Annotated in this window: 222 protein-coding genes, 3 tRNA genes and 2 pseudogenes (1 of these 227 running past the window's edge); 140 read left to right on the plus strand and 87 right to left on the minus strand. The window is 68.1% G+C overall.

What is annotated here, in order from left to right; all coding sequences use genetic code 11:
- The 3 genes from AB0M45_RS10600 to AB0M45_RS10610 form a co-directional block, all read left to right on the plus strand.
- On the plus strand, positions 1-312 hold a 312-nt coding region (locus AB0M45_RS10600), incomplete at its 5' end, for a flavodoxin-dependent (E)-4-hydroxy-3-methylbut-2-enyl-diphosphate synthase (RefSeq protein WP_364325603.1).
- Between the two features lie 70 nt (positions 313-382).
- Complete coding sequence (locus AB0M45_RS10605) at positions 383-1,243, plus strand: GNAT family N-acetyltransferase (RefSeq protein ID WP_364325606.1); 861 nt, start codon at positions 383-385, stop codon at positions 1,241-1,243.
- Positions 1,244-1,314: 71 nt separating this feature from the next.
- Entirely contained in the window at positions 1,315-3,102 is a 1,788-nt protein-coding gene (locus AB0M45_RS10610; RefSeq protein ID WP_364325609.1) for a penicillin-binding transpeptidase domain-containing protein, read from the plus strand.
- A 123-nt stretch (positions 3,103-3,225) separates the two neighbouring features.
- On the opposite strand, the gene AB0M45_RS10615 is transcribed toward AB0M45_RS10610, so the two are convergent.
- The 6 genes from AB0M45_RS10615 to AB0M45_RS10640 all read right to left on the minus strand — a co-directional run bounded on the left by AB0M45_RS10615 (position 3,226) and on the right by AB0M45_RS10640 (position 11,768).
- A complete protein-coding gene (locus AB0M45_RS10615; protein ID WP_364325612.1) occupies positions 3,226-4,194 on the minus strand; it encodes a hypothetical protein in 969 nt (322 codons plus the stop codon).
- Positions 4,195-4,316: 122 nt separating this feature from the next.
- Positions 4,317-8,987, minus strand: coding sequence for an IPT/TIG domain-containing protein (locus tag AB0M45_RS10620; protein ID WP_364325615.1), 4,671 nt, complete (start codon positions 8,985-8,987; stop codon positions 4,317-4,319).
- Positions 8,988-9,311: 324 nt separating this feature from the next.
- Positions 9,312-9,617 (minus strand): hypothetical protein, encoded by a 306-nt coding sequence (locus tag AB0M45_RS10625; protein WP_364325618.1) that lies wholly within the window; start codon positions 9,615-9,617, stop codon positions 9,312-9,314.
- Positions 9,614-10,051, minus strand: coding sequence for a hypothetical protein (locus AB0M45_RS10630; RefSeq protein WP_364325621.1), 438 nt, complete (start codon positions 10,049-10,051; stop codon positions 9,614-9,616). Before AB0M45_RS10630 ends, AB0M45_RS10625 begins: the two co-directional genes overlap by 4 nt.
- The gene (locus AB0M45_RS10635) at positions 10,048-10,269 is read right to left on the minus strand and encodes a hypothetical protein (RefSeq protein ID WP_364325624.1); all 222 of its coding nucleotides are present in this window, start codon (positions 10,267-10,269) and stop codon (positions 10,048-10,050) included. The genes AB0M45_RS10630 and AB0M45_RS10635 overlap by 4 nt, the downstream gene beginning before the upstream one ends.
- 1,145 nt (positions 10,270-11,414) lie before the next feature.
- Positions 11,415-11,768 carry a hypothetical protein gene (locus AB0M45_RS10640; protein WP_364325627.1) on the minus strand — a complete coding sequence of 118 codons (354 nt, stop codon included), beginning with the start codon at positions 11,766-11,768 and terminating at the stop codon, positions 11,415-11,417.
- A gap of 403 nt (positions 11,769-12,171) precedes the next feature.
- On the opposite strand from AB0M45_RS10640, the gene AB0M45_RS10645 reads away from it, so the two are divergent.
- From AB0M45_RS10645 to AB0M45_RS10665, 5 genes are all read left to right on the plus strand, one after another.
- Entirely contained in the window at positions 12,172-12,495 is a 324-nt protein-coding gene (locus AB0M45_RS10645) for a hypothetical protein (protein ID WP_364325630.1), read from the plus strand.
- A 634-nt stretch (positions 12,496-13,129) separates the two neighbouring features.
- Positions 13,130-13,921 (plus strand): hypothetical protein, encoded by a 792-nt coding sequence (locus AB0M45_RS10650; RefSeq protein ID WP_364325633.1) that lies wholly within the window; start codon positions 13,130-13,132, stop codon positions 13,919-13,921.
- Positions 13,921-14,250, plus strand: a complete 330-nt coding sequence (locus tag AB0M45_RS10655; RefSeq protein WP_364325636.1) for a hypothetical protein — start codon at positions 13,921-13,923, stop codon at positions 14,248-14,250. The genes AB0M45_RS10650 and AB0M45_RS10655 overlap by 1 nt, the downstream gene beginning before the upstream one ends.
- On the plus strand, positions 14,251-15,057 hold the full coding sequence (locus tag AB0M45_RS10660) for a hypothetical protein (protein ID WP_364325639.1): 807 nt from the start codon (positions 14,251-14,253) through the stop codon (positions 15,055-15,057).
- Positions 15,058-15,333: 276 nt separating this feature from the next.
- Positions 15,334-15,771 carry a hypothetical protein gene (locus AB0M45_RS10665; RefSeq protein WP_364325642.1) on the plus strand — a complete coding sequence of 146 codons (438 nt, stop codon included), beginning with the start codon at positions 15,334-15,336 and terminating at the stop codon, positions 15,769-15,771.
- A gap of 78 nt (positions 15,772-15,849) precedes the next feature.
- Here the strand turns inward: AB0M45_RS10665 and AB0M45_RS10670 are convergent, their stop codons facing one another.
- From AB0M45_RS10670 to AB0M45_RS10695, 6 genes are all read right to left on the minus strand, one after another.
- Positions 15,850-16,626, minus strand: coding sequence for an ESX secretion-associated protein EspG (locus AB0M45_RS10670; RefSeq protein WP_364325645.1), 777 nt, complete (start codon positions 16,624-16,626; stop codon positions 15,850-15,852).
- 262 nt (positions 16,627-16,888) lie between these two features.
- Positions 16,889-18,043, minus strand: a complete 1,155-nt coding sequence (locus tag AB0M45_RS10675) for a hypothetical protein (protein ID WP_364325648.1) — start codon at positions 18,041-18,043, stop codon at positions 16,889-16,891.
- Positions 18,040-18,519 carry a hypothetical protein gene (locus tag AB0M45_RS10680; RefSeq protein ID WP_364325651.1) on the minus strand — a complete coding sequence of 160 codons (480 nt, stop codon included), beginning with the start codon at positions 18,517-18,519 and terminating at the stop codon, positions 18,040-18,042. Before AB0M45_RS10680 ends, AB0M45_RS10675 begins: the two co-directional genes overlap by 4 nt.
- A 42-nt stretch (positions 18,520-18,561) precedes the next feature.
- The gene (locus AB0M45_RS10685; protein WP_364325654.1) at positions 18,562-19,128 is read right to left on the minus strand and encodes a DUF3558 domain-containing protein; all 567 of its coding nucleotides are present in this window, start codon (positions 19,126-19,128) and stop codon (positions 18,562-18,564) included.
- Between the two features lie 205 nt (positions 19,129-19,333).
- Positions 19,334-19,546 carry a DUF397 domain-containing protein gene (locus AB0M45_RS10690; RefSeq protein WP_364325657.1) on the minus strand — a complete coding sequence of 71 codons (213 nt, stop codon included), beginning with the start codon at positions 19,544-19,546 and terminating at the stop codon, positions 19,334-19,336.
- Entirely contained in the window at positions 19,543-20,424 is an 882-nt protein-coding gene (locus AB0M45_RS10695; protein WP_364325659.1) for a helix-turn-helix transcriptional regulator, read from the minus strand. The genes AB0M45_RS10690 and AB0M45_RS10695 overlap by 4 nt, the downstream gene beginning before the upstream one ends.
- A 250-nt stretch (positions 20,425-20,674) precedes the next feature.
- On the opposite strand from AB0M45_RS10695, the gene AB0M45_RS10700 reads away from it, so the two are divergent.
- Together AB0M45_RS10700 and AB0M45_RS10705 are read left to right on the plus strand one after the other, a co-directional pair.
- Positions 20,675-21,208: a DNA-directed RNA polymerase subunit beta gene (locus AB0M45_RS10700; protein ID WP_364325662.1), complete on the plus strand. Its 534-nt coding sequence runs from the start codon at positions 20,675-20,677 to the stop codon at positions 21,206-21,208.
- Between the two features lie 76 nt (positions 21,209-21,284).
- A complete protein-coding gene (locus AB0M45_RS10705) occupies positions 21,285-21,713 on the plus strand; it encodes a DUF4254 domain-containing protein (RefSeq protein WP_364325665.1) in 429 nt (142 codons plus the stop codon).
- Positions 21,714-21,851: 138 nt separating this feature from the next.
- Here AB0M45_RS10705 and AB0M45_RS10710 read toward each other — a convergent pair whose 3' ends face one another.
- Positions 21,852-22,349 (minus strand): peroxynitrite isomerase, encoded by a 498-nt coding sequence (locus AB0M45_RS10710; RefSeq protein WP_364325668.1) that lies wholly within the window; start codon positions 22,347-22,349, stop codon positions 21,852-21,854.
- Positions 22,350-22,545: 196 nt separating this feature from the next.
- On the opposite strand from AB0M45_RS10710, the gene AB0M45_RS10715 reads away from it, so the two are divergent.
- Positions 22,546-23,820, plus strand: a complete 1,275-nt coding sequence (locus AB0M45_RS10715) for a TIGR03118 family protein (protein ID WP_364326186.1) — start codon at positions 22,546-22,548, stop codon at positions 23,818-23,820.
- A 47-nt stretch (positions 23,821-23,867) separates the two neighbouring features.
- Here the strand turns inward: AB0M45_RS10715 and AB0M45_RS10720 are convergent, their stop codons facing one another.
- The 3 genes from AB0M45_RS10720 to AB0M45_RS10730 form a co-directional block, all read right to left on the minus strand.
- A complete protein-coding gene (locus AB0M45_RS10720) occupies positions 23,868-24,365 on the minus strand; it encodes a hypothetical protein (RefSeq protein WP_364325671.1) in 498 nt (165 codons plus the stop codon).
- A 31-nt stretch (positions 24,366-24,396) separates the two neighbouring features.
- On the minus strand, positions 24,397-25,464 hold the full coding sequence (locus AB0M45_RS10725; RefSeq protein WP_364325674.1) for a MerR family transcriptional regulator: 1,068 nt from the start codon (positions 25,462-25,464) through the stop codon (positions 24,397-24,399).
- Positions 25,465-25,532: 68 nt separating this feature from the next.
- Positions 25,533-25,883 carry a helix-turn-helix domain-containing protein gene (locus tag AB0M45_RS10730; RefSeq protein WP_364325676.1) on the minus strand — a complete coding sequence of 117 codons (351 nt, stop codon included), beginning with the start codon at positions 25,881-25,883 and terminating at the stop codon, positions 25,533-25,535.
- 33 nt (positions 25,884-25,916) lie between these two features.
- On the opposite strand from AB0M45_RS10730, the gene AB0M45_RS10735 reads away from it, so the two are divergent.
- Together AB0M45_RS10735 and AB0M45_RS10740 are read left to right on the plus strand one after the other, a co-directional pair.
- Positions 25,917-26,699, plus strand: coding sequence for an SDR family oxidoreductase (locus tag AB0M45_RS10735; RefSeq protein WP_364325679.1), 783 nt, complete (start codon positions 25,917-25,919; stop codon positions 26,697-26,699).
- 298 nt (positions 26,700-26,997) lie between these two features.
- Positions 26,998-28,143, plus strand: coding sequence for a CHAP domain-containing protein (locus tag AB0M45_RS10740; protein WP_364325682.1), 1,146 nt, complete (start codon positions 26,998-27,000; stop codon positions 28,141-28,143).
- Positions 28,144-28,242: 99 nt separating this feature from the next.
- Here AB0M45_RS10740 and AB0M45_RS10745 read toward each other — a convergent pair whose 3' ends face one another.
- Positions 28,243-29,694, minus strand: coding sequence for a GH25 family lysozyme (locus tag AB0M45_RS10745; RefSeq protein WP_364325685.1), 1,452 nt, complete (start codon positions 29,692-29,694; stop codon positions 28,243-28,245).
- A gap of 1,173 nt (positions 29,695-30,867) precedes the next feature.
- Here AB0M45_RS10745 and AB0M45_RS10750 point away from each other — a divergent pair.
- Complete coding sequence (locus tag AB0M45_RS10750; protein WP_364325688.1) at positions 30,868-31,317, plus strand: DUF4254 domain-containing protein; 450 nt, start codon at positions 30,868-30,870, stop codon at positions 31,315-31,317.
- Here AB0M45_RS10750 and AB0M45_RS10755 read toward each other — a convergent pair whose 3' ends face one another.
- From AB0M45_RS10755 to AB0M45_RS10765, 3 genes are all read right to left on the minus strand, one after another.
- Positions 31,318-31,815 (minus strand): hypothetical protein, encoded by a 498-nt coding sequence (locus AB0M45_RS10755; RefSeq protein WP_364325691.1) that lies wholly within the window; start codon positions 31,813-31,815, stop codon positions 31,318-31,320. It lies immediately after the preceding gene.
- Positions 31,816-31,907: 92 nt separating this feature from the next.
- Positions 31,908-33,296: an APC family permease gene (locus AB0M45_RS10760; RefSeq protein WP_364325694.1), complete on the minus strand. Its 1,389-nt coding sequence runs from the start codon at positions 33,294-33,296 to the stop codon at positions 31,908-31,910.
- A gap of 117 nt (positions 33,297-33,413) precedes the next feature.
- Complete coding sequence (locus AB0M45_RS10765) at positions 33,414-34,274, minus strand: helix-turn-helix transcriptional regulator (RefSeq protein WP_364325697.1); 861 nt, start codon at positions 34,272-34,274, stop codon at positions 33,414-33,416.
- Between the two features lie 753 nt (positions 34,275-35,027).
- Between AB0M45_RS10765 and AB0M45_RS10770 the strand changes: the two genes are divergently transcribed.
- From AB0M45_RS10770 to AB0M45_RS10780, 3 genes are all read left to right on the plus strand, one after another.
- Positions 35,028-35,699: a PAS and ANTAR domain-containing protein gene (locus tag AB0M45_RS10770; RefSeq protein ID WP_364326188.1), complete on the plus strand. Its 672-nt coding sequence runs from the start codon at positions 35,028-35,030 to the stop codon at positions 35,697-35,699.
- Between the two features lie 301 nt (positions 35,700-36,000).
- Entirely contained in the window at positions 36,001-37,113 is a 1,113-nt protein-coding gene (locus AB0M45_RS10775; RefSeq protein WP_364325700.1) for a terpene synthase family protein, read from the plus strand.
- A gap of 119 nt (positions 37,114-37,232) precedes the next feature.
- Complete coding sequence (locus AB0M45_RS10780; RefSeq protein ID WP_364325703.1) at positions 37,233-38,534, plus strand: diguanylate cyclase; 1,302 nt, start codon at positions 37,233-37,235, stop codon at positions 38,532-38,534.
- A gap of 33 nt (positions 38,535-38,567) precedes the next feature.
- Here AB0M45_RS10780 and AB0M45_RS10785 read toward each other — a convergent pair whose 3' ends face one another.
- Positions 38,568-41,996, minus strand: coding sequence for a protein kinase (locus AB0M45_RS10785; RefSeq protein WP_364325706.1), 3,429 nt, complete (start codon positions 41,994-41,996; stop codon positions 38,568-38,570).
- A gap of 136 nt (positions 41,997-42,132) precedes the next feature.
- On the opposite strand from AB0M45_RS10785, the pseudogene AB0M45_RS10790 reads away from it, so the two are divergent.
- The 3 genes and pseudogenes from AB0M45_RS10790 to AB0M45_RS10800 all read left to right on the plus strand — a co-directional run.
- A pseudogene (locus AB0M45_RS10790) lies at positions 42,133-42,744 on the plus strand (amidohydrolase family protein); the annotation flags it as partial.
- 190 nt (positions 42,745-42,934) lie between these two features.
- Positions 42,935-43,315: a DUF1304 domain-containing protein gene (locus AB0M45_RS10795; RefSeq protein ID WP_364325709.1), complete on the plus strand. Its 381-nt coding sequence runs from the start codon at positions 42,935-42,937 to the stop codon at positions 43,313-43,315.
- A 322-nt stretch (positions 43,316-43,637) separates the two neighbouring features.
- Positions 43,638-43,997, plus strand: a complete 360-nt coding sequence (locus AB0M45_RS10800) for a DUF4254 domain-containing protein (RefSeq protein WP_364326190.1) — start codon at positions 43,638-43,640, stop codon at positions 43,995-43,997.
- A gap of 102 nt (positions 43,998-44,099) precedes the next feature.
- Here AB0M45_RS10800 and AB0M45_RS10805 read toward each other — a convergent pair whose 3' ends face one another.
- Positions 44,100-45,122: an LLM class flavin-dependent oxidoreductase gene (locus tag AB0M45_RS10805; RefSeq protein WP_364325712.1), complete on the minus strand. Its 1,023-nt coding sequence runs from the start codon at positions 45,120-45,122 to the stop codon at positions 44,100-44,102.
- A gap of 118 nt (positions 45,123-45,240) precedes the next feature.
- Between AB0M45_RS10805 and map the strand changes: the two genes are divergently transcribed.
- The 5 genes from map to AB0M45_RS10830 all read left to right on the plus strand — a co-directional run bounded on the left by map (position 45,241) and on the right by AB0M45_RS10830 (position 49,132).
- A complete protein-coding gene (gene map / locus AB0M45_RS10810) occupies positions 45,241-46,104 on the plus strand; it encodes a type I methionyl aminopeptidase (protein ID WP_364325715.1) in 864 nt (287 codons plus the stop codon).
- Positions 46,105-46,204: 100 nt separating this feature from the next.
- On the plus strand, positions 46,205-47,743 hold the full coding sequence (locus AB0M45_RS10815) for a cobyric acid synthase (protein ID WP_364326193.1): 1,539 nt from the start codon (positions 46,205-46,207) through the stop codon (positions 47,741-47,743).
- 94 nt (positions 47,744-47,837) lie between these two features.
- Positions 47,838-48,122: an AbrB/MazE/SpoVT family DNA-binding domain-containing protein gene (locus tag AB0M45_RS10820; RefSeq protein ID WP_364326196.1), complete on the plus strand. Its 285-nt coding sequence runs from the start codon at positions 47,838-47,840 to the stop codon at positions 48,120-48,122.
- Positions 48,122-48,514 (plus strand): type II toxin-antitoxin system VapC family toxin, encoded by a 393-nt coding sequence (locus tag AB0M45_RS10825; RefSeq protein ID WP_364326198.1) that lies wholly within the window; start codon positions 48,122-48,124, stop codon positions 48,512-48,514. Before AB0M45_RS10820 ends, AB0M45_RS10825 begins: the two co-directional genes overlap by 1 nt.
- Positions 48,515-48,568: 54 nt before the next feature.
- Entirely contained in the window at positions 48,569-49,132 is a 564-nt protein-coding gene (locus AB0M45_RS10830) for an alpha/beta hydrolase (RefSeq protein ID WP_364325719.1), read from the plus strand.
- On the opposite strand, the gene AB0M45_RS10835 is transcribed toward AB0M45_RS10830, so the two are convergent.
- A complete protein-coding gene (locus AB0M45_RS10835) occupies positions 49,112-50,182 on the minus strand; it encodes an alpha/beta hydrolase (protein WP_364325721.1) in 1,071 nt (356 codons plus the stop codon). The two genes, AB0M45_RS10830 and AB0M45_RS10835, sit on opposite strands and share 21 nt — an antisense overlap.
- A 285-nt stretch (positions 50,183-50,467) precedes the next feature.
- Between AB0M45_RS10835 and mqo the strand changes: the two genes are divergently transcribed.
- From mqo to AB0M45_RS10865, 6 genes are all read left to right on the plus strand, one after another.
- Positions 50,468-51,997, plus strand: a complete 1,530-nt coding sequence (gene mqo / locus AB0M45_RS10840) for a malate dehydrogenase (quinone) (RefSeq protein WP_364326201.1) — start codon at positions 50,468-50,470, stop codon at positions 51,995-51,997.
- 19 nt (positions 51,998-52,016) lie between these two features.
- Positions 52,017-52,472 (plus strand): GNAT family N-acetyltransferase, encoded by a 456-nt coding sequence (locus tag AB0M45_RS10845; protein WP_364325724.1) that lies wholly within the window; start codon positions 52,017-52,019, stop codon positions 52,470-52,472.
- Positions 52,473-52,715: 243 nt separating this feature from the next.
- The gene (locus tag AB0M45_RS10850; protein ID WP_364326204.1) at positions 52,716-54,683 is read left to right on the plus strand and encodes a magnesium chelatase subunit D family protein; all 1,968 of its coding nucleotides are present in this window, start codon (positions 52,716-52,718) and stop codon (positions 54,681-54,683) included.
- A 374-nt stretch (positions 54,684-55,057) separates the two neighbouring features.
- Entirely contained in the window at positions 55,058-55,672 is a 615-nt protein-coding gene (gene cobO, locus AB0M45_RS10855; RefSeq protein ID WP_364325727.1) for a cob(I)yrinic acid a,c-diamide adenosyltransferase, read from the plus strand.
- 88 nt (positions 55,673-55,760) lie between these two features.
- On the plus strand, positions 55,761-57,371 hold the full coding sequence (locus tag AB0M45_RS10860; RefSeq protein ID WP_364325730.1) for a cobyrinate a,c-diamide synthase: 1,611 nt from the start codon (positions 55,761-55,763) through the stop codon (positions 57,369-57,371).
- Complete coding sequence (locus tag AB0M45_RS10865) at positions 57,358-57,720, plus strand: cobalamin biosynthesis protein (protein ID WP_364325732.1); 363 nt, start codon at positions 57,358-57,360, stop codon at positions 57,718-57,720. The genes AB0M45_RS10860 and AB0M45_RS10865 overlap by 14 nt, the downstream gene beginning before the upstream one ends.
- Before the next feature lie 235 nt (positions 57,721-57,955).
- Here AB0M45_RS10865 and AB0M45_RS10870 read toward each other — a convergent pair whose 3' ends face one another.
- Together AB0M45_RS10870 and AB0M45_RS10875 are read right to left on the minus strand one after the other, a co-directional pair.
- A complete protein-coding gene (locus AB0M45_RS10870) occupies positions 57,956-59,053 on the minus strand; it encodes a hypothetical protein (RefSeq protein ID WP_364325735.1) in 1,098 nt (365 codons plus the stop codon).
- 1 nt (position 59,054) lies between these two features.
- Entirely contained in the window at positions 59,055-60,185 is a 1,131-nt protein-coding gene (locus tag AB0M45_RS10875) for a phosphotransferase family protein (protein WP_364325738.1), read from the minus strand.
- Positions 60,186-60,435: 250 nt separating this feature from the next.
- Here AB0M45_RS10875 and AB0M45_RS10880 point away from each other — a divergent pair, with 250 nt between their 5' ends.
- Both AB0M45_RS10880 and AB0M45_RS10885 read left to right on the plus strand, forming a co-directional pair.
- Complete coding sequence (locus AB0M45_RS10880; RefSeq protein ID WP_364325741.1) at positions 60,436-61,797, plus strand: DoxX family protein; 1,362 nt, start codon at positions 60,436-60,438, stop codon at positions 61,795-61,797.
- 100 nt (positions 61,798-61,897) lie between these two features.
- The gene (locus AB0M45_RS10885) at positions 61,898-63,259 is read left to right on the plus strand and encodes a DoxX family protein (protein ID WP_364325744.1); all 1,362 of its coding nucleotides are present in this window, start codon (positions 61,898-61,900) and stop codon (positions 63,257-63,259) included.
- Between the two features lie 19 nt (positions 63,260-63,278).
- Here the strand turns inward: AB0M45_RS10885 and AB0M45_RS10890 are convergent, their stop codons facing one another.
- Positions 63,279-63,749: a nucleoside deaminase gene (locus AB0M45_RS10890; RefSeq protein ID WP_364325747.1), complete on the minus strand. Its 471-nt coding sequence runs from the start codon at positions 63,747-63,749 to the stop codon at positions 63,279-63,281.
- 282 nt (positions 63,750-64,031) lie between these two features.
- On the opposite strand from AB0M45_RS10890, the gene AB0M45_RS10895 reads away from it, so the two are divergent.
- From AB0M45_RS10895 to AB0M45_RS10905, 3 genes are all read left to right on the plus strand, one after another.
- On the plus strand, positions 64,032-64,325 hold the full coding sequence (locus AB0M45_RS10895) for a hypothetical protein (RefSeq protein WP_364325750.1): 294 nt from the start codon (positions 64,032-64,034) through the stop codon (positions 64,323-64,325).
- A 106-nt stretch (positions 64,326-64,431) separates the two neighbouring features.
- A complete protein-coding gene (gene cobA / locus AB0M45_RS10900) occupies positions 64,432-65,706 on the plus strand; it encodes a uroporphyrinogen-III C-methyltransferase (RefSeq protein ID WP_364325753.1) in 1,275 nt (424 codons plus the stop codon).
- A 469-nt stretch (positions 65,707-66,175) separates the two neighbouring features.
- Positions 66,176-67,636, plus strand: a complete 1,461-nt coding sequence (locus AB0M45_RS10905; RefSeq protein ID WP_364325756.1) for an MFS transporter — start codon at positions 66,176-66,178, stop codon at positions 67,634-67,636.
- A gap of 322 nt (positions 67,637-67,958) precedes the next feature.
- Here AB0M45_RS10905 and AB0M45_RS10910 read toward each other — a convergent pair whose 3' ends face one another.
- Together AB0M45_RS10910 and AB0M45_RS10915 are read right to left on the minus strand one after the other, a co-directional pair.
- Positions 67,959-68,372 carry a PPOX class F420-dependent oxidoreductase gene (locus AB0M45_RS10910; RefSeq protein WP_364325759.1) on the minus strand — a complete coding sequence of 138 codons (414 nt, stop codon included), beginning with the start codon at positions 68,370-68,372 and terminating at the stop codon, positions 67,959-67,961.
- 42 nt (positions 68,373-68,414) lie between these two features.
- Complete coding sequence (locus tag AB0M45_RS10915; protein ID WP_364325762.1) at positions 68,415-69,779, minus strand: aspartate aminotransferase family protein; 1,365 nt, start codon at positions 69,777-69,779, stop codon at positions 68,415-68,417.
- 219 nt (positions 69,780-69,998) lie between these two features.
- On the opposite strand from AB0M45_RS10915, the gene AB0M45_RS10920 reads away from it, so the two are divergent.
- Together AB0M45_RS10920 and AB0M45_RS10925 are read left to right on the plus strand one after the other, a co-directional pair.
- The gene (locus AB0M45_RS10920) at positions 69,999-71,594 is read left to right on the plus strand and encodes a PucR family transcriptional regulator (RefSeq protein WP_364325765.1); all 1,596 of its coding nucleotides are present in this window, start codon (positions 69,999-70,001) and stop codon (positions 71,592-71,594) included.
- Positions 71,591-71,737 (plus strand): hypothetical protein, encoded by a 147-nt coding sequence (locus tag AB0M45_RS10925; protein WP_364325768.1) that lies wholly within the window; start codon positions 71,591-71,593, stop codon positions 71,735-71,737. Before AB0M45_RS10920 ends, AB0M45_RS10925 begins: the two co-directional genes overlap by 4 nt.
- 10 nt (positions 71,738-71,747) lie before the next feature.
- Here the strand turns inward: AB0M45_RS10925 and yaaA are convergent, their stop codons facing one another.
- Positions 71,748-72,491 (minus strand): peroxide stress protein YaaA, encoded by a 744-nt coding sequence (gene yaaA / locus AB0M45_RS10930; protein WP_364326207.1) that lies wholly within the window; start codon positions 72,489-72,491, stop codon positions 71,748-71,750.
- A 58-nt stretch (positions 72,492-72,549) separates the two neighbouring features.
- On the opposite strand from yaaA, the gene AB0M45_RS10935 reads away from it, so the two are divergent.
- Both AB0M45_RS10935 and AB0M45_RS10940 read left to right on the plus strand, forming a co-directional pair.
- Positions 72,550-74,307 (plus strand): proline--tRNA ligase, encoded by a 1,758-nt coding sequence (locus AB0M45_RS10935; RefSeq protein WP_364325771.1) that lies wholly within the window; start codon positions 72,550-72,552, stop codon positions 74,305-74,307.
- A 216-nt stretch (positions 74,308-74,523) separates the two neighbouring features.
- Positions 74,524-76,275 carry an acyl-CoA dehydrogenase family protein gene (locus AB0M45_RS10940; protein WP_364325773.1) on the plus strand — a complete coding sequence of 584 codons (1,752 nt, stop codon included), beginning with the start codon at positions 74,524-74,526 and terminating at the stop codon, positions 76,273-76,275.
- A 68-nt stretch (positions 76,276-76,343) separates the two neighbouring features.
- Here the strand turns inward: AB0M45_RS10940 and AB0M45_RS10945 are convergent, their stop codons facing one another.
- The gene (locus AB0M45_RS10945; RefSeq protein ID WP_364325776.1) at positions 76,344-76,778 is read right to left on the minus strand and encodes a ferritin-like domain-containing protein; all 435 of its coding nucleotides are present in this window, start codon (positions 76,776-76,778) and stop codon (positions 76,344-76,346) included.
- Positions 76,775-77,287: a hypothetical protein gene (locus tag AB0M45_RS10950; RefSeq protein WP_364326210.1), complete on the minus strand. Its 513-nt coding sequence runs from the start codon at positions 77,285-77,287 to the stop codon at positions 76,775-76,777. The genes AB0M45_RS10945 and AB0M45_RS10950 overlap by 4 nt, the downstream gene beginning before the upstream one ends.
- Positions 77,288-77,532: 245 nt before the next feature.
- On the opposite strand from AB0M45_RS10950, the gene rimP reads away from it, so the two are divergent.
- The 12 genes from rimP to AB0M45_RS11010 all read left to right on the plus strand — a co-directional run bounded on the left by rimP (position 77,533) and on the right by AB0M45_RS11010 (position 89,425).
- Positions 77,533-78,198, plus strand: coding sequence for a ribosome maturation factor RimP (rimP, locus tag AB0M45_RS10955; protein ID WP_364325779.1), 666 nt, complete (start codon positions 77,533-77,535; stop codon positions 78,196-78,198).
- Positions 78,195-79,223 carry a transcription termination factor NusA gene (gene nusA / locus AB0M45_RS10960; protein WP_364325782.1) on the plus strand — a complete coding sequence of 343 codons (1,029 nt, stop codon included), beginning with the start codon at positions 78,195-78,197 and terminating at the stop codon, positions 79,221-79,223. Before rimP ends, nusA begins: the two co-directional genes overlap by 4 nt.
- A gap of 122 nt (positions 79,224-79,345) precedes the next feature.
- Complete coding sequence (locus tag AB0M45_RS10965; RefSeq protein ID WP_364325785.1) at positions 79,346-79,678, plus strand: YlxR family protein; 333 nt, start codon at positions 79,346-79,348, stop codon at positions 79,676-79,678.
- 108 nt (positions 79,679-79,786) lie between these two features.
- Entirely contained in the window at positions 79,787-82,792 is a 3,006-nt protein-coding gene (infB, locus tag AB0M45_RS10970; RefSeq protein ID WP_364325788.1) for a translation initiation factor IF-2, read from the plus strand.
- A 77-nt stretch (positions 82,793-82,869) separates the two neighbouring features.
- Positions 82,870-83,160 carry a DUF503 domain-containing protein gene (locus AB0M45_RS10975; protein ID WP_040780537.1) on the plus strand — a complete coding sequence of 97 codons (291 nt, stop codon included), beginning with the start codon at positions 82,870-82,872 and terminating at the stop codon, positions 83,158-83,160.
- Positions 83,161-83,199: 39 nt separating this feature from the next.
- Positions 83,200-83,643, plus strand: a complete 444-nt coding sequence (gene rbfA / locus AB0M45_RS10980; RefSeq protein WP_364325791.1) for a 30S ribosome-binding factor RbfA — start codon at positions 83,200-83,202, stop codon at positions 83,641-83,643.
- Positions 83,644-83,656: 13 nt separating this feature from the next.
- On the plus strand, positions 83,657-84,658 hold the full coding sequence (locus AB0M45_RS10985) for a bifunctional oligoribonuclease/PAP phosphatase NrnA (RefSeq protein WP_364325794.1): 1,002 nt from the start codon (positions 83,657-83,659) through the stop codon (positions 84,656-84,658).
- 289 nt (positions 84,659-84,947) lie between these two features.
- Positions 84,948-86,282, plus strand: coding sequence for an MATE family efflux transporter (locus tag AB0M45_RS10990; RefSeq protein WP_364326214.1), 1,335 nt, complete (start codon positions 84,948-84,950; stop codon positions 86,280-86,282).
- A gap of 69 nt (positions 86,283-86,351) precedes the next feature.
- The gene (locus tag AB0M45_RS10995) at positions 86,352-87,311 is read left to right on the plus strand and encodes a metallophosphoesterase (protein WP_364325797.1); all 960 of its coding nucleotides are present in this window, start codon (positions 86,352-86,354) and stop codon (positions 87,309-87,311) included.
- A gap of 335 nt (positions 87,312-87,646) precedes the next feature.
- Positions 87,647-88,315 carry a 4'-phosphopantetheinyl transferase Npt gene (gene npt, locus AB0M45_RS11000; protein WP_364325800.1) on the plus strand — a complete coding sequence of 223 codons (669 nt, stop codon included), beginning with the start codon at positions 87,647-87,649 and terminating at the stop codon, positions 88,313-88,315.
- The gene (truB, locus tag AB0M45_RS11005; RefSeq protein ID WP_364325803.1) at positions 88,315-89,214 is read left to right on the plus strand and encodes a tRNA pseudouridine(55) synthase TruB; all 900 of its coding nucleotides are present in this window, start codon (positions 88,315-88,317) and stop codon (positions 89,212-89,214) included. The genes npt and truB overlap by 1 nt, the downstream gene beginning before the upstream one ends.
- Before the next feature lie 64 nt (positions 89,215-89,278).
- Positions 89,279-89,425 carry a hypothetical protein gene (locus AB0M45_RS11010; RefSeq protein WP_364325805.1) on the plus strand — a complete coding sequence of 49 codons (147 nt, stop codon included), beginning with the start codon at positions 89,279-89,281 and terminating at the stop codon, positions 89,423-89,425.
- Between the two features lie 92 nt (positions 89,426-89,517).
- Here AB0M45_RS11010 and AB0M45_RS11015 read toward each other — a convergent pair whose 3' ends face one another.
- Positions 89,518-89,892 (minus strand): hypothetical protein, encoded by a 375-nt coding sequence (locus AB0M45_RS11015; RefSeq protein WP_364325808.1) that lies wholly within the window; start codon positions 89,890-89,892, stop codon positions 89,518-89,520.
- An 81-nt stretch (positions 89,893-89,973) separates the two neighbouring features.
- Positions 89,974-90,348 carry a hypothetical protein gene (locus AB0M45_RS11020; protein WP_364325811.1) on the minus strand — a complete coding sequence of 125 codons (375 nt, stop codon included), beginning with the start codon at positions 90,346-90,348 and terminating at the stop codon, positions 89,974-89,976.
- 481 nt (positions 90,349-90,829) lie between these two features.
- Between AB0M45_RS11020 and AB0M45_RS11025 the strand changes: the two genes are divergently transcribed.
- The 3 genes from AB0M45_RS11025 to AB0M45_RS11035 all read left to right on the plus strand — a co-directional run bounded on the left by AB0M45_RS11025 (position 90,830) and on the right by AB0M45_RS11035 (position 92,517).
- Positions 90,830-91,054, plus strand: a complete 225-nt coding sequence (locus AB0M45_RS11025; RefSeq protein WP_364325814.1) for a hypothetical protein — start codon at positions 90,830-90,832, stop codon at positions 91,052-91,054.
- Positions 91,055-91,658: 604 nt separating this feature from the next.
- Positions 91,659-92,102 carry a hypothetical protein gene (locus tag AB0M45_RS11030; RefSeq protein WP_364325817.1) on the plus strand — a complete coding sequence of 148 codons (444 nt, stop codon included), beginning with the start codon at positions 91,659-91,661 and terminating at the stop codon, positions 92,100-92,102.
- A 202-nt stretch (positions 92,103-92,304) separates the two neighbouring features.
- The gene (locus tag AB0M45_RS11035) at positions 92,305-92,517 is read left to right on the plus strand and encodes an EF-hand domain-containing protein (RefSeq protein ID WP_364325820.1); all 213 of its coding nucleotides are present in this window, start codon (positions 92,305-92,307) and stop codon (positions 92,515-92,517) included.
- 541 nt (positions 92,518-93,058) lie between these two features.
- Here the strand turns inward: AB0M45_RS11035 and AB0M45_RS11040 are convergent.
- The 3 genes from AB0M45_RS11040 to AB0M45_RS11050 are packed head-to-tail and all read right to left on the minus strand — an operon-like array spanning position 93,059 to position 95,200.
- Positions 93,059-93,727 carry a GntR family transcriptional regulator gene (locus AB0M45_RS11040; protein WP_364325823.1) on the minus strand — a complete coding sequence of 223 codons (669 nt, stop codon included), beginning with the start codon at positions 93,725-93,727 and terminating at the stop codon, positions 93,059-93,061.
- Positions 93,714-94,445, minus strand: a complete 732-nt coding sequence (locus AB0M45_RS11045) for a maleate cis-trans isomerase (RefSeq protein ID WP_364325826.1) — start codon at positions 94,443-94,445, stop codon at positions 93,714-93,716. Before AB0M45_RS11045 ends, AB0M45_RS11040 begins: the two co-directional genes overlap by 14 nt.
- A gap of 14 nt (positions 94,446-94,459) precedes the next feature.
- Positions 94,460-95,200, minus strand: a complete 741-nt coding sequence (locus AB0M45_RS11050) for an Asp/Glu/hydantoin racemase (protein WP_364325829.1) — start codon at positions 95,198-95,200, stop codon at positions 94,460-94,462.
- Positions 95,201-95,286: 86 nt separating this feature from the next.
- On the opposite strand from AB0M45_RS11050, the gene AB0M45_RS11055 reads away from it, so the two are divergent.
- Positions 95,287-96,249, plus strand: coding sequence for a D-2-hydroxyacid dehydrogenase (locus AB0M45_RS11055; protein ID WP_364325832.1), 963 nt, complete (start codon positions 95,287-95,289; stop codon positions 96,247-96,249).
- A gap of 27 nt (positions 96,250-96,276) precedes the next feature.
- Positions 96,277-97,662: an amidase gene (locus tag AB0M45_RS11060; RefSeq protein ID WP_364326217.1), complete on the plus strand. Its 1,386-nt coding sequence runs from the start codon at positions 96,277-96,279 to the stop codon at positions 97,660-97,662.
- Positions 97,663-97,707: 45 nt separating this feature from the next.
- Here the strand turns inward: AB0M45_RS11060 and AB0M45_RS11065 are convergent, their stop codons facing one another.
- Both AB0M45_RS11065 and AB0M45_RS11070 read right to left on the minus strand, forming a co-directional pair.
- Complete coding sequence (locus tag AB0M45_RS11065) at positions 97,708-98,202, minus strand: DUF3830 family protein (protein ID WP_364325835.1); 495 nt, start codon at positions 98,200-98,202, stop codon at positions 97,708-97,710.
- Between the two features lie 144 nt (positions 98,203-98,346).
- A complete protein-coding gene (locus AB0M45_RS11070) occupies positions 98,347-99,588 on the minus strand; it encodes an aminotransferase class III-fold pyridoxal phosphate-dependent enzyme (RefSeq protein ID WP_364325838.1) in 1,242 nt (413 codons plus the stop codon).
- A gap of 132 nt (positions 99,589-99,720) precedes the next feature.
- On the opposite strand from AB0M45_RS11070, the gene AB0M45_RS11075 reads away from it, so the two are divergent.
- Positions 99,721-101,193 carry an NAD-dependent succinate-semialdehyde dehydrogenase gene (locus tag AB0M45_RS11075; protein ID WP_364325841.1) on the plus strand — a complete coding sequence of 491 codons (1,473 nt, stop codon included), beginning with the start codon at positions 99,721-99,723 and terminating at the stop codon, positions 101,191-101,193.
- Positions 101,194-101,305: 112 nt separating this feature from the next.
- Complete coding sequence (locus AB0M45_RS11080; protein ID WP_364325844.1) at positions 101,306-102,388, plus strand: tartrate dehydrogenase; 1,083 nt, start codon at positions 101,306-101,308, stop codon at positions 102,386-102,388.
- Between the two features lie 109 nt (positions 102,389-102,497).
- Here the strand turns inward: AB0M45_RS11080 and AB0M45_RS11085 are convergent, their stop codons facing one another.
- The gene (locus AB0M45_RS11085) at positions 102,498-104,084 is read right to left on the minus strand and encodes a DHA2 family efflux MFS transporter permease subunit (RefSeq protein ID WP_364325847.1); all 1,587 of its coding nucleotides are present in this window, start codon (positions 104,082-104,084) and stop codon (positions 102,498-102,500) included.
- Between the two features lie 94 nt (positions 104,085-104,178).
- On the opposite strand from AB0M45_RS11085, the gene AB0M45_RS11090 reads away from it, so the two are divergent.
- A complete protein-coding gene (locus AB0M45_RS11090; RefSeq protein ID WP_364325850.1) occupies positions 104,179-104,718 on the plus strand; it encodes a MarR family transcriptional regulator in 540 nt (179 codons plus the stop codon).
- Here AB0M45_RS11090 and AB0M45_RS11095 read toward each other — a convergent pair.
- From AB0M45_RS11095 to AB0M45_RS11105, 3 genes are all read right to left on the minus strand, one after another.
- The gene (locus AB0M45_RS11095; protein WP_364326220.1) at positions 104,665-105,333 is read right to left on the minus strand and encodes a metal-dependent transcriptional regulator; all 669 of its coding nucleotides are present in this window, start codon (positions 105,331-105,333) and stop codon (positions 104,665-104,667) included. The genes AB0M45_RS11090 and AB0M45_RS11095 overlap by 54 nt on opposite strands.
- 122 nt (positions 105,334-105,455) lie before the next feature.
- The gene (locus AB0M45_RS11100; RefSeq protein WP_364325853.1) at positions 105,456-105,875 is read right to left on the minus strand and encodes a hypothetical protein; all 420 of its coding nucleotides are present in this window, start codon (positions 105,873-105,875) and stop codon (positions 105,456-105,458) included.
- Positions 105,872-107,056: a PLP-dependent aminotransferase family protein gene (locus AB0M45_RS11105; protein WP_364325856.1), complete on the minus strand. Its 1,185-nt coding sequence runs from the start codon at positions 107,054-107,056 to the stop codon at positions 105,872-105,874. The genes AB0M45_RS11100 and AB0M45_RS11105 overlap by 4 nt, the downstream gene beginning before the upstream one ends.
- Before the next feature lie 710 nt (positions 107,057-107,766).
- Here AB0M45_RS11105 and AB0M45_RS11110 point away from each other — a divergent pair.
- The 5 genes from AB0M45_RS11110 (at position 107,767) to AB0M45_RS11130 (ending at position 114,044) form a co-directional block, all read left to right on the plus strand.
- A complete protein-coding gene (locus AB0M45_RS11110; protein WP_364325859.1) occupies positions 107,767-108,738 on the plus strand; it encodes a bifunctional riboflavin kinase/FAD synthetase in 972 nt (323 codons plus the stop codon).
- Between the two features lie 155 nt (positions 108,739-108,893).
- The gene (gene rpsO / locus AB0M45_RS11115) at positions 108,894-109,163 is read left to right on the plus strand and encodes a 30S ribosomal protein S15 (protein WP_159839097.1); all 270 of its coding nucleotides are present in this window, start codon (positions 108,894-108,896) and stop codon (positions 109,161-109,163) included.
- 647 nt (positions 109,164-109,810) lie between these two features.
- Positions 109,811-112,087, plus strand: coding sequence for a polyribonucleotide nucleotidyltransferase (locus tag AB0M45_RS11120; protein ID WP_364325862.1), 2,277 nt, complete (start codon positions 109,811-109,813; stop codon positions 112,085-112,087).
- A gap of 38 nt (positions 112,088-112,125) precedes the next feature.
- Positions 112,126-113,466, plus strand: coding sequence for a pitrilysin family protein (locus tag AB0M45_RS11125; protein WP_364326222.1), 1,341 nt, complete (start codon positions 112,126-112,128; stop codon positions 113,464-113,466).
- Positions 113,467-113,618: 152 nt separating this feature from the next.
- Positions 113,619-114,044 (plus strand): hypothetical protein, encoded by a 426-nt coding sequence (locus AB0M45_RS11130; RefSeq protein ID WP_364325865.1) that lies wholly within the window; start codon positions 113,619-113,621, stop codon positions 114,042-114,044.
- Between the two features lie 21 nt (positions 114,045-114,065).
- Here the strand turns inward: AB0M45_RS11130 and AB0M45_RS11135 are convergent.
- Positions 114,066-114,236, minus strand: a pseudogene (locus tag AB0M45_RS11135) (ArsR family transcriptional regulator); the annotation flags it as partial.
- A gap of 111 nt (positions 114,237-114,347) precedes the next feature.
- On the opposite strand from AB0M45_RS11135, the gene AB0M45_RS11140 reads away from it, so the two are divergent.
- From AB0M45_RS11140 to AB0M45_RS11150, 3 genes are all read left to right on the plus strand, one after another.
- Complete coding sequence (locus AB0M45_RS11140) at positions 114,348-114,755, plus strand: helix-turn-helix domain-containing protein (protein WP_364325868.1); 408 nt, start codon at positions 114,348-114,350, stop codon at positions 114,753-114,755.
- A gap of 14 nt (positions 114,756-114,769) precedes the next feature.
- On the plus strand, positions 114,770-115,513 hold the full coding sequence (locus tag AB0M45_RS11145; protein WP_364326225.1) for a transposase: 744 nt from the start codon (positions 114,770-114,772) through the stop codon (positions 115,511-115,513).
- A gap of 247 nt (positions 115,514-115,760) precedes the next feature.
- Positions 115,761-115,836 (plus strand) — tRNA-Gly (locus tag AB0M45_RS11150).
- Between the two features lie 347 nt (positions 115,837-116,183).
- Here AB0M45_RS11150 and AB0M45_RS11155 read toward each other — a convergent pair.
- Positions 116,184-116,417: a hypothetical protein gene (locus AB0M45_RS11155; protein WP_364325871.1), complete on the minus strand. Its 234-nt coding sequence runs from the start codon at positions 116,415-116,417 to the stop codon at positions 116,184-116,186.
- A gap of 187 nt (positions 116,418-116,604) precedes the next feature.
- On the opposite strand from AB0M45_RS11155, the gene AB0M45_RS11160 reads away from it, so the two are divergent.
- The 5 genes from AB0M45_RS11160 (at position 116,605) to AB0M45_RS11180 (ending at position 119,363) form a co-directional block, all read left to right on the plus strand.
- A complete protein-coding gene (locus AB0M45_RS11160; RefSeq protein WP_364325874.1) occupies positions 116,605-117,018 on the plus strand; it encodes a hypothetical protein in 414 nt (137 codons plus the stop codon).
- Positions 117,015-117,215, plus strand: a complete 201-nt coding sequence (locus tag AB0M45_RS11165; RefSeq protein ID WP_364325877.1) for a DUF6186 family protein — start codon at positions 117,015-117,017, stop codon at positions 117,213-117,215. Before AB0M45_RS11160 ends, AB0M45_RS11165 begins: the two co-directional genes overlap by 4 nt.
- A gap of 69 nt (positions 117,216-117,284) precedes the next feature.
- Entirely contained in the window at positions 117,285-118,223 is a 939-nt protein-coding gene (locus tag AB0M45_RS11170; RefSeq protein ID WP_364325880.1) for an oxidoreductase, read from the plus strand.
- Positions 118,220-118,783 carry a helix-turn-helix domain-containing protein gene (locus tag AB0M45_RS11175; protein WP_364325883.1) on the plus strand — a complete coding sequence of 188 codons (564 nt, stop codon included), beginning with the start codon at positions 118,220-118,222 and terminating at the stop codon, positions 118,781-118,783. Before AB0M45_RS11170 ends, AB0M45_RS11175 begins: the two co-directional genes overlap by 4 nt.
- 91 nt (positions 118,784-118,874) lie before the next feature.
- Positions 118,875-119,363: an FBP domain-containing protein gene (locus tag AB0M45_RS11180; protein WP_364325886.1), complete on the plus strand. Its 489-nt coding sequence runs from the start codon at positions 118,875-118,877 to the stop codon at positions 119,361-119,363.
- A gap of 249 nt (positions 119,364-119,612) precedes the next feature.
- Here the strand turns inward: AB0M45_RS11180 and AB0M45_RS11185 are convergent, their stop codons facing one another.
- The 3 genes from AB0M45_RS11185 to AB0M45_RS11195 all read right to left on the minus strand — a co-directional run bounded on the left by AB0M45_RS11185 (position 119,613) and on the right by AB0M45_RS11195 (position 121,035).
- Complete coding sequence (locus tag AB0M45_RS11185; protein WP_364325889.1) at positions 119,613-120,038, minus strand: YbaB/EbfC family nucleoid-associated protein; 426 nt, start codon at positions 120,036-120,038, stop codon at positions 119,613-119,615.
- Positions 120,039-120,227: 189 nt separating this feature from the next.
- Positions 120,228-120,620, minus strand: coding sequence for a hypothetical protein (locus AB0M45_RS11190; protein WP_364325891.1), 393 nt, complete (start codon positions 120,618-120,620; stop codon positions 120,228-120,230).
- A 25-nt stretch (positions 120,621-120,645) separates the two neighbouring features.
- Positions 120,646-121,035 (minus strand): VOC family protein, encoded by a 390-nt coding sequence (locus AB0M45_RS11195; protein WP_364326228.1) that lies wholly within the window; start codon positions 121,033-121,035, stop codon positions 120,646-120,648.
- Between the two features lie 198 nt (positions 121,036-121,233).
- On the opposite strand from AB0M45_RS11195, the gene AB0M45_RS11200 reads away from it, so the two are divergent.
- Positions 121,234-122,346, plus strand: a complete 1,113-nt coding sequence (locus AB0M45_RS11200) for a zinc-binding dehydrogenase (protein ID WP_364325894.1) — start codon at positions 121,234-121,236, stop codon at positions 122,344-122,346.
- 34 nt (positions 122,347-122,380) lie between these two features.
- Here AB0M45_RS11200 and AB0M45_RS11205 read toward each other — a convergent pair whose 3' ends face one another.
- A complete protein-coding gene (locus AB0M45_RS11205; RefSeq protein ID WP_364325897.1) occupies positions 122,381-122,815 on the minus strand; it encodes a MarR family winged helix-turn-helix transcriptional regulator in 435 nt (144 codons plus the stop codon).
- A 75-nt stretch (positions 122,816-122,890) separates the two neighbouring features.
- Here AB0M45_RS11205 and AB0M45_RS11210 point away from each other — a divergent pair, with 75 nt between their 5' ends.
- From AB0M45_RS11210 to AB0M45_RS11225, 4 genes are all read left to right on the plus strand, one after another.
- Positions 122,891-123,343, plus strand: coding sequence for a hypothetical protein (locus tag AB0M45_RS11210; RefSeq protein WP_364325900.1), 453 nt, complete (start codon positions 122,891-122,893; stop codon positions 123,341-123,343).
- 229 nt (positions 123,344-123,572) lie between these two features.
- The gene (gene dapB / locus AB0M45_RS11215) at positions 123,573-124,319 is read left to right on the plus strand and encodes a 4-hydroxy-tetrahydrodipicolinate reductase (protein WP_364325903.1); all 747 of its coding nucleotides are present in this window, start codon (positions 123,573-123,575) and stop codon (positions 124,317-124,319) included.
- Between the two features lie 130 nt (positions 124,320-124,449).
- Complete coding sequence (locus AB0M45_RS11220) at positions 124,450-124,950, plus strand: hypothetical protein (protein WP_364325906.1); 501 nt, start codon at positions 124,450-124,452, stop codon at positions 124,948-124,950.
- A 28-nt stretch (positions 124,951-124,978) separates the two neighbouring features.
- Positions 124,979-125,431 (plus strand): flavodoxin family protein, encoded by a 453-nt coding sequence (locus tag AB0M45_RS11225; protein WP_364325909.1) that lies wholly within the window; start codon positions 124,979-124,981, stop codon positions 125,429-125,431.
- 207 nt (positions 125,432-125,638) lie between these two features.
- On the opposite strand, the gene AB0M45_RS11230 is transcribed toward AB0M45_RS11225, so the two are convergent.
- Positions 125,639-126,415 carry a helix-turn-helix domain-containing protein gene (locus AB0M45_RS11230; RefSeq protein ID WP_364325912.1) on the minus strand — a complete coding sequence of 259 codons (777 nt, stop codon included), beginning with the start codon at positions 126,413-126,415 and terminating at the stop codon, positions 125,639-125,641.
- A 517-nt stretch (positions 126,416-126,932) separates the two neighbouring features.
- On the opposite strand from AB0M45_RS11230, the gene AB0M45_RS11235 reads away from it, so the two are divergent.
- The 5 genes from AB0M45_RS11235 (at position 126,933) to AB0M45_RS11255 (ending at position 131,971) form a co-directional block, all read left to right on the plus strand.
- Entirely contained in the window at positions 126,933-127,310 is a 378-nt protein-coding gene (locus AB0M45_RS11235) for a hypothetical protein (protein ID WP_364325915.1), read from the plus strand.
- A 203-nt stretch (positions 127,311-127,513) separates the two neighbouring features.
- Positions 127,514-128,200, plus strand: coding sequence for a response regulator transcription factor (locus AB0M45_RS11240; protein ID WP_364325918.1), 687 nt, complete (start codon positions 127,514-127,516; stop codon positions 128,198-128,200).
- The gene (locus AB0M45_RS11245; RefSeq protein ID WP_364325921.1) at positions 128,164-129,489 is read left to right on the plus strand and encodes an ATP-binding protein; all 1,326 of its coding nucleotides are present in this window, start codon (positions 128,164-128,166) and stop codon (positions 129,487-129,489) included. Before AB0M45_RS11240 ends, AB0M45_RS11245 begins: the two co-directional genes overlap by 37 nt.
- Positions 129,482-130,501, plus strand: coding sequence for a hypothetical protein (locus AB0M45_RS11250; protein ID WP_364325924.1), 1,020 nt, complete (start codon positions 129,482-129,484; stop codon positions 130,499-130,501). Before AB0M45_RS11245 ends, AB0M45_RS11250 begins: the two co-directional genes overlap by 8 nt.
- Positions 130,502-130,771: 270 nt before the next feature.
- A complete protein-coding gene (locus tag AB0M45_RS11255; protein WP_364325927.1) occupies positions 130,772-131,971 on the plus strand; it encodes a crosslink repair DNA glycosylase YcaQ family protein in 1,200 nt (399 codons plus the stop codon).
- A gap of 24 nt (positions 131,972-131,995) precedes the next feature.
- On the opposite strand, the gene AB0M45_RS11260 is transcribed toward AB0M45_RS11255, so the two are convergent.
- Positions 131,996-132,439: a hypothetical protein gene (locus AB0M45_RS11260; RefSeq protein WP_364325930.1), complete on the minus strand. Its 444-nt coding sequence runs from the start codon at positions 132,437-132,439 to the stop codon at positions 131,996-131,998.
- A gap of 148 nt (positions 132,440-132,587) precedes the next feature.
- Between AB0M45_RS11260 and dapA the strand changes: the two genes are divergently transcribed.
- Complete coding sequence (dapA, locus tag AB0M45_RS11265; RefSeq protein WP_364325933.1) at positions 132,588-133,496, plus strand: 4-hydroxy-tetrahydrodipicolinate synthase; 909 nt, start codon at positions 132,588-132,590, stop codon at positions 133,494-133,496.
- A complete protein-coding gene (locus tag AB0M45_RS11270) occupies positions 133,493-135,448 on the plus strand; it encodes a ribonuclease J (protein WP_364325936.1) in 1,956 nt (651 codons plus the stop codon). The genes dapA and AB0M45_RS11270 overlap by 4 nt, the downstream gene beginning before the upstream one ends.
- A 67-nt stretch (positions 135,449-135,515) precedes the next feature.
- Here the strand turns inward: AB0M45_RS11270 and AB0M45_RS11275 are convergent, their stop codons facing one another.
- Together AB0M45_RS11275 and AB0M45_RS11280 are read right to left on the minus strand one after the other, a co-directional pair.
- Complete coding sequence (locus AB0M45_RS11275) at positions 135,516-136,073, minus strand: hypothetical protein (protein WP_364325939.1); 558 nt, start codon at positions 136,071-136,073, stop codon at positions 135,516-135,518.
- Between the two features lie 29 nt (positions 136,074-136,102).
- A complete protein-coding gene (locus tag AB0M45_RS11280) occupies positions 136,103-136,483 on the minus strand; it encodes a DUF4189 domain-containing protein (RefSeq protein ID WP_364325942.1) in 381 nt (126 codons plus the stop codon).
- A 224-nt stretch (positions 136,484-136,707) separates the two neighbouring features.
- On the opposite strand from AB0M45_RS11280, the gene AB0M45_RS11285 reads away from it, so the two are divergent.
- Both AB0M45_RS11285 and AB0M45_RS11290 read left to right on the plus strand, forming a co-directional pair.
- A complete protein-coding gene (locus AB0M45_RS11285; protein WP_364325945.1) occupies positions 136,708-137,331 on the plus strand; it encodes a TIGR03085 family metal-binding protein in 624 nt (207 codons plus the stop codon).
- Positions 137,332-137,429: 98 nt separating this feature from the next.
- Complete coding sequence (locus AB0M45_RS11290) at positions 137,430-140,015, plus strand: DNA translocase FtsK (RefSeq protein WP_364325948.1); 2,586 nt, start codon at positions 137,430-137,432, stop codon at positions 140,013-140,015.
- A 6-nt stretch (positions 140,016-140,021) separates the two neighbouring features.
- Here AB0M45_RS11290 and AB0M45_RS11295 read toward each other — a convergent pair.
- Together AB0M45_RS11295 and AB0M45_RS11300 are read right to left on the minus strand one after the other, a co-directional pair.
- Positions 140,022-140,098 (minus strand) — tRNA-Leu (locus AB0M45_RS11295).
- 31 nt (positions 140,099-140,129) lie between these two features.
- A tRNA-Trp gene (locus AB0M45_RS11300) sits at positions 140,130-140,202 on the minus strand.
- A 486-nt stretch (positions 140,203-140,688) separates the two neighbouring features.
- On the opposite strand from AB0M45_RS11300, the gene AB0M45_RS11305 reads away from it, so the two are divergent.
- Positions 140,689-141,669, plus strand: coding sequence for a TerC family protein (locus AB0M45_RS11305; RefSeq protein WP_364325951.1), 981 nt, complete (start codon positions 140,689-140,691; stop codon positions 141,667-141,669).
- Positions 141,670-141,673: 4 nt separating this feature from the next.
- Here AB0M45_RS11305 and AB0M45_RS11310 read toward each other — a convergent pair whose 3' ends face one another.
- Entirely contained in the window at positions 141,674-141,958 is a 285-nt protein-coding gene (locus AB0M45_RS11310; RefSeq protein WP_364325954.1) for a YciI family protein, read from the minus strand.
- Positions 141,959-141,984: 26 nt separating this feature from the next.
- Positions 141,985-142,551, minus strand: coding sequence for an amino-acid N-acetyltransferase (locus AB0M45_RS11315; protein ID WP_364325957.1), 567 nt, complete (start codon positions 142,549-142,551; stop codon positions 141,985-141,987).
- A 241-nt stretch (positions 142,552-142,792) separates the two neighbouring features.
- Between AB0M45_RS11315 and pgsA the strand changes: the two genes are divergently transcribed.
- The 5 genes from pgsA to AB0M45_RS11340 all read left to right on the plus strand — a co-directional run bounded on the left by pgsA (position 142,793) and on the right by AB0M45_RS11340 (position 146,589).
- On the plus strand, positions 142,793-143,452 hold the full coding sequence (gene pgsA / locus AB0M45_RS11320) for a CDP-diacylglycerol--glycerol-3-phosphate 3-phosphatidyltransferase (protein ID WP_364325960.1): 660 nt from the start codon (positions 142,793-142,795) through the stop codon (positions 143,450-143,452).
- Positions 143,449-143,970 carry a nicotinamide-nucleotide amidohydrolase family protein gene (locus AB0M45_RS11325; RefSeq protein ID WP_364325963.1) on the plus strand — a complete coding sequence of 174 codons (522 nt, stop codon included), beginning with the start codon at positions 143,449-143,451 and terminating at the stop codon, positions 143,968-143,970. Before pgsA ends, AB0M45_RS11325 begins: the two co-directional genes overlap by 4 nt.
- 111 nt (positions 143,971-144,081) lie before the next feature.
- On the plus strand, positions 144,082-144,537 hold the full coding sequence (locus AB0M45_RS11330) for a helix-turn-helix transcriptional regulator (RefSeq protein WP_364325966.1): 456 nt from the start codon (positions 144,082-144,084) through the stop codon (positions 144,535-144,537).
- Between the two features lie 200 nt (positions 144,538-144,737).
- Entirely contained in the window at positions 144,738-145,559 is an 822-nt protein-coding gene (gene pspA / locus AB0M45_RS11335; protein ID WP_364325969.1) for a phage shock protein PspA, read from the plus strand.
- Positions 145,560-145,698: 139 nt separating this feature from the next.
- Complete coding sequence (locus AB0M45_RS11340; protein WP_364325972.1) at positions 145,699-146,589, plus strand: hypothetical protein; 891 nt, start codon at positions 145,699-145,701, stop codon at positions 146,587-146,589.
- Between the two features lie 10 nt (positions 146,590-146,599).
- Here AB0M45_RS11340 and AB0M45_RS11345 read toward each other — a convergent pair whose 3' ends face one another.
- Positions 146,600-146,800 (minus strand): hypothetical protein, encoded by a 201-nt coding sequence (locus AB0M45_RS11345; RefSeq protein ID WP_364325975.1) that lies wholly within the window; start codon positions 146,798-146,800, stop codon positions 146,600-146,602.
- A 253-nt stretch (positions 146,801-147,053) separates the two neighbouring features.
- On the opposite strand from AB0M45_RS11345, the gene AB0M45_RS11350 reads away from it, so the two are divergent.
- The 3 genes from AB0M45_RS11350 to AB0M45_RS11360 all read left to right on the plus strand — a co-directional run bounded on the left by AB0M45_RS11350 (position 147,054) and on the right by AB0M45_RS11360 (position 149,617).
- Positions 147,054-148,598 (plus strand): phosphatase PAP2 family protein, encoded by a 1,545-nt coding sequence (locus AB0M45_RS11350; RefSeq protein ID WP_364325978.1) that lies wholly within the window; start codon positions 147,054-147,056, stop codon positions 148,596-148,598.
- A gap of 136 nt (positions 148,599-148,734) precedes the next feature.
- On the plus strand, positions 148,735-148,899 hold the full coding sequence (locus AB0M45_RS11355) for a hypothetical protein (RefSeq protein WP_364325981.1): 165 nt from the start codon (positions 148,735-148,737) through the stop codon (positions 148,897-148,899).
- A gap of 79 nt (positions 148,900-148,978) precedes the next feature.
- Positions 148,979-149,617: a PRC-barrel domain-containing protein gene (locus AB0M45_RS11360; RefSeq protein WP_364325984.1), complete on the plus strand. Its 639-nt coding sequence runs from the start codon at positions 148,979-148,981 to the stop codon at positions 149,615-149,617.
- Positions 149,618-149,696: 79 nt separating this feature from the next.
- On the opposite strand, the gene AB0M45_RS11365 is transcribed toward AB0M45_RS11360, so the two are convergent.
- Positions 149,697-151,376: a helix-turn-helix domain-containing protein gene (locus tag AB0M45_RS11365; RefSeq protein ID WP_364325987.1), complete on the minus strand. Its 1,680-nt coding sequence runs from the start codon at positions 151,374-151,376 to the stop codon at positions 149,697-149,699.
- A 146-nt stretch (positions 151,377-151,522) separates the two neighbouring features.
- On the minus strand, positions 151,523-151,789 hold the full coding sequence (locus AB0M45_RS11370; RefSeq protein ID WP_364325990.1) for a UBP-type zinc finger domain-containing protein: 267 nt from the start codon (positions 151,787-151,789) through the stop codon (positions 151,523-151,525).
- A gap of 395 nt (positions 151,790-152,184) precedes the next feature.
- Here AB0M45_RS11370 and AB0M45_RS11375 point away from each other — a divergent pair, with 395 nt between their 5' ends.
- From AB0M45_RS11375 to AB0M45_RS11395, 5 genes are all read left to right on the plus strand, one after another.
- Positions 152,185-152,358: a hypothetical protein gene (locus AB0M45_RS11375; RefSeq protein WP_364325993.1), complete on the plus strand. Its 174-nt coding sequence runs from the start codon at positions 152,185-152,187 to the stop codon at positions 152,356-152,358.
- A gap of 78 nt (positions 152,359-152,436) precedes the next feature.
- Positions 152,437-153,147 (plus strand): PIG-L family deacetylase, encoded by a 711-nt coding sequence (locus AB0M45_RS11380; RefSeq protein WP_364325996.1) that lies wholly within the window; start codon positions 152,437-152,439, stop codon positions 153,145-153,147.
- Positions 153,148-153,276: 129 nt separating this feature from the next.
- The gene (locus AB0M45_RS11385; RefSeq protein WP_364325999.1) at positions 153,277-154,434 is read left to right on the plus strand and encodes a nucleotide disphospho-sugar-binding domain-containing protein; all 1,158 of its coding nucleotides are present in this window, start codon (positions 153,277-153,279) and stop codon (positions 154,432-154,434) included.
- A gap of 57 nt (positions 154,435-154,491) precedes the next feature.
- A complete protein-coding gene (locus AB0M45_RS11390; protein WP_364326002.1) occupies positions 154,492-154,686 on the plus strand; it encodes a DUF3046 domain-containing protein in 195 nt (64 codons plus the stop codon).
- On the plus strand, positions 154,683-155,924 hold the full coding sequence (locus tag AB0M45_RS11395) for a phosphotransferase (RefSeq protein ID WP_364326006.1): 1,242 nt from the start codon (positions 154,683-154,685) through the stop codon (positions 155,922-155,924). The genes AB0M45_RS11390 and AB0M45_RS11395 overlap by 4 nt, the downstream gene beginning before the upstream one ends.
- A gap of 19 nt (positions 155,925-155,943) precedes the next feature.
- Here AB0M45_RS11395 and AB0M45_RS11400 read toward each other — a convergent pair whose 3' ends face one another.
- On the minus strand, positions 155,944-156,459 hold the full coding sequence (locus tag AB0M45_RS11400; protein WP_364326231.1) for a CGNR zinc finger domain-containing protein: 516 nt from the start codon (positions 156,457-156,459) through the stop codon (positions 155,944-155,946).
- 155 nt (positions 156,460-156,614) lie between these two features.
- Here AB0M45_RS11400 and AB0M45_RS11405 point away from each other — a divergent pair, with 155 nt between their 5' ends.
- From AB0M45_RS11405 to AB0M45_RS11415, 3 genes are read left to right on the plus strand one after another with little or no spacing between them, the layout of a single operon-like run.
- Positions 156,615-157,076 carry a VOC family protein gene (locus AB0M45_RS11405; RefSeq protein ID WP_364326009.1) on the plus strand — a complete coding sequence of 154 codons (462 nt, stop codon included), beginning with the start codon at positions 156,615-156,617 and terminating at the stop codon, positions 157,074-157,076.
- Positions 157,077-157,108: 32 nt separating this feature from the next.
- Entirely contained in the window at positions 157,109-157,993 is an 885-nt protein-coding gene (locus AB0M45_RS11410; protein WP_364326234.1) for a pyridoxamine 5'-phosphate oxidase family protein, read from the plus strand.
- 28 nt (positions 157,994-158,021) lie between these two features.
- Positions 158,022-158,471, plus strand: a complete 450-nt coding sequence (locus AB0M45_RS11415) for a nuclear transport factor 2 family protein (protein ID WP_364326012.1) — start codon at positions 158,022-158,024, stop codon at positions 158,469-158,471.
- A gap of 82 nt (positions 158,472-158,553) precedes the next feature.
- On the opposite strand, the gene AB0M45_RS11420 is transcribed toward AB0M45_RS11415, so the two are convergent.
- The gene (locus AB0M45_RS11420) at positions 158,554-159,963 is read right to left on the minus strand and encodes an MFS transporter (protein WP_364326015.1); all 1,410 of its coding nucleotides are present in this window, start codon (positions 159,961-159,963) and stop codon (positions 158,554-158,556) included.
- 98 nt (positions 159,964-160,061) lie between these two features.
- Between AB0M45_RS11420 and AB0M45_RS11425 the strand changes: the two genes are divergently transcribed.
- From AB0M45_RS11425 to AB0M45_RS11445, 5 genes are all read left to right on the plus strand, one after another.
- Positions 160,062-161,084 (plus strand): Lrp/AsnC family transcriptional regulator, encoded by a 1,023-nt coding sequence (locus tag AB0M45_RS11425; RefSeq protein WP_364326017.1) that lies wholly within the window; start codon positions 160,062-160,064, stop codon positions 161,082-161,084.
- 170 nt (positions 161,085-161,254) lie between these two features.
- Positions 161,255-162,298, plus strand: a complete 1,044-nt coding sequence (gene recA / locus AB0M45_RS11430; protein WP_364326020.1) for a recombinase RecA — start codon at positions 161,255-161,257, stop codon at positions 162,296-162,298.
- Positions 162,299-162,632: 334 nt separating this feature from the next.
- Positions 162,633-163,151, plus strand: coding sequence for a recombination regulator RecX (gene recX / locus AB0M45_RS11435; RefSeq protein ID WP_364326023.1), 519 nt, complete (start codon positions 162,633-162,635; stop codon positions 163,149-163,151).
- A 615-nt stretch (positions 163,152-163,766) separates the two neighbouring features.
- Positions 163,767-164,018 carry a hypothetical protein gene (locus AB0M45_RS11440; protein ID WP_364326026.1) on the plus strand — a complete coding sequence of 84 codons (252 nt, stop codon included), beginning with the start codon at positions 163,767-163,769 and terminating at the stop codon, positions 164,016-164,018.
- 8 nt (positions 164,019-164,026) lie between these two features.
- Positions 164,027-164,284, plus strand: a complete 258-nt coding sequence (locus tag AB0M45_RS11445) for a hypothetical protein (RefSeq protein WP_364326029.1) — start codon at positions 164,027-164,029, stop codon at positions 164,282-164,284.
- Positions 164,285-164,457: 173 nt separating this feature from the next.
- Here AB0M45_RS11445 and AB0M45_RS11450 read toward each other — a convergent pair whose 3' ends face one another.
- The 4 genes from AB0M45_RS11450 to AB0M45_RS11465 all read right to left on the minus strand — a co-directional run bounded on the left by AB0M45_RS11450 (position 164,458) and on the right by AB0M45_RS11465 (position 167,754).
- Positions 164,458-165,360 (minus strand): amino acid ABC transporter permease, encoded by a 903-nt coding sequence (locus AB0M45_RS11450; RefSeq protein ID WP_364326032.1) that lies wholly within the window; start codon positions 165,358-165,360, stop codon positions 164,458-164,460.
- Positions 165,357-166,037 (minus strand): amino acid ABC transporter permease, encoded by a 681-nt coding sequence (locus AB0M45_RS11455; protein ID WP_364326035.1) that lies wholly within the window; start codon positions 166,035-166,037, stop codon positions 165,357-165,359. Before AB0M45_RS11455 ends, AB0M45_RS11450 begins: the two co-directional genes overlap by 4 nt.
- A gap of 104 nt (positions 166,038-166,141) precedes the next feature.
- A complete protein-coding gene (locus AB0M45_RS11460; RefSeq protein ID WP_364326038.1) occupies positions 166,142-166,978 on the minus strand; it encodes a glutamate ABC transporter substrate-binding protein in 837 nt (278 codons plus the stop codon).
- A 47-nt stretch (positions 166,979-167,025) separates the two neighbouring features.
- Complete coding sequence (locus tag AB0M45_RS11465; RefSeq protein ID WP_364326236.1) at positions 167,026-167,754, minus strand: amino acid ABC transporter ATP-binding protein; 729 nt, start codon at positions 167,752-167,754, stop codon at positions 167,026-167,028.
- A 262-nt stretch (positions 167,755-168,016) separates the two neighbouring features.
- Here AB0M45_RS11465 and miaB point away from each other — a divergent pair, with 262 nt between their 5' ends.
- Both miaB and AB0M45_RS11475 read left to right on the plus strand, forming a co-directional pair.
- Complete coding sequence (miaB, locus tag AB0M45_RS11470) at positions 168,017-169,570, plus strand: tRNA (N6-isopentenyl adenosine(37)-C2)-methylthiotransferase MiaB (protein ID WP_364326041.1); 1,554 nt, start codon at positions 168,017-168,019, stop codon at positions 169,568-169,570.
- Complete coding sequence (locus AB0M45_RS11475; RefSeq protein ID WP_364326044.1) at positions 169,567-170,307, plus strand: hypothetical protein; 741 nt, start codon at positions 169,567-169,569, stop codon at positions 170,305-170,307. The genes miaB and AB0M45_RS11475 overlap by 4 nt, the downstream gene beginning before the upstream one ends.
- A 42-nt stretch (positions 170,308-170,349) precedes the next feature.
- On the opposite strand, the gene AB0M45_RS11480 is transcribed toward AB0M45_RS11475, so the two are convergent.
- Positions 170,350-171,684, minus strand: coding sequence for a DUF349 domain-containing protein (locus tag AB0M45_RS11480; RefSeq protein WP_364326239.1), 1,335 nt, complete (start codon positions 171,682-171,684; stop codon positions 170,350-170,352).
- 283 nt (positions 171,685-171,967) lie between these two features.
- Here AB0M45_RS11480 and AB0M45_RS11485 point away from each other — a divergent pair, with 283 nt between their 5' ends.
- The 6 genes from AB0M45_RS11485 to AB0M45_RS11510 all read left to right on the plus strand — a co-directional run bounded on the left by AB0M45_RS11485 (position 171,968) and on the right by AB0M45_RS11510 (position 178,343).
- Positions 171,968-172,732, plus strand: coding sequence for a hypothetical protein (locus tag AB0M45_RS11485; protein ID WP_364326047.1), 765 nt, complete (start codon positions 171,968-171,970; stop codon positions 172,730-172,732).
- Complete coding sequence (gene miaA, locus AB0M45_RS11490) at positions 172,729-173,667, plus strand: tRNA (adenosine(37)-N6)-dimethylallyltransferase MiaA (RefSeq protein WP_364326050.1); 939 nt, start codon at positions 172,729-172,731, stop codon at positions 173,665-173,667. The genes AB0M45_RS11485 and miaA overlap by 4 nt, the downstream gene beginning before the upstream one ends.
- Positions 173,664-174,500, plus strand: coding sequence for a TrmH family RNA methyltransferase (locus tag AB0M45_RS11495; RefSeq protein WP_364326053.1), 837 nt, complete (start codon positions 173,664-173,666; stop codon positions 174,498-174,500). Before miaA ends, AB0M45_RS11495 begins: the two co-directional genes overlap by 4 nt.
- Before the next feature lie 33 nt (positions 174,501-174,533).
- Positions 174,534-175,415, plus strand: a complete 882-nt coding sequence (gene dapF, locus AB0M45_RS11500) for a diaminopimelate epimerase (RefSeq protein ID WP_364326242.1) — start codon at positions 174,534-174,536, stop codon at positions 175,413-175,415.
- A gap of 322 nt (positions 175,416-175,737) precedes the next feature.
- Complete coding sequence (gene hflX, locus AB0M45_RS11505) at positions 175,738-177,186, plus strand: GTPase HflX (RefSeq protein WP_364326245.1); 1,449 nt, start codon at positions 175,738-175,740, stop codon at positions 177,184-177,186.
- A gap of 263 nt (positions 177,187-177,449) precedes the next feature.
- The gene (locus AB0M45_RS11510) at positions 177,450-178,343 is read left to right on the plus strand and encodes a lysophospholipid acyltransferase family protein (protein ID WP_364326056.1); all 894 of its coding nucleotides are present in this window, start codon (positions 177,450-177,452) and stop codon (positions 178,341-178,343) included.
- Between the two features lie 84 nt (positions 178,344-178,427).
- On the opposite strand, the gene AB0M45_RS11515 is transcribed toward AB0M45_RS11510, so the two are convergent.
- On the minus strand, positions 178,428-179,387 hold the full coding sequence (locus AB0M45_RS11515; protein WP_364326059.1) for an endonuclease/exonuclease/phosphatase family protein: 960 nt from the start codon (positions 179,385-179,387) through the stop codon (positions 178,428-178,430).
- 368 nt (positions 179,388-179,755) lie between these two features.
- On the opposite strand from AB0M45_RS11515, the gene AB0M45_RS11520 reads away from it, so the two are divergent.
- Entirely contained in the window at positions 179,756-180,901 is a 1,146-nt protein-coding gene (locus tag AB0M45_RS11520; RefSeq protein ID WP_364326063.1) for an acyl-CoA dehydrogenase family protein, read from the plus strand.
- Between the two features lie 110 nt (positions 180,902-181,011).
- Here the strand turns inward: AB0M45_RS11520 and AB0M45_RS11525 are convergent, their stop codons facing one another.
- Entirely contained in the window at positions 181,012-181,215 is a 204-nt protein-coding gene (locus tag AB0M45_RS11525; protein ID WP_364326066.1) for a DUF397 domain-containing protein, read from the minus strand.
- Positions 181,212-182,099: a helix-turn-helix transcriptional regulator gene (locus AB0M45_RS11530; protein ID WP_364326069.1), complete on the minus strand. Its 888-nt coding sequence runs from the start codon at positions 182,097-182,099 to the stop codon at positions 181,212-181,214. The genes AB0M45_RS11525 and AB0M45_RS11530 overlap by 4 nt, the downstream gene beginning before the upstream one ends.
- 281 nt (positions 182,100-182,380) lie before the next feature.
- Here AB0M45_RS11530 and AB0M45_RS11535 point away from each other — a divergent pair, with 281 nt between their 5' ends.
- Positions 182,381-182,719, plus strand: coding sequence for a hypothetical protein (locus AB0M45_RS11535; protein WP_364326073.1), 339 nt, complete (start codon positions 182,381-182,383; stop codon positions 182,717-182,719).
- A gap of 52 nt (positions 182,720-182,771) precedes the next feature.
- Here the strand turns inward: AB0M45_RS11535 and AB0M45_RS11540 are convergent, their stop codons facing one another.
- Positions 182,772-183,416 carry a TetR family transcriptional regulator gene (locus tag AB0M45_RS11540; RefSeq protein ID WP_364326076.1) on the minus strand — a complete coding sequence of 215 codons (645 nt, stop codon included), beginning with the start codon at positions 183,414-183,416 and terminating at the stop codon, positions 182,772-182,774.
- A gap of 6 nt (positions 183,417-183,422) precedes the next feature.
- Between AB0M45_RS11540 and AB0M45_RS11545 the strand changes: the two genes are divergently transcribed.
- Positions 183,423-184,352 carry a zinc-binding dehydrogenase gene (locus AB0M45_RS11545; RefSeq protein ID WP_364326079.1) on the plus strand — a complete coding sequence of 310 codons (930 nt, stop codon included), beginning with the start codon at positions 183,423-183,425 and terminating at the stop codon, positions 184,350-184,352.
- A gap of 60 nt (positions 184,353-184,412) precedes the next feature.
- Here the strand turns inward: AB0M45_RS11545 and AB0M45_RS11550 are convergent, their stop codons facing one another.
- Complete coding sequence (locus AB0M45_RS11550) at positions 184,413-185,912, minus strand: HAMP domain-containing sensor histidine kinase (protein WP_364326082.1); 1,500 nt, start codon at positions 185,910-185,912, stop codon at positions 184,413-184,415.
- Complete coding sequence (locus AB0M45_RS11555; protein WP_364326085.1) at positions 185,909-186,583, minus strand: response regulator transcription factor; 675 nt, start codon at positions 186,581-186,583, stop codon at positions 185,909-185,911. Before AB0M45_RS11555 ends, AB0M45_RS11550 begins: the two co-directional genes overlap by 4 nt.
- A 121-nt stretch (positions 186,584-186,704) precedes the next feature.
- Between AB0M45_RS11555 and AB0M45_RS11560 the strand changes: the two genes are divergently transcribed.
- Positions 186,705-187,076, plus strand: coding sequence for a PepSY domain-containing protein (locus AB0M45_RS11560; protein ID WP_364326088.1), 372 nt, complete (start codon positions 186,705-186,707; stop codon positions 187,074-187,076).
- A gap of 193 nt (positions 187,077-187,269) precedes the next feature.
- Here AB0M45_RS11560 and lexA read toward each other — a convergent pair whose 3' ends face one another.
- Positions 187,270-187,923, minus strand: a complete 654-nt coding sequence (lexA, locus tag AB0M45_RS11565) for a transcriptional repressor LexA (RefSeq protein ID WP_364326248.1) — start codon at positions 187,921-187,923, stop codon at positions 187,270-187,272.
- A 351-nt stretch (positions 187,924-188,274) separates the two neighbouring features.
- Here lexA and AB0M45_RS11570 point away from each other — a divergent pair, with 351 nt between their 5' ends.
- The 3 genes from AB0M45_RS11570 to nrdR all read left to right on the plus strand — a co-directional run bounded on the left by AB0M45_RS11570 (position 188,275) and on the right by nrdR (position 190,796).
- The gene (locus tag AB0M45_RS11570; RefSeq protein WP_364326091.1) at positions 188,275-188,742 is read left to right on the plus strand and encodes a hypothetical protein; all 468 of its coding nucleotides are present in this window, start codon (positions 188,275-188,277) and stop codon (positions 188,740-188,742) included.
- A gap of 122 nt (positions 188,743-188,864) precedes the next feature.
- A complete protein-coding gene (locus tag AB0M45_RS11575) occupies positions 188,865-190,118 on the plus strand; it encodes a hypothetical protein (protein WP_364326094.1) in 1,254 nt (417 codons plus the stop codon).
- Positions 190,119-190,325: 207 nt separating this feature from the next.
- Entirely contained in the window at positions 190,326-190,796 is a 471-nt protein-coding gene (gene nrdR / locus AB0M45_RS11580) for a transcriptional regulator NrdR (protein WP_364326097.1), read from the plus strand.
- Position 190,797: 1 nt separating this feature from the next.
- Here nrdR and hrpA read toward each other — a convergent pair whose 3' ends face one another.
- Complete coding sequence (gene hrpA / locus AB0M45_RS11585; protein WP_364326100.1) at positions 190,798-194,967, minus strand: ATP-dependent RNA helicase HrpA; 4,170 nt, start codon at positions 194,965-194,967, stop codon at positions 190,798-190,800.
- A 296-nt stretch (positions 194,968-195,263) separates the two neighbouring features.
- Between hrpA and AB0M45_RS11590 the strand changes: the two genes are divergently transcribed.
- From AB0M45_RS11590 to AB0M45_RS11605, 4 genes are all read left to right on the plus strand, one after another.
- Positions 195,264-196,493, plus strand: coding sequence for an aminotransferase class III-fold pyridoxal phosphate-dependent enzyme (locus AB0M45_RS11590; RefSeq protein WP_364326251.1), 1,230 nt, complete (start codon positions 195,264-195,266; stop codon positions 196,491-196,493).
- A gap of 458 nt (positions 196,494-196,951) precedes the next feature.
- Positions 196,952-197,647 (plus strand): DUF5134 domain-containing protein, encoded by a 696-nt coding sequence (locus AB0M45_RS11595; protein ID WP_364326103.1) that lies wholly within the window; start codon positions 196,952-196,954, stop codon positions 197,645-197,647.
- Positions 197,648-197,713: 66 nt separating this feature from the next.
- Positions 197,714-198,400, plus strand: coding sequence for an ECF RNA polymerase sigma factor SigK (gene sigK / locus AB0M45_RS11600; RefSeq protein WP_364326106.1), 687 nt, complete (start codon positions 197,714-197,716; stop codon positions 198,398-198,400).
- The gene (locus AB0M45_RS11605) at positions 198,393-199,124 is read left to right on the plus strand and encodes an anti-sigma factor (RefSeq protein WP_364326109.1); all 732 of its coding nucleotides are present in this window, start codon (positions 198,393-198,395) and stop codon (positions 199,122-199,124) included. Before sigK ends, AB0M45_RS11605 begins: the two co-directional genes overlap by 8 nt.
- 88 nt (positions 199,125-199,212) lie before the next feature.
- Here AB0M45_RS11605 and AB0M45_RS11610 read toward each other — a convergent pair whose 3' ends face one another.
- The 3 genes from AB0M45_RS11610 to AB0M45_RS11620 form a co-directional block, all read right to left on the minus strand.
- Complete coding sequence (locus tag AB0M45_RS11610; RefSeq protein WP_364326112.1) at positions 199,213-199,887, minus strand: PhzF family phenazine biosynthesis protein; 675 nt, start codon at positions 199,885-199,887, stop codon at positions 199,213-199,215.
- A 104-nt stretch (positions 199,888-199,991) separates the two neighbouring features.
- Complete coding sequence (locus tag AB0M45_RS11615) at positions 199,992-200,531, minus strand: carboxymuconolactone decarboxylase family protein (protein WP_364326115.1); 540 nt, start codon at positions 200,529-200,531, stop codon at positions 199,992-199,994.
- Between the two features lie 95 nt (positions 200,532-200,626).
- Complete coding sequence (locus tag AB0M45_RS11620; protein WP_364326118.1) at positions 200,627-201,214, minus strand: peroxiredoxin; 588 nt, start codon at positions 201,212-201,214, stop codon at positions 200,627-200,629.
- A 182-nt stretch (positions 201,215-201,396) separates the two neighbouring features.
- Here AB0M45_RS11620 and AB0M45_RS11625 point away from each other — a divergent pair, with 182 nt between their 5' ends.
- The 6 genes from AB0M45_RS11625 (at position 201,397) to AB0M45_RS11650 (ending at position 206,025) form a co-directional block, all read left to right on the plus strand.
- Positions 201,397-202,305, plus strand: coding sequence for a hydrogen peroxide-inducible genes activator (locus tag AB0M45_RS11625; RefSeq protein WP_364326121.1), 909 nt, complete (start codon positions 201,397-201,399; stop codon positions 202,303-202,305).
- 65 nt (positions 202,306-202,370) lie between these two features.
- Positions 202,371-202,847: a gamma-glutamylcyclotransferase family protein gene (locus tag AB0M45_RS11630; protein ID WP_364326124.1), complete on the plus strand. Its 477-nt coding sequence runs from the start codon at positions 202,371-202,373 to the stop codon at positions 202,845-202,847.
- 59 nt (positions 202,848-202,906) lie between these two features.
- On the plus strand, positions 202,907-203,497 hold the full coding sequence (locus AB0M45_RS11635; protein WP_364326128.1) for a TetR family transcriptional regulator C-terminal domain-containing protein: 591 nt from the start codon (positions 202,907-202,909) through the stop codon (positions 203,495-203,497).
- Positions 203,498-203,569: 72 nt separating this feature from the next.
- Positions 203,570-204,304 (plus strand): SDR family oxidoreductase, encoded by a 735-nt coding sequence (locus AB0M45_RS11640; RefSeq protein WP_364326131.1) that lies wholly within the window; start codon positions 203,570-203,572, stop codon positions 204,302-204,304.
- Complete coding sequence (locus AB0M45_RS11645; protein ID WP_364326134.1) at positions 204,304-204,507, plus strand: 4-oxalocrotonate tautomerase family protein; 204 nt, start codon at positions 204,304-204,306, stop codon at positions 204,505-204,507. The genes AB0M45_RS11640 and AB0M45_RS11645 overlap by 1 nt, the downstream gene beginning before the upstream one ends.
- Before the next feature lie 138 nt (positions 204,508-204,645).
- On the plus strand, positions 204,646-206,025 hold the full coding sequence (locus AB0M45_RS11650) for a cation:proton antiporter (protein ID WP_364326136.1): 1,380 nt from the start codon (positions 204,646-204,648) through the stop codon (positions 206,023-206,025).
- Between the two features lie 63 nt (positions 206,026-206,088).
- On the opposite strand, the gene speD is transcribed toward AB0M45_RS11650, so the two are convergent.
- From speD to AB0M45_RS11670, 4 genes are all read right to left on the minus strand, one after another.
- Positions 206,089-207,291 (minus strand): adenosylmethionine decarboxylase, encoded by a 1,203-nt coding sequence (speD, locus tag AB0M45_RS11655; protein ID WP_364326139.1) that lies wholly within the window; start codon positions 207,289-207,291, stop codon positions 206,089-206,091.
- Positions 207,292-207,299: 8 nt separating this feature from the next.
- Positions 207,300-208,415: a type III PLP-dependent enzyme gene (locus AB0M45_RS11660; RefSeq protein ID WP_364326141.1), complete on the minus strand. Its 1,116-nt coding sequence runs from the start codon at positions 208,413-208,415 to the stop codon at positions 207,300-207,302.
- A gap of 163 nt (positions 208,416-208,578) precedes the next feature.
- Entirely contained in the window at positions 208,579-211,077 is a 2,499-nt protein-coding gene (locus tag AB0M45_RS11665) for a DUF3516 domain-containing protein (protein WP_364326143.1), read from the minus strand.
- Positions 211,078-211,147: 70 nt separating this feature from the next.
- Complete coding sequence (locus AB0M45_RS11670; protein WP_364326146.1) at positions 211,148-212,092, minus strand: PAC2 family protein; 945 nt, start codon at positions 212,090-212,092, stop codon at positions 211,148-211,150.
- Between the two features lie 279 nt (positions 212,093-212,371).
- On the opposite strand from AB0M45_RS11670, the gene AB0M45_RS11675 reads away from it, so the two are divergent.
- Together AB0M45_RS11675 and AB0M45_RS11680 are read left to right on the plus strand one after the other, a co-directional pair.
- Positions 212,372-213,076: a DUF5642 family protein gene (locus AB0M45_RS11675; RefSeq protein WP_364326149.1), complete on the plus strand. Its 705-nt coding sequence runs from the start codon at positions 212,372-212,374 to the stop codon at positions 213,074-213,076.
- Positions 213,077-213,551: 475 nt separating this feature from the next.
- On the plus strand, positions 213,552-214,628 hold the full coding sequence (locus AB0M45_RS11680; protein WP_364326152.1) for a DUF4192 domain-containing protein: 1,077 nt from the start codon (positions 213,552-213,554) through the stop codon (positions 214,626-214,628).
- A gap of 188 nt (positions 214,629-214,816) precedes the next feature.
- Here AB0M45_RS11680 and galE read toward each other — a convergent pair whose 3' ends face one another.
- On the minus strand, positions 214,817-215,797 hold the full coding sequence (gene galE / locus AB0M45_RS11685) for a UDP-glucose 4-epimerase GalE (protein ID WP_364326155.1): 981 nt from the start codon (positions 215,795-215,797) through the stop codon (positions 214,817-214,819).
- A 3-nt stretch (positions 215,798-215,800) separates the two neighbouring features.
- Positions 215,801-216,487, minus strand: coding sequence for an iron dependent repressor, metal binding and dimerization domain protein (locus AB0M45_RS11690; protein ID WP_364326157.1), 687 nt, complete (start codon positions 216,485-216,487; stop codon positions 215,801-215,803).
- A 326-nt stretch (positions 216,488-216,813) separates the two neighbouring features.
- Here AB0M45_RS11690 and AB0M45_RS11695 point away from each other — a divergent pair, with 326 nt between their 5' ends.
- From AB0M45_RS11695 to AB0M45_RS11705, 3 genes are all read left to right on the plus strand, one after another.
- Complete coding sequence (locus AB0M45_RS11695; protein ID WP_364326254.1) at positions 216,814-217,968, plus strand: acetoin utilization protein AcuC; 1,155 nt, start codon at positions 216,814-216,816, stop codon at positions 217,966-217,968.
- A complete protein-coding gene (locus tag AB0M45_RS11700; RefSeq protein ID WP_364326160.1) occupies positions 217,961-220,630 on the plus strand; it encodes a GNAT family N-acetyltransferase in 2,670 nt (889 codons plus the stop codon). The genes AB0M45_RS11695 and AB0M45_RS11700 overlap by 8 nt, the downstream gene beginning before the upstream one ends.
- A gap of 162 nt (positions 220,631-220,792) precedes the next feature.
- Positions 220,793-221,095: a DUF4333 domain-containing protein gene (locus AB0M45_RS11705; RefSeq protein ID WP_364326162.1), complete on the plus strand. Its 303-nt coding sequence runs from the start codon at positions 220,793-220,795 to the stop codon at positions 221,093-221,095.
- Between the two features lie 168 nt (positions 221,096-221,263).
- On the opposite strand, the gene AB0M45_RS11710 is transcribed toward AB0M45_RS11705, so the two are convergent.
- From AB0M45_RS11710 to AB0M45_RS11720, 3 genes are all read right to left on the minus strand, one after another.
- Positions 221,264-222,232, minus strand: a complete 969-nt coding sequence (locus AB0M45_RS11710) for a sigma-70 family RNA polymerase sigma factor (protein ID WP_364326165.1) — start codon at positions 222,230-222,232, stop codon at positions 221,264-221,266.
- Positions 222,233-222,427: 195 nt separating this feature from the next.
- Entirely contained in the window at positions 222,428-223,945 is a 1,518-nt protein-coding gene (locus AB0M45_RS11715; protein WP_364326168.1) for a methyltransferase, read from the minus strand.
- A 446-nt stretch (positions 223,946-224,391) separates the two neighbouring features.
- Positions 224,392-225,132, minus strand: a complete 741-nt coding sequence (locus tag AB0M45_RS11720) for a VOC family protein (protein WP_364326171.1) — start codon at positions 225,130-225,132, stop codon at positions 224,392-224,394.
- Between the two features lie 188 nt (positions 225,133-225,320).
- On the opposite strand from AB0M45_RS11720, the gene AB0M45_RS11725 reads away from it, so the two are divergent.
- A complete protein-coding gene (locus AB0M45_RS11725; RefSeq protein ID WP_364326174.1) occupies positions 225,321-226,613 on the plus strand; it encodes an MFS transporter in 1,293 nt (430 codons plus the stop codon).
- A 100-nt stretch (positions 226,614-226,713) separates the two neighbouring features.
- Here the strand turns inward: AB0M45_RS11725 and AB0M45_RS11730 are convergent, their stop codons facing one another.
- Positions 226,714-226,820, minus strand: partial view of a DUF3099 domain-containing protein gene (locus AB0M45_RS11730; RefSeq protein WP_364326176.1) — the final stretch only. It continues 313 nt past the right edge of the window; 107 of the gene's 420 nt are visible here — the last part of the coding sequence; the start codon falls outside the window, past its right edge; it ends in the stop codon at positions 226,714-226,716.

Genomic DNA, 226,820 nt, shown 5'->3' on the forward strand with positions numbered 1-226,820 from the left:
CCGTCTTGCGGGCGCGCGCAGGTCGATGTGTACACCCTGGCCAACGAGGTGACCGCCGGTCTGGAGGGCATGGAGGTGCCGCTGCGGGTGGCCGTCATGGGCTGCGTGGTGAACGGGCCCGGCGAGGCGCGCGAAGCCGATCTGGGCGTGGCCTCCGGTAACGGCAAGGGCCAGATCTTCGTCAAGGGTGAAGTCGTCAAGACCGTCCCGGAGGCGCAGATCGTCGAAACGCTCATCGAAGAGGCGATGCGCATCGCCGAGGAGATGGGCGAGGGCGCGGGCACCGGCGAACCGGTCGTCACGGTCAGCTGAGCGCAACGCGCCGACCTGGGCTTTCGGCATAGCCATACCGTATGGCGCCGGTTCGTGGCAGGCTGTCACCGTGCGGAGTCTGCTGGAGCCGGCGCGACGGGCCAAATACGCCCCTGCGCGGCAGCTCGCGAACCGGGATTTGGCGCAGGTGCTGCGGGTGCTGGATGCCGATCCGGTGGCCGCGTGCATGGTCGCCGCCCGACTACAGGAATTCGGTCTGGACACATGTGGCCAGGGCGAGCTGTGGAGCAGGGGTGGTCCGGCGGAGTCGCTGTGCTTCTCCGGTGCGAACCTGGTGCCGCTGCTGGGTGACCGAGACGCACTGCGCGCGTTCGCCGACCGAGCGGTCCGTTGGCCGCGGATCTGTTCCTCGGTGGTAGGCCGCAGGGAGCTGGCGTTGCCGCTGTGGGAGATGCTGGCCGTGCACTGGGGCCCGGAACGGGAACTGCGCGGCGAACAACCGCTGCTCGCGCTTTCCCAGCCGCCGCTGGCCACGCCCGACCCGGCGGTCCGCAGGGTGCGTCCCGGCGAGCTCGATTGCTACCTCTCGGCCGCGATCGCGATGTTCATCGAGGAGGTCGGTGTCGATCCCCGCGCGGGCGACGGCGGGCGCGGCTACCGCCGCCGCATCCAGAGCCTCATCGAATCCGGTCGCGCCTGGGCCCGTTTCGAGGACGGGGAAGTCGTCTTCAAGGCCGAGGTCGGCTCGCTGTCCCGGCGCACCGGCCAGATCCAAGGGGTCTGGGTGCATCCCGACCATCGGGGAAACGGCCGCGGCACCGCGGGCACCGCGGCGATCGCGAGCGCGGTGGTCGCCTCCGGCCGCATCGCCAGCCTGTATGTGAACGACTACAACCGGATCGCTCGCCGCGCCTACAGCCGGGTCGGGTTCCGGCAGATCGCGACCTTCGCCACCGTCCTCGTCGACTGACGGCACGAGCCGTGGCGAATTCCGGAGTGCCGCAGGCGTTTGCCTGCCGGTGGCCACTACCATCGGTGCCGATGCCGACTCGGATGCTCCTCTCCCTCGCCGTCGCGGTGACCGCGGTGGCCGCCGCGGGTTGCGCGAGCCAGGCGCAGGGTCCGGTGCCCGCCGCGGACGCGTTCGTCAAGGCATTCGCCGAACACCGGGTGGACGCGGCCGCCGAACTGACCAATCTGCCCGAGAAGGCAAGCGGCGCATTGCGTTCGGCATGGCACCAGCTGCAGGCCGAACAGCTCACCGCACGCACCGGCGCGGCACGGGTCACCGGCGACACGGCGACCGTCGACTACACCTACGAGTGGCGGTTGCCCAAGAACCGGACTTGGAACTACTCGGGCCAGTTGCAGATGGGCCGCAGCAACGGGCGCTGGATGGTCCGCTGGACCTCCACCAACATTCATCCCCGGCTCGGCGACACCCAGACCATGGCGTTGCGGTCCAATCCGCCGGCGCGGGCGCGGGTCAACGAGCAGTCCGGTAGTGACGTACTGGTGCCCGGCAAAGTGTCCCGGGTCGCTTTCGCCGCGGCGCAAGCACCCGATGCCGCGGCGGTGGCTACCACCTTGGCCGCGGCGCTGAACCGTTTCGACAAATCGCTGACTCCGCACTCGATCCTCGGCGCGGCGAAGGCCGCTTCCGGCGCCTATACCGTCGCGCTGCTCAACGAGAACGAATCCGGCCAAGTGACTACCGATCTCATCGGACTGCCCGGCGTCACGCTGACCCAGCAGTGGGACCTGGTCGCCACCGACCGCGATTTCGCGCCGGATCTGCTCGCCCAGGTGCGCAAGACGGTGATCGCGGAGGTGGACGGCAAGGCGGGCTGGAGCGTGGTCACCATGAACGCCAACGGTGCCGACACCGACTTGCTCATCGACGTGCCGTCACAACCCGCGCCGTCGTTCTCGCTCAGCGTCGACCGCAATGTGCAGAACGCCGCGCAGCACGCCGTGGACGCGCGGACCGAGCAGACCATGATGGTGGTGCTGCGCCCGTCTACCGGCGCGATCCTGGCGGTGGCGCAGAACAAGGCCGCCGACCGGGACGGCCCGATCGCGACGATCGGGCAGTATCCGCCCGGTTCGGTGTTCAAGACGGTCACCGCGGCCGCGGCGATGTCGAACGGCCTCGCGACCCCCGACACGATGCTGCCCTGCCCGAGCCGGATAATCATCGGCGAGCGGACCATCCCCAACTACAACCTGTTCACGGTCGGCAACGTGCCGATGGCCACCGCTTACGAGCGTTCCTGCAATACGTCGTTCGCCAAACTCGCCAGTGAGCTGCCCGGTCCCGCACTGCACGACGCCGCCGCGAAACTGGGGATCGGGCCCGGCTATTCGGTGGTCGGGCTGCCGACGACATCCGGTTCGGTGCCGTCCTCCGACGATCTGGTCCAGCGCACCGAAGACGGCCTCGGCCAGGGCAGAGTGGTGGTCAGCCCGTTCGGTATGGCGCTCATGGCGGCGACCATCGCGCACGGCTCGGCGCCCGTGCCCTACCTGATCGCGGGGCGGCCCACCCGGGTCGACGGCGACCGTCCCGCGCTGGCCCGTGACGTGATCGAAGGGCTGCGCCTGATGATGCGCAAAGTGGTCACCGGCGGCACCGCCGAGCGGGTCGCCGACCAGGGCGAGGTGTCCGGCAAGACGGGCGAGGCCGAAGTCGACGGCGGGTCGCACTCCTGGTTCGTCGGGTTCCGCGGTGACATGGCGTTCGCCACGCTGCTGGTCAAAGGCGGTAGTTCCGACAATGCCGTCGCCGTGACACGAGATATGTTCGCCGCGTTGCCCGCCGGGTACTGAAGCGCCGTTCCCACACCGGAACAACCCAGAACAGAAGCTCATGGTGCCGTGGGCGGTCCAGCGGGAACCGCGCCACGGCAACCATCGTCGACCGATACTTCACGGGTGTGTCCTTCGTCGTGCCTATGCGATCAGCAGATGCTCCAAGCTGGTCGTCCGGTCGGAATACTCGTCGACACCGATGACCGCGACGAACTCCCGATCACCGGCACGCTGCTGGAGCGGGCTCCACGAGGTGGCGAGATACCAACCCGCGCCGACGGTGCCGTGCGGACCAATACCCCCGCAATAGATCCAATATCGGTCCGGATGCACATCCGGGCTCGGCCGCACCCGCGCGATGACGCCGATGTTGCGGTCGTCGTTCGAGTCGTATTCGCTTCCGTCGCTCAACCGCAGGTGCACCGAACGAGAGCCGTCATTGGCGGCGCTGTTACGGATGGTGAACAGCGGACGCTCGACGGCCTCGACGTACAGACGAGTGCAGCCATTGCCGCTCAGCCCGAAACTGATGTACGGCCGGTCGGAGCGGGCGACCATGTCGCGGTCGCTGCGCACGTCGGCTCGGATGCTGGTGTGGCGCTGGAGCAAGGAGAACACATACAGCAGTCCGCGGACATCGCTCTCCGTCACCATGGACGGGATGCCGACACCGGTCTCCTTTCCGAAGGGCCAGGAAATCCCGGCCGCTTGCAGTGTGTCGACCGATGGCCTGGTCAGCTCGTGTCTCGGGTACACCAGAGTCGTTCCCCTGGTGGTCATCTCCGCCCCGAGAAACGCCTCGAGCCGAATGTCGGTGCCGGAAGGACCAGCCCCCTGCGATCGGGGGTTGGCCGGTGTGGAGTTGGCCATCTGAAACAATCCTTCAACCGTCCAGCCCGGGAACATTCTCTCCAGCACCCGGCAGTGATAGTCGCGCGGAAGCCCGACCATACGACCCGACAACCACTGGTAGTACTGCGCCTTCGCCGGCCCGTGACCCGGCGGAATGGGCGGGTCGAGCTGCGCCGCGCACCTGTCGTACGCGGCCAGGAAATCCGGATGACTTTTGAGATGCCGCTCCGCCAGCAGCATCTTTAATACGGTCGCCAACGAAAACCCCCTTACCCCTGCAGCCCCCGTCCACGATGACGAAGGCTCTGTTGTATTCGCTCAACCGCAACGAAACTGGGCCGTCGGCAAATAGCCTGCCGACGGCCCAGCCGGATCAGCCGTTAAACATAGATGAAGCTGAGTCCATTACTCGTTCCTCCAGAGGTCGTGACGGTGAGTTGCACGGTTCCCGTCCCTGCGGGCGAGACGGCCGTGATCTGGGTGGCGGAGTCGACGGTGAACGACGCTGCCGGTGTGGCACCGAAGTCCACCGCGGTGGCCCCGGTCAGGTCCGTGCCGGTGATGACGACTGTCGTTCCACCTGCTTGCGGGCCTGTGTTGGGTACCGCCAGGGTGAGGGCGGGAACCGCGATGTAGGTGTAGGCGACGCCGGTGCTGGTTCCGCCCGGGGTCGTAGCGGTTATTTGCACAGTTCCGGTTCCCGCGGGGGCGACGGCCGTGATCTGGGTGGCGGAGTCGACGGTGAACGAGGTTGCCGGTGTGGCACCGAAGTTCACCGCGGTGGCTCCTGTCAGGGCCGTGCCGGTGAGGACGACCGTCGTACCGCCTGCTTCAGGACCTGTACTCGGTACCGCTACCGCGAGGGTGGGAACCGCGACGTAGGTGTAGCTGACGCCGTTGGTGGTTCCGCCCGGGGTGGTGGCGGTGACTTGCACAGTTCCGGTTCCCGCCGGGGCGACGGCCGTGATCTGAGTGGCGGAGTCGACGGTGAACGAGGTTGCCGGTGTGGCACCGAAGTTCACCGCGGTGGCTCCTGTCAGACCCGTGCCCGTGAGGACGACCGTCGTACCGCCTGCCTCGACTCCCACGATCGGGGCCAGCGTGCCCAAGGTGGGCACCGGGACGTAGGTGTAGGCGAGGCCGTTGCTGGTTCCGCCTGCTGTGGTGACGGCGATGTTCACCGTGCCTGTCCCGGCCGGGGCGACGGCGGTGACCTGTGTCGCGGAGTCGACGGTGAACGAGGTTGCCGGTGTGGCGCCGAAGTTCACCGCGGTGACCCCGGTCAGTCCCGTGCCCGTGAGGACGACCGTCGTACCACCCGCTTCCGAACCCACATTCGGAACGTCCGCGGTCAGGGTGGGCACCGCGACGTAGGTGTAGGCGACGCCGTTGGTGGTTCCACCCGCAGTGGTCGCGGTGACCAGCACGGTTCCGGTCCCGGCTGGGGCGACGGCCGTGATCTGGGTTGCGGAGTCGACGGTGAACGAGGTTGCCGGTGTGGCACCGAAGTTGACCGCTGTGGCTCCGGTCAGTCCCGATCCGGTCAGGACGACTGTCGTACCACCTGTGACCGAGCCCAGATTCGGAGCCAGCGTGGCGAGAGTGGGCACCGCGACGTAGGTGTAGGCGACGCCGTTGGTGGTTCCACCCGCCGTGGTGGCGGTGACTTGCACAGTTCCGGTCCCCGCCGGGGCGACAGCCGTGATCTGCGTGTCGGAGTCGACGATGAACGAGGTCGCCGGTGTGGCACCGAAGTTCACCGCAGACGTCGTGGACAGCGCCGTCCCGGTCAGGACGACAATCGTCGCGCCTGTTACCGGGCCCACATTCGGAACCACCGTGGTGAGGGTGGGTATCGGAATGTAGGTGAAGGCCACGCCGCTACTGGTTCCGCCCGCGGTGGTGACGGTGGCTTGCACGGTTCCCGTCCCGGCTGGTGTGACGGCCGTGATCTGAGTGGCGGAGTCGACGGTGAACGACGTTGCCGGTGTGGCACCGAAGTTGACCGCTGTGGCTCCGGTCAGACCCGCGCCGGTGAGAACGACCGTCGTGCCGCCTGCCGCTGGGCCTACATTCGGAACGATGGTGGTGACGGTGGGTACCGGAATGTAGGTGTAGGCGACGCCGCTACTGGTTCCGCCCGGGGTGGTGACGGTGAGTTGCACCGTCCCGGTCCCGGCCGGGGCTGTAGCGGTGATCTGAGTGGCGGAGTCGACGGTGAACGACGTTGCCGGTGTGGCACCGAAGTTGACCGCTGTGGCTCCGGTCAGACCCGTTCCGGTGATGATTACTGTCGTGCCACCGGTCGCCGGACCCACATTCGGGACCACCGTCGTGACAGCGGGTACCGGAATGTAGGTGAAGGAGAGGCCGTTGGTGGTACCGCCCGCCGTGGTGGCGGTGACCTGCACCGTCCCGGTCCCGGCCGGGGAGACCGCCGTGACCTGCGTATCGGAGTTGACGGTGAACGAGGTGGCCGGTGTGGCACCGAAGTTGACCGCCGTAGCCCCCGTCAGACCCGTACCGGTGAGGACCACCGTGGTTCCGCCCGCGGCCACGCCGGAATTCGGTACCAGCGTGGTGAGAGTCGGCACCGCGATGTAGGTATAGGCGACGCCGTTGCTGGTTCCGCCTACGGTGGTAGCGGTGACCTGCACGGTTCCCGTCCCGGCCGGTGCGACGGCGGTGATCTGGGTAGCCGAGTCGACGGTGAACGAGGTTGCCGGTGTGGCACCGAAGTTCACCGCGGTAGTTCCCGTCAGACCTGTACCGGTGAGGACGACCGTCGTCCCGCCGGTCACCGGTCCGACACTCGGAACCACTGTGGTGAGGGTGGGCACCGCGATGTAGGTGTAGGCGACGCCGTTGCTGGTTCCGCCTACGGTGGTGACGGTGACCTGCACCGTTCCCGTGCCTGCTGGGCTGACCGCGGTGATCTGGGTGGCGGAGTCGACGGTGAACGAGGCTGCCGGTGTGCCACCGAAGTTGACCGCTGTGGCTCCGGTCAGACCTGTGCCGGTGATGACGACCGTCGTTCCGCCGGTTACCGAGCCCACATTCGGTACCACTGTGGTGATGGTGGGCACCGCGATGTAGGTGAAGGCGACGCCGTTACTGGTTCCGCCGACGGTGGTGACCGTGACTTGCACGGTTCCCGTGCCCGCCGGTGCGACAGCGGTGATCTGCGTGTCGGAGTTGACGGTGAACGAGGTTGCCGGTGTGGCACCGAAGTTGACCGCGGTGGCTCCGGTCAGACCTGTGCCGGTAATGACGACCGTCGTTCCGCCGGTTACCGAGCCCACATTCGGTACCACTGTGGTGATGGTGGGCAAAGCGACATAGGTGTAGGCGACGCCGTTGGTAGTTCCACCCGGAGTGGTGGCGGTGACCTGCACGGTCCCGGTTCCCGCCGGTGCGACGGCGGTGATCTGGGTAGCCGAGTCGACGGTGAACGAGGTTGCCGGTGTGGCACCGAAGTTCACCGCGGTAGTTCCCGTCAGACCTGTACCGGTGAGGACGACCGTCGTCCCGCCGGTCACCGGCCCGACACTCGGAACCACTGTGGTGAGGGTGGGCACCGCGACGTAGGTGTAGGCGACGCCGTTGCTGGTCCCGCCCGTGGTAGTGACGGTGACCTGCACGGTTCCCGTCCCGGCCGGTGCCACGGCGGTGATCTGGGTAGCCGAGTCGACGGTGAACGAGGCTGCCGGTGTGGCACCGAAGTTGACCGCGGTGGCTCCGGTCAGACCCGTGCCCGTGAGGACGACCGTTGTCCCGCCGGTTACCGGCCCGGCATTCGGCACCACCGTGGTGAGAGTGGGCGCCGCGACGTAGCTGTAAGCGACGCCATTGCTGGTTCCACCTGGGGTGGTGGCGGTGATCTGCACGGTCCCGGTTCCCGCCGGTGCGACGGCGGTGATCTGGGTGGCGGAGTTGACGATGAACGAGGTAGCCGGTGTGGCACCGAAGTTGACCGCCGTGGTTCCCGTCAGACCTGTACCGGTGAGGACGACTGTTGTCCCGCCGGTCGCCGGCCCGGTATTCGGCACCGCTGTGGTCAGTGTGGGCGCGCCGACGTAGGTGAAGCCGACGCCGTTGGTGGTTCCTCCGGCTGTCGTGACGGTGACCTGCACGGCTCCCGACCCGGCTGGTGTGACGGCCGTGATCTGGGTGTCGGAGTTGACGGTGAACGAAGCCGCCGGTGTGGCACCGAAATTGACCGCGGTGGCCGTGGACAGACCCGTTCCGGTGAGGATGACCGTCGTGCCGCCGGTCGCGGGACCGGTATTGGGGGCGACGCTGGTCAGGCTGGGAACTCCGGCGTAGGTGTAGGAGACGCCGTTGCTGGTTCCACCCGAGCCGGTGACCGTGACTTGTACCGTGCCGGACCCGGCTGGCGCGATGGCCGTGATCTGGGTCGGCGAATTGACGGTGAAAATGGTTGCGTTGTTACCGAACCGTACCGTCAGGGGGCCGGTGAAGCCGGTGCCGGTGATGACGACACTGTTGCCGCCCGCCGCGGGGCCCGCGGTCGGCGAGATGGAAGTGATGGTCGGGACCACCACGTAGACGTAAGTGACCGGGTTACTGGTGCCGCCCGGACCGGTGACAGTGATCGACACGATCCCGCTCCCGGGCGGGGATACGGCGGTGATCTGGGTGTCGGAGTCGACCGTGAACGAAGTGGCGGGCGTGCTACCGAAATTGACCGCGGTGACTCCGGTCAGGCCCGAGCCGGTGAGCGTGACTGTCGTGCCGCCCGCGGTGGACCCTTGGCTGGGGGAGACGCTGTTCAACGCGGGAACCGGGACATAGGTGAAGGGAACCCCGTTGCTGGTGCCAGTTGTCGAGGTGGTAACGGTGACCAACACCGTCCCGGACAAGTTGGCAGGAGCGATCGCCGTGATCTGCGTGGGCGAGTCCACCGTGAAAGTGGTCGCCACATTGCCGAACTTCACGCTTGTGACAATCGGGACGAACCCGGTACCGGTGATCGTCACAGTCGTATTGGCGGGCCCCGATGTTGGGGAGATGGAAGTGATGGTAGGCATGCTGCTGCCTCCTCGTTGCTGGGGTGATCGTTCTTCTGCACCGGGGGGTGCCCGACTCGCTCAATGGCCCGGCTACTTTCCATTAACACTCCTGAACCAGCACCTGGGCAACGAGTCTCGAATCCGTTTTGGTCCGTTTTCGGATTGGCCGTGTGTCGCCCGTGACCAGCGCCGCAGGCCTTGCGGCAGCGGCGTTTTCGCCAGGCCACCGGTCGCCGCCCGGCAAGGGCCGCCGGTATCGGACGCGGAAACCGGGGGCTGCCATGAGCGTTCGGCAATCCCGCGGAAACCGCCTCGGCAGTGGCCCGTCCAGGAGTATGGTCGTCACAGGAACAGTTCGGGCGGGTCGTCGAATTCGAGGCCCGCCTGCCGCGCCCGCGTCACCATCTTCCGATCCCATTCCCGGTGCACTCGCAGCGCCATACGGAACTCGCCCATTTGCTCGGACATCAGTTGCGTCTGCGAAATGGCTAGGTCGCTCAGCACCTTCGCGGCGTCGGCCTTCGTCTTGGTCATGGTGGCGTCGACGTCGCCGCGCTTGAACCAGGCCGTCACGATCGCCGACAGCACCGAGGAGCTGGCGATCAGCACGAGCGCCGCGAACACCGGCGACTGCTGGACCATAGTCATGGCTCCTCCTTCATCTTCACCGCGTGCAGGATCTGCACGTCCTGCAACACCTGCCGGCGCTTCCACAGGAACGCGAGACCCAGCGCGATGGGTAGCGGCCCGCCGAGAATCGTGGCGGGACCGAGAGTTCGATGCTGGAACTGCATCACCAGTAGCTGACCGCCGAATGCCATCAGCGACCAGCCGAGCGCCCCCAATCCGATCTGCTCGATCAGGTAGCCCCACACGCGCCGGGCGAACACGCCGACCAGCGTCGCCAGGCAGCCGATCAACATGAGGACCAGCCACAGCACCCGGAATCCCGGTGGCATGCTCGAGGTAGCGGAACCCGGTGGCGGACCGTAAACGGCCTGCAATAGGGCGGAGGCCCCGAAGACAGCGCACAGGACCACTTCGAAGGGATCGTGGCGTGTGGTCGTCTTCGGGGTCCTCATGCGGGTTCACCACTGCGCGGCGGCGCTGGGCTCACCCGGTGGCGCGCCGACTCGACGGCTGGAAGTCCCAGCGCCGCCGCGACAACGGCGAGGATGAATCCGGACGCGTCGGCCGAGACGACCCCCTTGGTGACCCCGTACCCGATGAGCGCTACCAGCAGCGGGTACAGCAGGGCGCGAACGGGCTCGCTACGCAGGGCGGTGAGTATTGTGTTCATTGGTTTCCCTTTCTCTTTTGTGTGGGTCGTGTGGGTTGTGCGGAAGCTCATCGGTGTTCGACGGCTGGGTCGTGTCCCGATACACGAGCCCGTTTTGCCGGAGTTCTGGATGGCCCGTATCCCAGCGGATTTCGCCGGAGTAGGGCAGCCGAGGCTGCCACTCTCGTGCCCGCTGGGTTTCAGCGGTTTGCGGATCACTGCGTATACAGCAGGGGTTCCTGCCCTCGCGCCGGTACAACGCGTCCGGTCGGTAGTCCCTGCGCCTCGCCCCGCTGCTTCCGGCTGGGGTTGTTCAGCACGGTGCGTCGGTGACGTCGGATCCGCGACGAACAGGGGACCTTAGTCGAACCCGTATGTGGAATAGGGGGGTTCATGGCGCCGTTCGTCTGCGTGCACCGGGGAGTAGTGGCGAGTTACCGTGACACGGGGACCCCGCGACTGCTGCCCCGAGGACGGGGAGAGGAAAGTAGGCATGCGCTGCCTCCTAGTTTGCTGATTCCTCTATACCGGGGGGTGCCCGACTCTGGTAGTGGCCCGGTTACATACCTCCATTAACCCCCTGGGACCTGCACTTAGGCAACGCATCCCAGCATCCGTTTTTGTCCGTTTTCCGGATTGTTGCCAGGTGTTGACGGTACGGGCGGGTATCCGAGTTTCGGGATGGTCCTGTAGAACGTTGCTACAGCAGGGTTCTCGCGAGTACGACTTCGGCTTGCGCGTCGCGGCAAGACTCCGGGCGTGCCGGATGGCAGGCGCACGAGTCGCCGCCCCAAGATGCCTCACCCCATGAGAAGCGCCTCATGGACAGCGCCGAACGAACACTGCGTATGGACCGGCATGAGTTGGGGAAGCAGCTAGGAGGAAGGCGCTTCTAGCGCTTGGTGCGCTGTTCGCGGCCACGTCTCCGGCTGTGCGGGTGCTGCCGCGCCGTGCTACACGAGGTACTGCGTAAGCATTGGGCCGATCATGGTGAACCAACGGCCGAACCCCTCGAAGCCGACGACCTCTGCGCTCGGCACCGACAGCTCCTCTGCGGCCTCATCTTTCGCGGCCCAACCGAAGACCCGAGTTTGCCCCGAACGCGCGCGACAGCGTCAGGGGTCCGTCGATGAGTCGTCAGCAGCAGTTCATCGTGCGGCCTCCGGTCAGTAGCGGCGCGGCTCGGCGGCGATCCAGCGGCCGGTCGACTTCAAGGCAGCAAGAACCAGAATGGGCAGCACGGGGACCGCCATCGTTAGCAAAATCGGGTCTTCCGAGCGTATGACGGCGGCGAGGACATAGGTAAGTCCGAGCACGGAATCAATGATCACCAGTACCCGACCGGCTGTGGTGCGACAGAACAACAGGATCGCGCCGAGTGACCAGAGGATCGCCGCGGCCCCGACCAAACCGATCGACCGGATCGCACCGCCCGACAGATACTCTCGGTTGTCAAACGCGTATATGGCCCCGGAAAAGGTTCCGAGTACACAGATCAGTCCGATACCCAGCGATAGCACAGCCGCGCCGATTGCGGTGGCTCCGCTCGGTTCGGGTACTGGGCGGCCCAACCCCGTCGGTGACACCTCGCCGCCAACGCCACCATATGGATACCCCATTGAAATCCCCCTTCTTCGATCGGGAACCTTACCTCACCACAACCGGTTCGGCTGTTCGTCGGCAGTCTTCCGCTGGCACGTTGGATCATTCTGTATCGGGACCGGATTCGCTGAACGCCTCCGGATCGGAGGCAGGGTCACAAGTGGCTGGCGTCCGCGGCCATACTTCGTGATGATGTGAGATAGCGGCTGATTCGCTGAGTCTGGCTGGTGCGCGGCCACAGCGTGGGACACGAGACCGGGATTCTCATACCGATCTGCGCGAGAGTTGTACCCAGTGGCCTGCTCGGGTAGTAGTCGGAGGGTGAAGGGTCAGCCTCAACTGCTCCCGGCCGGTGCGGGCCCGGTTTTCGACGTCAAGGTCATTTTGGATGGCACTGTCGACATGCGCACCTACCAGCGCAAGTACCTCGTCATCTACTCGCAGCAGCAGGGGCAGATCGGCTGGAGCCCGGCGCCCCTGCTCCAGGCCGACTATCAGGGCACCGTGTCGGCTCTGACAGCGTGTATCGAGTATTTGGACGAGCATTTCGGCTGGGAACTGGTGACCATCTTCAACCGTCAGGTCGAGGCGTGGTGCGTTCACTACGCAATGCTTCGCCGTCGAACCCCACCTCAGCAGGCATGAACGTGAACTACCCCGAAGGCTTGCAGGATCTCCGGCGGAGTACTGCAACAGCACTCGCCAGACCAGGTTGCGGTAGGTGGGATGCGTCGGTGTGGGGGACGTCGACGGAACGATGACGTGCATCGCGGCGGGGTTCACGCGCGCGGAGCCTTGGCCGTGGACATACGATTACGCCTCCTAGGACGGAACGCGGGTTCGCACACCAGCCCACGTTGTGCCACTCCCCACGTGGTTGTAGCCTGTCCCGCAGGCCGGGCAAGGGAGTTACCCGGCGAACGTGTAGCCCGCATCCGCGGCATACACATGGGGGGAGGCGACCACGGCACACAAATTCCGCGTACGGGCATTGGATTAGCCACGGCTGTTCACCACAGTCGCTATGAAGAGGTCGGCACTAGTCGTTCGATCCATCGCGATTCATAACCTTCGATGCCGCATTGGCCAGCGTATCAAACATATCGGAAAGAAGTATGGTATTGGAGCTTGATTCATTGACGACGCGAAAGCGACATCTGGCGAGAAGGGGTACTACCGCCGCGGCGGCGTTACTTTACGTGAGTAGGGTTTCGATGCTGATTTCAATCCAGAGAATGCAGTCCGCATCATCGGCCAGCGGTCTCTATGAGGTGCAGTAATGGCAGTCCAAGGGTACTACAACCACTATGACGATCCAGACGACGAGTTTGGGGTTGATGAGCCGCTCGACAGGAGACGCGATACCTTTCCTGCAGGCTCTACTCGTGATCCTGCTGTCCCTCCGCCGGGTCCTGAGATGACCCCCGGTCCGTCGAAATCTGCACGACGCTCCACGGATGACTACCCGGATAGAAGTGAACACACCCACGAAGTCGCCTCGAACCCGTACCAAAAATCATCGCTTGTGGAAGTCGAGTTGAGGCTCGACCGGCTACCTACGGCTATCAAGCTGAGTCGTACGTGGAAAGATGCGTTCGACCCATCACAGTATGGGAAGTCGATCATGGATGCCTATCGATATTCGGTTTTCGAAACGGCGATCCGCATCGCCGAGTCGGGTAGCATACCACCTGCAACATTGCCGACTCTGCGGGATGTCGCACCGCTCCTCCTGCGGACTCGCACTTATGACGAGTTTCGAGATCTATACCACCAGCTATTTCATCTGGAAACGTACACCGTCTACGGCCCGGGGTATAACGAGTACGACGAGCCGGGGATAGTTGTCACTGCGACACGGTCGAAACTCGTTTCGCTCACGATCGACCCGAGCTGGGCTATGACCATAGATTCGAATTATATCGCACAGGATATTGTTGAATGCTGCAATCGGGTTCGCGCAAAGAAAACTGAGGTCGTGCGGGATATCTATCTTGATCAAGAGTCGAATCGGGAACTGGCGGCTCGCCTGAATCGCCACGAAAAAATACTATTGGGGAATGTGTTCTGATGGCGCGCGACTTGAAAGTAGAACTCGGAGAGCTCGAAAATGTATCCAGGGCTTGGCTCACAGAGGTGGCCCCGAAGCTGAGGCAATCAGCGCAGTCGATCGAAGAGCTCAAGTATACGGCAGTTCAGTTCGGGCCTCTTTTTATTGGGGCATGGAATGCATATAACAAGGCCGCTATTTACATTCAAGAACGCCTCAATGAAGCGGTGCCTGCGACTGAGCAGATCGGAAATGCTCTGCACGCCGCCGTCGTCAGCTTCGATGCGCAGCAAACTGAGCAGGAGCAGGGCATGCACAAGCTCGCGGGAGAGATGGACTTTTCGATTTAAATGAGCGACTTTCCGGAGTTGACGCAAGAGAACCTGGCCACCCTCCGCGACGAATTCTCGCAGAAAGTGGAGGAGCTAAAAGGGCTTCCTTCCAAAGTAAATGAAGGATACGACAAACTAAAGATTATATCTCTGGCGTCCTATCTTGCGCTCTCCCACGTAAGGGACGAGATACAAGACAATCTGAAGGAAGTTACTTCGAAGATCGGGGAGGCTGTGGAAGGGATGTTCGCCCCGTGGTTGTTCGTAGATTACGCGTCCAAATGGCAGCAGGTGGGCGCCCTCGTCGGCAATGCCTACGGTATTCAAAATAGGGAAGAGTATAACTTGGAGGGCAATTGGGACGGAAGTGCCTATAAGTCCTACAAGGAATCGAAGACCTACCAGGCGACGGCCATGACCACAGTCAAGGATCTGTGTGACAAGGTCCACGAGAAACTTCTGACAATAGCGGAGGAAGGACGGATATTTTATAAGGCAATTATTGATAAGCTGGCGACGATAATTGGCGAAGTCGGCGTCTTCTTGGCGGAGTCGATCGGGACCGGGGGCGCTGCTGTGGTCTGGACCGTGAACGACCTCAATGCCGCGATTGTCGCCTCTGTCGAACTTATTTTCGAGGCAATAACCAATTTTGCCGAAGTTCAGACGAAGGTGTGGATCGCATCGAACGAACTCCAGAATATGATCAAAAGCCCGGTGGGATTGGCTGTCAACGCGCAGGGTAAAGATGCGTGGCCAAGCCCCAACACCAACGAGTACGACAGTAAGGACGACGATTGGCACCTGGATGGTGAGGATAAATGATTGTCACGGGATGTTGGGGGTGTCAAGATGTCCAACTTCAGTTCTCCGGCGAACGAGGCAACTGTTGTTTGTCGATCTCAACGCAAGGAAGGAGGCGCTGAAGTGCCCCTAGAAGATCTCGCGACACCGGCTGTGCCATCGGCAACCCGGTCTTATTCTGGATCCACCAGATTCCGTTCGCTGAGAACATGCGCTCTTGCTGCGATTGTAGCCGCTTCCTCCGCGCTGATAGGTTGCAGTTCGGAAAGTTCGCCCGATTCCGTCGGGAAACCAAGTTTGCCAACCACGATCACGGCGGCGCCCGAAAACTGCGTCAAAGTTCCTTCCTCGCCGTCTGCTAATTCGGAGGAAAAGCAGTTGGCGGCGGAAATTGAAATGAAGCTTCCGCCTGGCACCTGTTTTTTTGCCGTTGACACTATAGATGTGACCGGCCAGTCAGGGAAGATAACGGTCTATGTAGACCTCGCCGTGCCGGCCTCAAAGGGGCCCGATGATCTACGATCCGTGGCGACCGACATTGCTCATATGCTTAAAACTAGTCAAATCGCGCAGCGGATCTCGTCTGTGCGAGTCACCAACTGGGGTGCTTGGGAGGGGTCTGAGCTGAAGTACGAGTCCTTTCTGAGCGATGACAACTTCCAAAACCATCCCTGGGATGGAACTCCGTCCCGTGAAGCCGAGATGGCTATCTGGACAATCCGCGCCAAGAAGTAGGTCCAGTGAATGAATCCGAATAGTCTCGGGTCATCACTGATTGCACGTGGCGCGGCGGATTTGGTTCCGTTGGGCTGGTTACCAGGTTTCGGGGCGGGTGGACTCGAGGTGGTGGAGGGCTTGGTCGATCCAGGTTGTGAAGTGGGTGGTGAGGTCGCTGGGGGTGGTGGGGCGGACGGTGATGTGGTGGGTGCGGTGTTCGGTGTAGCGGCCGTCGTTGGAGATGTCGTGCCACTGGAGGACTTTGGCGGGCTTCGCGTGGGTGTGCAGGGGTGCGGTGAGGAGGACGGCGGTGGCGCCGCCGTCGACTGGGCGGCCGAGGAGGCGCCGGTATTGCTCGCGCGGGGTGTTGCGGGCGTTGTCCTGGAGGTAGGTGTCACGGCGCGGGGTCAGGTCGTCGGGGTGGAAGGTGGCGGGGCGCTCGGTGCCGGGCTTGCAGGCGGGGATCGCGTTCACCAGGCGAGTGGGGAGTTGGTCGGCGGGGAACATGCGCACGCGAATGGGGCTGTGCTCGTGCCGGTTGCCTGCCTGGCTGAGGACGACGGCGTGGTAATCGGTGCGGGCGCCGAGGATCCGGTACTCGCGCAGGTCGTCGCGGCCGGTGCTGTTCTTGTGCTTGCACGTGCCGCCGAGGATTTCGATGCGGAGCTCAGACGTGCCCAGGGTGTGCAGGGCGGCGTTGACCTCGTCGAGTTCGTCGGCGGAGTAGCGCTCCCGGACGGCGGTGCGGTGGGCGTCGAACTCGTCGCGAAACGCGAAGCGGCTGGTGTAGCGCAATGGGCTGGGGATGCGGTCGTGGGCGTCGCCGTACCAGAGAGCGGCGAAATCGTCCGGTTCCCAAGTCCATTCAGCCATGTGATGGTCCAATCCGGCCGCACCGGGGCGACCCGCTGTCATGCGCACACGCCCCGTTCCCGCATGCGGGGCGTGTGCCGTGTCGAAAGGTGGGATGCGGTCACTCCGGACTGCCTCGTACACACTGCCGGTGAAAGCGCAGGCCCGAGTCCCGACGCGATCGGGTCCGAGCCACCCCTAACGCCCGCGAGCACCACCGAGGGTAACGCGTACCCGGATTATCGAGGCGGTCGAAGGCTTTCGTCCGGCAGAGGCGGCACGCTCAGTCCGGGATCTGGCCGATGACGCCGCCGGGCAGCGTCTTCGCGGCCTCGCCGAGCAATTCGTCGGTGTTGTCCTGATTGATCAGGTAGTCCGGTGTCTTGTGCTCGGACTCGTCGTCCTTGCCGCCGCCGCGCGCGCCGGGAGCCATCATGCCGGGGAGCCCCGCCGTTCCGCGTGTACCTGCGGCCGCCGCGGCGACCGCGGGCTTCGCTGAGGGGGCCGGCGTTCCCGGCGTGCCCGGGATGCTGCGGCCGGGTTGCGGCTGGTTCGGCGTGCCAGGGGTTCCCGGCATGCCGGGTGTGCCTGGGCCGTGCGGAGTTCCGATACCGGTCGGCACGGTTTTGGTGGGGTCCGTCGTCGTCGGGTTCGTCGCCGTGGGATCCACGCCAGCGGGTGTGGTCGACGTGTTGGCCGGTGTCGTGTCGGACGACTGCTCCTGCGACGACTGGTCGGCAGGCTTCTGCTCCTGGGCGCCCGGTTCATCGGGCTTGCCGTCGCCGTCCTTGTCACCGGGGACACCGGAGTCGGTGGTGCCGGGATCATTGCCCGGGCTGGCCGAGCTGGGACCGCCGTTGTCGCTGCTCTGGTATCCGCCAGGCGGGGGAGCCGGAATGTCCACCGGCGCGGTCGGGCCGACCGGCGTGGGCAGCACCGGGATCTTGCCGTCCATATCGCTGAACGGCTGCACGTAGAACTGCTTCATCGCCGCCCGCGCGGCCTGCTCGGCCTCGGATTGTTCGCCCGACAGACTCCAGCGGCTCGGGTGGAAGATCCGCTCGGTCCAGGGGTAGTGGACGGTGTCCGGAAGCGCCTTCTTCGTATTCTCGATCGCGGTCGCGGCGTCGCGCACGCGGCAGTACAGCTCCTCCAGTGAGTTGGTGAGGTTCTGCGCTTCGCTGGTGTACTTGGCGATCGCGTTCTTCGACTGCTCCGCGGCCGGACCCGACCAGGCTTGGGCGATCGAGGTCTGGATGGAGCGAGCGAAGGTTTCCACGCCCTGCTCCCATTCGTTGCGAACCTGCCAGTACTTCTCAGCTTGCCTGATCGCATCGCCGCTATCGAGCGGTTTGAACGCCTCGTTGATCCGGGGATGCTCCCAGCTGTCGGGGTGCTCGCCGCCGTTCGGGATGCGTGGGTTCTCGTAGCCGCTCATCTGCCTGTTCCGTCCGGGAGCAGAGCCGGTCCGGCCGAGCGTTGGACGGGTGGGCGTTCCGGAAGCGTGGTGTTCAATCGGTTGAACTCGGCAGCGAAGTTGCTGTCGGCCTGCATGATTCGATCGCGGACAATCCGGTGCACCTCTTGGATGTCTTCTACGATTCGGAAGTGGTTCTCCATGATCTCGTAGACGCTGTTGCCGTCATCGGCCCCTCGGGCCTTCCTTTTGAATCTGTCGACCAGGGTCCGTGCCGAAACCATTTTGTCATCGCCTTCGCCCAGGCCCCAGTGCGTCTGCTGTGACACCCGGTCCATCGACGCCTGGATCGTTTGGATGGCGTCCTTGAAATATTCGCAGTCTCGGTCGACATATATGAAGTCCTCTGGCGACATCTGGATACCCAACTGTCCCTCCCGTGCCGCATTCAGGACGTTCGCCATCGGCCGAGGCGCTTGCGCCTGGTCATCACCCATGTGCTACTCCCTCCCTGTGAGTCCGATCGCTATCAGCGTATTTCAAACATTGGCAGGCATTGTCGGGACGACCTTCTCGGCCAAAGTTCGTGCGAGTTCGCACGTATCCAGGCTTCCGGTGTTCTTGCGCGACGGTGGATTGCTCAGGAAGAACTCGAGGCTGCCGCCCTTCATCTCTACGTTGATCGTGCAAACAGCATCCGGATGCTCATCGACCTGCCGGGTAGAGATCGCTCGGCGACCGTTGACGATGTACTCGCGGGTGTCTGCGAACTTCTTGTCTCGCACCATGTCGACGGTGAGGTTCGTCGTGCGGATGGCTGGCGAGTATCCATCGGGTTGGTTCCATACGCAGCCGCGCCACTTTACCCCCGATGCATCGGAATCGTCTTTGTCCTTGCTGCGCAGTCTCTCCGCATCGAGCAAGCTCTGTGGAATGTCGGTGCACGGGTCGTAGCCGGTGGGTACGTCGGGTGCCGAGCTCGGTGTTGTGGAGGGACCTCCGGTAGGCGCGGCATCGCCGTTGGTCGGGGAGTCGCAGCCTGCCAGCACGAGTGCGGCACCGACGGCGAGGATGGTCAGTCGCCGCGAATTCCGCCCTGATGTCATGGGTTCCCCTCGTACACCGGTGTGTTGTTCCTGGCCTCTTCGGGGCCGGACCGGCTCCTCCGCCCCCTCACCGAATGTTGACGCTACCGGGGGGTTTCCGTGGGTGCAAGCGACCGCATATGCATCGGCCGTCCTGGAGCCGCAAGTTCAAGTGAGTGCCCCGGCACCTCCGGCGAGGGAGGGGCCGGGACTGTCGGCGAGGGCTTTAGGGCTGTGGCCGGTCGAGTTCGCCGCTGGCTATGTGGGCAGTGAACGAGTCCCACTCGCCCGGCGTGAACACAAGGGCTGGTCCGGTGCGGTTCTTCGAGTCGCGGACACCCACGAAGCCTTCGCGCAGGAACGCGACTTCCACGCAGTCCATCTGTGCGCTGCTGTAGCTGCTCTTGAACCAGATGGCATTGGATAGGCTGGGGTTCACTTGCCGTACTCCTTCGCGATCTCGAGGATGAGGGATCGGCTTCGCTCCTGGTCCAGTGTCGATCGCTGGAGGTCGGCGTACGCCTGGCGGTACAGCCGGATTTCCTCAGGCTTCTCAAGATACAGGTTTCCGGTGAAGCCCTGTATGTAGACGACCGGGGGTTCGGTCAGATGGGCGATCGGGTGCTTCGGGAAGTCGAACATGACGAATGGACCGACGCTCAGTCCCGCGTAGGCCTGCGCCGAGAGCGGAACCACGCGCACCGAAACATTCGGTTGTTCACTGACTCTCGCCAGGTGTGCGAGCTGCTGTTCCATGACCGCGGGGCCGCCGATCGCACGGCGCAGCGCGGATTCATCAATGACGGCCTCCAGCAGTACGGGGTCCTCATCGTTGTCCAAGCGAGCCTTTCGCCGCCTGAAGATCTCGATCATTCGTTCGACTTCCGGTCCGGGCATCGCCGGGAAGCTGGTCCAGATCAAGGCACGCCGGTACTGGTCGGTTTGCAGGAGTCCGGGAAGGAGAGTCGTCTGGTAGGAGACGAGCCGCTTCGCCACCGTCTCCAACTCGACATAGAGGCTGAACTCTTTGTGAATGGCGTCGCCGAACGCATGCCACCATCCGGTGCGCGTGGTCTCCTCGGTCAGCTCGAGCAGGATGGCGGTCCGTGTCGCAGATGCGCCGTAGATTTTGCACAACCGCTCGATGAACAGCGGATTCAGCCGGACCTGCTGCCCGGTCTCCATCCGCCACAGGGTTTGTTTGCTCACGTTGATCGCGTCGCGGGCGTACTCCGCGCTGACGCCCGAGTTGATCCGCAGCGCCCGCAGCTGTCGGCCCAGCATACGACGAGCGAGGCTGGATCCGGTTGAAGTCATAACGAATTCCTTTCGTAGCCAAACTACTGGCCAGGTTGCTAACTGGAACCTTTTGGCGGGGGACCGTGGAACCTGGGCGGTCTCCGCCCGATTCCACAACTGATTACGTTCCCGCCCTGCAATATCCGGTGCTCTACTGAACGCGCCCGGTCCGAATCGAAGAAGTGCTGAAACCTTAACCGCGACAACGGTTCCAGGTCCAGCGATCGGGCATTTGCTCTTATCGGACCAATTGAATCGAGGCTGGCGAATGAACCATGCGGCATTCGCGGATACACCAGCGTCCCGCTGCGCGTTTTACCGCCGTACCTGCGGCCTGCCCGCAGGGATACACCCGGAGATCGGGCGGATCGTCGTGAAGGCGGGTGTGGTCGGCGGAATCACGATGCCCGACCGGCTGGGGCAGTGGGTGCGAGAGGACATGCTTTTCCGAGGTCACTCGCTGGGTCCGGTTATCGCGCATATCCGTTCGCGTCGCTGGACATTCCTGTGCCGTCCCGACCTTCCCGACGACACGCGACTGTTCGCGGCTCTCTTCCGGCTCGACGTCTCGGTCGTGCCATTCGGCGGCGAAATAGCGCTACCGTCCCCCGCCGACGCAAACGGCGGATTTCGCCGCTGGGTGGTTGCACCCCGCGACACTTTCCGCCCCTCCGCTGCGGTGATCGTGGACCGCGTGCTGAGCTGCGCGGGCCGGAGCATCATCAGCGAGCGTCAACGAGTGATCCGAGAAGACAGCGCGCGACCACGCACGGCGGACCCGAGTGGGGAGGTGCGGCCGTGAGCACGCGTCAACGAGTGAACCCGGAACACCGTGCGCCGTCGCGCCCACCGCAGCCGAGCCGGAGCGAGGCTCGGTGGTGAACGATGTCCTGCCGACGAGAAGTCAACTGCTGCAAGCCTGCCGGGCGGGTGAGCCGCCGCCGGATCACCCGGTGCTGCTGCGCGCCCGCGCACTGGCCGACCTGCACGTCCGCCGACTCGACGCGAACCAGGGTGCCGTCTCCGATATCGATGAGTCCCGCGCCCGCCTGGTCCGTGACATCGACCGCTGGGCCGAGCGGCGCTTGCCCTCCGCCCGGGGCGGCGCCTACCTCCACACCGAATCCCTGGGTGCGGTGATCGACCGCCTGGCCCACCTCAGCGCCACCGCATACGCGGCCCTGGCCGCCGACGCGGAATGGGACCTCTGGTTCGCCTGGGAGCGCCTAGCCGAATTGGCCCTCGCCTACGAGGACCTCGCCACCGAACTCAGCATCGGCCGCCGCCGCTTGCCCAATGCCTTCTGATCGAGGCCGCAGGTCTCCTTCGATTGCCTCTCGGAAGAGTGCCTGCGGCTTCCCGGCCTGCGCGCACCAGCCGCTGAGCGTGTCGTCGCGGTTGTGGTCATAAGCTGGCGCATCGACTGGCGCGCCAGCCCTTGGCGCTCATTCCCGGCGCAAGGTGGCGGCGAGGTGGTGCTGTAGTGGCTCGCCGACCGCCGCCATGCGCACGGTGTAGTCGATGGTGTCGCCGGAGAGGCGGATGGAGCGGCCGAGGGCGGTCACCAGTTTGGCGGTGCTGCTGCGGCCGATGCCGGTGGAGTCCAATTCGAGGCGCAGGGTGCCGTCCTCGATGGTGAGTGCGCCCTCGCAGATTTCGGTGATCCCGGTGGGATGGGCGAGGATCAGTTCGACGCGGTCGGGACGCGGGCAGCGCAGATAGCCGGTTTCGGCGTGCAGCGGCCTGCCGTCGTCGGTGGCGCGGGTCTTCTGCCGGTAGGTGAGGAAGGGGCGGCCGAGGTGGCCGAACCGGATTTCCTCGACGTAGCCGAAGGGCTGGATGGTCGGGTATTCGCCCTGGCCATCGCCGCGCCAAGTGCCGAGCAGTGGAGCGAGTGGGGCGATATCGGGATGCGGAGCAATGGAGGGCTGGGGTTCGACCACGGCCGACAGCCTAAACCCGTGCTTCGCGCGCCGTTCCGCTACTCCTGAAATTGGCCCGCGTTAAGGTTAGGTTCACCTTAGCGCCAGGTGGCGTGTTGCCGGAAAGGAAATAAGAAAGTTGAAACGTTGGAATGAGGCGCGGTGCGGCGGTGCGCCCCGGTTGCGGGGCAGAAGCGGTCTGCTGCGCGCGTCGGCGCTGGGCGCCGTGCTGCTCGTCGCGGCCGCCTGCTCGGACTCGAAGTCCGACGAGGTGCCGGCTCTCGACGGCAACATGTACGTCCAGACCAATCTCGCCGCCAACGACGCGGAGTACAAGGCGCAGTTCACCTTCCCCGAGCTGGTGAACGCGTGGGGTCTGGCCGACCGGCCCAAGGGTGCGGGCGGGCACTTCTGGGTCGGCGCGGGCGGCAAGTCGTTCCAGTTCGTCGGTGACGTCACCGAGTCGTCGGACGAGAAGGTGCAGAAGCTCTTCCAGGACGGGCTGAAGATCGTCACCATTCCCGGCGCCGATGCCGACACCTCGGACAACAGCGTGGGCAAAACCACCGGCGTCGTGTTCAACCCGGCGCCGATCACCTCCGATCTGTTCGTCGTGCGCGACCAGCCGGTCGAGGCGGAAGGCGGTCCGCTGAACGGCTCGGCGCGGTTCATCTTCGCCACCGACTCGGGCAAGATCTCGGCGTGGACCGAGCAGGGCTTCGAGGGCCTGATCGTGCGGCACGACGGCCCGGCCAACCTGGTCTTCGACGGCCAGCCGCAGGGCATGCAGTTCTTCGGGATCGCGCTGACGCCAGCGGGGGACAAGCTGCTCGCCGCCGATTTCGGCGCCGACCCGCAAGTCCGGACGTTCGACAAGAACTGGCAGCTGATTCCCACCACCGGCTTCGCCAACCCGTTCGCCACCGGTGACGCGATCGACCCGGCCGCGCCGGAGCAGGGGAGGAAGGCCAAGCCGGGCGACCCCGCGCCGTTCAACGTTTCGACGATCGGCAACCGCGTTTTCGTCGCCTACGCCACCACAAAGCCGAACCACGCGGAGGCGACCGAGTTCGATGCCGGCGAAGAGGACTCGCTGGACAAGGATCAGGAGCAGGCGGCGGGCGGCAAACCGGACAAGGGCAAGCTCGCCGAGTTCGACGCCGACGGCAAGCTGGTGCGCATCCTCGACGACGGCAAGCGCCTGAACGCGCCGTGGGCGGTGACCGTCGCGCCGGAGGGTTTCGGCCCGCTCAGCGGCAAGCTGCTGGTCGGCAACTTCGGGGGCGCCGGACACGTGCTCGCCTACGACGACGCCACCGGCGAGTTCGCCGATTACCTGCGCGACGCCGACGGCAAGCCGGTGGCGATCGAAGGTCTGTGGGCGCTGATGTTCGGTAACGGCGAGAGCCTCGGCGACGCCGACTCGCTGTACTTCACCGCTGGACCCGACGATGAGAAGGACGGTCTGTTCGGCAAGCTCCGCTTGAAGTAGATCCCCGTAGCAGCGGCCCGCGTCATCCGGCGCGGGCCGCTGCTGCGTTATCGGCCTCCGGTCGGTGCCGACGCCCGGCGTTCGGTGCGCCGCTCCCGAATGGCCGCTTCGACCTCCCGCACCGCAGTGCGAATGGTGGCGCCGTAGCCGTCGTCGGCGAGGGTGTGCAGATGGGCGCGGGCGGCGTCGATCTCGCGCTGCGCGGCCGCGAACGAGCCGAGCCTGCGGTAATCGTCGGCGAGGTTGAGATGCAGCGACGGGTAGAAGCCCGCCACCCGCAGTGATGCGTCATAGCTCTGGGCGCGATCGTCCGAGAGACGGTCGGCGGCGTCCAGTGCCCGGATGTCCCAAGTGAGCGCCTCGGCGGCATCGTCGTACAGGTCGGCCAGATAGTGCGCGAGCGTACAGCGATGCAGCGCGTCGCCCTGCGGCCCGAGCGAGGACCAGAGGGCGAGCAGAGCGTCGCGCGCGTCATCCGGACGGCCGTGGCGACCGAGCGCGACCGCGTCGGTGATGGTGGTCATGGTCTGGTCCGGGGTGGTCATAAATGGCTCCTTCGGATGGACTCGACTGGTCTCAGGGGCGTCGGCACGCGTCGTCCTGGTCGGCGGGCCGGGTGGGCATGGCCAGCGTGGTGAGGTCGCCGTCCGTGGCGGATCGCAGAACCACCGGCTGATCGGGACCGGTGATATCGAGCATGAGGTCGGGGCCGAGCGCGGTGTGCACGGCGGGCAGCAGGGTCGCGGGGTCGAACGACAGGGTGATCGCCGAACCTGTGACGGTGGCGGGAAGACGGTGCGCCGCGTCGCCGCGTGACACCTGGACACCGGTGGAGTCGATGACGAATCGCACTGTGGTAGTGGCCGTTTCGAGTAGGGAAAGCAGGCGGCCGCGGGCGGTGATCACCCTGGTGCGGGCCGGTCCCAGCCCGGACAGTACGACGCGGTGATCCGGGAAGGGCTCATCGATGACGGCGGACCGATGCTCGGCGCCGTCCCCGGCCAGGACCAAGCCGTCCCCGGTCGGTGTGGCGACGACCTGTTCCACGGTGCGCAACCAGGCGGTGATCGCGCCGAGCCCGTCCGGGTCGAGCACTCGGGACCAGTCGCCGCCGTGCTGCCTGTTCACCACTACGGTTCGGGTGGAGAGGCGGTAGCGATCGGTTGCCGTGAGAGTCAGCGCGTTTCCGCTCGCTTCCAGCAGAAGACCCGCCAGCACCGGGATCTCGCGAGTGCCTGCAGCGGCTGCGCGAACCTGCTCGAGCGCCTGGGCCAAGGCCGCCGCGGAGACCGCCACGTGCGGCCCGAGCGACCGCTTGACCATCATGGCGACGCGGGAGGCCTCGCTCGCCCGCCGCGCGAGTTCGTCCACGTGACGGTCGAGCAGGTCCCGCGCCCGTCCGGCATCGCCGGAGAGGACCTTCGCGATCATCTCGAGCGGCAGGTCGATCGCGCGAAGCTGCCGGATGAGCGTCGCCCGCCGGCACTGCGCGTCGGTGTAATAGCGGTATCCGGTCAGCGGGTCGACCCGGGCCGGGACGAGCAGCCCGCAGTCGTCGTAGAACCGCAGCGCGCTCGCGGTGAGCCCGCTTGCCCGCGCCAGCACGCCGATCGTGATCAACCCTGCCGATTCCGAACTCGCCACCCGGCCATCATGGAGTCTCAACCAACTCGAAGGTCAAACGGAAGCTTCGGCCTGTCGGCGCGGGTTGTTCAGTCCGCCTCCGGAGCGGTCGGGGTTATGCGCCAGCGGCGGGACCAATCCCAGACCGAGTGCAGTGCCGCGCCGAGTTCGATGCCCGCGGTGGTCAGTTCGTACGACTTATCTGGGTTCTTCGCGATCAAGCCTGCGGATTGCAGGTGTTGCAGCCGCACCGAGAGCATGCTCGACGAGCAGTTGCCCATGCGGCGGCGCAGTTCGAGGAAGCCGAGGCGGTCGGGCTCCAGTTCCCACAGGATGCGCAGCATCCAGCGTTGGCCAAGGAGGTCCATCGTGGCCAGCAGCGGCGCGTTCGCCGGGTCGTCCCGGCCGCGCGGCGGCTTGGGGTCATTTGCGCTTCTCATTTAGAATCAGCATAGTGGTTCTGAAATAGAAGCATGAGCCTCGGCTTCTCCTGCGCGATCGAAAGGGTGACGGTGGACGACACGACCGGACGGCGAATCGTCCTGATCACGGGCGCGTCCCGCGGTATCGGCGCGGAGACCGCGCAAGTGCTCGCGGCGCGCGGCGACCATGTGGTGATCAACTACCGGGAGAAGGCCCGGCGGGCCGAGCGTCTGGCCGACTCGATCCGGCAGGTGGGCGGCAGTGCGTCGACGGCGGGCGCCGACATCGCCGACGCGGATTCCGCCGGTGCGCTGATCGCCGGAATCGCCGAGGAGTTCGGTCGTTTGGATGTGCTCGTGCTCAACGCTTCCGGCGGTCTGGAACTGCACGCCGGGCCGGGCTACGCGATGGCGCTCAACCGCGACGCGCAGGAACGTCTCGTGCGACTCGCCGGGCCGCACATGCCATCCGGCTCCCGGATCGTCTTCGTCACCAGCCATCAAGCACACTTCCACGGCCGCAAGCCGGTCCCCGCCGATTACGAGCCCATCGCCGCGAGCAAACGCGCGGGCGAGGACGCCCTGCGCGCCATGATTCCCGAGCTCACCGCCCGCGGCATCACCTTGCACGTCGTCTCCGGCGACATGATCGACGGGACGATCATCGTCCAGCTTCTGGAGCGCCGAAACCCTGACGCCGTCACCGCGCGCCGCGACCAGGGCACGCTTCCCACGGTCACTGAGTTCGCCACCGCCGTCGCCCTGGCCACCACCAGCCCGGCCGATCCGGGGCACACCACGTACATCGGCGGTCGGGATTATCTCGACGAGTGAGAACCTGCCTCCTGAACGGCTCGGCACGCGGTACGTGAACCCCCGATCAGAACATGCCGTGGCGGCGTTTCGATCAACCTGACGGCTGTGCCGTTCGCTGCTGTAGTTATGTGCCGTGGGCCGCTCGAACGGCAGGCTGAGCGCTACGAGTTACTAACGTTGGGAATATTCGATACTCAGTGGTGCATAGCGAGTATGCCGCCACGGCGTCCGGCGGTCATGGGCGAGTGAGGTTACGGATGCTGTTTGTCGGCGTGCGGAGACCGGCCGTGTGGGCCGCATCGGGTGGAGGGCGTGCATGACGACAACCTTCCAAGACATAGAGATCAATCTCGACCCTCCCGATTACGCCAGTGCCGGTCTCGCAGCGGTCGTCGAGGCGGCGGAAGAATATATGCAGCGTTCGATCATCCTGTTCGCGTCCGGCTGGAACGGCGGACAACAGGACATGATCGCTTGGCTGGCGGAACACGATCTGCTCAGCGCGGAAGGCCGCGAACTCACCAAGGACGGTGCCCAGCAGCTCGAGCCGAAATCGTCGGCGATGACCGGCAATTACGGCGACAAACACGGCCTGATCCTGGACAAGGCAACGCAACTGCGATCGCAGAACAACGGTGTCCAGGCAAGCGCCATCGCGAGTTTCGACACATCGAACAAGGCGTTCCAGGACGTGATGGGGATCGTGGACGGGCTCAAAGCCGAGCTGAGCGGGGGGCATCCACTGACCCAGTTGCCCGATGGCAGCCTGCACCTGGCCGCCGCCGAGGAAGTCCGGTTGCTGAACCTGATCCTGGAGGCCGTGGACCGTGTGCACGACACGATCGAGGATGCGGACAGCGGCATGCAAAGGGACGCCAAGAATATCTACGAAATGATGCCGGAACTCCCTCGCAATCCCTACGGTAACGCGCCGGATGCCAGGAACCTGGCTCCGTGGGCGCCGACCGCGAGTAGTGCCAGCTGGGCGCCCGGTAACGGAAGCCGGGACGATATTATCGCCAAGGCGCGTGAGCAGCTGGCGCTCGGTGTTTCCGAAACCGGCGGCAACAATGTCCCGATGTTCCGCGGCGCGGACGGCAAACTCTACAAGGCCCCGTACAACATCAACGACGCATGGTGCGCGGCCTTCTCCACCTGGGTGTGGGATCAAGCCGGTTACAACGTCGACTGGACCAACCCGAACTACGTGCCCACCATCTGGAACGACGCCCAGCACATGGGGTTGGCGGCGAATATAGCGAATGCCCAAAGAGGGGACATGATCATCTTCGACTGGGAGGGCGATGGAACCCCGGACCATGTGGGAATCGTGGAATCCGTGGACCCCAGAACCGGCCGGATCAACACCATCGAAGGCAATTCCAGCGATCGTCTGCAGACCCAGAGTTATGCCATGAACGCAGGATCCCTCGTCGGCGTCGTCAAGCCGCCACAGTCCTAGGCCACGAAGGCATCCTGCGTCACACCAGAAAACCGTGCATCCCTGGGTTCGGTGCGCACCGAACCCAGGGATCACACGCTTACGCCCATGGCATGCTGCCTATTTCTGCCCACTGGTCGTACCGCTCTGCCCGGCCAGCTGACGCGTCAGGTCGAGCAGTTCACGCTGTTCGGCAGCGGTGAGCGGCTCCGGGAAGTGTCCCGATGGTGCCCCCTCGACCTGTTGCCGTCCTTCGCGAGCAGACATCGTGCCGTTGCCGAGGCCCGGCTGCCCGGCGGCGCTTGCGAGGGCATACTCCTCGACCGGCCGCATGCGGCGGATCTCCGCAGGGTCGATGAGGGTTCGGACCTGCTCGGGTTCGCGTCCACACTTCCGGATGAGTTGGTGGAGATCGCCGTCGAATTTATCGACACAGCAGGTGTGCTGAGTGCCGACCACGGCGTCCGACGCGAACTGCAAGATCGTTGGCTTCCGGCCTGACATCGGTTTCCAGCCGGCCTGGAAGTCGGTCACCCCTTGGTATTGGTCCTTGAAGGGACGAGGTGCGCCCGATCCGGTGTAGTTGCTGTTCCAGATGTCGTAATTTCCGGTGAGTTCATTGTCGTAGAGCCACTTCGGCGCGTAAGCGATCACGTACCCGGTGGCGTTCTGCTGCGTCGTGCGCTCCTTCAGCAACTCGACGACCTGGCGGATCTCCTCCGGGTTCGGCGGGCGAGGCATCGGTGCGGACTTTTCGGCATCGATCTGCCAGATCCATGGCACCTCTTTCCACCATGGTGTCTTCTCATCGACGTAGTCCATCCAGAAGTCGACCTGCTGCTCGATGTTGTTGGGCCACAAGAAGTGATACGCGCCGAGCACCGGTATCTCCGCGCCTCGTGCCCTTTCCAGCGCTTCCTGGAAGTGCGCCGCGCGCCAGGTCTTGCCTTCGGTCGATTTGTGGACGAAAAACGAGATGCCATCGCGTTTGGCAGCGACGAGATTCATGGGGCCGCGGTCCCAATCGTAGTCCGAGGCATCCCATCCCCAGACCGGAGTCGTATTGGCCACGCCGGTCCCCAGCGGCGCTGGTTGGGTCGTGGTGGGATGGACTCGATCGGGGGCGGTTTGGCCCACCCGCTGCTCCATGGTGGTCATCAAGGCCGCTGACGTCGCCCAATGAATATGATCGAAGTGTCCGATCGCCCCCGGGCCGCCGTACACGCCTCCGCCCGGATCCTTTCTTTGGTTCTTGACGTAGAACCCGTCATCGTCGCTGAACGGCGTCGAATGAATGAGCTCCACGGTGAAGTCCGCGTAGTTGTCGTAGAGCCACCTGGCGAAATTACGCATCTTGACCGAACCCGCCGGGTATCCTCCGGCACCGATGTCCAGGGCGGCCGTCCGCGAATCCTGGTACGTCAGGCCGTAATGGTGCGAAACGGCGCCATGGTCACCGTCCATTGCGCTGGTGATGTAGATCTCATCGGCGTTCGGGTAGGACTCCAGGAACTTCGCCATCCGGTCTCCGAGTGGTCCGGTAACGACGTTCCTCCATCGCGTAATAGCCATGCTGAGCCTCCTTGCTGCGAGAGTTCGGGGGTTGAGTTCAGCCGGTATCGGAACGTTCGACAGCGGCAGCAGTTGGTGGCCACGGGCTCGGGTACCAGAGTCGTCAGACCTCTTCCGGAGAGGTGCCGGGCGGCCGCAATCTCATTACTGCGCCGTGCGGCCCCCCGGCCCGCCGTTCTCGGCTCAGACGCGAAGTGATGCGGGGATCGACAGACCACGTGAACCAGTTCGTCCCCTGCCGAGGGCATGTCTGACTTGTGATGTCACAGGCTCGGCGTCTCCTGGACTACCTCGTCCAGCATTTGCGACCCCTCGGGAATGCATTCCGCTCACGATCTTCGTATCGTGACCGCGGTTGAGGGGTGACTCTGGGTCGTACCGGCCGGATTGCTGATCGCGCGCTCTCTATTGTAGGTCACCCGCACGATCGCCGCGCTTTGTTGAGTCAAGACGTGGAACTGCCTCAGAAGTACCCGTTCATCTTCCGCCGCCACCACACTTTTTGCGGAGGCGGCTCTGGTCTGTCACGTGACAGGGACGAATAGAAAACTCCCTCCACGCTTTGAGAGAGCGATCCCAGGGGAATTCGGACGTGAAGGCGATCGAGGCGCAGGATGGGCTGGCGCCCGTGTATCGGGCGGAGGCCGGGGTCGCCGGGCGGCTGCCCGCGACGGCACCCGCGCCGCGGTGCCGGTTCGCCGAGGAGATCGAGGGCTGGTTCGTCGCCGGGTTCGATGATGTGGCGGAGTTGACGCCGAGTCCACTGCCGGATGTGCCGACCATGGCCGAGGCCTATGGGCGGCCGCCTGCCGCAAGCCTGGGCCGCCGCGTTCGCCGCACCTGCGCGCCCATCAAGCGGCATTTGCCCGACTCGCCGGAGATTGGCTGGCGTGTCGACTCGGCTGGGAATAGTCGCCGGAAAATCGGATATGTCTTCGAGAAAGGCGAGGTCACTGGATGTTTGCCACAGCTTGCGGCTAGCGATCGGGTGCCGCAAGTCCGGTCGATGGGCGTGTCGTGTGGGCCGAACCGCGTGAAATGGACGCCCAGGAGGCAGGTCTGGGTCACGCTGGGCACATGTGGATGTTCGGGCAGTGCCGGAACACCGGCGTGACAAGGCATCGAGGACGCGATCGCAACACGTCCGCCCTGGTCGGAATGGGGGTGCTGAGGGTGAATCAGACGTCCGAGGATCGGGCGATTCCCGGAAAAGAGCTGCTGCTGGCAGCATTTCGCGGCCTGCCGCACATAGACCACCCGATGCTGGAGGCGGCCGGAGAATTGGCTCAGCTGCACCAGACTCGCGAACGCACTCCGCACAGCCGGTGCGACAAACTCGATCGGCGACGGGCGCAGTTGGTGCGCGGCATCGACCGCTGGGTCACCTTGGCGGCGCCGATACCGCGTCCCGCCGCGCCCGAACACACCGAGACCGTGGGCAGGATGGTGGACCGGCTGGCCATGCTCGCCGCGCAGGCGTTCGCCCTCGCCCACGCGCCCGACGCCGTCTTCTACGACGCCTGGGTCCGGATCGACGAATTGGCCGACGGATACCAGGATCTCATCGATGACCTGCGCGCCGGGGCCAAGCGACTACCCGAGGCGCGCTACGACCGGTGGTAGCTACTTACCCCGGCCGAAAAGCCGGAACGACCGGGAGCGCCGTCGCGGCAACGTCGCGTAGACCATGGTCATGTCGGCGAACACTTCCGCTTCCCGCTCGCGGTCGGTGCCGAATTCGGCACGGCCGAGCACATGTTCGATGGAGTGTGGCGAGATCGAGGGCAGGATGACGGCCAGCGAGGGCGGCAGCGAATCGCCGCGCTCCGCGTCTTTGTGATGCCCGAGTAGCATGTGACCGATTTCGTGCAGGATGATGTGATCGGCGTTGCGGCCGGTCGCCGCGGCGTCGTACACGATGATGTCGTCGTGCTTGCGCGCTACCCATAGACCGCCGCCGCCACAGCCCGTGTCGGCCAGCATCGCCTTCGGAACGGGGTGCAGGCTGATCGAGCGGCCGCGGTGCGCGGCCACCGCGGCCAAATAGACGGTCAGGTTCCACGGGTTGGGGAGCGGCACGCTTCGGGTCGCGTCACCTAAGCGCGCTTCCATGCTGGTCATCGGCGCCAACCTTACCTACATCGCAGCCCTTAGTCATCCGCGGAACCGGACATACCGGCGGTAGGTAATCCGCTGCCGGAGCATGCGATCGGTCACTCCGCGGGCGGCTCGGTGGCCAGGGGCTGCGCCCGCATGGCGCGGATGGCCAGGTAGTTCAGGCCCCACAGTGCGACGCCGATGGCCAGCAGCACGCCCGCGATGGCGTACTGCGCCGGATTGCGGTCGGTGAAAGGTGTGACGAGGAAGCCACAGCTCAGCGCACCCAGGATCGGCAGTGGCGTCGGCGTGTGGAAATGCTTGTGTGCCACTTTGTCTCGCCGCAGCACCAGCACGGCCACGTTCACCACGGTGAACACCGCCAGCAGCAGCAGTGCCGTAGTGCCGCCGAGCTCGGGCACCTCGCCGACGAACAGGATGAGCCCGAGCGCAAGCAGCGTGGTGAAAATGATGGCGTTGTACGGTGTCCGGCGCCGCTCGCCCACGTGGCCGAACGGTCGCGGCAGCACATTCTGCCTGGCCATGCCGTAGATCAGGCGGCTGGCCATCAGCATGTTGATCAGCGCCGAGTTGGCGACCGCGAACATGGTGATGTAGGCGAAGACGTGCGTCGGGAAGGCGGGCGCGCCGATCTCGACCACCTTCAGCAGTGGCGTATCGCCTTGGCCGAGCTCGTTGGCGGGGACGAGCGCGATCGCGCTGATGGAGACCAGCACGTAGATGAGACCCGTGATGAGCAGCCCTGCGAGCAGAACCTTCGGGAAGATCCGGCTCGGCTCCTTGCACTCCTCGGCCATGTTCACCGAGTCCTCGAATCCGACCATGGCGAAGAACGCGAGCGTGGTGGCCACGATGACGCCGCCGACCGCGGTGCGCTCGCTGGTGTCGAACTCCACGATGCGAGAGAAGTCGCCGTCGCCGAAGCCCAGCGCCCAGCAGCCGATGGCGATGACGATCAGCAGGCCGGTCAGCTCCACGCACGTGAGCACCACGTTGAGCTTCACGCCCTCGCTCACCCCGCGCAGGTTCACCGCCGCCACCACCGCCATGAACGCCAGCGCGATCACCGTCACCGCGATGCCGTTGCCGATATCCAGGTCGAAGGCTTCAGCGAAGTTGGCCGCGAAGGCTCGCGAGGCGGTGGAGGCGGAGGTGATCCCGGAGCTCATCACCGCGAAGGCGACCATGAAGGTGAGGAAATGGATGCCGAAAGCCTTGTGCGTGTACAGCGCGGCCCCCGCGGCGTGCGGGTATTTGGTGACCAGCTCGAGATAGCTGAAACCGGTGATGAGCGCGACCAGGAACGCGACGAGGAACGGCACCCACACGGCGCCGCCCACTTCGTTGGCCACCTTGCCGGTGAGCGCATAGATACCGGTGCCCAGGATGTCACCGACGACGAACAGCAGTAGCAACCCCGGCCCCATCACCCGTTTCAGTTCGGGCTCGGAGTGGGCCGGCGGATTCATGGTGACGTCGGACATGCGTCCTCCCCTCGGCAGTAAGGCCGAGAGTACCCATTCACCGGGGAAATAGTCGCCAACCAGGGCCGTTCACCCAGGGACGAACACGGCGGGACACCGGGTCGGCCGGCGGGTGGCTCAGTCCATCCGGCGCGCGGCCTCCACGATCATGGCCGCGGAGTCGCGCGGGCTCAACGCCATGGCGCGCAGCTGGTCGAAGATGACGCCGAAACGCCGGATCTCGTTGTGACCCTCGATGAGCTCGTCACCCGCGATGCCCTCGACATAGACCAGTTCGGGGTCGGCGGGGTCGGGGAAATCCAGCAGCGTGAACGGGCCGGCCATGCCCGGATGTGCGCCCGCGTCGAACGGCAGGATCTGCAGGATCACGTTCTTTCGCTTGGTCTCCTGCAGCAGCCGCTCGAGCTGGCCGCGCATCACCGAGGGGCCGCCGACCGTGCGCCGGATCGCGGCCTCGTCCATCACCACCCACAGCTCGAGCGGGTCCTCCTTGGAGAGGTTGGCGGCGCGATCCATCCTGGCCTTCGCCCTGCTCTCCATCACCGACGCCTCCAGCTTCGGCATCGAGGTGTCGATCACCGCCGTCGCGTACTCGTAGGTCTGCAAAAGCCCTGGGATGATCGAGGTTTCGAAGTGCCGGGCGGACAGCGCCTCGGACTCGAAGTTGATGTAGGCGGCGTACACCTCCGACACGCTGCCCTCGTAGGCGCGCGACATGCCGGGCTTCAATGCGTCCGACAGCAATTCCAGGGCGTCTTCGCGCTGTTCGTCGCCGATCTGGTAGAGGTCGAGCATCGCCATGAGGGTGCGGCGCTGCGGGCGGGCCTGCGCGGTCTCGATCCGGTACAGCGTGGTGACGTTGATCCCGGTCTTCGCGCTGACCTCTTCCTTGCTGAGCTGGGCGTTTTCGCGCATCTCGTGCAGCATCGCCGCCAGACGTCGCAACCGGACGGTCAGTACGGTGCGCTTGCCTGCCATCAGAACAACCCTTTCGGTCTTGCGCACTTGCTGGAACGCGTTACGGCGTCCTCACGTGAATACGGCTCTCATGCAGCGGATCTGCGACGAAAGCGGGACACAGCAACAGAGACTACCTCCAGTGATCCGCATTATGGTCAGTGTTTTTCGGGACGCGGACGATTGCGGGGAAGCCCGGGGACAAACCAGGCCCGAGGGTAGGCCGCACCGCGGTACCAATACTCGCGGGATGGTCGGCGCCGCTCTTCCCGTGACCGGGAATGCCCCGCCATCTGGGGACGCGGAGTGGGGTATCGGCCGGTTGCTCAGTTCGGGGGATCAGGGGCAGGGGTACGTAGCCGGCGAATAGGGCGCTGTCGTGACGGGAGTGGCGTGTGACGGTGGTCCGCGTCGGTCGGCGGGTTCTCCCGTGGATGCCCAGTCCTCCACCTGCCGACATCGAGACCGCATTCGCGACCGCGCAGGAAGCGCAGCGCCGGTGGGCGTGGGCCGGTTCGGGGACGCCGTCACGGTGCTGCGCCGGTCGCATGACATCGTGCCGGCCCGGCGTCGAAGAGAGTCGTATCGATTGCTGTGCAGCCGGTCCGTTGCGGATAGGTTGCCAGCTGGGTTGCAGTGTGTCAAGCGACCTCGCTTTTCGTCGAACTACGCGCACAAATGATGGATGCCAATGGTTTGCTACAGTTCGATTTCGGATTGTGTTCCGCACTGATACGGGGCCGGGACGGTTGGATAATGACCCGCGTGACGAGGATGGATGACCTCGCGCTGACAAGCGCCTCCGCGGTCGAGAGCGTCGTCGCTGGCACGCCGCAGAGCGTGGGTAGCTTCCGTTTCTGGTTCGAGGATGAGCGATGGGAATGGTCGGATGGCGTCGCGGCTCTGTACGGCTACGCCGGGAGCGCGCAGCCGAGCACGGAACTGCTGCTGGCGCACAAGCACCCCGACGACCGCGCGCTGGTCGCCCGGTCCATCGACGTCGCCATGCGTACCGGGGAGCCGTTCTGCGGCCGTCATCGCGTCATCGATACCTCCGGGCGGATCCATCACGTGCTCGTCGTCGCCGACCGGATGCTCGACGACCGGGGCCTGGTGATCGGCACGAGCGGCTATTTCATCGACGTGTCCGACGCCCTCGAGGAGAACCGGCAGGAGGTCCTCGACGACACTCTGCCCGAGCTCGTCGAATCACGGGCGGTGATCGAACAGGCCAAAGGGGTGCTCATGGTGGTCTACGGCATCAACGCCGAACAGGCGTTCCGGGTGCTGCAATGGCGTTCCCAGGAGACCAACGTCAAGCTGCGCACGCTGGCGCAGCGGCTGGTCACCGAGATTCCCGCCATCGGTGGCGGTCCGGCATCGCAACGAGCCCGCTTCGACCACCTGCTGCTGACCATGCACGGCGACGTCATGGCGGCGGAGTGAGACCAGCTCCGCTCGGCGGACTCGGTGATCGGCAACGGTGCGAGCCGGCTTTTGCTCCGCCGTGGGCGAATCCGGCACATCCACCCGATGGTGCCGCGTCGGTGACGATCGGCAGGATCGCCCGTAACCGCCACGGCGCTACCCGGCCTTCGACGGAGTGCGGTCGCCGTCGTCGCGCAGCGGGCCGGTGTGTCAACGCGACTGACCGGCCACTTCGGTGACTTTTGGTCATTCGACCAGTCCCACGGATGGTAAGCCGAGAGAATTCAGGCGAAGCAACCATTGTGGAGACGGGGTCGTTGTGGTCGGCGAGTACACATCGGCGCTCGAGCGGGACATCGTGAACATGCGCGTGCAGCACGAGGCATTGCTGCGGGCGGGGCGGCAGTGGTCGTTGCGCGCGAGGTTCAGCACGCCCGACTGGGACATAGCCGACTACTGCCGCGACTTCCGGCCGAGCCGGTTCGGGGCGCAGGCCTGTGCGGAGGTCGAACGATTCTGCCGGGCCCATGGGATCTGGCTCGAGCCCGGCGGCAAGCACTACAACAGCATGACGCCCTATCTGCACCCCGGCGCCATCAGCGTCGAACGAATGACTATCATCGGCCTCTATAACGCAATCCTCTTCTGGCTCAACGACACTGTGGGCCGGGAGAAGTTCGGGCATCTGGACCACGACGAGCAGCGACGGGCGCGCGCCGCGGTCGATCGGTTGTGCTCGCTCCTGCGCACATGCTCGGTGCCGGGCGATTCGACCCCGCTGGAGGCCGCGACGTCGGCCTTCCTTGCCATGCTGTCCGCCCTCGCCGATCCGGCCTGGCTCGATCGGTTCATCGACGCCACCATCGATCACCTGCGGCCCGCGATCCAGGACCAGAATGCCCGCGCCCGCGGCGGACTGCTCAGCGTCGCGGAGTACATCGACCTGCGGGCCCGGGTATCGGGCATGTATCCGGCCATCGCCCTGTGCGAATTCGGTCGCGACGACTACCTGCCCTGGGACCGGATCCGGCGCGCAGGGCTCGACGGAGACCTGCGCCGGTTAAGGGTGCTGACCGTCGAGATCGGGGCGTTGATGAACGACGTGTTCTCTTTCGAAAAGGAGTGCATCGTCGATCTCGCGGACTTCAACCTGATCCCGGTGGTCCTGCTGAACCACCCCGGGTCGTCGTTGGCGGACGCCGTGCACGGCGCCACCGGGATCGTTCGGGCGCGGCTCACGGAATTCCGGCAGGTCGGTGCGGCCACTGCCGAGCGATGCGATCTCGTGGGAGCGGATGATGCCGCTCTGGCGGCCACCGTCTCGACCCACATCGCCGATCTGATCGCCTGTGTCCAGGCGACCTGGACCTGGCAGATCACGACGTTGCGCTATAAAGGCGCCTCGATATTCACCGAGAACGGCTCGGGTTAGTACCACGCATCATCACCAGCAGTGGGAATATGCTCCAGCGGGAGTACTCGACGGTATCGAACATATGTGGATACGATGCGTCGGGGGCTATCTCCGGCCTGAATGGTGAGGGGGTTGCGGTGGAACAGATCGAATTCGCCAGGCTGGCGAACTCGTGGTGGCGGGCATTGCGGACCGTCACCGGTGAGTCCGTGTCCGTGCCCGCCCCCGAAGTCCTCTTACTCGGCCTGGTCGAGGAGCTGGTTTCCGGCCTCGACGCCGAACCTTTCGACGCCGGTGTTGGTGCCCGCGTAGGCGCCGAGCTGGCCGCCGCCGGGGTGATCGCGCCCGCCGTACCCAGCGTGTCCGCCGAGGTGTTGTTCGAATTGGCCGAACGCGCCGCGCACCCGAGCAGCGGCCGACGACTCGCGGCGCTGCTCGCCGCGGTGGGCCAGGGCTACGAAGCGCACCTGCGCCCGCACGACCAGGGACTCCCGGACCCGCTGGGTGACGCGACTCGAGCAGCCGACGAGCGGTTCCGCGTCGTCTTCGACAACGCCGCGATCGCCATCGCCATCGGAGACACCGACGGGACGCTGCTGGACGTCAACCGCGGCCTGGCCGACATGATCGGAGTCCCGATCGAAGCCCTGCGCGGCGTGTCGGTCTACGACTTCGCGCACCCCAGTGACCGCGACGGCATCCGCACGCTGGTCTATGAGCAGCTGGTACCGGCCGGGCACGGCACCGTGAAACTGGAACAGCGGATTCGTCGCGCCGACGACAGTTACGGGTGGGCGGCGTTCGCCATCACGTTCGTCAAGGGCGTGGATGGGCAGAGCGACTATCTGCTCGCGGTCGGTGAAGACGTGACCGAGCAGCACCGGATGCGCGAAGAGCTGCATCGGCAGGCCCGCCACGACCCGCTCACCGGGCTGCCCAACCGGCGGCATCTCATCGAACGGATCGACGAGATGATCGCGGGCGCCAGCAATGGCGACCGCGCGGGGTTGTGTTTCGTCGACATCGATCGCTTCAAACACGTCAACGATCGCTACGGCCACGGAACGGGCGATCAGATCCTCACCGCAGTCGCCGCGCGTTTGCAGGACAGCGTCCGTGGCTCGGGCTGCCTGATCGCCCGCATCGGCGGTGACGAATTCGTCGCGCTGATCCCGCCGCCGGCCAGCGACCACCGGGTGGCCGCCGTGGCGAACAGCTTGCTCGAGGCGTTGGTCGATCCGATCACCGCGGGCGACCGGCGGCTACGCATGTCCATCAGCATCGGCGCGGTCGTCACCGCGGTCGCGGGCGCGGACGCCGAATCGCTGCTCGATGCCGCCGATACCGGTCTCTACCGCGCCAAAGCCGACGGCAAAGGCCGGTGGGTGCTGCACATCCTCGACACGGATACCTCTCGCGGACCGCAGCCTGTGCTGTGAACCGTGCGGAAAACTATCCTGCCGCAAGGTCTTTCAGCGTTCCAGCAACCTGTGCAGGAAGGCCGGCGGGACGATCGGCCATTCGTCTTTCCAGAGTCCTTCGCGCAGATCGTAATTGAGGGTGTGCAGCAGTGACGTGATCCACGTGCCTTCGTCGAGCAGCGGCCGGATGAGGCCGACGTCGGCGTGCTTGGCCACCACCGGCACCAGGGCATCCTTCGCGGCGTCGGTCTTCCCCGCCGCCGCGAGGCAGGAGGCGAGCAATAGCTGCGCCTGCGCCGCGGCCCGTGGGCGTCGCGCGGTGTCGATGGCATCGCGCAACTGCTGGGCGCGTGCGACCGCGGCGGCCGCACGTTTCGCGGCACCGGACCGCAGCAGCATCCGGATCGCGGAATCCTCGCGCATTTCCGCGGTGATCGTCGCGATCCCGTCGACGCCGGACGGCGGTTCGGTGACGTAACTTGCGGTGAGTCCGAGCCGGACCTGCTCGTTGGCGATCCGGGTGGCCAGCCGCGGCAGCTTCAGGGCGCGCGCGGCCTCGGCGCCTTCGTCCAGGCGGCGCGCGGCGGCCGCGAGGTCACCGCGCAGAGCCTTGATGCGGGCGCCCGTGGCGTAGGCGGCCATCATGAATTCGACCGGCCCGCCCTCGGTGCCCAGCCGCCCCGCCTCGTCCAGCAGCCGTTCCGCGGCGGCGAGCTGGTCGCGTTCGTAGAGCAATTCGCCGAGCAGAGCGCCGGCCAACCGTGCGGCGTAGGACTGCGGGCCCGACGAGGTGGTGGCGATGTGCAGTGCGGTCCGGAAACTGCGTTCCGCCGCGGCGATATCGAGCTGCTCCCGCGCCGCGATGCCGACCAGGCTGTTGCTGTACATCAGGCTGAACGTGTTGCGGGTTTCCCGGTAGTACGGCGCTGCCCAGTCGTGCCATTCGCGCGCTCGGTCGTAGTCGAACCGGCAGCTCGCGGAGAACGCGGCGAGGTTCGCGGCGGCGCCGAGCGCCCACGGCCCCAGCGTGTCGGCCCGGTCCAGGCACGCGGCGACCACGGCGTCCACGCCTTCCGGGCGGTCGGCGAACACGTGCTCCACGCACTCGACGAGGTCGGCCTCGACCGCGACATCGGGGTCGGGCTCCGGAGACTTCTCCAGTGACGCCCGGACCAGTCGCAACGCGGCGTGCAGGTCGGTGGTCCGACGCAGCAGGGCATTCGTCCACGCCACACCGATCTGCAGTTGCGGGCGTGCGCAGGCTTCCGCCGTGGGAAGTTTGGCGACCAGGCCAAGGAATGTCGCGAGCTGGCCGTCTTGTACCAGGGCGCGGGCCTTCGCCTCGACGAAGTCGACGGCCTTCTTCTCGTCGCCGCAGGCCAGCGCGTGCTCGATGGCTTCGCTGAGCATTTCGTGCTCGGCGAACCAGGCGGCGGCCGCACGATGCAGTTCGGGCACCTGCTCGGGAAAGTCGCGTTCGAGCCGCTGCCGGATGAACTCCGCGAACAGGTGGTGGTAGCGGAACCATTCACCGCCTTCGTCGATCCGGCGCAGGAACAGATTGCGGCGTTCGAGGTTCTCCAGCACGGCCTGCCCGTGCGGCCGGCCGGTGAGCGCGGTGACCAGGCTGCCGCAGATGCGTTCTGGCAGAGAAGTTTTGAGCAGAATATCGAGCAGATCCGGCTCGACGGTGTCGAGCACGTTCTCGGCCAGGTATTCGCCGATGGTGTGATGGCGCCCGGACAGGTGAGCGATCAGCGTCCCGGGGTCCGGGTGCTCGCGCAGCGACAGCGAAGCCAGCTGCAATGCGGCCGCCCAGCCTTCGGTGCAGTCGCGCAGCTCGGCGCTCTCCTTGTCGGCCAGCGCGACACCGCTCTGCTCGGCGAGCAACGCGCGTGCTTCCTCGGCGTCGAAACGCAATGCCGCGGCATCGATTTCGACCATCTCATGGCGAACGCGCATGGTGCCGAGCGGTAGACTCTCGATCGACCGGCTGGTCAGAATGATCTGCAGATGGTGCGAGCCCTGCTCGATCAGGAAATGCAAGGCGTCGACGGCGGCCGGGTCGGTGACCCGATCCCAGTCGTCGATGACCAGCGCGAACCGATCGCCGCGTTCGTGGATGGTGTCGATCAGCGTGGTGAGCACATAACGGGCCGCGCTGTCGTCGCCCTCTTCGAGTATCCGCGCCAACTGGGGCACCAATTCCGGGCTGGCCCGGTTGAACGCCTCGATCAGGTGGGTGAGCAACCACACGACGTTGTTGTCGTCCCGGTCGGCGTTCAACCACGCCACTGTCACACCGTCGGTTTCGGCCAGACGCTTGGCCCATTGGGCCGCCAGCGTGCTCTTGCCGAAGCCGGCGGGGGCATGGATGACGGCAAGCCGCGGTCGCGGCTCGGTTTGCAACGCGTCCATCAGCCGGTCGCGGCGGACCAGCGGCCGGGAGGACATCGCCGGGCGGAACCTCGTCTCCGGAGTGGGTGGCGTCTTGGGATGGGCCGAGGGGTGTCTTGCCGTAGCCGCCATCGGCCGAGTGCTGAGATCTTCCTGTACCGAGATCGCCTGGTCGACAGTAGGCAGCGTCATGTTCTGCATCGGCAGGCCGTTCGCGCGCTGGATATCGCGCAGCGATTCGCCGAACGCGGCGGCGGAGCGCGGACGGTTCGCCGGATCGTGTGACATGCTGGCCTCGATGGCGGCGCACACGTCGTCGGGGATGCCGTCGGGGCGCAGATCCGGGAGCGGATCGGCGGCGATCCGCAGGAACTGGGCGACGATCTGCTCGCCGGAGCGACGTTCGTACGCCGCGTGGCCGGTGATCATGGCGAACAGCGTCGCGCCGAGCCCGTAGACGTCGGAAGCCACCGACGGGACCCCCGAGCGCAGGACCTCCGGCGCGGTGAATGCCGGAGAACCGGTCACCACCCCGGCCGCGGTCTCGAAACCCCCTTCGACACGGGCGATCCCGAAGTCGGTGAGCTGCGGCTCGCCGTAGTCGGTGAGCAGCACGTTGTCCGGTTTGATGTCGCGATGCAGGATCCCCGCGCGATGCGCGGTCTCCAGGGCCCCGGCCAGCTTGATGATGATCCCGATGGCCTCTTGCCACGGCAGGAAATTCTCGCGGCGGATGCGGTTGGCCAAGGAACCCTGCGAGTGATACGGCATCACCAGATAGGGGCGTCCGCTGGCGGTGGTGCCCACGTGCAGGATCGGCACGATGTTCGGGTGCCCGGACAGCGCGCCCATTGCCTGCTGCTCGCGCAGGAACCGCTCGACATTCTCCGGCTCCAGATCCGGCCGTCCGGTGAGGACCTTGACCGCGACGCTGCGATTCAGCGACCGCTGCCGGCAGCGGTAGACCACGCCGAAGCCGCCCTTGCCGATCACGTGAGGGTCGTCGAGGCCCGCGCCCTCCAGTTCCTGCTCGATACCTGGAGGCCGATCGCGCTGTGTGGCGAACGGGTCCGAACCAGCCATTGCCCTGCTCTGCCTCGGGTGTCTACGGTCCTGCGATAGATACCCAGTTTATGCCTGGCGAACCTTTCGGTTTGGTTATTGCGACTGCTATAGCCGGGAGGCGGTCCGTCCCGATGCGACGAACAGGATCACGCACATGACCATCGACGTCTGGGCGCAACACCCCACCCAGAGGTTCCTCGCCCACGACATGTTCGCCTCGCTCCGGCGCTGGACCGGCGCCACGATTCCGACCGGCGACATCCCACTGACAGTCACCTTGGACGCGATGGATGCCGCGGGCGTCGACCAGGCGCTGATCTCGGCCTGGCACGCGCCGGAGGGTGTTCTCATCTCCAACGACGAAGTCGCGGCATGGGCCGTGGAGGCGCCGCAGCGCCTGTTCCCTCTCGCGTCGGTGGATCTGCGCAGGCCGATGGACGCGGTGCGGGAACTGCGCCGCCGCGCCGGACAAGGATTCAAGGGCTTGCGGGTGCTGCCGTGGCTGTGGGAACTTCCGCCGACCGATCGGCGCTTCTATCCGCTGTTCGCCGCCTGTGTCGACCTGGGCCTCCCGTTCTGTACGCAGGTGGGGCACACCGGTCCGCTGCGGCCGTCGGAGACCGGCCGTCCCATCCCGTATATCGATCAGGTCGCGCTCGACTTCCCGGAACTGACCATCGTGTGCGGACATATCGGCTATCCGTGGACGGAGGAAATGATCGCCGTCGCGCGCAAGCACGAGAACGTGGTCATCGACACCTCGGCGTCGCGTGTTCGGGCTCTCGAGATGACCTCCAGCCGCGGCGTGTCGACGGTGCGTTGCGGAGAGCGACGCGGGCCGGGCCATAGGATGCGCGTCGGCATACCGGAGTCGCCAAGGCCGTCCGCATCGGCTCGCCCATGATCCGCGATCGCCGCCGACGTCCTCCGGTCGGTTCACTTCGTGAGGAGGTCACATGCTCTGGGTTGTCCAGGCGCTGGCGGTCGCGGCCGCCCTGCTCCACATCGGCATCTTCGTCATGGAGTCCGTGCGGTTCACCGATCCCAAGGTGTACAAGGGGATCTTCCAGATGTCCGAGGGCGAGATGCCCGCGGCACGGCCGTGGGCGTTCAACCAAGGCTTCTACAACCTGTTTCTCGCGGTGACCACGCTGGTGGGCGTGGCGCTCCTACGGTCGGTGCCGGAGGCGGGCTGGGCGCTGGTGCTGACGGGGTGCGGATCGATGCTGGCCGCCGCGATCGTCCTGGTGGCCCACGATCGCCGGTTCGCCAGGGGCGCCGTAATACAGGGCACGCTACCCATACTGACGTTGCTGGCCGCGCTGACCCAGCTCTGAGCTTCGCCGCCCCTGCGGGCGCCGAAATCGTTTGTGCTCGATGGTATCTGGGCGTACCGCGCTATCAGGAGCCCTTGACCGCAGAAGGGCGGACGCAATCTTGCGTTCATGCATCTGTACGTGCATGATCCAGCTATCCTTGTTGTGACAACCGAATCCGATGACCGGGATAACCGAATCGAGAGCCAATCATGTTGGTACAAAGAGCGTTGGTGTCGGGTGAACTCGGAGTAGGGCGGTGAGCGCGCCGACGGTTGGCGCATTGCCGACCGCGCCGCAATTATTGTGTGCTTTCCAAGGACGCCGTTTCCAAGATCGGGAACTGCTACGGTCCGCACACGCGCTCGCCGAGCTACATCAGCGCCGCGCCCAGGTGAAAGACGTCGCCCTCATCGCCGAAATCGACTGCCGGCGTAGCGAACTCGTCGACGACATCAATGACTGGGTGGCGCAGGAGATGCCGCAGCACCGCAACGGGGCCTCGTTGCACACCGAAAGCCTCGGCGCGGTGGTGGACCGGATGGCGCGTAGCTGGGTGGACGCGAATCAGGTCATCGATTCCGAGGGCGCGCGCAGCGACAATACCCATAAACATTGGTACCACCTGGCCGAACTCGTCGATGGGTACACTGATCTGGTAACCGACGTGGCCGGTGGCCGCCGCCGTCTGCCCGAGCAGTGATCAGCTCACCGGCACAGTGACGGCGGGCGCAACGGGGCGCCGTGCCCGGCGTGCCGCGTAGTCGACTGGCGCGGCACGCCCGCTATTCCCGCTGCGCGGCAATCACTCCGCGATGGCGGCAAGGCGCGGGGCGACCTTCGCGCCGAGCAGTTCGATGGTGTGCAAGACCTTTTCGTGCGGCAGTGTGCCCACACTGGTGTGCAACATGAATCGGTCGAGTCCGAGCGTTTCACCGACCGCTGTGACCTTGTCGGCGACGTAGTCGGGAGTACCGACGAACAGCGAACCTTCCGGTGCACGCAAGGCGTCGAACTGGGCGCGTGTCATGGGTCCCCACCCGCGTTCGCGCCCGATGGTGCTCATCGCCAGTGCGTAGGGCTCGTAGAAGTCGGCAACGGCTTGCTCGTCGTTGTCCGCGACGTACCCGTGCGCGTGCACCGCGACCGCCTGTTTCGGGTGGCCTCCCTCTGCCAGAGCACGATGGTAGAGGTCCACCAGCGGCTTGAACCGGGCGGGCTGTCCGCCGATGATCGCGATGGCCAGCGGAAGGCCGAGCAGTCCGGCGCGGATCACCGATTCGGGGCTGCCACCCACTGCGATCCAGACCGGCAGTGGCCGATGGTCGGTGCGCGGGTAGACGATGGTGTCGCGCAGCGGCGGACGGAACTTGCCGCTCCAGGTGACCGGCTCGTCCTGGCGAATGCGCAACAGCAGCGCCAGCTTCTCGTCGAACAGTTCGTCGTAGTCGGCCAGGTCGTAACCGAACAGCGGGAACGATTCGGTGAACGAGCCGCGCCCCGCCATCAGCTCCGCGCGGCCCGCGGAAAGGCCGTCCAGCGTCGCGAAGTCCTGGTACACCCGGACCGGGTCGTCCGAGCTCAACACGCTGACCGCGCTGGTGAGCCGGATCCGCTCGGTGCGGGCCGCGATCGCCGCGAGCACGACCGCGGGCGCGGAGGCGGCGAAGTCCTTGCGGTGGTGTTCACCGACGCCGTACACGTCGAGTCCCGCCTGCTCGGTGGCCACCGCCTCCTCGACCACTTCGCGCAGCCGCTCGGCCGCGGTCGGTGCCGACCGGTCGCCGACGGGATAGAGCTCGGCGAACGTCGTGAGTCCCAGTTCCACGGTTCAAGCCTCTTTCCGGGTAGTTTCGATGTCAACCAACACTGTAAGCGGACCATGGTCCGAAACTATTCCGACTGGTCTTCGTCGTCGGTCCGACCCTCCGATTACGCTGTTCGCTATGTCTGTCCGCACCCGCAAGCCGCTCATCCCCGGCACGCTGTCGCCCATCCGTGAAGTCCCGCGCGCCATCGAGCGCCCGGAGTACGCGTGGAAGAAGACCGCCAACGAGGGGCATGAGCCCTGGGTGCAGACGGCGGAGACGATCGAGAAGATGCGGATCGCGGGCAAGATCGCCGCGCAAGCCCTGGAGGAGGCGGGCAAGGCGGTTGCGCCGGGCGTCACCACCGATGAACTGGACCGCATCGCGCACGAGTACCTGTGCGACCACGGCGCGTATCCGTCGACCCTGGGCTACAAGGGATTTCCGAAGTCCTGCTGCACCTCGCTGAACGAGGTGATCTGCCATGGCATTCCGGACTCCACCGTGGTCGAGGACGGCGACATCGTCAATATCGACGTCACGGCCTATATCCACGGCGTGCACGGCGACACCAACAAGACCTTCCTGGCCGGTGATGTCGACGAGGAGGTGCGCCTGCTCGTCGAACGGACCGAGGAGGCCACCCTGCGGGCCATCAAGGCGGTCCGGCCGGGCCGCGCGCTCAACGTGATCGGGCGGGTCATCGAGTCCTACGCCAACCGATTCGGCTACGGCGTGGTGCGCGACTTCACCGGCCACGGCGTCGGCCCCACATTCCACAGTGGCTTGGTGGTCCTGCACTACGACCAGCCGGCGGTGGAGACCGTCATCGAACCGGGCATGACGTTCACCATCGAGCCGATGATCAACCTGGGCGGCATCGATTACGAGATCTGGGACGACGGCTGGACCGTCGTCACCAAGGACCGCAAGTGGACCGCGCAGTTCGAGCACACCCTGGTCGTGACCGAGTCGGGGGCCGAGATCCTGACCCTGCCGTGACCCGCGGCCTGGTCGGGGTCCGTTTCGGGCGATTGTTCGCGAGTTCCGTGGTCGTGCTGAGGAATCCGGCGGCTTGTGCGAACGGGCCCGGTGGGGTGCGGTGAAAGGCGCGCTGCTGGTCGCGGGCACTACCTCCGACGCGGGTAAGAGCGTCGTGGTGGCCGGGATCTGCCGGATGCTGGCCCGGCGCGGTGTGCGTGTCGCGCCGTTCAAGGCGCAGAACATGTCCAACAATTCCGTGGTCACGCTCGATGGCGGGGAGATCGGCCGGGCGCAGGCGTTGCAGGCGCAGGCATGCGGGCTGGAACCGAGCGTCCGATTCAATCCGGTCCTGCTCAAGCCCGGCAGTGATCGGCGTTCGCAGCTCGTGGTGCGGGGTACGGCGGTCGGCACGGTCGGGGCCGAGGACTACTTCCGACACCGGCGGGAACTGCGCGCCGTCGTGGCCGCCGAACTCGCCGCGCTGCGCGCCGAATTCGACGTGGTGATCTGCGAGGGCGCCGGATCGCCCGCCGAGATCAACCTGCGCGCGACGGATCTGGCGAACATGGGTCTCGCGCGCGCCGCACGGCTGCCGGTGCTGCTCGTCGGCGACATCGATCGCGGCGGCGTGCTGGCCCACCTGTTCGGCACCCTCGCGATCCTGGAACCCGAAGACCAGCAGTTGATCTCGGGCTTCGTCGTCAATAAGTTCCGCGGCGCGCAGGAGCTGCTGCGGCCCGGTCTCGAGCGCCTCGCCGAGCTCACCGGTCGCCCCACCCTCGGTGTGCTCCCGTACGCCGAGGACCTCTGGATCGACGCCGAGGACTCGCTCGGCACGCTCGCCGACGCGCCGGTCGGCCGTCCGCGACCGCCGGTGGGCGCGGAATGGCTGACCGTCGCCGCGATCCGGCTGCCGCGCATCTCCAACTCCACCGACATCGAGGCGCTGGCCTGCGAACCGGGCGTCGCGGTGCGCTGGGTGAGCGAACCGTCCCGGCTCTCGGGCGCGGACCTGGTGGTCGTGCCGGGCAGCAAGGCAACGGTGTCGGATCTGGGGTGGTTGCGGCGCACCGGTATCGCCGAGGCGCTGCGCGCACGCGCCGCCGCGGGCGGTCCGATCCTGGGGATCTGCGGCGGGTACCAGATGCTCGGTACCCGCATCCTCGACCGGGTGGAGTCCGGCGAGGGCGAGGTGGACGGACTCGGGTTGCTCGACCTCACCATCGAATTCGCCGAGCCGAAGGTCTTGCGCCGCAGCGAAGGACATGCCGGGGGAATCCCCGTGCGAGGCTACGAGATCCACCACGGGCGTGTGACGCGCCGCGGTGACCCGCCGTGGCTCACGGTCGACGGCGAGCCGGAGGGCAGCGTGCGCGGGGCGGTGTGGGGCACCCATCTGCACGGGCTGCTGGAGTCGGACGAATTGCGGCGCAACTGGCTGCGCACGGTTGCCGCAGCCGCGCGTCGTTCGGGTTTCGTTGTGGCCGACGATGTTTCGGTGGCCGCCGTGCGGGCAGCGCAGCTCGATCTGGTGGCCGGGTTGGTCGAAGACCATCTCGACGTCGCGGCGATCGAGCGCCTCCTCGCCGATGGCGCGCCCGCTGATCTGCCGATCTTGTCCACTGGCGCTGTTCTCGCTGGTGACCGTATCGGTTGACGCCGCGGACCCAGCGCCTTACCTTGCAGTAAGGAATCCGGCCCCAGGTAAGGCGGGGCCGATCGCAGCGAAGGATCACGGTCGGGTGAGGGATATGGCGACGGACAAGAAGCCCAACAGCCGAGGGGGAAGCGTGGTGTCGGCGACCGTGACCAGCAAGGGGCAGATCACCATCCCGATCGACGTGCGCGTCGCGATGGGGCTGCGTGCCGGTGTGCGGGTCGCCTTCGTGCCCACCCCGACCGGTACCTACGAGCTGGTGCCCGAGACGCGCACGATCAAGGCGCTGAAGGGCATCGTCGGCTGGTCCGGCTCACCCATCGGCCTCGCCGAGATGAACGAGGCGATCGCGGGCAACGTCGTGGAGGGCAAGCGGTGATGATCGGTCTGGACGCGAACGTGCTCATCCGGTACCTCACCCAGGACGACCCAGAGCAGTCCGCCCGGGCCAACCAGGTGATCGACGGGCTCAGTGAGAGCAGGCCCGGCTACGTCACGATGATCGTGCTCGCCGAGATCCACTGGGTGCTGCGCCGCGGCTACAAACAGGACCCCGAAGCCGTCACCGACGTGCTGCTGGGTCTGCTCGATTCCAGCGAGATCGTGGTCGAGCGCGCCGACACGGTGCGGCAGGCGCTGCGCCGGGCCGCCGACGGCGCGGACTTCGCCGACGCGCTGATCCAGCAGCTCGGCCAGGAGGCGGGGTGTGAGCTGACCGTCACCTTCGACCACAACGCAGGTGAGCAGGCCGGAATGCGCCTGCTCGCCTGACTGCCGCCGCACACTCGCCCCTGCGCCCCGGCCATCCGTGTAGCGTGATTCGGCATGGAATCACGGCAGATCACGGTCGATGAGCGGGCGTGGACCGTGCGGATCGATGGGCCGCAGTCCCGGCACAGCGTACTGCTGCTGCCCGACGCGGGTGATCCGGCGGATGTCTACGACCAGGTATGCGCCCGCTTGCACACCTCGGACCTGCGCACCTTCGCGGTGGAGTCGATCGATGGCCTGAACGCGGCCGGTGTGACCGCGATCCTGGACGAACTCGGGCTGCCGTGGGTGAACGTCGCCGGACGCGGTGCGGGCGCCGTGCTGGCCTGGCAGGCGTGCGCTCGCGGCTTCGGCCGGTTCCAGAGCCTGGTCGTCGCCGACCGGGGCCATCCGGCCGCTCCCGGCGCCGACGGCGCGGTGCTGGACGCGACCACCGGTCCGGTGGAGGTGCCGGCCACGCTGCTGGTCACCAAGAACCTGCCGCGCTCGGTGGCCGACGCGTCCGGGCGGTTCGTCTACGGCGAGTTCCGGGTGATCGAGGTGGACGTCACCAACGTGGCCACCGAAGCCGACCACGAGCTGGCCACCGAGATCGTGCTACGCACCAGCCTCTGGTGACTGCTCCCGGGCCGCGGCCTGGTAGCCCGCCAGCCAGTCCAGCCAGCTGTCCAGCTCGGCGAACGCCTGAGCCAGCGCCTTGGGGCCGGACAGGAACACGTCGTGCTTGGCGCCGTCGATCGGCACCATGTTGGTGCGGTCGCCCAGGCAGCCCGACCAGCGCTGGATCTGCTCGACGTCGAGCACCGCGTCGGCCACGTCCACCGCGGGACCGTACCGCCGGGCGAACTTGGTGATCCTGGAGCGCAGGATCAGCGACGGCACGCCGATATCGAGGCCTTCGTGCAGCCGCGCGTGTCCGTTGCGGATCGCGCGCAACCATCCGAGCCGAACCGGGAAACCCTCCAATGGCTTCCAGTCCAGGTTGTAGTCCCACTCGCCGGACACCGACCGGTGCAGGCTGTCGCCGTAGGTGCTGATCTTGCCTCCGGGCAACTCGACCATCTTCCGGAACCGCCCCACGGCCTTGATGACCCGCGTTCCGATGGTCCGGTAGTACGCAGGCCCTTGCAGGTCGAACCACGGGCTGTTGAGCACCAGGCCGGTGATCCCCGCGGCGGCCGTTCCCCGGGTGCGGTTGAGCCGGTCCAGCCACAGCGACGCGACCAGGCCGCCGGTGGAGTGCGCGTTGACGACCACCGGCGCACCGGTCTCGGCCTGCACGATCCGCAGCGACTCGTCCAGTTCCCGGTCGTAGAAAGCGAGATCGGTCACATAGTGCGGCGTGTGCCCTTCCTGCAGCGAGCGGCCGCATTTGCGCAGATCGAGCGCGTAGAACTGGAACCCGCGCGCGGCGAAGTGCTCGGCGAGGTGCTCCTGAAAGAAGTAATCGGTGAAGCCATGGACGTAGAGCACCGCGCCCGCGGTCTGCTCGACGGCGCCGGAGGGCACGTAGCGCACCAGCGTGGCGACCACGTCGCCTTCGCCGTCGGGATCGGGGCCCAGCGGCAGCGTGCGCTGCTGGTAATGCGGACCCAGGATGTCGGGGCGCCAGCCCTCGCCATCCGGAGAGGTGCTGACCGGCTCGGCAAGCGACTGTTCGTTCGTCACGCGACCAATGTATTGGACCGCGCCGCGAGCCGACAGACCGTTGCGGTCTCCCTGCCGCCGAAGTGACGACGATCTCTGTTTCATTCCGCACATTCGACCGGCTGGTCGCGTGGCGCGGGGGTGGTGAGGTGCACAATTGGGCCTAGGTGAACGGCGGGTAACCTGACTCCCGCCATGCTGTTCGGGAACGGCGGAGCCGGACCCGAATGACAACCACACACCGTGCCCAGGCAGGTCCACCCGCCCGGTGGGCCCGCGCAGAAGGACAAGGAAGTCGATCTACCCGTGCCGAACGCTGCCCTGACTGAAAAGACCGATGTAGTACTCATCGGTGCCGGCATCATGAGTGCCACTCTCGGCGCGCTGCTGCGGCAGCTGCAGCCGGACTGGTCGATCTCCCTGTTCGAGCGGCTCGACGCCGCCGCGGCGGAGAGCAGCGACCCGTGGAACAACGCGGGCACCGGACACTCCGCCCTGTGTGAGCTGAACTACAGCCCACAGAACGCGGACGGTTCCGTCGACATCACCAAGGCCGTCGACATCAACGAGCGCTTCCAGGTGTCGCGCCAGTTCTGGTCCTACGGCGTGGAGAACGGCATCCTCGGTGATCCGTCCGCCTTCATCAATCCGATCCCGCACGTGAGCTTCGTGCACGGCGCCGACAACGCGCAGTACCTGCGCAAGCGGTACGAGGCGCTGGCGCCGCACCCGCTGTTCGAGGGCATGGAGTACATCGACAGCCCCGACGAGTTCGCCCGGCGGCTGCCGCTGATGACGCGCGGCCGGGACTTCTCCGAGCCGGTCGCGCTGAACTGGACCGACGGCGGCACCGACATCGACTTCGGCGCGCTCACCCAGGAGCTGCTCGCCTACCTCGGCGCCACCGGCGCCGACCTGGCCTTCGGCCACGAGGTGCGCGACCTGTCCAAGCGGTCCGACGGATCCTGGCTGGTCACGGTCCGCAACGTCCGCACCCGCGAAACCCGCACCTTGATCAGCAAATTCGTGTTCGTCGGCGCGGGCGGCGGCGCGCTGCCGCTGCTGCAGAAGGCGAACATCAAGGAGGCCAAGGGATTCGGCGGATTCCCGGTCAGTGGCCAGTTCTTCCGCTGCGTCAACCCGGCGCTGATCCACCAGCACGAGGCCAAGGTCTACGGCAAGGCGGCGGTCGGCGCGCCGCCGATGTCGGTGCCGCACTTGGACACTCGCGTGATCAAGGGCAGGCCGGGCCTGCTGTTCGGCCCCTACGCGGGCTGGACACCGAAGTTCCTCAAGGACGGCAAGAACACCGACCTGTTCAAGTCGGTGCGGCCCAACAACATCTTCTCCCTGCTCGGCGTCGGCGTCACCGAGCTGGGGCTGACCAAGTACCTGGTCAGCGAGCTGCTGAAGTCCGAGGCGGGCAAGGTGATCACGCTGTCGGAGTTCATCCCGCGCGCCGAGGCCAGGGACTGGGAGCTGATCACCGCGGGTCAGCGCGTGCAGGTGATCCGGCGCAAGGGCGTCGGCGGCGTGCTCGAATTCGGCACCGCCGTGATCGCCGCGCAGGACGGCACTATCGCCGGTCTGCTCGGTGCTTCGCCGGGCGCATCGACCTGCGTCACCGCCATGCTCGACGTCCTGCAGCGCTGCTTCCCGCAGGAGTACGCCGAGTGGACGCCGAAGCTGAAGGAAATGGTGCCGTCGCTGGGCGTGAAGCTTTCGGACAACCCGGCGCTGTTCCACGAAGTGTGGGATTGGACCTCCAAGGCGCTCAATCTCGTCGGCGGTGGCGACAACACGCCGAGGCACGCGGGGGTCGCGGCGAACGCCTAGGTTGTGATAGCAAGGCGCGATGATGTCAACGGTTGCTCTCAAACGGTCATGGGCGCAGGATCTGGATACCGCGACGCTCTACCAGCTGTTGAAACTGCGCGTCGAAGTCTTCGTCGTCGAACAGAAATGCGCCTACCCGGAACTGGACGGGCAGGATCTGCTGCCCGAGACCAGGCATTTCTGGCTCGATGACGAGGGCGAGGTGATCGCGACGCTGCGCCTGTGCGAGGAGCACCAGGACGGGGTGAAGAGCTTCCGCATCGGCAGGCTCTGCACCGCGGCGCCCGCGCGCGGGCACGGCTACACCACCCGGCTGCTGCAGGCGGCGCTGGCCGAGGTCGGTTCGGCGACGGTGCGCTTGTCCGCGCAGAGCTACCTGGTCGACCTGTACACCAAGCACGGTTTCAAGGTCGACGGCGAGGAATTCGACGAGGACGGCATCGCGCACGTGCCGATGCGCAGGGGTGGGGAGTAAGTAGGGCACCTACCGCCATTCGCAGCCGCTCCGGGCGTTCCGGGGCGGGTGCGGGCGTTTACGGTCCTCGCTCGGCGCGGCGGAGGGGAACTGATCCGGGCCGCGAACGTTGTTCGGAACACTCGTCTCCACCGTGTTCGGGCGAGGAGTGCGGGTTCGGTGCGGATGGAGGGCGACGATCGGCAACTGGCGCGGCGTGCCTAGAGTTGGGGCGTGTCCGTGTCCCATGCCGAAACCGCGCCCATGTCCGACCAGCACGCCCGAACGCGTCCGGGTTCGGACGGTGAGGCCGGTTTTCCCTTCACGGCCGTCGTCGGACAGGGACGCCTGCAACTGGCGCTGATCCTGTGCGCGGTGCATCCCGGCATCGGCGGCGTGCTGGTTCGCGGCGAGAAGGGCACCGCCAAGTCGACCGTGGTGCGTGCGCTGGCCCAGTTGCTGCCGCCGGTCGTGGACGAGACCGGGGCGCGGCCCGCCCGGCTGGTAGAGCTGCCTGTGGGCGCGACCGAGGACCGCGTGGTCGGTTCCCTCGACTTGGAGCGTGTTCTGCGCGACGGGGAGCAGGCGTTCCGTCCCGGCCTGCTGGCCGCCGCGCACCACGGTGTGCTCTACGTGGATGAGGTCAACCTGCTGCACGACCATCTGGTGGACGTGCTGCTCGACGCGGCGGCGATGGGCCGGGTGCACATCGAACGTGACGGCGTCTCGCATTCGCATCCGGCGCGTTTCGTGCTGGTCGGGACGATGAACCCGGAAGAAGGCGAGCTGCGCCCGCAGCTGCTGGACCGGTTCGGGCTAACCGTGGACGTGGCCGCTTCCCGAGATGTGGACGTGCGGATGGCGGTGGTGCGCCGGAGGCTGGACTACGAGGCCGATCCGGCGGGGTTCGCGGCGCGGTACGCCGAGGCGGATCACGCGGTGGCCGAACGGATCCTCGCCGCCCGGGACCGGGTCGGCTCGGTGGTGCTCGACGATGTGGAGTTGCGCCGGATCGCCGCGCTGTGCGCCGCGTTCGACGTCGACGGGATGCGCGCCGATCTGGTCGTCGCGCGGACCGCGACCGCGCATGCCGCCTGGCGCGGCGACGACGCGGTGACCGAGGACGACGTGCGCGTCGCCGCCGAATTGGCGCTGCCGCACCGGCGCAGGCGTGATCCGTTCGACGAGCCCGGCATCAGCGAACAGCAGCTCGACGACGCCATGCGCGACGCGGCGACCGAGGCGCGGCGCGAGGAGCAGTCGCCTACGCAGACCGGAGAATTTGCCCCGCAGGGTGCAGAACAGGACGGTGTTTCCGGCGACGACCCCGACGGCGGGCCCGAAGACCCTGTGCCGCCGGACGGGCCGGGCGGCGGATCGGGAGAAGGACGCAGTGGTGCACCGGTTTCCGCGCCCGCGCGGCCGCCGCGCTGGGAGGTGCCCGGCGTCGGCGAGGGTGCGCCGGGTAGGCGGTCGCGCGCCGAGTCGCGGCATGGGCGCGTCGTACGTTCCAGCATCGAGCCCTCCTCGGGGCTGCATCTGCTCGGCACGGTGTTCGCCGCCGCACCACATCAGCGGTCCCGCGGACGTGACGGGGGCCCGTTGCGGTTGGCCGCCGACGACCTACGCGGCGCGTATCGCGAGGGGCGAGAAGGCAATCTGATCGTCTTCGTGGTCGACGCGTCCGGCTCCATGGCCGCACGGGACCGGCTGTCGGCGGTCACCGGCGCGGTGGTCACGCTGCTACGGGACGCCTACCAGCGCCGCGACAAGGTCGCCGTCGTCACCGTGCGCGGCGCGGACGCCGAACTCGTGTTGCCGCCGACCTCGTCGGTCGACATCGCGGTGCGGCGGTTGTCGGGGATGCGCACCGGCGGGAAGACGCCGCTCGCGGCGGGCCTGCTGAAGGCGCGCGAGGTGGTGCGGCGCGAGCGCGTGCGCGACCCGCGGCGCAGGCCGATGCTGGTGCTGCTGACCGACGGCCGCGCGACCGGCGGCGCCGATCCCGTTCCGCGCGCCCGCGCCGCCGCGTCGTTGCTCGCGAAGGACTCGGTCACGTCCATCGTCGTCGACTGCGAACGCGGCATGATCCGCCTCGGTCTCGCCGCGGACCTGGCCCGCGACCTGCGCGGCGGATATCTGAGACTGGCCGAGCTGACCGGAGACTCGGTGGCCGATATCGTCCGCGCGAGCTCGGGCAGCGTGCGCGGTGTCTCGGTGCGGGCCGCTTGAGCAGCGGAAATCGCTGTAGCACGCAGGTCATCGGCCGATATGGTGCGGCGACTGTGCCGGGCGGGTTGGTGCCGGGCTGGCTTGCCGGTGGTGTCGGACGGGTTTGTCGTGGCACAACCGGGACCAACTGGTCGGCAGCGGTGCCGGACGCCTTGGCGGACGGCCGTGCCGGTCAGCCATCGACGGTCACACCGGGCGGGTTGGTCGACGGCGGAATAAGCAGCGTGCGAACGTGTTCGCGATCTGCTAGTCGGTCGATCGCAGTCGTGTGTGGTCGCGACTGCCTTGCACCGCCCGGGCGAGCGCGCGAGAGGTCGGTGGAGAGCGCGGACCGAACGGTTTCGGAGTGAACCGCCAACAGCAAGGAGATTTCGATGCCGAAAGGTGTTCCGGAGACAGTTCCCGACGACGGGCTGACCACGCGGCAGCGGCGTAATCAGCCGGTGCTCGCGGTGCATACCGGGGCGGGCAAGGGTAAGTCGACGGCCGCGTTCGGGATGGCGCTGCGGGCCTGGAACCAGGGCTTCGACGTGGCGGTGTTCCAATTCGTGAAGAGCGCCAAATGGAAGGTGGGCGAGGAGGCGGCTTTCCGCGCCCTCGGCACGCTGCACGAACAGACCGGCGCGGGCGCCCCGGTCGAGTGGCACAAGATGGGCGAAGGCTGGTCCTGGACCCGCAAGCAGGGCACCGAGGACGACCACGCCGCTGCCGCGCTGGCCGGCTGGCAGGAGATCGCCCGGCGCCTGAAGGCCGAGCAGCACCGTTGCTACGTCCTCGACGAATTCACCTACCCCCTGAAGTGGGGCTGGGTGGACCTGACCGAAGTAATCGACACCCTCGTCAACCGCCCCGGCAACCAACATGTCGTCATCACCGGCCGTGACGCCCCAGCCCCCTTGATCGAAGCCGCCGACCTGGTCACCGAGATGACCAAACTCAAACACCCCATGGACGCAGGCCGCAAAGGCCAACGAGGCATCGAATGGTGACCCGGTTCTGGCTCGCGAGTGGCACATCGCTGCGGCGTATCGCGAGAAGCCCACACGATGGTGTGCCACTCGACGTGCGGGGTGCGAGGTGAGGGCTGTGGTGGTGGCGGCACCGGCGTCGGGGAGTGGGAAGACGACGGTCGCGACCGGGTTGGTGGGGGCGTTGCGGGGGGTTGGTCATCGGGTTGCGCCGTTCAAGGTCGGGCCTGATTACATCGATCCGGGGTATCACGGGCTGGCGGCTGGGCGGCCGGGGAGAAATCTGGACCCGGTGCTGGTGGGGGTGGAACGTGTTGTGCCGTTGTATCGGCATGGTGCGCAGGGGTGCGACCTGGCGGTTGTCGAGGGTGTGATGGGGCTGTTCGACGGGCGGATCGACGAGCGGCATTCGGGCCCGGTGGCGGAGGGGTCGACGGCGCAGGTCGCGAACCTGCTCGGCGCGCCGGTGGTGCTGGTGGTGGACGCTCGCGGGCACAGCCAGAGCCTGGCGGCCCTGCTGCACGGGTTCGCCACCTTCGACAGCGGTGTCCGGCTCGGCGGGGTGATCCTGAACCGGGTCGGTAGCGAACGGCACGACCAGGTATTGCGCGCGGCCTGCGACCGGGTCGGGTTGCCGGTGCTCGGATCGCTGCCGCGGATGGCCGCTTTGGAAGTTCCGTCCCGGCATCTCGGCCTGATTCCCGCCGTGGAACACGGCGCCGCCGCGACGGCGGCCGTGGCGGCGATGACGGACCTCGTGGCCGCGCATGTGGACCTGCACGCGGTCGCTGCGCTGGCCCGCTCGTCGGTCACCGGGCCGTCCTGGGACCCCGCCGCTGCCGTGCGCGATTCCGGCGGTGATGCCCTGTCATCCGCGGATGCGACGTTCCGTGGTGGTGACGCGCGGGGGCATGCCGAGGCGGTGTTCGAGAGCGGTGACATGCGGGCATGTGCCGAGGCGGTGTTCGACGGCGCTGGCGTTCGGGGGCATGCCGAGGGTGTGCTCGGTGGTGGTGACGCGCGGGGGCATGCCGGGATGCCTCTCGATCGTGGGAGCGCTCTCGACGCGGCCGGTGGCATCGCCGATCGGGAGGGACCGCTGATCGCCGTCGCGGGTGGGGCGGCATTCACGTTCGGGTATGCCGAGCATCGGGAGTTGCTGACGGCGGCGGGGGCGCGGGTGGCCGTATTCGATCCGCTGCATCATGAATTGCCCACCGCGACAGCGGGTTTAGTGCTGCCTGGTGGTTTCCCCGAGGAACATGCGGCGGAGTTGGCGGCGAATGTCCCGCTGTTGCGGGCAGTGGCCGAGGCCGCGCGGCGCGGGATGCCGGTGCACGCGGAATGTGCCGGGCTGCTGTACCTGGCCCGCTCACTCGACGGCCATCCGATGGCGGGGGTGATCGACGCCGACGCCGAGTTCGGCCCGCGCCTGACGCTCGGCTACCGAGATGCCGTGGCGCTCGGTGACTCGCCGCTGTGGCGGGCAGGTGAACGCGTCCGCGGGCACGAGTTCCATCGAACCCGTCTGGTGGCGCCCCCTTCGGCGATGCCCGCGTGGGGCTGGCACGGCGGCAAGGGGGAACGGGTTCGCGAGGGCGCGCTCGTCGGCAGTGTGCACGCGTCCTATCTGCACACCCATCCAGCCGGAAACTCGGAAGCGGTACGCCGTTTCGTCGCGGCGGCAGCGGCCTACGCCAGAACTCGTGTCACGACCTGACCTGGCCGTCGGCGTCGGTATGCGGCCGGGCATCGACGAGGGCAGAATTGGCGCGGCATTGCGAGAAGCGCTGGGCGACCACGTCGTCGCTTGCTTGGCGACCATCGATCGGCGCGCCGCCGAACCCGGCTTGCAAGCCGCTGCCGCCGCCTTGGGCGTGCCTGTTCGTTTCTACACCGCTGCCGAACTCGCCGGTGTCCGTGTGCCGAATCCATCCGCGCGCACCGCGAGCGCGCTCGGCACCGCAAGTGTCGCGGAAGCAGCCGCTCTGCTGGCTGGATGCGGTCCGCTGCTGATCTCGAAGACAACGATCAACGGAGTCGTGATCGCGGCGGCCGCCGCGCGCTGAGCGTCGGTTCGTCCGGCACCGCAGCCCTGTCGACGAGCCGAGCCGTCCATGGTGAGACGCACGCTTCGCCCGCACCCACCGCGAGCTCGACGAGCTGCCCAGCGAATCGGACGCCGACCGTGCGGGTCTGTGCGTCGTCATCGGAGCCGCAGCCGCCCGTCGCCAGCAGCGGGGCGGCCGGCAGCCACGCGGCGTGCTGTCGCGAGTTCGGCCCGGTGCGTGACCGGTGCGGCGGCTACGGTGCCACGGACCCCCAGTCGGCGAAGCCGGTGGGGTCGTGGCGGCCGATGCTGGCGTGCTCGAACAGGCCCCAGCCCTCGGCGTCGCCGCAGCGGGCGCGGGCGACGTGGTCGATGACGCCGTAGGGGGTGCGGGCGACGATGGCCGGGTCGGTCAGGTCGTAGCGGCTGGAGGAGGACCAGTCGCGGCCCTTCCATTGACCGTGCTGCCAGTCGGGGTCGCCGCCGTAGCCGCAGCCGACGTGCAGCGGGACGCTGGTGCCCGGCGTGATCTCGATCTCCAGCGGCTTGCCGTCCGGCGTGGTCAGCTCCAGCCGGGCCGCGACGGGAAGCCTGGTGCCGGAACGGTACTCGATCGCGATGCGCGGCCAGCCGAGTTGCTCGGTGCGCCCGTCCGGCCAGACCCGGGTCGCGTCGTTGAGTGTGCGCCTGCCGTCCGGCTCTTCCTGCACGATCACCACCACGGCGAAATCCTCGAACCGCAGCGGCACGTACAGCCACCAGAACCCGCCCGAGGGCTCGGCGGCCGCGCGTCCGGGCGGCTCGGTCTCGCCGACCGGGCGGATGCCCCACGAGCGGTCCCTGGTTCCGGTCCACACCGCCGGGTCGATCGCGATGTCGTCGCCGTCCACATGTAGCGTCCCCGCCCACGAGCCGACCTGCGCGAACCGGGACGCGTCGATGATCGGCCGGTTGCCCGCCAGAATCAGGTGCGGTTGTTCCTGCACGGCGGGAAAGGCGCCGGTCCAGGTGAGGTCGAAGCCCAGATCGTCGTGGTCGCAGACCACCCGGATGCGGCGCAACGGCTCCAGCACCTCGACGCGGTAGCCGCCGACGCGCTGGTCGAGGCCGCGGTCGCCGAGCGCGTCGGAGAAGCGCACCGCCCGCAGCGTGTCGCCGCGGCGGACGGCGGCGTAGGCGTCGGTCACCCCGAGGTTGGGGTACACGCCGAACCCGGTGATCAGCAGGGTGCCGCCGTCGCGGTCGTGGGCGTTGAAGTAGCTGCGGTCGTAGAAGTTCCGGTCACTGCCGGCCACTCGGGCCATCGACAACGGGGTCTGATGGATCGGGTATTCGTCCAGAGGCACAGGCATGTCAGTCCCATTCGTAGGTTCCGTCGAGCAGCGCTTCCAGGGCCGCCCGGTGCATGACGTAGTCATCGCGATCCGGCGTGTCGGTGTCCTCGCCGAAGTGGATCATCCGGCGCTTCACCCTGGCCATCACGATGGCGTGCCGCAACGCGGCGTAGACGAGATAGAAATCGAGATCGCGCACCGTATGTCCGGTCAGCGCTTGATATTTCGCCACCACGTCGTCGCGGCGGAGGAAGTCGGGCAGGCCGGGTTGGCCGAAATGGGTGGCCAGATCCTGGAAGAACCGGTGGATGAAGATCACCCAGCCCAGGTCGAGTTCGCGCGGCCCGAGCGCGGCCATCTCCCAGTCCAGCACCGCCACCGGATCGAAACCGCGGTAGATGATGTTGCCCGGGCGGGCGTCGCCCCAGCTGAGCACGTCCGGGCCGGGGTCGGCGGGCCAGTGCTCGTCGAGCCACGCGAAACTCCGCTCGATGAGCGGGACCGCGAAACCGTCGTCCGCGAGCGCCCACCGGTACCACGCGTGCTGCGCGGCGACGTGCCTGCGCAGGGACCGGCCGGGTCCGGTCAGCATCGGGAACCGCGTCGCGGGCTCGGGGATGTCGTGGATCTTCGCGATCACCTCGACCGTGTTGTGGGTGAGCTGGAGCCGCTCGGCGGGGCCGGCGTCGAACAGCCAGCCGACGAAGACGTACGGCGGGTTGTCCGCGGGCACCCGGCCGTCGACGCGGCGCATCACGAAGAACGGTGTTCCGAGCGGTTTCTCGTCGTTCTCCAGCCAGCACAGCTCGGGCACCGGCACATCGGTGGCCGCGGCGACGCCCGCCATCACCTGGTACTGCGTGGCCAGATCGTAGGTCCGGAAGACCGGGAACGATCCGGCCTCCGGCGCCATCCGCGCGACGAACGACCCGCGCTCCGAGCGCCCTCCGGCGCTCCATTCGGCGTCGAACAGGATCGACGTGCTGGACATGCCGCCGGACTGCGGACGCGACAATCCGGAGACCCGTGGCAGGTGGTCGGCGCCGGCCTTCGCATGCAGCCAGTGGGCCAGGTTCCCGGCGAGCGTGTCCAGGTTGCGTTCGCTGACGGTCAGCTGCTGTCGCTGTGCCGGGTCCGGATCGTCGGTCATCTTGTCCTCCTGACACGTGCCGCCCGGGTGCACCACCCGCCCGGGATACGCGACTGTAACGCGTTCTAGTTGGGTCATGGGTGAAAAACCGGACGTGAGTCCCGCTGAGCGGACAGTCGGAGATCGGCCGGTGGGGTCAGCACGTAGGCCGGAAGATGTAGGCGGAATTCGGGGGTTTCCCTGAGGCCATCCCACCATCCGCTCGGATACCTTCGGCTCGCGGAAATCTGTCGGCGAGCGAGGGGTCGGTGTGCGCACGATCGAAACGAATGTCCTGGATCCCCGCCGTGACGAGGAGCGGCTCGGCGTCGAGCGACGGCCCTGGCGCTTGCCGACCCGGATCGGGTTCCGGTTCGTCTTCGCGTATCTGCTCCTGTTCTGTGTGCTGTTCGCGCAGATCCTCTTCGCGTTCACAGGGATCGTGGGGAAATGGCTGCCGGAGAGCGCGATCCTGTGGCAGATGCGCGCGACGAGCCCGCTGACCGGATGGGTCGGCGAGCACGTCTTCGGAGTCGACGCCGTTTTGCACGAGGATTCCGGCAGCGGCGACCAAGCCGCCATCTGGGTGCTGATCTGCTGTGAACTCGTCGCGGCCGCGGTGATCACCGTCGTCTGGTCGATCATCGATCGACGCCGTCGCGAGTACACCACCCTCGGAGCGTGGTTCGTGCTGTTCATCCGGCTGTGCCTGGGCGGCCAGATGCTCTTCTACGGCATGGCCAAGGCCATCCCGACACAGATGCCCGCACCGGCGCTCACCACGCTGTTGCAGCCGTACGGGACCATGAGCCCGGCTTCCGTGCTGTGGAACCAGGTCGGCGCCGCGCCCGCGTACGAGATCATGCTCGGCACCGCCGAAGTGCTCGGCGGAGTGCTGCTGTTCGTGCCGCGCACCGCGACGATCGGTGCGATGCTCGGCCTGGTGAGCATGGCGCAGGTCTTCGTGCTGAACATGACCTACGACGTGCCGGTGAAGATCCTGTCGTTCCACTTGCTGCTGCTGTGCCTGGTGGTCCTGGCGCCGCAGGCCAGGCGATTGGCGAACGTGCTCGTGCTGCAACGCCCGTCCGAGCCGGCCACCCAGCCCGCCCTGTTCGGATCCCGGCGCGCGAACCGGATCGTGGCGGCGCTCCAAGTGGCTCTGGGGCTGTGGATCCTGATCGGCACCGCGCAGACCAGCTGGGAAATGTGGCGCGAGACGAACGGGGCGCCGAAGCCTCCGCTGTACGGCATCTGGACGGTCGGGGAGCGGGACAGCGCAGGGCATCCGGTGCCACCGTTGGTCACCGAAGAGAACCGCTGGCGCCGAGTGATTTTCGATCGGTCGAACGCGAGCGTGCAGAAAATGGACGACTCGCTCGTGCCGGTCGTGGCGCAGGTCGACGATGCCGCCCACACGCTCGTGCTGTCGCAGCCGCCGCGCTCCCCGGACGCGTCGCCCACCCGTCTGGCGAGTTTCACCTTCACCCAGCCCACCACGGACACACTGCTGCTGACCGGCGAGCTGAACGGGACGCCGGTCACGCTGTCGCTGGATCGGGTGGACCTGAACTCCTTCCCGCTGCGCAGCCGCGGATTCCACTGGGTGCAGGAGTACCCGTACTTTCGCTGACCGCGATCCCGCGACGATTGGTCGGATCCGACCAATCCGCGAACGGGTACCGGACTTTTCGATACCTTCGGTCTGCGCACTCGGACTGGAAGGGACCGCCGTGACCGCGGAAGCGATCCTCGATCGGGCAGACGGCGCGGCGAGCGCCGCGGATCCCGGTACCCGGCCCTGGAGCGGCGCCACCCGCGTGGCGTTCCGCTTCGGGTTTCTGTATTTCGGGCTGTTCTGCCTGGTGTATCCGTCGATCGTGCCGGAGTTCCTCGGCCTGTCCCGGCAATGGTTGCCCGACTGGGTGAACTACGGGGTCGCCCGCGCGCTCCGCCCGCTCGTCGAGTGGACCGGAACGCAGGTGTTCGGCGCGTCCGTCGCGGCGAACGCGGCGTCCATCAGTGGAGATCAGGCCTACTTCTGGGTGCTGGTGTTCGTCGTCGGCATTGTCGCGGTGCTCGGGACCGTGATCTGGAGCGTGCTGGATCGGAAACGGCCGGACTACCGGGCGGTGCAGCCGTGGTTGCTGCTGTTTCTGCGGTTGTGCCTGGCCGGGCAGATGGTCTCGTATGGGATGGCCAAGGTCATCCCGACGCAGATGCCGCCCACGCCGCTGAGCCGGCTGATCCAGCCGTACGGGGACTTCAGCCCCATGGCGGTGCTCTGGAACCAGATCGGGGTGTCGCAACCGTACGAAATCCTGCTGGGCTGCGCGGAACTGCTGGGCGGAGTGCTGCTGTTCGTGCCGCGCACCGCGCTGGTTGGTGCGATGCTGAGCCTGGTGTGCACGACCCAGGTGTTCGTGCTGGACATGACCTACGACGTGCCCGCGAAGATCTTGTCGTTCCATCTCATGCTGCTGTGCCTGGTGCTGCTCGCGCCCGAGGCCCGGCGCCTGGTGAACGTGCTGGTGCTGGACCGGCCCACCGGCTCGTCGGCGACGCCCCCGCTGTTCCGGACGCCGCGACCCGACCGGATCGCGGCCGCGGCGCAGATCGCGCTCGGGCTGTGGTTGCTGTTCTCGAACGCCTACACCGGCTGGGACCGGTGGACCGAACAGGGCGCGGGACGGTCGGAACCTCCGCTGTACGGCATCTGGGCGGTCACCGAATTCAGTGTGGACGGAAAGCCGCTTGCGCCGCTGACCACCGACGAATTGCGTTGGCAGCGGGTGGTTTTCGACCGTGATGGCGCTGCGGTGCAGCGGATGGACGGTCGGCTGGTCCCGGTGCTCGCGATGGTCGATTCCGACGCAGGCAGCCTCGCCCTGCTAGCGCCACCGAGCGCGATGACCGAGCGACCGGCGATGATCGGCAGCTTCGGCTTCGACCGGCCCGCACCCGAGCGTTTGACGCTGACCGGAATGATCGCCGGACAGCCGGTGTCGATCGCGCTGACCTCGGTGAACCTGGACGATTTCCCGTTGCGCAGCCGCGGCTTCCACTGGGTTCAGGAATATCCGTACTTCCGCTGAGCCGCGCGGAAGGTGGAATTCACGCGTCGAGTTCGTCGGCGACGCCGATGTCCTCGTACCACAGGGCGGGATGCTCGGTGATGAACTGGGCCATCAGGTCGACGCAGCGCCGGTCCTGCAGGACGGTCACCGTGACACCGTGGTCGGCGAGCCACTCGTGCCCGCCGGAGAAGGTCTGCGATTCCCCGACGATCACCGAGCCGATACCGAACTGGCGGATCAGGCCGCTGCAGTACCAGCACGGCGAGAGAGTGGTGACCATGATCGTGCTGCGGTAGTCGCGCCGCCGTCCGGCCGCGCGGAAAGCGTCGGTCTCGGCGTGGACGCTGGGATCCCCGGACTGCACCCGGCGGTTGCGGCCGCGTCCGAGCAGCGTGCCGTCCGCGTCGAAGAGGGCAGCGCCGATCGGGATCCCGCCCTCGGCGAGCCCGTGGAGCGCTTCCTCGTAGGCCACCTCGAGTAGCTCCTGCGCCGGTGTCACCCGTGTCATGCGTCCACCTTCCAAGCCGGTCGGTCCCGGCCACGACATCGAGTCCGTCGGTGGAGCCGGGCGGAGTGAATGACAAACCGACCGTATGCCACCTGGTGTCCGTAAGCGACTCGCCGCCCCGCTCGCTGCGGTGTGTCGTCGCAGGTCACAGTGGATCGGCCGGAACATCCGCCCCCTGATTTCCGTGCCTGCGATCCCTGGGGCACCGTTTTTCCCGGATACCGGCCGATCCCGGCTCGCCTCAGCGTTGCTGCCGCACAGGATCAGCGGAGAGGGCCGGGCGTGGTGTTCGACAACCCCGTCTCGGTGACCGTGCAGCGCATGGACGACTCGTTGGTCACCTTGCCGGGGACGGTCGACGCCGGCGCACGCACGGCCACCCTCACCCAGGATGCCGCCAGCCGGTGGAAGCTTGGCACGTTCACCTATCAGCAGCCCGACCCGGCCACCCTGATCCTCGACGGTCAACTCGGCGGACGACCGGTCCGCCTGCGTGTGGAGCTGGTCGAGCAGAACACCTTCCCACTGATCGCGCGGGGCTTCCACTGGGTTCAGGAGGCGCCCTATCGCCGGTAGACGGCGACCTGTCGCTCGGTCGTGGTCGCGGCGATCGCGAACCGGCGCCGCAGGGGTGGCCGGTCGATTGCCGGTGGCAGGCGGTCAGGCCGTAGGCTCGAAACTTGTGCCGAACACGTCAGACGCAACGCAAGACCAGCCCACCGGCGACCCGAACTACCTGGTCGGGCTCGATCTGCGCGGGCGGCGCGTCGTCGTGGTCGGCGGGGGCACGGTGGCGCAGCGCAGGCTGGGCCTGCTGATCGCCTCCGGTGCGGACGTGCATGTGGTGAGTCGCGCGGTCACGCCCGCGGTCGAGGGGATGGCGACGTCGGGTCAGATCACCATCGCGCTGCGCGCGTACGCCGACGGCGACCTCGACGGCGCCTGGTACGCGATCGCGTGCACCGACGAACCGGAGACCAACGCGGCGGTGGTCGCCGAGGCGACGCGGCGGCGGATCTTCTGCGTGCGGGCCGACACGGCGCGGCTCGGCACGGCGGTCACCCCGGCTACCGCGCGTTATGACGGACTGACCCTCGGTGTGCTGGCCAGCGGACAGCACCGGCGCTCGGCGGCGGTGCGCACCGCGCTGCTCGAGGCCCTGCAATCGGGTGTGGTGAGCGACGACTCGACGCCGATCACGCCCGGTGTGGCCCTGGTCGGCGGCGGACCGGGCGATCCCGATCTGATCACCGTGCGCGGGCGGCGGCTGCTGGCCAGGGCGGATCTGGTGGTCGCCGACCGGCTGGCTCCGCCGGAACTGCTCGCCGAACTCGGACCCGAGGTCGAGGTGGTCGACGCCGCGAAGATCCCGTACGGGCGGGCGATGGCGCAGGATGCGATCAACAGCGCGCTCATCGAAGGCGCGAAGGCGGGCAAGTTCGTGGTGCGGCTCAAGGGCGGCGACCCCTACGTGTTCGGGCGCGGCTACGAGGAGCTGGAAGCCTGCGTCGCGGCCGGGGTCCCGGTCACGGTGGTGCCCGGTGTCACCAGCCCCATCGCGGTGCCCGCCGCCGCGGGGATTCCGGTGACGCACCGCGGTGTCACCCACGAGTTCGTGGTGGTGAGCGGGCATGTCGCGCCGGACCATCCGGACTCGCTGGTCGACTGGCCCGCGCTGGCCCGCCTGCGCGGCACCTTGGTGCTGATGATGGCGGTGGAGCGGATCGAACAGTTCGCCACGGCGCTGCTCGATGGCGGGCGGCCCGCCGGCACACCCGCCACGGTCATCCAGGAGGGCACGCTGCGCACCCAGCGCGTGTTGCGCGCCGATCTCGGCACGGTCGCCACCCGGGTCCGCGAGGAAGGCATCCGGCCACCCGCCATCGTGGTGATCGGCCCCACCGCCGGATTCTCCGCCGCCTCCGCCCCATCGCACGCCGACTCCGCGACCGGTTAGCGCCGTAGCCGGATGGATCGATAACCGGCGTCGGAAGCCGCGATGTGACGGCCCCAGCCACCGATACGCACCGAGGGCGCGACGAACCGGTCATGCGAGACCGGCGTCGCGCTGTCCGCCTTTCGCGGTCCGGCGGGATGGAGGCGATCGATGCGGTGGCGATCGAAAACCGCCACGCATGGCCGGGGCCCAGTGCGGCGAGGTCGGCCGCAGGGTTTTCGGTGGCTGGGGTGCTGAACCCGGTGGGTAATCGGTGGCTCGGGTGCATCGACCTGGTGAGGCCAGTTGGTGGTGACGCAGTCGGCGTGCGGCACGGCAGACCCGGTGCGACGGCGACGTGGCGGCTGTTGGAGGCGAGTCGGCCGTGCCGTTTGCCATGCATGGCCGTTCGCGCCGGGTCGGTGGGCGGGGAGATGATGCGGAGCATCAATTACAGTGGCTCACTGTGCTTCGGAATCCCGCTGCGACGATGCAGTATCCAGTGACGCAGCGGGCCTTCGGGCTCGCGATCCTAGTCCTGAGCGGGTTGCAGCTCATGGTCGTGCTCGACGGCACGGTCGTGATCTTCGCGCTGCCGCGGTTGCAAGAGGAGATGGGGCTGTCCAGCGCGGGAAGCGCGTGGACGGTGACGTCCTACGGGCTCACCTTCGCTGGCCTGATGCTGCTCGGCGGCAGGCTCGGCGATGCCTTCGGCCGCAAACGCATGCTGGTCGTCGGCGTTGCGGTGTTCACTTTCGCCTCGCTGCTGTGCGGGCTCGCGCAGAACCAAGGCATGCTGATCGCGGCGCGCGCCCTCCAGGGCGCGGGCGCGGCGGTCGCGGCTCCGACCGCCTTCGCTCTCGTGGCCACCACGTTCGCGCCGGGCAAGGCGCGCAATCAGGCGATCGCGATCGTCGGCTCGATGGTCGGTATCGGCTCGGTGGGCGGCCTGGTGGTCGGCGGCGCGCTGACCCAGCTGTCATGGCGGTGGATCTTCCTGATCAACGTCCCGATCGGTGTGCTGATCATCCTCGGCGCGGCCTACAAACTCGCCGACACCGAACACCACCGCTCGGCGCTGGACGTGCCCGGCGCGGTGCTGGGAACCATCGCCTGCGCCGCCATCGTGTTCGGCGCCACCGAGGGACCGGAGCTCGGATGGGGGCACCCCGCCATCATCGGTTCGCTGATCGCGGGCGTCGTGCTGCTCATCGTCTTCGTGGCGCTGGAACGGCGCATGGACGACCCGCTGCTGCCCTGGTCGCTGTTCGACAGCCGGGACCGCGTCGCCACCTTCCTGCTGATCTTCCTCGCGGGCGGCGTGCTGGGCGCGATGACCTTCTTCGTCGCCCAGTTCATGCAGAACGTGATCGGTTACGGTCCGCTCAAGGCGGGTGTGGCGGCCATTCCGTTCACCGTCGGCATCGGCATCGGCGGCGCGGTGGCGTCCAAGGCGGCGCTGTACATCGCGCCCCGCTGGCTGCTCGCGGGTGCGGCCGTGGTGCTGGGCGTCGGGCTGCTGTTCGGTTCCACCCTCGATGGCGAAGTGCTCTACTTCGCGACGTTGCTGCCGCTGCTGACGGTGATCGGTTTCGGCGTCGGCATCGCGATGGTGCTCTCGCCGCTGTGCGTGCTCGTCGGCGTGCCACCGGCGAACATCGGTCCGCTGGCCGCGGTCGGCCAGATGTTCATGAACCTGGCGACGCCGGTCTTCATCGGCCTGCTCACCCCGATCGCCGCCTCGCGCACGCTCTCGCTCGGCGGCAGCACCGGCAAGGTCGCCGGGATGACGCCCGAGGAGATCGCCGCGCTGGGCAACGGCTACACGCTGGTGCTGTTCGTCTGCGCGCTCATCGCCTTCGCGGCCGGACTCGTCGCGCTGACGTTGCGGTTCACACCGCAGCAGCTGGCGAAGGCGCAGCACGCCCAGGAAGAGGCCCAGCAGGCTTGAGCTGTGTTCGATTTGCAGCGCCTACGGCGCTGCCTGTTCGCGGCCCCCTATGGCTCGCGTCCGAGCGACCGCCGCTGGCGACTTCGTCGCGGACGCGGCGGCCATTCGGACGTGAGCCGGGCCGCGACCAGGCAACGCTCGATCTCGCTTCGCTCGAAAGCAGGCGTGGGGCCCATGCGGTTGCGTGGGGTGGTAATCGCGGGATCCAGGTGTCCGCCTGCTTGGCTGAAGCCTGGCTCGGGCAAGCGGGGCGAGTATGGCCGAGCAAGCAGCGCTGGGCGTCGGGCCAGAGGAATCAGCCGGGCGGGCTAGTGGCAGCCGGTCAGAATCGGCCCGCCACGCGGCGCGGGGTCACCCGCACGATGATGCGCGGGCCGTCGTTCACCGACGCCGGGTTGAAATCCGCGTACTTCCGGCCGGTGTACTTCAGCGAGAGCTCGTCGGGCAGCGTCTTCTCCGGATCCGGGGTGATCGTCGCGGTGCCCCGGATCTCCGCGTAGACATACGGGTTGTCCGGCGGGTTGATCAGCACCGTGATCTTCGGGTCGCGCGCGAGGTTCTTGCCCTGCTGGCGATCGGCGGTGGTGGAGAAGAGCAGATCATCGCCGTCGCGCTTCAGCCAGATCACGGTGAGGTGCGGTTGCCCGTTCGCCCCGACCGTGGCGGCGGTGGCGAACACCCGCTCCTCGTCCAGGTACTTCTTCAGGTCATCGGAAAGTACAGCGGTACTGGTCACGCTTTGAGCGAACAACCCGGCGCGGCAGGGCATTCCCACGGTTCAGACGGTGTGCCGGTCCGCCGCTTCCAACGCCTGGTCGAGGATCGCCAGACCCTCCTTCGCCTCGGCCTCGCTGATCAGACACGGCGGGACGACGTGCAGCCGATTGAAATTCACGAACAGCAGCAACCCGGCCGCACGGCACGCCGCGACCACCTCGCCCATCGCCGGGCTCGTCCCGCCGTACGGGGCCAGCGGCTCGCGGCTGACCCGGTCCCGGACCAGCTCGAGCGCCCAGAACACGCCTGTACCGCGCGCCTCACCGATGCTGGGATGCCGCTGCGCGAGTTCGCGCAAGCCGGGACCGAGCACGCGGTCGCCGATGTCGGCGGCGTTCTCCACCATCCGCTCGTCGCGCATCGCGGTGATGGTGGCCACCCCCGCGGCCGTGGCCAGCGGATGCCCGGAGTAGGTGAGTCCGCCGGGATAGGGCCGATCCTCGAAGGTCGCGGCGATGGCCGGACCGATCGCCACTCCGCCCAGTGGCACATATCCGGAATTCACGCCCTTGGCGAAGGTGAGCAGATCCGGCACGACGTCGAAATGCTCGATGGCGAACCACTTTCCGGTGCGCCCGAAGCCGCACATCACCTCGTCGGCGATGAACACGATCCCGTACTCGTCGCACAGGGCCCGCACCCCGGCCAGGTAGCCGGGCGGCGGAACCATGATGCCCGCGGTGCCGGGGACGGGTTCGAGCACGATCGCCGCGATCGTCTCCGGACCCTCGAACGCGATGGTATGCCGGAGATGGGCGAGCGCGCGGTCGGTCTCCTCGGCCTCGGTGGTCGCGTGGAATTCGGTGCGATACAGGAACGGTCCGAAGAAGTGCACCACGCCGCTGTTGCCGCGGTCGTTCGGCCAGCGCCGCGGATCGCCGGTGAGATTGATCGCGGTCTCGGTGCCGCCGTGGTAGGAGCGGTAGCGCGCGAGCACCTTGTAGCGCCCGGTGTGCAGTCGTGCCATCCGCACGGCGTGCTCGACGGCATCGGCGCCGCCGTTGGTGAAGAAGATCCGGTCGAGGTCACCGGGGGTGCGCTCGGCGATCAAGCGCGCGGCCTCCGAGCGAGCGTCGTTGACGTGCTGCGGCGCTATGGTGCACAGCTTGGCGGCCTGCTCCTGCACCGCCGCGACGACTTTCGGATGCTGATGTCCGATATTGGTGTTCACCATCTGCGAAGAGAAGTCGAGCAGCCGGTTGCCGTCCCCGTCCCACACATAGCAACCCGAGGCCGCGGTGATCGTCATCGGATCCCGGTGCGCCTGCGCGGACCAGCAGTGGAAGACATGGCTGCGGTCGAGTTCGGAAGCTCGGGCGGCCGCGGCACGGGCCTCGTCGAGGGACAGTCCGTTCGGAAGGGTCATCGGCGAGTTCTCCTGCGTCACTTGGCAATACCTATGGCCGAGCCAGTGCCCGATGTGTGCATGTTCCTCATTTTCGGTCGTGCGCATCGGCGCCGCGAGCCTTCGATGCCCGGGGCGACCGGGGCCGGAACACGGCCTGACTCTCACTCTCCGGCATGCACCCATCCTGATCTGCCGACGATCTGTACGAAATTTTGCGTCCAGTATTACGATTCGTCGATGATCCCTTCCGTGGCCGACGTGTTGGCGATGCCTGTGGTGCGCGCGGGCGAACCCGAGGTGGTCGGCGGCGGATCGCTGGCGCGGCCGGTGCGCTGGGTGCATGTCAGCGAGGTGGCCGACACGGCGCACCTGCTGGTCGGCGGCGAGCTGATCCTGACCACCGGACAGGCCATGAGTCACGGTGACGCGGCGACGGCGGAGTACCTGACCACCTTGGCCGCCGCCGGGGTATCCGGGCTGGTGGTCGAACTCGGCGGGTATGTACGCGCGCTGTCGCCCGCCGTCGCGGCAACGGCCGACGCGCTGGAGCTTCCGTTGATCGCGCTGCACCGGGTTACCCGGTTCGTGGAGATCACCGAAGCCGTGCACCGGGTGATCGTCGCCGACCAATTCGCGGAGCTGGAGTTCGCGCGCACCGTGCACGAGACGTTCACCGAGCTCAGTGTGCGCCGCGCCGCGCTGGCCGAGATCGTCCAGACCGCGGCGGCCATGCTGGACGCGCCGGTGGTGCTGGAAGACCTGGCGCACCGCGTGCTGGCGCTGTCCGCGCGCCACGCGTCCACCTCGGCGCTGCTGGAGAACTGGGAGACCACCTCGCGCCTGCTGCCGGACAACTGGAACGCGGTGGCGGTGGGCCCGCACACGCAGCGGTGGGGACGGTTGCTCCTGCGCGCCGAGGGCGTGCCGAGCGAGCGGGCGCGCATGGTGCTCGAGCGCGCCGCCCAGACGCTGACCTTGCACCGCATGATCGAGAAAGACCGCTTCGGTCTGCACCGGCAGGCCCAGACCGGACTGATCGACGACCTGGTCAACGGCAGGCTGGACGAGCGCGACGCACTCGCTCGCGCCGCCGCGCTCGGCTTGGCTCGCAGGGCCGCCTACGTCCCACTCGCCGTCGACGTCGCCGCCGCGACCGAAACCGATCCGGTGGCGGGACAGCGCCGTGCCGTGGGCATCGTGGACGCGGTGACGCACGGGCTCGGCCTGGCGAAGACGACCGCGCTGGTCGCGGCCGAGCAGGGGGACCGGGTTTCGCTGATCCTCGCGCTGCCGCGCGCCGCTGACCCGGACGAGGCGCTCGCCGCCGCCTGCGCCACGATCCTCGGCGAGGTACGCCGGGTCGACGGGGTGCGGCGGGCGGTGATCGGCGCGGGCGCGGTGTCGGATTCGCTGTCGGACACCGCGCACGGGCTCCCGCATGCCGCGCATGTCGCGGAAGTCGCTCTCTCGCTGGGAAGTTCGGCGGCGCGGTCGTTCTATCGCAGTGGCGATGTGCGCCTGCGTGGTCTGCTGTCGCTGATCCGCGGCGAGCCGGGCGTGCAGCGGTTCGCCGAGACCGAGCTGAGCGCGCTGCTGCGCTACGACATCCGCCACGACACCGATCTGACCCGTACCCTGCGGCAGTTCCTCGATCTGGCGGGCAACAAGACCGAACTCGCCCGCAGGCTCGAGATCAGCCGACCGACTCTCTACGACCGGCTCGCCCGCATTGCACGCATCCTCGACGTCGACCTCGACGACGGCGAATCCCGCACCTCGTTGCACACCGCCCTGTTGATTCGCGACCTGACGGCGGGCACCGGGAGAGGGTGACAGTTGCACGGGCGGCGGTACTGCGCAAACTCGCCGAGCAGCGCTATCTGTTCCGCACGCCGACCGCTCGCCATCGGTACGAGTCGGCGGCACGGGCCGATCTCGCCGCCGAGCTCTCCGCGCTTACCGCTGCGACCGGATAGCGATCCGCACTCAGGTGAGGATCAAAAGCTCAGTGGGCGAGGCGATTTCGGTTCGCAGTCCGGCTTTGGCCGCTACCCGCGCCACTGCGCGGACGTCGGACGGTTCGGCCCGGGTGAGCACGAGGGCGCGAGCGAGCAGGCCCTTGTGGTGCTTGTTGAAGTGACTCACCACCGTGCGCGAGCCGTCCGGATGCTCGGTGAGCACGTTCGCGGTGACCGCGTCGGGAACCCGGCCCAGCTGCTGATAGGTGCCCGAGCGCAGATCGACGACGAGTTCGCCCGCGGCCTCGGCGTGCAGCGCCGCGGCCAGCTCGTCGCGCCACAGAGCCGAAAGGGTGGGCAGCCCGGGCAGTTTGGAGCCGCCGGAGAGCCGGTAGGCGGGAATCGGGTCACCCGCGCGGACCGCGCCGAACAGGGCCGAGCCGATGCCGAGCCGGGCATACGCCTTGGACCGTTGGATTTTGGTGAAGGAGCGGGCGTCGAGCGCGTCATAGAGGACCCCGGTGTAGCGCTCCAGCGCGGGCCGGGTCGGCGAAGTACGCAGCGCCGCGTTCCTGGCGATCTCGCCGTCGGCGCCTTTGCCGAGCCCGAGCGCCACACGGGAGCGATCCGGGTCGGCCGCCAACCGCACGACTTCCTCGACCAGCTGGGCGCGCACCGCCGTGAGCTGCGGCATCGCCAGCTCGTCCAGCGCGAGCGGCGCTCCGGCGCCGCCGTCGGACTTGGTTTCGGAAGGAGGCAGCAGCACCAGCACGAACGAATACGGTAATGCGCTGTGACCAGCGTCCGGCCAGCGACTACCCTGTGCTTCCGTGATCACCCGCCTCTCCCGCCTGTTCCTGCGAACCCTGCGCGACGATCCCGCCGACGCGGAGGTGCCCAGCCACAAACTCTTGGTGCGTGCCGGCTACGTGCGCCGCGTCGCCCCGGGCGTCTACTCGTGGCTGCCGCTCGGCCTGCGCGTGCTGCGCAAGATCGAGGACGTGGTGCGCGAGGAGATGGACGCGATCGGCGCCCAGGAGATCTCGCTCCCCGCGCTGCTGCCGCGCGACCCGTACGAGACCACCAACCGGTGGACCGAATACGGCGACGCCCTGTTCCGGCTGCAGGACCGCAAGGGCGCGGACTACCTGCTCGGCCCCACCCACGAGGAGCTCTTCGCGCTCACCGTGAAGGGCGAGTACAGCTCCTACAAGGACCTTCCGGTCACGCTGTACCAGATCCAGGCCAAGTACCGCGACGAGGAGCGTCCCCGCGCGGGCATCCTGCGCGGACGCGAGTTCGTTATGAAGGACTCCTACTCCTTCGACCTGGACGAGGACGGCCTCGAGGCCAGCTACGACGCGCACCGGCAGGCCTACCAGCGCATCTTCGACCGGCTGCGGGTCAAGTACGTCATCGTGGCGGCCACCTCGGGCGCGATGGGCGGCAGTGCGTCGGAGGAGTTCCTGGCCGACAGCCCCGTCGGGGAGGACACCTACGTGCGCTGCCCGGAATCCGGCTACGCGGCCAACGTCGAGGCGGTGGTCACGCCCGCTCCCGACCCGCTGCCGGTCGAGGACCGGCCCGCCGCCGTCGTGCACGACACCCCCGGCACCCCCACCATCGCGACGCTGGTCGACTGGGCGAACAGCGCGGGCCTCGCCGAGCGCTACGGCCGTCCGGTCACCGCGGCCGACACGCTGAAGAACGTCATGGTCAAGCTGCGGCACCCGGACGGGAAGACCGAGATCATCGGCATCGGCGTCCCCGGTGACCGCGAAGTGGACGACAAGCGTCTCGGCGCCTCGGTCGAACCGGCCGAGGTGGAGCTGCTCACCGACGCCGATTTCGCCGAGAACCCGTTCCTGGTGAAGGGCTACATCGGCCCGAAGAGCCTGCAGGCCAATGGTGTCCGCTACCTCGTCGATCCCCGTGTGGTCACCGGGACGAGCTGGATCACCGGCGCCGACGAACCGGGCAAGCACGTCGCCGGCCTGGTCGCCGGACGGGATTTCACGCCCGACGGCACCATCGAGGCGGCCGAGGTCCGCGACGGCGATCCCTCGCCGGACGGGCGCGGAACCTTGGTGTCGGCGCGCGGCATCGAGATCGGCCATATCTTCCAGCTCGGCAACAAGTACACCGACGCGTTCGAGGTGGACGTGCTCGGCGAGAACGGCAAGCCGGTCCGGCTGACCATGGGCTCCTACGGCATCGGTGTCTCGCGCATGGTCGCGGTGATCGCCGAACAGCAGCACGACGAGAAGGGGCTGCGCTGGCCCGCCGCGGTCGCGCCGTACGACGTGCACGTGGTCATCGCGAACAAGGACGACGCGGCTCGCGCCGGCGCCGAAGAGGTGGTGGCCGGACTGCACGCCCAAGGCCTGGACGTGCTCTTCGACGACCGCACCGCCTCGCCCGGGGTGAAGTTCAAGGACGCCGAACTGCTCGGCATGCCGCTGGTCCTGGTGATCGGCCGTGGCTGGGCGGAGGGCAAGGTCGAACTGCGCGATCGCTTCACCGGCGAGACCGAAGAACTCCCCGCCACCGCGGCGGTGGACGCGGTGGCGGCTAAAATCCGCCGCTGACTGGCTCACCTGGTGGTCGACGACCCCTGACGCAGTGTGTCAGGGGTCGTTCGCTTTCGCGGACGGACGGAAAGCAGCTCGGGAGACCACTCGAAGCGGGGAGCGCGATACCACCAATCGGGCTGCGGCTACCTACGTGACCGTAGCCTGAATTTGCTGGTCATAAACCCGCATACCTGGTCCACGCTGCAATTACCCGCTGGTAAGTTAACCGCCATGACGAACACAGACGCGCGGTTGTTCAACCCCGCCACCTATGATCCGCAGCAGTTCGACGCCGAGACGCGGCGACTGTTGCGCGCCACCATCGAGTGGTTCGAGGGCCGGGGCAAGCAGCGTCTGCTCGCCGACGACGCGAACGCGGTGTGGACCGCCGACTTCCTCGACTTCGTGAAGAAGGAGAAGCTGTTCGCCACCTTCCTGACCCCCGCGGCCTACGCCGACGGCGACCCGAACCGCCGGTGGGACGCGGCGCGCAACGCGGCGCTGTCGGAGATCTTCGGCTTCTACGGTCTGGCGTACTGGTACGCCGAGCAGGTCACCATCCTCGGCCTCGGCCCGATCTGGCAGAGCGACAACGAGGACGCCAAGAAGCGTGCGGCCGCCGATTTGTCCGCGGGCGAGGTGATGGCGTTCGGTCTGTCCGAACAGACCCACGGGGCCGACATCTACAACACCGACCTGGTGCTCACCCCCACCGAGCCAGGCAGCGCCGACGCCGAAGCCGGAATCCTCTTCCGCGCCAACGGCGAGAAGTACTACATCGGCAACGGCAACGTGGCGAGCATGGTGTCGGTGTTCTCCCGTCGCGCCGATCTGGAGGGCGCCGACGCCTACGTCTGGTTCGCCGCCGACTCCCGCCACGAAAACTATCGCCTGCTCGGCAATGTCGTGCACCAGCAGATGTACGTCAGCACCTTCCGCCTGGAGAACTACCCGGTGCGCGCCGAGGACATCCTGCACACCGGCCCCGAGGCGTTCTCCGCGGCGCTGAACACCGTCAACGTGGGCAAGTTCAACCTCTGCCACGGCGGCATAGGCATGGTCGAGCACTCCTTCTACGAGGCGATCACGCATGCCGACAACCGCATCCTCTACGGCAACCCGGTCACCGACTTCCCGCATGTGCGAACGAACTTCGTCGACGCCTACGCGCGCATCCTCGCGATGAAGCTGTTCAGCGACCGCGCCGTCGACTACTTCCGCAGCGCGAGCCTGGAGGACCGCCGCTATCTGCTGTTCAACCCGATGACGAAGTCCAAGGTGACCTCCGAGGGCGAGACCGTCATGACGCTGCTGCTGGACGTGCTGGCCGCCAAGGGGTTCGAGAAGAACACCTACTTCGCCGAGGTGCAGCGGCTGATCAACACCCTGCCCCGGTTGGAAGGCACGGTGCACGTGAATGTCGGGCAGATCCTGAAGTTCATGCCCAACTACCTGTTCAACCCGCAGGACTACCCGGAGATCGGGACCAGGCAGGACGCCGCCGACGACGCGTTCTTCTGGCGGCAGGGCCCGGCGCGGGGCGCGGGCAAGGTGCGGTTCGCGGACTGGACTCCGATCTACGACAAGCACGCCGACATTCCCAACGTCGGCCGGTTCTACGAGCAGGCGCAGGCGCTGCGCACGCTGTTGACCACGGCGGCGCCGGATGCCGGGCAGCAGAAGGACCTGGACTTCATGCTGACCATCGGCCACCTGTTCTCGCTGGTGGTCTACGGCCAGCTGATCCTGGAGCAGGCCGCGATCACCGGACTGGACCGTGATCTGATCGACCAGATCTTCGACTTCCAGATCCGCGATTTCAACGCCTACGCCACCGCGCTGTACGGCAAGTCGTCGGCCACCCCGGACCAGCAGGGCTGGGCCGCGGCCGCGCTGCGGCCGCCGGTCGCCGACCGTCCGCGTTTCGACCGGGTATGGGCCGAGGTGGCGTCCTACGACGGCGCCTACGAAATGCGGCCGTAGGCACGGCGTCTCGAGCCGAATGGTGGTCCGGGTCGGTGCCCGGACCACCGTTCTGCCGCGCAGCGCGGTCAGGCTTTGCCGGGGAACGCGACGGTCGGCGGGTTGGCGCCGAGGATCGACTGCCAAGTGGCCAGCCGGACGGCCGCGCCGGTGAGCGCGTCGACACCAGTGCGGCGGACGGTCGCGGACGCACCGCGCTCCACCACCGCTCGCCAGGCGATCGCGGTGTCGGACTCGACCGTCGCGGCCAGCCGGGCCGCCGAGATCGGGTCGGTGACCGGGAATGGCACGGTATAGGCGGCGCCTGGCGGCGGCACCGTCACACCGTCCGCGGCGAGCGCGTCGGCGGTGGTGTCGCGCCGTGCGCGGTGGGCGGCGGTGTGCTCGGCGATCAGTCTGGTGCGCTCGGGCGAGGCGTGCGCAGCGATGACGCCGTAGGCGTATACCGCGCCGTATTCGGCGTTCAACGCGTCCACCAGCGCCTGGCGTTCGGCTTCGGTCATGCCAGCAACACCCCCGCCTGAGCCGCGCAGGCGGCGCTGATCGAGGCGAGCAGCCCGGCCCGGTATCCGGACAGGGCGCGGGCCAGGTCGGCGGCCGATTTCTGGGACGCGGTCAGCTGGGCGCGCAGCGCATCGATACTCGGCGGGGCGGTAGGTGGAACGGCGCTGCCGGCGGCCACGGCGGACGGCCCTGATCCATTGGCGCGGGTGCGGTGCACCGGTGTGGTTCCGTCGGCGTAGACACCGATCACGCGGGCGATCTCGGTGCGCAGCGCATCGGCGTGCGCGGTGCGCTCGGCAGCGATGACACTGAGCGCCGCGTGCCGTTCCGGTGCCATGGCGATGGCCGCGGAGGCGGCGGCCGCATCGGCGCGAGCCAGAATCTCCTGTGCGGCAAGTGGATCCGGTTCGTGGATCACATCCTTTTCAGCACAGCCCGCCAGGGCGCCGAGGGTGAGGATGCCGACCGTTCCTCCGCCCGCGAGGCGTAGTGCGCTGCGACGATCCAGGGCGGCGAGGCGGGGCTCGTGCCGGTCGGTGGGAATGCCGGAAGTGCACCCGGCACGCGGCGGGGCGGGAAGGCGGATGGGCACGGGACCATCGTGCCAGATTCGTGGCACGCCACCGGACGAGGCGTCGGCCGTGGCGCGCGAACTCCCCGACCACTGGTCCTTTACACTCTCGTGGCGCGTTACGCTAGACCTTCGGTAGAGAAATTTCCCGCCGCGTCACAACTGAACCAGGAGCCGCCCACATGCCGATGCCGACCGAGGAAAGGGTGAGCCAGCTCGTCGCTGGTCTCGTCGAACGCCGAGGATTCGACCTCGAGGGCGTCGAGATCTCGACGGCGGGCAAGCGCGCGGACGCGCAGGCTCGGGTGCAAGTGATCGTGGACAGCGACGCGTCCGATCTGGACTCGATCGCCACGCTCAGCGCGGAGCTGTCGGCGCTGCTGGACGACGCGGGAGATTTCGGCGAGACGCCCTACCTCCTGGAAGTGACGACGCCGGGCATCGATCGCCCGCTGACCGCCGACCGGCATTGGCACCGGGCCCGGGGGCGGAAGGTGCGTGTCGCACTACGTGACGGCGTGCAGCCGCCGGAAGGGGCGGCGACCTTCGATGCCAGAGTCGGCGCGCTCACCGGCGATTCGGTAGCGCTGGTGCTCGGCGGCAAGCGTGACCCGCACCGGGTGACGGTCCCACTCGCCGACATCGGCAGCGCCGTCGTCCAAGTCGAGTTCTCCCCGCCCGGCCCGCGCGAGCTGGAGCTCGCCGGCGGAGTCGTTCCGGGACGACCCGTTCCGGGCGAGGAAGACGCGGTGGCGGTCGCCGACGCGGCACCTGCTCGAGGAACACCGAATGCACAACACCAATCCGTAACAGCGTCCGATTCGCCGACCGAAGGGATCGTGGAATGAACATCGAAATCGAAGCCCTGCGCGCGATCGTCGCAGACAAGGGGATCTCGATCGAGACCGTGATCTCCGCGATCGAGTCGGCGCTGCTGACCGCGTACCGCCACACCGAGGGGCATCAGCCCAACGCGCGCATCGACATCAACCAGAAGACCGGCGTGGTCCGGGTGATGGCGCGCGAACTGGACGCCGACGGCAACGTGATCTCCGAATGGGACGACACCCCCGAGGGATTCGGCCGGATCGCGGCGACCACGGCCAGGCAGGTCGTGCTGCAGCGGCTGCGGGACGCGGAGAACGAGAAGTCCTTCGGCGAGTTCTCCACCCACGAGGGCGACATCGTCGGCGGCGTGGTGCAGCGCGACGCACGCGCCAACGCCCGCGGCACGGTCGTCGTGCGCATCGGCAGCGAGTTGCACGGCACAGAGGGACTGATCCCGCCCGCCGAACAGGTGCCCGGCGAGACCTACGAGCACGGCGACCGGATCAAGTGCTACGTCGTCGGCGTCTCGCGCGGTCCGCGTGGCCCCCAGATCACGTTGTCGCGCACCCACCCGAACCTGGTGCGGCGACTGTTCGCGCTGGAGGTGCCCGAGATCGCCGACGGCTCGGTGGAGATCGTCGCCGTTGCGCGGGAGGCGGGGCACCGCTCCAAGATCGCCGTGCGCAGCACCGTGCCCGGCGTCAACGCGAAGGGCGCCTGCATCGGCCCGATGGGCCAACGGGTGCGCAATGTGATGAGCGAGCTGGCCGGCGAGAAGATCGACATCATCGACTACGCCGACGACCCGGCGACGTTCGTCGGCAACGCGCTCTCGCCGTCGAAAGTGGTTTCGGTCACGATCGTCGACCCCGAGGCGCGCGCGGCCCGCGTCGTGGTGCCCGATTTCCAGCTTTCGCTGGCCATCGGCAAGGAGGGACAGAACGCCCGCTTGGCCGCGCGGCTGACCGGTTGGCGCATCGATATCCGCAGCGATGCCGCCCCTGACATGGGCGGATCCGTCCGGACGGAGGCGCACCGGAGTTGACCGGAACCCGCCAGCGGAGTGCTCGGGATGACAGGTTCGTAACTTCCGCGGGGGAGGGGTTCGGCGTTCCGAGCAAGGCAGCGGTAGAGTGGTCCAAGGTTCAGTCCGAACCTTCGGCACTTATGCCCGATCGCACCACCGAGCAGCACGCGGCGCCCCAGCGCCGGTCGGCTCCCGTGCGGACGTGTATCGGGTGCCGGAAGCGCGAACTGGCCGTCGATCTGTTGCGGATCGTGGCTCGGGATCGTGAGACCGGTGACGGCTCCCACGTCATCGAGATCGTTCCCGATCCGCGGCGCAGACTTCCCGGACGGGGTGCCTGGCTGCACCCCTTTTCGGCTTGTCTGAGCACGGCAGAGCGGCGCCGAGCCATCGGCAGAGCACTACGAGTGTCCGGACATCTGGATATCTCAGCCCTGGAGCATTACCTCGAGAACAGGCACGAGCACTCATGAGCACACCGTGAAGTACCAACGATGAACGTCCATCGGAGATAACCCGAGGTCGTGCGGGCCCCCGTCAGCAAGACGGTGGCGCTGCTCGGCCTCTCAGTGAGGAGAGCAGTGGCAGGCAAGGCCCGCGTGCACGAGTTGGCCAAAGAACTCGGTGTCACGAGCAAGGAACTACTCGCAACGCTCAAGGAGCAGGGCGAGTTCGTGAAGTCCGCGTCGTCGACGGTGGAAGCTCCCGTCGCGCGCAGGCTGCGTGAGTCGTTCGCGGCGAAATCCGCCCCGTCGAACGGCGCCAAGTCGGGTGCGCGCCCCGGTCCGTCGTCGGCCCGTCCGGCCGCGAAGCCCGCGGGCGGAGGCCCGCGTCCCGGTCCGCGTCCGGCCCCGGCGCCCGCTCCGGCGGCCCCCGCCGCCCAGGAGAGCGCCCGTCCCGCCGCGCGCACCGGCGAGTCCCCGGCGGTGAAGCCGGGCCCCGCCGCGCGTCCGGGACCAGCCCCAGCGCCCAAGCCCGCGGCACGGGAGTCCATCACTCCGGCGGCCGCCGCGGCCTCCGGCGCGACCGCGAGTTCCGCACCGGCCCCCGCGGGCCCGCGCCCGACGCCGGGTGGTCCGCGACCCGGTCAGCAGCAGCGTCCCGGCGCACCCACGCCGGGTGCCCCGCGTCCGGGTGGCGGCTCGTCCGGTCCGCGTCCGGGGCCGAAGACCCCGCGCGTCGGTAACAACCCCTATTCGTCGGCTCCGGAGCGTCCCGCGCCGCGACCGGCTCCCCGTCCGGGTGGTCCGCGTCCCGGCCCCGCCCAGGATGGCCCGCGTCCCGGTCCCGCGGGTGGTCCGCGTCCCGGTCCTGCGCAGGGTGGACGCCCCGCACCCGGCCAGGGTGGTCCGCGTCCCGGTGGTCCGCGGCCGAGCCCCGGCTCGATGCCGCCGCGCCCGAACCCGGGTGCGATGCCCTCGCGTGCGGCACGTCCGGGCGGAGCCGGTGGTCCCGGCGCGGGTCGTCCCGGTCGTCCCGGCGGAGGCGCCGGTGCCGGTCGCCCCGGTGGCGGTGGCGGTGGCGGCGGTTACCGCGGTGGCGGCGGCGGAGCTCCCGGTGCGGGCGCGGGTGCGCCCGGTGCCGGTGGCGGTGCGGCCGGTGGGTTCCGCGGTCGTCCCGGCGGTGGTGGCGGCGGCGGTCGTCCCGGTGGTCCCGGCGGCCGCGGTGGTGCGGCCGGCGCGTTCGGCCGTCCCGGTGGCGCGCCCCGCCGTGGCCGTAAGTCGAAGCGGCAGAAGCGGCAAGAGTACGACTCGATGCAGGCGCCCGCCGTCGGTGGCGTGCGGCTGCCGCGCGGCAACGGCGAGATCATCCGGCTCGCCCGCGGCGCGTCGCTGTCGGACTTCGCGGAGAAGATCGACGCGAACCCGGCCGCGCTGGTGCAGGCCCTGTTCAACCTGGGCGAGATGGTCACCGCGACCCAGTCGGTGAACGACGAGACGCTCGAGCTGCTCGGCAGCGAGATGAACTATGTCGTGCACGTGGTCAGCCCCGAGGACGAGGACCGCGAGCTGCTGGAGTCGTTCGACCTCACCTACGGCGAGGACGAGGGCGGCGAGGAAGACCTCGAGCAGCGTCCGCCGGTGGTGACCGTCATGGGTCACGTCGACCACGGTAAGACCCGGCTGCTGGACACCATCCGCAAGGCCAACGTCCGCGAGGGCGAGGCCGGTGGCATCACCCAGCACATCGGCGCCTACCAGGTGCTCACTCACCTGGGCGACGACAACCGGCTGATCACCTTCATCGACACCCCGGGTCACGAGGCGTTCACCGCCATGCGTGCCCGTGGTGCGAAGGCCACCGACATCGCGATCCTGGTGGTCGCCGCCGACGACGGCGTCATGCCGCAGACGGTGGAGGCGATCAACCACGCGCAGGCGGCCGACGTGCCGATCGTGGTGGCGGTCAACAAGATCGACAAGGAAGGCGCGAACCCGGAGAAGATCCGGCAGCAGCTGACCGAGTACAACCTGGTGGCCGAGGAGTACGGCGGCGACACGATGTTCGTCGACATCTCCGCCAAGCAGGGCACCAACATCGAGGCACTGCTCGAGGCGGTCCTGCTCACCGCGGACGCCGCCCTCGACCTGCGGGCGAACCCGGACATGGACGCCCAAGGTGTGGCCATCGAGGCGCACCTCGACCGCGGCCGCGGCCCGGTCGCCACGGTGCTGGTGCAGCGCGGCACGCTGCGCGTCGGCGACTCGATCGTCGCGGGCGACGCCTACGGTCGCGTGCGGCGCATGGTGGACGAGCATGGCGAGGACGTCGACGCGGCGCTGCCGTCGCGGCCGGTCCAGGTCATCGGCTTCACGTCGGTGCCGGGCGCCGGTGACAACCTGCTCGTGGTCGACGAGGACCGGATCGCACGGCAGATCGCCGACCGGCGCAACGCGCGCAAGCGCAACGCGCTGGCCGCACGCAGCCGCAAGCGGATCAGCCTGGAAGATCTGGATGCCGCGCTGAAGGAAACCAGCGAGCTGAACCTGATCCTCAAGGGCGACAACTCCGGTACCGTCGAGGCCCTCGAAGAGGCGCTGCTCGGGATCCAGGTGGACGACGAGGTGCGACTGCGGGTCATCGACCGCGGTGTCGGTGGCGTCACCGAGACCAATGTCAACCTGGCGTCGGCGTCGAACGCGATCATCATCGGGTTCAACGTCCGCGCCGAGGGCAAGGCGACCGAGCTGGCCAACCGCGAGGGCGTCGACATCCGGTACTACTCGGTGATCTACCAGGCCATCGACGAGATCGAGAAGGCCCTGAAGGGCATGCTCAAGCCGATCTACGAAGAGGTCGAGCTGGGTCGCGCCGAGATCAGGGCGATCTTCCGCTCGTCGAAGGTCGGCAACATCGCCGGTTGCATGGTCACCTCGGGTTCGGTCAAGCGCAACGCCAAGGCGCGCCTGCTCCGCGACAACGTGGTGATCGCCGAGACGATGACGATTTCCTCGCTGAAACGGGAGAAGGACGATGCCGTCGAGGTCCGCGAGGGCTACGAGTGCGGTATGACGGTCACCTACTCCGACATCAAGGAAGGCGACATCATCGAGGCCTACGAGCTGCGCGAGAAGCCGCGCGACTGATAGACCGAGACGAGCCGGGACGCCGCGCGGTATGTCGCGGCGTCCCGGCCGGTCGTACAACAATTAGAGGGGTGTCGGTGTACCTGGGTGCACTGGAATTCGACCTGCTACTCGGCGATGTGCATTCACTGAAGCAGAAGCGTTCGGTAATCCGGCCGATCCTGGCCGAATTGCAGCGCTTCGGTGTGAGTGCCGCCGAAGGCGGGGACCATGATCTCTACCGGCGCTCGCTGCTGGGCGTCGCCATGGTCAGCGCGGGAATGGACCACCTGACCGAGGTGCTGGACAGATGTGAACGGCACGTCGCGGCCCGTCCGGAGTTACAGTTGCTGGCGGTGCGCCGCCGGATCTTCGGACCCGAAGACTGACCGTGGTGGGAGAACAGAAGTAGTGAGGAGGAAACGGCCATGGTGGATCAAGCCAGGGCACGCCGACTCGCCAAGCGGATCGCTTCGATCGTGGCCACCGCGATCGAATACGAGGTGAAGGATCCGCGGCTGCGTTTCGTGACCGTCACCGACGCCAAGGTGACCGGCGATCTCCGCGAGGCGACGGTGTACTACACCGTGATGGGCGAAACCCTCGATGCCGAACCGGATTACGAGGGTGCGGCCGCCGGTCTGGAGAAGGCCAAGGGTGTGTTGCGCTCCAAAGTGGGCGCGGGAACCGGGGTGAAGTTCACCCCGTCGCTGGCGTTCGTGCTGGACACCGTGCCCGACGCGGCGCGGCAGATGGAGGAACTGCTCGCCAAGGCGCGGGCCGCGGACGACGCGGTCGCCAAGGTGGCCGCCACCGCCAGGCCCGCGGGCGACGCCGACCCCTACAAGGTCGAACGCGACGCCGACGAGTGACATGCGGTAGTCGATGACGACAATGCGGGAAACGGCCGACCTGGACGCGGCCGTGGCGGCGCTGGACGCGGCGCGCTCGGTGACCATCATCTGCCATGTGCAGCCCGATGCGGACACCATTGGAAGCGGTCTCGCGCTGGCGCTGGTCCTGCATCAGCGGGGGACTCCGGTGCAGGTGTCGTTCGCCGAGCCGGCCGAATTGCCCGTCTCGATGCGGTCGCTGCCGGGTGTGTGGCATCTGGTGGCGCCCGCCGAGGTGCGCGCCGAGGTGGACCTTCTCGTCACGGTCGACTGCGGTAGCGCGGCTCGGCTCGGCTCGCTCGCCGACCGATTGCCCGGCGCCGCAACGACAATGGTGATCGATCACCACCGGTCGAATACCCGGTTCGGTGCGATCAACGTGGTCGATTCCGGCGCCGAGTCCACCACGAGCGTGATCGCGCGGCTGCTCGACGCCTGGGGCGTGCCGATCGATCCGGACGTGGCGCATTGCCTCTACGCCGGTCTGGTCACCGATACCGGCTCGTTCCGGTGGGTGCGCCCGGGTACCCACGAACTGGCCGAGCGCCTGCTGTCGACCGGGATCGATGGCGCGGAGATCGCCCGCACCTTGCTGGACACGCACCCGTTCGGGTGGCTGCCGATGCTGTCGCGAGTGCTGGGGACCGCGCGGCTGATGCCGGACGTGCGCGGTGGCATCGGGCTGGTGTACGCGTTCGTGCACCGCGACGATGTCGACGGGGTGCGGTCGGAGGAGGTCGAGAGCGTCATCGATATCGTGCGCACGACCGCGGAAGCGGGAATCGCCGCGGTGTTCAAGCAATCCCACGGCGTGCCCGATCGGTGGACGGTGTCGCTGCGCTCGCGCGACAGCGAGGTCTCGGTGGGCGACGGCGTGGACGTGGCGGAGGTGGCCACGGCGCTGGGCGGCGGCGGTCACCGCTTCGCCGCTGGGTACACGGCCTACGGCTCGCCCGAGGAGTTGGTCGCCGCGCTGTTGGCCGCGCTCGGGTGACGGTGATCTTCGGTATCGATCGGGTGAAGTCCGTCGCCGCGAAATCGATTCGGCCTGCCGCGTTGTCGTCTCCTGCCGCAGGCCCGGTGTGTGCCCGCGGCAGTTCCCCGGTCGCCTGTCCTACGTCACGTCGGCGTGCCGGTCGGCCGGTGCGCGGTCGGTGTCCGGTCGGAGCTGGGCTCGTCTCGTGCGTGTGTGCGCTGTCGGAGCAGGAGAGGTGTTCGTGAACGTGAGGGGTTCCAGCGGCGCGGAGGCTACCGATCCGGCATTGCCGGATGCCGCGGCGCGGCTGATCGAGGTCGATCGTGCCGCCGCGGCGGGGCCGAAGCGCATCCTCGGGCTGGCGTTGCCGACGCTCGGCGTACTGGTCGCCGAGCCGCTCTACCTGTTGTTCGATCTCGCCGTCGTCGGTCGGCTCGGCGCGCTCGCGCTGGCCGGCCTCGCGGTCGGCGGATTGATTCTGGCGCAGACGAGTTCACAGCTCACTTTCCTGTCCTACGGCACCACCGCGCGCTCGGCACGTCGCCACGGCGCGGGCGATCATCGCGGTGCGGTCGCCGAAGGCGTGCAGGCGACGTGGATCGCGATCGCGGTCGGCGCCGCGATCCTGCTGGTGGCCGAGTCCTTCGCCGTTCCGCTGACGAACGCGATCGCTGGTGGCGGCGACATCGCGGCGGCGGCGCTGGGTTGGCTGCGGATCGCGCTGTTCGGCGTGCCGCTGATCCTGATCTCCATGGCGGGTAACGGCTGGCTGCGCGGCGTCCAAGAGACGCGCAGGCCGCTGGCCTATGTTGTTGCCGGACTCGCGGTTTCGGCCCTCTTGTGCCCGGTGCTGGTGCACGGACTGTTCGGCGCGCCGCGTATGGAGCTGCCCGGTTCCGCGGTGGCGAACGTCGCCGGGCAGGTGGTGATGGCGGCGCTGTTTCTGAACGCGCTGGTCCGCGAACGGGTTTCGTTGACGCCGCAGTGGGCGGTCATGCGCGCGCAACTCGTGCTCGGTCGCGACCTGATCGTTCGCAGCTTCGCCTTCCAAGCCTGTTTCGTCTCGGCCGCCGCGGTCGCGGCCCGGTTCGGCGCCGCCTCGGTGGCCGCCCACCAGTTGGTCCTGCAGCTGTGGAACTTCCTGGCCCTCGCCTTGGACGCGCTGGCCATCGCGGCGCAGACGCTCACCGGCGCCGCGCTCGGCGCGGGTGACACCGCGGGCGCTCGCGGCATAGCCCGGCGCGTCACCCGGTGGTCGGAGATCTTCAGCCTCGCTCTTGCCGCCTTTTTCGCGGCGGGCGCGACGGTTATCCCGGCGCTGTTCACCGGCGACCCGCAGGTCCTCGATCGCACCCACCTGGTGTGGTGGTTCTTCGTCGCCCTGATTCCGGTGGCAGGCGTCGTCTTCGCCCTCGACGGCGTTCTGCTCGGCGCGGGTGACGCCGCCTACCTGCGCACCACCACGCTCACCGCGGCGCTGGCCGGGTTCCTGCCCGCTATCTGGCTGTCGCTGGCCTTCGACTGGGGCGTGGCCGGAATCTGGTCCGGCCTGGCCGCGTTCATGGTGTTGCGGCTGATCGCCGTCGCGTGGCGGGCGCTGTCGGGCCGGTGGGCCCGCGTCGGCGCCGAGGTGCCGGCGTAACGGGAGCGTCGGCGACACCCGGCTCGGCCGGTGCGTGCGAATCGGAACGGATGTGCCAAGGTAGGTGTGGTGATACCCAAGTTGATGGCGGTGAGCGACATTCACGTCGGGCACCAGGGGAATCGGCCGGTCGTCGAGCAGATCACGGCGGACTCGCCGGAGGACTGGCTCATCGTGGCCGGCGACGTGGGGGAGAAGACCGAGGATATCCGGTGGGCGCTGGAGCTGCTGCGCGGCCGGTTCGCCAAGGTGATCTGGGTGCCGGGCAACCACGAGCTGTGGACCACGGCGAAGGATCCGGTGCAGATGTCCGGGGTGGCGCGCTACGACTATTTGGTCGCCATGTGCCGCGACTTGGACGTGCTGACGCCGGAGGACCCATTCCCGGTGTGGGAGGGCGCGGGCGCCGAGGAATACGGCGGACCGGTGACCTTGGCGCCGATGTTCCTGCTGTACGACTACTCGTTCCTGCCGGAGGGCGCCACCACGAAGGCGGAGGGTCTCGCCATCGCCAGGGAGCGCAACGTGGTGGCGACCGACGAGTTCCTGCTCTCGCCGGAGCCGTACCTGACCAGGGACGCGTGGTGCCATGCCCGGGTGCAGGTGACCAAACGCAAGCTCGACGCGCTCGCGCCGGGCACGCCGGTCGTCCTGATCAACCACTTTCCGCTGGTACGGCAGCCGACCGATGTGCTGTTCTATCCGGAGTTCGCGCTGTGGTGCGGCACCGAACTGACCGCGGACTGGCACACCCGCTACAACGTGGTCTGCTCGGTCTACGGCCACCTGCACATCCCGCGTACCTCGCACTACGACGGCGTCCGGTTCGAGGAGGTCTCGCTCGGCTACCCCCGCGAATGGCAGCGTCGCGGCCTGCCTGATCGACTGCTGCGCCAGATCCTGCCCACCCCGCAGTATCCACCGGGCACGCTGAACAAATGGGGCGGCCACTTCCAGGTGACCCCGGAAATGGAGGCCGCCGCCGCGGAAATGCGCAGCAAGGCGCAGCAGCGGCGCGGACTGGCGTAGTCCTCCGGGACCCTGACGGAGCGATTCGCTGCGGACCGTCACCATCGCGGGCGGAACAGCCCGCGCTCTGGGGTCGAGATAGCTGTTCCTCGCGGGGCATCGTCGCGATTCAGCGTGCGCCGCCGTAGTGCTTTGCGCTACCGACTTCACGCAGTGGGCGAATGTCAGGCGAGCTCGATGATCCAGCCCGACCCGGCGTGTGGGCCTGTCGACGGGAGGGCGGCCGCGGCGGCCCCAACGGGCGGCGTCGGTAGTCACATGCGGAGAGTCGGCGGGATGAGTGCGCACATGGCGCTGCGCTACCGGCTGTTGCGACTCGGCTAGGCTCGGCGGTGATGATCGAGAACATTCTGCCCGCGGGTGTGGCCTCGGCCGAGTTGGTGGCGTACCCGGAGGATCTGAAGCCGCATCCGGCGGAAGAGCATCTCATCGCCAAGTCGGTGGAGAAGCGGCGCCGGGATTTCATCGGCGCACGGCACTGCGCCCGCCTGGCGCTGGCGCAGCTCGGCGAGCCGCCGGTCGCGATCGGCAAGGGGGAGCGAGGCGCTCCGGTATGGCCGCGCGGGATCGTCGGCAGCCTGACCCACTGTGACGGCTACCAGGCCGCCGCCCTCGGCCACAAGCTGCGGTTCCGTTCCATCGGCATCGATGCCGAGCCGCATGCCACGCTGCCCGACGGCGTGCTGGACTCGGTCAGCCTGCCGCAGGAGCGGGAATGGCTGAAGACCACCGACTCCGAGCTGCATCTCGACCGCCTGCTGTTCTGCGCCAAAGAAGCCACCTACAAGGCATGGTTCCCGCTGACGGTGCGCTGGCTGGGCTTCGAGGACGCGCACATCACCTTCGAGATCGAAGACAGTACAGCCGATTCCGGGTACGGCAGCTTCCACACCGAACTGCTGGTGCCGGGGCAGACCACCGACGGCGGCGTGCCGCTACGCTCGTTCGATGGCCGTTGGCTGATCGTCGACGGCTACATCCTGACCGCGATCGTGCACGTCTGATGGACGCTCTCGGCGGGCTGCTCATCATCGACAAGGACGGTGGCTGGACCAGCCACGACGTCGTCGCGAAATGCCGGAAGCTGCTGCACACCAAGAAGATCGGGCACGCGGGCACGCTGGACCCGATGGCCACCGGCGTGCTTGTGCTCGGCGTGGAACGCGCGACCAAGCTGCTCGGCCTGCTCACCCTGACGACCAAGGCGTACACCGCGACCATCCGTCTCGGGCAGGCCACCACCACCGACGACGCGGAGGGCGAGGTGCTCGCCACCACCCCGGCCGCCCACCTCATCGACGCCGACATCGTGGCGCGCACCGCCGAGCTGACCGGTGACATCGACCAAATCCCCGCGACGGTGAGCGCGATCAAGGTGGGCGGTGAACGCGCCTATGCTCGCCACCGTGCGGGTGAGGACGTGCAGCTGGCCGCCCGCCCCGTCACGGTGTCGCGCTTCGACGTGCTGGCCCGCCGCGACGTCGGCGAATCCGTCGACTTGGACGTGGTGGTCGAGTGCTCCTCGGGCACCTACGTGCGAGCGCTGGCCCGCGACCTGGGCGCCGCCCTCGGCGTCGGCGGCCACCTGACCGCCTTGCGGCGCACCAGAGTCGGTCCGTTCACCCTCGAGCACGCCCGCACCTTGGACGAGCTTGCCGCCGCCGCGGAATCGGGCACGCCGGCGCTGAGCCTCGATATCGACGCTGCGGTCGGAACCGCTTTCCCGCACCGGGACATCGACGAGAAGCAGTCCGACGACCTGCGCAACGGACGCTGGCTCGCCCCGGTCGGAATCCCCGGCGTCTACGCCGCCATCGACCCCGCAGGCCGAGCCATCGCCCTGCTGCGGGAATCCGGCAACCGCGCGTCATCGGTGATGGTCGTCCGCCCGGCCAACCTCTGATCCACCCATAGACGACACCGCATCTGGTTGGACTCGTGCTGTGTCTACTCGGTCGGGCGCTGTCATGGGTCAGCAGCCCCTGATTCCGGTCTACCACCATCGGCGCCGTCCTGCTGCTCTCGGCGATGCCATGGCGATCTCCATCGCTCGTATCACCGGCCAGGATTACACCAACTCGGCCTCCATCACGGCGATCATCGAGTCGAAGTAGCCCATAGGCGAAAGCCCGTGATCAATATTCGGATTATCTGGTGAAGCTTCTGGTTTTCGCGGGCAACATCCAGCACGTTTCAGGTTTGGTGATCAGTTCAGTAGGCGTTTGCAGCTACCTGCGTCTGCTCCATGGCCGTATGCACGTTCAAAATCGGAATAATCCGGATAGATCTTGTCCAGATAATACGGGATAACGGCCGCGTCGACGTCACCGCACACCCATTTCTCGCCCGATTCGCTGTTTTCCATTTGGAAAGTTATAATGTGCCAGCCCGTTAAAGGGGCGCCCGACGAGGCGGTGCATTCCCGCCCCTTCACGGATCCGAAGTGGGGTTGATCGAGCGTATATTTGCAGGTGTAGGTCGGCAGGACTTGCGCGGCAGCGGTGGGGGCGGCCATCAGGCCGGCGGTAGCGGTCAGCATGAGTGTAGGCAGCCCGAGGCGGAGCAGGCGGGTTGTGATCATCGCGGTTCCTATTCGAATCAAAAATCGGCAATATTAAGGGATGCAGGCATTCGCAAACGGCGTATCGCTCGCGCCGTGCGATCAGACCGAGCGGCAGTTGCTCGCGTTCACCCCGGCGTTGAGCACCTCCTCCGCTTCGAGTGATCCCATTCCCGGATGGATCGGTTTCCCGAGGGACGGGAACGCGCCACCGCACTCCCATTTTTCACCGGTGAGGCTGTTTTCCATCCTGACGGGGTGGAAATAAGTACCATCCAACGGGGCGCCCGGTGACGCCGTGCACCCGCGTGCTTTCATCAGGTTGAATATCACGAAATAGTTTTCGATAGGTGTGTACTTGCAGGTGTAAGTCGGCACCGGGGGTTGCGCCGCGGCAGTGGGAGCCGTCGCCAGACCGGCAGTAGCGGCCAGCACGAGCGCGGGAAGCCCAAGGAGGATGGGATGGGTTTTGATCATCAAGGCTCCTGTTCCACATCGAAATCACTGTCGCAGTAAGCGACTGTTCGGCATCGGAGTCCGAATCCGTGTGAAAAGCATGAGTAGACAGCTGATTTCGCACTCACCCTCGCCGGTCGGCCTTAAGGAATCCTTAACAACAGGTAATAACGTCGACCGGTCGCGACTCGCGTATGGGCGGACCCGGCTGTCTCTAGCGGGTGCGCTTGCCGTGCTGGTCCGGGCTCGCGGTCTTCCCGGCAACCCCACTGAACCGGATCCGCATCTTCCCAAGGCGTGGGAGCCTCACCGACGTGCTACGGATAGGATCCGGTTCGACTCGGATAGCGAGGAGCGCAATGACTTTCGGCAGAAGGATCGTTGAGTCCACAGTTGCTGCGACAGCAGCGTTGATCATGGGCGCGCCATCGGCCGTCGCCGAGGTCCAAAGCTTCGCCGTGTCCCCAGGTCTCGGGAACGGCTTCGGTTACGAATGAAAGCCGTGAGCGACAACGCCTTGCGCATCAGCTTCCTGGACAACGGATGGGAGATTCGCAGCGGCAACAAGCAGGTCTCCGGCGGCACCGGCACCGCGACGTGGACCGCGAGCACGACCGGCACGCATGTCCGCACCGCGAAGGAAGCCACCGGCGACCTCGCCGAGACGAGTATCACCGTGGAAGTCGGCACCGGTACAAACCTCGGCAGCGCCTGCGTGGCGCGATAACAGCGGATCAGGTTTGGGCGGGTCGCCGCCATGCAGTACGCACACAACCTTCGCCGAATTCGAGGTCGACCTGCTGCGGACAAACGAGCTCGGCTCGGCTGCATACCGGGCCGGCGGTCGGGGATCGCATCGCCACACAGATACCTGCGACGGTGCTACGCGCAGCTGAGGCGGCTGTGGCGATCACGCCGAGGGTGGCGGTGTATTGCTGATTCGATCCGACCTGCTGGCGCGGAAATGGGTTCAGTTCACCCAGCACTTGAGCAGCGAGATCAGCAGGGCAGCAAGGGCGGCTGCCGAACACGGCGTCAGGCCCATCGCTCGTGGAGCCGACGATGGAGCCGAGGTACTTCGGAACGCTGACCGAGGGTTTCGCCATGATTTCGACAGCGGCGACCCGCCATCCCCGCCTTCGCTGTCTGGATCCGGGTCCGCACCACTGGATACCTTCTACAACGGAGCACGCCTGTGGCAAGTCGAGCAAGTATTTCCCAGGGCTTTTCGCGGAGAAGAAGCCGCAGGTGAGGACGGCTATATCCGCACAGCGTCGCACAGTACCGCCGGAGACGTCGTATACCTGACGGACGGCACCGACATCGCCGGCGTGTACGGAACGATCACGAGCTGGGTCGATGTCCGTGACGGCACAATGCGGTTCCATCCCGCGGGCATGGTGCTCGGTATCGACGCCAACCGTATCCGTGCGCATCCGATGGCCGCGGACGGGCACTCGGCAGCCAACTTTGTCGAAGGTGTCAGCGACCGAGTCTTCACCACCCCGGGCCGGGTGGACACATCCAAGATCGTCAGCGTGAAATTTCAAACCTACGACAACATCATCGACAACCCCGACGTAACACTGGTAGCCGACGGATTCCCCGGCTTCGAGGGCCTGAGCCAAGAGTCGTTGCGCGACCCCGCAATAGTCACCGATCGGCTCTCCGGCATCGCCGACGCCGTGCGCAGAAACTACCCGACGATCGACGTCACCGTCGGCGCCAACCATCTCACCAGCGACGAAGCAATCAGGACCTTTCTGGCAACATGAACGACGCCTCCGCGGTTCGAGCGCCGAGGCCGAACAGCTCGATCCCGGCCACGCTTGCCTGCTCGGACAACATCGGTGAAGTAGCCGAGCTGCGACGTCGGAGCACCACCGGCCCAACCGAATCCGTACAGTGTGCGGTGGCCGTCGTACGCGGAGTCCAGTGGCGGCCACGGGTAGGCAGTGGCGGCGAAGGTAATGGGCGATGAGTGAACGACCGGTCGATACGTTCGGGTTGTGGGACCGGGACGGCGACGGCCTCGTCTCGGTAGCGGACATCACGATGGGGATCCGGGCGCTCGGCTTGGAGGTCGATGAGGAGGCGGTCGAGCGGATGGTTGCCGCCGCGGACACCAATGGCGACTTCCTGGTCTCCCGTGCGGAATTCGACGCCGCGCTGGTCGGTGGCCTGCTGTGACGCACAGGCCGACGCTCGATGTTGATTTTGATGTCGCCGTTATTCAGGTACTGGGCGGCAACCTCGAGTGTGTCCGGTATGCCGGCCCCGGCCCCGGCCTCGAGCTCGCGTCTCACCTCGCCGGCTACCCCGTCGGTAAACTTCTCCAAGGGGACGGTGAAGTAAACCGGCACGCCGGCGCAGTCGGGCCGGTTCCCTGGCACGACGCTGGCGAACATGGATCCTTCGCCGACGACGCGCCCACTGGCTGTCTCGACCGCCTGGACCTCAACGAGCCGGAGCACGAGGTCAGCCCTCGGATCGGCGACTAACGGCCGACTCACCCCACTGTGGCGCAAACGCGTCAGCCGCCACATCGAGAGCTGCCCGAGCTGTGACGCCGAGAAGCGGCGGCGGGTCCAGGCATCGAGATCCTCGGCGTGATCGCGGCCATCCAGCGCCTCGAGCTCGTCGAAGGCAATGCCGACACCCGCACCGTGCGGTGGTCCGTCTGACCTGAGCGGGCAGCGGCACGGCTCGGATGGCGCAGTGTTGCGGGGCCCTAGTAGCCGCCGATCTGCTGGCGGAGCCGCTGCACCGCGTCGTCCATGTGCTCGACGAGCAGGGCGCGCGCTCGGGCGGGCGCGGCGGTGGCGATGGCCTCGCGCAGGTCGACGTGTTCGCGAGCCTGTTCGCGGAGGTCGGGGTAGGTGGTTTGCAAGGCGCCCAGGCACATTCGGGTCTCGATCAGCAAGGTGCGGGCGGCGCGCACGAGCCGAGGGCTGGCCGCGCTCTCCACCAGGGCCTCGTGGAAGGCCTGGTCGGTGTCGGACACCCCGACCGCGTCACCGCGTTCGGCGCACGCGACCATCTCCTCGACGCTGGGTCCGAGCGCCTCGTAAGCGATCGGGCGGCGGCCGTCCAGGATCAGCTCCAGCGCGCCGCCTTCCAGTGCCGTTCTGGCCCGGTAGATGTCGATGACGTCGTCGAGGCTCAGTTCGATGACGAAGATCCCGCGGTGGCGGATGCTGTGCAGCAGGCCCTCGGACACCAAGCGCTGCATGGCCTCGCGCACCGGCCCGCGCGAGACGGCGAACTGCGCGGCCAGATCCGCTTCGCCGAGCTGCGATCCCGGCGCGAGGTTGCCGCGCATGATCGCCTCGCGGAGCCGATCGGCGATCATCTCCGCGGTCGACTGCCGGTTCACCGGCTCGAAATCAACGACGGACATCGATCTGCCTTTCCTCGAACAAGGTGCCGAACCCGGGAACGACCGGCTCGGCGCCGGCCAGCCGCAGGCCTGCCCAGATCGTGACCTGGTTGGCCGTCAGCAGCGGTTTGCCCAGCGTAGCTTCCAGGTCCGGCAGCACCGCCATGGTGTGCATAGCGGTATCGGGAATGAGCAGCGCTTGCGCGTCCGGGTGGTCGTTGTCGGCCGCCAGCCGCAACACCTGGGCCGGGGTGAGCGTGCCCACTTCGGCGGCGGTGTCGATACCCGCGCTGGACATCGAGACGACGTCGATGCCCGCGTCGGCGAGGAAAGCCACGAAAAGCCGGGCGACGTCGTCGGGATAGCTGGCCGCGACCGCGACGGACCGCAACCCGAGTGTTTGCGCGGCATCGACGAAGGCGAGACTGGTGCTGGTCGCGGGGACGCCCGCCACCTCGGCGAGTGCGCGCACCTGCTCGCGGGCGCCCGCGGGTCCGTAGACGAAACTGCCGGAGGTGCAGGCCCAGACGACCGCGTCGGGCCGGTGCCGGGCGAGCAGTGCCGCGCCCACGCGCAACTTCTCCGGGCTGCCCAGTTCGAGCAGTTCGGGGACGGCGTGCAGATCGGTGCCGTAGATGTGGGCTACCGGCAGGTGTGCGCCGAGGGCCGCCGCCGCGAGCGGGTAGTCGTCCTCGGCCGCGTGGTCGGGGTAGATGAAGCCGGCGGTGGGTGCGTGCATGCGATGTTCTTCCTTCAGAAAACGTTGAGTAGCCACTTGCCCGGGCCCATCATCGGCAGCTTCATCCGGCCGAGGCAGGCCCACATGGTCAGCTGGTTGGCGGTGAGCACGGGTTTGCCGAGCGCCTGTTCGAGCGGCTCGATGACGTCGTAGGTCGGCAGGTTGGTACAGCTGACGAAGACGGCCTGCGCGGTGGGGTCATCGGCGCCGGCGATGCGTTCGGCGATGGTGCGGTAGCTGACCTTCCAGATGCCACCACCGAGTCCGAGGTGATCGGAGCGCGCCACGGCGCACCCGGCCTCGGCGAGGAATTCGTGCAGCTTGTGCGTGAGGATCTCGTCGTAGGGGGTGAGTACCGAGATGCGGGTGAGCCGCAAATGGCGGATCGCCTCCAGCAATGCGCCAGACGTGGTGACCGCGTCCTGGGCTCCGGCCCGGCAGATGGTCTCGCGCAGCGACTTCTCGTAGGCCAAGCCCTTGATGAAGCTTCCCGACGTGCACAGGTAGGCCACCACCTCGGGCTCCACGTGCAAGACGTTGCGAGTGGCCGCGGTCAGGTGGGCCGCGTCGGACACGAGCTCGGCCATCTCCAGCGACACCGGAACCGGTTCATAGGGAGTGCGAGCCAGGTGCAGGCTGACCTCCAAGGGTGCCCAGCGCCACAGCTCCCGTTCCAGTGCGAGGTCGAACGGAGCGATGATCCCGATGCCCCGTTGCGCGACGGGACCCTCCAGGTCGGGAAAGCTCAAATCCACTGCGGCCCCTCTCGCGCTCAGCCGGGACGACCTCCGAACACGATCGGATTGTTGACAATCATACGATGTGATCTTAGTGTGTCAATGTGGATCAGGGCCCGATTGTCACCGTCCTGCACAGTGACAGTGTGCCCGACGTCGATGGCATGGCACCGGTGGCCGACCGCGCCACCGTCCGGTACACGGAGGCCGCCGGTCTCGCGGAGGCCGTGCGCGGGGCGGAAGTGTTGTTCGTCTATGACTTTCGCACTCGCGCGTTGCCCGGCGCGTGGCACGCGGCCGACCGGCTGCGCTGGGTGCACATGGGGTCGACCGGCGTCGACCCGGCGATGTTTCCCGAACTGCGGGCCAGTGAGGTGGTGCTGACCAATGCCCGCGGTCTGTTCGACTCGGCGATCGCGGAATACGTCCTCGGACAGATTCTCGGATTCGCCAAGGACCTGTCCGGGTCGCTGTTGTTGCAGCAGCGGCATGTGTGGCGTCATCGGGAATCCGAACGCGTCGCGGGCGCTACCGCGCTGATCGTCGGCACCGGCTCGATCGGACGCCACATCGCCCGCTTGCTGCGCGCGGTCGGGATGACGGTGCGGGCGGTGGGCAGGCGCGAACGTTCCGACCCGGATTTCGGCGTCGTCGCCACCGATCTGCACGCCGAACTGGGCCGGGCCGACTACGTCATCGCGATCGCCCCGCTGACCGAGCAGACCAGGAATATGTTCGACGCCACGGCTTTCGCCGCGATGCCGCCGCACGCCAGGTTTGTCAACGTGGGCCGCGGGGAACTCGTTGTGACCGACGATCTCGTCGCCGCGTTGCGCACCGGATCGATCGCCGCGGCGGCGCTCGATGTGGTGAACCCCGAGCCGCTACCGGTCGATCACCCCCTGTGGGAACTGCCGAATGTCCGGATCACCCCGCACAACTCCGGTGACGTCGTCGGATGGCGCACCGAGATCGTCAACACGTTTGCCGAGAACTTCGACAAATGGATCACCGGACGCCCGCTGGACAACGTGGTCGACAAAAGGCTGGGGTACGTGCCCAGCTGAAGGAGCCCATCCATGAGCTACCCCGACATGAACACTCCCACCGACCCGACCGCGATGACGGCGGTCGAACTGGTCTCCGCCTACGCGACGGGCGCCCTGTCGCCCGTCGAGGCCACCGAGGCGATCCTGCGGGCGATCACCGACCGGGACGACGCGCTCAATGCGTTCTGCCTCGTCGATCCAGATCGTGCCCTGGTGCAGGCGAAGGACTCCGAGGCGCGCTGGCAGTCCGGCCACGCCCGCGGACTGCTGGACGGCGTGCCGATCTCGATCAAAGACGTCTTCCTGACCGAGGGCTGGCCCACCCGGCGCGGATCCACCTCGATCGACCCGGCCGGGCCGTGGTCGGTGGACAGCCCGGTGGCGGCGCGGCTGCGCGAGGACGGCATGGTCTTCCTGGGCAAGACCACCACCCCGGAGATCGCGTGGAAGGCGGTCACCGACAGCCCGTTGACCGGCATCACCCGCAACCCGGCCGACCCGTCCACCACGGCGGGCGGATCCTCCGGCGGCAGCGCCGCGGCCGTCGCGGCGGGGATGGGGCCGGTCTCGGTGGGCACCGATGGCGGTGGCAGCGTGCGCATTCCGGCCGCCTTCTGCGGCATCGTCGGGTTCAAGCCCACCTATGGCCGGATTCCGCTGTACCCGGCCAGCCCCTTCGGTCCGCTGGCACACGCGGGCCCGATGACCCGCACCGTCGAGGACGCGGCGCTGCTGTTGGACATCCTGTCGCTCCCCGATCCGCGCGACCCGACCGCGCTTGCCCCCACGCTCACCGCGTTCCGCGCCGAAATGCAACGCGACGTGCGCGGATTGCGCGTGGCGTACTCGCCAACGCTGGGCTATGCCGAGGTCGACACCGACGTCGGCGCGGTCGTCGACGCGGCGGCGGCCCGCCTCGCCGAGGCCGAATTGCTGGTCAGCGCCGCCGATCCCGGTTTCGGCGATCCGCGTGAGGCGTTCGAACTGCTCTGGGCGGCGGGGGCGGCCACCATGCTGTCCGGCTTCCCGGCGGGGACGCGTGAGCGGGTCGACCCAGGACTGCGCACGGTGTGGGAGCGCGGCGAAACCGTCAGCGCCGTCGATTATCTCGCCGCCCGCAACGTGGCGGCGCAGCTCGGCATCGCCATGGGCGCTTTCCATACCGACTACGACATCCTGATCACACCGACCGTGCCGATTCCCGCGTTCGCGGCGGGCTACGACGTGCCGCCCGGCAGCGGGCTGCACAGCTGGCCGCAGTGGACGCCGTTCACCTACCCGTTCAACCTCACCCAGCAGCCTGCGATCAGCATCCCGGTGGGCACCACACCCGCGGGTCTACCGGTCGGGCTGCAGATCGTCGGTCCGCGTCACTCCGACGACTTGGTGCTGGCAGTGGCCCGCTACGCCGAATTCGTGCTGGCCTCCTGAACCCCAGTGGCCCCGCGGGTGCCGCGGGGCCACTGGTTCGTCGTGTCAGGCGCGGGCGAATGCGAGTGTTTCGCCTTGGACTCCATGCAGCCACAGGGTGTTGCACGCCGCGGCCATCTCGGCCAGGCCCTCCTCGATCGTGGCGAAGACGTTGCCGGGCACCCAGCCGAGGTCGCCGTTGATCAGCAAATTGTTGCGGCCGTAGAACAGCGCGAGGTCGGTGGCGCCGCGCTCGTGCTCGGCCGCGGAGCCGGGTTCGTAGCCGTAGGCCGGATTGCCGATCTCCCACGGTTCGAAATCGAACAGGCACACGTCGCCGGGGATCGGCGTGACGGTCGGGTTCTCCCGGTGCGGGGCCGCGCCGATCCGCGGGAGCAGGGTGTACACCTCGTTGCGGGCGTACTTGGCGTGGAACGCGTCGCCTTCCTGCGGCAGCGCGTTCCACACCGCCGCACAGGTGCGCGGCGCCTGCTCGTCGAGCAGACGGGCGCGGCAGGTTACCGCGGCCTTGGTGAGGGTGATGGTGATGTAGCGGGCCATGCGGTCCTGCTTCCTGATATGAACCCGCCGGGCGGGCACGGGTGGACTCGGGGACAATGGCGGAGTTGCCGTGCAGGCATAGCGGGGCGAGGACACCTGCCGGGTCGCCGTACAGGCGCGCCGTCGGCGGCGGTGGTCGCCGGGCTACAGCTCGGCGAGGACCTCCGACCAGATGACGAGCGCGTCCTCGATCTGAGTATCGGTCACGATCAGCGGCGGAATCATCCGCACCACGTTCATCTGCGCGCCGCAGGTCAGCAGCAGCAGTCCCTTGGAACCCGCGGCGCGCTGCGCGGCCGCGGCGGTGACCGGATCGGGTTCGCCGGTGGCCGTGGTGAACTCGGCGCCCGCCATCAGTCCGAGACCGCGCACGTCGCCGATCGCCTTGGTGGCGCTGTCGCGCAGGCCGTGCAGCAGTTGCGCGCCCCGAGCGGCCGCGTTCTGCACCAGCCCTTCGGATTCGATGACCTCCAGCGTGGCGATCGCCGCGGCGCAGGCCACCGCGTTGCCGCCGTAGGTGCCGCCCTGCGAGCCGGGCCATGCCCGCGCCATCAGCTCGCGCGGCGCCGCGATACCCGACAGCGGGAACCCGCTGGCCAGCCCCTTCGCGATGGTGATCACGTCCGGCCGCACGCCGAAGTGCTGATGACCGAAGAACTTCCCGGTACGCCCGAAGCCGGTCTGGATCTCGTCGAAGACCAGCAGAATGCCATGCCGGTCCGCGCGTTCGCGCAGTCCGCGGAAGAACTCGGTGTTGCCGGGGATGTAGCCGCCCTCGCCGAGCACGGGCTCCACGAGGAACGCGGCGGTCTCGGCGGGGGAGGTGAGCGTGGTGAACAGGTAGTCGAGTTCGCGCAGCGCGAACGTGGTGGCCTCCTGCTCGCTCCAGCCGTAGCGGAACGCGGTGGGGAAGGGCGCGACGTGCACGCCCGACATGAGCGGGCTGAATCCGGCGGAGAACCGAGTGCCGGAGGTCGTCATCGTGGCGGCCGCGACGGTACGGCCGTGGAAACCGCCGTGGAAGACGATGACGTTCGGCCGTCCGGTCGCCTGGCGCACCAGCCGCAGCGCCGCCTCGACCGCCTCGCTACCGGAATTGGCGAAGAACAGCGCGTCCAATCCCTCCGGCAGCACCGCGCCGAGGCGGTCGATGAGGTCCAGCAGCGGCCGGTGCAGGACGGTCGTGTACTGGCCGTGGATCAGCGAGGCGACCTGCGCCTGCGCCGCCGCGACCACGTGCGGGTGGCAGTGGCCGGTACTGGTCACGCCGATACCGGCGGTGAAGTCCAGGTATCGGCGTCCGTCGGTGCCGTAGAGATAGCACCCCGACCCGTGGTCGACGGTCACCGGAGTGGCCTGTTTCAGGACGGGCGATAGCTCGGTCATGGTGATTCGCCTCCCGGAGCGGGTGGGTGAGTGCGTGATTGTCTATTGTCGGATTGTCGACAATATGCATAACATGGCCGCACGGGTCGCAGCAATGGCCGAACGCTGCGCGGTCGAGAGGAGCCACCGACGATGCTCACCGAAAGCCCCCTGAGCACAGCCGAACGAGCCGCGATCGACACGGTGCCGCGCGGCCTGTTCATCGACGGCGAGTGGCGTGCGACCGCCCGATCGCTCCCTGTCGTCGATCCCGCGACCGGCGAACTGCTCTGCTCGGTCGCCGACGCGGACCCCGCCGACGGCCTCGCGGCCTTGGACTCGGCGTGCACGGCGCAACCGAACTGGGCGCGCACCCCACCGCGAGAGCGCAGCGACCTGCTCATGCGCGTCCACCGCGCGTTGCTGGCCGAGACCGAGCGGCTCGGGCTGATCGCGACGCTGGAGATGGGCAAACCGCTGGCCGAGGCGCGCGGCGAGATCGCCTATGCCGCGGAGTTCTTCCGCTGGTTCGCCGAGGAGGCCGTGCGCTTGGACGGCGGGTACCTGCCCGCGCCGACCGGCGGCTCCCGCTTCCTGGTGACCAGGCAGCCGGTCGGCCCCAGCCTGCTCATCACGCCGTGGAACTTCCCGATGGCGATGGGTGCGCGCAAGATCGCTCCCGCCCTCGCCGCAGGCTGCACCTGCGTGGTGAAACCCGCTGAGCAGACGCCGCTTTCGATGCTGGCGCTGGCCGAGACCATGGCCGCGGCCGGGCTGCCCGCCGGGGTGGTCAACGTGATCACCACCGCCGACCCCGCCGCGGTGATGACGCCACTGATCCGCGACCAGCGTTCGCGCAAGCTGTCCTTCACGGGTTCGACGGCGGTCGGCAAACAATTGCTCGCCCACTGCGCGCAGACGGTGATGCGTACCTCGATGGAACTCGGCGGCAACGCCCCGCTACTGGTATTCGACGACGCCGATCTGGACGAGGCGGTCGAGGGCGCGCTCGCGGCGAAGATGCGCAATATCGGCCAGGCATGCACCGCCGCCAACCGCATTCTGGTCCAGCGCGGCGTCGCCGACGTCTTCGCACGCAGGCTCGCCGATCGGATGGCGGCGCTGCCGATGGGTCGCGGGACCGAGCCGAACGTGGTGGTCGGCCCGTTGATCGATGCCGACGCCGTCGCCAAGGTGCAGCGCCTGGTCGATGACGCCCGCGCACGCGGAGCCACGGTGCTCATCGGCGGGACCGCACTGGATGGTCCCGGCACCTTCTACCCGGCGACAGTGCTGGTCGACGTCCCCGACGACGCCGACATGTGCCACACCGAGATCTTCGGCCCGGTCGCCGCGATCGGCGTCTTCGACACCGAGGACGAAGCGGTCGGCCGGGCAAACGACACACCGTACGGGCTGGTGAGCTACGTGTTCACCGAGAACCTGCGGCGCGGGCTGCGGGTATGCGAGGCGCTGGAGACCGGCATGGTGGGACTCAACCAGGGTGTGGTGTCGAATCCGGCCGCGCCGTTCGGCGGCGTCAAAGAGTCCGGGCTCGGACGCGAGGGCGGGCTGACCGGAATCGATGAATTCCTGGAGACCAAGTACATCGGAGTGAAGTTGTGAGCCGGTGTGCCGAGCCGCGCGTTTCCCAGCCGACGACAACGGATAGTCGCAGCCATGACCACAGCCCGGCTGGAGATGCCGGTGCGGGAGCGCGAGCGGAGAGGAACCACGGGTGAGCGGATATCGGATCGCCACCATCCCAGGCGATGGCATCGGCGTCGACGTGACCGCGGAGGCAGTGCGAGTGCTCGACGCGGTGCTGCCGGGTATCGAGTGGACCGAATTCGACTGGTCCTGCGAGCAATACCTGCGCACAGGCGCGATGATGCCCGTCGACGGTCCGGACCGGCTCGCCCGATTCGACGCGATCCTGCTCGGCGCGGTCGGCTTCCCCGGTGTGCCCGATCATGTTTCGCTGTGGGGCCTGCTGATCCCGCTACGCCGCGCCTTCGGTCAGTACGTCAATCTGCGGCCGGTGCGGTTGCTGCCCGGCACCCGATCGGCGCTGCGCGACCGGACGGCCGCCGACCTGGACATCCTTATCGTGCGGGAGAATTCGGAGGGCGAGTACTCCGAGATCGGCGGCATACACAATCCAGGCCGTCCCGACGAGTTCGTGCTGCAGGAATCGGTGTTCACCCGCGTCGGCTGCGAACGGATCATTCGCTACGCCTTCGACCGAGCCGCGGAACGTCGCGGGCGCCTCTGCTCGGCGACCAAATCGAACGGGCTGATCCACTCGATGCCGTACTGGGACAGTGTCTTCGATCGAGTCGCCGCCGAGTACCCGCAGGTGACCACGCGCCAGATGCACGTCGACGCGCTGGCCGCCGAAATCGTGCTGCGCCCGGACCGGCTCGACGTCATCGTCGGTTCGAATTTGTTCGGCGACATCCTCTCCGACTTGGCCGCCGCGGTCACCGGCGGGCTGGGTCTGGCGCCGTCGGGCAACATCAATCCGGAGCGCAGTGCCCCGTCGATGTTCGAGGCCGTGCACGGCAGCGCTCCCGACATCGCCGGTCAGGGGATCGCGAATCCGGTCGCGCAGATCCTGGCGGGCGCCATGCTGCTCGATCATCTCGGCGAGTCCGCCGCGGCTGCCGCGATCGACCGAGCGGTCGGCGACGTGCTCGCCGAGGGCCTGGTCCTGACCCCCGACCTCGGCGGCACCGCCGCCACCACCGACCTCGGCAGCGCCATCGCCACCCGCGCCGCCGAGCTGATCCGCCGACCCACCACCACCGCCCGCACCTGACCGGTCTGCGGCACCCAGCACCACCGCGAAATACCGGTCGAGCGATACCCGGCCGTAGCAGAACGCGAGAACGCGTACAGCCGGGTACCGCTCGACAGCGGCGGGCACATCAGCTGGCAGGGGTCGTGGAGGCAGGAGCGGGCGAGGCGGTGTCGGCGGAGATGAACGCGGTCGCTGCCAGCGCCGAGAACAGGAGTGCGGCACACGCGTAGCTGGAGATCTCCAGGCCGCTGCTCATCGCGTCGCGCGCGGCGTCGGCGGCCGGGGCGGTCGACGGGTCGGTCGCGAGCGCCGGAATCTGCGAACCCGCACTGGCGGTCACGCTTTCGCTGAGCTGACCCGCGTCCGGTGATCCCGCGAGCCGATCGCGCAGGCCGGTGCCGAGCACGCTGAAGAACAGCGTCGTGAGCACCGCGATACCGAGCGCGGAACCCAACTCACGCGCCGTGCTCTGAATGCCCGACCCCTGACCCGCGCGTTCGATCGGAACGTCGGCCAGCACCACATTGGTCACCTGCGCGGTGGCGAACCCCACGCCGATCCCGTAGACGAACAAGGCGGCCGCGATCGCCCACCAGCGGGTGTCGGTCGCCGCGATCAGGCCGAGCAGCACAAGTCCGCCCAGCTCGAGCAGCAGCCCGATCCGTACCTGCGCGAGCGCGCAGACGCGCAGCGAGAAGCTGGCTCCGCTGGCGCAGAAGCTGCCGACCGCGAGAGCCACGAGTGCGAGCCCGGCCTGGAAGGCGCTGTAGCCCAGCGTGAATTGCAGCCACAGCGGCAGCACCGCGATGATGCCGAACTCGCCGAGTCCGACGATGAGCGTGACCACGTTGCCGGTGCGGAACGAGGAGATGCCGAACAGGTCGACGTCCATCAGGGGCTCCCCGCCGCTGCGCCGCAGCGCCACCTGCCTGCGCCAGAAAGCTGCCATCGCGAGTGCCGAGGCCAGGAGGGCGATCAGTACTGGCGAGGGGCCGCTGGGCCAGGTGAATTCACCGATAGTGAGCGGTTCGACAGTCCGCACCCAGCCGTGCGACCTGCCTTCGATCAGCGCGAATGCCAGCAGGCCGAGCCCGGCCACGGACAGGGCGGCACCGACCCGGTCGACGCGGCCCGGAATACGCGGCGCGGCGGGCAGAGACCGCAGAACGCCGAGTGCGACCACCGCGACAAGCGGGATGTTGATTCCGAACGCCCAGCGCCAAGAGAAGTCCGCGAGCCACCCGCCCAGCAACGGCCCCACCGCCGCGGCGGCGCCGATCGTCGACCCCCAGATCGCGAAGGCCTGTCCGCGCGTCTTGCCTGTGAAGGCGGTGTTCACCAGTGCCAGCGAGGTCGGCAGGATCATCGCCCCGCCGATGCCTTGGGCGAACCGGGCCGCGATGAGCAGCGTGCCGTTCGGCGCGATCATCGCCAGCAGGCTGGTAAGTCCGAATACCGACAGGCCGATCAGAAAGATCCTGCGGGCGCCGTGCAGGTCGGCGAGGCGGCCGCTGAGCAAGAGCAGCGCGGCGAAAACGATTGCATACGACTCCTGGATCCATTGGGCTTCGATCGAGGTTATCGACAGGTCCTCGATGATCGGCGCGAGGATCACGTTGACGATCGTGATGTCCACGACGATCAAGGCGACGCCGAGTGAGACGGCGATCAGGCCCAGCCAGACGCGTGCGGACGGGCGATCCGTGGTGTCCAATTTACCTCCATGGTGAAGTAACTTCATGATGAAGGTAATTTTCGGCGGGGTAGGTTGTCAATCCGGGACCAAGCGGACGAGGAGGAGGCACCGAATGGCGAAGCAGGGGCGCGACGGCATCGCCGAACAGCGGGAGCGGCTCGTCGTGGGGCTGCGTGCCTACGGTGCGAGCTTCACCGAGCTGGGCCGCCGCTTCGCCGTCGAACTCGGGGTGCACACTACCGACGCCTTTGCGCTGCTGGAGATCTCGTCGGCGGAGGCGATGGGCACGCCGCTGTCACCCGCGCTGCTCGGCAAACGTATCCGGCTGACCTCGGGCGCCATGACCGCGTTGCTGAACCGCCTCGAGCGCGCGGGCTATGTGACCCGGACTCGGGAGCACGCCGACCGGAGGGTGGTCACCCTGCGCAGCAGCGAATCCGTCAAACAGATCGGGGACGAGTACTTCGGGCCGCTCAACGCGCGCCAAGACGCCGTCCTCGCCGAGCATTCGCCGGAAGTGCTGCGGCAGTTCGAGGACTTCCTGAGCCGGATGCGGGCCACACTTGACGACCGGCTGGCCGCGGACCCACCCGAACGGTCAGCTGGTGAGCCAGATCGCCTCGGCGGCGGGGCGGCCCAAGTCGGTCGGTGACTCCGTCGCGCCGATGCGGATGGCGATGGTACCGGCGAAGTCGCGGCGTTCGACGACCGCGATGGTGGTGTCCAGGGCGATGCCGACGGAGTCGAAGTAGCGCAGCATGTCCGGGTCCGAGTCGGAGATCCGGGCGACGCGGCCGGATTCGCCCGCGGCGAAGTCACTGAGCCGGCGCGCGGGCGGGGTGGGCACCGCGCCGTCCACCGAGGGGATCGGATCGCCGTGCGGATCGCGGTCGGGATAGCCGAGTTTGGCGTCGATGCGCGCCATCAGCAGTTCGGAGACCGCGTGCTCGAGCACCTCGGCCTCGTCGTGCACCTCGTCCCAGCCGTAACCGAGCTCGTTGACCAGGAACGTCTCGATCAACCGGTGCCTGCGCACCATCGCGACGGCGGCGCGGCGCCCTTCGGGGGTCAGGGCGATCGCACCGTAGCGGGCATGCTCGACCAGCCCTTGGTCGGCCAGCTTGCGCACCGCTTCGGAGACGGTCGAGGCGGACACGCCGATTCGCTCCGCGAGCAACTTGGTGGATACCTTCTCCGGCGACCACTCCTGCGCCGTCCAGATCACCTTCAGATAGTCCTGGGCAACCGAGGAGAGCACCGGCGCGATAGTCGTGGTACCACCTGCGGCTTCGCCTGGCGCAGAGGTGTCGGCCAGCTCGCGTCGCGTGGCGATATCTCGTTTACCGGGCACACACCCGAGCTTAGGCGGGGTGGTGCCGATATACACATTCAGACATCCCGAGCGCGTGCATCCCCGTGGCCGGTGAACGCCGTGCCATCGAATCTCCGGCCGGTCAGCAGCGCGGTCGCGGGCGGCCGCAGCGGCGCACCCATGAGGTCATAAAACGTTGCTATGGCTGATCCGGAGAACCGGTCGCCGGTCACGTCGAGTTCGAACGCGACGATCCCCTTGCCGACCACGGCGGGGTCGGCTCGATCGACGACGAACTCCAGGAACGCGCCGGTGACGCGGTCTCCCTCGGAGCGCCACGTGCCCATGCCGTTGCTGTCGCTGGTGGCGCGATTGCCCCGGTCCGGATTCGATTGCAGCATTGTCCCGCCGGGATGGAACTGCATCACGTGGTAGGCGAACGGGGCCCCGTCGGCGATCACCTCCCAGGTGCCGAGGATCGGATGCTGATCACTCATATGGCGTCCGCACAGAGGGCGGCCAGCTTCGCGATGCCACCGTCGATATCGGCCCGTGGCACGTTCGCGAAGCTCAGCCGCATCGTGTTGCGGTGGTCGGCGTCGTCGGCGTAGAAGACGCTTCCCGGGAGGAAGGCGACGCCCTCCCGCAGCGCCGTGCCCAGCAGCGCGTCGGCGTCGAACCCCTGCGGGCCCTCGACCCACAGAAACATCCCGCCCTCGGGCTCGACCCACTGGAAGCCGGGCGGAAAGTGCCGCTCCACGGCATCGGCCAGGGTGGCCAGCTTGGCAGAGTAGACCTCGACGATGTGAGCGAGGTGCGCCGCCCCCGCCGCGCTGCCCAGGAACTCGGCGGCAATCGCCTGGCAGTAGGCCGACGTCTGCATATCGATGCCCTGTTTCAGGGCGAGCACACTGTGCAAGAGATCCGGAGGCATGACGGTGATGCCGACACGGAGTGCCGGGGCGAGCGTTTTCGACAGCGAGGTGATGTAGATCGAATTCTCCGGTGCGAAGGACGCGAGCGGAGGCGGTGATACGCCGCGGTAGCGCAGGTCGGTATAGACGTCGTCCTCGACCACCAGCGTGTCGTGACGGATGACAATCCGGGCGATCTGTTCGCGCCGTGGAGTCGGCATCGTTCGCCCGGTCGGATTCTGGAAAGTCGGCAAGAGGTACACGAAGGCGACGTCATATCGGGCCAGTGCTTCCTCCAGCGCTTCCGGCACGATTCCGGAAGCGTCCGACGGAACCCCCACAACAGTGGCGCCATGGCTCCGGAATTCTTTGACCGCGGGCCCGTAGGTCGGGGCTTCCACCAGTACCACGTCATGGGGGTCGAGCAGCGCCGAACAGACGCTGTGCAATGCGCCGGATCCACCCGTGGAGATATGCAAGCTGTCGGGTGCGCATCGAATATGACGGTTGCGCAAAAGGTTTCGGGCTTCATCCAGGAGCGGGCCGAATCCCTGGGTCATGCCGTACTGGAGGACGGCGCTTCCGTACTTGGCGATGACGTCCTGGGACAGCGTCGAGACGAGTTCGCCGGGCAGCAGTGCCGGATCCGGCGCCCCGACGGCGAAGGAGACGACGTCAGGGCGCCCTGCGAGCGCCGCGAAGATGTCGTCGATCGGCCCGCTGGCCACCGCGTCCGCGCCGCGGCTGCGTCTGACGAGCGCCATCTCACGACCCGGCCCGGTCCCGGCGCAGGCGGCGTCAGGTCCGGACCGATCAGCGTGACCGCGCTGCCGCGTAGGCAGACGACGACGATCTCGCTGTGCGCGTGGTAATGCGCTTTCGATACCCCGGCGGGAGCCATGTTGACCATGCCCGCCGAGATGCCGGTCGCGCCACAGGTTTCGGTGGTGACGCAGGGAACGAGGCGTTGTCGCTGCCGCCCGATCGTCTCTGCCGAATCGGACGGGTTGATCACACGAACCTGCTTGACTGCGCTTTTCATGGCTACTCCGGGGGCACTTCCGTCGCCGACGAAATCGGACGCTAGACCATTCCCGCTACTGGGGCGAGACGAGCTTCTCGAGCACGGAAAACAGTGGATGTACCGGCTCTTTCGCGAATCCGTCCGGTGCGTTTCGGGTGGGCGAAGTTTTCCCTCGGAGATGTCGCGAACCGCGACGTTGCGGCGCAACATCCACACCGTGCGAGCGGGCGCGGTCACCGCTCGGCTATCTCCCGGATGCGGGCGGGCACCCCCTGGAGGGCGGATCCGTTGTGATCGCGCGATCTGCGTGCTCCGCGCGGAGCGGACGGTGCAGACGTACCGGGGCCCGTGTACCCCGGGATAGCTCGTCGGTTTCCGGCATCGGAACCGTTGTGTGACGTCAGCACGCCGGAATACTGTTCGCTACCTGATATGCGTAGGCTGCGCACTGTGCAGAGATGGCGAAGTCTCGACGATGTGCCCGCGGATTGGGGGCGCTGTGTCCTCACGATCGGTGTGTTCGACGGTGTGCACCGCGGCCACGCGCAGCTGATCAGCCGGGCCGTGAAGTCCGCCGCCGCACGCGGCGTGCCCGCGGTATTGATGACCTTCGACCCGCACCCGATGGAGGTCGTCCGCCCCGGCTCGCATCCGGCGCAGCTGACCACCCTGACCCGCCGCGCCGAATTGGCCGAGGAACTGGGCGTCGACGTGTTCTGCGTCATGCCGTTCACCCAGGAATTCATGAAGCTGGCTCCCGCCCGTTACGTCCACGATCTGCTGGTCGAGCGTCTGCACGTGGTCGAGGTGGTGGTCGGTGACAACTTCACCTTCGGCAAGAAGGCCGCCGGGACGGTCGAGACCATGCGCGAACTCGGTCACCGCTTCGGTTTCGAGGTCGACGCGGTCAAACTGCTCGGCGAACACGCGGTGACCTTCTCCTCGACCTACATCCGCGCCTGCGTCGACGCGGGCGACATGGCTGCCGCGGCGGAGGCGCTGGGCCGCCCGCATCGGGTCGAGGGTGTGGTGGTGCACGGCGACGGCCGCGGCAAGCAGCTCGGCTTCCCGACCGCGAACGTCGCGCCGCCGATGCACGCCGCGATCCCGGCCGACGGCGTGTACGCGGGGTGGTTCACCGTGCTCGGCCCCGGCCCCACGATCGGCACCGTCACACCGGGCGAGCGGGCCATGGCCGCCATCTCGGTGGGCACCAACCCGACCTTCTCCGGCCGTGCCCGCACGGTCGAGGCGTACGTGCTCGATCGCGAGGCCGACCTCTACGGCCAGCACGTCGCGGTCGATTTCGTCGAGCACGTCCGCGGGCAGCGCAAGTTCGACTCGGTGGACGAGCTCATCGAGACCATGGGCCGCGATGTGGAGACCACGCGCAAGATCCTGACCGCCGTCGACGATCAGTGAGCATCGGCCCGCCTGCGGGGAACCGGCCCGCGATTTCGGCGGGGACGTCCTGGTCGGGTAGGGTGGATCCTCGGGTTTGCTGCGGTTCGCGGCGGCGCCCGCACCGGGTAACCGGGTCTTCGAGCGCGGAACTGAGAAACAGGAGTGGATGCCCCATGGCACTGACCACCGAGCAGAAGTCGGCGATTCTCGCCGAGTACGGCCTGCACGAGAAGGACACCGGTTCGCCGGAGGCGCAGATCGCGCTGCTGTCCAAGCGGATCGCCGACATCACCGAGCATCTGAAGAAGCACAAGCACGACCACCACACCCGCCACGGTCTGATGGCGCTGATCGGTCGTCGCAAGCGGCTGTCGAAGTACCTGCAGGACAACGACATCAACCGCTACCGTGCGCTGATCGAGCGCCTCGGGCTGCGGCGGTAATTTTTTTTGCTGGCTCGCGTCCGAGTGACCACCGCTGGCGACTTCATCGCGAACGCGGCGGACGCTCGGACGCGAGTCGGGCAGCGAACGGGGAATGCTCGGTCTCGCCGACGCTCGAAAGCCGGAGCCGGGCCGACGCGTCGCGGTGGGAGATAACCGCGCTACTCGATGTTCGCGCTATCTGTTGGCTGCGTGCCGGTGAGTCGGGTGGCCGAGAAGGTCTGAAACCGGGTGCTCGATGGATACTCTGGGGCCTGGTTCCCGCGGCGGTTCGAGGGCGCGAGCGATAGCTCGATCCGTGCCGAGGCCGAGGCGGTCGATAGCTCGGCGAACGGGGAGACGTACAATCTTTTCGTTGGCTATTTGTGGATCAGGGGCGGATCTGTCCCGTCGCACGACAACATTGCACAGCCGTATGCACCCGCCCGCGTGGCGTCGGTCTTCGGTAGTGGCCTTTCGGCCGCGGATTCGCGCCGTCGGGCTTCGATCGATGACCGCCTCCGCGTCGCCGTCTCCAAGGGGATTCGGCCGGGTGTGCGTGTCGCAGCCGGAGGCTGCCGCGCGCCCGTACCCGGTACGGCTGACGACAGCCGGATCGCGCCCACCGGGCGCTCGAGCCGGCGAAGACGAGAGGTTGAGAGAGAAGAATGACCGAAACAACTGAACGCAAGAACTCTGCCGTCGAGGTCGAGCCGGGCGTTTTCGAATCCGTCGCGCTGATCGACAACGGCGCCTACGGCACCCGCACCATCCGGTTCGAGACCGGACGCCTGGCCCGGCAGGCCGCCGGTTCGGTCGTCGCCTACCTGGACGACGAGACCATGCTGCTGTCGGCCACGACCGCGGGCAGGCAGCCCAAGGACCAGTTCGACTTCTTCCCGCTGACGGTCGACGTCGAGGAGCGGATGTACGCCGCGGGCCGCATCCCCGGATCGTTCTTCCGTCGCGAGGGCCGTCCCACCACCGACGCGATCCTGACCTGCCGCCTGATCGACCGTCCGCTGCGTCCGTCGTTCGTCGACGGCCTGCGCAACGAGATCCAGGTCGTGGTCACCGTGCTGAGCCTGGACCCGAAGGATCTCTACGACGTGGTGGCGATCAACGCCGCGTCCGCGTCCACCCAGCTTGCCGGCCTGCCGTTCTCCGGCCCGGTCGGCGGCGCGCGCGTCGCGCTGATCGAAGGGCAGTGGGTGGCGTTCCCGACCACCGAGCAGCTCGAGAACGCCGTGTTCGACATGGTCGTCGCGGGCCGTGTGGTCGAATCCGGCGACGTCGCCATCATGATGGTCGAGGCCGAGGCGACCGAGAACGTCATCGCGCTGCTCGACGGCGGCGCGCAGGCCCCGACCGAGGCCGTCGTGGCCGAGGGGCTCGAGGCCGCCAAGCCGTTCATCGCCCGCCTCTGCCGCGCCCAGCAGGACCTGGCCGAACTGGCCGCCAAGCCCACCGAGGAGTTCCCGCTCTTCCCGCCGTACGGCCAGGACGTGTACGAGGCCGTCGAGGGCACCGCCAAGCGCGAGCTGGGCGAGGCGCTGAGCATCGCGGGCAAGCAGGAGCGCGAGGAGAAGATCGACGAGATCAAGCTCGCCGTGCTCGATCGCCTCGGCGACGACTTCGCCGGGCGCGAGAAGGAGCTGGGCGCGGCGTTCCGCTCGGTCACCAAGAAACTGGTGCGCCAGCGCATCCTGTCCGACGGCTTCCGCATCGACGGCCGCGGTCTCGCGGACATCCGCGCGCTGTCGGCCGAGGTCGCCGTCGTGCCGCGGGCGCACGGCTCGGCGCTGTTCGAGCGCGGTGAGACCCAGATTCTCGGCGTCACCACGCTGGACATGGTGAAGATGGCCCAGCAGGTCGATTCGCTCGGCCCGGAGACCAGCAAGCGCTACATGCACCACTACAACTTCCCGCCGTTCTCCACCGGTGAGACCGGCCGCGTCGGTTCGCCCAAGCGCCGCGAGATCGGCCACGGCGCGCTGGCCGAGCGGGCGCTGATCCCGGTGCTGCCCAGCCAGGAGGAGTTCCCGTACGCCATCCGTCAGGTCTCCGAGGCGCTGGGCTCCAACGGCTCCACCTCGATGGGCTCGGTATGCGCCTCCACCCTGTCGCTGCTGAACGCCGGTGTGCCGCTGAAGGCGCCGGTGGCCGGTATCGCCATGGGCCTGGTGTCCGACACCATCACCAATGACCAGGGCGAGGACGAGGTCCGCTACGTTGCCCTGACCGACATCCTCGGCGCCGAAGATGCCTTCGGCGACATGGACTTCAAGGTCGCGGGCACCCGCGAGTTCGTCACCGCGCTGCAGCTGGACACCAAGCTGGACGGCATCCCCTCGCAGGTGCTGGCCGGCGCGCTGAGCCAGGCACACGACGCGCGCACCACCATCCTGGATGTGATGGCCGAGGCCATCGCTACCCCGGACGAGATGAGCCCGTACGCGCCGCGGGTCACCGCGATCAAGATCCCGGTCGACAAGATCGGCGAGGTGATCGGGCCCAAGGGCAAGGTGATCAACCAGATCACCGAGGACACCGGCGCCAACATCTCCATCGAGGACGACGGCACCGTGTTCGTCGGCGCGACCGATGGCCCGTCGGCGCAGGCCGCGATCGACGCGATCAATGCCATCGCCAACCCGCAGCTGCCGAAGGTCGGCGAGCGCTTCCTCGGCACGGTCGTCAAGACCACCGCCTTCGGCGCGTTCGTCTCGCTGCTGCCCGGCCGCGACGGCCTGGTGCACATCTCCAAGCTGGGCAACGGCAAGCGGGTGGCCAAGGTCGAGGACGTGGTGAACGTCGGAGACAAGCTGCGCGTTGAGATCGCCGACATCGACAACCGCGGCAAGATCTCGCTGGTGCCGGTCGACGAGACCACCGACGAGCCCGGCGACGACGCGGCCGATGCGGACTCGGCCGGGACCGAGTAGTACTTGTCTCTGTGACGAAGAAGAAGACGACAACCCCTCTGCTCACCACCGGGCAGGGGGGTTCGTCACTCGAGCTGCGGGTGGACACGGACAGCGGCGTGAAGCGCACCGTGCTGCCCGGTGGATTGCGCGTGGTGACCGAGCACCTGCCCGGGGTGCGCTCGGCGTCCATCGGCGTCTGGGTGGGAGTCGGGTCGCGTGACGAAGGCCCGACCGTCGCGGGCGCCGCGCATTTCCTGGAGCACCTGCTGTTCAAGGCGACCCCCACGCGGTCGGCGCTCGACATCGCCGAGGCGATGGACGCGGTCGGCGGGGAGCTGAACGCGTTCACCGCCAAGGAGCAGACCTGCTACTACGCGCATGTCCTCGACGAGGATCTGCCGCTGGCGGTCGACTTGGTCTCCGACGTGGTGCTCAACGGTCTGTGCCGGTCGGTGGACGTGGACGTGGAGCGTCAGGTGGTGCTCGAGGAGATCGCCATGCGCGACGACGACCCCGAGGACCTGGTCGGCGACTCGTTCCTGAGCGCGCTGTTCGGTGACCACCCGATCGGGCGTCCGGTGATCGGCTCGGTCGAATCCATCGAGGCCATGCGCCCGTCCCAGCTGCGGTCCTTTCACGTGCGCCGCTACCGTCCCGACCGGATGGTGGTCGCGGTCGCGGGCAATGTGGAGCACGACCACACGGCGGAATTGGTGCACCGCGCCTTCGAGAACCGGCTCGATCCCGCGGCGACGCCCGCGCGGCGGCGCGAGGGGCGGTTCCGGCCGCACGGCGCTCCGCAGCTGCACTGGAGTCGTCGAGACAGCGAACAGGCGCACCTGGCCTTCGGCGTGCGAGCCTTCGGACGGCACGAAGGGGAGCGGCGCTGGCCGCTGTCGGTGCTCAACACGGTGGTCGGCGGCGGGCTGAGTTCGCGGCTGTTCCAACGTATCCGGGAAGAACGCGGGCTGGCCTACTCGGTGTATTCCAGCGTCGACACCTTCGCCGACACCGGTGCGTTCTCGGTGTACATCGGCTGCCAGCCGGAGAACCTCGGCAACGTGGCGGCGTTGGCGCGCGGTGTGCTGGAAGAGGTGGCGGCGGACGGCATCAGCGACGCCGAATGCGCCCGCGCGAAGGGCTCGCTGCGCGGCGGCCTGGTGCTGGGCCTGGAGGATTCCGGCTCGCGAATGAACCGGCTCGGGCGCAGCGAACTCAGTTACGGCAACCACCGCAGTGTGTCCGAGACCCTGGCCCGCATCGATGCCGTCACCACCGACGAGGTTTCCGCGGTCGCGCGGACCCTGCTGGCGCGGCCGTTCGCGGCGTCGGTCGCCGGGCCGTACCAGCGCACCCGTGAACTGCCCTCGGCCGTCCGGCGGCTGGTCCCGAACTGATCTCGGCGGGCCGCGGTCCGCCGACACCCGCGGCTCGGCGCGCAACCCTTGGCGCGATACTGTTTCGGCCGTCCGCCGTCGTCCGTGTCGGGAAGGCGCTGAACTCGATTGTCCGGGTGTCGAATCCGGCGATTTTCTGGCAAGGAGTCGAGATGAACCGAACGTATCGTGCCCTTCGCGTGCTGGGCGCGATCGCGCTGCCGATCCTCGCGCTGACCGGGTGCGGCGGGGAGGACGCGGACGCCTCGGGCAAGCCGGGCGAGCCGACCGCGGCCGCATTGCGCGAGGTGGCCACCGAGATGAACGCCGCACTGGCAAGTCACGACTACGCGGCCGCCTACCAATTCCGTTCCACGCGATGCAAGCTCACGCTGAACCAGGACGACTACGTGGCGTCCATGGCGCAGCTCTACGACGGCAGGGACCTGAAGACCAAGCCGTCCGAGGTCAGCGTCACCACGTCGGGAACGACGGGATCGGTCACGGTCGAGAACTTTGACGCCCGCGCGGGCGAGGACGAGGCGAAGCCGAAGACCTGGGCGTTCATCGATGGGCAGTGGCGCTTCGACAACTGCTGAGCGCGCACTCGCCCCGCCGGGTCACTCGGTGTGGGCGCGATTGGCGGCGTCGACGATCGTCGGGATCAGGCCGGGCAGCGCGGATTCCAGATCGTCCAGGCGTAGGCGCTGGCAGGTGTGGCCGTCCACGATCAGGCGCTCGGTGACGCCCGCCTCGCGCAGGATCTTGAAGTGGTGGGTGGCGGTCGACCGGAGAAAGTAGCGTTCGTATCCTGTCTTTTGGGCGGGGTAGCGCATCGAGATCCGTGGTTGTCGGTGACCCAGGCTAGAGTCGCGGGAGTGTTGACCGGCCGTCGTTATCGCTTGTCTCTCAGTGAGACTCAGGCGCAATATGCGGAGCTGATCGGCGATACCTGCCGTGCGGTGTGGAATACCGGGTTGGAGCAACGTCGGGAGTACCGGCGCCGGGGCGCCTGGATCAACTACTACGAGCAGGCCAGGCAGCTGGCCGCCGCGAAGGTCGAGCATCCGTGGCTGACGGATGCTCCGGGGCATTGCCTGCAACAGACTCTGATGGACTTGGATCGGGCGTGTCGGGAGCGTGGCACCTGGACGGTGCGGTGGCGGTCTGCGCGGCGGTGGCGGCCGTCGTTCCGGTTCCCCGAGGGCAACAAGATCCGCGTCGAGCGGCTGGGCCGCCGGTGGGGCAGGGTGAGGCTGCCGAAGCTGGGTGGGTGCGGTTCTGCTGGTCGCGCTCCTTGGGTGGGGTGATCCGGTCGGCCACGGTGTCGCGCGACGGCGGGCACTGGTACGTGTCGTTCTTGGTCGAGGACGGCAAGCTGACACCCGAACGGCATCCGAGCGCGAGTCTGGTCGGTGTGGATCGGGGTGTCGCGGTCGCTGTGGCCTGCTCGGACGGCAGCATGCACGATCGTGAATTCACTACAGTGGGCGAGCGCAGGCGTTATCGCAGGATGCAGCAGAAGCTCGCACGGCAGGGGACGAACAGTGCCAACCGGCGCAAGACCATCGCCGCGATGCGCAGGGTGAAGCGGCGGGAGATGGATCGGCGTCGCGACTTCGCCGCCCAGGTCGCCAACCGGCTCGCCACCCGTCACGGCCTGGTGGTGCTGGAAGACCTCACCATCAAGGGCATGACAACCAGCGCTAAGGGCGGCCGCGTCGACCCCGGTCGGAACATCGCTGCGAAGGCGGGGTTGAACCGCGCCATCCTCGGCAAGGGGTGGTACCGGTTCGAGCTGGCGCTGACCAATGTCGCCCGGTACACGGGCACCCGGATTGTGAAGGTCCCGGCTGCGTACACCTCGCAAACGTGTTCGCGCTGCCGCAGTATGGACCCGGAAAGCCGTGAGAGCCAAGCGGTATTCCGGTGCACCCGCTGCGGTCACAGCGCGAACGCGGACGTGAACGCTGCGAAGAATATTCTCGCCGCAGGGCATGCGGTGACAGCCTGCGGAGACCTCGGCGCTGGCCAGTCTGTGAAACAGGAACCCCTGGCCCTCGCATAGAACGGCCAGGAATCCCGGTCTTCTTCAGGCCGAGGAGGACGTCAATTGTTGATCGCTTCGTGGGGTTGAGCACCGTGTTCCCGTGGTTCGTCGGTGTGGTCGCGGTGGCTTGCCTGATCGCGGCCGGGCTGGGCCTGCGCCGCAACCGGGCGGCGGCCGAGCAGCAGGCATGAGCGGCGATTAGCTTTTCCCACCGGGTGTCGGCTAATGTTCTGTGTCGCATCACGGACAACACCGCGATGTGAGTGCGGATGTAGCGCAGCTGGTAGCGCATCACCTTGCCAAGGTGAGGGTCGCGGGTTCGAATCCCGTCATCCGCTCCACGAAAGACACGCATATTTTCTCCTGAGCAGCGTTTGCCGCTGCGGACAACCGGGATCCTTCCGCGACCGAAACTACCTTCAGCGCTGGGACGCTCGACCGCTCGTGTTGCTGCGAACAAGTGGCAACCCGGACCCGTATGGTCGCCATGTACGAGAAATGCTCTTGCTCGTCCGCGGTCTGGTACGGCGGTGCACGGCACCAAGCCGTTCACCCACGAATCGCACCTACCCGGCTGAGACGGTCTCCGGCCGATAGCGGCGACGGTGCGGCCTCGCGGTCGCGTCGTCGCCTCCGCTGTACCTGGCCATGGCGGTGTAGCGACGACCGCTCGCACGGTGCGGACCGATCACCGCCGCCGCGGTAGTACGCTCACCGGTGATTTCGGCCCGTTCCGGGGCAGCTCGAGCGCGTTCAGCGGCACTGTCCGGTCGCTGTCGACACGCGTGGAGATGTGTTCCAGCACAACACCCTCGCGCAGTGCCCACGGACTGACTTCCAGGGAGTCGATGTCGAGTGCGGCCATGGTCGCGTCGGCGACCATGGCTCCGGCCAGGATCTGGCGCGCCCGCGCCGGGGGCACGCCGTGCAGTGTCGCGCGCTTCCGCTGAGGAATTGGGGCCGGATACCGCAGGCGGGCTCGATTTTGTCCAGCACCACTTCCTGATCGGGTGCGTCGCGAATCGCGGCGGTGACGCGTAGAAGCTGCCTCGATAACCGCAAGTGAGAATGTCCCCGGGACGGTCGCGCGGGAGCCATATTCTGCCACTGTGACGAACGAACCGGCATCCCCGGCACGACCATTCCGGCGACGCGTGGCGCTGCTGGCCGCCGGCGCCGTGCTGGCGGCGGGTGGTGCCGCCACCCGGCCGTTCAGCTGGTGGGCCACCGCGCTGGTGGTCGTGCCGGTGGTCGTGGCTTCGACGCTGGTCTGGCGGGCGCGGCCCCCGCGGACTCCGCCGACCGCCCGGCTGCGGCGCGGCGCGGCCTTGTGGTCGACGCTGATGATCTCGGCGGTGATCTGGGAGAGTTATGCCTTTTTGCGGCAACCGGATCGGATGCGGCCGAGCGAGGAAGACCCGACCTTGTCGACGCTGTTGGACCCGGCGCTCGAGCAGTTGCCGCTGCGGCTCGCCGGGTGGTTGCTGTGGCTGGGTGTCGGCTGGTGGCTGGTGTCCAGATGAGCGATCGGACGATCGTCGTCGTCGGGTTCGCGCTGGTGCTGGTGGCCACGCTGGGCGCGGTTGTGCTGACGCACGTTCGCCGGGATCTGGTCGCGCCCGTCGGTGAAACGGTCGCGTACCTGACCCGTACTCGGATGGCGCGGATTGCCGCCGTTCTCGTGTGGGCATGGCTCGGCTGGCACTTTCTGGCTCGGTAGGGAAGCAGGGCGCTGCGCCGGTCTGGTAGCGTGAAGGGACCGAATGAACATTCAATCAGGAGGTCCCTGATGTTCTGGAGTCCAGCGCAGATCCCGGACCAACGCGGCCGGACGGCCGTCGTCACCGGCGCCAATAGCGGACTCGGGCTCGAAACCGCGCGGCAGCTGGCCGCGAAGGGCGCCCATGTCGTGATGGCGGTCCGGAATCAGCACAAGGCGGCGACCGCGGTCGACGAGATTCGCGGCAGCGCACCGGATGCCTCGCTCGAGCTGGTGGCGTTGGATCTCGCGTCGCAGGCGTCGGTCCGTGCCGCCGCCGAGCAGATCCTCGGCGCACATGAGCGCGTCGACCTGCTGGTCAACAACGCCGGGGTCATGGCGGTCGGTGAGACGAAGACCGTCGACGGGTTCGAGACACAGTTCGGTGTGGACCATCTGGGGCACTGGACCCTGACCGCGCTGCTGATGCCCGCGCTGCGGCGGGCCGATGGCGCGCGAGTCGTCACGGTCACGAGCACGGCGCATCACATGGGCCACGCCGTCGACCCGGCCAACCCGCACCTGGAGGGCCGCTACCGGCCGTGGCGCGCCTACGGTCAGGCCAAGCTCGCCAACTTTCACTTCGGCCTCGGCCTGCAGCGCGAGTTCGACAGGGCGGGTGTGGCCACGGCCAGCCTGATCGCCCATCCGGGGCTGTCGGACACCAACCTGCAAGCGGTCAGCGTGCAAGAGTCCGGCGGCGGTCTCACTCAGCGAATCGGCCTCTGGGCGGCCCGGCACACGGGCATGTCCGCGTCCGACGGTGCGCTGTCGCAGCTGCGCGCGGCGACGGACCCGGCGGCGAAGGGTGGCGAGTTCTACGGTCCGCTGTTGGTGAACAACGGGCCGCCGGTGCGCAAGCCGATCTTTCGCAGACTCGGCATGAGCACTGCGATCGCCAAGCTGTGGGAGGTCTCCGAGCGCGAGACCGGGGTGTCGATCGACGTGTCCACCCCGTCGGGCAGATGACGACGGCGCCGGTGGACCGTGCCGCCGCGGTCCGCCGGTCGCTGCGTACCTTGGTGGCGCGCAACGGTTTTCACGGCACGTCGATGAACGCCGTCGCCAAGCAGGCCGGTGTGGCGACCGGCACCGCCTACACGCATTACGCGTCCAAGGACGAGCTGGTATTGGCCGCCTACCGGGAAACGAAGGCTCAGCTCGCGGTGGCCACCACGACCGGTCTCGATGCCGATATGCGGCCGGCCGAGCGTTTTCGCGGTGTCTGGGTGAACAGCTACCGCTATCTCGAGGCGCACCGCGATCACGCCCGTTTCCTGCTGCAGGTCGACAATTCGCCGTATCGCGAGGCAGCCCATCAGGCGGCGATCGCCGACGGTGACCCGCTGGTTCAGCAGGTGGCGATATCAGACGTCGCCGCCCGGCTGCTGCCGCTACCGCTCGAGGTGCTCTACGAACTCGGCCTCGCGCCCGCCGTGCGGCTCGCCGCCGGCGGGATGGAGCTGACCGAGGACCAGCTCGGCGACATCGCCGCCGCGTGCTGGCGGGCGATCAGCCGACCGAGCTGAGTCCGAGCTGAAGGAAAATCCGTTGTCCGGGCCGGGAGCGGACCGTAACGTCGCTTCGGTTTGTCCACCGATCAACCGAAGGAGAACCGTCATGGACCCCGTCACCGAACGCGACATCCGGTCGTCGTTCGTCAACTGTTCGAAAGGAGATGCCAAGCGGCTGCCCGTGCCCAGGGACCTGGACGAGCGGCCATGGGACGATCTGGACTTTCTCGGCTGGAGCGATCCCTCCTTGCCCGGTCGCGGCTACCTGGTCGTCCCGCAGGACGACCGCCTGGTCGGCGTCGCACTGCGCTATGCCACCGGCGGCAACGGCCGGGCACAGATGTGCACGATCTGCCTGACCGGCCACACCGGCGGCGGCGTCTGCCTGATGACCGCGCACAAGGCGGGGGAATCCGGGCGCCGAGGTAACTCGGTCGGCACCTATATGTGCACCGACCTCGCCTGTTCGCTGTACGCACGCAACAAGAAGCGGCCCGCGCTCGGGAGCCGCTATCGCGAAGATCTCACGCTCGAGGAGAAGATCGAGCGGGTGCGCGACAACCTGACCGCGTTCCTCGCCAAGCTCTACGCCTGATCATCCTTCCGATACCTGTCCACCTGGCAGCCGGCGAGCTGCCCGTCCGAACGGAGGTAGATGCCATGTGCCGACACTCGAGGACCACCGGCCGAGTCGCCCCGAGTGCAGCGACACCGCAGCAGTACTCGGGGCGGTGCCGGATTCCTCACCGGTCGAGTCGGCCCGGATCGCCCGGACCGTCCCGTCCGGCGAGGAGTTCCCATTGCCAGAGGGGTTGTGTCCGAATCGAAGTCGAGGTGAGGCGCATCATTGCGCCGGGTCCTGGGGTGCGGGTTCCCATATCTCGCGAAAGCTCGGTGCACCGGGAACCAGGTCGGGCAGATCGGGGACGGACCCGGCTTCGGCGGCGATCGGCGCGATGATCTCCGCGTGTTGTTCGCGGGCCAGTCGTGCCGCCTCCCGCCCCGCCTCGGTGACCGAACGGCCCAGTTGTTCTGGCGTGCCGCGCAAGGCGGCCGGAGTGAACCGGACATCGGTGAGAACGCCCCCGGCGTCCACGGTCACTTCCACCAGGCCATCGGCCGATGTGGCCGTGCATCGCATCGCCGACAGCTTCTCGTGGAGGTCCGTCAGGTGGGTTCGCTGCTCGGCCAGCGCATCCAGAATGTGGTCGACCTGGTTGCGGATTCCGCTGTTGGCGGAGAGTAGCCCGTCGCGTTCCCACCGATCCACCGGAATCCACCTCCTCGACTCACCTGTTCTCGGACCGTTCTCGAAGCGAGGAAACTCCGCACCGAGGTGCGATCGGTAAGGACGGCGAACTCTGCCCTGCCGATCGTCCGAAGACCGAAAGCAGAATTGTCCCGGTACCGGTGCAGCTGCCGCGGCGAGATCTTCCCAGTACCGGGGACGGTGGCCCGCTCAGTCCACCGGCGCTTCGGTTTCCTGCACTGTCAACCAGCGAACTTCGCCCGTGGCATCGATGGTCAGCACCGCGGTGACCCGGCGCCGCGTCACACTTCCGGGCGCACGATGGGTCTCCAGGAAGCGAACCACCGCCGCGCTCTCCGACCGCAGGAGTTCCTCGACTTCGGACACCTCGATGGCCAGCCCCGGTACGGCGTTTCCGGACTGGCGCAGACCGGCGATCAACTCGCTGCGGCCCAGCACGGCACCGCCGGTCGTCACCATCGTGAACCGCTCGTGCTGCGCCGCCGCGAACCGCTCGAATACCTCGACCGGCGCCTGCGACCCCAGCCACGTCGCGAGGTCGGCATGCAACCGCTCGACCTCGCCGACAAGATCGACACCCATGCGCGGCATCGTACTTCCGGCGACGTCAGAAACCGCCGTACGGGACGGTGATCAACTCCAGGTAGTGACCGCTGGGGTCGAGGAAGTACACCCCGCGCCCGCCGTCGTTGTGGTTGATCTCGCCGGGACGCTGCTGACGCGGATCGGCCCAATGATCGAGTCGATAGCGCTGGATCTTGGCGTAGGCCGCGTCGAACTCGGCCTCGGAGATCAGGAAGGCGTAATGCTGGGGCTGGATTTCGCCGAGATCGGGCGGCACGTTCGCGAAGTCGAAGGTGACACCGCCCGCGAGGGACACCGGAATGAACGGTCCCCACGGTGTTCCGACCTCCAGGCCCAGGATGTCCGCCCAGAATTCGGCGGACTCGCGGTTGTCGTGGCAACCGACAATGGTGTGGTTGAACTGTACGGACAGCGGAATTGCTCCTCTGAGTCGTGACGATCCCGACCCCGGGCTCGGTACAAGGCGGCCAACGGGAGCACCGTCACGGTCGACGAGGATAGCACCGAATCCGGGCGCCTTGCGGGGCCGCGTCCGAGTGGCCGACGCCCAAGCGGCGAAGTCGCAAGCGGCGGCCGCTCCAACGCAGCGCGGCGATCTAAACTCGGGGGAATGAGGATTCGTGGCGCGGTACTGGAGCGGATCGCGGCGCCGGCGCCGTTCGCCGAATCGACGCCGATCACGGTATGTGACCTGGACTTGCGCGAACCGGGCCCCGGTGAGCTGCTGGTCCGGATCGAAGCGGCGGGGCTGTGCCATTCCGACTTGTCCGTCGTGGACGGCAACCGGGTGCGGCCAGTTCCGATGCTGCTCGGACACGAGGCCGCGGGGCGGGTCGAGTCGGTCGGCCCTGGCGACGGTGATATCGCGGTCGGGCAGCGCGTCGTGATGACGTTCTTGCCCCGCTGCGGCGAATGCGCGGGCTGTGCGACCGAGGGCCGCACGCCCTGTGTGCCGGGCAGCGTCGCCAACAACGCGGGTGAACTGCTCGGCGGAGGAAGGCGGTTGCTCCGCGACGGCGCCGAAGTGCACCACCACTTGGGCGTGTCCGCCTTCGCCACGCACGCGGTGGTGGATCGCAGGTCGGTGGTCCCCGTCGACGACGACGTGCCACCCGAGGTGGCGGCCGTGCTGGGCTGTGCGGTGCTGACCGGCGGTGGCGCCCTGCTGAATTCGGCGAAGCCGGGCATCGGCGACCGGATCATGGTCGTCGGTCTCGGCGGCGTGGGCATGGCGGCGGTGCTGGTCGCGGTGTCGCTGGCGGCGGAGGGCCACGAGGTCATCGCGGTGGACACCGTGCCCGACAAGCTCGCTCTCGCACGGGAGTTGGGAGCGCACGCGGTGTATACCCCGGCCGAGGTCGCCGAGCTCGGTGTGCAGGCCGAAGTCGTGGTCGAGGCCGCGGGCAATATCCGCGCCTTCGAGACCGCGGTCGCCGCGACCGCGCCCGGCGGCACCACGGTCACCGTCGGACTCCCCGCTCCCGATGCGCGGGCGAGCATTTCGCCGCTGGCGTTGGTCGCGCAGGGGCGTTCGATCGTCGGCAGTTATCTCGGTTCCGCGGTGCCTTCCCGCGACATTCCCGAGTACGTCCGCATGTGGCGGTCGGGACGCCTGCCGGTGGAGCGGCTCGTCTCCGCGCGTGTGGGTCTCGACGACATCAACCGCGCCATGGATGAACTCGCCGCGGGCCACGCCCTGCGTCAGGTGATCGTCTTCGACTGACGCGGCGCGAGACGCGTTCGCCCCGGTGTGCCGTTCACTCGGCGGCCCGGTCCATCGCGTCGACGAATCGTTCGAGCAGCCGTGCGAAGTCGGCGCGCTCGGTGGGGGTCCAGTCCGCCATGGCGGCGGCCATGGCGGCACGACGCCCGGCCTTGGCGGCGGCGATGGCGTCACGTCCGGCGGGGGTCAGGTGCAGCACCGCGCGCCGTCCGTCGCGCTGATCGGCGACCCGTTCCAGCAGTCCGGCGGAGACCGCCTGGGCGACCAGGCGACTGGCGCGAGGTTGATCGACACCGAGAGCGGGAGCGAGCGCGCCGACCGTGTCGGCGGCGCCGTCGGCAACGGCATCGAGCACGCGGAAGACGGCGACGGGAATCGCTCCATCGCTGAGCGTCCCGCGCGTCTGCCTGCGCCGGATCCGGACCATGGCCGCCTCCACGGCGATGGTGTTCGCGTCGTGCACATCCATTCGCTCAGCCTGCCACGCCGGGTCAATAGATGTAATATTACATGTAATTGTCACTCAACATATAAAGGATCCGTGATGGCTGTCCAGCGTGGCATCGGGTACTGGCTCGTGGAACTCGACCGATTGATCAACCAGCGTTTCGACGAGGATCTCGCCGCGGGCGGGCTCGGCCGCAGACGCTGGCAGGTACTGCACTCACTGGCGGAAGGGCCGCGGCCCGCCGACGACGTCCGCGACGCGCTGGACACCTTCTGGGCCGACGACGCCGAATGGCCCGCCGAACTGTCCGATCTCATCGAAGACGGGCTGGTGTCCCAGGGCGGAGGTGTGCTGTCGCTGTCCGAGGCGGGACGGGTGACGCACGCCGAGGCATGGGGCCGGATCGGCCGGCGCAGGCGGCAGATGGCCGATGGCATCACCGACGAGCAGTTCGCCGAAACCGTGCGGATGCTGCAACGAATGGCGGCGAACCTGACGGGCGCGCCGACCGTGGAGGTCGACAGCCCGGCGCGGGTGCGCTCTCGATAGGCGGCTGCCTCGCCTTCGCTCGACCCGGCGCGGGCTGGGGGCGGACTTCGTCCGGCTGTGCCCTTTGTGCGGCTGCCTCCGCCTTCGCTCGGCCCGGCGGGCTGGGGGCCGACTTCGTGCTGTTCTGTGGCTGCCGCTGCCTTGGTTCGGCCTATGCGGGGCTGCGGGCGGATTTCGTTCGGCGGCGCACACTAGGCTGACACCGACCGAAGCGGAACGAGGAGGTGCGGTGACCATTCGGGTCGGAGTGCTCGGGGCGCGTGGCAAAGTCGGACAGGCGATCTGCGCGGCCGTGACGGCGGCGGATGATCTGGAATTGGTCGCGGAAGTCGACAAGGGCGATTCGCTGGACCTGTTCACCGCGGCCCAGACGCAGGTGGTCGTCGACTTCACCCACCCCGACGTGGTGATGGGGAACCTGGAGTTCCTGGTGGAGCACGGTATTCACGCGGTGGTCGGCACCACCGGGTTCGGCGATGCCCGCCTGGCCGAGGTGCGCGGCTGGCTGGCCGGACGTCCGGACGTCGGCGTGCTGATCGCACCGAACTTCGCCATCGGCGCGGTGCTGTCCATGCGTTTCGCCGAGCAGGCCGCCCGGTTCTTCGACTCCGTCGAAGTCATCGAGCTGCACCACCCGAACAAGGCGGACGCGCCGTCCGGCACCGCCTACCGCACCGCGGGACTGATCGCAGCGGCCAGGGACAAGGCGGGCCTCGGCGGCAACCCCGACGCGACGACCACCGAGCTCGAGGGCGCGCGCGGCGCCGACGTGGACGGGGTGCGGGTGCACTCGGTACGTCTGGCAGGTCTCGTCGCCCACCAGGAGGTGCTGTTCGGCACCCAGGGGGAGACCCTCACCATCCGGCACGACTCGATCGACCGCTCGTCCTTCGCGCCCGGTGTGCTGCTCGGCGTGCGTGAAATCGCGAAGCGTCCGGGCCTGACCGTCGGACTCGATCCATTCCTGGACCTGTGAGCGAGCGTCAGCGAGTGAACCATGGACACGGCCGAGCGCTCGCTCGTGCCGCAGCCGAGGACCAGGAAGTCAACCGAGGACACCGCGCGCGGTCGCGCACCACGGAGGCCCGCCCCGGCAAGGAGCGGTCGTGAGCAGCGCGGAACCGGTCGAGCCGAAGGGCGGCGCGGAGGTCGTCAAGGTCGTCGCGTTGATCGCGGCGCTGGTGCTGGTGCTCGGTTTCTACTTCCTGCTACTCGGCCGGATCGCGTTCGGCCTGATCGGTTCCGGCGAGGTGGCGGCGGTCGTTATCGGCGTCGGGGTCCTGATCCTGCCGCTGCTGGGCGTCTGGATCGTCGCGGCCACCGTACGCGCGGCGCTGGCGCACCAGCACTTGGCGCGGCGCATTCACGACGAAGGCCTCGAGCTCGACACCTCGACGTTGCCGCGCCTCCCGTCCGGCCGCATCGAACGCGCGGCCGCCGACGAACTCTTCGCGGCGGTCAAGGCCGAATGGGAAGCCGATCCGGACAATTGGCGGGTCTCCTTCCGCCTCGCGCGCGCCTACGACTACGCGGGCGACCGGACCAGAGCGCGCGAGGCCATGCGCCGCGCGGTCGCGCTGGAACGGCACGAGCGCGACAACACCTGATCACCGCGGCGGCCGATACTATCGCAGGGTGGCCCGGTTGCTGATCATCCATCACACGCCGTCCCCGCATATGCAGGAAATGTTCGAGGCTGTGGTGTCCGGCGCGACTGATCCGGAGATCCAGGGCGTCGAAGTGGTTCGCCGCGCGGCCTTGGCCTGCACGCCGGTCGACATGCTGCAGGCTGACGGCTATCTGCTCGGAACGACGGCGAACTTGGGGTACATGTCCGGTGCGCTCAAGCACGCGTTCGACGTTTGCTATTACCCGTGCCTGGATTCGACGCGCGGGCGTCCCTACGGTCTGTACATTCACGGCAATCAGGGCACCGAGGGTGCCGAGCGCAGCGTCGATACCGTCACGACGGGGATGGGCTGGGTGAAAGCCGCTGCCCCCGTGGTGGTGATGGGACCGCCGACGAAGGCCGATCTGACGAGGTGCTGGGAGCTGGGCGCGACGGTGGCGGCTCAACTGATGGAGTGACACCGGCTGCCTGCCGGCTACAGCGGCGTCGCGGTGAGTGTCCGAGCGGTGTGCCGATCTCTCCCCTCCGCGTATCGAGATCGGCCTACCGCACCGAAGTGCTGTACTGCGGAAGACCGTTGCCCTCCTCGGATAGACAGTCTCCTGTGCGGAGGCACCCGGTATCAATGCACTCTTTGTGCAAAACCTCGTCCATGCACGTGGTGCTCAGCGGCCGGTCTGCTTCAGGTGCGACTCGACCGGGTAGCGCTTCAAGTAGCTCGCGAGGTCGACCGGCATCAGCCCGTAATGCAGCCAAGGGCTGTCATCCCAGGACACGCGGAAGTACATTTCGAGCGCGGCTCCGTCGCCGATATCGCGAACCCACACGGTGTCCCTCGACTCGAGCTTCGGCGGATAGGGAGTGTCCCACATGCCATCGAAGTCCGGATTGCGACGCAGCTTCGTCTTGATCTCCTCGATCCGGGTTTCAGTGACGAAACCGGTCAGCTGTGCCCGGCAGGCTCGCACGAGATGGTGCGCGTCCTCGTCCCAGCGCACGAAGACATCTCTTGCCGTCCGGTGTAGCAGTTGGTAGTCGACGGTGCTGGCGCCGGGCTCGAGTCCGGGGAAGAACCTGTCGAAGGCGGCGTTCGTCGCGACGATCACATGGAGCGCACCGTCCAGTCCCATGGGAGGCGCCATGTAGCAGGCCGGAAACGGGTTGGAGTCCAGCACGGTGAGCTCACGGGGCGTCGGACGCCGACCGCCATCCGGCCGCTGGCTCATCTCGGGCAGGTAGGGATCGGCGAGCCACAACAGCCGTTTCCGGTCGGACTCCGGGATCTTCAGGATGGGTGCCAGGGTGACAATGGTCTTCTTGGTCGCCTGCCGATGCCCCGCTTCGATCTTCGACAGCAGGGACGTGGACAGGTGGGCCTCCTCGGCGAGCCTGTCCAGGTCGACCTCGGCTTCCTTTCGATAACGCTGCAAAATCGCGCCCACCGGCATGTAATCGTCGGAGAGCTTCCGTCTTCCGCTTCGCCTACCTGCCATTCGTTCGGTACCGCTCAACACGTCACATCCGTCGACATCTCATTCCGCTCCGGTGCGTATCGGCCTTCGCGCGCTGGCGGCCAATGATATTGCAAGGCAGCGCCTTTGGCGGTCAGTTGGCGTGCCTCGCCACTGTCCGGCGTCGTTCTCGCGCCGGTCCTCGCCTGTTCTGTCGCCAACCGCCCGCGTTGGCACACTGCGCGCCGCAGGGCGCGACCCGGCTCGAAACCCGTATAGCGCACGGCGATCCAGCACGGGCTGCCTCACCCTCGATATTGCGTCGCGCCTGATCATGCCGCATGCGATGCGCGCATGCCGCTCGACAGAATCAGGCTGCCGCCCAGTAATTCTCCGCTATCACTCGGGAAATGCTTTGTCCCGCAATGGAACTCAAGTCGCTGTCGGTCCGTTATGCGTCGCCGCGCGGTAAGCTGAGCGATGATCCGACCAAGTGGAAGGGGGCGCTATGGCATTCGAGGCGACGGAGGCAACGCTGATCCATGCCGACTATCACGCACCGATGTGGTTGATCACCGGAATGGACGACGGTCGGCCGACGACACGCCTGGCCTACATGGACGGCACCTATAAAGAGGTAACAAGCGAACAGATGCAACGACTGGAGCTGGCGTTCATGGCCGCGGACCGGCAGGCGGCCGAGATGAAGGCCGAAGCCGTCTTCGCCCTCTTCGGCCACAGCGTCGGTGCCACGTCCGCCGAGCCGAAACCTCTCGGGCCGGAATACCTCACCGAGCGCGGCGCTCGATTCTACGAATGCACGGCCGATGGCTGGCTCAAGGAACTACGGCTCGAAGCGCTCGACAACGACACCGATCCGGTCTGACCGATGGCGGCTGGGCCGCACCGCCGCGCGGGAAGCCTGCCCCCGCGATGAACCGCAGTTGCAGAACGAACCACCTGACCGCGGGCTGACGGCCTCGGGACGTCCCCCGATTTCTGGTGTCTGACCATTCCGAACCATGGACCGGCATACTGGCATGGTTGTTGTTCCGGTGGGGATGTTATTGCTCGGGATAGGAGAGTCAGGTGACGTGGGCCGAAGGGGGCGAGACCGCGCCGCGCCGGATCGGATTGGTCGAAGACCACGAATCCGTCGCGATCGGTCTCGCCGCGATGCTTGCGCCGGAAACCGACCTCGATCTGGTATCGACCGCGGGCACCGTGCCGGAACTGCTCGCCGCCGCGGACGGCGCCGCGCCACTGGATCTGGTGGTGCTGGATCTGCGATTGGCGGACGGGTCCTCGCCCGAGGACAACGTGCGCGCCCTGCGGGCTCGCGGCATCGAGGTCTTGGTCTTCACCGGCGCGGACAATGCCTTCCTGGTGCGCTCGGCCGCGCGTGCGGGTGTGCTCGGCGTCGTGCGTAAATCCGAGGACGTGCCCACCGTCGTCGCGGCGGTGCGCCGCGCGGCCTCCGGCGAACAGGTGGTCACCACCGACTGGGCGGCCGCCATCGATGGCGATCCGCAACTGTCCGACGTGGGTCTGAGCCCGCGACAAGAAGAAGTGCTCACGTTGTACGCGTCCGGCGAGAAGGCCTCGCGGGTCGCGCGATTGACCGGTCTGTCCGAGCAGACGGTCAACGACTATCTCGGCCGGATCCGCCAGAAGTACGCCGACGCCGGTCGTCCGGCGCCGACCAAGACCGACCTGTACAAGCGGGCGGTGGAGGACGGATGGCTTCCGGTTCCCGAGCGGCATCCGCGCGGATGACCGCGTCCAGCACGCTGGACACCTCGTCGCACCCCCGCTCTCTCCCGCTCGACTGGCTCCGTCCGAGCCGTTGGCGCCGCGGTGTCGTCGCGCTGTCCCGTGAGAAGACCTCCGAGGGCGCTGCCGACCGCATCCTGCGCAGGCTGGGACTTGCCATCGGCGTCGCCGGGGTGATCGCCGCGGTTGTCGAGCTACCGGAGATCGCCGACCAGAGCCGGTTCGTGTCCGTCGGCTGGACGGTCGTCGAGGTAGTGCTGGGCTTCGGGTGGTTCCCGGTGCTCGCGGTGGCCTCGATCGCCCTGGGGCGACGCGCGATCCAGCTGGTCGCCGGTGTCGCGGCAGTGAGTTTCCTCGCCGCCATGGCGGTGGTTCCGTTCGCGTACGCGGCGCCGGACGCCGAAGGTGCGGCCTCGGTGTGGCTGTACCGGGTCCTGGCGCTTGGCGTCCTTGCGGCCGTGCTCGCGTGGCGTCCGCCACTCGCCGTCGGGTATCTGATGGTCGGTGCCGCGTTCAGTGCGCTGGCGAACCTGGTGGTGCTGCGCGAGACCACCGCGCTGGCGCTGCTCGGCGACTTCGCCAGGGCGGCCGGGCTCAGCGCGTTGTTCCTGTGGTGTGTGATCTACGCCAGGGCCGCGGCCGACCGTGTGGATCGGGAGTCGGCGATCGAGAGCAGCCGGGCAGCGGCGATCGCGGGCGCGGCGGCCAGGGAACGGGAACGCGCGCGCTTCGCCGCGCTGATTCACGACGCGGTGCTGTCCACCCTGCTGGACGCCTCGCGTGCCGGGACCGAATCGCCGGTGCTGCGCCGCCAGGCCGAGCGAACCCTGGAACAACTCGACGAATGCCGTGTCGGGGAGACCGAACCGGACCGGCTGGACGCGCAATCCGCGATCGGATTCCTGCGCTCGGCCGTGCACGAGGTGAACCCGGGCATCCGGTTCACGGCGCGGCGCTGGGCCGGATTCGACGATCTGCGTCTGCCGGTCGCCGCCGCGAGCACGATCGCCGCCGCGCTCGCCGAGGCCGCCCGCAACAGTCTGCGCCACGCCACCGTCGCGGGACGCGACGTGCGTCGCACCGTCACCGTGACGATCAGCGCGGGCGGTATTGGCGTGGTGTTCCGCGACGACGGCGCGGGTTTCGATCTGCGCGAGGTGCCCGTCGATCGGCTCGGTATCTCGGTGAGCATCCTCGGCCGCATGCGGCAACTGGCGGGCGGCGCCGGGTTCGTGGAATCCCAGCCGGGCGAGGGAACGACCGTCACGCTGGTGTGGGGCGGCAATGGCTGAGCAGGACACCGAATTCGGGCTCCGGGATCTGCTCGGACTGCGCGACCGGGCGGCGTGGCTGTTCCTGGTCATCCTCGAGGCGACCATCGTGCTGTACATGGTCCGGAATTTCTCGGAATCGCCGCTGGTCGCGGCCATCGCGGCGCTGATCGTGCTGGCCCTGGCCGGTCTGGTGGTCGTAGCGTCGCCGGTCGATCCGCTGCCCTGGGCCGCGACCGTGTTCGTCGCCGCCTCCGGGCCGCTGGCCACGATCTTGACCTCGTTCGACGTCGAACGAGGCTGGTCGAAGCAGGTGTGGACGGCGTTCGCCGCGTCGTACGTGCTCGCCGTGCTGGTGCTGCGCGGACGGCTGGCCGCGGCCTGGCTCGGCGTCGCGGGCATCGGCGTGGTGATCGCGGTGGTGGGTGTGGTGGCCGGGCTGCGGGTGGGGGTGGTCGTCGGTTCGATCGTGCCGGTCGCCACGGTCGCCGGGGTGTCGCTGTTCGTGGCGATCATGCGCCCCACGCAGCGCTCGCTGCGCCTGCTGCGGGACGAGGCCACCATGCGCGCCGCCGCCGAGGCCGGCATGGCCGCGGAGAACGGGGAACGCAACCGGCAACTCGCGCGCCTGGACGCGGTGGCACGTCCGATCCTGGAACGCATCGCCGACGGCGACGAACTCACCGCCGCCGAGCGGGAACAGTGCCGGCTCCTGGAAGCCGAGCTGCGCGACGGCCTTCGGGCTCCCCAGCTGGTCACCGACCAACTCAGCAGCGCCGCCCGCGGGGCCCGCTCGCGTGGCGTCGAAGTGGTCCTGCTCGACGACGGCGGTTTCACGGACGTCGCACCCTGGGTGCGGCAGCAGGTGATCGACGCGGCCACCCGCGAACTGGACGCCGCGAACGAGGGCTCGGTCACGGTCCGCGTCCTCCCCACCGGCCGCAGCATCCTGGCCACCGTACTGGCGACCGCGTCGGACCGAGACCGCCGCACCGAGATCGACACAACCGGCGCGGTCACCGTGTCGACCTGATGCGGGTGGAGGTTGGGCTCCGGAGTGACTTCGGCTGGAGCGGATACGGCCGAGGGTGAATGTGCGGCTTCGCGTGCTCAGCTGCGGCGAAGTCTCGTGGGCTCTTTGTCCAGCGGTTATCACCCAACGCCACCATATGGCCCCGCTCCTGCTTTCGAGCGAAGCGAGACCGAGCATTGCCCGTTCGCGAGCCACAAGAGGGCCGCGAACACGCAGCGCCGCAGGCGCTGCCAAAAGATACTGTCGGTGCCCTATGGCATGGTTCGATCCATGCGGAAGATGGGTGCGGCGGCGGCGCGTCGTACGGCGTTGGCGGCGCAGGGTTTCGGGGGGCGCAAGCCCGGGCGGGCGACGCGGCGGTCGGTGTTGGGGGTGCTGGACAGAACGCAGCTGCTGCAGCTGGATTCGGTGTCGGCGGTGGTGCGGGCGCATTACGCGCCGGTGTACAGCCGAATCGGCCCTTACGATCGCACCCTGCTGGATCAGGCGGCATGGAGCAATGGCGCGCGGCGGCCGCGGGCGCTCGTCGAGTACTGGGCGCACGAGGCCGCGCTCATCCCGGTCGAAGACTGGCCGCTGTTGCGCTGGCGGATGCGGCGGTACGAGCACGGGCGCTGGTCCGGTATGCGCAAGGTGGTGGAACGCAATCCCACTTTGGGCAAGGACATCCTGGATGTGATCACCGAGGTGGGTGCGGCCACCGCCGGTGAGGTGGAGCGCCATCTCGAACTGGACAAGCCGCGGCCCAAGGGCTCCTGGTGGAATCTCAGCGACACCAAGATGATCTGCGAGCAGCTTTTCGCGGCGGGCGCGCTGTCTGTGGCCTCCCGGGCCGGGTTCGCCAGGCATTACGACCTCGCAGAGCGGGTGATTCCGCCGGATGTGCTGGCGCGCTCGGTTTCCGAGCAGGATGCGGTCCGCGAGCTGGTGCTACGGGCGGCCACCGCGCACGGCATCGGCACCGAGGCCGACCTGCGCGACTACTACCGCCTGCAGCGCACCCAGACCGAGCCGGCCATCGCCGCTCTGGTGGACTCGGGCGAGTTGATCCCGGTGGAGGTGGCGGGCTGGGGAAAACCGGCCTATCTGCGGGCCGGAGCGCCCACGCCGCGTCGCATCGAGGGTGCCGCACTGCTGTGCCCATTCGATCCGCTGATCTTCTTCCGTGCCCGCACCGAGCGGATTTTCGACTTCCACTACCGCATCGAGATCTACACGCCGGAACACAAACGGGTGCACGGCTATTACGTCTTCCCGTTCCTGCTCGACGGCGAACTCGTCGGCCGCGTCGACCTGCGCGCCGAACGCGCCGCCGGTCGGCTGCGCGTACCGGCCGCGTTCGCCGAACCCGGGTACGACACCCCCGCCACCGCTCACGCGCTCACCGGCGCGCTGCGGGAGCTGGCCGACTGGCTCGAACTCGACGACGTGGTGATCGGGGACCGGGGCAATCTCGCCGTGCGGCTGTAGCGCGAGCGGCCGGCCGTGCCGGACTCAGGTGTCGCGCTTCGGTCCGTAGCCGCGCATCTGGTCGCGCAGCGCGCCGTGCACGGCACTCGACAGCCAGGAGTTCAGCGACTGACCACTCTGTGCCGCAGCTTCTTCCGCGCGCGCCTTCATCTGTTCGACGAGCCGGAGCGTCACCCTGCTGATGTCTCCGGTCATCTCCTCGAATGTGGGCGGTTCGTCGGTAGCCGTGCTCTTGCGCACATCGACGGAGGCGTCGGTGCCGTCGACCGACACGTGCACCGTGCGGTCGCCGAGTGCCGCGCTGACCTCCGCGGCGAGCTCGGACAGCGCGGCGAGCAATACCAACCGGGCCGAACTCTCGGTCGCCGCGGCCAGCGCCGCCGCCGTGGCCTGCGTCTTCTCGTCGCCGAGCGCCGCGGCGGCGATCAGGTTCTCGCGCAGCTGTCCGGTGTACTTGTTCAAATCCATGACATCAGTCTGACGTCATCATTGATGTCAGGCAAGGGCGGTTTTGGCGCCCTGATGCAGTCATCCGTGGGTGATCGCCCGGTTGTTGCGGCCCGATCGCCGACGAGGGTGTCGAGGGTCCGTCCCAGACCGGGTAGCCTTTTTGACCATGACGAACGGTGAATCGACGCCAACGGAGCTGCGCGCGTCCGGCACGGTAGGTGTCGCGATGGTGACCCCCTTCAGTGCCGACGGCAAGCTCGACGTCGATGCCGGGGTCGCGCTCGCGGCCCGCCTGGTCGGCCGCGGCGTCGACCTGCTCGCGATCTCCGGAACCACTGGCGAGTCGCCGACCACCACCGAGTCGGAGAAGGCCGACCTGCTGCGCGCCGTCGTCGACGCGGTCGGCGAGCGCGCCACCGTGATCGCGGGCGCGGGCACCTACGACACCGCGCACTCGATCGAACTCGCGCGCTGCGCGCAGCGCGCGGGTGCGCATGGTTTGCTCGTGGTGACGCCGTACTACTCCCGGCCCACCCAGGCGGGCCTGATCGCGCACTTCACCGCCGTCGCCGACGCTACCGACCTGCCGGTCACCCTGTACGACATCCCGGGCCGGTCGGTGGTGCCGATCGCCAGTGACACCATCCGCAAGCTCGCCGAGCACCCGCGCATCGTCGCGGTCAAGGACGCCAAGGGCGACCTGAACATGGGCGCCGAGCTCATCGCGAGCACCGGCTTGGCCTTCTACTCCGGCGACGATGCGCTCAACCTGCCGTGGCTGTCGGTCGGCGCGTCCGGATTCATCAGTGTCATCGGGCATCTCGTGCCCGAACGGCTGCGTGCGATGCTGGAGGCGTATACCGCCGGTGAGGTGGTGCGCGCCCGCGAGATCAACACCACGCTGCTGCCGCTGCACGCCGCGATGGCCAGGCTGGGCGGCGTCGCGATGAGCAAGGGCGGCCTGCGCCTGCTCGGGGTCGAGGTGGGCGAGCCGCGGCTGCCGCAGCTGATGCCCACCGCCGACGAACTCGAAGCGTTGGCTGCCGATCTGCGGAAGGTCGGGGTGCTGTCATGAGTGAGCCGCTAGCCCGTCGCCGCCGCGGCGCATCCCGCCCCGCGGGGGCGCCGGCCCCATCCGCGCCGGTCGAGCCGACGCCGCCGCCACCGCGCGAGACCGCGCCCGCCGAGGTGACGGTGGAGGCCGAAGTGGTCGTGCGCGCCGAGGAGACGAAGCCCGCGCAGGCCAGACCGGGGTCCAGGGCGCAGGAGGCGCCGTCCCGGCGTCGTGGACGTGCCTCCGGTGGGCGGCGGGCCGAAACGCCCGCGTCGCAGCCGGTTGCGATCGCCACGCACGACCGTCTCGGTGTCCCGCCCGCCCTGCCCAAGAACGGGCTGCGCGTGTTCGCGCTCGGCGGCATCGGCGAGATCGGCCGCAACATGACCGTGTTCGAGTACGGCGGCAAGCTGCTGATCGTGGACTGCGGCGTGCTGTTCCCGGAAGACCAGCAGCCCGGCGTCGACTTGATCCTGCCCGACTTCCGTCCCATCGAGGACCGGATGGACGACGTGGTCGCCGTCGTGCTCACCCACGGCCACGAGGACCACATCGGCGCGGTGCCGTTCCTGCTGCGACTGCGGCCGGATATTCCGGTCGTCGGCTCGAAGTTCACTCTCGCGCTGGTCGCCGCGAAATGCCGGGAGCACCGTCAGCATCCGAAGCTGGTCGAGGTCACCGAGGGACAGCACACCACGCACGGCCCGTTCGGCTGCGAGTACTTCGCGGTCAATCACTCCATTCCGGATGCGATCGCCGTCGCCATCCGCACGCCCGCGGGCGTCGCCCTGCACACCGGCGATATCAAGCTCGATCAGCTGCCGCTGGATGGACGGCTCACCGACCTGGCCGGATTCTCCCGGCTCGGCGACGAGGGCGTCGACCTGTTCCTGGTGGACTCCACGAACGCGGAGGTCCCCGGGTTCGTCACGCCGGAACGCGAGATCGGCGGGGTACTGGACACGGTGATCGGCAAGGCGCGCAGCCGGGTGATCGTCGCGTCGTTCGCCAGCCATGTGCATCGCATCCAGCAGGTGGTCGACGTGGCCCAGAAGTACGGGCGGCGTGTGTGCTTCATCGGGCGCTCGATGGTGCGCAATATGCAGATCGCGCAAGATCTCGGCTATCTTACGGTGCCGGACGGCGTGGTCGTCGACCTCGACGTCGCCGCGACCCTGCCGGGCCACCGTCTGGTGCTGATCTCGACTGGTTCGCAGGGCGAGCCGCTGTCGGCGCTGTCGCGCATGGCGCGCGGCGAACACCGGCAGATCAACATTCGCGCCGACGATCTGGTGGTGCTGGCCTCCTCGCTCATCCCCGGCAACGAGAACTCCGTGTTCGCCGTGGTGAACGGCCTGGCCCGGCTGGGCGCCACGGTGATCACCCAGCAGAACGCCAAGGTGCACGTCTCCGGGCACGCGTCCGCGGGTGAGCTGCTGTATCTGTACAACGCGGTGCGGCCGACCAACGCGATGCCGGTACATGGCGAGTGGCGCCACCTGCGGGCGAACGCGGCCTTGGCGGTGGCGACCGGTGTGCCCGAGGACCGGGTGGTGCTCGCCGAGGACGGCGTGGTGGTCGATCTGGTCGACGGCATCGCCTCGATCGTCGGCCGGGTGCCGGTCGGGCACGTGTACGTCGACGGGCTGTCGGTGGGCGATGTCGGCGAGTCGACACTGTCGGACCGGCTGGTGCTCGGTGAGGGCGGTTTCATCGCGATCACCGTCGCCATCGACGAGACCACCGGCAAGGCGGTCAGCACACCCGAACTCAGCGGGCGTGGCTTCTCCGACGATCCGACCGCATTGCTGGACGCGGCGGAACTGGTGGAGGCCGAGTTGCTGCGACTGGCGGGCGAGGGCATCACGGATACCCATCGGATCGCGCAGGGCGTGCGACGGGTGGTCGGGCGCTGGGTGGCCGATACCTATCGGCGTCGTCCGATGATCGTGCCGACGGTTATCGGCGTCTGATCTCCCGAACTACGAAAAGCGCCGGATAGCAGGGGCTATCCGGCGCTTTCCGCTGATTCGTGCGCGGTTACTCCTGGCAGGCCGCGGATTCGATCTTCGCGCTCTTGACGATGTTGCAGGCGAAGGTGTGGTCGACCTTCCACTGGCCACCCTCGGAGACGAACTGGATGAACGCGTCGTCCACCGGGGTGCCGTCGATGGTGACCTTGGCGTCGGCCTTGAGCTTGCCGTCCTTCGGGTCGCCCACATTGGTCACCTCGACGGTGACCTTCTGCTTCTTCGCGGCATCGACGAGGTTGGCGACCAGGTAGGGATCCTGCTCGGCGGCCTGGATCCAGCTGATCTTCTCCGCGTTGGGCACGTTCGGATCGAACGCCTTCTGCAGCCGCTCGTTCAGCTGCTGGACCGTGGGCTTGGCCAGTGCGGGCGAGGACGGAGTGGTCGGCGCGGAGCCGGCCTCCTTGTCGCCCTTGTCCGAGCCGCCTTCCAATTCGCCCGCCGCATGGCTGGGGTGGGCGTCGGTGCTCGGCGACGAGGAGTCGTCGCCGGAGGCGCAGGCGGTGAGCGAGCAGGCCGCTGCGGTGAGAACGACAGCCACGGCGGTCCGGAAAGTGCGGTGCTTCACGATGGTTCCTTCGACTCGAATACCGGGCATCAGCCGTGGTTGGACGTGCAGTTCCAGTGCACGATGTAGGCGTCGGAATCGTTGTGCCGCAGGGCTTGGCCCTGAGCGCCGCGTCGTGACGACGCGTACCCCCAGCTCCAGCTGCCGTTGCCGCTGGAGTACGCCACGGCGCCGCAGCCGTTGCGGAACCAGACCACCGACCGGCAGTCCGCGGCGCCGCAGGAGCTCACGGCGCGCCGCTGTGCGGCAGCCGAATCCGGGTAGTCGTAGGAGTACCCGATCGTCCCGGTGGAGGTGGACAGCGCGATGGCGCCGTAGTTGTTGGTGTAGGCGTGCGCTGCGGGCGCGCTGACGGCCAGCGCGGTACCCGCCGCCGCCAACGCGGCCACACCGGTAGCAAACTTCTTCACGGAGGATTTGCCCCTTCTTGTCATTAGGCCCACGACCCGATGGACCGAGAGACAAGGTACAGAGCCGACTCTCGTTGCGCTAGCCGGAGATTTCCCGGCATGGGGAGGAACAGACCCTGTGGTATAGAAAATTGATCTTCGAGTAGGCGCCGGACTCGCGTTGCTCGGTGTTTCCCACCGCGCGGTGGCTGTAGCCGTGGCCGGGTGCTGGGTATGGTCGACGTGTGACTTTTGCGCAGCGGGAACGTCGCGGGCTCGTCGAGGCGATGCGGGCCGCGGGGCCGGATGCGCCGACGCTGTGTGGTGAGTGGACCGTGCGGGACCTCGCCGCGCACTTGGTGGTTCGCGAACGGCGGCCGGACGCCGCCCCTGGCATCCTGCTGAAGCCCCTGGCCGGATATCTCGCCCGGGTGCAGGCGAAAGCGGCGAACCAGCCGTTCCCCGCGCTGTTGGACCAGGTGCGCACGGGTCCGCCGTGGTGGTCGCCGCTGCGCCCGGTGGACGCGCTGGCCAATCTGCCGGAGATGTTCGTCCACCACGAAGACGTGCGTCGCGCCGAACCGGGCTGGCAGCCACGCGGACTCACCGCCGCCGACCAGGACAAACTGTGGTCGGTGGTGCGCAAAATGGCATCGACGTCCTATCGCAAGGCACCGGTCACGGTCGAACTCGCGACACCCGACGGCAAACGCACGAGGGCGCGGTCCGGGTCCGACACCGTGGTCACGCTGACCGGCCAGCCCTCGGAGCTGTTACTGCACGCTTTCGGCCGGAACGAGGTCCGCCTGGAGACTGCCGGTCCTCCCGACGCCGTCCGCGCGGTGCTCGGCCTGGACCGCTCGGTGTGATCGCAGCAACGATCTGATCGCACCTGAACGCAAATCCCTTGTCACCGACTCGTACGGCCTGAAGACCCGCAGAGGCGGAACAGGCTAGCCTGGGGGCCATGGCAGGTAAGTCCCGCAGCACCACGACGACTCGGGCGCGGGCGGGAGCGGCGCGGGGCAGGACCACCACGGCACGGTCTCGCGCGGACACGCCCCGCTCAGCGGCGCCCCGTACGCCCGCCGCGCCTCGCGGGCGAACCACGCGCACCCGGCGTCCGGTGCGCCGCACCTCGAACACGGCGCCGCTCGCGGTGATCGGTCGCGGTATCAGCAGCGGCTGGACGATGCTGGCTCGCGGCCTCGGCGCGACCACCCGCACGTTGAGCCGGGCCGGGGAGATCGAACACGGACATCGGCGCGACGGCGCCGCGCTGGCCCTGATCGCGGTGAGCGCCGTGATCGCGGCGGCGGTGTGGTTGTCGGCGGGCGGGCCGGTCGGCCACTGGGTCGAGGACCTCATCCGCGCGATATCCGGATCGGCCTCGGCCGCACTGCCGTTCGTGGCCTCCGGAATCGCGGTGGTCTTGATGCGTACCGAACCGCGCCCGGAGATCCGTCCGCGGCTGGTGCTCGGCGGCCTGCTGATCGGCCTGCCGATGCTGGGTTTGTGGCACATCGCCGCGGGCGCCCCCACCGATGCGCACGGACGTTCCCGCGCAGCGGGTTTCGTCGGCTTCGTGGTGGGCGGCCCGCTGACCAACGGACTGACCGCCTGGCTCTCGATACCGATCCTGTTGCTGGCAATCGTCTTCGGCCTGCTGCTGGTGACGGGTACGACGGTGCGTGAGGTGCCCGCCAAGCTGCGCCAGTACTTCGGCACCGAGCGCGGGGGCGACGAATACGGCGACTACCGGGACTACGATTCGGCCGAGTACGACGCCGACGGCTTCCCGGTGCACCGCACCAGCGCCAAACGGCGCGGTCGCACGCCCGCCGAGAACTATCCGCCCGACGAGTTCGGCGACCCCGACGCGGCCACCGAGATGCTCGGCGAACCGCCGCTGCGTGACGCCAAGCCGATCGCGGTCGAGGAACCCGCGGCGAAGCCGAAGCCGAAGAAGCAGCGTCCGGCCGCGGCGGTCGAGGATCAGACCCCACCGCCGCCGAAGCAGCTGGAATTCGTCACCGACCGCGAAGTCGAGGGCGACTACACGCTGCCGCCGCTGTCGCTGCTGACCGACGGCGACCCACCCAAGAAGCGCAGCGCAGCCAACGAATCGATGATCGAGGCGATCACCGAGGTACTGGTGCAGTTCAAGATCGACGCGGCGGTCACCGGTTTCGTGCGCGGTCCGACGGTCACCCGCTACGAGGTCGAACTCGGGCCGGGCGTGAAAGTCGAGAAGATCACCGCGCTGGCCCGCAACATCGCCTACGCCGTCGCGACTGAGAACGTCCGGCTGCTCGCACCGATCCCGGGCAAGTCCGCCGTCGGCATCGAGGTACCCAACGCCGACCGCGAGCTGGTCCGGCTGGCCGACGTGCTGAAGGCGCCCTCCACCCGCACGGATCACCATCCCCTGGTGATCGGCCTCGGCAAGAACATCGAGGGCGAGTTCGTCTCGGCCAATCTGGCCAAGATGCCGCATCTGCTGGTCGCGGGCTCCACCGGTTCGGGTAAGTCGAGCTTCGTGAACTCGATGCTGGTGTCGCTGCTGCAACGGGCGACGCCGGACGAGGTCCGGATGATCCTGATCGATCCGAAAATGGTGGAATTGACACCCTACGAGGGCATTCCACACCTGATCACGCCGATCATCACGCAGCCGAAGAAGGCCGCCGCCGCGCTGGCCTGGCTGGTCGAGGAGATGGAGCAGCGGTATCAGGACATGCAGGCCAACAAGGTGCGCCACATCGACGACTTCAACAAGAAGGTGAAGTCGGGTGCGATCACCGCGCCGCTGGGCAGCGAGCGGGTGTACCGGCCCTACCCGTACATCCTCGCCATCGTCGACGAGCTGGCCGACCTGATGATGACCGCCCCGCGGGACGTGGAAGACGCGATCGTCCGCATCACCCAAAAGGCCCGTGCGGCAGGCATCCATCTCGTACTGGCCACCCAGCGTCCGTCGGTAGACGTGGTGACCGGTCTGATCAAGACCAACGTGCCATCCCGGCTGGCGTTCGCGACCTCGTCGCTGACCGACTCGCGGGTCATTCTCGACCAGCCCGGCGCCGAGAAGCTGATCGGCATGGGTGACGGGTTGTTCCTGCCGATGGGCGCGGGCAAGCCGACGCGCCTGCAGGGTGCCTTCATCAGCGACGAGGAGATCCACGCCGTCGTCGACTTCACCAAGAATCAGGCCGAGCCCGACTACCAAGACGGCGTGACCGCGGCCAAACCGGGTGAGAAGAAGGATGTCGACCCCGATATCGGCGACGACCTCGACGTCTTCCTGCAGGCGGTGGAACTCGTGGTCACCTCCCAATTCGGGTCCACCTCCATGCTGCAGCGCAAGCTGCGCGTCGGCTTCGCCAAGGCGGGGCGGCTGATGGACCTCATGGAGACCCGGGGCGTGGTCGGCCCGAGCGAAGGTTCCAAGGCGCGTGACGTGCTCGTCAAACCCGATGAGCTGGAAGGGTTGCTCTGGTCGATCCGCGGAGGTGGCGGCGAGGGCGGCGATCCCGCCGAGCCGCAGGAGTGATCCTGATGGTTCCCTCGGCGAGATTCGAACTCGCATCTCCCGGAATCTAGGTCCGGCGCCTCTACCTATTGGGCTACGAGGGATCGGCGGGCGGTGCGCAACCACCCGGCCCGGCACGGACGGAGGGACTCGAACCCCCGGCCAACGGTTTTGGAGACCGTCGCTCTACCCACTGAGCTACGTCCGTCTGCACGAAAAAGGGCCCCCCTGAGGCGCTTCGCCGCGGGTGGCCCCTTTCCGCACGGGTCCTTGCGCAAGACACGTTCAGGGGCCGCTCCGCACGCTCATCCGCCAATCCCGGGCGGAGGATGCGGATAGCACAGCCTGGGTGCACGACTGCCGGGCACCACTCGGCGACAGCTGTCGCCGCACCGGCCCGGTCATCGCTTTGCCTCTCCTGTGATTTTCGTTGCTATCGAAACTAACACCCGATTCCGGTGTTGTGAACCTGCTTTCCGCCGCCGCCCCGGTGCGGTTCCGCTCTCGTGCGCTCGATGGGTACAGCTCAACGGTGTTCAGCGCTGCGGTAGGGCGTCGGTCACGGTCGGCCACTGGTGATGACGGTTGAGGTAGCGCATGTGGAATCATGGTTGGCAACTACCCCGCTACCTAGTCAAACGGACAAAACGGGCATTATGGATGACATGACCTTCGCTTCCGATCGGCACACCGCATGCAGGTAACCGCACTCGAATGGGTGATCACCATCGCGGTGATCCTCGGATTGTTCATCTTCGACTTCTTCGCGCACGTCCGCACCCCGCACGAGCCGACGTTCCGGGAATCCGGATTCTGGTCCGCGGTCTACATCGGGCTGGCGCTGGCCTTCGGCGGCGTGGTCGCCTGGCAATGGGGCACGACCTACGCGGGGGAGTACTACGCGGGCTTCGTCACCGAGAAGGCGCTCTCGGTGGACAACCTGTTCGTCTTCCTGATCATCATGTCCACCTTCGCGGTGCCGCGGATCTATCAGCAGAAGGTGCTGCTGATCGGCATCGTGATCGCCTTGGTGATGCGCGGCGTGTTCATCGGCATCGGCGCGGCCGCGATCAGCGCGTTCAGCTGGGTGTTCTATCTGTTCGGGTTGTTCCTCGTCTACACGGCGGTGAAGCTGCTGCGGGAGAGCGGCCACGAGGTCGAAGTCGAGGAGAAGCGCGACAGCCGCATCGTCGCGCTGACCAAGCGGATCCTGCCGACCACCGACGAGTACGACGGGGACAGGCTGGTGACCAGGATCGACGGACGCCGCGCGGTCACGCCGCTGCTGCTGGCCTTGCTGGCCATCGGCTTCGCCGACCTGCTGTTCGCGCTGGACTCCATCCCGGCCATCTACGGCCTGACCGAGCAGCCCTACCTCGTGTTCACCGCGAACGCTTTCGCCCTCATGGGCTTGCGGCAGCTGTACTTCCTGATCGGCGGACTGCTCGACCGGCTGGTCTATCTGTCCTACGGCTTGGCGGCCATCCTCGCGTTCATCGGCGTGAAGCTCGTCCTGCACGCACTGCACGAGAACACGTTGCCGTTCATCAACGGCGGCGAGCACGTCGCGGCCCCGGAGATCTCCACGCCGGTCTCCCTGGGCGTCATCCTCACCATCCTGGTCGTCGCCACGATCGCGAGCCTGCTCCGGACACGCGCGCGGGTCGGGCGCTAGCGGATCAGGACGTGAAGGCGCCGAACACCGGCGCCCACTCGACCGCGCGCACGTCGTCGATCAGGGCCTCTCGGGCGAACGGATCCTGCGCGAGAAGGTTCTTCAACGCACCCGCGTCCTCCGACCGGAAGATCAGCAGCGCGCCGGACCCGTCCGGGTACGGCCCGCTGCTGAGCAGGGTGCCGGACTCGAGCAGCCCGGCCAGCCACGCGCGATGCTCGGGCCGGTGGGCGTCGCGACCTGCGGCGGTGGCTTCGGAGTAGACGTAGTGGACGGCGAAGATCGGCACGGGTATCGCTTCCTGTGAGGACGGGCTCAAAGCGTCAGCAGCATTCGAGTATTGCCGAGGGTGTTCGGCTTCACATAGCTGAGATCGAGGAACTCCGCGACGCCGGTGTCGTACGAGCGGCACATCTCCGCGTACACCTCGGCGGTGACCGGCGTGCCGTCGATCTCCACGAAACCGTGCCTGCCGAAGAACTCCACCTCGAAGGTCAGCACGAACAGCCGTTGCAGCTCGAGTTCGCGCGCGACGGCGATCAACCGCTGCACGATGAGCTTGCCCACACCACTGCCCTTGACGTCGGGATGCACCGCGACGGTGCGCACCTCGCCGAGATCGGCCCACAGCACATGCAACGCGCCGCAGCCGACGACGCGGCCGTCCAGTTCGGCGACCCAGAACTCCTGGACCGCCTCGTACAGCGTGACCAGGTTCTTCTCCAGCAGGATGCGGCCTGCGTACACGTCGACGAGGCGCTTGATCTCGGGCACGTCGGAGGTTCGGGCGCGTCGGACCACCGGGACGGAGTTCTGCGCGGCGGAGGCCGCGCCCGGGTGCGCGTCGCTTGTCGAACCACCTAGTGGTCCCCGAGAGGTCATGGGGTGCACAGTAGTCGGGCCGGCTACCGATAGTCTGATCGTGTGCCGCAGATCCAGCCGTTCCGCTCACCGCATCGCGCCGGGCAGCGCGCCGCGATGACGAGGCGGCCATGACGCGGCAGGCCGCGGGCGAGGCGGCAATAACGGGCGAGGCGCGGGCAATGAGGGAGCGTAGCGAGCGAATCAAGGACGCAGCTGTGCGCACGCTCGTGCCGGAGCCGAGCGCCAGCGAGGCGCAGGCATGAGTGTGCAACCGGAGGAGACGGACCGTCCCTGGAGCGCGCCGGGCCCGGTCCGGCCCGGGTTCGCGACCGCCCAGGCCGAGACGGGGGCGCCGCTGCTGAACATCGCGAACGTGCTCACCATGCTGCGCATCGCGATCGTGCCGCTGTTCGTCGTGGCGCTGTTCGTCGACGGCGGTCATCAGGCGGGCTGGCGGATCGCCGCCGCCGCGCTGTTCGGCCTCGCCGCGATCACAGATCGGTTCGACGGGCAACTGGCACGCAAATACGGTCTTGTCACGGATTTCGGCAAGCTCGCCGACCCCATCGCGGACAAGGCGCTCATCGGGGCCGCGCTGATCGGCCTGTCCCTGCTCGGTGACCTTGCCTGGTGGATCACGCTCGTCATCTGCGGTCGCGAGATCGGCGTGACGCTGCTGCGGCTGGTAGTGGTGCGGCGCGGGGTGATTCCCGCCGGACGCGGCGGCAAGCTCAAGACCCTGGTGCAGTCGCTGGCGATTGCCCTGCTGCTGTTGCCTTTGTCCGGCTGGTTCGCCGAGTTCGGGATGGCGCTGATGTACGCGGCGGTCGCGCTGACGGTGGTGACGGGGCTGGACTACGTCGGCCAGGCGGCCAGGGTGTGGTTCGCCGGCGCACCGGGCCGGACGCGCGGCGCATGACCGATCCGCTCGTCGCCCAGGTGCCCGCCGCCGACCTCGTGCGGGCTCTGGTGACAGTGCGGCAAACCGTCGCGACCGCCGAATCGCTGACCGCCGGTCTGCTGGCCGCCACGATCGCGGGGGTTCCCGGCGTCAGCGCAGTACTACGGGGCGGGCTGGTGGTGTACGCCACCGATCTCAAACACAGTCTCGCGGGCGTCGACGCGGACGTACTCGCGACGGAAGGCCCGGTGGCGGCCAGCACCGCCGAGCAACTGGCCGTCGGCGCGCGCACGAGATGCGGCGCGGACTGGGGTGTGGGGCTGACCGGCGTCGCCGGCCCGGATTCGCAGGACGGTCACCCGGTGGGCACGGTCTTCCTCGGCATCGCGGGTCCGGACCATTCCGAAGTGGTGCGGTTGAAACTCCCCGGCGACCGGTGGACGATCAGAATCGGCGCAACACGCACGGCGGTATCCGAATTGCTGCGCTGCGTGCGGGAGACGGGTTCGGCCGGGCGCGCCGGGCGGAGCGATTGACGGTGCCCGGTGGGAACCAACCGGCCCCGCTCCGACGTTGTGCGAGAAAGAACGGCATGCGTGGGGTCACGAATCGCGTCGGCCCGGCGACCGGGAGCGAAGGAGAACGAGATGACGCTGCTGCGAGAGGCGATCGGGGACAGTCTGCGGCGTGCTCGTCTCGCCCAGAACCGGACCCTGCGCGAGGTCTCCACGTCGGCGCGGGTGAGCCTCGGCTATCTCTCCGAGGTCGAGCGGGGTCGCAAGGAGGCATCGAGTGAACTGCTCGCCGCCATCTGCGAGGCGCTGGACGTGCCGCTGTCGCGGGTGCTGTGGGATGTGAGCACGATCATGGCGGGCGCCGACGGACTGCCGGTCGGCGCGCCCGCGGAGGAGGCCGCCGCGCCCGCGGTCGCCGAGCCGGAGCAGACCGCCGCCGAGCCCGCGGGGGCCGCCGAGCCCGCATCGGCCTCCGCCTCCATGTCGGCGGCCGGGGTTTCCCCGCGGCCGCTGCCGCTGGCCGAAGACACCAGGATCGTCATTCCCGCGCCGAGAGCGGACATGCTGGTTCTGGTGAAGGGCATGTGACGGGGCATGAGACGTGGCCGTCGCGACAAGGCTGCGGGCCGATGCGAAAAGCGGATAGATTCTCCATAAGGCGTCGTTCGGGCCGGGCTCGCCCGGCCCGGGTGCCACATGGTGGAGGATAGGCACATATCGAGTGCGTGACGGTCGCGCACTGGAGTCGCGCCCCGGCGCGGCATGTCAGATGGAGGCGGGATCAATCGATGGCTAATCCGTTCGTCAAGGCCTGGAAATACCTGATGGCCCTCTTCGACGCCAAGATCGAGGAGCACGCGGATCCGAAGGTCCAGATTCAGCAGGCTATCGAGGAAGCCCAGCGGCAGCACCAGGCCCTTTCGCAGCAGGCCGCGTCGGTCATCGGCAATCAGCGTCAGCTGGAGATGAAGCTGAACCGGCAGCTGGACGAGGTCGAGAAGCTCAACGCCAATGCGCGCCAGGCCGTGTTGCTGGCCGATCAGGCCACCGCGGCGGGCGACACCGAGAAGGCGATCCAGTACACGAACGCCGCCGAAGCGTTCGCCGCCCAACTGGTCACCGCCGAGCAGTCCGTCGAGGACCTGAAGGTCCTGCACGATCAGTCGCTGCAGGCCGCGGCCCAGGCCAAGAAGGCCGTGGAGCAGAACGCGATGCTGCTGCAGCAGAAGGTCGCCGAGCGCACCAAGCTGCTCAGCCAGCTGGAGCAGGCCAAGATGCAGGAGCAGGTCTCCGCGTCCCTCCAGCGGATGGATTCGACCCTGTCGGCGCCGGGCACCACGCCGAGCCTGGACGCGGTGCGCGAGAAAATCGAGCGCCGCTACGCCAACGCGCTCGGCGCCGCCGAACTCGCGCAGAACTCGGTGCAGGGCCGCATGCTCGAGGTCCAGCAGGCCAGCATTCAGATGGCGGGCCACAGCAAGCTCGAACAGATCCGCGCGTCCATGCGCGGCGACCAGCTGCCCGCCGGTGGCGCCCAGACCGCCATCACTCCGGCGCAGCCCAATGCGGCTCAGCCGCAGATGAACAAGGGGCAGGCCGCGCAGCAGTAGCCCGCGGACGGACATTCGGCGAGGATGTGTCGGTGGGGGCTGCTTCACTGAAGGACATGGCATGGGTCTGCGACCGGCCGGCCGTCGGCCAGGTCGGACCCGAGTCCGTCCGATGCGCGCGACCGGTGGGAGAGAAGGCATGAGCGGCAGTGGATTTCGCGAGCGGCGGATCGAAACGCGGCGCCCGCGTGGGTCCGCGCTGATCCGGGCGCAAGCCGCGCTCGCGCCGCAGCCGGGTAGCCTGCCGGACAGCATTCGTGAAGTCGGCGAGAACGCACTGGTCGCGGTGCGGCGCTGGGCCGATCCGCGGGAGCGGGAGTTGCGCCGCCGCCGCAGGGTTCGCCGCCGCAGCTTTCAGCTCGGCACCGTCTCCGGTCTCACCACGGCGGGAACCGTTGGGCTCGTGGTCATTTCGGCGCCGGTCTGGGCCGTGGTCATGGTAGGCGGCGGCGCGGTCGCGCTGGTGACCGGCGCGGCCCTGAGCACCCGCCGGTATCTGCGGTTGCGGGGCGCTCCGCTGCCGCAGGCGGCGTTCATCCCGCGCAAACAGCCGCCGCCGTGGTCGAACGCCCGTCCGCCGATCGCGCGACTGGTGCGGGCGGAGAAGGCATTGCACGGGCTCGGCACGCAGATCGCCCGCTCGCGGCGACTGCCCCACGACGAGTTGGCCGACATGCTGGAGACGGCGGCGTCGGGGGCGGCGGCGCTGCACGCGCTCGCCGCCGACATTACGGCGATGGAGCAGGGGCTCGCCGCGATGGGGCGCGCGAATTCGCCTGCGGCCGTGGCGCTCACCGAGAATCTGCGACTCATCCTCGGCAGGCTCGACACCGGCGTGGCGGAGTACGAACAGGTAGTGGCCGCGGCAGGCCGGATTCTCGCGGTCCCGGAGAACACCGTGGTGCGGCACAACTTCGACACCATCGTCGCGGATCTCCGGCATGCCTCCGACCGGCTGGACGGATGGGCTCAGGCGCTCACCGAGGTCGCCGACCGATCGGTGCCCGCGTCGCCGCGACCACCGACCTGATCGATTCACCTCAGCGCGTCCGGTCCCGGCCGCGCAGCTCTTCGGCCCTGGCACGCAGAGCCGCACCCACCAGTTCGCGGCTCTCGGCCATGAGATCGAGCACCTCCCAGGACGCTTTGCGCGCGGCGGAGCCGACGATCCCCGCTATCGCCGAACCGTGCCGCCGTGCTGCCGCCGTGAGTTCTTGTGCCAGCTCGCTCGTGTGTTCCATCAGGTCCCGACCGTCACGTGATATTCAGTGCATGACTGTGTGCTGAATGGGGCATCGGCATTGATGGGCCATCCCTCCTTCTTGTCGTTCAAGGTTATTGCGATTCGAAGATCAGAGTACATCCGTGCACTGAATTGAGGTACCGGCCGGGTGGTGCGCGTGCGGGTTCGGTCAGCGGACGTGATCGGCGCTCGCCGGCAAGGGAATTGACCAGCTCGGACACGCCGCCCGAGCAAATCGGTAGGCTTCGGCGATGCGGTTCCTTTCGACTCGCAGGCGCGACAGTGTGCATGTCGCCGGTGTGGCGCGCGGCTTGGATCGCTGGTTGGTCGACCGCAGCGCGCGCGTCCGGCCGACGCCGGCGGACCGGGTGCTGAAAGGCTCGAGCACCGCGGCCGACAAGAACCGCCTGTGGATCGCGCTCGGCGCGGTTCTGTTCGTCGCCGGAGACCGCGAGACTCGTCGCGGTGCGGTACGTGGTCTGCTCGCGCTGGGAGTCGCCAGCGGCGTGGCCAACGGCATCGCCAAGCCGCTGTTCCCGCGCCGCCGTCCACCGGACGAGTCCGTTCCTTTCGTGCGCAGGTTGGTCGCTGCGCCGGTGTCGTCGTCGTTCCCGTCCGGGCATTCGGCCTCGGCCGCCGCGTTCGCCGCGGGGCTGGCACTGGAAGCACCCGCGGCGGGCGCCATGGTGGCTCCGGTCGCCGCCGCGGTCGCCTACTCGCGGGTGCACATCGGCGTGCACTGGCCATCCGATGTCGTCGCCGGTGCGCTGTTCGGTGGCGCGGTCGCGCTGGTCACCAGACGGTGGTGGGCGGTGCGCGACGACGAACCCGCCACACTCGGACCGGTCGAACACATCGAGCCGCTGCGCGGCGGCGCCGGACTCCTGCTGATCGGCAACCCACAGGCGGGAGCGGGCGACGACGCGCTCGCCGTCCTGCGTGAGCGGCTGCCCGCCGCCGCGGTGCTGGAGATCGGCGGCGCGCAGGATGTCGAAGCGCGGGTCGAGGACATGGTGCGGCGCGACGACATCGTCGCGCTAGGCGTGGTGGGCGGCGACGGAACGGTGTCCACCGTCGCGGAGTACGCGGTGCGGCACAGGTTGCCGCTCGCGGTTTTCGCGGGCGGCACACTGAACCATTTCGCCAGGGACGCCGGGGTGGAGGACCCTGAGGTGACCTTCGCCGCGCTGGAGGCGGGCGATGCGGTCCGCGTCGACGTGGCCGAGGTGCGTTTCGACGCCGGCGAACGAACCTTCGTCAACACCGCCAGCCTCGGCGGGTATCCCGATTTCGTCCGGATCCGGGAGCGCTGGCAGCGCCGCGTCGGGAAGTGGCCTGCCGCGGGAATCGCCATGGTGCGTGTGTTGTTCCGCGCCCAGCCGCTGCAGGTCACCGTGGACGGTAACCGCGCCGCGCTGTGGATGCTGTTCGTCGGAAACGGCACCTACCAGCCGGCCGACCAGATCCCGATGTCGCGCCCGCGGTTGCGCGGCGGCACCCTCGACGTGCGCTACCTCCGAGCTGATGTCCCGTTCTCGCGGTTGCGCCTGATCTCGGCGACGTTCACAGGAACGCTCGGGTACTCCGCCACCTACGTGCACCGGCGAGTCTCCCGGCTGGAGGTCCGGGTGGCCGAGGAACCGATCTCGCTGGCGACCGACGGCGAAGTCGACCATCGGGGCAAGATTTTCCGGTTCCACAGCAGGCTCGCGGGGCTGATCCTGATCAAGAGTGGTGCGCATCCTGCGGCCCATCATGACAACCGTGGGATAGCGAAAAGATTGCTGTTGAGCTAATTCCGCTCTGATGACTTCAGTAGATTCCCTGCTGGATCGGTTTGATCGGCGAGAAGGGGGGTAGTTGCCACCCTGTAGCTGATCGACCAGACCCGGCGGAGGGCCGGGACCATGCACAACTGGGTAGGAGCACGTCATGCTCGATGTTTCCCACCGGCAATCGCTGCTCGACGAGGATACCCAGCGGCTGGACATCAGCCGCTACCTGGCATGTGAATCCGCCGAGGACCCGGTGCGAAAGGCGCGCAGGACACAGCGCGTCGACGCCGGACCCGGCGCCGATCGATCCACAAGCGACTGACCCCCTTTCTCGGTACGCGCGGTGTACAGCCGCGTTCTCTCGGACTGCGCATCGCACCGAACGAACTGCGGAGGAACCCATGACCGAAATGCTGGAAACGCTCATCGGCAGCTCTGTGTACGACCCCGGCGGTGCCAAGATCGGCAAGGTCAAACGGGTCTACGTGGACAACAACTCCGGTTCGCCCACCTGGGTAGCGGTGTCCACCGGGCTGTTCAGCCCCGACGCCCTGGTCCCGCTGGCCGGAGCCGAGCATCGCGCCGACTCGGCCGTCCTGCAGGTGCAGGTCGAGAAGGAGGCGGTGAAGACCGCGCCCCAGCTGGACCATGACGGGCAGATCAGTCCGCAGGCGGAGCAGGAACTGTTCGACCACTACCAGATCGACCCGGACGGCGCCGCTTGGGACATCTACGGCCGGCAGCCGCTGCCGGACCAGCGGTCGCGTGCCGAGACCGGGATGCTCCGCTCGGACGAGCGCCGCGGTATCGGCGCCGAGCAGGAGGATGCCGGCATGGCGCGGATGCGCACGTACCTGGAGAGCGAAGAGGAGACGCTGCGCATGCCCGCTACCGGCGACCCGATGCGGATCAAGCCCGAACCGATCGCCGACCCGTACGCTGTCGACTCGGCCGATCTCGGTATGCAGGAGCCAGACGTCACTCCGTACGAAGACCGCCGCACCGACGGGATGGAGGACCCCGAGCGCCCCATGCGCTGACCGGGGTCGCCCGGACCGGCCGCGCCAGGGGGTCCACCCGGGCGCGACCGGGTCGGTCGACGCCTGTCGTGGCCGGAGGTCAGTTCCCCGAGCCGCGCCAGGTCGGCGGCGAGACCGGCGACAGGAATTGCCATGCGCGCGTTGCCGCTTGCAAGTTGAACCGGGTGTTGACATCGCGCAGATCGAACCCGGTGAGCTCCCGGATACGCCCTAGGCGGTAGCGCAGCGTGCTGCGGTGGATATGCAATGCCGCGGCCGAGTCGTCGTAGTTGCCACCGCATTCGAGATATTGGCTCAGCGTGTACACCAGGTCGGCATGGTGATCCCGGTCGTAGTCGAGCAGGACGCCGAGCCACTCACGCATGAACTGCTCGACTTGCCCGTCCGCTCGGGCGGCGTCGACCAGACGATAGAAGCCCAGCTCGTCGAACGCGGTCGCACCGTCGGGTATCCGTGACCGCAGCCGGATGTTGATCGCACGGCGCGCGTCGTCGAAGGATCGGGCGAAGTCGCTCGGTTGCGCGCAGCCGCCGCTGATGCCGATGGTCACCGGTGTCGTGTCGAGCTGCTCGCAGATGGCGTGGTGCAGCGTGACCGGATCGGGGCGGCGGTCGGTGATCAGGACGACCATGCCCGCATGGCGTCCCTGAATGACATGCAGATCCAAGGCGGTCGCGGCTCGGCCGACCGCGTCGGCGATGGCGTCGTCGTCGCTGTGCACGAGCACGACGTAGTGCTCGCCGTGCAGGTCGTAGCCCAGCGCCTCGGCACGGGCGAAGGCGCTGTCGTTGTCGGTGCCCGACAGCAGGTCGTCGACCAGCTCCCGGCGCAACCGCAGCTCGATCTCGGCGAGGTTGCGCTGGTGTGCCAGCTCCAAGGCGAGCACCGTGCTGGCGTAGCTGAGGGCGAAGACCTGATCGTCGACCACCCGATTGTCCGGGTCGATCAGCGCGAGCGTGCCCAGGATCTCGGCGCGCGGCTTCACCAGCACCACCATCCGGTCGCGAATGCGCAGCGGCGCGTTGTGGGTGGCGAGCCGGTGCAGCAATTGTTCGCGCTCTTGCGGTGGCGCTTTCGGATAGGGGTCCGGTCGTCCCGGCCCCGACCAGGCTCGCAGGTTGCCGAACGGGTCTTCGATGGCGACCGGCAAGCCGGTCAGCTGCGCCAAGGCGTCCGCGATGCCCTGCTCGCCGGTGCCATAGGCGGCGGCGCTGGACAACACCTCGTGCACGTGCGTGCGGTGCTCGAGCCACAGCACGGTGGCGGACAGGTGTTCGTTGATCGCGGTGAGGTCGACGGCGTCGGCGGACGCCGGTTCGCGCAGCGCGGCGTCCGCGAGCTGGGTGAGCACGGTGAGCAGGACGATCTCCTCCTGCGGCGGTTCGTGCTCGGCGGCGACGACCAGCACGCCGACCGTTTCGGACCGGCCGCGCAGCCCGAACGCCCAGCCCCACTGACGATGGGGCAGCCGGATCCGGCCCGCACCATGCTGGGCGCGGAGCTGGGCGGCCAAGTCGGGCGGGGGTGGCTGCGGCTGCGGGCAGAGCAGGTAGTCACCATCGACCAACCGATAGCAGGCCAGCGTGCGGCAGCATCCGACGGTTGGCACGGCCTCCGCGGCGATCCGCAGGATGTCCTGCTGGTCTCCGCGCCGCTCGGCGAAGAGCTGGACCGACATTGCGCCCAAGGCGCGCAGCGCCGAAGCCGGTAGGGACGACAGCGCGTCGCCGACATCGGAACTCGACGTTCGCTGGTTCATGGGCTCCGGTCCGTAGCCGTCGAGATCTTGTGGTGATATCACGCGCCGGTGATCGCAAGGCCGAGCGTGCTGCTGCCGCGAACCTCTGGCCTGCGCGATGGCATCGGCGTGGTGCTGCGAGTAATTTCCGACGGTACACCGATCACTCAGACGAAGTCCTGGTGAACGTAGCACCAGCGCCAATCCTCGCCGGGTTGCAACGAGCGCACGATCGGGTGACCTTCAGCGCCGGCGTGTGCCCTGGCGTGCCGCATCGGAGACGAGTCGCAGCAGCCGACGTGACCGCAGGTCAGGCACAGCCGCAGGTGGACCCACGGGGTGCCGAGCCGTAGGCACTCCTCGCATCCCTGCGGCGTTCGTGGTCGCACCGGCCGAACCGCGGCCAGATGCGGATCCGTGTGTGCCGGAGTCATCTCGTCGTCTCCTTCTGCGTGCCCGCCGACAGTGCCGCTCGAGCCACCTCCGTGGGCACCGGTACGGCGCCACCTGCCGACCGCATGTCCGCATGGTCGAGCACGAGGAGCGTGGCACCGCCCGCGCCAACGCCCCATCGTGACAATCGGCTCTCCAGCAGAACACGGTCCGCCATGTCGAAACCGGGTTCTCGATTCGTCCTGCGAGCACGAGATCGCCAGCCGGGGGCATCGACGGACCTACCGGGCGAGAGCCCGCGGTGCGGCCCCGACGCCGACCACGGTGCGGTGTAGGGGTGAACCCTGATTTATCCCGGATATCCCGTCTCACCTGCTGATTCGCGAAGGGTCAGGTGTCATGCTCGAAGCGGAAACGGACTTCTGGGAGGCATCACATGTTGTGGAAGATCATCGGCGTCGTCGCGGTCGTCTGGATCGCGCTGGCCGTCATCGGGGCGCTGCTCGAGGGGCTGTTCCCGATCCTCGTGATCAGCGCCATCGTGTTCGGGCTGTACCTGCTGTACAAGGCGGTGTCGGGCTCGGACAAGTCGACGGTGAGCAAGCTGTAACGACAGGCGGGGCCGGGCGGCGTCGGTCGGGGCGTCGCCCGGCCGGTTACCGGGACGGCAATGCTTGAATGATCCCTCGTGGATCAAGTTCCGGAAGACTGGCAGCGCGGCTTGGTGATCGTCGCGCACCCCGACGATATCGAGTACGGCGCCGCCGCCGCGGTTGCACGGTGGACCCGGCAGGGCAAGGACATTCGCTATGTGCTGGTGACCAGCGGAGAGGCCGGTATCGCCGGTTTGCAGCCAGCGGTGGCAGGCCCCCTGCGCGAGGCCGAGGAGATCGCGTCGGCCAAGGTGGTGGGCGTGCACGAGGTGGAGTTCCTCCGCTACCCGGACGGTCGAGTACAGGAGAGTCTGGAACTGCGCCGCGACTTGGCGGCCGCGATCCGCAGGCATCAGCCGGAGATGGTGGTGCTGTTCAATTTCGGCGACACTTGGGCGCCGGGCTACGCCAACAGCGCCGATCACCGCGCCGTCGGCCGGGCCGCCCTGGACGCCGTCTCCGACGCGGGCAACGAGTGGATCTTTCCGGAGATCGCCGAGTGGAAACCGTGGTCGGCGCGCTGGGCGGCGGTCGTGGGACCGATCGCCACGCACGCCGTCGACGTCACGCAGACTCTCGTCGAGGCCGCCGCCTCACTCGCCGAACACCGCCGCTACCTCGAGGCACTGAGCCCCGAGCCCGTCGCCGATCAGGTTCGTGCCGTCGTGGAGCGGGCGACCGGCCCTAAGGACGGCTTCCCCGCCGAGCACGCGGTCGGCTTCGAGCTGTTCTACTTCGGCGGCTGATCCGCGTTTCGCGAGCCGGACCTACGGCGTGGACGATGGCACCACGGTGGCCGGAGTGGTCACCGAGGCATCGGACGCGCCACGACCGGGTGCCATCCGGCCCGAGTGGCCGTGTGGCAGGCTAGGCGGATGCGAGTAGCCGTTGTCGCAGGACCCGATCCCGGGCATGCGTTCCCCGCTATCGCGTTGTGCTTGCGGTTTCTGGCCGCCGGTGACGAGCCGGTGCTGTTCACCGGTCCGCGCTGGTTCGACTCGGCGCTGGCGGCCGGGATCGGCGTGCGTCGGCTCAAGGGTCTGGCACCGCGGCCGGTGGACGACGACACCGACGCCGGGCAGCGTATCCACGAGCGGGCCGCGCATGTCTCCACCGAGATCCTGCCGGAATTGAGCGCCATGCTGCCCGAGCTGGTCGTCTCCGATGTGCTGACCGCGGGCGGCGGGATGGCCGCGGAACGACTCGGCGTGCCGTGGGTGGAGCTGTCCCCGCATCCGCTGTATCTGCCGTCGAAGGCGTTGCCCCCCATCGGAAGTGGCCTTGCTCCTGGCGCGGGCCTGTACGGGCGGATGCGGGACGGCCTGTTGCGCGGCATGACCGCCCGCGCTCTTCGCCACGGCCGCCGGCAGCGGGAGCGGGCACGCGAGAGTGTCGGGTTACCGGCCCTCGATCCGGGCCCCGACGCGCGTCTGATCGCCACGCTGCCCGCGCTCGAGGTGCCGCGCCCCGACTGGCCGGAAGCGGCTCACGTCATCGGTCCGCTGCTGTGGGAGCCGACCGATGCGATCCTGGAACTTCCTCCTGGCGACGGGCCGCTGGTCATGGTCGCTCCCTCCACCGCGCACACCGGCGTCGCGCGCATGGTCGAGACCGTCCTGGAGGCACTGGACGGCACCGGCGTCCGTGTGGCGATCTCGATGCTGGATCCGCCACCGGCCGATCTTCCCCCATGGGCGACGGCCGGGCTGGGCCGCCAAGACGAACTCCTGACCCACGCGTCCGTGGTGGTGGGCGGCGGCGGTCACGGCCTGCTCGCCAAGACGCTGTCGGCCGGCGTCCCGATCGTCACCGTTCCCGGCGGCGGCGATCAGTGGGAGCTGGCCAATCGCGCTGCCCGCCAAGGTAGTTCGATCGTTGTCCGCCCGTTGTCGCCCGGCGCTCTGCGCGCCGCAGTCGAGGAAATCCTCGCCGACCCCGGCTACACCAGAGCCGCCGAAGCAGCCGCCGCGCATGCCCCGCTCCCGGATCCCGTCGACCTGTGCCACCGGATTCTCCAGCCTGTCCATCCCTGACCGGCACGTGCGTGCCACTGACTTGGGGACGCGTGGGAGGCGAGTAAGTTCGGTACGGTGCGGTTGACCGAGTTCCAGGAACTGTTGCACACCGAGTTCGGTGTGGCCCGGGGCGACGCCCTGCTGGCCGACCACGTGATTCCCGCCTTGGGCGGACGCACCGGAGCCGACGCCATCGAGGCCGGGGTCGATCCCCGCGATGTGTGGCGCGCGTTGTGCGCGGAGTTCGACGTGCCGAAGGTGCGCTGGTGAACGCGCCCGGCCGGGTCGAGCAGAACGACGGGCCGCTCTACCGGTTCGACGAGCGGCGGCGGATGATTCCGCACGACCCCGAGCGCCTCGCCGCGCGGGTGGCGCAGGCTCGTCCCGTCGATTTCGCGGGTTTCCGGCAGACCGGTATCGAGCTGATGTTGCTCGGTCGCTACGACGAGGCGCTGGATCACCTCGATCGCGCGCTGGAACTGGTGGACACCGAGCGACGCAGGATCACCGTGTGGATCAACCTCGGCGACGTCTACCGCTACCGCGGTGACGCGGGTACGGCCGAGACGCTCTACCGCCGCGCGGTCGAGCACGCGCGGGCGGCCGCGCCGGACGTGCTCTCGTTCGCGCTCCAGCATTTGGGCAAGGCGCTCGCCGAGCGGAATCAGCTCTCGGAGGCGCACGCGCTGCTGACGGAGGCGATCCGGCTGCGCCTCGCCGAAGGCGAACCCGAGGAGATCGAATCCACCCGCGATGCCCTGGGCACCCTGGCCGAGCGGCCGATTCCGTTGCCGCCCACGATCGGCGCGCTGCTCGGCGCGGGGCCGACCTGGTCGGACGAGCACGAAGGCATGAGCGGCGACGTCGTGCTGGTCAACGGCGCCTATTGGCTCAAACGCGGACCGAAGGCGGTCGCCGAGCACGAACGCCTGCATTGGTTGCGCGGCCGCGGGATTCGCTTGCCGGAGGTGGCGGCGTTCGAGGACGACGTGTTGCTGCTGGCCGACGCGAGCGCGCCGAGCCTGGCCGCTCGAGCCGGCGCCGCGTATCCGGCCTCGATCGGCACCGTGCTCGGCTCGGTCTTGCGGCGGCTGCACAGCATTCCGGTCGACGAGTGCCCGTTCGACGGCCGGCTCGACGTGATCTTGGCGCAGGCGCGCCGCCACGTGATCGAAGACCTCGTGGATCCGGACGACTTCGACGACGACAATCGCGGCTCTACTCCGGCGCAGATCCTCGCGCGGCTGCTGGCGCAGCGCCCGGACCAGGAGGATCTGGTGGTCGCGCACGGTGATTTCACCCCCTCGAACGTGCTGGAAGGCGAGATCCTGCTCGATCTGGGCGCGCTCGGCGTCGCCGATCGCTACCGCGATCTGGCGCTGGCCGTGCGCGATCTGCGCGAGGACTTCGGCGACGCCGAGGTGACCGCCTTCTTCGCGGCCTACGGCTTGGCCGAGCCGGACGAGAGCCGCCTGGAGTACTACCGCTTGCTCGACGAATTGTTCTGAGCCGCGAGCCTTCCGCGCCTCAAACCTTCCGCGCGTAGTGCCGGGCCGCTTTGGTGCGGTTGCCGCACGTGGCCATCGAGTGCCAGCGCCGGGTTCCGTTCTTCGAGGTGTCGTAGAAGAACAAGACGCACTCCGGGTGCGCGCACTGACGAATTCGGTCGGGCGCGGCGCGCAGCAGTTCCACCAGGTTGTCCGCGGCCAGCCAGGCGGGCAGCCAGGGTTTCTCGGGAACCTCCACCAGATCGGCGGGCCCGGATTCGGTGAGTGCGCGTCGGATTCGGCCGTGCGCGAGCACCTCGTTGAGCGCGTCGTGGGAGGCGTGCACGACCACGTCATAGACGGCCGTGCGGGCGGCCAGCACCGCGGTCAGCGTGGCCTCGTCGGCGCCGGCTCGATCGGCGAGGCCCGCGGACGCAAGCCAGATGCGCAGTCCGGCTACGTCGGTGAGCAGATCCTGCGGGCCGTCCTCGATCCAGCGCGTGTTCAGCAGATCGAGCGCCAGGGGTTCACCGAGGTGGGGGCGTGGATCGGGCATACCCGAGGGTATCGAGTCCGCGTCGGTGGGCACTGCCACCACCTCCTCTCTAACCAGTAAAAATTATTTCGATGGTTGACACGGTTGTCGCGCTATCGGTAGGTTCTAACCAGGCAAACAGATAAAGCCGGTTAAACATTCCGAGGAGGACTACCATGACCGCAGTCGCCGCACCGCAGCTCGCCACCGGGCACATCGGACTGAACGTCTCCGATCTCGATCGCTCGGTGGACTTCTATCGCCGCGCCCTCGGTTTCGAACAGCTCGCTGCGAGTGCCGACGCCGAGCGCCGCTGGGCCTTCCTCGGTGCGGACGGCAAGCTCGTCGTCACGCTGTGGCAGCAGAGCGACGGCAGGTTCTCCCCCGAAACGCCGGGGCTGCACCATCTCTCGTTCCAGGTCGACACCATCGACCACGTGCGCGAGGTGGAGCGGGTGCTGCGCGAGTTGTCGGTCACTTTCGCCCACGACGGGGTGGTGGCGCACGGCGAGGGCGTGGCGTCCGGTGGGATCTTCTTCACCGACCCCGACGGCATTCGGCTCGAGGTCTACGCGCCCAGCGGCGCCGAATCCGCGCCTGCCCCCAGCGGCGCTGTCCCGACCTGCGGGTTCTTCTGATCTCTCGGCCGCGAAGCGACAGGAGAAGCGTGATGGAGCCGTTCCATGCCGGGGAGGTCGCCGTCCAGCGCCGGATGGGCCAGGCGCACATCGCTGAGCGGGTCGGCCGCATGATCCGCCCCGACATCCCCGCGGTCGCCGCCGGCTTCCTGGCCGAGCAGCGGATGGTGGTGGTCGCCGCCGCCGACGCGGCGGGCCGGCTGTGGGCGAGTGAGCTGGTCGGCCCGCCGGGATTCGTGCACGCGGTCGACGACCGGACGATCGTGGTCGGCGCCCGGCCCGCCGCGGCCGATCCGCTGCACGATACGTTGACCCACCACGCCGGCATCGGCATGATCGCCATGCAACCGCAGCGGCGCAGGCGGATGCGGGTCAACGGCAGATCGACGCCGGAGGATGCGGGCCTGCGCATCGTCACCGACCAGGTGTACTCGAACTGCCCGAAGTACATCTCGCGCCGGGATGTCGAGAGCTACCTGCCGGAAGCCGGGGTGTCGACGGCCCGGCGCACCGGCGAACTCGACCCCGGCCAGCAGGCCGCGGTGGCGGCGGCCGACACGTTCTTCATTGCGACGGCCGACGCGGACGGCAACGCGGACGCCTCCCATCGCGGCGGGAATCCCGGCTTCTTGCAGGTGCTTTCGCCCACGCGGCTGCGCTGGCCGGACTACCGGGGCAATTCGATGTTCATGACGCTCGGCAACATCGAGGTGAATCCCCGGTGCGGAATTCTGATCCCGGATTGGGCCACCGGGGCGGCCCTCCAGCTGACCGGCACGGCCGAACTGGTCTGGGCGCCGGATACCTTCGCCACCGGCGCGCAGTGCTGCCTCGACTTCACCGTCGAGGAAGTGGTCGAGCGGCGTGGGGGAGCGCTGCGCTGGGGAGCCGCCGAGCTCTCGCCCGTCAATCCGTGAAATCTGTCTATGAGAAGGGAGTCGTCCCATGCGACCTCCGCTACCGCCATTCGACGCCGCATCGGCCGAGCTCAAGGTGCAGGCCGCCGAAGAGGCCTGGAATACCCGCGATCCCGAGCGCGTCGCCGCCGCGTATGCCGAGGACTCGGTGTGGCGCAATCGCGACGAGTTCTTCACCGGCCGTGCCGCCATCGTGGAGTTCTTGACCAGGAAGTGGTCCGTCGAGAACGGATACGCACTGCGCAAAGATCTGTGGGCATTCGAAGGGAACCGCATCGCCGTGCGTTTCCAGTACGAATGGCACGACGACTCGGGCCAGTGGTGGCGCAGCTACGGCAACGAGCAGTGGGAGTTCGCGCCGGACGGGCTGATGTCCCGGCGCGAGGCCAGCATCAACGACGTCCGGATCGAGGAGTCCGACCGCCGCATCCTCGGTCCGCGTGAGCCGGGCGACCAGTCGGTGCTGCCCCAGCGGTAGGGACGCCGAACGCCACCGCCGCATCGTCTGACGCGGCGGTGGCGAGGCGCCTCCGGTCGCTGTCGCTTCGAGCGGATCGCGGTCAGGCGGCGACGACGTGCTGCTCGGCTGCGGCCGGGCCGACGTCGGCCCGCTGCCGGTGGAACAGCCCGAACGCGATCAGTCCGAACGTGACGCCCACCGCGGCCGCGACAGCCAAGGCCGCGTCCAGCCCGGCGACGAAGTGCGGCAACGTCATCGGCTGCGCGGCACCGGCCACGCCGCGGAAGACGGTGCCGAGCACCGCGACGCCCAGCGCCAGCCCCAACTGCCGGGCGGTGTTCACCGCGCCCGCCGCGGTGCCGCCCTGCTGTGGCGGCACCGCCGCCATGCCGACGGAGACCAGCGCGGGCGCGTTGACGCCGATCCCGACGCCGATCACCACGAATCCGGGAATCACGGCGACCCAGGAGGATTCGGCGCCGATCAGCGTGAGCAGCCAGGTACCCAGACCGAGCACTACCAAGCCCGCGCCGATGGTCCACTTCGGCGCCACGTCATGCAGCAGCCGCCCGAACACGGCCGACACCACGAACCCGGTCGCGGCCATCGGGAGCATCGCCAGACCTGCCCGCAGCGGCGACATGTGCAGGTGCTGCTGCAGCCACAGCGAGATCAGCGGAGTGCTGGCGAAGGCGGCGAAGGTCTGTCCGGAGGCGCCGAGCAGCGTTGCGCCGAGATCGCGGTTGCGCAGCAGCGCAAGCGGGAACATCGGTGCGGCGCTGCGGGATTCGACGAGACCGAAGACCAGCGTCGCGACGGCGCCGAGCGCGAGCGCGGTCACCGCGGCCGCGTCGGTCCAGCCGTGCTCGCCGCCGCGGATGACGCCGTAGGTGATCGCCGTCGCCGCGGTCGCGAAGGCGAGCATGCCCGGCACGTCCACCGGCCGATCCGCCCGGCGGCGCGAGGGCGGGAACACAGTCGCGCTCAACACGATCGCCAGCACCGCGATGGGCAGGTTGACGAGGAAGATCCAGCGCCACGACAGCGCCTCGGTGAGAACCCCGCCGAGCACGACTCCGATTCCCGCGGCCGCACCGGAGACCGCGCCCCAGACGCCGAAGGCCAGGCCGCGATCGCGACCGGTGTAGGTCGCGTGCAGCAGCGAGAGCGTCGTGGCGAACATGGCCGCGCCGCCGACGCCTTGCAGCGCCCTGGCCGCGACGAGGCTCGCCGCGGATTCGGCGACACCGCAGGCGAGCGACGCCACCGCGAAGACGACGAGTCCGCCCAGGTACGCGCGTTCGGCCCCGATCCGGTCGGCGAGCGAACCGAGTACCAGCAGCAGCGCGGCCAGCGCCAGCGCGTAGCCGTCCACCACCCACTGCAAGCCGGACAATCCGGTGCCGAGATCAGCGGCGATGTCGGGTAGCGCGACGTTCACGATGGTGACGTCGATGAGCAGCATGAGCGTGCCGAGGCACGCGGTGAACAGAGGGAGCCATTTCCTCATGGGAGCCTCCACGGCGGATTCGAACGATTTCGACGCCAAGCGTGCGGTAATCGCATGCATCCCCCTAGCCGAACGGAAATCCGCGTTAGATTCCTCCCATGCGTCATGATGACTCAGGGGAATCCTCCGTGCTCGATGTGCTGGACAAGCAGATCGTGCACGCGCTGGTGCACGACGCCCGGATCCCGTTCGCCAAGCTCGGCGGCATCCTCGGCGTCTCCGAACAGACGGTGGCCCGGCGCTACCGCGCGCTGCGCGAGCGGGGAATCCTGCATGTGGCGGGGCAGGTGAACGCCGTTCCGCTCGGGCACACGCGCTGGATGCTGCGGTTGAAATCGACGCCGGACAAGGCGCTGCGGCTGGCCGAGTCGCTGGCCCGATTTCCGGATCTGAGCTGGGTGACGTTGCTGTCCACCGGATCCGAGGTGACCTGTGTGAGCAGGCCGCGCTCGGTCGAACGGCGCGACGCACTGCTGCTGCACATCCTGCCGCGCGCTCCGCAGGTGCGCGAGCTGACCGCGCACGAGGTGATCCACCGGTTTCCGCTCGACGAGGAGTGGCCGCGTTACCGGCATTTGTTCACCACCGCTCAACTCGAGGAGCTGGGTCCGGCCCGGTTCCGTCCGGGGAATGCGGGACCGGAGGCGCCCGTGGACTTGTCCGCGGCGGACGAGGCGATGCTCGCGCTGCTCGCGCGGGACGGGCGTGCGCCCTATGCCCAGCTCGCGGCCGAAACCGGATGGACGGCGCCACGGGTCGCGCGGCGCATGGCCGAGCTGATGGCGGCGGGTGTGCTCTACTTCGACCTCGACTTCGCGATCGAGCGGATGGGCTATAGCGTGCGCGGTGCGCTGTGGTTGCGCGTGCGTCCGGCCGACCTGGATGCCGTGGGGCGGGCGATGGCGGCGCATCCCGAGATCGTCTACGTGGGCGCCACCACGGGGTCGTTCAATCTGATGGCGTCGATCATCTGCCGCGACACCGCGCACCTGTACCGATATGTCACCGAGCGGCTCGGCGCGCTGGACGGGATCACCGGCGTCGAGGTGGCGCCCTCGCTGCGCGTGTTCAAACAGGCGCAGACGCTGCTGGATACCGATCGGATCGCGCTGGTGCGGTGATCGCGCGGCGTTTGCCGAGGACGGCGCGGACGGTGCGGGGTGTCGGCGGGCGCGTCGCTTGACTCGAACACCTGTTCGTCTAGTCTTGTCGACAGAACTTGTCGGTGCCGGGCTCTACTGTAGGCGCCAACCACAGAACGAGACTCACCCGTCGAAAAGGGGATCAGGACATGGCACCACAGGCGTACGACCGGGACAAGGCGCTCGAGCTCGCGCTGGCCCAGGTGGAGAAGAGCTTCGGCAAGGGCGCCGTCATGCGCCTCGGCGAGGAGGCGCGCCAGCCTATCTCGGTGATCCCCACCGGTTCGATCGCGCTCGACGTCGCGCTCGGCATCGGCGGCCTGCCGCGTGGCCGCATCGTCGAGATCTACGGTCCGGAATCCTCGGGTAAGACCACCGTCGCGCTGCACGCGGTGGCCAACGCGCAGGCCGCGGGCGGTGTGGCGGCGTTCATCGACGCCGAGCACGCGCTCGACCCCGACTACGCCCGCAAGCTCGGCGTCGATACCGACGCGTTGCTCGTCTCCCAGCCCGACACCGGTGAGCAGGCGCTGGAGATCGCCGACATGCTGGTGCGCTCCGGCGCCATCGACATCATCGTCATCGACTCGGTGGCCGCGCTGGTGCCGCGCGCGGAGATCGAGGGCGAGATGGGCGACAGCCACGTCGGTCTGCAGGCCCGCCTGATGAGCCAGGCGCTGCGGAAGATGACCAGTGCGCTGAACAACTCCGGCACCACCGCGATCTTCATCAACCAGCTGCGCGAGAAGATCGGCGTGATGTTCGGCTCGCCGGAGACCACCACCGGCGGTAAGGCGTTGAAGTTCTACGCGTCGGTGCGCTTGGACGTGCGCCGCATCGAGACGCTCAAGGACGGCAGCGACGCGGTGGGCAACCGTACCCGCGTGAAGGTCGTGAAGAACAAGGTCTCGCCGCCGTTCAAGCAGGCCGAGTTCGACATCCTCTACGGACACGGCATCTCCAAGGAGGGCTCGCTCATCGACATGGGCGTCGAGCAGGGCTTCATCCGCAAGTCCGGCTCCTGGTACACCTACGAGGGCGACCAGCTCGGTCAGGGCAAGGAGAACGCCCGCAAGTTCCTGCTGGAGAATGTCGACGTCCGCGACGAGATCGAGAAGAAGATCAAGGAGAAGCTCGGCATCGGCGCCGACGTGACCGCCGCCGACGCTGCCGAGGTGCCCGCCGATTTCTGAGCCGATGCACGGCCGGCGCTCGCCCGGGCAGGGGCGGGACACTCCCGGGCAGCCGCGGCCGGACGCTGTGCGGGAGATGCGGCGTCGGCTGGAAGAACTCCTGGCCGTATCCGGCCGGTCGGCCGACGTCGTGCCCGGCGAGCAGGAACCCGAGCCGGTCCGGAGAGCCGAAGATGGTTCGGTTGCCCCGGACACCATGGGAACTCGGTCGAACGCGTCCGATCCGCAGCGGGCGCGTTCGACCGGGTCCCGTCGCGGTCGCCGGGCCGGGACAGGGTCCACGGGCCCGTGGACGGCCGATTCCGGACGATCTGAAGGCACCGCGTCGAATCCGGTGGCGGCCGGATCCGAAGGCGGGACGGTCGAGCAGGCGAAAGATGCGTGTCTTCGCCTGCTCGCCGTCCGTGCTCGCAGCCGAGCCGAGCTGGCCCGGCGCCTGGCCGCCAAGGGGTACTCGCCCGACGTGAGCGAACGGGCGCTCGATCGCCTGACCGAGGTCGGCCTCGTCGACGACGCCGCTTTCGCCGAGCAGTGGGTACACTCCCGCCACACCTTCTCCGGCAAAGGCAAGCAGGCGCTGGCTCAGGAACTCCGGCGCAAAGGTGTCGCGCAGTCGGATGCCGTATCCGCTCTCGCGGGGATCACCGCCGACGACGAGGAATCTCGCGCCGCCGAGCTGGTCCGCCGCAAAATGCGGTCCCTGCCCCGAGAACTGGACCGCGACAAGGCGATTCGCCGCCTCGTCGGCATGCTCGCCCGCCGCGGCTACGGCCAGTCCACGGCCTACCGTGTGGTCAAGGCGGCACTGGCCGACCAGGGCGTCGACAACGATCTCATCGACCCCATCGAGTGAATCGGTCGTGGCGAGCCGCCCCACCGTGCCAGCATGGCCGCACCCATCTCCTGTCGCTGGACGTGATGATTTCTGGCGCGGCTCCTGGTTACCGCATTGAACGCCTGACCGGCTTGGACCGTCGAGGTGTATCAACGGGCTGTGTTTGGGGTACCAGTAGTGATCGAATGCGTTGCAGGGCCGCTTGCGCTTCGCTGGTCAACTCGTGCATGCCGGTCTTGATGGTGGCGCGGATGGTTCGTTGAATCTGGTGCGGCAACCGATGCTGTTCGGCAGACCGGATAGCGTCGACGAATGCATCGGTGGCAGCATCGGGCTCGTTGACGGCCGCCAGTACTTCGCCTGTTGTGACGCGTTCAATGATTCGCCACTGCGGGGCGGAAGGCGTGCCGACATCAGACCAAGCCCGTGAGCGGTCCCCCCCGCGCCGATCGTCTCCGCCATCTGGGTCGCGGGTCGCTATCGCGGTCGCCACCTCCGATTTGGTTGAGCCCGTTTATCCGACGCGTACCGGATTCACCGGCGACAGAGTGATGTACCGGCTCAGCGTGGATCCTCACGAAGAGTTTGCGATTCCCTCTGGTTTCGAGGCACCGAATGATGTGGGGGTAAGCCATGAACGTCGATGACGACACTGTGCGGGTGATGGTCCGTTTCGAGAACGGCTCGGACGATCCGAATGACTACCCGTACTACGACCACTGCGGTTTCGAGCCGGGCTCGCTTACGACCGAGCAGGCGCACCGGTTGTTGCAGATCCACTTGCACAACAACTCTGTGCAGTGCAGGCAGAGACAGGCGGCGCTCAGCACGTTGGAAGCCGCCGGATGCTTGCACCGCGCATCCCGGTGGGCGGCTACCTCATGAATGAGGCAATGAGGCGGCTCCCGTGGCGCAGCAAGCTCAACTCTGAGCAACTCGCCGAAGTCGAGTCGATCCTTCGAGAGGCGAGCAGGGCGGACCTGGACACCTTGGCGCGTGTCGCTACCGAACTCCGGGAGCAAGCGGGCCAGCCGCGCCTGCAAGCCGAGATCGATGGTGTTGTGGCCCGGTACTGGGCGGCGCACCCAGAACGCTGGAGAGGGGGTGGAACCGCCTGGTCGAGCGACGCGGCCACGGAACAGGGCGACTGACTGTGGTCAGCTCGGATACGTGAGGAACGCCCACCCAACCTCTTGGCAGGCGTTCCTGCGCCCAGATCTTGCCCACAATCACCCACGAATGCCGTGATTGCGGCTGAATTATCGTGATGTGTTGTCGCTGGTGGAAGTCGGTGTCGCGCCCGGACCTCGGGTACCTCTCGAATTCACGGTTTCGTGCCGATGTCGACGCCGGGCGCCGCGTCGGTGATGATCGAGTCCGCGGCGACGACGGCGCCTGCGCCCTTCCCGCGCTTGCGTGCCCGCAGTCGCTGTTCCAGCTTGGTCGCCACCTGGGTCAGCGCGCTGTTGAGCGCGATCATGATGACCGCGATGATCATCAGTGCCGGGACGGTGTTCTGCTCGGCCGCGCCGAGCTGCTGGCCCGAGCGCACGATTTCGACGTAGGTGATCTGGTAGCCCAGTGCGGAGTCCTTGAGCGCGACCACCATCTGCGAGACCAGCGCGGGCAGCATCGCCGTGATCGCCTGCGGCAACAGCACCAAGCGCATCAGCTGGCCCTTGCGCATGCCCAGCGCGACGGCCGCCTCTGTCTGCCCCTTCGGCAGCGAGCGGATGCCCGCCCGGACGATCTCCGCGATGACCGAGCCGTTGTAGATGGTCAGCGCGGTGACCACCGCGGCGAGCGCGAGGTCGTCGGACTTGAACAGGTCGTAATCGGAGTACACCGCGAACAGGAAGATCATCAGGATCAGCACCGGGATGGCGCGCGCCACCTCGACGACCGCACCCGCAACCCAGCGCACTGCCCGATGGTCCGACAGCCGCAGCACGCCGAATATCATGCCGAGGATCAGGGCGAGGACGATCGACAGCAGCGCGGCGACGATCGTTCCGCGCAGACCTGGCAGCAGGTAGGTCGACCAGACCTCGGCCTCCAGGAACGGCTTCCACTTCTCGGCGGTGAACTGTCCCTTGTCGGCGAACCCGCGGTAGAGCACCCACACCGCCGCGGCCACGGCGACCGCGACCAGGACCGAGTAGACATGGTTGCGCAGCCTCGCCTTCGGGCCCGGCGCGTCGAACAGAACCGAAGCACCTGAGCTCATCGGGCCACCTCGTAACGCTTGGCCAGCCAGCCGAAGAACAGGCCGGTCGGCAGGGTCAGGATCACGAAGCCGAGCGCGAAGATCGCGCCGATCGCCAGCACGGCGGCCTCGGTCTCGGTCATCTCCGCCATCAGGGTCGCGGCCTCGGCGACGCCGATGGCCGAGGCGATGGTGGAGTTCTTGGTCAGCGCAATCAGCACGCTGCCCAGCGGCGCGATCACCGAGCGAAAGGCCTGCGGCAACACGACCAGCCGCAGGTTCTGCAGGAAGCCGAAGCCGAGCGAGCGGCCCGCCTCGGACTGGCCCATCGGCACGGTGTTGATGCCCGCGCGCAGCGATTCGCAGACGAAGGCCGCGGTGTAGATGCTCAGGCCGATGACCGCGAAGCGGAAGTTGTTCTGCGCCAGCGAATCCGGGCCCTCACCCGCGAGCCGCCAGCCCATCGTGGTGTAGAGGCCCAGCGACATGAACACGATGATCAGCGTGAGCGGGGTGTTGCGGAAGATGGTGACGTAGGCGGTGCCGACCCAGCGCGCCACCGGCACGGGAGACACCCGCAGCGCGGCGACGACGGTGCCAAGGATCAGCGCGCCGATCGCCGACAGCACGGTCAGCTGGATGGTCACCCAGAAGGCTTCGAGGATTTCGGTGTCGTACCTCGAGATCAGGTCGAACACGACGGACGCGTCCCTCCGATCGGGTTTCGATGGTCAGGGGAAGTGCGGCGGGCGGCCCGGCCCGGTCGGGGCCGGGCCACCCGTGCTCGGGAAGACGAAGGAACTCAGTACCGGTTCACCGTCGGCGACTGCGGGGCCTGGTAGCCCGAGACGCCCACGGTCGAGTCGAACGCCTTCTTCCAGGAGCCGTCGGCGATCATCGCCTCGATCGCGTCGTTGATCTTGTCGCGCAGTTCCTTGTCGCCCTTCTTCAGCCCGATGCCGTAGTTCTCCGTGGTGAACGGCTTGCCGACCACCTTGAACGCGCCGGTGCTCTGCGCGGCGTAACCGGCCAGGATGATGTCGTCGGTGGTCACCGCGTCCCACGAACCCGCGCGCAGACCCTCCAGGCACAGCGAATAGGTGTCGTTGGCCTGCAACTGGGTGTCGGGGAAGTTCTTGCTGATGTTCTGCGCCGGGGTGGAGCCCTTCACCGAGCAGACCTTCTTGCCCTTCAGGTCGTCGGGGCCGTTGATGGCATTGTTGTCGGCGCGCACCAGCAGCGACTGGCCGGCGACGTAGTACGGACCGGCGAAGTCGACCTTCTCCTTGCGCTGGTCGTTGATCGAATAGGTGGCGACGATGTAGTCGACCTGGCCGTTCTCGATCAGCGTCTCGCGCTGGCCGGACGGGGATTCCTTGAACGTGATGCTCTCGGGCTGCACGCCGAGCTTGCCCGCGACGTACTTGGCCACCTCGACGTCGAAACCGCTGTAGGAGCCATCCTTGTTCCGCAGGCCCATACCCGGCTGGTCGAACTTGATCCCGACGGTGAGTTTGCCGTCCTTGGCGTGGTCAAGGGCGGATTTGTCGTCGCCGCCGCCACAGCCTGTGGCGGTCGCGGCGGCGAGTGCCAGGGCGATCGCCCCGACACCGATTCGCAGGGCACGGTTGATCCTCATCGAATTTTCTCCCTCTCGTGGGTGTTGCTGGCCGCTGTGTCCGGCAGTCAGTGGCTCAAAATCTTGCCCAGGAAGTCCTTGGCGCGTTCGGACTTCGGGGCGGTGAAGAAGACGTCCGGCGGCGCGTCCTCCACCACCTGGCCGTCGGCCATGAACAGCACCCGGTTTCCGGCGCGGCGGGCGAATCCCATCTCATGGGTGACGACCAGCATGGTCATCCCGTCCTTGGCCAGCGACACCATCACCTCGAGCACCTCGTTGACCATTTCCGGGTCCAGCGCCGAGGTGGGCTCGTCGAACAGCATCACCTTCGGGTTCATCGCCAGCGCGCGGGCGATCGCGACGCGCTGCTGCTGTCCGCCGGAGAGCTGGGCCGGGTACTTCTCGGCCTGATTGGCGATGCCGACCCGTTCGAGCAGTTCCATGGCGCGGGTGCGGGCGGCGTCCTTCTTGATCTTGCGGACCTTGATCGGCGCGAGCATGACGTTCTCCACGATCGTCTTGTGCGCGAACAAGTTGAACGACTGGAACACCATGCCGACGTCGGCGCGCAGCGCGGCCAGCGCGCGGCCCTCGGCGGGCAGCGGGACGCCATCGACGGCGATGTCGCCGGAGTCGATGGGTTCCAGGCGGTTGATGGTGCGGCACAGCGTCGACTTACCGGAACCCGAGGGGCCCAGAACGATGACGACCTGTCCTTTGGGGACCTCGAGGTTGATGTCCTGGAGTACGTGCAGGTCGCCGAAGTGCTTTTCCACATTGCGCATCGAGATCATCGGCGGCGCGCTGGTGGCGGCGCTGACGGCCCCGGCAGGAGCTTCCCCGATCATGTCGGGGATGGCGGCGTCATCGGTCATGGTCAAGACCTTAAGCAAAAAACGGGGATTTGCCCGGGTTTCGGCGACACACCGTCTCGCCGCGCCGATTTGACACGTCAGCGTAACCTTGCGGCCGGTGCCAGGGACAGCCGAAAATTTGCCCGCGAGCCTGCGCCGATGCCCGCGAAACCCGCCGGACGCGGCCCCGTACCCTGGATGGGTGGATTCGATCGGACAGGCAGTGTTGACTCCAGCGCCCGCCGAGGGCACAGCACGCAGTTACGAGGTCCGCACCTTCGGTTGCCAGATGAACGTGCACGATTCCGAACGGTTGTCGGGCCTGCTGGAGGACGCGGGATACGTGAAGGCCGCGCCCGGCGCGACGGCCGATCTCGTCGTGTTCAACACCTGCGCGGTGCGCGAGAACGCCGACAACAAGCTCTACGGCACGCTAGGCCACCTGGCGCCGATCAAGGCGGGCCGGCCCGGCATGCAGATCGCCGTCGGCGGCTGCCTGGCGCAGAAGGACCGCGACGTCGTGGTGCGCAAAGCGCCGTGGGTGGATGTGGTCTTCGGCACGCACAACATCGGCTCGCTGCCGGTCCTGCTGGAGCGGGCGCGGCACAACCGGGAAGCCCAGGTGGAGATCCTGGAGTCGCTGGAGGCGTTCCCCTCCACGCTGCCCGCCAAGCGCGAGTCCGCCTACGCGGGCTGGGTTTCCATCTCGGTCGGCTGCAACAACACCTGCACCTTCTGCATCGTGCCCTCGTTGCGTGGCAAGGAGGTCGACCGCCGCCCCGGTGACGTGCTCGCCGAGGTGCAGGCACTGGTCGACCAGGGCGTGCTCGAGGTGACCTTGCTCGGCCAGAATGTCAACTCCTATGGCGCCTCGTTCGCCGACCCGGACGAGCCGCGCGACCGCGGCGCGTTCGCCAAGCTGCTGCGCGCGTGCGGAACCATCGAGGGCTTGGAGCGGGTCCGCTTCACCTCGCCGCACCCGGCCGAGTTCACCGACGACGTGATCGAGGCGATGGCCGACACCCCGAACATCTGCCCGCAGCTGCACATGCCATTGCAGTCCGGCTCGGACCGGGTGCTCAAGGCCATGCGGCGCTCCTACCGCAAGGCCCGCTACCTGGGGATCATCGACAAGGTGCGTGCCGCGATGCCGCACGCGGCGATCACCACCGACATCATCGTCGGCTTCCCCGGTGAGACCGAAGAGGACTTCCAGGAAACCTTGGACGTGGTCCGGCGTGCGCGTTTCACCAGCGCGTTCACCTTCCAGTACTCCAAGCGGCCCGGCACGCCCGCCGCCGACATGCCCGATCAGCTGCCCAAAGCCGTCGTGCAGGAGCGCTACGACCGGCTGATCGCGTTGCAGGAGGAGATCTCCCTGGCCGCGAATAAGGAGCTGATCGGCACCGAGGTGGAGCTGCTCGTCGCCGAGGGGGCAGGTAAGAAGAACGCCGCGACTGCCAGGATGAGCGGCCGCGCCCGCGACGGCAGACTGGTGCACTTCCGCCCCGGGGACACCGCGGAGCGGATCCGTCCCGGCGATCTGGTCACCGTCGACATCACCGGCGCCGCGCCGCATCATCTGCTCGCCGACGCCGTGGTCAAGACCCATCGCCGCACCGGCGCCGGTGACGCGCACGAGCGCGGTGTCACGCCGAAGACCGAGCCCATCGGCGTGGGCCTTGGCCTGCCCCGTATCGGCGCGCCCGCTCCCGAACCGGCGGCCGCGGGCTGCTCGACCGGCTGCGGCGCATGACCACCAGGCCGGACGACGAAGGCGACGCCCAGCGCGGCGCCGACGGTGGCGAACCCGTGTCCGGCGACGACGAGCGCGGCGCGTCCGGGGATACCCCGCGGCAGCCAGGGGAATCCGCGAGCGCCAGCGGCGACGACGAACGAAACGAGGATTCAGTGAGCTCGGTCGAGAGCACCAACGACTTCGAACAATTCCGCGACGATCTCGACGCCGTCGAGCGCAGGATCGCGGGGGAGATCGACCCGGGCGTGCGCGCCATGGTCGTGGCGGGAGCGGTGTTCCTGCTGCTGCTGTCGCTGGTCCTGCCGCACGCGGGCGCGGCACGCGGTTTCGACGTGCTGTTGAACACCGACGTCGCGGGCACCGAGCACATCGGGCTGCCCTCGCGGGTCTTCGTATGGTTCGTCGTGGTCTTCGGCATCGGATTCTCGACGCTGGCGCTGATGACCCGCCGCTGGGTGCTGGCCTGGATCGCCGTCGCGGGCAGCGCCGTTGCCAGCGTGTTCGGCGTCCTCTCGATCTGGCACCGCCAGACCCCCGGGCTCGGCAACTACGTCGGCGCCGGCCCCGGTATCGGCCTGATCCTCGGCGCGATCGTGGCGATCGTGCTCACCTTCCATTGGGTTCGCGTGGTGTGGAGCCGCACCGCGCTGCACTTGGCCGCCGAAGAGCAGCGGCGCAACGCCGCCGCGGCCGCGGAGGAACGCGACCGCCGCCGCCTCACCGGCGAATCCTGACCAGGCTTCGCGCCGGCAGCAGCGCGGAGGCGAGGCTGCCGCCTAGCGGTTGCTGACGGCGCCTTCGGCGGCCTCGGCCCACTCCCGCCACTGCTTGGCCTGCTCCAGCGCCTTCTCCGCGTCGCGGACATTGCCCGCGGCCTGCGCCTTGGCGGCCTGTTCCTCGAATTGCGCCACGCGCTCGCGGAACTGCGCGGCGCGTGCCACCGCTTCCGGGTCGGTGCGCCGCCACTGCGCGTCGGCGGCGTCGCGGACGCGCTTCTCGATGGCGCGCAGCTTGCCCTCCAGTTCCTGCATGCGTTCGCGCGGCACCTTGCCGATGGCGTCCCATTTTTCCTGGAGTTCGCGCAGCGCGCTGCGGGCGGCGTCCAGGCCTGCGGACGGGTCGATGTTCGCGTAGGCCTTCAGCAGTTCCTCTTTGGCCGCCGCGTTCTGCTCGAACTCGGCGTCGCGCTCGGAGACCGCGGCGTTGCGCGCGGCGAAGAAGACGTCCTGCGCGCTCTTGAAGCGCCGCCACAGCGCCTCGTCGGCCTCGCGCGGCGCCCGCCCGGCGGCTTTCCACTCGGCGAGCAGGTCACGGAAGATGCCCGCGGTGTTCACCCAGTCGGTGGAGCTGGACAGCTCCTCGGCTTGCACGCACAGTTCCTCCTTGCGTGCCTTCGCGGCGGCGCGCTCGCGATCCAGTTCGGCGAAGTGCGCGCCGCGGCGGCGGTTGAACGCCTCGCGTGCCTTGGAGTAGCGCTTCCACAGCGCGTCGTCGACCTTGCGGTCCACTCCCCGGATGGACTTCCACTCCTCGAGGATCTCGCGCAGCCGATCGCCCGCGGCCTTCCACTGGGTGGACTCGGCAGCGATCTTCTCGGCTTCGGCGGCCAGCGCCTCCTTGCGCTCGGTGTGTTCGTGGCGGGCGCGCTCCTTCTCTTCCTTCGCGTGCGCGGCCGCTTCCTCGGAGTGCTCGGCGATAGCCTGCAGGCGCCGGGCCAGGCCCTCGATGTCGCCGATGACGGCGGCGGTCGGCAGCGATTCGGCCAGCGTCATGGCGGCGGCCTTGGTCTTGCGGGCGTCCGCGCCCGCCGCCAGCCTGGCCTCCAGCAGGGCGACCTCGGTGGCCAGGTCGTCGAATCGGCGGCCGAAGTGGGCCAGGCCCTCAGCGGCGTCGCCGGCCTGCCAGGAGCCGACCTGGCGTTCGCCCTCGGCGGTCTTCACCCACGCGGTGCCGTCCTCGTCGACCCGGCCCCACAGGCTGGGATCGGAGACGGTGGGCACGACGACGGGGTGCGGGTGTTGCTGGGCCGGGCCCGGGGCGGGTTTGACCGCGTGCGGCTTGGGCGGCTGAACCGAGCTACCGGGTTTCGGGGCACCGGAAGAGCGCGGCATCTTGCCGGGGGTGGCTTTCGCGGTTCCGTTGCTGTCGGTCATTTTTCCTCGTCCCTGCCGCGCGTCACGGCTGCCTGGTTACGCCCTAGCTCATCCCATTCAACCCGGTCCGAGCCCTTGTGACCATCGATCCTTGCCTTCCCGCGGAGGAAATCCCGGGGATTCCAACCCCTGATGACCTGGGTTGTAGCTCCTCGAACACTATCAATCCCGGGCCTGTTTCCGGCAGAGACACTCGAAGCCGGGCGGGCTCGGTGGTCTCGGCAACGACTACGGTTACGACGTGTTCTCCATCGCGGCCCTCGTTCCCTCGCCGCCCATCCTGGTGCCCGAGCTGTGCGGCGGCGCGGCGGACGTCGCGGGCACGGGCGAACCGGACCCGCGCGCCGTGTTGCGGGCGGCGGTACTCGACACCGTGCGCGCCTTCGCGTCGGTGACCGACCAGTGGATGGTGGTCGGTTCGGGCGCATCCGAAGCGTGCTTCGGTCCAGCTTCGGTCGGCACGTTCCGCGGGTTCGGCGCCGACCTGCGAGTCGGTTTCTCCGCCGCGGCGGTCGCCGGCGCGGAGCCGGCGGATCCGGACCTGCCGCTGGCCGTGCTGATCGCCGGGTGGCTGCGCGGGCAGGTCGCTTCCGGCGCCGTCGCCGAGGCGCGCATCGTGGCGGAGGAGGCGCCGCCGGAGCATTGCGGCGAACTCGGGGCCAAGCTGCGCGCCGACCTCGACGGCGCCGCCACGCGGCGCGGCGTGCTGGTGGTCGCCGACGGCGCGGCGACACTGTCCACCAAGGCGCCCGGCTACCTCGACGACCGTGCCAGCACCGTGCAGGCGGGGCTCGATCGTGCTCTGACCGCGGGTGATCGCGCCGCGCTCCGGGCGCTCGATCCGGCGTTGTGCGCTGAATTAGCCCTCGCGGGACGCCCGGCCTACCAGGTGCTGGCCGGGCTGTTCCGCGCCGATCCGGTGGTCGAGACGCGCTACCGCGACGCGCCCTTCGGCGTCGGTTATCACGCGAGTCTCTGGCGCCCCGCGGGAGGCGATGCCGTGTGACGGATTCCGGCATCACTCCCGTCGCGGTCGTCGGCCCCACCGCCACCGGCAAATCCGACCTCGGCCTGGACCTGGCCGAACGGCTCGGCGGCGAGATCGTGAACATCGATGCGATGCAGCTCTACCGCGGCATGGACGTCGGCACCGCGAAGCTGCCTGTCGCGCAGCGGCGCGGCATTCCGCACCACCAGCTCGACGTGCTCGAGGTGACCGACATCGCGTCGGTGGCCGCCTACCAGGCGGCGGCCGGCGCGGATGTCGAGGCGATCATGCGGCGCGGGCATGTGCCGGTCATCGTGGGCGGTTCGATGATGTACGTCCAGGCGCTGCTGGACCAGTGGGACTTCCCGGCCACCGATCCGGCCGTGCGGGCGCGCTGGGAAGCGGTGCTCGCCGAGCGCGGTGTCGCGGCGGTGCACGCGGCCCTGCGCGAGGCGGATCCCGCGGCCGCGGCCACCATCCTGCCCACCGACGGGCGGCGCATCGTGCGCGCGCTCGAGGTCGTGGAGCTCACCGGACGGCCGTTCGCCGCCTCGGCGCCGGCGATCGGGCAGCCGCGCTGGGACACGGTCATCATCGGCGTGGACCGGGAGACCGCGGCGCTGGACGCGCGGATCGAGCGGCGCACCGCGGCGATGTTCGCGGGCGGGTTGGTCGAGGAGGTGCGTGGCCTGATCGAGCGCGGTCTGCGCGAGGGCGTCACGGCCCGGCGCGCCATCGGCTACGCACAAGTCCTGGCCTACCTGGACAACGAATACGACCTGAGCCACGCGCAGGAGCGCACGTTGATCGGCACCCGGCGCTACGTGCGCAGGCAGCGCTCCTGGTTCCGGCGCGATCCTCGGGTGCGGTGGGTGGACGGCGCCGCCCCCGATCTGGTGGCCGCGGCGCTGGCCCTGCTCGACGAGAAAGAGAAAGAACGGACTCCGCAGTGACCCGACGTGTGACCACGCGCAACGCCTCCGTCCAGGTGTGGCAGGCCTATCTGAACAACCGCACCAAGCGTCATCGGGACGGCAGGTTCCTGGTGCAGGGAGTTCGTCCGATCACGCAGGCCGTGGCCGCCGGCTGGCCGCTGGAGACGCTGCTGTACCGCCTCGGGGGCCCGGAGCTGTCGAGCTGGGCGCGCGAGTTGCTGGACACCAGCGCGGTCCCGCAGGTCGGGCTGGTGCCCGAGCTGATGGCCGAGCTCGGCGAAAAGTCCGGGGGCATACCGGAACTGGTGGCCGTCGCGATGTCGCGGCAGCCGGAACTGGAGACCTTCGAGCCGGGCGAGCCGGGGGAGGACGCGCCGGTGGTCGTGGTGTTCGACCGCCCCAACTCGCCGGGCAATCTGGGCACGCTGATCCGCTCGGCCGACGCTTTCGGCGCCAGCGGCGTCATCGTCACCGGGCACGGCGCCGATCAGTACGACCCGCAAGCCGTGCGCGCCTCCACGGGTTCGCTGTTCGCCGTGCCGGTGATCCGCGCCGCCGGGCCCGCGCAGGTGCTCGAGTTCCGCAACCGGCAGGTGCGTCGCGGCATTCCGACCCGGATCGTCGGCACCGACGAGCAAGGCCATTGCGCCGCCTACGATTACGACTTCACCGACGCGACAATCCTGGTCGTCGGCAACGAGACCAGCGGGATGAGCGCAATGTGGCAGGCGGCCTGTGACGATATGGTGCACATTCCGATGGGTGGCACGGCCAGTTCACTGGGTGCGCCCTCGGCCGCGGCGGTGGCCCTCTACGAAATTTCCCGGCAGCGCCGCACGTTTGCCAAGTGACGACGAGAGAGGGAGACCGCGCACGTGCCGGATATCGAGTTCACCAAGGGCCACGGCACCCAGAACGATTTCGTGGTGCTACCGGACCAGCACGCCGAACTGGCGCTGACTCCGGCGCAGGTCCGCGCGCTGTGTGATCGCCAGCGCGGGCTCGGCGCGGACGGCGTGCTGCGGGTCGCACGCGCCGGTGCGCTGGAGGCCGCGGGTGTGCTCGCGCGGCTCCCGGAGGGCGTCGGCCCCGAGGACTGGTTCATGGACTACCGCAACGCCGACGGGTCGGTCGCCGAGATGTGCGGCAACGGCGTGCGCGTCTTCGCCCACTACCTCGCGGCCTCGGAGCTGGAGACCCGCGACAGCTACGTCGTCGGCAGCCGAGCCGGGGCGCGTCCGGTCACCGTGCACGCCGGGGACGCGGTCACCGGCGACGTCACCGTCGGCATGGGGCCGGTGCGCGAACTCGGTGAGTCCACCGCGACCATCGCGGGGTGGGCGCTGCCCGGGATCGGCATCGACGTCGGCAACCCGCATTTGGCCTGCGTCGACCCAGGGATGTCCGCGGAGGCACTCGGCAAGCTCGACCTGACCGTTCCGCCCGGCTTCGATCCGGACCTGTTCCCGCACGGGGTGAACGTCGAGATCGTCACCGCGCTGGACGCCGAGCGCTCGGTCGACATGCGGGTCTACGAGCGCGGCGTCGGCGAAACGCGTTCCTGTGGAACCGGCACCGTGGCCGCGGCCGCCGCGGCGCTGGCCGCCGACGGTTTCCGGATCGCCGAGGACACCGGCCGGGTGACCGTCCGGGTGCCCGGCGGGGAGGTGATCGTCGGACTGGAGCGCGGCTCGGCGTGGCTGCGCGGGCCGTCGGTCCTGGTCGCCAGCGGCCGTCTGGCCGGATCGTGGTGGAACGGTCTGTGAGCCGCAGCCCGCCCGCACTTCTGCTGGTGGTAACGGACTGCCGCTGACCATCCGCGCCACACCCCGGGCGCGACCGGCGCCGGTGGTTTCTGGCGCGCTGCGGTGCCACCGCTGCGCGAGGCCCACGGATAACCGGGTGCGTGCTGTGGTGATGTCGTGGCAGCATGGATGGTGTATGACGAAATCCGAGAAGTATGAATTCACCCCGGCGGCCGCGCCCGAGCGCTCCGCCGAGACCTCCGATGACGCTGTGACCGGTGCGGACGCCGTGACCGGTGCGGACGCCGTGACCGCTGACGTCGTCGCCGAGCATGCCGCCCGCATGCGGCGCTCGGGCTGGTCAGCCGATCCGACCGTGGGTGAGTTCCAGCTCGACGAACGCAGCTCCCTGCGCCGTGTGGCGGGCTTGTCCACCGAGCTCACCGACATCACCGAGGTCGAGTACCGGCAGCTGCGCCTGGAGCGCGTCGTGCTGGTCGGCGTCTGGACCGCGGGAACCGCCGCACAGGCGGAGGCGAGCATGTCCGAGCTGGCGGCGCTGGCCGAGACCGCGGGCTCGCAGGTGCTGGAGGCGCTGATCCAGCGTCGCGACCGGCCTGACCCGGCTACCTACATCGGCTCCGGCAAGGCCGACGAGCTGCGCACCGTGGTGCTGGAAACCGGCGCCGACACCGTGATCTGCGACGGCGAGCTGACCCCGGCGCAGCTGACCGCGCTGGAGAAGGTCGTCAAGGTGAAGGTGGTCGACCGGACCGCGCTGATCCTGGACATCTTCGCCCAGCACGCCACCTCCCGCGAGGGCAAAGCGCAGGTCTCGCTGGCCCAGATGGAATATATGCTGCCGCGGCTGCGCGGCTGGGGTGAGTCCATGTCCCGGCAGGCCGGTGGTCGCGCGGGCAGCAACGGTGGTGTGGGTCTGCGTGGCCCCGGTGAGACCAAGATCGAAACCGATCGCCGGCGCATCCGCGAGCGGATGGCGAAACTGCGCCGGGAGATCCGGGAGATGAAGACAGCGCGCGACACCATGCGGGCGCGGCGCACGTCCAGCGGCATCCCGTCGGTGGCGATCGTCGGCTACACCAACGCGGGCAAGTCGAGCCTGATGAATGCCCTCACCGGCTCCGGAGTGCTGGTGCAGGACGCGCTGTTCGCCACCCTCGATCCGACCACCCGCCGGGCCGAACTCGACGACGGCCGCGAGGTCGTCTTCACCGACACCGTCGGCTTCGTTCGCCACCTGCCGACCCAGCTGGTCGAGGCGTTCCGCTCCACCCTGGAGGAGGTGACCGGCGCCGACCTGCTGCTGCACGTGGTGGACGGCGCCGACGCGCTGCCCGCCGAGCAGATCAAGGCCGTGCGGGAGGTGATCACGGACGTGATCAAGGAATCCGGCACGCCGCCCCCGCCGGAACTGCTGGTGGTCAACAAGACCGACGCGGTCGATCCGACTGACATCACCCACCTGCGCGCGCTGTTGCCGGACGCGTCGTTCGTCTCCGTGCACGGTGGGCTGGGCATCGACGCGCTGCGGGAGCGGCTCGCCGAGATGCTCGGCGGGCTGGACGTGGAGATCAGCGTGCTGCTGCCGTACACGCGCGGCGACCTGCTGGCCCGCATCCACGCCGACGGTCGCATCCTGAGTTCCGAACACGAGGAGGGCGGCACGCGAGTTCGCGCCCGCGTCCCGCACGCTCTCGCCGCCGCGGTGTCCGAGTACGCGCATGCGGGCACGGCCGGTGCGCGGGAGAACGGCGAGCACGTCTCCGTGTAGGCGTGCTGGTCCGGGGGTGTCGTTCGCTGACGCCGGAACGGTGAAGTCCGCTGCGGTGTGCGCGTATTCACATCGGAGCAGGACACTGCGGCGGCGTGGCTGCCTGACCGGCGATGACCTGGGAGTTCACGACCGGCTCCGCGGTGGAGCTGGCGAGCCGGTCGATCGACCGGCTCGGGTGTGTCGTGCCGTGAGGCGCACATCCGATGCAACGCAGTCGATTTCGTTACGCTATCGTCGCAGAATCGACATCAGGAGGGTTCATGTCGGACGCCCGCTCCGGTTCCGGTACTCGCCGACCCGGCGCCGACAGCGCTGATCCGGTACTCAGCGACGGTGCGCCGCTATCGGTTTCGCTGACCGACACCGATCTGCGGTTGATCGACACCCTGCTCGCGCCACTACGCGCGTGGACCAGCCCGCGCTTCTACGGCTTGGAGAACATCCCCGCTGAGGGCCCGGTGCTGTTGGTCGGCAACCACACTCTGCTGGGTGGCATCGACGCCCCGATGCTGCTGCCCGAAGTGCTGCGCCGCCGCGGCCGCCTCATTCGCGGTCTCGCCGAGAACGTGCTGATCAACGTGCCCGGCGTGCGTCACCTGCTGCACTACTTCGGCACGGTGCGCGGGACCAGGTCCAACTGCCTGACCCTGCTCGCCCGTGGCGAGGCCGTCATGGTGTTCCCCGGCGGCGGTCGCGAGGCGGTGCGCCGCAAGAACGAGAAGTACGTGCTGAAGTGGGAGGGACGCAGCGGTTTCGCGCATATGGCGATCGAGGCGGGCGCCCCGATCGTCCCGGTCGCGATGATCGGCGTCGACGACGCCTACGACATCGTGGTCGACGGCGACCATCCGCTCCTGCGCCCGCTGCGCTGGACCGTGGAGGCACTCGGGCTCAGCCGTGAGCTCACCCCGCCGCTGATCCGTGGCGTCGGCCCCACCGTCATCCCGCGGCCGGAGCGTTTCTACTTCTCCGCGGGCGCGCCGATCGACCCCGCGCCCTGGCGCGGGGCCAGGGATAAGCACGCGGCGGCAACGGAATTCCGTGACGTGGTGCGCAAGGCGCTGGAGGAGGAGATGAACTTCCTCTTCGCCGAACGGGAGCGAGACCAAGGCCGCACCTTGGTGGGCCGTTTGCGCGGTTGGCTGAAACGCTGAGGGCTCCTGCGGGTTTCGGTATTCGCACCGTTTGATCGGACCACATCGGGGCTTTCGACGGCGCAGTACTCGCCGAGCGTGCGGCTACGGCCTCCCGCGGTCCAAACGGATTTGCGCCACCAGTGCGCGGTGGTCCGCGCCGACTAGGCCCACCGTCTCCACCGCGACCGCTCGGCCCCCGGCGACGAGGATATGGTCGATACCGACCAGGGGCGGCCACCGCTTGTCGGTCGGGTAGGTGACCAGGTGCCCAGCACCCGCCTGCTCGGCAGCGTCGTCGAAACGCGCCGACAACATCGCGCGGTACTGCCAATGGTCGTAGGTCGCGTTGAAGTCGCCACCGACGATCGCGGGACGATTCGATGGTGACCGCTCGAGAATCTCGCGCAGACGGGACAGCTCATCGGCCCAGACCTGCGTGCCGAACACCGGGGGAACCGGATGGAAGGCGTACACCGTGACCGGTCCGGCATCCGGGATGTCCGCCGTGGCCGAGAGCTGGTTCAGCACGAATCCGTCGTACTCGACCGTGTCCGACAACGGGTAACTGCTCCAGATTCCCGTCCCGCTCGCGGTTCTTCCCGGGGAGAGATACCGGTGCGGCAATAGCTGGTCGAGCCCCGCCCGGCCGAGATCGTCGACCGCCGTCGGCGTGAGCTCATTGACGGTTAGTACATTGATGTTCCGCCCGCGCACCTGGTCAACCAGCGCCCGGGGATCGGCTCCGTCGAACAGAAGATTGGCCTGCATCACCGTCACCGCGGGTCCATCCTCAGTACCCGCGCGGCTGACGTACAGCGGAGCCTGAGTCCACATCGCGGCGGCAATGACAACGACCGCCACCCCCGCACCGCTCCAGCGACGCATGGCTAGGAACACCACCGCCCCAACGAGCGCGGCGCTCATCAGATACGGCGCCCCCGAAGCCGCCAAGACCACCATTCGAGACCACGACCGGCTGAAGTGCAACGCGACCCCAGCGGCTCCCGCGAGTGTTGCGGTCCATGCGAGCACGTCCACACCGACCCGGACCCCCTTCGACATCACACCGAACAGACAAACATACGAACTCCGCGACGCATGTCGATGGCCAGGTTGAGATGCAGACGGTCTGATCGCGACTTTCCTCGTCACTGCCCCTCATGTGCCGCTACCTGTTCGCGTGCCAGGAGGGACCGCGAGCACACTGCACCGCATGCAACTGCGGAAACGCCCACGGCATACGCAGCAGGCGCCGAAATCGAACCCGCCCGTTTGCGGAGAATCTTCACCAGTCGTTCCGTAGCCGCGTCGCCGGTCCAGGTGAGGCCGTTATGTCGGGCCAGAAGTGAACACGGATTCTCAATCCGGGTACGGTATGAGGCAACGACTGGTCGGTGTGGACCGGCCGGTGTGGTCACTAGGAGGTTGGCGTGGAGCGCACACTGTTCGAACCCGAACACGAACTGTTCCGGGAGTCGTTCCGCAAGTTTCTGGATCAGCACGTCGCGCCGCACCACGCGCAATGGGAAGAACAGGGCATCGTCGACCGGGCGGTCTGGCTCGAGGCGGGTAAGCAGGGCTTCCTCGGCATGGCCATGCCGGAGCAGTACGGCGGCGGCGGGGTGCAGGACTTCCGCTACAACGCCATCGTCGCCGAGGAGTCGGTGCGCGGCCAGTACTCCGGTCTCGGCTTCGCGCTGCACAACGATGTGATCGCGCCTTATCTGCTGGAGCTGGCCACCGACGAGCAGAAGCAGCGCTGGTTGCCCGGCTTCTGTTCCGGCGAGATCATCACCGCGATCGCGATGACCGAGCCCGGCACCGGTTCGGACCTGCAAGGCATCAAGACCCGCGCGGTGCGCGACGGTGACGACTGGATCCTCAACGGCGCCAAGACCTTCATCACGAACGGCATCAACTCCGACATCGTGATCGTGGTTGCGCAGACCGACCCGGACAAGGGCGCGATGGGTTTCAGCCTGTTCGTGGTGGAGCGCGGTATGCCCGGCTTCGAGCGCGGCCGCAACCTGGACAAGCTCGGCCTCAAGGCCCAGGACACCGCCGAACTGAGCTTCACCGACGTGCGCGTGCCCGGCAGGAACCTGCTCGGCACCGAGGGCATGGGCTTTCTCCATCTCATGCACAACCTGCCGCAGGAACGCCTGTCGATCGCCGTCATGGCGGCCGCGGCGATGGAATCCTGCCTGGACATGACCATCCAGTACGTCCGCGACCGCAAGGCGTTCGGCAAGCCCATCGGCGCCCAGCAGAACACCCGCTTCGTGCTCGCCGAACTGGCCACCAAGACCACCGCCGTGCGCCTGATGGTGGACAAGTTCATCGAACTGCTCAACGAAGGCAAGCTCACCGCCGAGGACGCCGCCATGGCCAAGTGGTGGACCACCGAAGAACAGCTCGACCTGATCAACCGCTGCCTGCAACTACACGGCGGCTACGGCTACATGAAGGAATACCCGATCGCCAAGGCCTACATGGACGCCCGCGTCCAGACCATCTACGGCGGCACCACCGAGATCATGAAGGAAATCATAGGGCGCAGTTTGAAACTGTCCTGACGCTTTCCGGCTCTGGCCAGCAGCACTTCTGCCGCTGGCCAGAGCGGAAATGCCCCCTAAGGTCATTTGCCGGGGCAGGTTTCACGTTCCTGTGGTCTGGCCCGGTATTCTTACTGGCGGTTGAGTTGGCCGTTTTGCACCCCAGCGGTGAATGCGTCCCACTCGCTGGGTCTGAACACCAGGGCGGGACCCGACGGATTCTTGCTATCACGCACGCCGACCATGCCCCCGTCCAGGTACGCCACCTCCACGCAATCCCTGTTGTCGTTGCTCCGACTGCTCTTGAACCAACTGGCCCTGGATAGGTCGGTCATTTCATCAGCTCCTTCGTCGCCTTCACTACCAGGTCTCTAGATGCTGCTTCGGGCAACGCTATTTGCGCCAGCCTCCGGGCGACGTCTTCATACTGAGCCACTTCGACCTCGCGCTCCAGATAGAGTTCTCCGACGAACCCCTCCTCGTAGACAACCGGCGGTTCGACCTGCTTCGATTTTGGCAGTTGTCCGAACTTGAACATAACGAACGAGTGCGTCAAAAGCCCTACCGGACTCTCTATCCCGAGTGGCACAACTCGCACCGAAACATTCGGCATTTCTGAACGTTCGGCCAGTTGCTCGAACTGATCCGAGGCCACCCCCCGTCCGCCCACTGGGCAACGCAAGACGGCCTCGGATATGAGGGCATCGAATCGAAAATCCTCGTTGGCCAAAATATCCTGTCGCTTCTTCACCACGTCCAGGACGCGCTCCACTTCGTCCGGCGGCATGTTCGGACGCTGGGCCCAGATCAGCGCACGACGGTACTCGCGGGTTTGCAGCAGCCCTGGGATCACGGTCGGTTGCCACGATATGACGTGGCTCGCTGCCTGTTCCAGCGCCAAGAAGTGATTGAAGGCTTTCGGGATGACGTCGGCATCCGCTCGCCACAAGCCACCCTTGGGCGTTGGGGCTTGCCGGATCTCCTGGGCCAGTTCCAGCAATAGCCTGCGCTCCGCATCATCGGCGTGGAACGCGTTGGCTAGGGCATTGATGATCAGATCCGTGGTCTTGGTGACCTTCCCCTCCTCCAAGCGCCCATACGTCTGAGGCGACGTCTCGATGATCCGCGCGGCTGCGCCTTGCGAGATGTCGTTACGCTCCCGCAGCTTTCGCAGCTGACGGCCCAGAGCTCGTCTCGGCAGAGTAGATCCAGCGGCCATTTCGTTCCCCTTGCTAACTGGATGCGTGAAATACGGAATACCCCCGTGGTGGAACGCCCTGTAGCGAAATGATGGCAACTCCACCGCAGATCCACCACGATAGCGCTGCGAATCCCGCTGTGCCCCACGTCTACTGAAGAAGCGCCCGGTGCAGGCCAGCCCCTCGAAAGGGGACATCGCCGCGAAGCCAGGAGAGCTGAGTGGCGATGGTCCGGCATCTCGGACGGCCATCCCGCCGGACCCTGCACCGGGCGCGTACCAAGACTAGCCAGGAGCGCGGTGTGCCCACAGCGATCATCTTTTTGCGAGCCGAATTGTTCAGCCCGACCGAGACTCGGGACATACAGGAACTGCACTGCGGCAGACTCGCCGCGGCCCACGGCTGCGACGTGCGAAAGACGATCATCGCCGACCAGGCCGACCCGATCCCATGGACGCTCAGAGAGGCCATGGGCCTGGGCTACCAAGTCCTGATCACCTACAGCCTGCCGCACATCAACTTCCGGGCCCCGGAGATCGTTCAGCGCTGCGGCTTGCTCGTTGGTCATCCGTACGGCTGGTATCACAAGGGGCACGTCGGGATCATTGCGGGCATGACGATGGAACCACCGCGCTCCTGAAATACGGAGGGAGAGTTCGAGCATCGGGTCCTCGAGGCGGCCGAATTCTGGCTCAGCTCGCCGGTCGTAGCGCTGGAGTCATGGTGAGCGCTCCGGGGATGGCGTCGAATGCGTCGCGCACATGAGTTGTGAGCGTGGCTGTGTCGAGGTTGCCGGTGTCGGCGCTCCAGGCGTCGAGGGCGCAGTGGAATGCGGCGACGACGATGTCGAGGGCAAGGCGGGGGCGCTGATCGGCGCGAGGGTCGATGTCGAAGCGCTCCCGTAAAACCTCGAGGGCGTCGCGGACGGTCCGGGCGCAGAACTGGAGGTTGTTCGCGCCCATCGAGGGTGTGGACTGTGCGAGGCGGTGGCTGCGTGCGGCACGGTCTGTCCAGCCGTCCGGGGGCATCTCATTCAGGGCCGCCAGCATGCTGTCCTGCAGTGTTCGATGCAGCGGTCTGGTGCCTGGTTCGCGGTGGTTCAGATCCGCGAGGAAGGCGGCCCACAGTTCTCGCAGCGGTGCCATCGCGACGTCTTCCTTGCTGGTGAAGTTTCGGAAGAAGGTGCGTTTGGAGACGTCCACGGTGTTGCAGAGCTCGTCGAGCGTGATGTTGTCGAAGCCGCGGTCGGTGAACAGCTCCAGAGCGGCGTCGACCAGCGCCTGCCGAAGTGCCGCCGGACGACCGGCGCCACAGCATCCCCTGCGTTCGAAAGGCATTGTGACATGCGCGCATTGGTTGTCGACCGTTCCGTCCCGTCCGGGTTGCGTGTCGGCGAGGTAGCCGATCCGGAGCCGACGCCGCATCATGCGGTGGTCCGAGTGACTGCGACCTCACTCAACGATGGGGAGGTTCGGTACGTACTCGCCGATGCACCCGAGGGTTCGGTATCGGGCTGGGATGCGGCCGGGATCGTCGAGCGGGCGGCCGCCGATGGCTCCGGCCCGCCGGTCGGCACCCCGGTGGTTACTCTCGGCTGGACCGGAGCCTGGGCGGAATTGCGCGCGGTCGATACCGATCTCATCGGCACGATCCCAGCCGGTGCGGACCTGGCGGCGATCAGCACCGTTCCGGTTGCGGGAGCGAGCGCGCTGCGGTCGTTGCATCGGCTCGGGCCCATTCTGGGGCGGCGGGTGCTGATCACCGGAGCGACCGGTGGCACCGGCCGCTATGCGGTCCAGCTCGCCCGTCTCGGTGGAGCACACGTCATCGCGTCGACCGGCGATCCGGCCACGCATGCTCGAAGTCTGCGCGAACTCGGCGCGGCCGAGATCATCAGCGGTCCCGCCGACCTTCGGGTCCCGGTCGACGGTGTGATCGATCTGGTGGGCGGCCCGCAACTCGTCGACGCCTACCACCGCCTGTCCGAGGGTGGCACAGTGGTTGCCGTCGGCCACGCCGCCCGCGTGGACGAGACGTTCCCGTTCGGGGCGTTCTTCGGTGATCAGGGACGCCACGACCGTTCGATCACGACGTTCTTCCTGCTGGCGTGCACCAACCTCGGCCCGGATCTGAGCTGGCTGGCCGAACAAGTCGCGACCGGTACCTTGGACCCGAATATCTCCTGGCGTGGGGATTGGATCCGGGTCGGTGAAGCCGCCCAGGCGTTGCTGTCACGCCGCCTGCACGGCAAGGCAGTGCTGGAACTGTGCTGAGACCGGAGCACCAAGATCTCGAGTTCGGAACCCTTTGGAAGCGCCCGCTGACCGTGAACCTCAGACCTGAGCGGCGGGCAGGGTGACGACGAAGTGGGCGCCGCCGGGCGCGCCGTCGGTGACGTGGATCGTGCCCGAGTGCCGTTCGACGACATCGCGGACAATGGCCAGGCCCAGACCCGCGCCACCTTCGTCGCGGGTGCGGGCGTCGTCCAGACGGACGAATCGCTGGAAGATGCGGTCTCGGTCGGCAGGCGGCACGCCGGGGCCGTCATCGGTGACCGTCAGCAGGACCTGTCCGTTGCTGCCGTGTTCGACGGTGACGCGGACCGAGTTCGCGGCGTGCCGTTGGGCGTTGTCGACGAGGTTGCCCAGGACGCGGGCGAGCTGGGTCCGGCTGCCCGTGACCATGATCGGTTCGTCCGGGACCGCCATGTCGACGGCGATCCGGTCGCCGACGCGGTGGGTCAACTCCTCGCGGACCAGGATGGTCAGGTCGACGCGGTCTGAGCGAGGTTGCTCGCCCGCGTCGAGCCGAGCAAGCAGCAAGAGGTCGGCGGCGAGGTGTTCCAGCCGGATGGTGTCGCCGATCAGCCCGTCCAATTCCAGCAGGTCCGGATGTGCTTGCGCCACTTCGAGCTGCGTGCGCAGGCTGGCGATGGGGCTGCGCAATTCGTGGGCCGCGTCGGCGATGAACTGGCGCTGGCGTTCCGCGGACTTCTCCAAAGCGGCGAGGGTGGCGTTGGTAGTTGTTGCGAGCCTGGCGATTTCGTCGCGCGAGCCCGGTTCGGGGACACGGCGGGAGAGGTCGCCGTCCATGATCTCCGCGAGCTGCGCGCGGATCGCCTCCACCGGGCGCAGGGCACGACGGGTGACCAACCAGGTGACGGCGGCGACTACGACGAGCAGGGGCGACAGGCCGATCAGCATGGCTTGCCGGGCGTCGGCCACCGCGCTGTCGGCGGTCTCCAGGGAAGCGCCCGCGTAGATGGTGGCGGGTTGTCCGTTCGGGAGGGTTACCGGGAGCGCGGCGACCCGGAACGGCTGGGGTCCGTCCTCGGCGTCGACCGTCAGTCGCACGTCGCCGAATTGCGCCTCGGCCGCCGCGGGATCGGCGGGCGTCGAGGCGCTCTCCTCGTCACCCTCTTCCTGCTCGTCCTCGTCGTCCTCCTCCTCCTCCTCGTCCTCGTCCTCGTCCTGGTCGTCGTCCTCGTCGCGGGACTTCGAGTAGGGGCCGAAGTCGGCCATCGGCGGTTCGCCCTGGAGTTCTCCTGCGGCTGCCAAGACGCGGCGGTCGACCGAAACGACTTGCACCGGATGATCTTCGGCGTCGGGCAGTGTCAATCGGGCGAGGTCGGCTCCCGCCGCGAGCTCGACCGCCACATCGCGCGCGGTGGTCTCCGCCTGCAAGCTCGCGCTTTCGACCAGGTTGTGCCGCAACACCGCCAGCACCGCCAGCCCGGCGGCCGTCAACGCCACCGCGACCACGGCCGTCGCCGCGACGGTGGTGCGCGCCCGAACCGATCGCCACCACGCGCGCCTGGATAACCGGCCGCTCACGCCTCGGCCGCCAGCCGATAGCCCGCGCCCCGGACGGTGGTGATGGACCGGCGCCCGAACGGCGCGTCGATCTTGCGGCGCAGCGTGCTGATGTAGACCTCGACGATATTCGGGTCGCCGTCGTAGGCGAAGTCCCAGACATGATGCAGGATATCGGCTTTCGATACGACCTCCCCTGCTCGTACGGCCAGGTGCTCGAGCACGGCGAACTCCTTGGCGGTGAGCGTGACGTCCTGCGTGCCGCGGCGGCAGGTGCGTGTGCCCGGATCCACGATCAGATCACCGACGCGCAGAACTCGTGCGCCGCCACGGGTCCGGCGGCGCAACAGGGCGCGGATGCGGGCCAGCAGCACCAGATAGGAGAACGGCTTGCTGAGGTAGTCGTCGGCTCCGGTGTCCAGACCTTCGGCCTCGTCGTATTCGCCGTCCTTCGCGGTGAGCATGAGCACCGGCGTCTCGTTGCCCGCGGCGCGCAGCGCGGCACACATCCGGTAGCCGTTCATGCCCGGCAACATGATGTCGAGGATGATCAGGTCGTAGTCCGTGGTGGTCGCCAGATGCAGGCCCTCGGCGCCGTCGTGCACCACATCCACCGCAAATCCCTCGGCAGACAATCCTTTTGCCAGGGTGAGGGCCAACCGCTTTTCGTCCTCGACGATCAACAAACGCACCTGCTAAGGGTGGCAGATGGATGCTGAAACGGTCTTCAGGTCGCTTCAGCTTGCCTTCAGCTTCCGTTTGCGACAGTTCTCACAGCATTCGAGATCGCAACTCCCGCAGGAGGTTCGCACCATGACAACCGTTCTCCGCCGTGCCTACGCAGGGCTTCGCTGGATCATCGTCGGCACCGCTGTCGCGGCGATCGTCGCGGGCGTGAGCGTCGCCCTCGGCGCCGTCGCCCTCGGCGGCCACGATCACACCATCGCCTTCCACCCGTCCACGAGGGACTGGTCGCTGGTCGCGGACCCCGGCATCACCAGGCAGCAGGCCATCGACAAGGCGATCGAGGCCGTGCCCGGCGGGCGCGTCGATTCCGCCGAGCTCGACACCGATCGCGGCGCCCCGGTGTGGGAGGTCGAGCTCACCACGCCCGATGGTGTGGAGCACGAGGTGACCATCGATGCGAACAGCGGCAATGTGCTCGCGAAGGTCAACCACGACTGATCCTGCGCGACCTGCCGGGTGTGTGTGACGCAGGGCGGTTGTGCCGGGGGTGTTCTACCAGGCGGCCGAGACCAATAAAAAGGGTCTCGGCCTCGCCGGTTTCCGGGTAAGCCGGTGAGAATGGTTCTGTCGCCTGTGACGGTCAGGCCGCGCGGATCACCGCGCGGCCATTGGTCTTTCGTGGAACCGATGGTCAGATCTTGCGGATGACCGTGACCACCTTGCCGAGGATCTGGGCGTCGTTGCCGGGGATCGGCTCGAAGACGGGGTTGTGCGGCATCAGCCAGACGTCCTTGCCGGTGCGCTTGAACGTCTTCACCGTGGCCTCGCCATCGATCATCGCCGCGACGATCTCGCCGTTGTCGGCGACGTTCTGCTGCCGCACCACCACCCAGTCGCCATCGCAGATTGCGGCGTCGATCATGGACTGACCGACCACCTTCAGCAAGAACAGCGAACCGTCGCCGACCAGTTCGCGCGGCAGCGGAAAGACGTCCTCGACGGCCTGCTCGGCCAGGATCGGGCCACCGGCGGCGATGCGGCCGAGCACCGGGACGAACGTGGGCACCGGCCGATCGGCCTCCGCGACGACCTCGGTGTCGTCCACCGCGGTGACCGGAAGGCTGGTCACCGAACGCACCACTTCGTCCAAGCCTCGGACGTCCACCGCGCGTGGCCGGTTCGGGTCGCGGCGTAGGTAGCCCTTGCGCTCCAAGGCCCGCAGCTGATGGGCCACCGACGAGGTGGACGTGAGTCCCACGGCGTCGCCGATCTCCCGGATACTGGGCGGGTAGCCGCGCTCGCTCACCGAGGTCCGGATCACCTCCAGCACTTTGCGCTGACGCACGGTGAGATCCGCCCCGGTCCCCGTCGAGTCGGCGCCGCTTTCGGTCTCGTCACCCGTGTCGCCTGTCTGCCTCACCGCAACCGCCCTTTCCTGCTGTGCCCGGCCGGTCCGCCCGGCGCGTGTGTTCCTGGCTTGTCAAGTCTTCGGTCCTTCGAATCTAGTCCGGTGACGCCGATGTATCAAACATCTGTTCGACGCATGTCGGGCGTTTCTGGTGACTTTGTCGACCGGGCGTGGTAGAAATCGAACATCAGTTCTTCGAACACTTGAGCGAATACCGAGGGAACAAGTGTTCGAACGGCGAGTATCGGCTCGAACGGCGGCGGAGCACCCACTACGGAGGTTTGTCCGATGAGCACTGCGATCAGCGAGATCACCCCATCGATCGGCAGGAAAGACGCGGCGCTCGGTCGCCGCATCGCCGACCTGGATACGGCGGACGACGAGCTCGGTTATGACACCGCCCAGCGTGTGCTGCGTGGCGGTGCGCGATCGCGGGCGCTCACGCCAGCGCATCGGTCCGCGGTCGATCGCCGCCCGCGCGATTCACGCCCCGGCGGCGGTGTGGTCGGATATGGCGACGGCGCAAAGGCTTTCGTGCGGCGGCAAGCCGCTGGGGCGCATCCGATGCGTCGCGTCGAGCAGGCGCAGATCGGGTTCGCCGCGCTCGCCGTCGCGGCGCTGCTCACCGCCTTGGTGGTGGCGGGACTGATCGCACTGGCGCACGCGCGGGCGGGTGAATGGGGTGGCGGGTCCGGTGGATCGGTCCCCGCGGTGGTCGAGGGGGTGGACGGGCGCAGTGGTGTGCACCCGCGCTGACGCGGGAAATCGGCCACCCGAGGCGGCCGGAATTGTTGATCGTCAAACCAGAACGTGTTGCTACCGTGCTGAAAACATGATCCGGGCAACACTGCCCGAACGATGTCGGGACCTTTCAGCACATGACACTTCTCGCCGCAGGCCGCGCGGTCCGCGTCTTCGCCCGGGCCGCCGGATTGTCCCTGTGTCTTGTCTTCGGACTCGGCACGCAGCCGACCGCGCACGCGGAACCCGTGTACGCGGCCTACCTCGATCTGCCCGCCGTCAACGGGGACGGTGTTGGCGCGGGTGGCCTGAATCCCCTTCTGCCGCTTGAGGAATCAATTCTGGCGGAGGCGGTGCGGCAGGCGCGGACCGACGGCGTCGTTCCACGCCGGTATGCGACGCTGTTGCACCAGTATTGGTTGGTGGTCGCCACCCGTAACGCCGCGATCGACTTGGCGGCTTGGGATCCCGCTGGTGGCGCGCGGGCGAACGAACGCACTTTCAACCAGGTGTATGTCAACTACCTGCGACTGGCCACCCAGCATCCGGAGTTCTACTGGGCGGGCCTGGCCGGGATAGCGGGTGGATCGTTCGCCTCCGGATTTTTCGACATGAGCGACGTGGGTGTCGTGCTGGACATCCCCGGTATCCATCAGCTCGGCAACGCGGTGGCCGATCTGCTGCGCGCCACCCCGCCGGAATTGGCGCGGGCGCTCCCGGAGGACATCCGGCTGCTGGCCACCGAGGGCTCCCGGCTGAGCGCCGAGGATGTCGCCTGGTACCAGACCCGCTTGATGATCATGCAGAAGCACATCTTCACGGATCTGGTTCCGATGCACGAGGCGTACGTCGCACTCGGTATGCGCGGCATCGACGAGATGTACGCGGCGGGCGTGCTCGACGACGACATCCGCACCGCCTGGCAGTCGATCGCCGCGGGCACCGAGAACGGCTACATCGATGCGCTGATCCGGATGACCGACCGGGAGCAGAACCGCATCGTCGCCGACCAGTGGGACGAGACGGCGGCGGGCCGTGCACCCATGGGCCGTGTCCTGACCTATGTCAGCACCGTCGCGGGCAAACCTGGCGTCCCTGGCGTCCGCGCGCCCGGTGTATTCGCCCCGACCACGGTCCGCGCCGATGTTTCGGGCCGCACCCTGGCGCTGCGCGCTCCGCTGCCCGACTTCAACTGGGCCGACCGGGAGACCCGCTGGGACTACATCACCGGTGACCTGGTGCCGCGCCACATCGATATGGAAACCGACCGCGTACTGGCCGGCGCCGTCCTCGGCGAGTCGTTCTGGAGCAAACTCGCCCGCGGCCGCCTGGCGGCACGGTTGCCGGACCTCATCACGGACCTGACCGGGCACTGGCAGATCGCCGGATGAGCGCGCCGATCCGGCGTCGCCCGGGCGAGCCGGACGATCCGGGCACCCGGGCGGGTATTCTCGAAGTGTTATGCAGGTATTCCGCGTGTCGAACGGGGAATACTTGGTGCCGGGGTATAGACCTCTGTACACGTGCTCGCCGGAACGATCACCGCGATCGGTAGCCGGTCCGGACGCGAGCACGCGCATCGACGAAGGATTTCTCGGATGCATTGCCCGTACTGCCGACACCCAGACTCCCGGGTCGTGGACTCGCGCGAGGCCGATGAAGGCGCGGCCATTCGCCGCCGCCGCGCCTGTCCGCAGTGTGGGCGGCGGTTCACCACGGTGGAAACCGCGATCCTGTCCGTGGTCAAGCGCAGCGGGGTCACCGAGCCGTTCAGCCGCGAGAAGGTCATCCGCGGCGTGCGCCGCGCGTGCCAGGGCCGCGAAGTCGACGACGACGCGCTGAACCTGCTCGCGCAGCAGGTGGAAGACACCGTGCGCGCCAAGGGATCTCCGGAGGTGCCCAGCCACGAGGTGGGCTTGGCGATTCTGGGGCCGCTGCGCGACTTGGACGAGGTGGCCTACCTCCGGTTCGCCTCGGTCTACCGGTCGTTCACGTCGGCGGAGGATTTCGAACGCGAGATCCTCCAGATGCGCCAGGCGCGCGCCGAGGCACTGTCGGGCGCCGACTGACTCAGCGCCGGATCGTGGCGATGGCCTTCTCGATTCGCTTGGCGGAGACGGGAAACGGGGTGCCGAGCTTCTGTGCGAACAGGCTGACCCGGAATTCTTCGATCATCCACCAGATGTCCGTGACAGCGGGCGCGTTCCTGCGGTGCTCGGGCAGCGAGCCGACCAGGCGGTCGTAAGCGGCCAGCACTCGATCGAGTTCGGCCATGCCCTGGCGATCGCGAACCGCCGAGCCGGGCAGCGCTTCCAGACGCAGTACCGCCGCCCGCAGGTAGCGGGGGAGTTCGCGCAGCCTGGCACTGCCCAACTCGGCGACGAAGCCACGGAATACCAGATTGTCGAGCTGCTCGCGCACGTCCTCGGCGATGTCGCGCTCGCTCGTCGCCGCGAGCGCGGCCGAAACCTGATGGGCCTCAGTGAGAATCGGCACCACCGAGCGAACGAAGCGCACGACGGCGGAGGCGAAGTCCGGACGAATCCGGGCCACGAGAGCGTCGAACTCCGCCGGGCCGCGGACCGGTCCGCCGGCGGCCGCGAGCAGCTCGTCGGCGGCGGCCGCGCGGCAGTCCTCGATCAGCGCCTCCAGCGAGCCGTACGGGTTCTGGCTCAGCGCGAGCCGGTCGGTGGGCGATAGACCGGCGGTCGCGGTGCGAACCGAGGTGGGCAGCGCATGCAGCAGCAGCGCCCTGGTACCCAGGCGCATCGCGGCGGCTTGCTCGGCGGGCGAGCTCAGCACCCGGACCGCCACGCCGTCGCCTTCCGCGACCAGCGCGGGATACCCCGTGACGGTCTGACCGGCCACCTCCCGGCGCACCGTCGGCTCGACGGTGCCGAGCGACTCGGAGGTCCACACCGTGGCGGGCGGGCGTTCCGCGCCCGCCGTTGCCCGGGCCACTGAGGCGGAAACCTGCTCGGCGAGCTGCGTTTTCAGTGCGGAAAGGCTCTTGCCGCGAGCGACCGTCGTACCGTCGCCGCCGATGGCCGCGAAGGTCATGCGCAGGTGGTCGGGCAGCGCGGAGAGATCGAAATCGGACGCGGCGATCGAGACCGAACCCAACCGGGACAGCTCCCGCGCCAGGCCGGTGCGCAGTGGTTCGGCGCGCGGAGTCAGCGCGGCAAGGGCGGCGGCGGCGAAGTCGGGCGCGGGAACGACGCTGCGGCGCACGGTCTTCGGCAGTGTCTTGATCAGCGCTGCGGCCAGCTCTTCGCGCATCCCGGGCACCAGCCAGTCGAAGCCGACGGCGCGGACGTGGGCGAGTTGTTCCACCGGGATGCGCACCGTGACACCGTCGTCGTCGTTGCCCGGCTCGAACTGGTAGGTGAGCGGGAAGCTGAGCTCGCCTTGACGCCAGGAGTCGGGGAAGTCCGCCGGGTCGAGCGCGGCGGCGCCCTCGTTGATCACCGTGGTGGTGGAGAAGTCCAGCAGCGTGGGGTCCGTGCGCCGCGCGGTCCGCCACCAGCTGTCGAAGTGCCGCACCGAGACGATATCGGCGGGCAGGCGTTTGTCGTAGAACTCGTACAAGACCTCGTCGTCCACGAGGATGTCGCGGCGGCGCGCGCGGTGCTCCAAGTCGGCGACGTCGTCGAGCAGCGCACGATTACGGTGGAAGAACTCGTGCCGGGTCTGCCACTCGCCTTGGACCAAGGCGTGTCTGATGAACAGCTCACGCGACAACTCGGGGTCGATCCGGCCGTAATCGACGGGTCTGCCGGTGACCAGCGGGATGCCGTACAAGGTGACGCGCTCGTAGGCGCGCGCAGCGCCCCGCTTGGCCGACCAGTGCGGCTCGGAGTAGGTTCGTTTGACCAGGTCGCCCGCGAGTCGTTCGGCCCATTCGGGCTCGATCTTCGCGGTCATCCGGCCCCACAGACGGGATGTTTCGACCAGCTCGGCGGCCATCACCCAGCGGGGTGGCTTCTTCGCCAGCGACGAACCGGGGAAGATCATGAACTTGGCGTTGCGCGCGCCGAGGAACTCCCTGGACTCCGCCTCCCGGACACCGATGTGCGAGAGCATGCCCGCCAGTAACGCCTGATGGATGGCGGTGGAATCCCAAGGGACACCGTCATTGTCGCTTGCTGCTGCGGTGGCGGAACGGGCGGCGCCGGGTCTTCCGTCGGCTCGCGTGCGTGCGGGCCCACGGCGGCGTGTCCGGTTGCCGGATTTACGATCAGGCGCCGCTGCCTCGCGCTCACCTCGCGGCGCGGTGTCGGCCGCTGGGTCCGCGTGGGTGGACCATCCGAGGCCCTTGGTGATCGTGCGCAGTTGCCCGTGCAGGTCCTGCCACTCGCGGATCCGCAGGTAATGCAGGAACTCCTCCCGGCACATGCGCCGGAACTGGTTGGACGACAACGTCTTGCGCTGCCCGCCGAGGTACTCCCACAGCCGCAGGTAGGCCAGGAAGTCCGAACCCTCGACGGTGAACCGCGCGTGTTCGGTGTCGGCGGCCTGCTGCTGCTCGGCAGGCCGCTCCCGCACGTCCTGGATCGACAGCGCCGCCACGATGACCAGCACGTCGGTCAGGCAGCCGTTGCGGTGCGCCTCCACCAGCATCCGCGCCATCCTGGGATCCACCGGCAGCTGGGCCATCTCGCGCCCGATCGGCGTCAGCGACAAAGCCGAATCGTCCGCACGGCGGCTTGCCTTGTCCGGGCGGTCGCCGTCCGCCTCTTGTGCCGCAGAGGTATTCGCTCGCGATGCGGGTTTGCCGTCGCGTTGCGCAAGTGCCCCCAGCTCTTCGAGCAGGGCGATGCCGTCGCGTATCGCGCGACGGTCCGGAGCCTCTACGAACGGGAAATTCTCGATGTCACCGAGTCCGAGCGCGGTCATCTGCAGGATGACGGCGGCCAGGTTGGTGCGCAGGATCTCGGGTTCGGTGAAAGGGGGGCGGGACTCGAAATCGTCCTCGGAGTACAGCCGGATGCAGATACCGTCGGCCACCCGGCCGCACCGACCGGACCGCTGCCGCGCCGATGCCTGTGACACCGGTTCGATCGGCAACCGCTGCACCTTGGTCCGCATCGAATACCGCGAGATCCGTGCGGTACCCGGGTCGACGACGTACCGGATGCCTGGCACCGTCAGCGACGTCTCGGCGACGTTGGTCGCCAGCACTACCCGCCGCCCGGTGTGCGGAGCGAATACCCGATGCTGCTCGGCGGTGGACAGCCGGGCGTACAGCGGGAGGATCTCGGTGCGTGGCAGTTTCAGATCGCGCAGCGCGTCGGCGGTGTCGCGGATCTCGCGTTCGCCGGACAGGAACACCAGCACGTCGCCATCGCCCGCGGCGAACAGCTCGGTGACCGCGTCGCCGATCGCGTCCACCGGGTCCCGGTCGACGGTCCGGGTGTCTTCGTCGTCTTCGTCGTCGGTGGCAGCCGGAAGCTCGAGCGCGAGCGGCCGGTAGCGAATCTCCACCGGGTACGAACGGCCGGAAACCTCGACAATCGGGGCCGGCGTGCCTTTCTCGTCCGCGAAGTGCCTGGCGAACAGCTCCGGATCGATCGTCGCCGAGGTGATGATCACCTTGAGGTCGGGCCGGCGGGGGAGCAGCTGCTTCAGATAGCCGAGCAGGAAATCGATATTGAGGCTGCGTTCGTGCGCCTCGTCGATGATGATCGTGTCGTAGCGGCGCAGCAGCCGGTCGCGCTGGATCTCGGCGAGCAGGATGCCGTCGGTCATCAGCTTGATCAGCGTGCCCTCGGAGGCCTGGTCGGTGAACCGCACCGTGTAGCCGACGACGTCGCCGAGTTCGGTACCGAGTTCCTCGGCGATGCGCTCGGCGACGGTGCGTGCGGCCAGCCTGCGCGGCTGGGTGTGTCCGATCGTGCCGCGGATGCCGCGACCGAGCTCGAGGCAGATCTTGGGTATCTGGGTGGTCTTGCCCGAACCGGTCTCACCCGCGACGATCACCACCTGGTGTGCCGCGATGGCCGCGGCGATGTCTTCGCGGCGGGCGCTGACCGGCAGCTGCTCCGGATAGCGGACCCGCGGCACGGCGGCGCGGCGCGCCTCGACCCGGAGTTCGCCCGCTGCGATCTCGGCTTCCACCGCGCTCAGGTCGCCATCGCGGGCCCGGTCGAGCCGACGCCGCAGCCGGTGTTCGTCGCGAAGGGAGAGATTCGCCAGGCGGGTGCGAAGTTCGCGGGAATCGGTGGCGGCTGTCCTGGTCATTGCTCGACCAGCCTAGCGAAACCCGCCACCGAATAATTTTTCCCAGGCGGCGGGCGCGGTTGCCGAGCGGGTGCCGGGAGCCTGCTCGATCCTGGTAAGGGCCGCCGATGTGCGAAGATCGGCCGAGGGATGCGGATGCGGCGCGCCGCGGCTTCCTGCCGTTCATCCACGCGACTCGATGACGTTCGCCCTGGCCGGACGTTTGCCGTGGCGTCACGGCGCACGCCGAGGCCCGAGATCCGGTAGAGGTGGAAGACATGAGTCATGGCGAAGGTGAGCGCTGGCGAGGCGCAGGCATGAGCGCGCTATGGCACGGCTTCGCCGACATGGGCGCCGTCGAGCGAGACGGCGCGTTCGTCGTCGCCCGCGGCGACGGCGCCTACGTCTTCGATCAGGCGGGCAATCGTTATCTGGACGCGACCGCGGGCCTGTGGTTCGCCAACGTCGGGCACGGTCGCGGCGAGATCGCCGACGCTGTCGCGGCGCAACTGCGCACGATCGCGCACTACTCCAACTTCGGTGACATCACCGAACCGGCCACCCGGCAACTGGCCGAGCGGCTCGCCGAGCTGGCCCCGGTACCGAACAGCAAGATCTTCTTCACCTCCGGCGGTTCCGACTCGGTCGACACCGCTGCCAAACTCGCCCGACGCTACTGGCACGAACTCGGACACTCCGGCAAGACGATCGTCGTCGGGCGGCAGCGGGCCTACCACGGCATGCACGTCGCGGGTACCGCCCTCGCGGGCATACCGGGGAACCGCGAGGGTTACGGCGAACTGATGCCCGCCGCGCGGACCGTGGCATGGGATGACGCGAAAGCCCTGCTCGCGCTGATCGAAGAGGTCGGCGCCGAGCGCATCGCCGCGTTCTTCTGCGAACCCGTGATCGGCGCGGGCGGCGTCTATCTGCCGCCGGAGTGCTACCTCACCGAGGTGCGCCGCATCTGCCGCGACCACGACATCCTGTTCGTCGCCGACGAGGTGGTCACCGGTTTCGGCCGCATCGGCGGAGCGTGGTTCGCCTCCTCCCGTTTCGCCCTCGAACCCGACCTGATGACCACCGCGAAAGGCCTGACTTCCGGCTACCTGCCGATGGGCGCGGTCTTCGTCGCACCCCATGTGGCGGAGCCGTTCTTCGCGGGTGGCGTCTGGTGGCGGCACGGCTACACCTACGGGGGCCACGCGGGCGCCGCGGCGGCGGCGCTGGCGAATCTCGACATCATCGAGCGCGAGGGCCTCCTCGATGCCGCCCTGCGCCTGGAATCCAGCCTCCATGACCAGCTCGCGGTGCTCGCCGAGCATCCAAGGGTCGCCGAGGTGCGCAGCGGTCTCGGCGCCGTCGCCGCGATCCAGCTGGCCGACCCCGCGGAAGGTCTGCCGCTGGTGAAAACCCTGCGGGAGCACGGCATTTCCGGCCGTGCCGCGGGCCAAGGCGCCATGCAGATCTCGCCGGCTTTCGTCATGACCGACGACCAGGTGTCCGAACTCGTCGATGGATTCACCCGCGCACTCGGTCCTGGTTAGGACGCCGGTGTGGTTGCCAGGACTTTCGGCACGATTCGGCAGCTCGTTCGGTCGCAGCTGTGCGGTATTTGCCGCGCACGCCCGACCGGTGTTCGCCCGACGCTGCGCCGCCCATTTGCGTGTCAGAGCTGGTCATGAACACGCTGTTGGGGGTCGGGGCGGTAGTCGCCGAACGGGTGCGCAGTAGTCGAAGCCGTGCACCGCATAGAGCCGACGGGCGGCCTGGTCTCGGATGAGTTTGCCCGGGGCCGTTGCGATCTCCGGTGACGTGTTGTTCGTCTATGAGCAGGCGGTGACCTACCAGCACGGCGCACAACCGCACCGAGAACCACGGTTCATCGCGTGCCCGCGCACCCGAAGTTAATGCGGCGCAATCGAAAAGGGCACCCTAACTGTCTCGGGATGCGAGCATGGAAGGGCGGACAACCGGTGGTCGCCGTGCTGAGAGGTGGTGGGGTGTGGCGCAGTTCGTGCAGGAATATCCCGTATTGCGGTGGATGGTGGCGGCGGCGTTCCTGATCGCGGCGGCGATCGTGCTGGCGCGGGTGACCGCGGATGCGGTGTCGCTGTCCGGTCGCCAGGTCGAGCTCGCCGACGCAGCCCCGGAATCGACTCTGCCACAGGCTGCTTCGGTCGAGCATACCGAATCCGACGCCGCCCATGTGGTGATGTGCCTGGTCATGCTCGGCATGTTGCTGTTTCCCTCCGGTGCGAGCCCGCACGCGCTGCGCGGTGTGCTGACGGCGATGGCGGTGGTCTTCGCTGCGCTGCTGGTCACCCGCGCCGCGGAGCACGCCGCGCAGGGCAGCCCCGTGCCGATCGACCGGTTGGTCCCGCTCGGATACCACTTTGTGGCCACCGCCGCGATGCTCTACGCGATGTCCGGCCACACTTCCGCCGGGCATGCGGGCGGGCCGGCCGCCGGTCCTGCGCTCGGTCTCGCCGTGCTGTTCCTGCTCGACGCCGTGCTCGTCGCCATCGCCGCCCGCGGCGGGTGGACGCTCGCGCACAAGCGGGGACCGCTCGGGTTGCTCATCCGTTCCGGTGGATGCGTCGCCGCCCTCACCGGCCCCGCCAAGCCATGGGCGGCGGTGCCGCACGTGGTGATGGACGCGGGTACCGCCTACATGCTGGTCGCCGCGATATCCGGTTGACCCGGGCGACCAATCCGCCTCGTCGTGCATACCGAACCCCTGTTTATGCAGGCAGGGGATTCGGCGATGAGCAACGACCACGGTTCTGCTTCACCACACGGGTCCGGCTATCCGGCGCGGGAGCGGGACGAACCCGACGACCTGATGCTCGCGTGCGCACTGCCCGCCGCGGACGGCCGGGCGCGGGTCGGTCTGGCGACCGGCAAACTTGTGGCGCTGCTCGCGGCGGCGGGCGCGGGCGACCGTGGCGCGTTCACCGAGTTCTACCAGCTGACCAGCCCCCGGGTATTCGGGCTGACGGTGCGTATTCTGCGCAGCCACGCCGCCGCGGAAGAGGTGACCCAGGAGGTCTACCTCCAGGTGTGGACGATGGCTGACCGCTACGACCCCACGCTGGCCAGCCCGGTCGGTTGGATCATGATGCTCGCGCACCGCCGCGCGGTGGACCGGGTCCGCGCGGAGAGCTCGGCCACCAGCCGCGAGCTGGTCTACGCGCACGAGCAGCTGGGCCGCGCCCACGACGTCGTCGCCGAATCGGTGGCGCAGCGCATCGAAGAACAACAGGTGGCAGGCTGCCTGGACAAGCTGACGCCCACCCAGCGCGAAGCGATCGTACTGGCGTACTACAGCGGGCACACCTACCGTGAGGTCGCCGACCACCTCTCGGTCCCACTGCCCACGATCAAGACCCGCATCCGCGACGGGTTGAAGCGATTGGAGAAGTGCTTGGCCGGGGAAGGCACCGATGGTTGACACCTCACCGCGGGCGGACGCGGACCTCATCGACCTCGCCTATCCGTGCGCGCTGGACGCGGTCGCCGATATCGAACGCAGGCATATCGATGCGCGGTTGGCGGCTGCCGACCCCGCCGTGCGGCAGGCGTTCTCCGACACCGTCTGGCAGGTGCGCGAGGTGATGGGACGGCTGGCCGTGCTCGACGAGCACGCGCCGCCGCCGGAACTGGAACGCCGCATTCTGGCGGCATTGCCGGACCGCGGCACCGGAAGGCCGGTCACCCGGCTCTGGTCGTGGCGGCGGCCTCCGCGGTGGACTGTCGCGGTCGCCGCCGCGGCGTGCCTTGTGCTCGGCGCAACCGTGGTGACCACGCGATTCGTCGGCTCGCCGCCATCTCCGACCGCGGCGAACCAGGTGGAAGTCCAGCCGGAGGTGCAGACCGTGCGCGGGTCGGTCGCCGGCGGCGGCCTGCTGGTCGTGGACGTGTCGCCGGAGCTCGGGCGCGCGGTCGTCGTTTTCGACCAGGTCGCGCCGCCGCCGCCGGGCCAGGTGTATCAAATGTGGCTGGTCGGCTCCGACGGGCAGCCACGGTCGGTCGGAGTGCTGAGCGACACGCCGTCGGCCGATCGGCCGTTCGTGACGGGATTCCGGTCGGGCGAACTCCTCGCGATGAGCGTCGAACCGGCCGGCGGTTCGGACGCGCCGAGCGCTGAGCCTATCGTCGGCGTGCCGCTCCCGTGAGCGAGCGTCAGCGAGCGAACCGCGAACACAGCGCGCCCCTGCGCACGACGGACGCGAGCGCCGCCGAGGCGCAGTCGTGAGCAGGGGGCTAGATCTCGACCGGCTGGTCGGCGACGACACGCCCGCCCAGGCGTACCCAGCCGTCGGAGTCCCACTGGGTGAACAATTGGGAGCCCCTGCCCTGGGTGATGACCAGGCTCTTGCGCAGCAGCGCGGTCAACGCCACGGCCGCGGCGCCGGTCGCTTCGTCCTCGGTGATCCCCATGGTCGGCGCGAACATGCGTGAGCGCAGCATGCCGCGATGTTCGTCGGTCCAGCTCCACAGATAGTGCGGGCCGCCGGGAAACTCGTCCGCTCGGAGGGTGGCGAGTTCCTCGGCGTCGGCGAGCTGGTGGAAGGTGAAGGTCGGCGCCCATTCACCGCGCGCGGTGATCCAGGTCAGCCCGTCGGTGAGTTCCACCGCCACCGGGCCCGCGGGGACGTCCAGCGTCCGCACCGGGCTTCCTTGGGCGGCGAACCACCATGCTGTGCCCACCGACGGGTGCCCGGCGAACGGGAGTTCCACCGTCGGGGTATAGATCCGAACCGTGGCGATCTCGTCGACCGGCTCCTCGACCACTACGGTCTCGGCGTATCCGGCCTTCGCCGCCAGTGCCTGCCGGTCGGCCGTGGCCACGTCCGCGGCCCGCGCGATGCCCAGTTCGTTGCCGAACCGCCCGGCGGAATCGGTGAACACCCGGACCACGTCAAGCTGTGTGCCCATGCTCGCCGAGCCTACTCGGTGCCCCGGCACCGGGCTGTGGTCCAGACCACACCACGACGGCGAAGAGGCCCCGATCCGCAGACCGGGGCCTCTTCGCGACGAGCTCAGATCGCGGCCGTGGTGAGCGCCTCGGTCGACTGCACCGCCTGGCCGACACCGGCGACGATGGCCGCGGCGCGCAACGATTCGAAGATCACCTCGCGGGAAACGCCCGCCTCGCGCAGCGTGTGCTCATGCGCCTCCAGGCAGTGGGCGCAGCCGTTGATCGAGGAGACCGCGAACGACCAGAGCTCGAAATCGGCCTTGTCGACGCCGGGCGTGCCGATGATCTGCATCCGCAGTCCGGCTCGCAGGTCGTCGTAGCGACCGCCGAGAAACGCCTTGCCCCGGTAGAACACGTTGTTCATGCCCATGATCGAGGCGGCGCCGAGCGCGGCGTCGTACGCCTCCGCGGTCAGCACGCCGGCGGCGTCCTCGGCGATCTCGCGCAGCGTGGTCGTCGACCGGGTCGCGGCCGCCGACGCCAGCAGGGTGCCCCACAGTTGCTGTTCGTTCAGCACCGTGGTGCGCGCGATCGATGACAGGTTGAGCTTGAGGTCCTTGGCGTACCCGGGAAGGGAGTTCTTCAGGTTCTCAATGCTCATGCGGCGATTCCTCTGCTCAGGTCAGCCCCGTAGGGGACGGGTCGTTTCTCGGTGGTCTGGATGTCGCACCGGAATTCCCGGTGCGCCGGGGCTTTTCAGACGCTGGCCGCGAGGAGCTCACCGGCGTTGATGGTCGGGTCGCCCTTCTTCCAGTTGCAGGCGCACAGCTCGTCGGATTGCAGCGCGTCCAGCACCCGCAGCACCTCGTCGACGTTGCGGCCCACCGAACCGGCGGTGACCGAGACGAACTGGATCTCGTTGTTCGGATCGACGATGAAGGTGGCGCGGTCGGCGACGCCGTCGGCGTTGAGCACACCGGTGGCCGTGGCCAATTCACGCTTCAGGTCCGAGAGCATGGGGAAGGGGAGGGTCTTGAGATCCTCATGCTGCGCGCGCCACTGGAAGTGCACGAACTCGTTGTCCACCGACGCGCCGAGCACCTGCGCGTCCCGGTCCTCGAACTCGTCGTTGAGCTTGCCGAACGCGGCGATCTCCGTCGGGCACACGAAGGTGAAGTCCTTCGGCCAGAAGAAGATGATCCGCCACTTGCCCGCGTGGTCGTCGCTGGTGATCCGGGTGAAGTAGTCGTCAGGCTGCTGAGCGTCGACCTTCGACAGATCACCGCCGATGACCGCGGTGAGGTTGTATGCCGGGAATTGGTCGCCGATGGTCAGCAGGGCCATGCTCGTCTCCTCGTCATGTTGGTTTGCTAGCGCTGTGTTCGATGTGCGGTCTTCGCGGCCCGTTCGTCACGCAAGCCACCGCCTCCGGGCCCGGTGCGCGGACCGCGTGCAAAGCTCACCGGTGATCTTGCACGAAGCACCGGTAAAAGGTAAAGGTGATCAGTCGCACTAGACTGATAGGAGTGACTGATCAGACTTATCAGCCCACCCTGTCACAGCTGCGTGCGTTCGTGGCAGTCGCGGAATATCGCCATTTCGGCACCGCGGCCGCCCGCCTCCGTGTGAGCCAGCCCACGCTATCGCAGGCGCTCGCGGCGCTCGAACACGGGCTCGGGATCCAGCTGATCGAACGCAGTACCAGGCGTGTGCTGGTGACCGCCGCCGGAATGCGCTTGCTGCCCAAGGCGATGGCCACGCTGGAGGCCGCCGACCGCTTCGTCGCCTCGGCGACCGGGGACGGGCTCGGTGGCATCCTGCGGATGGGCATCATTCCGACGGTGGCGCCCTATGTGCTGCCCGGGTTGCTGCCCGAACTGCGCAAGCGGCTGCCCGCGCTGCGCCCGCAGATCATCGAAGACCAGACCGCCCGGCTGCTGGACGGGCTGCGCACGGGTGTCCTGGACATCGCGTTGCTGGCGGTTCCCGCCGACATGCCCGGTTTGGTCGAGATCCCGCTCTACTCAGAGGAATTCGTGCTGGTCACCCCGCGTGGCCACGAGCTGGCCGGGCGTACTGACCTGGCCGCGTCGGTGCTCGACGCCCAGCCGCTGCTGCTGCTGGACGAGGGGCACTGCCTGCGCGACCAGACCTTGGAGGCGTGCCGATCGGCCGATGCCCACCCCGCCGCGGTCGGCGATACCAGGGCCGCCTCGCTGACGACCGTGGTCCAGTGTGTCGCGGGCGGGCTCGGTGTGACCCTGATACCGCAGATGGCCGTCGCGGCGGAAACGGCGAGCGGCGCACTGGATGTCGCGCATTTCGCCGACCCGGCGCCCGGCCGCACCATCGGACTCGCGTTCCGTGCCTCCAGCGCCCGTGTCGACGACTACGAATACTTGGCCGCCATCATCCGCGCCCAGCGGCCGATATAGGCGTCGGCCCTGCGCCGAGCGCGCGGGTCGGGCACAGTGGGTATCGGGTGAGAGGAGCGGTTGACATGGAATCAGCGGCGCTGGGTTCCGGGCGGCTGGGTAGTCTGTCCGGGCTGGATCACGCGCTGTTCGTCTATGGCACACTGCAGTTTCCCGAAGTGTTGGCGGAGTTGCTCGGGAGGATTCCGTCGCTCGAACCGGCCGAGCTGACCGGCTGGCGCGCGGCCGCACTGCCGAGGCGGATCTATCCCGGATTGGTCGTCGCGCCGGAGGGGCTGACCCGGGGCGCCGTGCTCAGTGGACTCACCGCGGTGGAATGGGCGATCGTCGACGCGTTCGAAGACGACGAATACGACCTGCGCAGGGTGCGCGTCGGCGACCGGAGCGGTCCGGTGTGGACCTACGTCTGGACTGCCGCCGCCGATCCGGCGGACTGGCAACGGGATCGGTTCGCCACCGAGCATCTCGCGCATTTCGCCTCGCGATCCGCGCGGTGGCGCAACCCTCCGTATGCCGCATCAGCCGAGGTGGAGCGGGAGTAACCCGATCAGTGCGGTCTCCGGGCTTGCCATTTCAAGACGACCGGTCGTATAGTCGATTCATGGCGCGACCGCGACGTAGTGCAGACACCCGGCGACTTCTGGTCGAGGAAGGTGCCGCGGGGTTTCTGACCAACGGCTATCACGGCACCGGGCTCAAGCAGATCCTGGACAAGGTCGGTGTGCCCAAGGGGTCGTTCTACAACTACTTCGACAGCAAGGAGAGCTTCGGCCGCGCGATCATCGAGCACCACTCGCTGTGTGTGCAGCGCAATCTGACCGAGGCGTTCGGCACCGCGCCGGACCCGGTGAGCGGGCTGCGGGCGTTCTTCGGGCGGCTGATGGACGATTTCGTGGCGGCCGATTTCACCGGTGGCTGCCTCATCGCGAACCTCGGCGGCGAACTGGAAGGCAGTGAGCTGCTGCGGGAATCGCTGTCGGCAGCGTGGGCCGCATGGCGCGACCGTGTCGCCGAGCAATTGGCGCACGGGCAGCAGCTCGGCATGATCCGTGCCGATATCGACGCCACCGAACTGGCCGACCTGCTGCTCGAATCCTGGGAGGGTGCGGTCATCAAGATGAAAATCGATCGCACCCTCGTGCCGCTGCACAAGTGCTTGGATCGCCTGCTCGGCGACTATTTCCTGCCCTGATTCAGGGCTGTTCCGCCCGGTGTCGTCGCATACCCATTTGAAGACGACCGGTCGTATAAAAGAAGGAGAGATATGGCAAAGACGGTCATCGTGACCGGTTCCTCCAGTGGGATCGGGCGCGATATCGCACGGGCGTTCGTCGAGCGCGGCGACAACGTGGTGCTCAACGGGCGTGACACTGCCAAGCTTTCGCGGGTCGCCGCCGAACTGGGCGCGCCGAAGCGGGTGGCCATGGTGGTCGGCGATATCGGCGCGCCGGCGACGGGAGCCACCTTGGTCCACGCCGCCGTCGAGCGGTTCGGCGGCGTGGACGTGCTGGTCAACAACGCGGGCATCTTCGGGGCCAAGCCCTTCGTGGACGTCACCGAGCCGGACCTGGACCGCTATCTGAACGGAAACCTCAAGGGCACCTACTTCACCACGCAGGCCGTGGTCCGACAGCTGCTGGAACAGGCCAGGGGCGGCAGCATCGTGAACATCGGCACGGTGCTGATCAACCACGCCCTCGCCGGGCTGCCCGCGTCGGCCGCGCTGATCAGCAAGGGCGGCGTGCACGCGCTGACCATCAGCCTCGCCGCCGAACTCGCGGCCGACGGCATCCGGGTCAACGCGGTCGCTCCAGGCATCATCCGTACCCCGCTGTTCGGCGACGGCGACGAAGCGTCCGCAGGCAGGCTGGCCCTGCTCAACCGCATCGGCGAAGTCGCCGAAACCGCCGCCGCGGTGCTGTATCTCGCAGACGCCGCGTTCATCACTGGACACGTCCTTCCCGTCGACGGCGGGTTCATCACCGGAAGGGCAGCCTGATGCCGTACGTGAACATCAAAGTCACCGACGAGGGCGTTACCCCCGAGCAGAAGGTGCAACTGATCAAGGGCGTCACCGATCTGCTGCACGATGTGCTCGGCAAGGCGCCCGCGAGCACCTTCGTCGTCATCGACGAGGTTGCGCTGTCGGACTGGGGAGTCGGCGGGATGAACGTCGAAGAGTGGCGTAAGCAGCAATCCTGAAACCGCGAAAAGCCACACGCGAACATATGATTCGGGCGTCGCCGAACTCGTCACGCAAATCACGCCGACGCCCGTTACGTTTCCGCGCCGGGGCGAGATCCTGATACGACCGACACAGCTCGACGGAGGGGAGCTGCGATGCCATCGCTACTGGAAATCTCGACCCACTTCTTCATACAGATCGCGGTCATCCTGGTGACCTACCGCCTGCTCTGGCCGCTGTTGCGGCGCCTGGGGCAAGTACAGGTGGTCGCCATCATGATCGCGGGCTTCCTGCTCGGGCCATCGGTGCTCGGCTGGGCCTGGCCGCAGGCACAGGAGTGGCTGTTCCCGACGAAGCTCGCGGTAGGAGACACGAGCATCGTCCATCCGAATCTGACCGCCATCTACGTGGTCGGCCAGGTCGGGCTGGTGCTGTACATGTTCCTGGTCGGCAGCTCGTTCCAGCTCGACATCTTCGGCAAGCACCTGCGCCAGGCCGGGGCCACCTCGGCGACCGGCGTCGCGGTGCCGATGGTGCTCGGCGGCGCGGTCGGCTGGTGGATGGCCGTGCAGGGCGGATTCTTCACCGAAGGGGTGGCCGACTGGCAAGGCGCGCTGTTCCTCGCCGCCGCCGTCGCGGTCACCGCGTTCCCGATCCTGGCCTGGATCATCTACGACTCCGGACTGATGAACACCCGGCTCGGCACGATGTCGCTGGCCGTCGCGGCCGTCGACGACGCGTGCGCGTGGGTGCTGCTGGCCGTGGTCGTCGCGACGGCGAAGGACAGTCCGGGCGGTGTCTACCTCGCGGTCGGCGGCGGACTGGCCTACCTGCTGTTCATGCTCTTCGTCGCCCGTCGCTGGCTGGCGCGGCTGGAGACCTGGACGCCGCGGCGCGGTGATACCGAACGTGCGGGCGGATTGCCGGTCGGTCAGCTCACCGTGGTCTTGCTGGTGGTGTTGCTGGCCGCCAGCGTCACCGACTTTGTCGGGATCCATTCCGTGCTCGGCGCTTTCGTCGCCGGTATCGTCATGCCCCGCGGCGAGCTGCTGGATCGGATCCGGGACCGCTTCGAGCCGCTGGTCGGATACCTGCTGCTGCCCGCCTTTTTCATCTACACCGGCCTGAACACGAAGCTGAGCCTCATCTTCGAGCCGAAGGTGCTGGTGATGACCGTGGTGGTGCTGGTGGTGTCGTTCGCGGGCAAGTTCGGGGCAGTGGGGCTGGTCGCCCGCTCCCAGGGCATGGGCTGGCGGGAGGCCGGCGCCATGGGCGCGCTGTCCAATGCCCGCGGGCTGATGGAGCTGGTGCTGCTCAACGTCGGGTTGTCGGCCGGGCTGATCACGCCCGAGCTGTACACCGTGCTCGCGATCATGACGACGGTCACCACATTCGTCGCCACGCCGCTGCAGCGGATGTTCGAGCGCAGCGCGTGGAAGAACGGCATGGTGTTCGGGCCCAGCGGCGAGGAGCCGAAGGACAGCACACCGCTGGAGCAGCCGGAACTGCCGTCGGTGGGCTCGTCGCGGGTCTGACACCGCCCGAAACGGATCTGCCGAACGCGCCGGATCCGGCCGGCGCGTTCGGGCTCGACCTGCCTACACCCGCAGCGCGTGCGGTTCGATCGCGCCGCGCATCAGCGCCCGCGCGTCGATGGTCTCGGGCTTGTACGGCAGCAGCGCCAGACGATCGGTCATCCCCTCGACCGGGTCCTCGACCGTGTCGACCAGGCCGAACAGGAACGACCACTCGTGCTCGTCGCTGCCGTAGTGCACGACGGTGCCGAACTGCTCGTGGAAGCGCTGCCAGGACCGCTTCAGCGTCTCGTTGCGCCACATGGTCGCGCATCCGGCCTGGGCGCTCAGCACGCCGCCGGGAGCGAGCAGCGCGCGACATCGGGACAGGAATTCCGCCTCGTAGAGCCGGTTGTGCTGGGCGTCCTCGACGCGCTCGTCCGGCAGGTCGATCACGATGACGTCGTAGCGGGTGCCGGTCTCGGCCGCGGCGGCGAGGAAATCCCAGCCGTCGGCGTAGTGCACCGTGATCGGCCCCTCGCCCTTGACCGCGGCGGCCAGTTCATCGCTGGTGTAGCCGTAGGGCAGGTGCTGGGCGCACAGTTCGACCTCGAGCTGGTCGATGTCGACGTGATCGACGTGGGTGGCGCCCGCGGCGACCGACATCTGGCTGGCCACGCCCTCGCCGGAGCCGATGATGAGCACCTTGTCCAGCTTCTCGGCCAGCGTGAAGGCCGGGACCATCATCGCCTCGTGGTAGGTCAGCTGGGAGAACTCGGTGGACTGGCGGTCGTCGTCGGAGAACAGGCTGATGCCCTGCTCGGTCCGCGCGATGACCATGTGCTGGAACGGCGTGTGTGTGTCGACGATCACCTCGTGCAGGTCCCAGATGCGGGTCAGGCCCGCGCCGACCGGTTCCTCGATCCGCTGGCCGCCGTGTCCCCTGCGGATGACCTGCATGCGAACATCCTTGGGGGACAACTTATCCCGGAGCAGCTCGACCGCCTTCGACGCTCCCGCGCCGATGCTGCCGCAGGTGAAGACGTCGACGAAGATGTCGCCGGACTCCGGATAGGTGTGAATCGAGGCGTGGGACTCCGACAACAGCGCGAGGACGGTCACCCCCTGCGGTTCGAACTTCTTGTGTACGACATCGCAGATGGTGACGCCCGCCGCGATCAGAGATTCACGCAACGCCGATTCGAGTCGTTCGAGATCGTCGCAGAGGGCTGCGTCGACACCACCGAACTCGGCCAGCACATGCCAGCCGGTGAATTCCGCCGTCATGGGCAAACTCACTCTCGCTCAGCGCCCGAGACATGAACGGTCAAGGGCGGAAAACCATTGAAGGACACCGACGAATAGCTCGCGGTATAGGCGCCGGTGTCGGGGATCCGAATGCGATCACCGGCTCGCAACGTGGTCGGTAGGAGGACTCGCGTGCGTTGATACAGTACATCGTCGCCGTCGCAGGTCGGACCGGCTACCACCGCCTCATCGACGGGGTCGCCGTCCCGGTCGGTGACGAACCGGTAGGCGATGTACTCGTTCTCGGTCTCGGCCATGCCGTTGTAGCGGCCGATGTCGAGATACACCCAGCGTCGTCCGTCCGGCGCGGTGCGGACGCCGACGACCTCGGCATGAATCGTGCCCGCCGAACCGACCAGTGCGCGGCCCGGTTCGACGACCAATCCGGTTTTCCCGGAAAGGAATTCGGCCGCGGCGTGCTGCACTACCGCGGCGATCTCACCCAGTGCGGGCGCGGAGTCGGCGTAGGAGATCGGCAGCCCGCCCCCGATGTTCACCCAGCCGACCGGAATATCCTTGTCCGCCAAGGCTTCCACGATCCGGCCCGCCTGCTCGATGCCGATCCGCCACGCGGCGGGGTCCAGTTGCTGGGAGCCGACGTGGAAGTACGGCCCGGCGACGGCCAATCCGAGATCCCTGGCCCGGACCAGCAGCCGGAACGCCTCGCCCGGTGTGCAGCCGAACTTCGTGCCGAACGGGGTCCGCGACTCCGGTGCCGAGGCGAGGAAGCGGCACTCCACTTCGGAGCCGGGTGCGTGCTCGACGATGCGCAGCAGGTCGTCTTCGGTGTCGAAGGCGAAGCGGCGCACACCCAGCGCATAGGCCCGGGCGATGTGGGCGGCTTTCTTGATCGGGTTGCCGTAGCACAGCCGTTCCGGCGCTACCCCGAGCCCGAGGCACAGGTCGATCTCGCCGATGCTGGCGACGTCGAACTCCGCGCCCTCCTCGTCGAGCAGGCGAACGATCTCCGGCACCGGGCTCGCCTTGACGGCGAAGCGGATCCTCGTCGCGGCGCCCCGGTCAGCGGACAGGGCGGCGTCGAGCGCGCGGTAATTCTCGCGGACACGCTCGGGATGGATGACAAGGTACGGCGATTCGGGCATAGTTGATCTTTCGCTTGGGCAGCGGGGGAGAGAGTATCAGCGGCCCCTACCCAGAAACGAATCCGTCAAACCTCGGATTCGCTGCACGGTCGCCGAACCCCGCCCTGCTACCAGGATGGGCGCGCCGACCTGCGTGGATACGGAACCGGCAGTGGGTGCGGGTTCAGCCGGCGGACACCGTGACGTCGTCGAAGACGACCTCGCCCGCGGCGTCGGACTCGGCGAGATCGACCACCGCGTCGATCGACCAGCCATGGTCGCCCGCCGGGTCGTCGAGCACCTGCCGCACCCGCCAGAATCCCGGTCTTCGATCCACCTGGAACAGCTGCGGGCCCCTGGCGTCGGGGCCGGTGCCGATCCGCTCGTACTCCGCGAAATAGTCGGCCAGTGCCTGCGCCCAGTCCAGGCGCGGGCTCAGTTCGGCCAGGTCGTCCCAACGCCGGAGCGCGGCAAGCTCGACGCGGCGGAACATCGCGTTACGGACCAGGACCCGGAAGGCGCGCTCGTTCGCGGAGATCGGGCGCACCGTCTCCGCGCCGAAGGCGACCTGGTCGGCGTCGGTCTCCGCGCCGGGATTGGTGAGCTGCTCCCATTCGTCCAGCAGACTCGAATCCACTTGGCGCACAAGTTCACCGAGCCACTCGGTGATGTCGTCGAGTTCCTCGGTGCGCGCGGAATCCGGTACCGTGCGCCGCAGCGCGCGGTAGGCGTCGGCGAGGTAGCGCAGCACCACGCCCTCGGAGCGGGCCAGCTCGTAGAAGGAGATCAGCTCGGCGAAGGTCATGGCGCGCTCGATCATGTCGCGCACCACCGACTTCGGCGCGGGCGCGAACTCCGACACCCACGGATGCCCGGCCCGGTAGGTCTCATAGGCCGGTTCGATCAGCTCGGCCAGCGGCTTGGGCCAGGTCACCTCTTCGAGCAGCTCCATCCGCTCGTCGTAGTCGATGCCGTCGGCCTTCATCTCGGCGATCGCCTCCCCGCGCGCCTTGTGCTGCTGGGCCATCAGCAGCTGGCGCGGATCCTCCAACGTGGATTCGATGAGCGACACCACGTCGAGGGTATAGCTCGGGGAGTCTTTGTCCAGGAGCTCCAGCGCGGCCAGCGCGAACGGCGACAGCGGCTGGTCGAGGGCGAAGTCGCGTTGCAGGTCGACGGTCAGCCGGGCGCGGCGGCCGTGGGCGTCCGGTTCCGGCAGCTGCTGGACCACCCCGGCGTCGCGCAGCGCGCGGTAGAGCCGGATCGCGCGCAGGATGTGCCTGCGCTGGGCGGGCCGCGGTTCGTGATTGTCCTCGAGCAGGTGGCGCATGGCGTCGAAACAGTTGCCCGGCCTGGCGATCACGTTCAGGAGCATGGCGTTGGTGACGGTGAAGCGCGACACCATCGGTTCCGGCTGGGCCGTGACCAAGCGGTCGAAGGTGTCCTCGCTCCAGGAGACGAAGCCTTCCGGCGGCTTGCGCCGCTGCACCTTGCGTTGCTTCTTCGGGTCGTCGCCCGCCTTGGCCAGCAGCCGGGTGTTCTCCACCTCGTGCTCGGGCGCCTGCACCACGACCGTGCCCATGGTGTCGTAGCCCGCCCGTCCCGCGCGGCCGGCGATCTGGTGGAACTCCCGGGCTTTCAAGCGTCGGGTGCGCACGCCGTCGAATTTGGTCAGCCCGGTGAGCAGCACCGTGCGGATGGGCACGTTGATGCCCACGCCGAGGGTGTCGGTGCCGCACACCACCTTCAGCAGTCCGTCCTGAGCGAGCCGCTCCACCAAACGGCGGTATTTCGGCAGCATGCCCGCGTGATGGACGCCGATGCCGTGCCGGATCAGCCGGGACAGGGTCTTGCCGAAGCCCGCCGCGAACCGGAACTCGCCCAGCGCCTCGGCGATCGCGTCCTTCTCCGCGCGGGTGGCAAAGTTCACGCTGGTCAGCGCCTGGGCGCGCTCCAGCGCGGCGGCTTGGGTGAAGTGCACCACGTACACCGGCGCCTGGTGGGTGGTAACCAGTTCTTCCAGGGTCTCGGTGATGGGGGTGCGAGCGTAGGAGAAGCTCAGCGGGACCGGGCGTTCGCTGCCCGCGACGATCGCGGTGGAGCGGCCGGTCCTGCGTTCCAGATCGCGGGCGAAGAAGTCGACGTCGCCGAGCGTGGCCGACATGAGCAGGAACTGGGCGCGGGGCAGTTCCAGCAGCGGGACCTGCCACGCCCAGCCCCGGTCGGGATCGGCGTAGAAGTGGAATTCGTCCATCACGACCTGGCCGACACCGGCGTCCGCGCCTTCGCGCAGCGCCAGATTGGCCAGGATTTCCGCGGTGGCGCAGATGATCGGCGCGTCCGGGTTCACCGCGGCGTCGCCGGTGACCATGCCGACGCGTTCGGCGCCGAACACCTCGCAGAGGGCGAAGAATTTCTCGCTCACCAGCGCCTTGATCGGAGCGGTGTAATACGTGCGCAGGCCCTGGCTGAGCGCGAACAAGTGTGCGCCGACCGCGACCAGTGACTTTCCCGATCCGGTGGGGGTGGCGAGGATGACGTTGGATCCCGAAGCCAGCTCCAGCAGTGCTTCGTCCTGCGCCGGATACAGCGGAGTGCCCTGCTCGGTGGCCCACATCCCGAACGACTCGTAGAGTGCGTCGGCGTCGGTCCCCGGGATGTCGAGCAGTTCGGTCAGATCCACTCCGACCACCCTACGGCCTCGCTATCGGCGGGGCGTGCAGGGGCGATCGGTACTCCGACCGCGCCCGGAGTCAGTCCCGCTCGCCCTTGTCGTCGCCGTTGTAGCCACCCTGTTCGGCGAGAAATCGTTCGAACTCCGCGCCCAGCTCGTCACCGCTGGGTAGCTCGCCGTCACCGGCCAGCAGGCTCGACTGCCGCTCCTGCGCGGTCACGAAGCTGTCGTACTGCCGCTCCAGGGCGTGCACCACGGTCTCCACCTCGACATTGCCCGCGATGTGCTCGTTGACCTGTTCGCGCACGCGCGCGGCGGCCTCGCCGAGCGCGGCCAGCGGAAATTCCAGGCCCGCGTTGCCGGCGACGTTCTCCAGCAGGGTCTGCGCGGCCTCCGGGTAGGCGGTCTGCGCCAGGTAATGCGGGACATGTACCGAGAAGCCGACCGACTCGTGACCGTGCTGGGCCATGCGGAATTCCAGCAGGGAGGACGCGCTGCCGGGCACCTGGAGTTCTCCCGGCCACCGCTGATGCTCGGAGATCAGGTCGCGATCGGAGGAATGCGCAGTCACCCCGAGCGGGCGGGTGTGCGGAATGGCCATCGGAATCGCGCTCAGCCCGATGCTGCGGCGTACGCCGAGTTGTTCGGCGAGCAGGCGCACCGCGGTGGTGAACTTCTCCCAGCGTAGGTCCGGCTCCAGACCCGCGAGCAACAGGAACGGGGTGCCCGCGGTGTCACGCAGCGCCCAGAGGTTGAGCTCCGGCTCGGCGTACTCGGAGAAATGATCGGTCTTGAACGTCATGAGCGGGCGCCGCGAGCGGTAGTCCAGCAGCTCGTCCACGTCGAACGAGGCGACCAGCTCGCTCTCGAGGCTCTCGCGCAGGTGCGTGGTAGCCAGCCGTACCGCGTGTCCGGCGTCGGTGAAGCCTTCCAGTCCGTGCACGAGGACCGGGCCCGAGCCGTCGGCGGACGACAGCTGCGGAGCGGGGAACTCCAGTTCGTACATTCGCGACTCGTAGTCCATCGCGTACTCCTTCCTGCGCGGTTCCTGCGGCCCGGACGCGTACCTCACGCGCCAGTGTGGTTGCCTGCCCGATCGTTCGCCACCGGTGGTGGTAGTCATGCGACGAGCAGTCGTCCGAGACGGGGACCACCGTCCATTGTCCCCCATGCCGATGACGGTCATCGCGCACGGCCGGACACCGGCCCATACTCCGAGGCAACAGCATCGGTGGGCCGCGCATTCCCGGCCCGGCGGCGTGGCATCTCCGGCTGAGCTCCGGGAGTTTGGCACAGTGAGCGTGTGACGGTGGTGGATTCGACGCGCAGGCGGCCGAGCTGGACGGTGCCGGTCGTGTGCGCCGTGCTGCTGGCCGGGTGCGGGTCGACAGTGCCGGGCCGCCCGCATTCGTCGGCACCGACCACGGTGACCCGCCAGGTGAGCGCGGAACTGCCGACGCTGCTGCCGGATCCGGCGCAGTTTCCCGCCCGGTACCCGGCTGTGGTGCTGCCGCAGGAAGCCGTGGCCCAGGCCGCGGGCGATTTGGACGGCATAGGACGCGGTGCCGGCGTACAGCCCAGCTGGTGTGTGCCGCCCCGCCAGGACTTCGGACCTGACCGGACGGCGATGGCGGTGGGCACGGACGAGGCGACACGCGCCACGCTGACCGTCGAATTGGCGCGCACCGAGGAGGCGTTGGCCTCGTTGCGTGCCCGGTCGACGCAGTGCGGATCGGTGCGGGTGACCCGCGCGGGCGCCACGACCACCGTGCTGACCGAGCTGGACGCGCCACCAGCGGCCGACGCCGACGACACTGTAGCGCTGCGCAGGACCGTGCGGCCGGAGGCGGGCGGTGCCGGGCTGACCCAGTCCATGCGTACGCTCGTGGCCCAGATCGGGGATGTCCGAATCTCGGTGACGTACATGTCTTTCGACCACGGAGAACCGGATACGGTGGCGCTGGACGCACTGTTCTCGACGGCTGTGCGAAAGGTGCGAGAGGGGTAGGCGCGGCTCATCCCGGACCGGCCCCGGCGCCACCGTAGCAGCCGCCACCGACATCGATCGCGGTCGCTACGGCCGCGTGGGCGATTCATGCACAGTGTGGAGTGAATTCCCCAGACCAGCCGAAACACGAGGTCGGCCTCGAAGACTTCAGAGCGCGGACCCGAAGACTCGGCGCATGACCACTTCCGCGACACCCCATCCCGCTCCTGAACCTGTCGACGCCGAGCCCGAGGGCCGGGACAGCGCGCGCCGCCCTGGCATGCGTAGCCGACCTGCGCTGGCCTGCCCTGCCTCCTCCGGTACCCGGCGACCCGACGACGTAGATGCTATTGCGCGAAAGTCGGTTTCGAAGACATCGGAAGCCGAAGCGAGCGCGGCGGCGAAGCGGCGTACCCGTGCCGACCCGGTGCGAAAAGCCCGGTGTTGCGACGAGCCCCCGCCCTTCGGCCGGGATATGCCCCAACACGCTGTGTCCGTGCATGATCCGGGCGAGCTGATCGCGGCGGTACCCGCGATGCTGGGGTTCACTCCGGAGCGGTCGGTGGTGGTGCTCGTCCTGCGGCGTGGAGCCGCGGACGCCGCGGTGGTCGACGCGGTGGTGCGGTTCGACCTGGACTGCCCTGGTGAAGGGCGGGTGCGCTCCGGGCCGCTGGCCGCCGCCGTTACGCGGATCTGCGGACCCGAGGCGGCGGAGGTGCTGGCGGTCCTGGTCGACGATCGCGCCGGAGAACCGGACCCTCACGCCGACCGGAAGCGCTGCGCCGCAGGACGATTCGACGTGCTGGTCGGCGCGCTCGGCAGGCGATTGGCGTTCGCCGACATTGCACTGACCGGGGCGTGGGCGACATGCGAGATCGCCGCCGGGCAGCGCTGGTGGACATTGACCGGGCCGGACCGGCGTGGTGTGCTCCGGGATCCGGCCGCCTCGATGGTCGCGCTCACCCATGTGCTGGACGGCAGGCCCATCCGCGGCTCCCGCTCCGAACTCACCGACCTGGTCGCGGTGGATCCGCTGTCGTGCGCGGAAGTCGCGGCGCACTTGGAGAAAGCGCTGACCCTCGCCCGGGAGCGATATGCGCGGGCCGCGCGCCACGGTGATCCGAACGAATACAGCAGGCAGGCCCTCGACTACGTGCTGTGGCAGATCGCCAACGTCGCGTCCGGCACGGCCCTGATGGCGCCCGAATTGGCGAAACTTGCCGTCGCCCTGCGGGATCGGGCGGTCCGGGACACGATGTTCGCCTTGGCCGTCGGCGACCATGCCGCCGCTGCTGAGGCGCTGTGGGGCGCGTTGACCCGCGCCCTGTCCGGTCCGGATCGCGCCGAGGCCGCGGCGCTGCTCGGCTACAGCGCTTACGTTCGCGGTGAAGGTCCGCTCGCCGGCATCGCCCTGGAGGCCGCGCTGGAGGCGGATCCGGGACATCCGATGGCGGTGCTGCTCGGTACCTCACTGCGCCTGGGCATGCGTCCGGAACAGTTGCGGCGACTGGCCCGCAGCGGCTACCAGACCGCCGCGGGGCTCGGTGTCGACCTGGGCACATCAGCGTCGTGAAGGGGCCGTGCGGGTGGGATGTCGAATTGGCGGAGCGTCATTCTCCGAAGGGAGTTCCGATTGACCGCAGGGAGGATCCCGCAATCCGCGCTGCGCCCGGAGGATCATTGCCCTGGCCGAGCCGTCGGCTGGGTCGGGCTGGTGAGGTTGTGCCCGCCCGAGCCGAGGCTCGGGGGGCGCGGAGCCGACTACTGTGCGCTGTGCGCGCGAGAACCGAGCGACTGGAGGAAAGCCCAGGCGTCGGTCACGATCTCGTCGAGGTCGTTGTGTTCAGGTCGCCAGCCGAGTTCGGCGATGGCGCGCGCACTGGAGGCGATCAGCGTCGCCGGGTCGCCGGGGCGGCGCGGCGCGTCCTGTGCGGTGATCGGCAGACCGGTGACCCGTTCGCACGCCGAGATCACTTCACGCACGGAGAACCCGGTACCACTGCCGAGGTTGTAGATCCGGTGGGTGCCCGCCTCCGCCGTCGACAGGGCCAGCAGATGGGCCTGGGCGAGGTCGCGGATGTGGATGTAGTCGCGGACCGCCGTGCCGTCCGGGGTGGGCCAGTCGGTGCCGAAGACCGAGATCGCCTTGCGATGCCCGGCCGCGACCTGCAGCACCAGCGGGATGAGATGCGTCTCCACCACGCGGTTCTCGCCCAGACCACCGTAGGCGCCCGCGACATTGAAATACCGGAGGCTGGTCGCCGCAAGCCCGTGCGCGATCGCATAGGAGGTGATGGCATGGTCGATGGCCAGCTTCGAGGCGCCGTACGGATTGGTCGGGCGGGCCGGGGCGTCCTCCGTGATCGGCACCTGCTCCGGTTCGCCGTAGACGGCCGCGGTCGAGGAGAAGACCAGCCGGGGCGTGCCCGCGCGCCGCATCGCCTCCAGCATTTCGAAGGTCTTCACCACGTTGCCGTGCCAGTATTTCTCCGGCTGCTGCACCGACTCGCCGACCAGCGACTGCGCCGCGAAATGCAGGACACCGTCGAAGGTTTCGGCGGCCAGCAGCGCGGGCGCGGCCGCCGCCACGTCGCCCTCGACGAATCGGGCGCCGGAGGGAACGCCGTCGGCGTTTCCGGTGGACAGGTCGTCGACCACGACGACCTCGTGCCCGGCTTCGAGCAGAACCTGCGCGCAGACACCACCGACGTAGCCCGCGCCACCCGTTACCAGAAGTTTCACGCGTCAGACCAGCTTCACCTGGACGGCGTGCGCCATCTCGTCCGACAGCTCGAAACCGGCATGCCCCGGCACGGTGATGACGACCGAGCCCGGCTTGTTCTCGACCGTGACGCGCGCGTCCGGCACGACGCCCGCTTCGCGCAGGCGGCCGATGACCTCAGGATCGGTCTGGATGTGCTCCGCGAGCCTGCGCACCACCACGGCGTGCACCTGCCCGTGCGGCAGATCCGACAGCCGCACCAGTTTCTCGTCGGCGGCGGCGGGCGGTACGACGCCCAGTTCGTCCAGACCCGGGATGGGGTTGCCGTACGGGGAGGTGGTGGGGTGGTTGAGGACCTCGACCAGGCGTCGTTCGACGTCCTCGCTCATCACGTGCTCCCAGCGGCAGGCCTCCGCGTGCACGTTCTGCCAGTCGAGCCCGATGATGTCGACGAGCAGCCGCTCGGCCAGCCGGTGCTTGCGCATCACCGCCACTGCCATGCTGCGACCCTTCTCGGTCAGTTCCAGATGACGGTCTCCGGCGACCAGCAGCAGACCGTCACGCTCCATCCGCGCCACGGTCTGGCTCACCGTCGGGCCACTCTGCTCGAGGCGCTCGGCGATCCGGGCGCGCAGGGGCACCACGCCCTCCTCCTCGAGGTCGTAGATGGTACGGAGATACATCTCCGTGGTGTCGACCAGATCCTTCACCTGTTACCCCTTCGTCGGCCCGAATTCTACCCACGCACGCCGACACCGCCGTGTGCCGGATCGTGTCGCTCCGCGCCGCGCCCGATGTCTCCGGCGGCGCCGCGGCAACCCGGTCGGCGCACGGCAGGCAGCCGTGACCGCACTTGCTTGTATTTGTACTGCATAGGAACGTTTCGCGGGGTCCCTTGCTTCCCGCTAGCGTTGCGAGTATGGCCACTGCACCCCGCGGCGAACCTCCGGCGTCGGCGTCGTCCGGGAAGAGCCGGCCGGGAACCGTCGTCTGGACCGATCGGTTTCTGGATTACGCCTGGACCCCGGAGCATCCGATGAAACCGGCACGCCTGAAGTTCACCATGGCGCTGGCGGAAAGTCTCGGCTTGCTCGAGGGCGTCGAACTGCTCGAACCCGCCGGCGCGGAACGCCAGGACCTGCTGCGCATTCACACGCCCGACTATCTCGACGCCGTCGAACACGCCGTGCCGCCGATCGGTTCGCCCACCGCACCCCCCTATGGCTTGGGTTCGCCGGACAATCCGGTGTTTCCGCGCATGCACCAGGCGGCGTCCACGATCGTCGGCGGCACCTTGGCCGCGGCACGGGAGATCGCGGAGGGGCGCACCAAGCGCGCGGTGAGCATCGGCGGTGGCATGCATCACGAGATGGCCGATTCGGCTGCCGGGTTCTGCGTCTACAACGACCCCGCGGTGGCCATCTCCTGGCTGTTGGACCACGGTTTCGACCGCATCGCCTACATAGATGTGGACGTCCACCACGGTGACGGTGTGCAACGGGCCTTCTACGGCGATCCTCGGGTGCTGACCATTTCGCTGCACCAGCACCCGGCAACCCTGTGGCCCAACACCGGTTGGCCGGAGGAGACCGGCGCGGGCGCGGCGGAGGGCACGTCGATCAACCTGGCGCTGTTGCCGGGCACTCGGGACGCGCAGTGGCTGCGCGGATTCCATGCGGTGGTACCCGGCGCCGTGGCGGCGTTCCGGCCACAGATCGTGGTCAGCCAATGCGGGGTGGACACGCACCGGGAAGACCCCTTGGCCGACTTGGAACTCACCGTCGACGGTCAGCGTGCGGCGTTCCGCGCTATGCGCGACCTGGCCGACCAGTACGCCGAAGGACGCTGGCTCGCCGTCGGCGGCGGCGGATACGGCCTGATCCGGGTGGTGCCGCGAGCTTGGACGCATCTGCTGGCCACCGCGTTGGATCGCACCATCGACCCCGCGACACCGATACCGCAGAACTGGATCGACGGAATCCGCAGCGCGGCGCCGCGGTCGGATCCGCCACACACCATGGGCGATGGCGGTGACGTTGCTTACCGTCCGTGGGATGGCCCCGGCGGTACCGGGGAGACTGGGGACATGCGGCTCGACCGCGCCCAACGCGCCGTCGACATGGCCGTGCTGGCCACCCGCCGAGCGACTTTCGGGTTGCTGGGCCTCGATCCGGAGGACCCTCGTGACTGACTTCCCCGACACCGGAGCCCCCGCCATCCCGCCTCCGCCGCCGCAGCACTGGTTCGCCGACGTGCTGGCCTCCGACGGCGGCGTCGTGCGGCTGCGTCCGATCACGCCCGACGACGCCGATCGCCTGCAGGAATTCCACGGCGCGCTGTCCGATCGCACCAGGTATCTGCGGTATTTCGGTCCCTATCCGCGGATCTCGCCCAAGGACCTGTACCGGACCACGCATGTCGACTACCACGACCGGGTCGGGTTGGTGCTGGAACTGGGCGAGGCGATCGTGGCGGTGGGACGCTACGAGTTGCTGGACCGGGTCGGCCCGCGGGCGGCGGAGGTCGCGTTCGTGGTGGCGGACGGGCATCAGGGGCGCGGGCTCGGCTCGATTCTGCTGGAGCACCTGGCCGGCGCGGCCGCCGAGAACAAGATCGAGACCTTCGTTGCCGAGGTGCTCGCGGAGAACACCGTGATGGTGACGGTCTTCCGGGAGGCGGGCTATCAGGTCGAGCGCAGCAGGGATGGGTCGGTGCTGCATCTGGAGTTCGCCATCGACCCCACCGAAGCGCTGCTGTCGGTCCGCGATTCGCGCGAACGTGCCTCCGAGGCGCGCAGTGTGGGCAATCTGCTCGCCCCGCGATCGGTTGCGGTCATCGGCGCCACCCCGGCGGCGGGGCGGGTCGGCGGAGTGGTGCTGACGAATTTGCTGTCCGGCGTGTTTCAGGGACCGGTGTTCCCGGTGAACCCCAACCGGAAGGCGGTGCGGGGAGTACGCGCGTACGCGACGGTCAGGGAGATCCCCGACGAGGTCGATCTCGCCGTGGTCGCGGTGCCCCCCGCCGCGATCGGGTCGGTACTGGACGACTGTATGGCCAAGGGCGTGAAGGGACTCGTGGTGCTGACCGCCGGGTTCAGCGAAACCGGCCGGGACGGCGTTGCGGCCGAACGTGAGTTGGTCGCCGCAGCCCGCGGCCACGGCATGCGCGTGGTCGGACCGAGCGCGCTCGGCATCGCGAACACCGACCCCGGTGTGGCCATGAACGCGACACTGGCCCCAGTTCTTCCCGGCCGTGGGCGGATCGGATTCTTCTGTCAATCCGGGCCATTGGGCGCGGCCATTCTCGGCGAGGCCGCGGCGCGCAATCTCGGCCTCTCGACGTTCGTATCGGCGGGTAACCGTGCCGACGTCTCCGGCAACGACCTGCTGCAGTACTGGGACAGCGACCCGGACACCGACGTGGTGCTGCTCTATCTGGAGAGCTTCGGTAATCCGCGCAAGTTCTCCCGGATCGCGCGCCGGGTGGCCAGAACCAAACCGATCGTGGCGGTGAGCAGTGGCCGCTCGGTCGCCCAGCAGGCCGGTGACATGGACCGTTCGATCGTGCGGGATCTGTTCGCGCAGGCGGGCATCGTCCAGGTCGACTCGATTTCCGAGCTCTTCGACTGCGCCGCCCTGCTCGGCTACCAACCGCTGCCGCGCGGCGAGCGGCTGGCGGTGGTCGGCAACAGCACGGCGCTGAACTGGCTGGCCGTCGACGCGGCCAAAGGCGAGGGCCTCCAGGCCGGCGATCCGGTGAATCTGGGGCCGCAGGCGACGCCGGGTGCGTATCTGGACGCGCTGGTCGCGGTCTTGCGGTCGGACGAGATCGATGCTGTCATCGTTGTTTTCGCGCCGCCGGTGCCACTGCCGACCACTGGGTTCGCGGACGCGATCCGCGCGGCGGCGGCCGCCGTGCCCGAGGTCGAGAAGCCGGTTCTCACCACGTTCGTCGCCGAGCAAGGGATTCCGAACCTGCTCGCGGTGCGCGGCGCGGGCGCCACCGCGGTGCACGGTTCGATTCCGTCGTATCCCGATCCCGAGCGCGCCGCACGGGCGCTGGCCCGGGTCCGGCGTTATGCCGAATGGCGCACCAGGCCGGTCTGCGCTGTGGTGCGGCCACGGGACATCGACAGCGACCGCGCCCGCCAGCTGGTGGTGGACTGGATGGCCGGATCGGGCGGTCGCTGGCTCACCGATCTGGAGACCGTGGAACTGCTTGCCTGCTATGGCATTTCGGTCGTGGAGTTTCGCGAGGTGCGCAGCGCCGAGGAGGCGGTCGCCGCCGCGGAGGAACTCGGCTACCCGGTGGCGGCCAAGGCGACCGGCGAATTGTGGCGGCGCAGGCCGGATCTCACCGGCGTCCGGCTCGACCTGTGGCGGCCGGAGGCGGTGCGGCAGGCGTACACCGATCTGGCCGAGCTGTGTGGTGATCCACTGCTGCACATCCAGAAGATGGCCACCAAGGGTGTCGGCTGCATCCTGCGCGTGCAGGACGATCCGTCCTTCGGGTCGGTGATCGAGTTCGGCTTGTCCGGCCTGATCATCGAACTCCTCGGCGACCGCGCTTACCGGGCGCTTCCGCTGACCGCCGACGAGGCCACCGCATTGATCGACGCGCCGCGCGCCGCCCCGCTGCTGTCGGGTACTCCCGCCAGCCCACGCGTCGACAAAGCCGCCCTCGCCGAACTCGCCCAGCGCATTTCAGCCCTCTTCGACGACCTACCGGAGATGCGGGAATTGTCCTTCGATCCGGTACTGGCCTCACCGAGCTCGGCGGAGATCCTGTACGCGCGCGGCCGCATCGGCCCGGAACCGAGCCGTTTCGACTCCGGTCCGCGTCGGCTGGGCTGACGTCGATCGTGTCGGCCGGGCGGGAGCGCGCCAGCGGCGAGGGCGATGGCGCGCCTGAGCCGTCGGCTCGCACAGGCCATGTCGCGGGTGCCCGATAACGGACGATCGCTGTTGCCGCGATCTGTCGATGCCAGATTCGTCCGAAAGAAAGGCCTGCTCGCCATGAAGATCCGAATCCTTGCCCTGCTGTCGCTGGTCGCGGCGGCGCTCACCGCGTGTTCCGTCAGCATCGGCACCGCGAAAGTTGCGGAGGCCGACTTGGAGAAGTCGGTCAAGGACTCGCTCACGCAGGAAGTCGGCCAGGAACCCGACGCGATCGACCGTCCTGGCGATCTCACCGGCAAGACCGGGACGACCATGCGCTGCACGTTGACCCCCGGCGCCGACAACCTGGGCGTGACCTTGACCGTGACCTCGGTCGAGGGCGACACCGTCAAGTACGACATCGCGGTGGACCAGGGCTGAGCACGGCGACAAGCCGGGAGAGGGGGAATACGACACCGCCGACCGGCTCGCGCGACGCCCGGAGGGGGCGGGCCACGCGCGGTCACCGGTCGGCGCGGAAAGGTGACCTCTGTGAGGTCACCGAGCCGAACGCCGGAGCTGTCCGCGAGCTACCGGCGCCGGCGAGGGTCAGCTGGCGTAGGCGCGCAGCCGGTCGGCCCGCTCGCCCTTGCGCAGCTTCGCCATGACTTCGCGCTCGATCTGGCGCACTCGCTCGCGGGAGAGGCCGAAGAGCTTGCCGATCTGGTCCAGGGTGCGCGGCTGGCCGTCGTCAAGGCCGAAACGAAGCCGGATGACCTGCTGTTCGCGCTCGTCCAGGGTGGCGAGCACACTGCGCACGTCATGGTGCAGCAGACCGGCGATGACCGCGGACTCGGCCGAGGTGGCCTCGGAGTCCTCGATGAAATCGCCCAGCGGAGCCTCTTCGTCGTTGCCGACCGGCATGTCCAGGCTCACCGGGTCGCGGCTGTGGTCGAGCAGATCGGAGATCTTGTCCACCGGGATGCCCGATTCGACGGCCAGTTCCTGGTCGGTGGCCTCCCGGCCGAGCTGCTGGTGCAGTTCGCGCTTGATCCTGGCCAGCTTGTTCACCTGCTCGACCAAGTGGACGGGCAGGCGAATGGTGCGGCTCTGGTCGGCCATGCCGCGGGTGATGGCCTGCCGGATCCACCAGGTGGCGTAGGTGGAGAACTTGAAGCCCTTGGTGTAATCGAACTTCTCCATGGCCCGGATCAGTCCGAGATTGCCTTCCTGGATCAGGTCCAGCAGCGGCATTCCGCGGCCGGTGTAGCGCTTGGCGAGCGAGACAACGAGGCGCAGGTTGGCTTCGAGCAGATGCGACCGGGCAGCCTGACCTTCGCGCACGACGAGGGCTAGATCCCGCTTCCGGCCGGCCGACAACCGCTTACCGGTTTCCAGCAGGTGCTGCGCGTAGAGGCCCGCCTCGATGCGCTTGGCCAGCTCGACCTCGTCGGCAGCCGTGAGCAGCGCGGTACGGCCGATCCCGTTCAGGTACACACGTACCAGGTCGGCGGCGGGGCTCTGGGCGTCGAGGTCCGAATCGCTGGTGCGCACACGAGTGGTGGCGGGGCTTGTCATGACTTGCCTCCTGTCGGTGGTGTCTCACTCCGATCAACGGACCCGACACGGAGAAAGTTCCCCGTTACGGCTGACATAAACCGCTCTGAGCTGCGGTTTTCTGCCCTCTCGTCTGAGAAGTTCCTGAGAAGCACCGCGTCGCGGAGCGATCCTCCGGCCGGGACCGGCGCCGGTCGACGCGTAGTTGCCGTACGGTTATACGGGCCGTACCAATCCGTGACGTACCAGTCCGGTGACCACGGACAACGCGTCGGCCGCGAACTCGGCGGTCACCTCCTCGGAGCCGTGGGCGAGCGCCAGTAGTTCGACCAGCTGGTACAACGGCAGGCCGTCGGCTCGCATTCCCGCCAGCAGCGAGATCGTGGTCTCGTCCACTTCGTGCTGCCAGCGCGGGCCGTCGCCGCGGTGCAGCCGCGCCACCTCCGGCGCCCAGCCGTCGGCGCCGGGCAGGTACACTCGCTCCAGCGCGGTCGCGGAGTCCACCGCGAAACGTGCGGACCAGGCGAGATTCTCATCTCCGGCGACGGCGCGCAGCCAGGCCGAGCGCTCGAAATACCGGACGGCCTCCTCACCGAGCGGGTCGTCGAAGCCGTGCGTGAGGTCCTCGGCGAGCAGCTCGGCCGGACCTTCGATGGCGCGCAGGTAGACGAAACCGAAACCGATGCCATCGACATCGGCGGTGGCGAAGGCGTCCAGCCAGCTCTCCGCACGGGCTTGCGCGGCCGGATCGCGCGGGTCGAGGCCCGCGTCACGCAACCAGGTGCCGACGTAGAGGGCGGGATCGGCGACGTCGCGCTGCACCACCCAGGCGTCGACACCATGGGCGGGCAACCATGAGGAGACCCGGTCGCGCCAGTCCTCGCCCTCGACATGGACCCACGCCGCCAGCATCGCGGCGGTGCCGCCGGGTGCGAGCAGGCCGGCCGCCTGGGAGACCACCAGTTCACTTGCTCCGTCGAGCGCGAGGCCGGAGTCACGATAGGTGTGCTCGACGCGGGTGGGGCCGACCACGAACGGCGGATTGGCCACGATCTGGTCGAAGCGCCTTCCGCGGACCGGCTCGAACCACGAGCCTTCGACCAATTCGATGTCCAGGTCGTTGAGCGCCGCGGTGGCTTCGGCCAGCCACAGCGCGCGGGCGTTGACATCGGTAGCCGTGACCTGCTGGGCGTAGGAGGCGGCGTGTATCGCCTGCACTCCGCAACCGGTGCCGAGGTCGAGCACCGTGCCGATCGGCCGTGCCGGAGTGGCGCGCAGCAGCGAGAGAGAGGCGTGGCCGACGCCGAGCACATGGTCCTCGGTGAGCGTGCGGCGGCGCATCGAGTCGTCGAGATCGGACAGAATCCATCGGGTGCCCGCGCCCGCGTCCAGCGGGCGGAGGTCCAGCGCCGCCCGCACGGCGTCGCCGTCGCGATCGAGCAGGCCCGCGGCCACCGCGCGGTCCAGGTCCACCGGTGCGAGTGCGGCGGCGACCTCCCGCTCCGGCAGCGCATCGCCGAGCAGCAGCAGGCGGATGAGCGCGCCCAGTTCGCCCGCCTCGCGCGCCGCCCTGCGCACCGGCACCGGCTCCGAGCGACCCAGTGCAGCGTGCGCGTCGCCGAGCACCTCGAGCAAGGTATCGGCGTCGTAGCCGACCCTGGCCAGGGCGGTCCGCAGGTCCGGGCACAGCGCGGTGAGCAGCGATCCCGTGGTGGTCGATCGGTTCGTAGGCACATCGGTACTCTGCCACCGCGACCATCCGGCCTGGACCAGATGGTCGCGTGTCACGACACCTCGGCTGAGGCGGTCGTCGCTGCGCCGCCCCCGCAATCGGCCGTGCCCCGCCGACCCGTGCTTGTCGACTGCCCCGCACCGTCTCGCCGATCGGCTACCAGCCCGGCAATACGGAGAACCGAGTCACGCCGCATCCCGTCGGGGGACGAACCGCCTCCGACGCCGTTGGTGGCGAGTGCGCCTTTCCCGCCAATGGGGCTGCCTCCGATGAGCTGTCAGTCGCCGCGGTGGTTCATCCGAGTGCGCGACGGTCGTGCGGCCGACGGAAAAATCATGGGCGCAAGGCAACTCACGTGCGATGGATGCGCGTGTCCCGTGCGTGTCGGCGGTTCCGTGGACAAAGGGAGATCGACTTGCGGCCGGGAAAAGTTGTGCCGGAGGCTGATTCAGACGCCGTTCGGGTCGCGCGCGGTGACACAGTACAGCGCGTCGGCGGGATCGCTCAGGACGATCCAGTGCTCATGCCGCCGCACCACCGTCGCGCCGAGAGATTCGTGCCAGGCCGCGGTGGCCTCGATGTCCTCCGCGGCCAGGTCCACGTGTGCACCGGGCGGACGGTTCTCGCCGAGACGCTGCAGCAGCAGCTGCGCGGGCAACTGCTCGTCCGCGCGCAGACGGGCGAACTCCGGCCGCCGTCCGGGCTGGAATGTCCAGCCGGTCAGCAACGTCCAGAAGCGGGTCTCGACCTCGTAATCGGCGGGGCCGATGTCGAGGCACACCTGGTCAAGGCGCGACAGCGTGCCGTCGGGTGCCCGCACGGCCGGTGCGGGCGTGCTCGTGGCGCGCCCGCTCGGGGTCAGGCAGAACGTCTGGCCGCCGGGGGAGCGCAGCACGGCGTAGTCGGGGTGGTTGGCGACCAGTTCGGCGCCTAGGTCGAGCGCGGTGCGGACGGCGGAGGGGATGTCATCGACGTCGAGGTCGAGATGGACGCCGCCGAGACCGGTCACCGCCTGCATTTTGACGCTCGCGGCGGCGAACAGCGCCGGGTCGGGCAGCAGGGTGAGGAACTCCTCGTTGCTGCCGCGTCGAGGAGAGAGCTGGGTGCCGGTGACCGTGGACCAGAACTTCGCGCAATCGTCGAAGCGCTGCGTCGGGCGGTCCAGGAAGACCCAGATCCACCGAATCATGTTCACTCCTGTCTGTTCGGCGCAACGTACCGAAGTGCGGATCGTCGTGGCGACGGCTTCGATGCGACATTAGGGACAGGCGCGCATGTTGTCGAGCACAAAACGGCGTCCGCCGAATGGCGCGAATTTGATGCTATGTGGCATTCCAGCCACTCGTTGCGGACGCAACCTTCCGGCAGGCTCAGCGGGTGACCGAACTGCAGACGCCGATCCCGGTTCCCGTCGCCTCCCCGCCCCGCACCCGCCTGCACCCGGCATGGCTCGTCGCGGGTGTCGGCTTCATCGCACTGCTGGGCGCCGCCGCCTTCCGGTCGGTGCCCGGCGTCATGCTCGACCCGCTGCACGAGGAGTTCGGCTGGTCGCACGGCACCATCGGCACGGCCGTTTCGCTGAATCTTCTGCTGTACGGGCTGATCTCGCCGTTCGCGGCGGCGCTGATGGATCGCTTCGGTATCCGCAAGGTAGTGGCCTGCGCGCTGGTGCTGGTCGCGGCGGGCAGCGGGCTGACGGTCTTCATGACCCAGCCCTGGCACCTGATCCTGACCTGGGGCCTGCTGGTCGGTGTCGGGGTGGGCTCGATGTCGATGCCGTTCGTGGCGACCATCACCGGCCGGTGGTTCGTGCGCCAGCGCGGCCTGGTCACCGGCGTGCTCACCGCCGCGGGCGCGACCGGGCAGTTGATCTTCCTGCCGCTGGTGTCGGCGCTGGCGCACGCGCATGGCTGGCGGCTGCCCTCGCTGATCGTCGCGGGCGCCGCGCTGGCCGTGGTGCCGCTGGTCTTGCTGTTCATCCGCGACTATCCGAGCGACGTCGGCGTGCGGGCCTACGGGGCCGAGCCGGACAGCCCCGCCGGGATGCGCGTGCCCGCGGCCGGTGGCGCCTCGCGTGCGCTGACCGTGCTCGGCACGATCGCCCGCAGGCCCGGATTCTGGTTGCTCGCAGGAGGCTTCGCGGTCTGCGGCGCGTCGACCAACGGGCTGGTCGGGACGCATTTCGTCAGCGCGGCGCACGATCACGGCATGCCGCCGACTACGGCGGCGAGCCTGCTGGCGGTCGTCGGCATCTTCGACGTGGCGGGCACCATCGCGTCCGGCTGGCTGACCGACCGGCTCGATCCGCGCTACCTGCTGATCGGTTACTACACGCTGCGCGGTCTGTCGCTGCTGATCCTGCCCGCGCTGCTGGGTCCGGACACGCAGCCGAGCCTGTGGGTGTTCATCGTCTTCTACGGCTTGGACTGGGTGGCCACGGTGCCGCCGACGGTCGTGCTGTGCCGCGAACTGTTCGGCGCCGACGCCCCCGTCGCGTTCGGCTGGGTGTTCGCCTCCCACCAGATCGGCTCGGCGGTGGCGGCCACCGGTGCGGGCGTCATCCGTGACCTCCAGGGCAGCTACGACCTGGCCTGGTATCTCGCGGGCGCGCTATGTGGCGCGGCCGCGGTGATGTCGGCGGTGGTGCGGCGCGCCCCGCAACCATCCTGACATCGGATCTTCTGCCGGTCTACGTCCACCACGACAGGATGCGGTGGACGGCCGGTGCGGCTCGTCAGGTGGGAACTCCGGCTGGCCGAACGCCGTGGACTCAGCCGTCGATGGCGTTGTGCGGGCGGGACTCGATGGCGGTGCGGCGACCATCCCACCGGCTCGGCTCGTCCTTGCGGCGAGGCGGGCGGTCGTTGGCGATCAGCA

It is taken from the genome of Nocardia sp. NPDC051787, from assembly GCF_040681325.1.
Taxonomy (GTDB): domain Bacteria; phylum Actinomycetota; class Actinomycetes; order Mycobacteriales; family Mycobacteriaceae; genus Nocardia.

Bases quoted from the DNA above. Each gene is read 5' to 3' on its own strand.
- AB0M45_RS10610 (WP_364325609.1), top strand. From the start codon at position 1,315: ATGCCGACTCGGATGCTCCTCTCCCTCGCCGTCGCGGTGACCGCGGTG.
- AB0M45_RS10620 (WP_364325615.1), bottom strand. From the start codon at position 8,987: ATGCCTACCATCACTTCCATCTCCCCAACATCGGGGCCCGCCAATACG.
- AB0M45_RS10625 (WP_364325618.1), bottom strand. From the start codon at position 9,617: ATGACTATGGTCCAGCAGTCGCCGGTGTTCGCGGCGCTCGTGCTGATC.
- AB0M45_RS10630 (WP_364325621.1), bottom strand. From the start codon at position 10,051: ATGAGGACCCCGAAGACGACCACACGCCACGATCCCTTCGAAGTGGTC.
- AB0M45_RS10635 (WP_364325624.1), bottom strand. From the start codon at position 10,269: ATGAACACAATACTCACCGCCCTGCGTAGCGAGCCCGTTCGCGCCCTG.
- AB0M45_RS10650 (WP_364325633.1), top strand. From the start codon at position 13,130: ATGGCAGTCCAAGGGTACTACAACCACTATGACGATCCAGACGACGAG.
- AB0M45_RS10655 (WP_364325636.1), top strand. From the start codon at position 13,921: ATGGCGCGCGACTTGAAAGTAGAACTCGGAGAGCTCGAAAATGTATCC.
- AB0M45_RS10660 (WP_364325639.1), top strand. From the start codon at position 14,251: ATGAGCGACTTTCCGGAGTTGACGCAAGAGAACCTGGCCACCCTCCGC.
- AB0M45_RS10670 (WP_364325645.1), bottom strand. From the start codon at position 16,626: ATGGCTGAATGGACTTGGGAACCGGACGATTTCGCCGCTCTCTGGTAC.
- AB0M45_RS10675 (WP_364325648.1), bottom strand. From the start codon at position 18,043: ATGAGCGGCTACGAGAACCCACGCATCCCGAACGGCGGCGAGCACCCC.
- AB0M45_RS10680 (WP_364325651.1), bottom strand. From the start codon at position 18,519: ATGGGTGATGACCAGGCGCAAGCGCCTCGGCCGATGGCGAACGTCCTG.
- AB0M45_RS10685 (WP_364325654.1), bottom strand. From the start codon at position 19,128: ATGACATCAGGGCGGAATTCGCGGCGACTGACCATCCTCGCCGTCGGT.
- AB0M45_RS10695 (WP_364325659.1), bottom strand. From the start codon at position 20,424: ATGACTTCAACCGGATCCAGCCTCGCTCGTCGTATGCTGGGCCGACAG.
- AB0M45_RS10700 (WP_364325662.1), top strand. From the start codon at position 20,675: ATGAACCATGCGGCATTCGCGGATACACCAGCGTCCCGCTGCGCGTTT.
- AB0M45_RS10720 (WP_364325671.1), bottom strand. From the start codon at position 24,365: ATGACCACCCCGGACCAGACCATGACCACCATCACCGACGCGGTCGCG.
- AB0M45_RS10730 (WP_364325676.1), bottom strand. From the start codon at position 25,883: ATGAGAAGCGCAAATGACCCCAAGCCGCCGCGCGGCCGGGACGACCCG.
- AB0M45_RS10735 (WP_364325679.1), top strand. From the start codon at position 25,917: ATGAGCCTCGGCTTCTCCTGCGCGATCGAAAGGGTGACGGTGGACGAC.
- AB0M45_RS10740 (WP_364325682.1), top strand. From the start codon at position 26,998: ATGACGACAACCTTCCAAGACATAGAGATCAATCTCGACCCTCCCGAT.
- AB0M45_RS10745 (WP_364325685.1), bottom strand. From the start codon at position 29,694: ATGGCTATTACGCGATGGAGGAACGTCGTTACCGGACCACTCGGAGAC.
- AB0M45_RS10755 (WP_364325691.1), bottom strand. From the start codon at position 31,815: ATGACCAGCATGGAAGCGCGCTTAGGTGACGCGACCCGAAGCGTGCCG.
- AB0M45_RS10760 (WP_364325694.1), bottom strand. From the start codon at position 33,296: ATGTCCGACGTCACCATGAATCCGCCGGCCCACTCCGAGCCCGAACTG.
- AB0M45_RS10765 (WP_364325697.1), bottom strand. From the start codon at position 34,274: ATGGCAGGCAAGCGCACCGTACTGACCGTCCGGTTGCGACGTCTGGCG.
- AB0M45_RS10770 (WP_364326188.1), top strand. From the start codon at position 35,028: ATGGATGACCTCGCGCTGACAAGCGCCTCCGCGGTCGAGAGCGTCGTC.
- AB0M45_RS10785 (WP_364325706.1), bottom strand. From the start codon at position 41,996: ATGGCTGGTTCGGACCCGTTCGCCACACAGCGCGATCGGCCTCCAGGT.
- AB0M45_RS10795 (WP_364325709.1), top strand. From the start codon at position 42,935: ATGCTCTGGGTTGTCCAGGCGCTGGCGGTCGCGGCCGCCCTGCTCCAC.
- map (WP_364325715.1), top strand. From the start codon at position 45,241: ATGTCTGTCCGCACCCGCAAGCCGCTCATCCCCGGCACGCTGTCGCCC.
- AB0M45_RS10820 (WP_364326196.1), top strand. From the start codon at position 47,838: ATGGCGACGGACAAGAAGCCCAACAGCCGAGGGGGAAGCGTGGTGTCG.
- AB0M45_RS10825 (WP_364326198.1), top strand. From the start codon at position 48,122: ATGATCGGTCTGGACGCGAACGTGCTCATCCGGTACCTCACCCAGGAC.
- AB0M45_RS10830 (WP_364325719.1), top strand. From the start codon at position 48,569: ATGGAATCACGGCAGATCACGGTCGATGAGCGGGCGTGGACCGTGCGG.
- AB0M45_RS10845 (WP_364325724.1), top strand. From the start codon at position 52,017: ATGATGTCAACGGTTGCTCTCAAACGGTCATGGGCGCAGGATCTGGAT.
- AB0M45_RS10850 (WP_364326204.1), top strand. From the start codon at position 52,716: ATGTCCGACCAGCACGCCCGAACGCGTCCGGGTTCGGACGGTGAGGCC.
- cobO (WP_364325727.1), top strand. From the start codon at position 55,058: ATGCCGAAAGGTGTTCCGGAGACAGTTCCCGACGACGGGCTGACCACG.
- AB0M45_RS10870 (WP_364325735.1), bottom strand. From the start codon at position 59,053: ATGCCTGTGCCTCTGGACGAATACCCGATCCATCAGACCCCGTTGTCG.
- AB0M45_RS10875 (WP_364325738.1), bottom strand. From the start codon at position 60,185: ATGACCGACGATCCGGACCCGGCACAGCGACAGCAGCTGACCGTCAGC.
- AB0M45_RS10890 (WP_364325747.1), bottom strand. From the start codon at position 63,749: ATGACACGGGTGACACCGGCGCAGGAGCTACTCGAGGTGGCCTACGAG.
- AB0M45_RS10905 (WP_364325756.1), top strand. From the start codon at position 66,176: ATGCAGTATCCAGTGACGCAGCGGGCCTTCGGGCTCGCGATCCTAGTC.
- AB0M45_RS10915 (WP_364325762.1), bottom strand. From the start codon at position 69,779: ATGACCCTTCCGAACGGACTGTCCCTCGACGAGGCCCGTGCCGCGGCC.
- AB0M45_RS10920 (WP_364325765.1), top strand. From the start codon at position 69,999: ATGATCCCTTCCGTGGCCGACGTGTTGGCGATGCCTGTGGTGCGCGCG.
- AB0M45_RS10940 (WP_364325773.1), top strand. From the start codon at position 74,524: ATGACGAACACAGACGCGCGGTTGTTCAACCCCGCCACCTATGATCCG.
- AB0M45_RS10945 (WP_364325776.1), bottom strand. From the start codon at position 76,778: ATGACCGAAGCCGAACGCCAGGCGCTGGTGGACGCGTTGAACGCCGAA.
- rimP (WP_364325779.1), top strand. From the start codon at position 77,533: ATGCCGATGCCGACCGAGGAAAGGGTGAGCCAGCTCGTCGCTGGTCTC.
- nusA (WP_364325782.1), top strand. From the start codon at position 78,195: ATGAACATCGAAATCGAAGCCCTGCGCGCGATCGTCGCAGACAAGGGG.
- AB0M45_RS10965 (WP_364325785.1), top strand. From the start codon at position 79,346: ATGCCCGATCGCACCACCGAGCAGCACGCGGCGCCCCAGCGCCGGTCG.
- rbfA (WP_364325791.1), top strand. From the start codon at position 83,200: ATGGTGGATCAAGCCAGGGCACGCCGACTCGCCAAGCGGATCGCTTCG.
- AB0M45_RS10985 (WP_364325794.1), top strand. From the start codon at position 83,657: ATGACGACAATGCGGGAAACGGCCGACCTGGACGCGGCCGTGGCGGCG.
- npt (WP_364325800.1), top strand. From the start codon at position 87,647: ATGATCGAGAACATTCTGCCCGCGGGTGTGGCCTCGGCCGAGTTGGTG.
- truB (WP_364325803.1), top strand. From the start codon at position 88,315: ATGGACGCTCTCGGCGGGCTGCTCATCATCGACAAGGACGGTGGCTGG.
- AB0M45_RS11010 (WP_364325805.1), top strand. From the start codon at position 89,279: ATGGGTCAGCAGCCCCTGATTCCGGTCTACCACCATCGGCGCCGTCCT.
- AB0M45_RS11015 (WP_364325808.1), bottom strand. From the start codon at position 89,892: ATGATCACAACCCGCCTGCTCCGCCTCGGGCTGCCTACACTCATGCTG.
- AB0M45_RS11020 (WP_364325811.1), bottom strand. From the start codon at position 90,348: ATGATCAAAACCCATCCCATCCTCCTTGGGCTTCCCGCGCTCGTGCTG.
- AB0M45_RS11035 (WP_364325820.1), top strand. From the start codon at position 92,305: ATGAGTGAACGACCGGTCGATACGTTCGGGTTGTGGGACCGGGACGGC.
- AB0M45_RS11040 (WP_364325823.1), bottom strand. From the start codon at position 93,727: ATGTCCGTCGTTGATTTCGAGCCGGTGAACCGGCAGTCGACCGCGGAG.
- AB0M45_RS11045 (WP_364325826.1), bottom strand. From the start codon at position 94,445: ATGCACGCACCCACCGCCGGCTTCATCTACCCCGACCACGCGGCCGAG.
- AB0M45_RS11060 (WP_364326217.1), top strand. From the start codon at position 96,277: ATGAACACTCCCACCGACCCGACCGCGATGACGGCGGTCGAACTGGTC.
- AB0M45_RS11065 (WP_364325835.1), bottom strand. From the start codon at position 98,202: ATGGCCCGCTACATCACCATCACCCTCACCAAGGCCGCGGTAACCTGC.
- AB0M45_RS11070 (WP_364325838.1), bottom strand. From the start codon at position 99,588: ATGACCGAGCTATCGCCCGTCCTGAAACAGGCCACTCCGGTGACCGTC.
- AB0M45_RS11075 (WP_364325841.1), top strand. From the start codon at position 99,721: ATGCTCACCGAAAGCCCCCTGAGCACAGCCGAACGAGCCGCGATCGAC.
- AB0M45_RS11090 (WP_364325850.1), top strand. From the start codon at position 104,179: ATGGCGAAGCAGGGGCGCGACGGCATCGCCGAACAGCGGGAGCGGCTC.
- AB0M45_RS11100 (WP_364325853.1), bottom strand. From the start codon at position 105,875: ATGAGTGATCAGCATCCGATCCTCGGCACCTGGGAGGTGATCGCCGAC.
- AB0M45_RS11105 (WP_364325856.1), bottom strand. From the start codon at position 107,056: ATGGCGCTCGTCAGACGCAGCCGCGGCGCGGACGCGGTGGCCAGCGGG.
- rpsO (WP_159839097.1), top strand. From the start codon at position 108,894: ATGGCACTGACCACCGAGCAGAAGTCGGCGATTCTCGCCGAGTACGGC.
- AB0M45_RS11120 (WP_364325862.1), top strand. From the start codon at position 109,811: ATGACCGAAACAACTGAACGCAAGAACTCTGCCGTCGAGGTCGAGCCG.
- AB0M45_RS11130 (WP_364325865.1), top strand. From the start codon at position 113,619: ATGAACCGAACGTATCGTGCCCTTCGCGTGCTGGGCGCGATCGCGCTG.
- AB0M45_RS11165 (WP_364325877.1), top strand. From the start codon at position 117,015: ATGAGCGATCGGACGATCGTCGTCGTCGGGTTCGCGCTGGTGCTGGTG.
- AB0M45_RS11170 (WP_364325880.1), top strand. From the start codon at position 117,285: ATGTTCTGGAGTCCAGCGCAGATCCCGGACCAACGCGGCCGGACGGCC.
- AB0M45_RS11175 (WP_364325883.1), top strand. From the start codon at position 118,220: ATGACGACGGCGCCGGTGGACCGTGCCGCCGCGGTCCGCCGGTCGCTG.
- AB0M45_RS11180 (WP_364325886.1), top strand. From the start codon at position 118,875: ATGGACCCCGTCACCGAACGCGACATCCGGTCGTCGTTCGTCAACTGT.
- AB0M45_RS11190 (WP_364325891.1), bottom strand. From the start codon at position 120,620: ATGGGTGTCGATCTTGTCGGCGAGGTCGAGCGGTTGCATGCCGACCTC.
- AB0M45_RS11200 (WP_364325894.1), top strand. From the start codon at position 121,234: ATGAGGATTCGTGGCGCGGTACTGGAGCGGATCGCGGCGCCGGCGCCG.
- AB0M45_RS11205 (WP_364325897.1), bottom strand. From the start codon at position 122,815: ATGGATGTGCACGACGCGAACACCATCGCCGTGGAGGCGGCCATGGTC.
- AB0M45_RS11210 (WP_364325900.1), top strand. From the start codon at position 122,891: ATGGCTGTCCAGCGTGGCATCGGGTACTGGCTCGTGGAACTCGACCGA.
- AB0M45_RS11235 (WP_364325915.1), top strand. From the start codon at position 126,933: ATGGCATTCGAGGCGACGGAGGCAACGCTGATCCATGCCGACTATCAC.
- AB0M45_RS11245 (WP_364325921.1), top strand. From the start codon at position 128,164: ATGGCTTCCGGTTCCCGAGCGGCATCCGCGCGGATGACCGCGTCCAGC.
- AB0M45_RS11250 (WP_364325924.1), top strand. From the start codon at position 129,482: ATGGCTGAGCAGGACACCGAATTCGGGCTCCGGGATCTGCTCGGACTG.
- AB0M45_RS11255 (WP_364325927.1), top strand. From the start codon at position 130,772: ATGCGGAAGATGGGTGCGGCGGCGGCGCGTCGTACGGCGTTGGCGGCG.
- AB0M45_RS11260 (WP_364325930.1), bottom strand. From the start codon at position 132,439: ATGGATTTGAACAAGTACACCGGACAGCTGCGCGAGAACCTGATCGCC.
- dapA (WP_364325933.1), top strand. From the start codon at position 132,588: ATGACGAACGGTGAATCGACGCCAACGGAGCTGCGCGCGTCCGGCACG.
- AB0M45_RS11270 (WP_364325936.1), top strand. From the start codon at position 133,493: ATGAGTGAGCCGCTAGCCCGTCGCCGCCGCGGCGCATCCCGCCCCGCG.
- AB0M45_RS11290 (WP_364325948.1), top strand. From the start codon at position 137,430: ATGGCAGGTAAGTCCCGCAGCACCACGACGACTCGGGCGCGGGCGGGA.
- AB0M45_RS11305 (WP_364325951.1), top strand. From the start codon at position 140,689: ATGCAGGTAACCGCACTCGAATGGGTGATCACCATCGCGGTGATCCTC.
- AB0M45_RS11315 (WP_364325957.1), bottom strand. From the start codon at position 142,551: ATGACCTCTCGGGGACCACTAGGTGGTTCGACAAGCGACGCGCACCCG.
- pgsA (WP_364325960.1), top strand. From the start codon at position 142,793: ATGAGTGTGCAACCGGAGGAGACGGACCGTCCCTGGAGCGCGCCGGGC.
- AB0M45_RS11325 (WP_364325963.1), top strand. From the start codon at position 143,449: ATGACCGATCCGCTCGTCGCCCAGGTGCCCGCCGCCGACCTCGTGCGG.
- AB0M45_RS11330 (WP_364325966.1), top strand. From the start codon at position 144,082: ATGACGCTGCTGCGAGAGGCGATCGGGGACAGTCTGCGGCGTGCTCGT.
- pspA (WP_364325969.1), top strand. From the start codon at position 144,738: ATGGCTAATCCGTTCGTCAAGGCCTGGAAATACCTGATGGCCCTCTTC.
- AB0M45_RS11340 (WP_364325972.1), top strand. From the start codon at position 145,699: ATGAGCGGCAGTGGATTTCGCGAGCGGCGGATCGAAACGCGGCGCCCG.
- AB0M45_RS11345 (WP_364325975.1), bottom strand. From the start codon at position 146,800: ATGGAACACACGAGCGAGCTGGCACAAGAACTCACGGCGGCAGCACGG.
- AB0M45_RS11350 (WP_364325978.1), top strand. From the start codon at position 147,054: ATGCGGTTCCTTTCGACTCGCAGGCGCGACAGTGTGCATGTCGCCGGT.
- AB0M45_RS11355 (WP_364325981.1), top strand. From the start codon at position 148,735: ATGCTCGATGTTTCCCACCGGCAATCGCTGCTCGACGAGGATACCCAG.
- AB0M45_RS11360 (WP_364325984.1), top strand. From the start codon at position 148,979: ATGACCGAAATGCTGGAAACGCTCATCGGCAGCTCTGTGTACGACCCC.
- AB0M45_RS11365 (WP_364325987.1), bottom strand. From the start codon at position 151,376: ATGAACCAGCGAACGTCGAGTTCCGATGTCGGCGACGCGCTGTCGTCC.
- AB0M45_RS11370 (WP_364325990.1), bottom strand. From the start codon at position 151,789: ATGACTCCGGCACACACGGATCCGCATCTGGCCGCGGTTCGGCCGGTG.
- AB0M45_RS11375 (WP_364325993.1), top strand. From the start codon at position 152,185: ATGTTGTGGAAGATCATCGGCGTCGTCGCGGTCGTCTGGATCGCGCTG.
- AB0M45_RS11385 (WP_364325999.1), top strand. From the start codon at position 153,277: ATGCGAGTAGCCGTTGTCGCAGGACCCGATCCCGGGCATGCGTTCCCC.
- AB0M45_RS11400 (WP_364326231.1), bottom strand. From the start codon at position 156,459: ATGCCCGATCCACGCCCCCACCTCGGTGAACCCCTGGCGCTCGATCTG.
- AB0M45_RS11405 (WP_364326009.1), top strand. From the start codon at position 156,615: ATGACCGCAGTCGCCGCACCGCAGCTCGCCACCGGGCACATCGGACTG.
- AB0M45_RS11410 (WP_364326234.1), top strand. From the start codon at position 157,109: ATGGAGCCGTTCCATGCCGGGGAGGTCGCCGTCCAGCGCCGGATGGGC.
- AB0M45_RS11415 (WP_364326012.1), top strand. From the start codon at position 158,022: ATGCGACCTCCGCTACCGCCATTCGACGCCGCATCGGCCGAGCTCAAG.
- AB0M45_RS11420 (WP_364326015.1), bottom strand. From the start codon at position 159,963: ATGAGGAAATGGCTCCCTCTGTTCACCGCGTGCCTCGGCACGCTCATG.
- AB0M45_RS11425 (WP_364326017.1), top strand. From the start codon at position 160,062: ATGCGTCATGATGACTCAGGGGAATCCTCCGTGCTCGATGTGCTGGAC.
- recA (WP_364326020.1), top strand. From the start codon at position 161,255: ATGGCACCACAGGCGTACGACCGGGACAAGGCGCTCGAGCTCGCGCTG.
- AB0M45_RS11440 (WP_364326026.1), top strand. From the start codon at position 163,767: ATGAACGTCGATGACGACACTGTGCGGGTGATGGTCCGTTTCGAGAAC.
- AB0M45_RS11445 (WP_364326029.1), top strand. From the start codon at position 164,027: ATGAGGCGGCTCCCGTGGCGCAGCAAGCTCAACTCTGAGCAACTCGCC.
- AB0M45_RS11450 (WP_364326032.1), bottom strand. From the start codon at position 165,360: ATGAGCTCAGGTGCTTCGGTTCTGTTCGACGCGCCGGGCCCGAAGGCG.
- AB0M45_RS11460 (WP_364326038.1), bottom strand. From the start codon at position 166,978: ATGAGGATCAACCGTGCCCTGCGAATCGGTGTCGGGGCGATCGCCCTG.
- AB0M45_RS11465 (WP_364326236.1), bottom strand. From the start codon at position 167,754: ATGATCTCGATGCGCAATGTGGAAAAGCACTTCGGCGACCTGCACGTA.
- AB0M45_RS11475 (WP_364326044.1), top strand. From the start codon at position 169,567: ATGACCACCAGGCCGGACGACGAAGGCGACGCCCAGCGCGGCGCCGAC.
- AB0M45_RS11480 (WP_364326239.1), bottom strand. From the start codon at position 171,684: ATGCCGCGCTCTTCCGGTGCCCCGAAACCCGGTAGCTCGGTTCAGCCG.
- hflX (WP_364326245.1), top strand. From the start codon at position 175,738: ATGCGGCGCTCGGGCTGGTCAGCCGATCCGACCGTGGGTGAGTTCCAG.
- AB0M45_RS11510 (WP_364326056.1), top strand. From the start codon at position 177,450: ATGTCGGACGCCCGCTCCGGTTCCGGTACTCGCCGACCCGGCGCCGAC.
- AB0M45_RS11515 (WP_364326059.1), bottom strand. From the start codon at position 179,387: ATGTCGAAGGGGGTCCGGGTCGGTGTGGACGTGCTCGCATGGACCGCA.
- AB0M45_RS11525 (WP_364326066.1), bottom strand. From the start codon at position 181,215: ATGACCGACCTATCCAGGGCCAGTTGGTTCAAGAGCAGTCGGAGCAAC.
- AB0M45_RS11530 (WP_364326069.1), bottom strand. From the start codon at position 182,099: ATGGCCGCTGGATCTACTCTGCCGAGACGAGCTCTGGGCCGTCAGCTG.
- AB0M45_RS11540 (WP_364326076.1), bottom strand. From the start codon at position 183,416: ATGCCTTTCGAACGCAGGGGATGCTGTGGCGCCGGTCGTCCGGCGGCA.
- AB0M45_RS11545 (WP_364326079.1), top strand. From the start codon at position 183,423: ATGCGCGCATTGGTTGTCGACCGTTCCGTCCCGTCCGGGTTGCGTGTC.
- AB0M45_RS11560 (WP_364326088.1), top strand. From the start codon at position 186,705: ATGACAACCGTTCTCCGCCGTGCCTACGCAGGGCTTCGCTGGATCATC.
- AB0M45_RS11570 (WP_364326091.1), top strand. From the start codon at position 188,275: ATGAGCACTGCGATCAGCGAGATCACCCCATCGATCGGCAGGAAAGAC.
- AB0M45_RS11575 (WP_364326094.1), top strand. From the start codon at position 188,865: ATGACACTTCTCGCCGCAGGCCGCGCGGTCCGCGTCTTCGCCCGGGCC.
- nrdR (WP_364326097.1), top strand. From the start codon at position 190,326: ATGCATTGCCCGTACTGCCGACACCCAGACTCCCGGGTCGTGGACTCG.
- hrpA (WP_364326100.1), bottom strand. From the start codon at position 194,967: ATGACCAGGACAGCCGCCACCGATTCCCGCGAACTTCGCACCCGCCTG.
- AB0M45_RS11590 (WP_364326251.1), top strand. From the start codon at position 195,264: ATGAGCGCGCTATGGCACGGCTTCGCCGACATGGGCGCCGTCGAGCGA.
- sigK (WP_364326106.1), top strand. From the start codon at position 197,714: ATGAGCAACGACCACGGTTCTGCTTCACCACACGGGTCCGGCTATCCG.
- AB0M45_RS11605 (WP_364326109.1), top strand. From the start codon at position 198,393: ATGGTTGACACCTCACCGCGGGCGGACGCGGACCTCATCGACCTCGCC.
- AB0M45_RS11610 (WP_364326112.1), bottom strand. From the start codon at position 199,887: ATGGGCACACAGCTTGACGTGGTCCGGGTGTTCACCGATTCCGCCGGG.
- AB0M45_RS11615 (WP_364326115.1), bottom strand. From the start codon at position 200,531: ATGAGCATTGAGAACCTGAAGAACTCCCTTCCCGGGTACGCCAAGGAC.
- AB0M45_RS11620 (WP_364326118.1), bottom strand. From the start codon at position 201,214: ATGGCCCTGCTGACCATCGGCGACCAATTCCCGGCATACAACCTCACC.
- AB0M45_RS11630 (WP_364326124.1), top strand. From the start codon at position 202,371: ATGGAATCAGCGGCGCTGGGTTCCGGGCGGCTGGGTAGTCTGTCCGGG.
- AB0M45_RS11635 (WP_364326128.1), top strand. From the start codon at position 202,907: ATGGCGCGACCGCGACGTAGTGCAGACACCCGGCGACTTCTGGTCGAG.
- AB0M45_RS11640 (WP_364326131.1), top strand. From the start codon at position 203,570: ATGGCAAAGACGGTCATCGTGACCGGTTCCTCCAGTGGGATCGGGCGC.
- AB0M45_RS11645 (WP_364326134.1), top strand. From the start codon at position 204,304: ATGCCGTACGTGAACATCAAAGTCACCGACGAGGGCGTTACCCCCGAG.
- AB0M45_RS11650 (WP_364326136.1), top strand. From the start codon at position 204,646: ATGCCATCGCTACTGGAAATCTCGACCCACTTCTTCATACAGATCGCG.
- speD (WP_364326139.1), bottom strand. From the start codon at position 207,291: ATGACGGCGGAATTCACCGGCTGGCATGTGCTGGCCGAGTTCGGTGGT.
- AB0M45_RS11660 (WP_364326141.1), bottom strand. From the start codon at position 208,415: ATGCCCGAATCGCCGTACCTTGTCATCCATCCCGAGCGTGTCCGCGAG.
- AB0M45_RS11670 (WP_364326146.1), bottom strand. From the start codon at position 212,092: ATGGACTACGAGTCGCGAATGTACGAACTGGAGTTCCCCGCTCCGCAG.
- AB0M45_RS11695 (WP_364326254.1), top strand. From the start codon at position 216,814: ATGAAACCGGCACGCCTGAAGTTCACCATGGCGCTGGCGGAAAGTCTC.
- AB0M45_RS11705 (WP_364326162.1), top strand. From the start codon at position 220,793: ATGAAGATCCGAATCCTTGCCCTGCTGTCGCTGGTCGCGGCGGCGCTC.
- AB0M45_RS11710 (WP_364326165.1), bottom strand. From the start codon at position 222,232: ATGACAAGCCCCGCCACCACTCGTGTGCGCACCAGCGATTCGGACCTC.
- AB0M45_RS11720 (WP_364326171.1), bottom strand. From the start codon at position 225,132: ATGATTCGGTGGATCTGGGTCTTCCTGGACCGCCCGACGCAGCGCTTC.